A 230,686-nucleotide genomic window follows, 5' to 3' on the forward strand; every position below is an offset into this window, starting at 1 on the left:
GGCCCACCAAGGGGTGCCATTGGTATTGGACCTGGGCAACTTCCGCGATGCTTACGGCAGAATGAACGGGGCGTTGCCCTGGGCAGGAAGAACTATCTCTTCGTCGGCAATGACGAGGCAGGTCGCAACCTGGCGGGGCTGAGTTCCCTGGTCGCCACGTGCGAGGCCAACGGCGTTAACCCCGAGGCGTACCTCGCCGACGTGCTGATGCGCCTGGGCAGCCACCCCGCGTCACGCCTGGACGAGTTGCTGCCGCACCGCTGGCAACCGGCCTCTGCCTCCTCGCCAGACTCCTCCTGAAGTCACGCAGGCCTCGGCGTCGAAGAACTCGGTGCGCGGCTATCACGCGGCGCGAACGGAAGGGTGCACCCTTCGAACGCCGCCCGTCGGTCGGTTACCCCCTCTCTGGGGTTCGCGTCTCGTCCTCATGGTGCATGACGAGTTGGTGGCGGAGCTGCGCGCAGACTGCCCCAACCGGCTTCACGATGCCGCCGAGCGCATGGCGGAACTCATGAGGCAGGCCATGCGGGAGGTGACACCGGACCTGGCGGGCGCCATCGAAGCCGAGCCGGCCCTCTCGCGCGTGCTCTCGAAGGACGCGGCCACCATGCGTGACGACAGAGGGCGACTAACGCTATCGCTCTAATCGAAAGGCACACCCCAAAGGTGCGACAACGCCTCGGAGAAGAGGCAAACATCCCACACCAATACGCACCACCCGCCCCGCCTCTTCATTCTGGCAAAGCAGGGGTGGACTTGCTCTCGCTGGGCTCATCGACATGCGCTATCGTATGGAAGCTCACCACAGCAAGCACAGTGAGGAGCATCAAAGATCGCATGTCCATGGGGAGGGAGAATGGCAGTCAACATACGACTAATCGCCACCGAGATCGGTGACCTACTCAAATACGACACCAGCATGAACGAGATTGACCGATACGGGAGTGCCCTATTCAGATTCAATCGTGACTCCTTTCCGAATCCAGCAATCACATCCGTACGCGCCCAGAGAATATTCGATTGGATCCTCACACTAGGAGCACAGGAAATGCTCCCAAGCGAGCGGGCCCTAATGCTGCGCAACTTCTGCGCAAAGCTCGCTCGCGAAAAGCCAGAAGTCTGTCGGCGCATCGACGAGATTCTATCTGAGGCGGGAATTCCCATTCCGAGAACTCCAAAAGAATCCTCCCATCAAGCCACCAAGCCCACCGCCGCAAAAACATCCACACTCGAAGACCTCGACAGGTTGCTTCGCGCATTCGATGACCTCATCGGACACGCCGACAAGCAAGGACGCGGCTACCAACTCCAAGACCTACTGACGGAACTACTCACTATCGAAGGCGTGGACGTACAAAGAAGCTTCACTCGCAATGAAGGAGGAGAGCAAATCGACGGCGCATTTAAGCTTGAGGGGTGGCACTACATCGTAGAATGTCGCTGGCGAAAGAAGCTGGCTAACATACGCGAGCTTGATGGCCTTCATGGTCAATTGGACAGATCTGGGAAACAGACCATGGGGGTATTTCTTTCGATCAATGGGTGGTCCGACAACGTTCCGCTTCTCTTAAAACAGAGCCCTGCGAAATCCATCATTCTCATGGAGGGCGTAGATCTCCGAAGCGTCCTTTCAGGCGCACTATCATTCTCCGAACTAACTCTTTCGAAAGCGGCCAAGCTGAATCTGGAAGGCGAGCCGTATCATCGAGTCTCAGACATCTTGCGCGACCGCAACTCATGAATTCATGAACGTCGATAGCACTGCTGGTTTGGGAGCCTGCGGCGAAGGCGGCCTGAACCATTCGCGGAAAGCGTCCCCATTGAAGAAGGAGTGAGCACCTGCCTCCTTCCTGAGACGCCCTCCGCGCAACACCCCGCGAAGCTCGTGTCCATTGACCCGGGCCTCCGGCACTGCGGCGTTGCCGTGTTCGACGTGCTGATGGGCGAGCGTGCAACGCTGCTGGCCGCCGGACTTCCGAAGAACCCCACGCGTCAGGATGGGGAGCTGTCGCTGGCCTCGTGGGCATCCATGGCCCTCGCGGTCCGCGAGTGGCTCCGTCCACGCATGAGCGACGCGCCCCTCCAACTCGTCATCGAGCTGCCCCGCGTCTACAGCGCCGCCGACCAGAAGGGCGACCAGAACGACCTCATCCAACTTGCGGGCGTCGTCGGCATGCTCGGTGGTCTCCTGCCGAACGTCGCCAGCCGCCGCAGCGTATACCCGCGCGACTGGAAGGGCACCGTTGACGCAGACGCGTTCATCGAGCGCATCAAGCAGCGCCTCGACGCAACCGAGCACCTGCGCGTGGAGATGCCCACTGCCTCCTCCCTCCATCACAACGTCTGGGACGCCATCGGCATCGGGCTTCACGCCCTCGGTCGCCTCGCGCCCCACCGCGTCTTCCCGAGGTAGCTATGTCAGCGCCCACGCCTAACAGCCCGCCAGCTCTCCCGGACTTCCTCACCGTGGACGAGGCCGCCAACTTGCTGCGCGTGAACCGGAAGACGCTCTACGAGGCAATCCGGCTCGGCAGCGTCCCCGGCGTCGTCCGCATCGGGAAAGCCCTCCGCGTCCAGCGCGACGCACTGCTAGCTTGGTTCTCGGGCAACAGCGGTCCTTCGCTCGGAGCAAAGTCGTGAGCGTCAGACTGCGGAAGTGGAAGACCAAGGAGGGAAAGGTGCAGGAAGCGTGGTGGGTTGACGTGAAGTACCAACATCCCGACGGCTCGGTGGAGCGCGTGCGGAAGGCGTCTCCCGTCAACACCCGTCGTGGTGCTGAAGAGTACGAGCGCCAACTCCGTCATGCACTCCTGGCCGGAACCTTCGGGAAGGAAAAGAAGGAGGAGGCAGAGGCTCTCACGCTGGCGAAGTTCATCCAGCAGTTCCTCACCTACAGCGAGAACAACAACAAGCATTCCACCGTCGTCAGCAAGCAGCAGATTCTCAGGGATCACATCCTCCCTTTCTTCGGGGAGAAGAAGCTCGATGCAATCGGCCCAGCCGAAATCGAGGACTTCAAGGCCGCCATGAAGAAGAAGCCCCGACGGCTCAGCGGCCACTCTGAGACCCCATCCAAGCGAGCTCTCCGACGGCGCAAGGTCAACAAGCCGAAGACGTTGGGCCTGAAGACCATCAACAACGCCCTGGCCGTCCTCAGCAAGCTCCTCAACCTCGCCAAAGAGCAGAACGTCCTGGCCCACACCCCAGACGTGAAGCTCTTCAAGGTCGCGAAGCCCGACTACGACTTCCTCACCTTCGAAGAGGTGGATCAGCTCCTCGATGCGGCCACGCCCCAAGAGGCGGCCCTCCTGACGACGGCGCTCAAGACGGGCCTACGGCAGGGGGAACTCATCGGGCTCCAGTGGTCGGACGTCGACCTCATCCGCGCCAAGCTCCACGTCAAGCGGACCATCTGGCGCGGCGTCGAGGGCACTCCGAAGGGCGGCAGCTCCCGGACGGTGGACCTGCCTCAATCCGGTGTGGACGCGCTCAAGTCCCACCGACACCTCCGAGGCCCCTTCGTCTTCTGCCAAGAGAACGGAGAGCACCTCACTCCGGGGATGATGGACCACCTGCTCATCACCACGCTGAAGCGGGCGGGCGTCACTCGCGAGAAGGGCACCATCGGTTGGCACGACCTGCGCCACACCTACGGCAGCCACCTCGCGATGAGGGGCATCCCCATGAAGGTCATCCAGGAGCTGATGGGGCACGCCACGCTCGACATGACGATGCGGTACGCCCACCTGAGTCCAGACACCCGACGAGAAGCCGTGAAGGCTCTCGACAGCCCCGCGAGGGGCACATTGGGGGCACATGAACAGGACGCCATCGGCTGAAAATGAAAAAGCCCCCAAGTCCTAGGGACTTGGAGGCTCTTTCGGGTTGCCCAGGGCGGGATTCGAACCCGCACACCTTTCGGCGCCACCCCCTCAAGATGGTGTGTCTACCAGTTCCACCACCTGGGCGTTGCTGCGCGGACCATCTACAGGACCGCTTCGGATCACGCAACGAGTTTCTAACCGCTGCGTGCTCCGATTTGTTTCAACCCGCTCCTCAGGGAGCCGGGGTCGGCGCGGGGGCCTGCTGGCCCTCGGCCGGAGCCGCCTCACCGCGCGGCTGCTCCACCGTCCCAGGGGCCGCCTGCTGACCCGCCGGAGACGACGTCTCACCCGCCGCAGGAGCCGGCGCCGCGGGAGCCGCCGGAGCGGGCGCCGCGATGGAACCACCCGCCGCCACCGAGGACTTCAGGCCGACGAAGGACAGGCCCAGCGACGTGAAGAAGAACATCGCCGCGCACACGCCGGTGAGCTTGCTCAGGAAGGTCACCGCGCCACGACCACCAAAGGCACTCGTGGCCGCGCCGCCGCCGAGGGCCGAGCCCATGCCAGCGTCCTTACCCGGCTGCAGCAGGATGACGAAGATCATGAACACGCACACGAGGACGTGCACGATCGTGACGAAGGTCAGCATGTGGAGTTTTCCGAACGTTCCGTGAAAAGAGGGCGCACCTTATTGCAGAAAACAGTGCGCCGATAGCACCAAATCGCGCGCCCTACCCTACCGGGCCGCCTGGATGATGGCCGCGAAATCGCCGACCTTCAGGCTCGCCCCCCCCACCAGCGCCCCGTCCACGTCCGGCTGCCCCAGCAATTCCGCGGCGTTATCCGGCTTCACACTGCCGCCGTACTGGATGCGCACCTGGGCGGCCGTCTGTTCGCCGTACAGCCGGCCCACCAGCGCCCGGATGGCCGCGTGGACCTCCTGCGCCTGCGCCGACGTCGCGTTGCGCCCCGTCCCGATCGCCCACACCGGCTCGTACGCCAGCACGAAGCCCGCCACGTCCTTCGCCTCGAAGCCCTCCAGCCCTCCCCGGACCTGGCGCTCCACCACCTCCAACGTCCGGTTCGCCTCGCGCTCCGCCAGCGTCTCACCCACGCAGAGGATCGGCGTCATCTTCGCGGCCAGCACCGCCTTGGCCTTCTTGTTCACCGTCTCGTCCGTCTCGCCGAACAGCTGCCGGCGCTCCGAGTGCCCCACGATGACGTAGGCACACCCCAGCTCCGCCAGCATCGGCGCGGACACCTCGCCGGTGAACGCACCCGACGACTCCCAGTGGCAGTTCTGCGCCGCCAGCTGCAACGGCGCGCCCTCCAGCGCGACGTGCACCGCCTGCAGCGCCAGGTACGTCGGCGCCACCACCACCTCCACCACATCCCCCACGGAGGTCACCGCCCCCCGCAGCTCACGGACCAGCGCCAGGGCCTCCGGCACCGTCTTGTTCATCTTCCAGTTGCCGGCGACGATCTTCCGACGTCGAGACGAGACGGCCATGTGTCACTCCCCCAGCGCTGTGGATGTGGTGGTGCTGCTGCTTGGGCGCGACGGAGACTACCGCGTCTCCAGCGCCTTGATGCCCGGAAGCTCGCGGCCTTCCAGGAACTCCAACGAGGCCCCGCCGCCCGTGGACACGTGGCTGAGCTGATCCGCCAGCCCCATCTGCTCCACGGCCGCCGCGCTGTCCCCGCCGCCAATCACGGTGATGGCCTGCTTGTTGTTCGCCATGGCCGTGCCCACCGAGCGCGTGCCCTCGGCGAACTTCGCCACCTCGAACAAGCCCATGGGCCCGTTCCACACCACCGTGCGCGCGTCGCGGATGTGCTGCGTGAACAGCGAGCGCGTCTTCGGACCGATGTCCAGGCCCATCATGTCCTTGGGCACCGCGTTGTCCGGCGTCTCCTGCGCGGAGCTCTTCTCCGTCGGCTCGGTGCCGACGATGTGGTCCACCGGGAGGACGATGGGCGTCTTCAGCCGGTGCGCCGCCTCGAGCAGGCGCGTGGCCAAGGACAGCTTGTCCTCCTCGACGCGGGACTTGCCCACCTCCACGCCCTGCGCCTTCAGGAACGTGTACGCCATCGCCCCGCCCACCAGGAGCGCGTCCACCTTGGGCAGCAGGTTCTCGATGACCTTGATCTTGTCGCTCACCTTCGAGCCACCCAGGATGGCCACGAAGGGCTTCTCCGGCGTCTTCAGCACGCGGCCCAGGTACTCGATCTCCTTCTTCATCAGGAGGCCCGCCGCCTTCTCCTTCACGAAGGGCACCATGCCCGCCGTGGAGGCGTGGGCGCGGTGCGCGGTGCCGAAGGCGTCGTTGACGTAGACGTCCGCCAGCGCGGCCAGCTCTCGCGCGAAGGCCTCGTCGTTGGCCTCCTCCTCCTTGTGGAAGCGCAGGTTCTCCAGCACCACCACCTGCCCCTCCTTCAGCTCCTTCACCTGCTTCTTCACGCCGTCGCCCACGCAGTCATCCGTGAGGATGACCTCGTGCTTGCCGCCGAGCAGGTCGGCCAGCCGCACGGCGACCGGCTCGAGCGACAGCTTGGGGTCCGGTCCCTTCGGACGTCCCAGGTGGGAGGCCAGGATGACCTTGCCGCCCAATTCCAGCGCGCGGCGGATGGTGGGCAGCGCCTCACGGATGCGGGTGTCGTCCGTCACCTTCCGGCCGTCGAGCGGGACGTTGAAGTCCACGCGGATGAAGGTGCGCTTGCCCGTGAGTTGCAGCTCGTCGATGTAGCGGATCATCTTGGCTCTCCCTGGACCGGAAACGGACTACACGCCCTTCGACACGAGGAACTTCGCCGTGTCGACCATGCGGTTGGAGAAGCCCCACTCGTTGTCGTACCAGGCCATGACCTTCAGCATGTTGTCGCCCATCACGAAGCAGTTGGTGGAGTCGAAGATGGCCGAGTGCGGGTTGCCGTTGTAGTCCACCGACACCGTCTGCGCGTCGCTGAACTCCAGGATGCCCTTGAGCGGGCCGGCGGCGGCCGCGCGGTAGGCCTCCACCACGGCCTCCTGGGTGATCTTCTTCTCGGTGTTCACCGTCAGGTCCACCAGGGACACGTTCGGCGTGGGGACGCGGACGGCCAGGCCGTGCATCTTGCCCTTGAGCTGCGGAATCACCTCGCCGATGGCCTTCGCGGCGCCGGTGCTGGTGGGAATCATGGAGAGCGCGGCGGCGCGGGCGCGGCGCATGTCCTCGTGCGTGAGGTCCAGGATGCGCTGGTCGTTGGTGTAGCTGTGCACCGTCGTCATCAGGCCCTTCTCGATGCCGAAGTTGTCCACCAGCACCTTGGCGATGGGCGCCAGGCAGTTGGTGGTGCACGAGGCGTTGGAGATGATGTGGTGCTTGGACGCGTCGTACTCGCCGTGGTTGATGCCGTAGGCGATGGTCAGGTCCGGGCCCTTGGCCGGCGCGGAGATGAGGACCTTCTTGGCGCCCGCCTTCAGGTGCTTCTCGGCGCCCTCGCGGCCGGTGAAGCGGCCGGTGCACTCGAGCACCACGTCCACGTTCAGGCTCTTCCAGGGCAGCGCCGTGGGGTCCTTCTCCGCGGTGACGATGATCTCCTTGCCGTCCACCACGATGCCCTTGTCCGTCGCCTTCACCTCACCCGGCCAGGTGCGGTGCACGGAGTCGTACTTGAACAGGTGCGCCAGGGCGGCGGGCTTGTCCAGGTCGTTGATGGCGACGATCTCCAGGTCTTCCTTGCGGCTGAGCGCGGCGCGGAGGATGCAGCGACCGATGCGTCCAAACCCGTTGATGGCGATGCGAGTGGCCATGTGCGTGTCTCCTTAGAAGAGGTGGGCGCGAAAGGCGCGCCCACGAACGGTTTTCACGTCAGAAAACGAGGGCCGCCGACCGTAGGCACGCGGCCCCGCTGAGTCAACGCTTCAGGTCGCTCGTGCGACGGCGCGCGCGTCGAAGCTGAACAATCACCCCGACCAACAGCCACAGCCCCGCGCCCGTTCCCCCGCCGGCCCCGCAGCCGCAGCCCGAGTCGCCCAGCGGATGGTAGAACTGCGGCAGCGCGTCCAGGACGATGGGCTCCGGGGGCTCGGGAGGCTCGGGCTCCTCGGGAGGATGCGGGTCCACCCCGCGCGGCGCCACGCACCCGCTCAACAGGCCGGGCCCCGTCTCGCCGGAATCCCCGACGGGCGGCGAGCCCGGCGCGGGGAAGCCCGCGCGCACCAGGAACGCGGACAACAGCCGGGCCCGCGCCGCCCGGTCCACCACCGCCTCGAAGGGGACCCCCAACAGCAGCACCTGCCCCGCGGGCATGGAGAACACGCCCGCCCCCAGCTCCGTCCCCGCGTACCGCACCACCGCCGAGCCGCCCGAGGCCGGGATGAGCAAATCGGTGGACCCCACCGGATAGGCGCCCCGGGTGCCGTCGTCCAGGGCCACGCCCGTCCAATCCGCCAGGAAGTCTCCCGGCACGCCCTCCACGCTCCGAGGCGGCGCGCCGGTCCCCACCGAGGCCCGGAGGATGTCCGTGAGGAAGGCCTTGTCGTCCGAGTCCCCCACCGACAGCGCGGACGCCACCTGGCTGCCCGACAGCAGCAGATGTCCACCGCCCATCACATACGCGCGCAGCGTGTCCTGTTCGGCGCGCGTCAGTCCGGCGCCCGCAGCGCCACCCCGCCCGGTGAACCAGTCCACCACCCGGTAGCCCGCTCCGACGGACACCAGCCCCGCCGCCACCGCCCCGCTCGTCGCGCTGTCGAAGGCCACGCCCGACTGGCTCATCGCGTCCCCGTGGCGGCGCACGTACGTACCGTCGTTCATCGTCTCCAGGAGCACCCGCAGCGGGGCCTCCAGGCCATACGCGTCCAGCGCCTCGCCGCACGCCAGCGCGGAGTCCAGCCGCTCGAAGGCGTTGACCACCAGCGCCGGGGGCGCGTCCCCCGAGCGCACGCCGACGATGGCGGACGGGAAGCCCTCGCCGCCCGCGCTCACCGCCGCGACGCGGAAGTAGCGCGAGACGCCCGCCGCCAGCGGCACGCTCAGGCTCGTCCCGGACACCTCGGTGCCGTCGTCCCAGGCCTGGCCGTCCTCGCTCTGGTAGACGCGGTACGCGGTGGGCGCATCGCGCCCCTCCTCGTCCGGGTTGGCCTGGGGCGCGGCCCAGCGCACCTCCACCGTGCCGGCCGAGACGTTGCGCGCCACCACCGCGTCGGGGGCCTCGGGCGGCAGCGTCACCGCCACGCCGTCCCGCGCGGCGTAGTACTTGATGAGGCCCTGGAGGATGGCGCGCGCGGCGACGCGGCGGAACGCCGGCTCCTTCAGCCGGTTCGAGTCCGCCACCGCGTCGTGGTAGGCGATCTCCAGCAGCACCGACGGCATCTCCGGGTTGTGCGTGGGGTTGACCTCGCCCAGGTTCGCCGAGCGCAGGCTGCGCACGCGCCACGTCGGGTCGACCTCGCGCTTGAGGTCCGCGCCCAGCTCGTCCAACAGCGCCCGCCCCAGCACGTCGCTGCCGGGCACGCCGGTGAAGTTGAGCGTGCCGTCCACCGGGTTCGGCCCGTAGACATAGGCCTCGGTGCCCACCACGTTGCCGCTGGTGGAGGCGTTGGTGTGCCAGGCCACGTACACCGCGTCCTCCCCCTCCTCGTGCAGCCACGCGGCGAAGCGCGCGCGGGCCGTCACGTCCGCGTTGCGCTCGTTGGCGATGGCGTTGGCCCCGGTGGGCGCGTACACGCTCGCGGGCGCGCCGCTGAACTGCACGTGGTAGCGCGCGGCCTCCTCGTAGCGGGGACGCTGCAGCGCGGCCATCTGCGCGTCGCCGATGACGCCCGAGCCGCCGCCGAAGCGCACCGCGTCCACCGACACCGTGGCGCCCTCCTCCGCGTCGTTCATCAGCACCACCGCCGCGCGCTCCGGCCCCGCGTTCGCCTTGAAGAAGAAGCGGCCCAGGAGCACCCACGTCCCACCGTGGCGGCGCTGGTTGACGCGGAAGTGGCTCTCGCCGCCCGCGTGGCGCACCACGTAGTGCGCGTTCTGGGTGCGCGTGGGCGCCGCGCCATAGGAGACGTACACATGGTAGTTGCCGTCCGCGGGCACCACCGGCGCCCAGGTCGCCGTCGCCGTGGAGTCCTGCGTGGTGAGCAGCTCCCGCGTGGTGCCTTGTGTGAACGGCTCGACAGCGTTGCCCATGGGGAAGGAAGGCGTCGCCCAGCCCTTCTGCTCCGTCGCGCGGAACAGCCCCGTGTCCCCCGCCTCGGAGTAGCCCGCGCCCCCGTCGTCCACGATGACCATGCGCGAGTTCAGGTCCGCCTCGCGCACCGGCACCACCGTGGCGCCCGCGCCCATCAACATGGGCAACAGGTACTGGTTCACCACCTCGGCGGAGATGAGGTCCTCCACCACCGCCCACGTGTTGGGCCGCTGCGTGGCCCAGCGCGACAGCGTGGGCGCCCGGTAGAAGCCGTGGCCGGGGCTCAGGTAGATGACCTTCCCGGACAGCGCGCCCGCCCGCGTCCGCGTCTGGGGCACCCCCGCGAGCGAGGCCTTCGTCGTGCCGTCCCGCTGCTCGCGCCGCACCACGGGCGCGTCGGCGGCGCTCAGCTTCCTCGACTCGTGCGCACGGCGGGACGGCGCCGGCAGGTACACCGCGTCCGGGGGCTCCAGGCCACAGGCGCCCACTTCGCCCTCGTGGGTGTGCACGGGGGCCTGGGCGGAGGCGAGGGTGGAGGTCAACAGGAGGGCCAGCAGCACGCCGCCTGGACGCGCCCGGAAGAAGTCGGTGCTCATGGCCGCCGACCTTACCCATTCACATCTCCACGGCAATCGAACCCGTGAGTGCTAGCCTGCCCGTCCCTTCAGGTTCCGATGACCGTACCTGCCCGGCCACCTCCTACCTTCCCTCCCCGTCGCGGCTCGGGGTTCCTCGCCTCGTTCGGCCATGCCTGGGCGGGCCTCATCCACACCGTCGTCCACCAGCGAAACATGCGCCTGCACCTCATCTCCGCCGTGCTGGTGGGGCTGGTGGGCAGCGGCATCCCCCTGGGGCTCGCCGAGAAGGTCACCCTCATCTTCTGCGTGCTGCTCATCTTCTTCGCGGAAATCCTGAACAGCGCGCTCGAACACCTGGTGGACCTGGCCGTCCAGCAGTTCGACGAGAAGGCCCGGCTCACCAAGGACGCGGCCGCCGCGGGCGTGCTGGTGCTCGCGCTGGGCACGGTGGTCATCTTCGCGGCCATCCTCGTGCACAACTGGGAGACGGTGCGCACGAGCACCGACGCCATCGTCCGCCAGGTGGCGCTCGGCCTGCCCTTGACGGCGTGCGTGGTGGTGCTGGTGCTGCCCCAGCGAAGGCCCGTCGGCGTGGACGTGGGCGCCTTCGTGGCGGGCGGCGTGCTGCTCGCGTTCCTGGCCCAGTACACGGCCAGCACCGTGTTCACCGCGATGACGGCGGGGCTGCTCTTCGTCGCGGGCTCGGCGGCCTACACCCGCCGACGCGAAGCGAGCTCTCCAGGGGCGCCAGCGGGCGATTCGGCGGTCAACCGGACATAAAAAAACCGGCTGACGCCGGTCCACCACCACCTCAGGGGGCGGGAGCCCCGGAACCCGTCCGGAGCTCGCTCACCCGCCGAGGGGCGCTTGGGGTGAGTCTCGCACGCTCAGGCGCGCTGACGCCACTCGGAGCCCTGCTCCGGGGACGCAGGCACGGCGACGGCCTTGTCGCCTTCCTTCAGGTCCGAGGTCACCAGATCGAGCAGCTCCGTGGCGATACCGATGACCTGGTGCGGCGTGTAGCCGCTGGCGCGAAGCTGGTTGAAGAAGGTGCGCGCCAGGATCCGGGTGCCCTTTTGATCGGTGCTCACAGTCAATGCCTCCAAATTTGGGGGCGGCGCGAACAACGAGGGCCGCCGGCTAATCACTCGAGCCTTGTTCTTCAACCCCCGTGCCAGTCGTTCTCTTCCAAACGGATTCACCAGCAGTTCCCAGGGGTTGAAGAGCCGCACGGGTCGGCATGGGGTGAATCGGGGTGCGAAGGGGGCTACGCACCCGGGGGAACCCCCGAGGGAACTGGATGGCCGGGTGCATCACGAGGTACGCACCCGTTCCGCGGCCTCGAGCCCCTCGTGGTTTCAAGTGCTTGCAATCTTTCAGCGGGGTGGAGCAGAACGCGCCCCCCACCAGGAGCGAACGGCAATGGCGTATCGGGTGAACAACATCGGGCTGTGGCTGGACGAGCCGGAGGAGCTGCTCGGTCAGCGGGCCGCGGAGAAGCTGGGCGTCACCCGCTCCGACCTGGCCTCCGTGCGGGTGGTGCGCTCCGTGCTGGATGCGCGCAAGAAGGGCAGCCCGCGCTACATCTACACGCTGGAGGTGGAGATGGCGCCGGGGCGAAAGCCCAGGCAGCTGCCGCCGGACGTGGGCGAGGCGCCGCCGCCGCCGGAGCCGCTGACGGCGGTGAAGCCGCCCGAGCAGTGGCCCATCATCATCGGCACGGGTCCCGCGGGGCTGTTCGCCGCGCTGGGGCTGCTCGAGCGCGGCGTGAAGAGCATCCTCATCGAGCGGGGACGCGAGGTGGTGGCGCGGCGCAAGGACGTGGCGAAGCTGATGCGCGACGGCACGTTGGACCCGGAGAGCAACATGAACTTCGGGGAGGGCGGCGCCGGCGCGTACACGGACGGCAAGCTGTCCACGCGCATCAACCACCCCATGGTGCGCAAGGTCATCGAGGCCTTCGCCCGCTACGGCGCGCCGGACGCCATCCTGGTCGAGGGCAAGCCGCACATCGGCTCGGACCTGCTGCCGGGCGCGGTGGCGAAGCTGCGCGAGGAGCTCATCGCTGGCGGCTGCGAGGTGCACTTCGGCCAGCGCGTGGACGACCTCGTCTACAAGGACGGCCGCGTCGCGGGCGTGAAGCTCGCGGACGGGCGCACGCTGGAGAGCGACCGCGTCATCCTGGCCCCCGGCAACTCCGCGCGCGAGCTGTACGAGCGCTTCGCCGCCGACGGCCGCGTCAGCGTGGAGGCCAAGCCCTTCGCGCTGGGCTTCCGCGCCGAGCACCCGCAGACGCTCATCAACGGCATCCAGTACGGCAGCGCCGCGAAGAACCCGAAGCTGCCCCCCGCCGACTACAAGCTCGCGGAGAACCTGGACGTCGACGGCGAGGTGCGCGGCGTCTACTCGTTCTGCATGTGCCCGGGCGGAATCGTGGTGCCCACGCCCACCGAGGACGGGCTGCAGTGCACCAATGGCATGAGCAACTCGCGCCGCAACGCGCGCTACGCCAACGCGGGCATCGTCGTCTCCGTCTCCGTGGCGGACTTCGAGCGCGAGGGCTTCCACGGACCGTTGGCTGGTTTGCAGTTCCAGCGGCACTGGGAGCAGAAGGCGTACGAGCTGGGCGGCGGGAAGTTCTTCGCCCCCGCGCAGACGATTCCGGACTACCTGGCCGGGCGCGTGAAGAAGGACCCGGGCGGCACCAGCTACCGTCCGGGCCTGGCGCACGTGGACCTGAACCGGCTGTTCCCGGAGCGGCTCACCACGTCCCTCAAGCAGGCGCTGAAGACCTTCGACCGGAAGATGCGCGGCTTCATCAGCGACGAGGGCAAGCTCATCGGCATCGAGAGCCGCACGTCGTCCCCCGTGCGAATCACCCGCGGCGAGGACCTGCAGTCGGTGTCCTGCAAGGGCCTGTACCCCGCGGGCGAGGGGTGCGGCTATGCGGGCGGCATCGTCTCGTCGGCCATTGATGGATTGCGCGTCGCGGAGCAGATTGCCACCGAGCTGGCGTGAGCCACGCCCGCGCCCCAACAGAGGGAGCCCTGCCATGCGTTACGTCGTGCGCACTCCGGATGGTGAGCTGACCTACCCCAGCCTCCTGGACGTGGAGCGCGCCTACGTCCAGGGCCTGGTGGACGCCGATGACGAGGTGCGGGAGGAGACCTCCCAGACGTGGCGCAAGGCGGGCAGCCTGCCGGTGCTCGCGCGCGCGAAGTCGCCGTCCTCGGGGCTGGCGGCGCGGGGCCAGTGGCTCACGGTGGCGGGCGCGGTGCTGGTGGGCGCGCTGGCCCTGTCCTTGGTGCTGCGCGACTCCTGGCACCTGCGCATCCTGGGAATCGTCCTGGCCCTGGTGGTCAGCTCGCTGCTCACGCGGGTGACGTTCAAGGCCTTCAAGCGGCCTCCGCCCCAGGCCTGAGGCCCGCCTCCTCCCCTGCTCTCCAGCCGGAGGGCCCGACGCCCGCCGACATCGGCAAGCGCACGGCCCATCTTGTCCGCTGGAAGTCAGCCACGCGAGAGGGGAGGACGCACTTGCTCAGCACCTACCTGTCCAAAGATGCCGCCCGCCGACTGCGCCATGGAGCCCCCTGGTTGCGCCGGGAGGACATCGTCTCCATGGAGGGAACGCCCCAACCCGGCGAGCCCGTGCAGCTGCGAGACGAGGACGGCGCGGTGCTCGGGCTGGGGGACGTGGACCTGGAGGCCTCGCTCGCGGTGCGGCGGCTGGGCATGCCGGACGAGGCGGTGGAGGGGCTGATTCCGCGCCACCTGCGCCGCGCCTTCGAGCGCCGGGGCCGCATGGTGGACGACCCGCGCTTCTGCCGGGTGGTGAACGATGACGGGGACGGGCTGCCCGGCCTCATCGTGGACCGGTACGACACCCACTTCGTGGTGCAGACGCTGACGCGCTCCATGGACGCCCGGCACCAGGACATCACCCGCGCGCTGGTGGAGGTGACGGGCGCCAGCTCGGTGCTCTTGCGCAACGACTCCCCGCGCAGGAAGGCCCTGGGACTGTCCACCCAGCGCCCCCATGTCCTCTACGGCACCCCACCCCGCTGGTGCCGGCTGCTGGAGCTGGGCGCCAGGTTCACCGTGGACCTCACGTACGGCCAGGGCACGGGCTACGCCTATGACCAGCGGGAGCTGCGCCGCGTGGTGGGCCGCATGGCCTGGGACGGCCGGGTGCTGGACGCCGCGTGCAACGTGGGCGGGCTGTTCGTCCACGCGGGCCTGCACGGGGCGCGGCACATCCTCGCCTTCGACGCGGACGCGGACGCGGCGGACCTGGCGCGCGAGAACGCCGAGGCGAACGGGCTTCTGGGGCGCGTGCTGGTGGAGAAGGGCACCGCGCTGCAGGCCCTGCGCGCGGTGCGGGAGACCTTCGACCTGGTGCTGCTGGACACACTCCGGGTGGCGACCGAGGAGGAGTTCGTGGAGCACCTGCGGTACGCGCTGCGACGCACCCGGCATGGGGGCCGGCTGATGGTGGTCGGCTATCACCCACCCCTGGCGTTCGGCGGCTTCGACGAGCTGGTGGCCACCGCGTGCGAGGCGGAGGCGCGAATCGCCACCCGGCTGGCCCGGCCCGGACTGCCTCCGGACCACCCGACGCTGGTGGGCTCCCCCGGCGCGGAGTACCTGGACACGGTGGCGCTGGAGGTGAGCTGACGCGGGAAAGCACCGCTCCGCCGTGGGGAGTGCTAGTGTCCGCGCCCGCGATGACCAACGAAAACGCCCCCCAGACCGCGACCTCCACCCCGGCGGATTCCGTCGAGACCGTCCGCAAGGTGTACGCGGCCGACCTGCGTGAGAAGGACCGCGTCCACACCGTCTTCCGCGTCACCAAGAAGGAGAAGGTGACGGCCCGCAGCGGCAAGGTGTTCCTGGCCCTGACGCTCGTCGACAAGAGCGGCGAGGTGGACGCGCGCGTGTTCGACAAGGTCGACGCGCTCGAGCCGTCCTTCCAGTCCGGCGACTTCGTGCTCGTCCAGGGCAACGTCATCCAGTTCCACGGCCGCACGCAGGTGGTGGTGGAGGGCCTGGAGCGCCTGGACCCCGAGCCCCTGGACCCCAAGGAGTTCGAGCCGCCCCCGGCGCCTCCCGTCGAGGCCAAGGCCGCCCCGGAGGCGAAGCCCGCCGCCGAGCCGCGCGCCGAGAAGGCCGACAAGGGTGAGAAGAGCGAGAAGAGCGAGCCCCGTCACGACGGCGGCGGTGGCGCCCGGGCCGCGGGCCTCATCCGCGAGCTCATCAACGAGCGCATCAACGATCCGTTCGTGAAGCAGCTCCTGATTGCGTTCCTGGACGACCCGCAGGTGGCCGCGGGGCTGCCGGTGGCGCCGGCCGCCAAGGGCATGCACCACGCGTGGCGCGGCGGCCTGGCCGAGCACCTGCTGTCGGTGATGCGGCTGACCCTGCGGGTGGCGGACCACTACCCCATGGCGGACCGGGACCTGCTGCTGGCGGGCGCGTTCCTGCACGACGTGATGAAGGTGGCGGAGATCTCCCCGGACAAGGGCTTCGACTACACCGACGAGGGCAAGCTCGTGGGCCACCTGGTGATGACGGCCCAGAAGATCCGCGAGAAGACGCTGTCCATCCCCGGCTTCCCGCCGCTGCTCGAGAACCACCTCACGCACCTGGCCATCTCGCACCACGGGCAGCTGGAGTACGGCAGCCCCAAGGTGCCGATGACCATCGAGGCGCACATCGTCCACGCGCTCGACTCGCTCGACTCGCGCATCGCCTCGTGGCTGGAGGCCATGCAGCGCGACTCGAACGAGAAGTGGACGGACGTGCTGCGCCACTACGACCGGCAGCTCTGGAAGGGCCCCCTGCCCACCGTGCGCGGCCGCGGACCCGTCGAGGGTGGCGGCGGTGGTGGCGGTGGCCGCCGCAAGTCGCGCGAGGAGAAGCGCAAGAACCGGGGCGACAAGGCTCCGCAGCAGCAGGCCCCTTCGCAGGAGGGCGGCGCGCCGGTGGTGGCGCGTGAGGAGCAGCAGCCGCAGCAGCGTCCTCCCCGCCGCGAGCGGCCGCCTCGCGAGGACCGGCCTCCCCGCGAGGACCGTCCGCCGCGCGAGGAGCGCGCCCGGGACGAGCAGCGCGCGCCCCGCGAGGAGCGTCCGCCGCGTCCGCCGAGGGATCCGAACAGCCTGCCGAAGGAGCTGACCTTCAAGCCCTTCAGCGCGCTGACGACGCTCTCGGGCGACAAGAGTGGCGAGGGTTCGTCGGAAAGCTGAGTCGTCATGGCGAAGAAGCTGGGTGAGCGCCTCATCGAGGCGGGGCTCGTCAACGCCGGGGCCGTGGAGCAGGCCCTGGAGCACCAGAAGATCACCGGCCACAAGCTGGGGGACTGTCTGGTGGAGCTGGGGCTCCTCCAGGAAGCGGCGTTGCTGCGCTTCCTGGCCGCGGAGTTCCAGACGCGCTTCGTGAGCGCGGACAAGCTGGCCAAGGCGAAGATCGCCACCGAGGTGCTCGACAGGCTCCCGGTGCGACTCGCCGAGGCGCAGAACGTGCTGCCCCTGGCGGTGGACCCGGACCGGAAGCTGTTGTCCGTGGTCGCCGCCGAGCCGCAGAACAAGGCGCTGATGGACGAGATTGCCCTCGTCACGGGCATGTCGGAGGTCTACGCGTATGTGGGCCTGCGCGGCGCCATCGCCGCGGCCATCCGCAAGCACTACTACGGCGACCCCACCGCGTTCGCCGCGCTGCTGGAGGCCGCGAGCGCGCAGTCCGGCCCCGCCGAGTCCACGTCGCGCTCCGGCGCGCCGGAGCACAACCGCACGTCCACCAGCAACCGCAGCAGCCTGTCCTTCCGCATGGAGACGGACCCGCGCATGCGGGTGCAGCGCCCCAGCGGCGGCACACAGGTGGCCGGGCGTCCGTCGTCCACGCAGCGGCGCGAGCCGGGTGGCCCGCGCGGGCTGGTCAGCGACATCGACTACGTGGAGACGCTGGGCATCCTCGTGGGGCTGCTGGAGCAGGACCGCCAGCGGCACCGGGGACACTCCGCGCAGCTGGCGCGGCAGGCGGGCATCGTCGGTCAGCGCATGGGCATGCCCCACAAGGAGCTGGCCGCGCTGTCCATCGCCGCGTACCTGCACGACCTGGGCAAGCCGTCCGAGCGGCACTTCTCGCTGGCGAGCAACGCCGTCAACTCGGAGTGGAAGGCGCAGGCCCGCGCCGCGTGCCGCGCGCCCACGAAGCTGTTCGAGACGGTGCACCTGCCCGCGCAGGTCAACACCATCCTGGCGCAGCTGTATGAGGCCTGGGATGGCTCGGGCACGCCCCAGGGCGCCAAGGGAGAGGAGATCACCCTGGGCGCGCGCATCCTCGCGGCGGTGGACAGCTTCCTGGAGCTGACCAAGAACCCCGGCAACGCGCTGGGCAAGGCCCTGCCCAAGGAGCAGGCCCTGGAGCACCTGCGCACGAACGCGGGCGTGCTCTACGACCCGGTGGTGGCGGACATCGTCATCCAGTTGCAGAGCGGCGAGCTGCTCCGCCACAGGCTGGAGAGCGAGGGCCGGCAGGTGCTCGTGGTGGAGCCGGACGAGACGGCTCGCGGCGAGCTGCTGGAGGCCGTGCTCAAGCAGGGGCTGGTGGCCCATGCGCTGTCCACGCAAGAGGGCGCGCAGGATGGCCTCGCCCGGCAGGACTGCGATGTCCTGGTGGTGAGCCTGCGCCTGGGTCAGCAGGAGGTGTTGGATCTGCTCCAGCAGGCCCGCTCCGCGCCGGAGACGGCGGGGCTGCCCATCGCGGTGGTGGGTGAGCCGGATGCGCCCACGCGCGAGCGGCTGATGATGGGCGGCGCGACGGAGCTGCTGCCTCCCGGGGACAAGTCCCTCGTCGCCAAGGCGGTGCGCGCGCTGCTCGAGGACCGGGTGCTGCACAACGGCCCGGGGCGCGTGGTGCGTGGCAGCTTCGACGAGCTGCCTCCAAAGGAGCTGCTGCGCACGCTGGGCAGCGCGAGGAAGAGCGGCAAGCTCAACCTGCGTCAGCACACGCTGGAGGGCTCGATGCACCTGGAGAGCGGCCGCGTCGTGTTCGCTTCATTCGGCGGACACACGGGAGAGCCCGCGCTCCAGGCGCTCTTGAAGCTCAAGCAGGCCGACTTCCAGTACGACCCGGACGCGCTGCTGCTGGACGTGCCGCAGATGGACCAGGACCTCCAGGCCCTGGCCGGCGGCGTCAGCGCAGGTTGAGGTTGAAGAGGGCGGCGGCGTTGGCGGTGGTGACCTCGGTCACCGTCTCCAGCGTCACGCCCTTGAGCTCCGCCAGCTTCCGCGCGGTCTCCACCACGTGCGAGGGCTCGTTCTTGCGCCCCCGGTGCGGCACGGGCGCCAGGTACGGGCTGTCGGTCTCCACCATCAGCCTGTCGAGCGGCGCGAAGCGCACCGCGTCCTGCAGCGCCTCCGTCTTCTTGTAGGTGATGACGCCGGAGAGCGAGAGGTAGAAGCCCCGGTCCAGGTAGCGCCGCGCGGCGTCGGTGTCTCCGGTGAAGCAGTGGATGACGCCCTTGGGCACGCCCACCTCGCCGAGAATCGCGTCGCAGTCCTCGTGCGCGTCACGCACGTGCACCACCAGCGGCTTGCCCAGCTTCACGGCCAGCTCGCACTGGTGTCGGAAGATGCGCGCCTGCGCCTCCCGGGGCGAGTGGTCGTAGTAGTAGTCCAGGCCGGCCTCACCCACGGCGCGGACCTCGGGCCGAGCGCAGGTGCGCTCCAGCATGGCCAGGTCGTCCTCCGTGGCGCGCGCGGCCTCGTGCGGATGGATGCCGAGCGTGGGCGAGAGGAACTCCGGATGCGCGGCGGCCAGCTCCAGCGCGTTGCCCCACTCGCCAGGACCGTGGAACTGGCCCACGACGATGGCGTGGATGAGGCCCGCGGCGCGCGCGCGCTCCAGCACCGGGGCCGCGTCCGCGAAGTCCTTCACTTCCAGGTGGCAGTGCGCATCCACCAGTCTCATGTCCCCTCCTGAAACAAGTCGTCCAGTTCCTGCCGTGCCTCGGGTGAGGTGAAGGTGCTCACCGCCGCGCGCACGTGCTCGCGGCCCTCGGGGAGGCCCAATCTCCAGAGCCCATCCGCCGCGTCCAGCCGGTCCTCCTCCTGGGCGCTCACGTCCCGCAGCAGCGCGAGCAGCCAGGGCAAGGCCCGCTCGTCCCCCAGGCGCCCCAGGCCGCGCGCGGCGGCACCCCGGCAGGAGTCCTTCGGGTCATCGAGGATGGCCTTCAAACGCTCCAGCGCGCCGGGCGCCTTCACCTCGCCGAGCAGCTCCACCGCGAGCGCGCGGTCCTGGCTCCACTTCTTGCGCGAGCGCTGGAGCAGGTGCGCCGCGCCGTCGGCGTCACCCAGCCGGGCGAGGACTCCCGCGGCCTGCGTCTTGTCGAAGGCGGGGAGCAGCCAGCGGCCGAACAGCTTCTTCACCGCGGGCAGCGCGCGAGCGTCCTCGAGCTCCGCCAGTGCACCCAGGGCGCGGAAGCGGAGCAGGTCCGCGTCCAGCGCGTCGATGAGCACCTCGAGCCCCGCGGGGTGCTTGAGGGCGGCGATGCCTCGCGCGGCCTCGAAGCGCACCTCGGGGACGGAGTCCTCCAGCATGCCCGCGAGCGCACCGCGCAGCTCGGGACGGGCCATGTCCGCCAGTCGGCCCGTGGCCTCCAGGCGCACCAGCGACTCCTCATCGCGAAGCCGCGAGATGAGCAGCGCGATCGCCTCTTCTTGAGGCAGCACCACGGTGGCCAGCGCGATGCCCGAGCGCTTCACCTCGGGCTGCGCGTCCGACAGCATCCGCGGCACGACCTCCGTGAACTCGGGCGCGCGCGAGGGCACCTCCGCCGCGAGGTGATGGAGTTGCTCGGCCGCCTCCGCGCGAAACGCGGGGCGCTTCTCGTTCTCCAGCGCCAGCAAGGCCCGGTCCCGCTCCGCACGCCAATCCGTCACGTCCCATCACCTCGCTTGCCCGACAGCGTCCGCTTCGAGCACCTCGAGCGAACAGGGGCAGGGGGTTGCCACCCTGCCCCGTCCGCGCCGACTACTTCACGTCGCTGCCCGGCGGCACGTTGCCCGGATCCAACAAGGACAGGTCCTTGCCGCCCGGCCCCGCCGTCAAGAGCATGCCGCGCGACGAGATGCCCTTGAGGCTGCGGGGCTTCAGGTTCGCCACCACCACGACGTTGCGCCCCACCAGCGACTCCGGCGCGAACGCCTCGGCGATGCCCGAGACGATGGTGCGCGGCCCCGTCGCCTCGCCCACGTCCACCGTGAGCTTCAGCAGCTTGTCCGCCTTGGGGACCTTCTCCGCCGCGAGCACCTTGCCCGACTTGAGCACCACCTTGGCGAAGTCCGCGTACTCGATCTCAGCGGACGCCTCCCCTGCGCCCTCCGTCGCCTGCGTGACGGGCGCGGCCTCGGCCGGCTTCTTCTCCACCTTCTTCTCCTTGCCACCTTCGGCCTTCTTCACCTCGGCGGCCGGAGCCGGCGCGCCGCCCGCGGGCAGCGAGAGGATGGCGTTGACGCGCTCCTCCTCCAGCCGGGGCAACAGCGGCTCCGGCGTGCCGATGGGACGGCTGCGGTCCAGCAGCGGATACTTCGCGCCCTCCAGCGCCTGGAACGTGAGCGGCGGCGCGCCCAGCTGCGCGAACAGCTTCTCGGACAACCTCGGCGTCACCGGGCCCAGCAACGCGCCCAGCAGGTACACGACGTCCGCCGCGTCGGAGAGGTCCGCGCGCGCCGCCTCCGCGTCCTTCTTCACCAGCGCCCACGGCGCCTGCGCCTGGACGAAGGCATTCGCAGCCGACGCGATGTCCGTGATGACGCGGATGGCGTTGCGGTACTCGAGCTTCTCGAACGCCTCGCGCACCTCGCCGACCCGGGCCAGCACCGACTCCACCAGCGCGCGTCCAGGCCCCTCGGCCCGACCCGGCGCCAGCTTCCCGCCCAGCGGCCCGGCCAGGAGCGACAGCGCGCGGTTGGCCAGGTTGCCCACGTTGTTGACCAGCTCCCCGTTCACCCGCAGACGGAAGTCCTTGAGGTTGAGGTCCAGGTCCTCCACGCCCGCGCCCAGGTTGGCCGCGTAGAAGTAGCGCAGGTAGCTGGGGTCCAGCTGGTTCAGGTAGTCGCGCACCGGAATCATGGTGCCGCGGCTCTTCGACATCTTCTCCCCGTTCACCGTGAGGTGGCCGTGGACCTTGATCTCGCTCGGCACATGCAGGCCCGCCACGTCCAGCACCGCGGGCCAGAACAGCGCGTGGAAGTAGACGATGTCCTTGCCGATGAAGTGGACGATGCGCGCGCCGCTGTCCTTCTCCCAGTAGTCCAGCGCGCTCTTCGCCTTGCCCGTCTGCTTCGCCCACTTCTCCGTCGTGGCGATGTAGCCGATGGGCGCGTCCAGCCAGACGTAGAAGTACTTGTCCGTCTCACCGGGGATGGCGAACCCGAAGTAGGGCCCGTCACGGCTGATGTCCCAGTCCGCGAGCCCCTTCTCGAAGAAGCCCTGCAGCTGCGTCGCGAGCCCCGGGTGGAGGAAGCCCGGCTTGCGCAGCAGCGCCTGGAGGAAGTCCGCGTGCTTCGAGAGCTTGAAGAACAGGTGCGCCGAAGACTTGCGCACCGGAGGCGTCCCGCAGAGCGCACAGCGCGGCTCGATGAGGTCCGTGGGGCTGTACGCCTTGCCACACTTCTCACAGACGTCACCGTACTGGTCCGGCGACTTGCAGTTGGGACAGGTGCCCTTGATGAAGCGGTCCGGCAGGAACCGGCGGTCCTTCTCGCAGTACGCCTGTTCGACGTCCTTGCGCTCGATGTCGCCCTTCTCCTTCAGCCGCCCGTAGATGAGCTCCGCGTAGTGGCGGTTCTCCGGCGAGTTGGTGGAGTGGAAGGAGTCGAAGCGCACGTCCAGGTCGTGGAAGTCCTTCTGGTGCTCGTCCTGGAAGCGGGCGATGAACTCCTCGGGCTTGAGCCCGTGCTTCGCCGCGTTGAGCTCGATGGGCGTGCCGTGCGTGTCGTCCGCGCAGAAGTAGACGACGTCCTTGCCGCATGAGCGGAGGAAGCGCACGTAGATATCGGTCTGGATGTACTCGACGGCGTGCCCGAGATGGATGGGGCCGTTCGCGTACGGAAGCGCACTGGTGACGAGGATTCTCTCCGCCATGGACTCTCCTGGGGGCGGCGGACATTAGCCGCTCGGGGGGCCGAGGTCATCGACGGCGTGGGGCCGCGCGCACGAATGCACGACGGAGCCGGGGATGTTATCGACCGGATACGAATGTGCACCATCGTCATCCTTCGTCAGGTCCACCCCGAATGGCCGCTGGTGCTCGCGGCCAACCGGGACGAGTTCTACGCACGTCCCACGACGGGCCCCCAGGTCCTGCTCGAGTCCCCTCGCGCCGTCGGCGGACGGGACGTGGAGCGCGGCGGGACGTGGATGGGAGTGACTAACGAGGGCCTCTTCGTGGGCCTGACGAACCAGCGCGGAGGACAGGGGAAGGGCCCGGCCCCCCGCTCGAGGGGAGAGGTGGTCCTCCAGGCCCTGCGGGCCGCCAGCGTGGAGGGCATCGAGCGCTACCTGGACACGCTGTCCGGCGAGGACTTCCTCCCCTTCAACCTCCTCTACGGCGATGCCCGGACGCTGCGGGTCGCCTACGCCAGGACGGGCCAGGCCGAGCTGCGGCGCGAGGACGTCCCCCCAGGCATCCACGTGCTCCCCAATGACGTGCTCGACAGTCCGGAGCTCCCCAAGGTGGCGCGAGCCCGGATGCTCGCCGCCGAGCTGCCGCACGAGCCCTGGCCCCGGTTCGAATCCGGGCTCAAGGCCCTGCTCGGGGACGACCTGCTGCCCCCGGAGAGCGGGACGCCGCGCCCCGCGCCCGGGGAGTCGCTGCCCCCCGACTTCCTGCGTCGCCTGCAGGCGCTCTGCATCCATACGCCCGCCTATGGCACGCGCTGGTCCTCCATCGTCGCCCTGGCTCCGGGACGCGTGGGGCATTACCTGGTGTCGCAGTCCGCGCCGTGCGAGGGCTCCTGGGAGGACATCACGGGGATGCTCGATGTCCCCCCTCCCACGACGCGCTGAGCCCGCGGCGCCCCTCGCCCAGGCGCGCCAGCAACCGTGAGAGCAGGGGCCACGGGTGCGCGCCCTGCTCGGCGCCGAGCCCGCGCAGCGCGCGATGCAGCGCCACGAAGTCCCGCGCCACGTCCGGGTCGTCGAGCACGGCGCCCCCTCCGGGAAAGAGGTCGTCGACGAGCGCCACGTCCTCGTCTTCCCATCCACGGCGCGACGGCGGCCTGAGCAGGGCCACCGGCACGAGCATCCCGCACAGCACCCCGGGGCGACCGCTCTCGGCGTGCAGCGCGTGGACTTCACCTGGAGGAATCACGACGAGGCTTCCGGGCGGCGCCATCAGCCGGACACCTCCGCAGCACACCTGCTGGACATGCCCCGCGTCCAGCGTGAGCTGGAGCTCGTCATGGACATGCAGGGCCTGCGTGGTGGCGCGGCCACTCACCCGATACAGCACCAGTCCCGGGTATGTGCCGGGTCGCCAGACCTGCGCCGTCGCATGCCCGTCCCACTCCGTCACCATCTCCCGCTCCCCGCGTCGATGTACGGGAAGCTAGACGCCGATGTGGGTTCGGCGCAGCCAGCCCCCGGGACACAGGCCGTGTCGTCGGGCCGGCACTCGCCTCAGGCCGGACCGGCGGGCGCGGGCTCGCCCACGAGGACGCGTGCCCGGCCGTCCATGGAGAGCTTCACCTCCTCGACAGTGCCGAAGCCGGACTCTCGCGCCAGCTCCGCCAGGTGACGCATCCACGGGTTGTAGGGCATCCCGTTGTCCGAGCAGCACGGCACCACGGCGAACGGCAGCCGATGTCTCGCCGCGTATTCGATGATGACGCGCGTGGCGCCGTCCGGGTGCATTCCCACCACCAGCTCCGCCTCGCACGGCTCGTCCAGCGTGAAGATGCGCTGGGCATACGTCACCGGCAGGTGCTTGTGCCGCAGGTCGAAGGTGGTGACGGCGCGGCCCCGCCGCGTCAAGGCCTCGTTGAGGCGCCCCTGCCCTCCCGCCACGTCGAAGACGCGAGGGGCCATGAAGCGCGACACGATGAAGTCCGCGAAGAGGTCGAAGCGACGCTTGTCCGCCATACGCGGCCTCCTCTACCCGAGCCGGACTCCGAGTGCACGTCCCAGTGTGCCCGCCCGCTCCCTCAGGCGCCGAGGCACACCGTGGCCAGGAGCCGCTCGATGACCAGCCGCCCGTTGCCCGAGGACTTCAAGGACAGGTCCGCCTCCGCGCACGCCACCAGCGCGCCCAGCAGCTCCTTGCGCTCGTAGCCCGCGGCCGCCTTCATGCTGAAGGTGAGCGCCCACGCGTTGGGCATCTTGCGCCGGGTGCCCTTCAGCTCCGCCTCCAGCTTGGGGAACACCCGGGCCTCCACGTCCTTCGCGGTGCGCGGCGGCGTGCCTCCCGCGTAGCGCGTCAGCCACTCGTGGCTCTCCAGCAGCGTGCGGACGATGGAGGCCACCGCGCCCAACAGCTGCAGCGCGTGCGTGCCCTGCCCCATCGCGTCCTCCGCGTAGGACAGCGCGCCGCGGAAGTCGCGCTTCTGGAGCGCCTCCGACAGCTCGAAGAACTCCTCCTCGCGCGCGTGGTGCACCAGCATCACCACGTCGGAGCGTTCGATTGCGGGGCCCTCCGAGTACGTGGCGAGCTTCTCCAGCTCCGACTGCAACAGGCGGATGTTGCCGCCCACGCGCTCCTTGAGCTCCTCCAGCGCGCCGGGCCCCAGCTTCTTCTTGAAGGGCGCCAGGAACTCCTTGGCGATGTCGGAGAGGTCCAGGTCCTTGTGGCGCGCGGCCACCTTGCGCTCGACGACGTGGCCCTTGTCCTGCGCCAGCTTCACCAGCGGGTTCTTCGCGTCCACCTCCGTGGCCGCCATCACCAGCGCGTGTCCCGCAGGCGCGCCCTTCTGGATGAGCTCGATGAGCGCGGTGGCGTCACCCTCCGGGGCGCTGATGCGCTCCTCCTTGCAGAAGGCCGCGGCCTCCTTCAGGAACGCCACGTCCGCCTCGGCGAGGTCGACGTTCAGCTCCTCCTTCCACTGCTCCACCGACGGCGCCCTGGACGCGGATGGGTCCAGCTGGTCCACGCCCCAGCCCGCGCGCGCCGCCAGCGCCAGCAGCCGCCGCGCGCCCTCCTTGCGCTTGCCCGCCTTCCACGCCTCGCGCGCCTTGGCGAGCGGGTCTCCCCGCCCCTTCTTCGGCGCGAGGAACTCCGGGTCCCTCACCACCACGACCTTGCGGCCGGGGAACAGCGGCATCGTGGCCAGCTCCTGCGCCACCTCGCGCGGGCTGCCCGCGTCCAGCGTGACCAGGTTGAGCCCCACCGCCGCGTCGGGCACCAGCACCTTGACCAGCTCGTCGGCGCCCTTTCGGACCAGGAACTCCTCGCCCCACAGCAGGTACAGGGGCGAAAGCTTCCCGGCCTTCACTCCCGCCAGCACGTCATCCAGCTCCGAGCTCATCGGGACGTCTCCGTGAACAGGTCGATGAGCATCCGCTCCAGCTGCAGCCGGGGCGCGCCGTTGCGGGCCACCGCCGCGCGCGCGCCGTCGAGCAGCGCGTGGCGACGGTGCAGCCACGCATCGGACAGGCGCGCGCCCACCTCCACCGCCAGCTGGCGCAGGTCGCGGTTCGCCAGCGCGTCCTCGCGTCCCACCTTGGCCAGGGCCACGTCGCGCGTCCAGAGCGTCAACAGCTCCAGCGTCGCCTCCGCGTCCTCGCGCGAGCCGCCGTGCTCGTCCGCGAAGCGCAACAGCCCCACCGCGTTGTCGCCGCGCAGGTTCTCGAAGGCCGTCACCACGTCCTTGCGGCGGGCCAGCGCCTCCACGTCCAGAGACAGCGCGCGGCCCAGGCTGCCTCCGGCCATGATGGCCGCCAGCTGCGCGGTGTCCGCGTCCAGCTTGCGCTCGGTGCGCACGCGCTCGGCGACCAGCTCCACCGGCAGCGGGCCGAAGTGCACCTTGCTGCACCGGCTGCGGATGGTGGGCAAGAGCTTGTCCATGGCGCTGGCCACCAGCACCAGCGTGGTGTCCGCGGGCGGCTCCTCCAGCGTCTTGAGGAACGCGTTCTGCGCCTGCACGTTCATCGCCTGCGCGGAGACGAGGATGGCCACCTTGCGGCGCGACTCCAGGCCGCGCAGGGCCAGCCGCTCCTGCAGCTGGCGGATCTGCTCCACGCGCAGGTCCCGGCTCGGCGTGCCCGTGAAGTCCGAGCGCCCCGCGAGGCCCCGCGACACGCGCTCGTCGTCCGGCATCACCCAGGTGACGTCCGGGTGGAGGCCGCGCGAGACGCGCGTGCAGCTGGCGCAGGTGCCGCAGCCCACGTCCGGCTGCTCGGGGCAGGTGAGCGCCTGGGCCAGGCCCACGGCCGCTCGCTCCTTGCCCACGCCCTCCGGCCCCGCGAAGAGATACGCGTGGTGCACCGCGCCGGAGCGAAGTGCCGCCTGAAGTGAATCAATCGCGCGGGGCTGTCCCAGCACCGATGCGAGGGTCATGGCGCGTGTATCCCCGCTTGCGCGCCACGCGTCAACCGCTGCCTTGACCCCCCATGTACGCGCGGGAGAGAGTCAGGGGGCCTTGCTGCCTTTCCTCCAGAGCAATCTGTCCCTGGCCGTCGGCGCGATACTGGCGCTGGTGCTGCTGGGAACCCGGGCCTCCAGCCAGGACGCGGACCTGAAGCGGGACCTCACCGGGGCCCTGCGGCTGATGGTGATGTTCCTCATCCTGCGCGTGGGCGCCTGGGCGCTGCCCGCCACCACGCCGCCCGGGCCGATGAAGGCGCTGCAGGTCGCCTGGATGCTGACGTTCGCCTTCGGCGTCATCCGCGCGGGCGTGGGCTTCGGCCTGAAGCTGGCCCGGCTGCGCTCGACGTCGGTGGGGACGCCGAAGATCCTCCGCAACGTCATCGACTTCCTGCTCTACACGCTCGCCGCGGTGCCCATCGTCCAGACGCAGCTGGACCTGGACCTGACGGGCCTGGTCGCCACGTCCGCGGTGCTGTCGGTGGTCATCGGTCTGGCGCTCCAGGAGACGCTGGGCAACCTCTTCGCGGGCCTGTCCCTGCAGTTGGACAAGCCCTTCGAGGTCGGCGACTTCGTGCGCATCGGCGAGCACGTGGGGCGCGTGGCGCAGGTCAACTGGCGCTCCATCCGCATCATGACGTTCCGCCGTGAGCTGGTGACGCTGCCCAACTCCATGGTGGCCAAGGAGCAGCTCAAGACGTTCAACCAGGACCGCGAGCCGGTGGGCGTGGACATGCAGGTGCGCGCCACGTACGAAACGCCGCCCAACGTGATGAAGGCGGCCCTGCTGGACGTGGCGCGGGAGATTCCGCAGGTGCTGGTGGACCCGCCGCCCATCGCCCGCACGCTCGCGTTCGACGAGCAGTCGGTGCGCTACATGCTGCGCTTCTTCGTGAACGACTTCTCGCTCGCGGACGCGACCATCGCGGAGGTGCACACGCGCCTGTGGTACCGGATGCGGCGCGACGGAATCGAGCCGCCCGTGCCCCACCGCGTGGTGCGCATGCGCGAGGACGCGGCCCGGCCGGAGCTGCCCGCGCACACCGTGCTGCGCCTGTTGCGCGCGGTGGACCTGTTCGAGCCCCTGAAGGACGCGGACCTCGAGCGGCTGGGCCAGGAGGTCCACGTGCGCCGCTTTGGCCGCGACGAGCACATCATCCAGGAGGGCGATGATGGTCGGACGTTCTACGTGCTCGCCTCCGGCGAGGTCAGCGTGCGCGCCGGCAAGTCCCAGTCCGAGGTGACGCGGCTGGGCCAGGGCGGCTACTTCGGCGAGATGTCGCTGCTCACCGGCGAGAAGCGCGCCGCCACCGTGGTGGCCCTGGAGGACTCGCTGCTGCTCGAGGTGGACCGGCCCACCTTCGCGCGGCTGTTCGGCGAGCACCCCAACCTGGCCCGGCAGCTGTCCTCCATCCTCGCGCAGCGGCGCACCCAGCTGCGCGCCGTGGCCCAGGCCAGCGGCGCCACCGGGGACCCCATCCCCGCCGAGGTGGGCCGCATCCTCGGCCGCCTGCGCCAGATCTTCGGCCTGCACGGCTCCCACCACGAGTAGCCCGCACCGGGCCTCCCGAAGCCCCTTCCCCGCCCTGGTCGTGCCCGCCCACCCTACCTGCCAGGGGGTGCGTTTCTGGGGGCCTCCAGGCCGCCCCGTCTCCGAGGGAATGTCAGACCCTTCCGGTAGTCTCTCTTCATTCCCGCTACCGGAAAGGAAGTCGTCGACATGACCACCCCTCGTGAGAACCCGTGTGTCTCGGTCAACCAGCTCGGCCAGTACCTCACCGGAACGCCGTCGCTGCGAAAGCGCATCATCCAGGGACAGAAGAACCCGGTGGATCCGCAGTACCTGCGCTACCCCGCGGCGGCCCAGGCCATCACCGAGTTCCTCTGCGAGGGCCGGGACGAGGTCATCCTGCGCTACCACCAGCGCCGGATGCTCAACGCCCAGGCGGACTCGGACTTCGACGCGCACCGGCTCGCCCTGTGCGCGGAGGCGCTCCAGCGCTGCCTCGTCGCCACGGAGGACCTGGCCACCCGCGCCGTGGCCAGCCCCGCGGACCCGGAGCTCGCGCCCCTGGAGCTCGCCGGCGTCGCCGTGAAGGTGCGCCCCGAGGTCCTCCTCCGGGGCGTGGACGCGCGCGGGCAGATGCGCTCGGGCGTGCTGAAGCTCTACTTCTCCAAGCACACGCCGCTCGACGAGCGCGCCGGCCAGTACATCGCCACCGTGCTCCAGCTCTTCGCCGAGGAGCGGCTGGAGCAGCAGGGGCCCGTGGACCCGCGCCTGGTGGGCGTCTTCGACGTGTTCGCCGGCCGCCTGTTCGTCGCGCCGAAGGCCCGCCAGCGCCGGCTCCAGGACGTCGTGCTCGCCTGCGAGGAGATCGCCGGCCGCTGGAACTTCCACTGACGGCCCGCGGGGCCCGTGTCCGCTTCCGGGACACGGGCTTCCCGCATCCGCGAACGGCGCGGAGCCCGCGGCGGGCCTCCCTCCAGGGAGCCTGGGGGGTTGCCTCGCTCCAGGAGGGCTGGCATGGCCTTCGCTTCGGGGGCCCGCCATGGACTCGCTTCGTCAGGACTTCCGCTACGCGCTGCGCACGCTGAGGCACACGCCGGGCTTCACCCTGGCCGCCGTGGTGACGCTCGCGCTGGCCATCGGCGCGAACACCGTCCTCTTCAGCGCCATCCACGCGATGCTGCTCAAGCCCCTGCCCTTCCAGGCGCCGGAGGCGCTCGTGCGGCTGTGGTGCCAGCAGCTGGACTTCCCTCAGGCGTCCGTGTCCCCGCCGGAGCTGCTCGGCTGGCGGGAGCATGGCCATTCGTTCGCGCAGCTGGCCGGCTTCGCCCGTCGGGACATGAGCCGCACGGGCGCGGACTCCGCCGAGCGCGTCCGCGCGGCCCGCGTCACCCCCAACTTCTTCCAGACGCTCGGCGTGACACCCACGCAGGGGCGCGACTTCCGGGACGAGGACGCGCAGCCGGGCAATCCCCCGGGCAGCGTGGTGGTGAGCCATGCCTTCTGGAAGAAGGCGCTGGGCGGAGCCTCCGACGCGGTGGGCGGGACGGTGCGGTTGGACGGGCGCACGTACACCGTCGCGGGCGTGCTGCCGGAGGGCTTCACCTTCCCGGAGTTCTCCGAGGACGTCGACGTGTGGCTGCCCAACTGGCTCAACCCGGAGCAGCACGGCAACCACTACATGAGCGTCATCGGGCGGATGGCCCCGGGCGTCACGCTGGAGGCGGCGACGGCGGACCTGGCGCGGGTGGCCCAGCTCATCGCCCGGCCGGGCGCGCCGGGCGAGAAGGCCCACGGCGTGACGACGGACCTGTGGCAGCGCTACCTCACGTCCAGCTCGCGACCGGTGCTGTGGGCGCTCTGGGCCGCGGTGGGCTTCGTGCTGCTCATCGCCTGCGCCAACGTGGCCAACCTCCTGTTGGTGCGGGCGCTGGCGCGGCAGCGGGACGGCGCCATCCGCGCGGCGCTCGGGGCCAGTCGGGGTCGGCGCATCCAGCAGGCGCTGGCGGAGAGCGTGCTCCTGGGCCTCGTCGGCGGGCTGGTGGGCCTCCTGCTCGTCATGTGGGGCATGGAGCTGGTGCGCGCGCTCCTGCCAGCCTCGATGCTGCGCATGACGCCGGTGGAGCTGAGCGTGCCCGCGCTGCTGTTCAGCGTGGCGCTGTCGCTCGGCGCCGGGTTGCTCTTCGGCCTGGCGCCCGCGCTGCACACCTCCGGTGCGGACGTCCTGCCGCTGCTCAAGCAGTCCGGGAGCGCGGCGGGCGCGCGCGCCAATCACCCGCTGCGCAACGGGCTGGTGGCCGTGCAGCTGGCGCTGGCGCTGGTGCTGCTGGTGGGCACGGTGCTGATGGTGCAGACGCTGCGCAACCTGCAGGCGGTGGACCCCGGCTTCGACGCGGAGCGGGTGCTGCATGCGCGGCTGGCGCTGCCGGACCTCAAGTATGGCGGCCCCGACCAGCAGCGCGGCTTCTTCGCCGACTACCTCGAGCGCCTGCGCGCGCTGCCGGACGTGGAGAGCGTGGGCATGGTCAACGACGCGCCGCTGGGGGGCACCAACTCCAACGGTGACTTCACGCTGGAGGGGGCGCCGCGGGACTCGGGGCTGCGCTACGTCACCGAGTACCGGGTGGCCTCGCCGGGCTACTTCCGGGCCCTGCGCGTCGCGCTGCGCGAGGGACGCGACTTCGACGGCCGCGACTCGGAGAAGGGCGCCCCCAGCGTCATCGTCAACGAGGCCTTCGTGCGCAAGTTCCTCGGCGGCGGCGAGGCGCTGGGCCGCAGGGTTCGCCTGGGCTGGAGCGACAACGAGCCCTTCCGCGACATCGTCGGCGTGGTGGCGGACGTGCGTCACAACCGCCTGACGGAGCCCGCCCAGCCGGAGACCTACCTGCCGTACGAGCAGTACCCGGTGCGCACCATGTCCATCCTGCTGCGCACCTCGCGCGAGCCCTCCACCCTGGTGGCCGCCGTGCGACAGGAGCTCAAGGCCGTGGACGCGGAGCAGCCCGCGTACGACGTGGCCCCCTTCGTCGACCGGATGGACCGGCAGGTATCCCGGCCCCTGGCGACGGCGCGGCTGCTCGCGGCCTTCGCGGCGCTCGCCGTGGTGCTCGCGGGCGTGGGCGTCTATGGCGTCATGGCCTACGCGGTGGGCCAGCGCACCCGGGAGCTGGGAATCCGCCTGGCATTGGGCGCCCACCCCAGACAGGTGCTCGGGTTGGTGATGCGCCAGGGCCTCATGCTCACGCTGCTGGGCGTGGGGGTGGGCCTGCTGGCCGCCTTCGGCTGCATGCGACTGCTCGCGGCGCTCCTCTACGGCGTGAAGGCCCACGAGCCGGGCGTGTTCCTGGGAGTCGCGGCGGCGCTGGGGTTGGTGTCGCTCCTGGCCACGTGGATTCCCGCGCTGCGCGCCAGTCGGGTGTCACCGTCCGTGTCACTGCGCGCGGAGTAGCGTCCGCCCCTGGCGGAACGCCGCGCCCGGGCAGCGTCGAGGCCCCGCCACGGGCCCGCGCCAGCTCGGCGGGCAGGCATGGGGTGACTTCGCCCCAGCCCCTGCGTTCCACGCGTTTACGGGCACCAGCGGACGTCCTGCTCGGCTGCCCTTTGACGCTTGCCGACGGAAGGGTTTAAGAGTCCGCATGCACTTCGACTGGACGTTTCTGGTTCGCGTGAGCGTGCTGGCTTTGCCCGCCATGCTGCTGATGGCGTTGCACGGCACGGTGGCGCAGGCCTCCGCGCCGAGCGCTCCGCTGGAGAAGCTGTCGGGTCGTCGCATCTTCTTCGGCCACCAATCGGTGGGCGGCAACATCCTGGACGGCGTCAAGGCGCTGCCCAACTCGGCCCAGGGCGTGGTGCCGCGCGTGGTGGAGGTGCAGAGCCCCACGGAGTCGCTGGCCCCCGGCACCCTGGCGCACGCCATGGTGGGACAGAACGAGAAGCCCGAGTCGAAGATCGCCGACTTCGAGCGGCTGATGGACGCGGGGCTCGCGAAGTCGACGGACGTGGCCTTCTTCAAGTTCTGCTACATCGACATCAACGGGGCCACGGACACGCGCGCGCTGTTCGAGAAGTACCGCGTGGCCATGGAGGGCCTGAAGGCGCGCCACCCCGGCACCACCTTCGTGCACGTGACGGCGCCGCTCACCACGGTGCAGCGCGGCGCGAAGGCGTGGCTGAAGGAGCTGCTCGGCCGGCCCGTCTGGGGCGTGGCGGAGAACGTGCAGCGCGAGACGTTCAACGAGCTGATGCGCAAGACGTACGCGGACAAGGAGCCCCTGTTCGACCTGGCGCGCCTGGAGTCCACCGCGCCCGACGGCTCGCGGGAGACGTACGAGCTCAATGGCCAGACGTGGCCGGCCATGGTGCCGGGCTACTCGGATGACGGCGGCCACCTGAACGCGGCGGCCCAGAAGCGCCTGGCCACCGAGCTGCTCAACTTCCTGGCCGGCCTGCCCGCGCCCGTGGTGCAGCCTCCCATCCCCGCGGTCCAGGCCACGCCGTGACATGAGGCCGTTACATCAATCACTGTCGCGCGAGTGGGGGAAGCTCATGGCGCGCCTGAAGTTGAGGCGCTGTCAGGAGATAGGGGACTCGCCCACGGTGCTGGGCCGCGTGTGGATCCACGGCGCGGGCCGGGTGCTCGTGGGACACCGCGTGGTGCTGGATGGCCGGCTGGCGCCCATCGAGCTGCATGCCATGTCGCCCCAGAGCGTCATCATCCTGGGGGACGAGGCCCACATCGAGGGAGGCGCGTCGCTGGAGGCGCTCAGCTCGATTTCGGTGGGCCGGGGCGCCCGGCTGGGGCCGTTCAGCAAGGTGATGGACAACCAACACCACCCGCTGAGGGGAAACCGCCATGAGCGGCCTCCGTCGGTGCCCCTGGTCATCGAGGAGGGCGTGACGGTGGGCAGTCGTGCCATCCTGTTGCCGGGCGCGCAGCTGCAGAAGGGCTGCACCGTGGCGCCCGGCACCGTCATCTCGCGTCGGATTCCGGCGGGGGTGACGGTGGGGGGAGCGCCCGCGAGGGTGCTGCGCAGGGAGGTGATGGGATGACGTCGCGTAGCCCATTCGTCCGGATTCCCGAAGTGGTCGCCCAGCTGGAGGAGATGGGCCGGGCGGCCCGGCCTCGCGCGGAGCGCGCGGTGGCGATGGTGCGCGCGCGCTGGCAGTTCCGCGCCGTCCAGTCGCTGGGGCGCAACGTGGCGGCCTATGGGCCGGTGAGCGTGCACAACGAAGGGGAGATGGTCCTCGGGGATCGGCTGACGTTCTCCGGCGGGATGCTGCCCAGCTCGCTCGTGTGCCACCCGGGTGGCCAGCTCACCATCGGGAACGAGACGCAGTTCAACTACGGGGTGTGCCTGGAGGCCTGGCGCTCGGTGAGCGTGGGGGCCCGGTGCATGTTCGCGTCGTTCGTGCGCGTGGGAGACCGGGATGGGCTCCACACCGCGCCCATCATCATCGAGGACGATGTCTGGGTGGCGCACGGCGCCATCATCATGCCCGGCGTGCGCGTGGGAGCGCGCTCGGTGGTCGCCGCCGGGAGCATCGTCACCCAGGACGTGCCGCCCGACACGCTGGCCATGGGCAACCCCGCGCGCAACATGAGCCTGGAGCTGGTTTCCCGCGACACGGGCAGCTGAGCACCTCAAGTCTTCGTCCCGGGCGCGTCTTGCTTCGCGCCCGGCTTGTTCCATCACTTCACCACCGCACTTCCAGACAGGACGTCCTACCGTGAGCATTCGTGAACGCATCCGTACCTTCATCGTCGACACGTTCTTCGTGGACGACTTCGGCGATGACGACTCCTTCCTGCGCAAGGGGCTCATCGACTCCACGGGGATGATGGAGCTGGTGGCGTTCCTGGAGTCGGACTTCGGCATCAAGCTGGAGGACAAGGAGCTGGTTCCGGAGAACCTGGACTCGCTGACGCGCGTGGTGGCGTTCGTCGAGCGCAAGCAGAACCAGCGCCTGCCGCAAGCGGGCTGAAAAGAGCGCGCCATGTGTGGCATCGCGGGATTCACCTACCCGGCGGGAGGGGGCGCCGGGGCCGAGGCGGGCGAGCGGCTGGTCCGGATGACGGCGAGCATCCGTCACCGGGGCCCGGACGCGCAGCGGGCGTTGGTGTTGAACGGGGTGGCCCTGGGCCACACGCGGCTGTCCATCGTGGACCTGGAGGGGGGCCACCAGCCGATGCGTGACGCGGCGACGGGGCTCACCGTCGTCTTCAACGGGGAGATCTTCAACCACGTGGAGCTGCGCGAGCAGCTCGCCGGGCGGTATGCGTTCCGCACGCGCTCGGACACGGAGGTCATCCTCGCGGCGTTCCTCACGTGGGGCATCGACTGTGTGCGCCGGTTCGAGGGGCAGTGGGCCTTCGCGCTGTGGGACCCGCGGGATGCCACGCTGTGGATGTCTCGCGACAGGGTGGGCATCTGCCCGCTGTATTACGCGGAGCTGCCGGGTGGACAGCTCGCGTTCGGCTCGGAGGCCAAGGCGCTGTTCGCCAGCGGGCTGGTGACGCCCGCGCTGGACGCGCGGGGGCTGAAGCAGACGTTCCAGCTGTGGTCGCCGGTGGCGCCGCGCACGTCGTTCGAGGGGGTGCGGCTGCTGCCGCCCGCGCACTCGGCCCGGTTCCGCGCGGGGGTGCTGGAGACGTTCAGGTACTGGGACCTGGATTTCGGCGTGGAGCCGAGCACGGCCAGCGACGCGCGCATCCAGGAGGAGCTGGGCGAGGCGTTGGAGCGGGCGGTGCGGCTGCGGCTGCGCGCGGATGTGCCGGTGGCGGCGTACCTGTCGGGCGGGTTGGACTCGAGCCTCTTGTGCGCGCTGGCGCAGGGGCAGTTGGGTGGGACGCTGCGGACGTTCTCGGTGGGCTTCGCGCACGCGCGGTTCGACGAGCGCGAGCACCAGGCCGCGGTGGCCGGGGAGCTTCGCACGGAGCACCGCGTGGTGGAGATGCGCGACGGGGACATCGGCACGCTGGTGCCCGGCGTCATCTTCCACGCGGAGCAGGCGATGATGCGCTCGGCGCCCGCGCCGTTCCTGCGGCTGAGCGAGTGGGTGCGGCAGAACGGCATCCGGGTGGTGCTCACGGGGGAGGGCTCGGACGAGATGTTCCTGGGCTACGACCTGTTCAAGGAGACGAAGGTCCGGCAGTTCTGGGCGCGGCAGCCAGCGTCGAAGTGGCGGCCGCTGCTGCTTCGTCGGCTCTACCCCACCCTGTCGGTGAGCCAGCAGAACGTGGAGCTGCTGCGCGAGTTCTTCGGCATGGGGTTGGAGGACCCGGGCAGCCTGGGCTTCTCGCACCTGGTGCGGTGGGCGAACAGCGGGCGGATCTCGCGCTTCCTGGCGCCGGACTTCGCGGCGAGCGTGGCGGACGAGGAGCCGACGGCGTCGGTGCTCTCGACGGTGCCCGCACACGTGGCCCGCTGGCGGCCGCTGGCGCGCGCGCAGTACCTGGAGGCGAAGACGCTGCTGTCGGGATACCTGCTGTCGGCGCAGGGAGACCGGATGCTGCTGGGCAACGCGGTGGAGGGGCGCTTCCCATTCCTCGACACGTCGGTGATGGAGCTGGCGGCACGCATCCCCGAGCGCATGCGGCTCAAGGGGCTGGACGAGAAGCACGTGCTCAAGCGCTACGCGAAGGGCCGTGTTCCGGCGTCCATCCTGGAGCGCAGCAAGTTCCCGTACCGTGCGCCCATTGCCGGAGCGCTGGTGGGACCGGAGGCGCCCGCGTGGGCGAGGGAGCTGCTCGCGCCCGAGGCCGTGGCGAAGGTGGGGGTGTTCGATGCACGCAAGGCGGAGCGGCTCGTGGCCAAGCTGCGCGCTCCCAACGCGGCGGAGAGCGAGGCGGACACCATGGCGCTGTTTGCCATCGCGTCGACGCAGTTGCTCGCGCACCACTTCCTCACGCCGCGCGCACCGCCGCAGGCGGACCTCGACGCCGTGGTGCTGGAGGCGGCATGAGCGGCAGTGATGCTCACGTGCGGAGCGCTGGTGCGTCCGCACATGTCCTGCATCGGGAGGTCGCGTGAACCCTCGCGACGGTCTCGCGCCTCGCCGCAACCACAGATGTCCCGCATCGGAAGGTCGCGTGATTACTCGCGACCTCCCCGCGCACATCTTCGCCGCGATTAAACCAGCCGTGCTTCAGGAGGTCGCGTGAGCGCGACGGACTCCGCACCAGCGTGGGTCATGGCCCACGCGCAGCGCACCCCCACGGCCTCGGCGGTGGACTCGCCGTGGACCCGGCTCACGTACTCGCAGCTCGCGGAGCGGATGACCGCGCTCGCGGGGCACCTGCGTGCCTCGGGCGTCTCCGCCGGAGACAAGGTGCTCATCGCCCTGCCCCTCGGCTCGGCGGGCGCGGTGGCAGGGCTCGCGGTGCAGGCCCTGGGAGCATGCGCGGTGGAGCTCGACCGTGAGACGGGCGCGACATCCGTGGACGCCATCCTCGCGCAGACGGGCGCGCGACAGGCCTTCGTCTTCGGACAGGACGCGCGCAAGTGGACCGGAAAGCCGGGCCTGACACACGTGTATGTGATTCACGCCACGCGCCCACCGGAGCGGATGCTCCAGGCGCTCGCCCCCGCGACCTGCACGTGGGTGCAAGAGGACGGCGCAGTGGACCCCGAGGCAAAGGCTCCACCGCTGGCCGCCCTGCCCTCCACGCCCTCCGACGCCCACGCGTCCATCGTCTACACCTCCGGCAGCACCGGCACGCCCCGAGGCGTCATCCAGACCTTCGGCAACATCGCCGCCAACACGCGCTCCATCGTCGAGTACCTGGGCCTGTCCTCACGAGACAGGGCGCACCTGGTCCTCCCGCTGCACTACTGCTACGGCAAGAGCGTCCTCCAGACACACCTGCTCGTGGGCGGCTCCGTCTTCCTGGACCCACGCTTCATGTACCCACAGGTCGTGCTGGAGGCGATGGCCGAGGAGCGCAGCACCGGCTTCGCGGGCGTGCCGCTCACCTTCGAGCTGCTCAGGCGACAAGCCGGCGCGGAGGCCCTCTCCAAGCTCCGTCTGCGCTACGCCACCCAGGCCGGCGGTGGCATGTCTCCAGACACCATCCAGTGGACGCGCGAAGCCCTCTACCCCGCCGAGCTGTACGTCATGTACGGCCAGACCGAGGCCACGGCGCGACTGAGCTACCTGCCCCCGACGCGGGCCGCGGAGAAGGCGGGCTCCATCGGCGTGGCGATTCCCGGTGTCGAGCTGCGCGTGGTCGGCGAGGACGGCAAGGCGCTCCCCACGGGCGAGACAGGCCACCTGGTGGCACGCGGCGCCAACGTGACGCCGGGCTACCTGGGCGCCCCCGAGGAGACCGCGGCCATCCTGCGCGATGGCTGGCTGTGGACCGGAGACCTGGCCTGGCGCGACGCGGAGGGCTTCATCTTCCTGGTGGGACGCGCGAAGGAGATCCTCAAGGTCGGCGGCCACCGGGTGAGCCCGGCGGAGCTGGAGCATCAGCTCGCGAGGCACCCATCGGTGCGCGAGGTGGCCGTCGTGGGAGTCCCGGACCCGCTGGGCGGCGAGGCGGCCTGCGCCGTGGTCGTGCTCCAGGAAGGAGCCGCAGTCGAGGAGGACACGCTGCGGCGCTTCTGCAGGGAATCGCTGCCGGCGCACAAGGTGCCCCGGCACGTGGTGTTCACGGACGCGCTGCCGCGAGGGCCCAGTGGGAAGGTGCTCAAGGCGGAGCTGCGCACCCAATATTCATCCATCGGTTCGTCGTGAAGGGTTCGAGAGGGGTCACACAATGAAGTTTTCCAAGCAGGTGCTGGAGCTGGACTGGGAGGCGAAGGCGGCCGAGCTGTCCGAGGGGCTGCGCGAGACGGTGCTCAAGAAGCTGCGCAAGCGCGGCCTCGTCGTGGCCATCTCCGGCGGCATCGACTCCGCGTGTGTCGCGGCGCTGGCCGTGCGGGCCCTGGGCCCCGAGCGCGTCTTCGGCATCCTCCTGCCCGAGCGCGACTCCAGCGGCTGGAGCTCGCAGCTGGGCCGCAAGCTCTGCGAGAAGCTGGGAATCAAATACCAGCTCCACGACATCGCCCCCATCCTCGAGGCCGCGGGCTGCTATCGCCAGCGCGACGAGGCCGTGCGCTCCGTCTTCCCGGAGTTCACCCCGGACATGAAGTGGAAGATCGTCATGCACGGCGACCGGCTCAACACGGACGCAGTGAACTTCTTCTACGTCGTGGTGCAAGTGAATGGCGAGGAGCGCCGCTTCCGGCTGCCGCCCCAGGCCTATACCCAGATTGTCGCCGCGACGAACTTCAAGCAGCGCACGCGGAAGATGATGGATTACTTCCACGCGGACCGCCTGAACTTCGCGGTGGCGGGCACGCCCAACCGTCTGGAGTATGACCAGGGCTTCTTCGTGAAGCTGGGCGACGGCGCCGCGGACGTGAAGCCCATCGCCGGCCTCTACAAAACCCAGACATATCAATTGGCCAGACACCTGGGCGTCATCGAGGAGATCACCAGCGGCGAGCCGACCACGGACACGTTCAGCCTCCCCCAGTCGCAGGAGGACTTCTATTTCTCCGTGCACTACTCGCAGCTGGACCTGCTCATGTGGGCCAAGAACCACGACGTGCCCACGGACGAGGCCGCGCAGGTGATGGGCCTGACGCCCACCCAGGTGCAGCGCGTCTACGACGACATCGACCAGAAGCGCCGCAGCACGGCCTACCTGCACTCGCCGCCGCTGCTGCTGGAGAAGGTGCCGGAGCTGGAGCCGTTCAAGCTCGGCTGAAGCGCGATGCGGTACACGGACGGGAGGCACTCTCGCCTCCCGTCCCTCGCGAACAGGGGCGACTACTCCTCCTCTTCGCAGACCTCCGCCTTCACCGGGATGCCCTTGCGCGCGTCGTCGCGCACATAGAAGTATCCCGCGCGGAAGTAGTCCTTCCCGCCCTGCACGCGCATCACGTTGCGCTTCGCGTCGGTGACGGTCCACGTCAGCGTCTCGCTGGCACCGCTCGGATAGGCCACCTGCAGCGTCGAGCCGCCGCGAGCCTCGGACTTCACGGACTTCACCTGGCCCGTCAGGTCATCCTGGCCGAAGTCGATGAGGATGGACCCCGCCGCGTCCACCGTCACCGAGGGCGTGTTCGCCCCGCACCACTCCTCGATGAGGTAGCCCTTGCCCTTGCGGCTCACCTGGAGCCACTTGCCGGCCAGGGCCTTGAGCGCCCCGGAGGACGCGGCATCCACACCGGCCGCCTGCGTCCCGCACTCCAGCTCGCCGCCCGGCAACAGGCCCGTGACGGCCTGCGCCCCCTTCACCACGCGCACGGGAACCACGTCCGGCAACGGTGACGCGGCGTGCGCCTCCACCCTGTCCCCGCCCACCACCGTGGGCCCCTGCCGCGTCCCATCCAGCGGCTGCAGGCGCGCCTCCTTCGCCTTCACCGTGCACGCCGACAGCGCCCGGGTGAATGGCCGCGAGAAGCTGTCCTGTCCGGACCACCCCGCACCGCAGCAGTCCGTCCCAGGCCCCTTCAACACCAGCTTGTTCGGCTCCAGATCCAGCGTCCATTTCCCCTGGGACTGGAAGGTCGTCAGGGCCCACGACTTCGGGGATGTCTTCTTCTGGACAGCGAAGGTGCACTCACAGGCCCCCATGCTCTGGCCCTGCGGAAAAGTTGACTCGTACTGAACGAGTGTCTGCCCATCGCCCTCGAGCACCACGAGGGTGCCGCCCTGCTTGGCATAGACACCCGTGAGTGGCTGTTGCTGCGCGGCCGCGAGGCCCGCCCACAGACACAATGCCGCGCCAGTCACGAGCCCGTAACGCAGTGCATTCATTCGCGACTCCTTGTGTGGATTCACCCAGACAGGGGCGACTCCTATCGCTCTACGAACCCGGAAGTCAGGCCAAACCGACCTGGGTCGCCGCAACTCTTTTTCTCAGCCGCCGACAATCGGTCATCAGTCGTTTCCACACCCCTGTGTCTCCACTCGTGGAGTGACCCCATGTCTCCTCGCATCGAGCGCCGTCAGCAGACGAACTCGCCCACCTCCGTCCAGGCCGAGGGCCTGCCGCAGGGCCGCGACGCTCAGCTCAACCTCCAGCAGCTGTGGCCGTACATCGAGAAGTACGCGCAGAAGTACGGCGCGGACCCGAAGGTGCTCGCGGGCATCGTCGCGCAGGAGTCCTCGTTCAAGAACCACGGCGTGCACGCGGACGGCACGGGCCACGGGCTCATCGGCCTGGACGACAACGGCCTGCTGCCCTCGTTCGAGAAGTGGTCCGGCATGCAGGTGGGCCGCGGGGCGAACGCCAAGACGATTCCGCCCGAGAAGCAGATGGAGTTCCTGGCGAAGACGATTGGTGAGCTCACCAAGAAGCACGGCAGCGGCATGGCCGCCGCGCGCGAGTGGCACCGGGGCGCGGGCAACATGAACGACGCGCGGGGCTACGACTACCAGAACAAGATCCAGAACCACATGAACAGCCTGTTCCCGGGCGGCAAGACGCCGAGCGGGACGACGGCGAACGTGCCCGACACCACGGTGGGTGGCACGGACACGTCGAAGCCGGGCAACAAGCCGGGGCTGACGCCTGGCAAGACGGACGACTCGCGCACGCCCGTGGCGGGCTCGGACCGGGAGATCAAGAAGGGCGACACGCTGTGGGGCATCGCCTCCGAGCTCAAGGCCAAGGGCATGGAGGGCTCGCACTGGGATGTCATCAACCAGATCCGCCAGCTCAACCCGAAGATCACCGACCCCAATCTCATCCTCGCCGGTGACACGCTGAAGCTGCCGGGTATCGCGGGCAAGGACCAGAGCACCTTCACGCCGGGCACGAACAAGCCGGGTCCGGTGGACTTGAACCCCAAGCCCACGGGCCCGCAGGCCACGGACGGCGCCGCGCCGGTGACGGGTGACGGCCGCGTGGACCCGAGCAAGGTCCCGCAGATCAGCCAGTACAACCCGGCGGGCAAGAACGGCTCGTATACGAATGGCCCGGCCAACTGCGGCCCCACGTCCATGGCGCAGATCGCGCGTGCCTTTGGATACGGCAAGGACATGACGGATGCCCAGCTCATCAACCACCTGGGCCGGATTGGCGGCACGTCGGGTAACGGCACGGACGTCAACGGCATCGCGAAGATGGCCAAGGCGATGGGCAAGGACGCCGTGACGAAGGGCCCGGGCGCCAACGTGGAGTGGATCGCCGACCAGCTCAAGCAGGGCAAGCTGGTGGTGGCCAACGGCGACTACCACGCGATGCCGCCGCACCAGAACGAGGGCCGTACGTCCGGCCACTACGTCACCGTGGCGGGCATGGATGCGAAGGGCAACTTCATCGTGCGCGACCCCGCGGACGCGAACGTGAAGACGATTACGCCCGAGCAGATGCGGCACTTCCTGAACTCCAACCCCAACGGCGGCTACCAGATGTCCATCGGGTGAGATGACCCGACTTTGGATGGAGTGAAGTAGGCTTCGAGCGGACCGGCACTCCGGTGAGGGTGTCGGTCCGTCCGCGTTTCCACACCCCGAGGACTCCCAGATGACGCAGAGCAAGCAGACGCAGACCTGCATTTCCTGCAAGAAGACCGAGGGCGGCGAGGTGGTCGGCTCCACCTATGTCTCCACGGGTGACAACGGGATGATCGTCCGCTTCTGGATGTGCGACGAGTGCGCTCTGCCGCTGGGTCCGGGTCAGGGCCCCATCGACATGGACGACCCGGCGAAGGCCGAGCAGCCCCGGAGCTGAAGCCGCGGGCCCTCGGGCGAGGAGCCGCGCGAGGGCCTGACCACGAGGGTGGCGACGACGGGGTGGAGCGAGGTGGGCGCGACGGGGTATGGAATACGTCGCTGCCGTCCCCGTCGGAGAAGCCATGAACAAGCTACTGGGTCCCGCCTCCTTCGTCCTCGCCTCGGCCGCGCTCGCGGTGGCCCTCTGGGCCCCCGGGCGTGTCGAGGCGCCCTCCCCGTCCCAGACGCCCGAGCCCGTCGCCGAGCGGCCCGCCAACCAGGAGGCCCTGGAGCGGCGCATCCAGGCGCTCGAGGACACCACGCTGAGCCTGTCCCGGCGACTGATGGAGCTGGAGAAGCAGCCCGGCACGGGGGCTGTGCCCACGGGTGGAGGCACCGCGGTGGCGGCGGGCGAGCTGGAGCAGCTGCGCAACGAGGTGCGCGGGCTGATGGCGGGTGAGACGTTGACGACGGAGGGTGGGCGTGAGGCGCTGAAGGACGCGATGCGCTCGGTGCAGCAGGAGATGCGCACCGAGCAGCTCAACCGGCGCCAGGAGGAGTGGATGCAGGCGCAGGCGCGCGGGCAGGAGCAGCGCCAGGAACGGGTGAAGCGGCTCGTGTCCGAGGCGAAGCTGAACTACTCGCAGGAGCAGGAGCTGACGCGCCGGCTGGAGCAGGAGGAGACGTCCCGCAACACCCTGTTCGACGAGGTCCGCGCTGGGACGAAGTCCGCGCGTGACATCCGCCAGGCCCTGCGCACCCAGCGCGAGGAGACCGACCAGGTCATGAAGGGGATGCTCGACGCGGACCAGCTGTCCAAGTACCAGGTCATGCGGCGCGAGGAGCAGATGAACTCCCGCCCCCGTGGACCTCGCGAGGGGCGCTTCGGCGACCAGTGACGCAATGACTCACACGGAGGTCTGTGCTGACAAAGGCAGACCTCCGCGAAACGTGTGCGCGAGCGCCATTCAATGTCACGGACCAGGACCGCCATTGCCATCCTCGGCAGCTTTCTCCTGGGGATTCTCTCGAGCTTCATTGCTCGGGATTTCATTCTGGACTGGTGGTACGGCCCCGCCCAGTTCGTCGTCCTCGACGAAGACATCGAGCTGAGCGATGGACATCGCCAGGGAATGACCTGCCCGGGCCCTCCCGGTGGAGGCATCCTCGCGGGCACGCCACTCGTGGTCCGTGCCCATGGCGCGAAGAAACTCGTTGAGCTGCGATTCACCTACTACGGGAAGGATCTCCCCAGCACGATTGACGCAGCCGACGCTCCCGCGAACAGGCGGAGAACCCGGTGTGTCAATCCCTGGGAGCAGAGCACTCCCGAGTAGGAGCGCCGTCGCCCGCCCCTCCGCGCCATGCAAGTCGTTGAGCGCGCACGAGCTTGCGCGCCGAGGCCGCTACTTCGTCATGGTCGGCGGCATCCGGCGCGGGTCGCAGGCAATGCCAGGACAACCCTTGCTGTCGCCGCAGCTCCCGTCGCAGCACGGGTACTGACCTTCCGGACAGACCGTAGGCCCCGCGTCCACCTCGGGCTCCGCCACCCGGGGGCGCTCCTCCGACTTCGGCACCTCCGCCGACGCGGGGGCCTCTGTAGCGGGCGCCGAGGCGGCGTCACGTCGCTGCTCCTCCCCGCCCCCTTTGCACCCGAACGCCCACACCATCGCAGCACAGCAAGTCCACCGCAGGGCCTGATTCCACGTCCTGGTCATCCGCATCCTCACTTCCTACCCGAGCACCTCGCGCGCGGGCCCGTTGAAAAACAAAGGGCGGCCCCGGAACACCTCCCGGGACCGCCCCTCACACTTCGCTCGCCGACCTCACACGCGGGCCGGCGGGCTCATTTCGTTACTTGCGACGACGGCGCAGCGCGAGGCCCAACATGGCCAGGGCCGGCAGCAGCGCGCTGGTGGCGCTACCACCCGCCGCCGTGCAGCCGCCGCTGTCCGTCAGGTTGCGCACCGTCACCGCCACGTCCACCGTGTCGCTGTTGGCCACGCCGTCGTTCGCCCGGACGCGGAACAGGAAGATGGTCGTCTCGGAGACCTGGGGCGCCACGAAGTAGGCCTGGGCCTTGTCCGCGTCGTCCAGCTTCACCGTGGGACCGGCGACCTGCACCCAGCGGTACGTCAGCTCGTCACCATCGGCGTCCGTGCCCGTGGCCGTGAGCTTCACGCCCGAGCCCTCGTGCACCGTGTAGCTGGACGTCGCGCTCACCACCGGCTTGGTGTTGGTGCGCGTCACGGTGACCGTCACCGTGCTCGCAGCGCTGGCCTGCCCCGCGGCCGTGGCCACCAGGCTGAACGTCAGGTCGACGGAGTTGCCCGTCACGCTCGGCGCCGTGAAGGTCGCGGTGGCCGCGTCGGCCCCCGTGAGCGTCACGGACGGACCCGCCGTCTGGGTCCACGCGTAGGTGATGGTGTCGCCATCCTCGTCGGTGGCGCTGCCGTTCAGCGTCACCTGGCTGCCCTGGTTGACCGTCTGGTTCTCACCCGCGTTCGCCACGGGAGCACGGTCCACGTTGCGCACGGTGATGGTGAGGGTCGCCGGAGCGCTCGAGGCGATGCCGTCGCTGGCAACCAGGCGGAAGGTGAAGGCCGTGTCCGCCGTCACCTCGGGAGGCGTGAAGGTCGGCGTGGCGCTGGTGTCGTCATCCAGCTCCACCGCCGGGCCCGCCGTCTGCGTCCAGGCGAAGTCGAGCGGCTCGCCGTCGGCGTCCGTCGAACCCGTCGCGTCGAGCGTGACGCTGCCCGAGCGCTCGTCCACCGTCGTGGGGCCGTTGTCCTTCACGCGGGCCACCGCGATGGGCGCCGCGTTCACGTTGTTGACCAGGACCTGCACCACGCGCGGGTGGCTGGAGTCCGTGCCATCGCTCACCACGAGCTGGAACGTGAAGATGGTGGCCGCGGGAACCTCCGCCGTGAAGCTCGGGGTCGCCGTGTCAGCGCCCGTGAGCGTCACAGTGGGGCCGCCAATCTGGGTCCACGCGTACGTCAGCGTGTCGCCCGCTTCCGCATCCGGATCGAAGCTCGCGGAGCCGTTGAGCGTGATGACGCGCAGCGTGCGCGTCCCATTCGGGTTGACGACGTACTCCGTCACCGTCTGGGAGATGCCCGGCTCGGCGATGGGCGCCACGTTGCACGTCCCGGAGCCCGCCTCCGCGACGCGCGAGTAGAACGGCGTCGTGTTGGTGATGCCCGTGACGCGGATGTTCGCCACGTCCCAGCCATACGCGCCCACGAAGCCATCCGTGCCCAGGCGGAAGCGCAGCCGCACCTGGTGCCCGCCGAAGATGCGACCGAAGTTGGTCTGCGCCGGGATGAAGCTGGGGTAGTCCGAGCTCATGCGCACGTAACCCGGCCAGTCACCGATGTACGGGTTGCCCGCGTCGATGATGCCCTGGTTCGTGAGCCGCGCCCGCTCGGCCGCCGTCAGGTAGAGGTACCAGTTCTCCCACGGCCCCTCATCGACGGAGACCTCGATGACGCCCGCGTCGAAGTGCACCCACTGGCCCTGAATGACGGCGGACTCGAACGAGTGGCGGTGGAAGAAGGACAGCACGAAGTTCTGGCCCTGGGCGACGTCGAACAGCGGCGACGTCAGGCGGATGTCACGCGACTCCGACTCGTTCGCCGCGTGCCAGTAGCCCGTGGTCGCATGACCGTTCTGCCACAGCGGACGGGAGTTGAACGTGGAGTTCGTCCAGCTCGTGTTCTGCGTCTCGACGTAGTCCGTGTCCGAGGAGTTGGCGACCTCGTCGTAGTTCACGTTGGGGCGGAACTCGTGGACCGTCGCCCCGTTCAACAGGGTGATAGGGAACGTCACGTCCACGCCCAGGACCGCGAGCAAGCCGTTCGCCTGCGTCGGCGCCGCCGTCAGGGAGACGGGAATGGAGGCCACCGCGGTGCTGCCACGCGCGATGTTGCCGAACGTCAGCGTGTTGCCGCCACCGAACGTCGCCGCGACACCCTCGCTCGACTCGTTGAAGGCCGCCGTGGCCGTCACGCCCGAGACGCTCTCAGCGCCCACGTTGCGCAGCGTGACGCGCAGGATGCCCGTCTCACCGGCATCCAGGATGCCGTCCTTGTCGCAGCCCACGGAGGAGTCATCCAGCGTGACGCTCACGACCTCGAGCGCGTTGCCGGTCTGGTAGCTCTCCACCACGCCGATGTGGTCCGCGCTGTCGCGGTCCGCCACCCGGGCGCCGAAGCCGGCGCCGCGCTTGGCGAACGCCGCCACGAAGCGCTGGTAGTCGGCGGGGTCGGCCGCGGCGACGACGGACAGCAGCGCGTCACGACCCTCGAGGAAGGTCGGCGACGACGGGGTGGCCTTGTACGACGCCACCAGGTAGCGCTTCATGCGGTCCTGCGCCTCGCCGAACGGGTGCGCGTTGAGCAGGCTGGCGTAGCACTCCCACAGCATCGTGGCCCAGACCTCGCCGGCGTTGTGCACCTCGGCGTTGTTGGAGCCCGCGTAGTCGGGGTTCGACTTGACGTCGGCCGGAATCGCCGTGCCGTCCGCCATGTGGCGCAGCGTCAGGCCGTTCTTCGCCAGGTTCGTGCTGTACGGGACGCGGCGGATGCCCCAGTAATAGCCGTCGTTACGGCCACCGGCCTGGGTGTAGCCCGCCATGCCGTACGTGCCCTGCCAGTTGTTGTTGCCATTGCGGTCACGGTCCTCCTCGCGGACGGACAGCATCATCGCGTGGAAGTCGCCCCAGCCCTCGCCCATGGACCCGCCCTGGTTGTTCGTCAAGCCAGAGCCGTTCCCCACGAGGCGGTTGGAGATGTAGTGCCCCCACTCGTGCGCGATGATCTCGTTGTCGAGCGTACCGTCGCGATCCAGGTCCGCGTTGCGGCGCAGGCGGCCCTTGACGGCCGCCGACTCCAGCGCCGTACGCCAGGCATCGCCGTCCGGCTTGGACACCAGCAGCGAGGGGATGGTGATGGCATTGTCGACCGCCGGGACGCCGCTGGCGCCCATCGTGCCCAGCGCGGCCGTGGCGCTGTTGGTGATGATGACGGCCACGGCGCCCGCGTTCTGGGCGTTGAGGACCTTGAACGCGAAGCTGCAGTCACCGCGCTCGATGAGGGCGACCTTGCCCGTGAAGAGCTTCTGACCGCCGTACGGGTCCGCGCCGGTCCCGTCCGCGCAGCCCCGGCGGTAGCCCAAGGCAATCGCCGGATCCTCGTGAGACGGAGGCACGACGAAGTCCGCGGAGACGTCGTACACCCGCGTGCCGAACGACGCGTTGTACGTCAGGTAGCCCCGGGCGATGGGCGACGGCTCGGAGACGACGAGCTCCGCGACGCCATCGAAGATGTACTGCTGCATGCGGGGACGTGCGCCGTCGGCCGGGGTGGCCATGTTGGCGTTGTTGCGGCCGCCGAAGTCCTGCGCCTCGACGCGGAGGCTGTCGCCCTCCAGACCGCCGCGCCCGTAGTTGCTCATCTGGGCGTTGCCAGAGGCCTCGTCGAAGCCCGCGTCATAGAACCAGTCGTGCAGGAAGTTGGTGACGTAGAACAGGTTCACCACCGCCGCCTGCCGCTGCTCGACGCTGGACGCCGGGGACTTCGTGACGTCGAACGTGTAGTCGAACGTCCGCGAGCCCGCGTTGCTCAGGGGCGCCCGCAGGTCGATGCCCTCCTGGTAGCCGTCAGTGCCGCCCAGGTCCGCGTACGCGTCGACGTTGTTGCCCGTCGTCACCTGCGCGTTGGCCGGCAGCCACGGGTCGTTCTTGCTGAACGGGAAGTTCTGCAGGGTGACCAGGTTGGCCGGGTTGTCCAGCGGCTCCTGGTATCCGTCGGGCTCGCCCGTGGGGTGCGGCGTGGCGCCGCTGCCCTGGGGACCGTCGTAGGGCAGCTTGGTCGCCGGGTCCGCCCACACGCGGTAGGTGAAGGCCTCCGACTTCGTCAGGTCGTGCTTGAAGAGGACCGAGCCGTCCTGCGCGTTGACCACGAAGGCGACGTAGTTCGCGTCCGGGTTGCTCGCCAGGCCCGCGTTGATCTCCACGTAGTACGCGGGGACCAGGCCGTCCGGCAGCGGGAAGAGGACCTTCTTCGCGCGCGGCGCATCGCCAAAGCCGTGCGTGGAGAGCAGGTTGCGGTCCACCGAATAGTGGCTGTAGTCGCCCTGCGAGCCCGCAGGCGCCAGCGCCCGGGCATCCAGCGACGCGCCCGTCACGTCCTGGAACGCGCGCGCAATCGCCTGCGGCGCGGAGACGCGGAAGGCCGAGGCCTGGGCGTTCTTCTCGTCATCCTTGTTGCGCGGCTGGAGGTAGCCGGAGATGGCCACGAGCTGCTGGCTCGGGTCCATCACCACCTTGACCTCGTTGCGGAACACCTCGATGCCGTTGACCCGACGACCGTAGGTCGCGATGACCGCGCCGTCGTTGTCCTTGGGCAGGTGCACCTGGCGCAGCTCCGCGCCATCCACATCCGCGGAGCCCAGGCGGTACAGGTCCGCCACGCCGCGCAGGTGCTCGCGCGCCGAGGCGTTCACGCTCGCCTTGGTCAGGGGACGCGCGGCCTTCGGGGCCGACGTCGCGTTCAGGGCGCGCTCGCTGAAGACGAACGTCGGGACGCCCAGGCGGCCTTCCACGCTGTTGATGCGCAGCCCGCGCTGGGGTGCGTTCGCCGCGGACGAAGGCAGGGAGCGATCCGCCGGGGAGCGGAGGAAGGCATCGACCGAGGCCCCTCGCGCGGAGACCGACGGGGACCACATCAGCACGGCGAGCACGGCGCTCACTGTGCCCATCCAGAGACGCTTCATGAACGACAACCTCTTTCGGGGGTTTGAGGAGGAGGGCCCCTCGCCGTCGGACGCCTGCTCGGCTGGGGCGTCCAGAGGTTATTTACTATTTTGTTATGAACACAATAGGCCCCCCTGAACTCACTCCCTCAGGGTGCCAGCAAACCCAGGATAGACGCTAAGCCTGACGGCCAATGCCAGGAATTCACGTCTAGGATTATTCCCAGACGCGAATCCGGGCGCGCGGCGTCACCCGAACGGTGGCCGGGCGTTGTGGCCGATGACGAGCATCTCCTCCGGGTGCGTCTCCGCGCGAGCATACGTCAGAAGCGCGGCGAGGCTATCGGAGTGCTTGGGGGCGGCCGTCTCCAGCACCACCTCCTCGCGGTGGGGATGGAACAGGTCCTCCTTGCCCAGGTTCTGCTCCTGCCACCGGCGCCAGCCCGGCAGCGACGAGCCCTTCGCGGGCTGGAGGCCCACCACCTCATAGCCCTGGGGTGTGAAGGCGCGGTGCAGGCCCACCAGCGTGGCGCCGGTGCCGAAGCCGCACACCACCCGCCGCACGGAGGGGAAGGCGTCCCGGACGAAGTCGCGCAGCTCGCCCGCCCAGCCCTCCACGCACCCCACGAGGGCGCCATTGGAGAGCTGCCGGGGCCAGCACCACCCCTGACGCTCGTAGCCCAGGGCCACCTCCCAGGCCTCGGACAGCCGGCGCACGGTGCGCACCTCGCCGCCGAAGCCCTGGTCCCTCAGGTACGCGGCGCCGGCCGTGTCGGTGAGCGCGAGCACGGGCAGCCCCCGCTCGCGGCCCAGCGCGTCGAGCGCGAGCGAGGACGAGGAGCCGGACAGCTCCACGAGTCCACACGCACCCTCCGGCACCGTCTCCAGGTAGCGGGAGAAGGTGAGGTACTTCAGACCACCGGAGGGAAGCTCTCCCCCCCACAGCACCACCGGCCCTTCGGGGGACAGCCGTGACAGGGGAAAGTGCATGGGCGGACCTCCCTCCATTGAGTGAGGGCCCCGCGTGGACTCCTCGGGCCCACGACGCAAGCTCGGCACCCTCTTGCATTGTCGGCCAGTCCCCTCCCCTCGCGGCTGTCATCCCGTGGACCGCGAGCCCGGCCGTCCGCCCGCCAGGGACACTGGCCCTGTCCCCAGGGGTGATGTGAAAGCGCTCCGGAAGCCAGGGGCTGTGCGATAGTGGCCCGCAGCGAAAACACATGCTGCGCCGGCTCCTCCCCACCCTCGTGGCCCTGGGCTGTGGGCTCCTCGCCCTCGGTTGGGGGCTGGTGAGCCTCCAGCGCATCTTCACGCGCGAGCGTGAGGACGCGCACGCGCAGGTGCGCTCGCGCCGGGACGCGCTGGCGCACGCCGCCACGGAGTCGCTGCGCCAGGTGCTCGCGCGGCAGTTGGAGGAGCAGGTCTCCGCCATCCACGCCGCCGTGGACAACCCGCTCGCGCCGGGCGAGGGCTTCTACCTCCAGTTCCGCGGCCACCAGTTCCTCCCCCGCCTCACCCGTCCCCTGCCCGGCCACGACATGCCCGCGCGCGCGCTGTACGAGACGCTCGCGGACCAGCTGCGGGACGGCGCCACGCCCGGCCCGTGGGAGGCGCGCCTGGCCCGGCTGCGCGCGGCCGAGTCCGCGCTCCGGGAGGGCAGCCCCGCGCGAGCCACGGCGATGGTGGAGGAGCTCTTGCGCTACCACGCCAACCACGCGCTGCCCGCGGACCAGGAGCTGCCGTTCCTGCTGCTGGCGGTGGAGCACCTGCAGCAGGGGGCCCGCTCCACGCCGCTGGTGCGCTCGCTGCTTCGCGAGGGGCTGCCGGAGGAGTTCGGCGGCATCGGCCGAGGCGCGGGGCTGCAGCGGGACCTGCTGCGCGAGCGCTCGCGCTTCACGCAGGCGGACTTCGACTTCCTGCAGGCGCGCATCCTCCTGTTGAGCAGCGCCCTGGGCGAGCCCATGGGGGACTTCCTTGAGCGCTCGAGAGAGACGGGCGCGGGCGCGCTGGTGATGCCCGAGCAGTTGGTGGAGCCCACGCTGCTGGGCCAGCAGTGGTACGTGGAGCCCCGGGGCGAGGTCGTCTACGGCATCGCGGTGGACATCGCCGCGCAGTTGGTCCCCATCGCCGAGGACATGCGGGCGCGCGGCCTGTTCGGCAACGGCGGTCAGGTGCGGCTGGTGGGCGACCGCCCGGCGATTCCGGTTCGCGAGCTGCCCGTGCGCGTGGACCTGCCCGAGTGGTCCCGCGCGGAGGTGGACATCGAGGCCCGCTACGGCCTGAAGACGCTGCTGGTGGCGGTGTGCGGCGTGCTGGCCGCGGCCATCGTCGCGCTCGCCGTCGTGTCTCAGCAGCGCAAGTACCGCTTCCTCGAGCTCAAGAGCGACTTCGTCGCCACCGTGTCGCACGAGCTGCGCACGCCCCTGGCCTCCATCCGGCTGATGGGTGAGACGCTGGAGCGCAGGCTGGCGCACGCGCCCGAGGTGCGCGACTACCCGACGCGCATCGTCCAGGCCGCGGACGGGTTGCACTTCCTGGTGGAGAACATCCTGTCGTTCAACCGCATCGACAAGGGGCGCTGGACGCTGCGCCCCTCGCGGGTGCGACTGGAGGAGCTGGTCAACCCGCTGCGCGATGACCTGGCCGCGGCCACCTCCACACCGGTGGAGCTGACCACGGACCTGAACGACGCGGAGCTGGAGGCGGACCCCACGCTCCTGCGACTGCTCTTCTCCAACCTGGGCCGCAACGCGTGTGCGTACAACCAACGCACGCCGGTGCGCCTGTCGGTGAGCGCCCGGGTGATTGAAGGCCACGGCTGCACGGTGCTCTTCCGCGACAACGGCGTGGGCATCCCGGATTATGAATGGGAGAACGTCTTCCAGGACTTCTATCGGTTGACGCCTCCCGGACAGGATGTCCACGGTAGCGGCCTGGGACTGGCGCTCTGCCGCAAAATCATGAAGCTGCACCACGGCGACATCCAGGTGGCCTCGTCCACGCCCGAGGGCACCACGTTCGCGCTGACCTTTCACGAGCCGCGTCGATGACCACCACCTCCACACCCTCCACCACCCGTCCCACCATCCTCATCGTCGAGGACGACGCCCACCTGCGCGTGGGCCTGCGGGACAACCTGCTGGACGAGGGCTACGTCGTCTCCGAGGCCCCGAGCGCGCGAGACGCGGAGCCGCTCCTGCGCGAGCGCGAGTTCGACCTGCTCATCCTGGACGTCATGCTCCCGGGCGAGGACGGCTACAGCTTCTGCCGGCGCCTGCGGGCGCAAGGGGTGAAGAGCCTGGTGATGATGCTCACCGCGCGCTCGCTCGAGGACGACATCGTCCGCGGGTTCGAGGCGGGGGCACAGGACTACCTCACCAAGCCCTACCGGTTGAGGGAGCTGCTCGCGCGGGTGGGCGCGCTGGTGCGCCGTGCGGGCACGGCCCCGGCGCAGGTGACGACGTTCGGCGGGTACTCGCTGGACCTGGGACGCCGCACGGTGACGAAGCCGGATGGCACGGGCGTGGAGCTGACGCGCACGGAGTTCGACCTGCTCGCCTACCTCCTGCGCCACCGCGAGCGCGCGCTGCCCCGGGGAGAAATCCTGGACGCGGTGTGGGGCCGTGACGTGGTGGTGGACCCGCGCACGGTGGACAACTTCGTCTCCAGTCTGAAGAAGAAGCTCGGGTGGACGAGCGCCTCCGGTTTCAGCATCCACACGCTGCGCGGTGTGGGGTACCGGATGGAGGTCTCGTCACCATGACGCAACCATGACCAACAGATGGACGGCCCTTCGCCATCGCCCACCCGGGACTTCGTAGTTTGAATCCTGCGTGGACGGGGCGCTCCGAAGCCAAGACGCCCACGCCGGAGAGACGCCGCATGGCGTGGTGGACCTCCGGGAGCGCCCATCGGGGAGGAGGCCTTCCATGTTCAAGTCGGTCATCGAGCGGCAGCGAGCTGGACGTCTGGGTGCTGGGATGGGGTGGTCCGTCGCCGTGCACGCGGCGCTCTTCGGCGCGGTCCTGGTCATCTCCGCGCGGCCCGCCGAAGTGCCGCCCGAGCCGGATCCGGATCTCGTCATGAAGTTCATGGCGCGTCCGCAGGTGGCCAAGGGCTACGCGGCGCCGGCGCAGCCCAAGACGCAGGCCCCGCCGCCCAAGACGCGCAAGCCCAAGCGCGACACCTTCCCCACGCAGATCAACCCGATGCCGGTGGACCCCAAGCCCGTCGACGTGGAGCCGGAGCCGGTGGCGAACGCGCCGGACACGGGTGACACCGAGCCCACGGGCGTCCCGGGCGGTCATCCGGAGGGAGACCCGAACAGCACGGTCATCGGGTTGCCCTTCGTCCCCGGCTTGCCTCCGGGCGGAGTCGGCGAGGGCACCGGTGAGGACGTCATCCCGTTCGGCGGAGGCATGACGCCGCCGGTGCTCATGGGTGGCCAGCCGCTCGACTACACGGAGCAGGCCCGCATGGCGCGCGTGGAAGGCACGGTCATCGCCAAGTGCGTCATCACCCGCGAGGGCGACGTGCGCGACTGCCGCATCATCAAGGGCATGGCGCACATGGATGAGCACGTCACGGAGGCGCTGCACACCCGGCGCTACAGCCCCGTGAAGTTCCAGGGCAAGGCCGTGAGCGTCTCCTACGTGTTCACGCTCCGCTTCAAGCTGCCGCGCTAGTCACGCGACGGGGCCTCACAGGTCGTAGTTGCCCACCGATGACGCCGGCACCAGCACGTGCTTGAGCACGTAGGTCTTGAGGCGCTGGCGCATGTCGTCATCGAGGGTGAGCACGACCTGGGGGTGCACCCGGGCCCCCACCTCGAAGAGCACGGCCTGCATCAACAGGCCCTCCTCGGTGATGCGGGACAGCCGCTCCAGCGTGGGGTCCGAGCGTTCCGTCTCGCCCTTCTTCTTCTGGTTCTCGTGGACGAGCAGCGCCGAGCCCAGGCACTCCATCTCCTCGAGCGACGTGAAGTGCTCCTTCGTGGTGCCCGTCATCTCCTGGCGGTGTGACGGCTCTCCCAGCCACAGCGCCTTGCAGTTGGCGAAGGCGAACCACGCCGGGTCGTGGTCGGGGTCGAACTGGATGGAGATCTCCTCGCCGTCCCGCTCCGCGTAGCCACGAGGGACGATGACGTCCTCGCGCACCACCAGCCCCAGGCCCGCGTTGGCGCGGAAGAACTGGCGGATGACAGGGTAGCGAGGGTTGAGCACCAGGCACCACGCCCACGACTCCAGGGCCTCCTCGAAGCGTCCGAGCCGCGCGAGCGCGTTGCCCAGGAAGAACCACGAGCGGTGGTCATTCGGGTTGAGGCGCGTGGCCTGCTGGTAGTGCCCCAGCGCCGTGGCCGAGTCGCCCGCGAAGTACGCCGCGTCGCCGCGGAAGTTCCACGCGAAATAGCACTGCGGGCACACGCTCGTGGCCTTCTCGTACAGCTTCCCCGCCTCCTCGTAGCGCTTGGCCTGGAAGTGCGGCTCGGCCTCGTCGAGCAGCGCTCGCGCCTCGGGGCTCTCGGGCCACTCGACGATGACGCGCTCGCCGCCCTGCTCCACCACGCGCGGCGCCTCGAGCGCCTGCACGCGCTGCGGCCACAGCTGGTCCGCCCAGCCACCCGGCGGCGAGTCCTTCCCGTCGATGCGATACGTCACCGGCGAGTCCTCGATGCGCTTGATGATTTCGGCGGGATTGAGGAACGGAGGCCGCTTCGAGGGCTCCGGTGCGGCGGCGGCCTTGGGCTCCGGGTTGCTCATGGGGGCGGAGGCGCAACCGGCCACGAGCACGAGGCAGAGGACGGCGAGGAGGCGGTGCACGGGAGCCCTTTCAGTGAGCAGTCGACAACAGTCTACGCCCTCCCCGCTCCAGCCTCCTGGCTCCGGCCTCGAATCGAAACGATTTCTCCGCACGAATTCCACGACCCGGCCCGGGCGAGTCGAGGCGCACACCATTGTCGGGAGCTCCACCCTTGTGACGAAAGAGTCGCCCCCCTGGCGTGGACCCGTTAGGAGGTCCGCCCCTGGACTCGACCTGGAGATGTCGGACTTGGATTACGACGTGGTGGTGGTGGGCGCGGGTTTCGGAGGGCTGGCCACGGCGCTGGAGCTGACCCGGCGAGGTGCTCGCGTGGCCCTGTGCGAATCGCTCAGCTATCCCGGCGGCTGCGCCAGCACGTTTCGCCGCGGTGGCTTCGCGTTCGAGTCGGGCGCGACGTTGTTCTCTGGCTTCGAACCCCATCAGCTCTTCGGTCGCTGGATTCGCGAGCACGCGCTTGACGTGACGGTGGACTGGCTGGACCCCGTGGTGGAGCTGCGCACGCCCGGGCTGCGGTTGCCGGTGACACGAGACCGGGCCCGCTTCATCGAGTCCCTGTGCGCCCTGCCGGAAGCGCCCGCACCCGCGATTCGTCGCCTGTTCGACCTCCAGTCCCAGGTGGCCGGCGCGCTCTGGGCCATGTTCGATGACCCGGACCTGCTGCCACCCTTCGACCTTCGCGCGCTCTTCCGTCACGCCGCGCGGCTCCATCGTTATGCCCCGCTGGCGCGGTGGCTCGGGCGTCCGCTCGGAGCGGTGCTGGAGCACCTCGGCCTCTCGCGCTTCACTCCGCTGCGGACCTACCTGGATGCCCTCTGTCAGATCACCGTGCAGTGCTCGGCCGCGGAAGCGGAGACACCGTTCGCGCTCGCGGCGATGGACTACTACTGGCGAGGCACGGGCCACGTCCGGGGCGGCATCGGACAGCTCGCGTGGGCCCTGGCCCGAGCGATGGAGGCCCGCGGTGGAACGCTGATGCTGGCGAACCGCGTGAAAGGCCTGTCCCGTCAGCCAGGACACTGGCAGGTCGATACCCGTCGAGGCGTGCTCCGGGCCCGACACGTGGTGGCCAATCTGCTGCCGGGAGGACTGATGCGCCTCGCGGGCCTGTCACCCGAGCGCGTCGGCTCGATGCGTGTGTTGTCGGAGCGTGTCGCCGAGGGCTGGGGCGCGGCGATGCTCTATCTCGTCATCAAGGCGCCCGACGCGGTGTCACGCGAGGCGAGCCACCTGGAGCTCGTGCGTGACGAGCAGGCTCCGTTCATCGAGGGCAACCACGTCTTCATGTCCATCAGCGGCGAGGAGGACACGGGCCGTGCACCCGAGGGACATCGCACGGTGACGACGTCCACGCATGTGCCCCTGCGCAAGCTGGGGGCGATGTCCACCGAGGAGCAGGGGCGCTACATCGCGGACATCCAGACACGCATGCGCGAGTCGCTGGAGCAACTCGCGCCCGAGTGGATGCCCCACGTCACCAAGGTCCTCCCGGCCTCCCCGCGCACCTTCCAACGCTTCACCCAGCGGGAGTCCGGTGCGGTGGGCGGCGTCCCCCGTCGCGCGGGCCTGAGCCACTACCGACAGCTGGGCCCGCTGCGTGTCATGGAGGGCCTCTGGCTGGTGGGCGACTCGGCGTTCCCCGGACAGAGCACCCTGGCCACGGCGGTGGGCGGCGTGCGCACGGCGGCGAGCGTCGCGAGCGAGAGCTGAGCCGCCCCCCTCACTCGTCCAGCAGGCTCGCCCAGAAGCCAACCATCCGCACCATGTCCGCCGCGCCCGCCTTCTTGTCCACCTCCGCGTGGCTGATGAGCGGCGTGGAGAGCTGATGGACCTCCGTATACGGCCGCAGCGCCTGGGCCAGCAGCACCGACTCCATGGACGGAATCACCGTGTCGCCCGCGCCATGCAGCAGATAGACGGGCGAGGCCGGCGCGGGTGAGCGTGCCGGAGACATCGACGGGTCCGCGGCGAACTCGCGCACCAGCGGCAGCAACAACGGCCCCAGCGCCGCCACGTTCCGAAGATTCACATAGCCCATCAGCTTCGACGCCGGCTCGGGCATCCGTGTCTCCAGCACCCGTGCGTGCGCGAACGTCTCCTCCGCCAGCTTGCGGTCCGTCTGCGTCTGGTGCGAGGCCCGCAGGAACGTGCGGATACCCTCGCGCAGCGGCTCCACCTGCTCGGGAGGCACCAACCGGTCCGCCACGTTGAGGAGGATGATGACCACGCCATAGTCATGCGGCGTCAGGTGCGAGCCATCGGGGAGCTGACCGCTGCACAGGAAGGTCAGCACCCGGGGCAGGTCACCATGGCCTCCGAACGAGAGCGTGGAGGCCACCTTGTCCCGGAGCGCGGGCCGTCCCGCTGCGACCACGGAGAGCCCGCCCGAGAAGCTGATGCCGAACAGGTCCACCTTCCCGCCCGGCGCCAGGTCCTCGCGGCCGCTCACCCACAGGGCCGCGTCCTCGATGGTGTCCGGAAGGCGCGGAGTGATTTCGTAGCGCAGCAGGTCCGGCGGCTCGGGCGAGAGCACCACCTGCCCACCCCGGGCCAGGTCCTCCGCCAGCTTCACCAGGCGCGGCTCGTCGATGCCATCCGCGTGCACACCCGAGGTCAGCACCACCGTGCGCCCTCGCACCTCGCGCGGTCGATACAGCCGCGCGCGGACCTCGCCATGCCGGGTGGGGACCCGCAGCTCGCTCTTCTCGAACGGAGCGTTGCGAAACCCCGCCACCGCCTCCGGCACGGCGCCCTGCATCCCGGCGGCGCGCACCACGAAGGACAACCCACGAAGCCAGTCGGCGCCCACGAACACCAGGGCCCCGAGCATCGCCACCAGGCCGATGCCCACCCACCGCCAGGTCTTGCGCTTCATGGGAACAGGTGCTCCACGAAGGTGCACAGGCGCTCGCGCTCGAAGGGCTTCTCCAAGAGCCCTCGCGAGTGGCGCCCCACGAACTCCCGCGCCTGCGCGGTGAAGGCCCCACCCGTCATCAGCCCGGTGCGCAGCACCAGCTCCGGCGCCAGCCGCTCCAGCTCCACCACGAAGTCCATTCCGCTCATGCCCGGCATCATCAGGTCACACAGGATGGCATCGAATCGCTCGCCGGTGGACAACCGTCTCAGCGCCTCGCGCGCGTCCTGCACCGCGTGCACCTCGTACACGTCCCGCACCAGCCGGCTCACCGAGTTGCCCACGGACGGCTCGTCGTCGATGAGCAGCAGCCTCTTGCGCATGGCCAGCGGCACCACGTTGCCCAGCACCGGGGACTCCGGCGCGGCGACGGTGCCCACCGCGAGCGCGGGCAGCACCACGCGGAAGGTGCTCCCCCACCCCTGCGCGCTGCTCACCTCGATGCGCCCGCCCATCGCCTGCACCAGCGTGAGGCAGATGGACAACCCCAGCCCCGTGCCCTCCCCCACCGGCCTCGTGGTGAAGAACGGGTCGAAGATGCGGCGTTGCACCTCCGGCGCCATGCCGTGCCCGTTGTCGCTGACCTCCAGCTCCACCTGGCCCGCGCGCCCGGTGCGCAGGCTGACGCGCACGCGGTTCTCCTCGGCCGGCCGCTCGGGCAACGACTGGAGCGCGTTGACCAGCAGGTTGAGCACCACCTGCCCCAACCGCACCTCGTTGCCGTGCACGGGCGGCACGCGCTCCAGGGTGCACACCATGCGCGCGCGGTGCGTCAGCTCGTTGCGCACCAGCCGCAGCGCGCCCTCCACCGCCCGCACCACGTCCACCGGTCCGTGTCGCTCCTCGTCGCCTCGGGCGAAGGTGCGCAGGTCCCGGACGATGGCGCAGACGCGGCCCGCGCCGTCGAGCGCCTCCGCCACCACCTCTCGCAGCTCCGGCAGCTGCTCGGCGGACAGCTCCGGCAGCGCGAGCAGATCCCTCACGTACGCGAGATTGGAGCTGACATAGGCCAGCGGGTTGTTGATTTCGTGCGCCACGCCCGCGGCCAGCGTGCCCACCGACGCCATCCGCTCGGCGAGCAGCAGCTGCGACTCCAGGCGCTTCTGGTCCGTGATGTCCCGGATGATGCAGACGAGGAAGGCCTCCCCGGCGCCGTCGAACCCGGCCTTCTTCGTCACCAGGACGCGGGCCAGCCCCGTCCTGTCGGTGAGCGTCTCCTCGCTCTCGTCGGGGCCCCCCGTGAGGAAGACCCGCTCGTCGTTGCGCCAGAAGCTGTCGGCCTCGTGCGCGGCGACGAACTCGTGGTCGGAGCGCCCCAGCAGCGCCTCCGCCGGATGTCCCATGACGCGGCAGAAGGCCTGGTTGACCGCCACCCAGCGGTGCTGCCGGTCCTTGACGAAGAGCGGCTCCGGCACCGCGTCCAGCGCGCTGCGCAGGAACGTGTTGGCGCGGCGCAGGGCCCGGACATCATGCGCCTCCGTGTCCGAGGCCAGCCGTCGACGCAGCGCCACCACCCGCGCGCCCCAGCCCGAGCCCCCCGAGGCCACGCACTCGTCAGCGCCCGCCTCCGCCAGCGCCTCGGTCTGCGCATCGTCCCGCGAGGTGAGCACCACCAGGTGCGTGCGGGCCACCACGCGCAGCGCATGCAGGCGGCGCACGTCCTCGAGCAGGGCGTCCAGCGGCCCTCCCGCATCCCACGCCACCAGCAGCCCCTCCTCCACCGGAGCGGCGATGACATCGGCCCCCGTCACGCTCAACACATGGCAGGACGGGCTCGCCCCCGACGCGCGCAGGCCGCGCTCCACCGCTTCCACCACCGCCGCAGGCACCGACACCAGTGTCGCGAGCACCGCATCACGCTCCTCGGCCCGGGCAGGCCCTGATGTCCCCGTGGAATTCACACGCAGACACCCGGCCGGATTGCAGCGTTCCCTCATGCAGGAATCAACGACGTTCCCTTCCGGACATTGCGCGGCCCTTGAGCCGCGAGGCACTGGGGACCCGTCGGGTCGCCCCCGCCACCACGTCCGGCCCGACATGGCAGGCAGGCAGCAGCGGGCACCGCTCGCAGTTCTCCGGGAGCGGCCGGGCCGGACACGCGCCACTCATTCCATAGTGGCAGAGCGCGAAGTCGTAGCGGACGGGGTCGGCCGCATCCAACGCCCGCAGCGACGCCGTCACCTCCTCCGCCGTCCGCCACGTCAGGTCCGTGCGACGCGTCAGGCCCAGGTGTCCGGCGATGCGGCCGATGTGCGTGTCCAACGGAATCAGCAGCGCCGAAGCGGGCACACGCTTCCAGATGCCGAAGTCCACCGTGTCCGGTCCGCGCACCATCCACCGCAGGAACAGGTTCAACCGCTTGGCCGCGCCCGGCCCCAGCGGCGAGGGCAACAGGTGGTGAAGCCCCCGCTCGGGTCCCATCGCCTCGCGCAGGGGCTCCATGGGGAGGCGGCGCAGCGCGGTGGTGAAGGCGCTCAAGCCGCCGTGCAGCGAGCCCTCGGCCGCAAGTCCCCTCACGAACAGCGACTCCAGGCTGCCGTGCTCCCGCAGCGCCTGGCCCATGCCGAGCAGCAGCACCGCCAAATCAGTGCCCACGTTGAAGCGGTACACGAAGCCCGTCAGCAGGGCCTTGGCGCCAGCGACGTCCAGCTTCCGCACGAAGTCCGCGGGCGACGGGCCCATCCGCTTCAGGAGCGAGTCCACCTTGGGACGGAACAGGTCCGCGCGCCCGTAGGCCAGACAGGCGGCGAGCAGCGCGGAGACCTCGATGTCGCGGGCGTCCTGGTAGCGGTGGGGGAACTCCACCGGGTCGAACCCGATGCGGGCGCGGGCATCCGTGGAAGCCAGCACGGCGTCGAGCCGGGGGCGCAGGTGCTGCACTGCCCGAGGGCTCAGGCCAGGGTGCGTCTTCGAGCGGCGTGTCACGTCGGGGCTCCCAAATGTTCCTGGAACGGCGGCCCGCCGCCCACGCTTCCCGAGCCCACATGGGGCCCGGGAGTCCCGCGCCTCCTCCAGCGAATCAGGAGGAGGCACGGGAGGGCATCCTACGACACGGCTACGGGCTGACGGCGAACACGATGTCGTCGTGGTCGTCGTAGGCGCCCGCATAGCACGGCGTGGCGCTGCCCTGCTTGCGGAAGCGCGCGCGCACGACCTGGTTGGCGCCGGCCGGCAGCGTGAAGGTGGCCGACAGCGTGTGCTGACCGCCCGCCGGAGGCGCCAGCGTGGTGATCTTCGTCCACACCGGGTTGCTGGCGTCGGGCGCGTGGTACAGGTCCAGCTTGTCCGGGCGCGCGGCCAGGGCCCACACGGTGGCCTCGATGAGCACCGTCTCACCGGCGGCGAAGGGGTTGCCGCTCACGGTGGACACCTTGATGCGGTCGTTCGACTCATCAAAGTGGAAGGTGCCGTTGATGCCGTCGGCGCACGAGTTGTTGACGGTGTTGGGGCCGTTCGCCTCGGGCCCCAGGCTCGCGCGGCCGACGAGCAGCGTCGTGGAGTCACACACGTTGGACACGTTGGCGCAGCGCGGGACGCGCAGCACCGGGTCGTAGATGGCGTTGCCGGAGGAGTTGCTGGTGGTCACCGTGACGGGGGCGCTGTCGGTGGTGTTGCCGATGAGGTCATAGGCCCGGGCGACGACGGCGTGGCTGCCATTGGCGATGACGGCGGTGTTCCACGCGATGGAGTACGGGGACGTGGTCGCAGTGCCGACGACGGCGCCGTCCACCAGGAACTCCACGCGGCTGATGCCCTGGTTGTCCTGCGCGTTGGCGCTGGCGGTGACGGTGCCGGACACGGTGGTGCCCGCCGACGGAGCGGTGAGCGACACGGTGGGCGCCACGGGGTCGGACAGCGTGGCGGTGCCCTTGGCGAGCTCGACCATGTACGCGCCGGCGACCTTGGCGAACTTGAGCGCGTGGTTCGCGTTGTTGCCGCTCACCGCGAGGGTGTCGTTCGCGGTGTGGATGGTGCTGTTGTGCTGCCCCATCATCGCCTCGAACGGGATGGAGGCCGCGAAGCCCGCCGCGTTCCAGGACGCGTGGTCCGAGCAGCCGTAGCCACACGCCGAGGTGGCCTGCTGCACGCCGGCGACATAGGTGGAGATCAGGCTGCCGATGAACGCGTTCTGCGCCGCGTTGGTGAAGTCCGTCATCAGCACGACGTCGGCCACGGAGCCCTTGTAGTTCGTCATGTCGAGCTGGAGGACGCCGACGACCTTGTCGCCCTCGTTCTTGGCCTTGTCGGCGATCTCCTTGGAGCCGCGCAGGCCCACCTCCTCGGCGGCGTAGGCCATGAACTTCACCGTGCGCAGCGGCTGGTAGTTGGAGGCCATGGCCACGCGGATGACCTCGGACAACGTCGAGATGCCGGACGCGTTGTCATCCGCGCCGGGAGCCGCGGAGCCCGACAGGTTGGTGGAGTCCAGGTGGCCACCCAGGACGACGATCTCCTCGTCTCCCGCCGGCACCTGCTGCGTGCCCTGGATGGTCAGGATGACGGACGGCTGAGCCCACAACGCGTGGGTGAAGAGCTCCACGGTGACGTCGCCGCCGGTCTGCGCGCGCGCTCCGGCATAGCCCGCCCACAGGTCCCGCACCCACGTGGCGGCGGCCACGCCATGGGTGGACGTGTAGTAACGCGTGGGGAACTGCGTCGAGAGGTGCTCGATGTTGGCGTGGATGTTCGTCGCGGCCATGCCGCCGATGAGCGTGTTGACCACCGGGGCCTTGTCCAGCGAGTACGTCACCGCCAGCGAGGGGGCCAGCGCGGGCGCACCTTCGATGGCCAGCTCCGCGAGCGCGTCCGCTTCCGTCTCGTGGTAGAGGAAGCCGCCACAGCGCTTGAGCTTCTCGTGCATCACCTCGGAGACGAGGTCGATGCGCGACTCGGGCAGCTTCATCGCGACGACGTCGCCCTGGCGCCCCGCGAGCGCCGGAACCCGCTCTCCGGCCACGATGAACGCGGCGTTCACCTCCGTGACGGCATCCGCGCCGAGGGTGATCCACACCTCGCGCTCCGGCGCCTTCGCGTACGCCGAGACACAGCCAAGCATCAACGCCAACGAACCCAGTCGTTTCATATGCATGGGGCTCCTCCTCTCCGGGAGGGTCAACTTTGAAGGGACGACCAACGGGACCTATTCGCGACAGAGCAGCGAATTCCGTATACTCTGCGTAAACATTTCCCGTGGGTCAATCCTCAAGCCCCTGGCAATAAGGGAAAGCCGCAATAACTCTCGCGCGATGAAAAAACCGCGCGTTCGTTACCGGGTCAGCTCCCGAACGGCGTGGCCCAGTTCGGGGAGGATGAGCGCCTCCAGCGCGAGCCGTACGGCCTGCGGCGAGCCCGGCAGGGCGAAGATCATCATTCCCTGATACGTGCCGGCGGTCGCGCGCGACATCATGGCCGGGCTGCCAATCTGCTTGTACGAGAGCATGCGGAACAGCTCACCGAAGCCGGGGAGCTCCTTCTCGAACAGACCTCGCAGCGTCTCCACCGTGGTGTCGCGCCGACCGATGCCGGTGCCCCCGGTGAAGAGGATGGCCCGGGCGCCCACCGACTGGGCCTCCGCCACCGCCTGCCGGATGGCCTCCGGGTCGTCCTTCACGACGACGTAGCCGGCGACGCCGTGGCCCGCGGACTCGAGGCCCTCGCGCAGCACCCTGCCGCTCGCGTCACGTGAGGCATCGCGGCTGTCGGAGCACGTCACCACGAAGGTGCTGACGTGCACCGGCGCACGCGACTTGTGCTCGTGCGAGACGCTTGCCGCACCGTGCTCGTGTCCGTGGCCGTGGGCATGAGCGTGCCCATCCTCGTGGCCGTGGCCGTGGCCGTGCTCGTGGCCGTGGCCGTGGCCGTGGCCATGCTCGTGGCCGTGGCCGTGGTCATGAGCGTGCTCATGCTCGTGGCCGTGGCGGTGTTCGTGGTCATGACCGTGGCCGTGGCCGTGGCCGTGGCCGTGGGCATGAGCGTGCCCATGCTCGTGGCCGTGGTCATGAGCGTGCTCATGCTCGTGGCCGTGGCGGTGTTCGTGGTCATGACCGTGGCCGTGCTCATGCGAGTGCCCGTGGTCATGCGCGTGCGCGGCGTCATGACCGTGTCGGTGGTCATGCGCGTGCTCGTGCTCATGCGCGTGCTCGTGCTCATGCGCGTGTTCGTGGGAATGCACCACGCCATCCTCATGGGTGTGGGGATGTTCGTGGTGGTGCTCGTGCCGATGCGAGGGCGGCGCGCCACCGTGGTCATGGTCGTCGTGTGCCATGAGGAGGAGACTCCGGTGCCGGAGGCACGTCAGGTGTTGTCGGGAAGCTCGACGACGAGGGCGCCGTCCTGGACCTCGACGCTCACTGTCGGCTGGTCGTCACACACCCCGGGCGAGGTCTCGTTCCGCCCCGTGTCCATGTCGAAGCCGACCTCATGGCACGGGCAGACGACCATGTTGTCCTCGATGCGTCCGCCCGACAGCAGACAGCCCGCGTGGTTGCACCAGTCATCAAGGCCCTTGTAACGGCCGTGAATCTTCGCGATGCAGACATTGCGCTTGCCGACTTCGTAGCCGCGCATTTCCCTCTCGGCGAAGTCCGCCGGTCCGAGCTTGATCTTCGTCATCGCCGCCCTTTTCCCACAACGAGAAGCAAGCTGCACCCCCGTTCCCCGGGCATTACCTTCTTCCAGGTGACCTCTGACGTGACCCCGCCCATCGTCGACAAAGCCACCGTTGCCCAGGTCCTCCGGGACATCTCCCTGCTGCTCCAGCTCCAGGGCGAGAACGGCTTCCGCTCCCGTGCCTACGACATGGGGGCCGACCGCATCCTCGGCCTCACCCAGGAGCTGGGCCCCCTCGTCGCCGAGGGCCGCCTGGAGAGCCTGCCGGGCATCGGCCCCGCGCTCGCCGAGAAGATCACCGAGCTGGTGACCACCGGACGGATGACCTACTTCGAGGAGCTGCGGGCGAAGTTCCCTCCGGGACTCCTGGAGCTGATGAAGCTGCCGGACATCGGCCCGCGCAAGGTCGCCACCCTCTGGAAGGAGCTGGGCATCGGCGGCGTCGAGGCGCTGGAGCAGGCCTGCCGCGAGGGGCGCGTGAAGCAGCTCAAGGGCTTCGGCGAGAAGAGCCAGGCGAAGATCCTCGAGGGCATCACCCTGTATCGCCGCGCCCGCGGCGAGCGGAAGCTGCTGGGCGACGTGCTCCCCATCGCCGAGGGCCTGCTGGAGCGCGTACGCGCCTCCCCCGGGGTCATCCGCGCCAGCCTGGGCGGCAGCGTGCGCCGCCGCGCCGAGACGGTGGCGGACGTGGACATCATCGCCTCCGCCGCGGACCCCGGCCCCGTGCTGGACGCGCTCGCCACCTCCCCCGGCGTGGCCACCGTGATTGGCAAGGGCGACAGCAAGTGCTCCGTTCGCATGGAGGCCGGCGACCTCCAGGTGGACCTGCGCGTGCTCCCCGACGAGGACTTCGCCACCGCCCTGCACCACTTCACCGGCTCCAAGGCCCACCACATCCGCCTGCGCAACCTGGGCCACGAGCGCGGCATGAAGATCTCCGAGTGGGGCGTGCACCGCGACGACGGCACCAAGCTGCCCGTCGCGGACGAGGCCGCGCTCTACGCGCTGCTCGACATGCAGTTCGTCCCGCCGGAGCTGCGCGAGGACAACGGCGAGGTGGAGGCCGCGCGCGCGGGCAAGCTGCCCACCGACCTGGTGACGATGGAGGACCTGCAGGGCGCCGTGCACGCCCACTCCACCTGGTCCGACGGCCGCAACACGCTCGAGGAGATGGCGCTCGCCGCCAAGGCCCTGGGGCTGAAGTACCTCACGATCACCGAGCACAGCGAGGCGGCCATCTACGCGGGCGGCCTCAAGGTGGAGGCGCTCGAGCGCCAGTGGGAGGAGATCGACCGCGTCAACGCCGCCGTCCCCGGCATGCGCCTGCTCAAGGGCATCGAGGTGGACATCCTCGAGTCCGGCGCGCTCGACTACGACGACAAGGTACTCGAGAAGCTGGAGGTGGTCATCGCCTCCATCCACGTGCGCCACTCCATGGACGAGGACCAGATGACGAAGCGGGTCCTCACCGCGCTGGACAACCCGCACCTGCACATCCTCGGGCACCCCACCGGCCGGCTGCTCCAGAGCCGCGAGCCCTATCCCCTGCGCATGGACGAGGTGCTCGAGCACGCCGCCCGGCGCGGCGTCGCGGTGGAGATCAACGGCAAGCCCGCGCGGCTGGACATCAAGGCCGAGTATGTCCGCAAGGCGGTGCAGTTGGGCGTGAAGCTGGTGGTGAGCTGCGACGCACACCGCCGCGAGGACCTGGCCAACCTGGCCTTCGGGGTCGCCACCGCCCGGCGGGGCTGGGCCCGCAAGCAGGACGTGCTCAACACCCAGAGCGCCGAGCGCTTCCTCACCGCGCTGCGCGCCGGGCGGTGATAGGCTGCCTGGCGCGCCGATGTCCCGCCTGTCCCCGCTCGTCCTCTCACTGTGTCTCCTCGCCCTGCCCGCCGTCGCGGCGGACAAGGCGCGCCCCTCGCGCGCGGACCTCCAGCGCGTGCTGGAGCAGCACACCCGCTCCGTGGTGAAGGTCACCGGCCCCCAGCGCACCGGCCACGGCGTCATCGTGGGTGCCGCCGGACAGGTGCTCACCTCCGTGGAGCCCGTGGGCGAGGAGTATGTCGGCCTCCAGGTCGCCACCGTGGAGCACGCGGGCCAGGCCCTGCCGGCGCGCGTCCTGCTCGCCAACGGCGCGCTGAAGGTCGCCGTCGTCGCGGCGCCGGATGGCGCGTACCCCGCGGTGGCGGTGCGGCTTCTCAAGGACGGCGACAGCCTGGAGGGACGCTGGGTGGTGGGCGTGGTGCCCGGCACCCGGGGCCGTCCCGCGAAGCCGACGGCGGCCCAGGTCTCCCGCGCGACGGCGCCCTTCTATGACGTGCCCCTCGCCCTTCCTCCCGGCAGCCCCGTGTTCGACGGGGACGGCAGGCTGGTGGCGGTGGTGGTGCAGCGCACCCGGCGCGGCTGCAGGGTGCTGCCCATGGGCGAGGTGAAGGTGACGCTCGCCTCCGCGGACGGACCATGACCCAGCAGTCGGTGGCGACTCCCTGGCGCCCCAGCGCCGTGCAGGAAGCCGTGGGCCTGTGGGCCCTGGGCTTCGCGGGCATCATCGCCTCGTTCCTCGCCTTCGGCGGCACCAGCATCCCCAAGCTGGTGGCCACGGTGGGCTTCCTCTACCTGCCCCTCATCCCCATGCGCTGGCGGGACGAGGACTACCGCGACTACGGCCTGTCCGCCCGCGCGTGGCGCGAAGACCTGGTGTTGTTCCTCAAGGTCTCCGCGCTGGTGGGCCCGCTGTTCTTCCTCGCGTTCGCCGGCTTCGTGGAGCTGCTGCCCCACCTGCCCGAGTCACTCGCGCGACACCTCACGCCCCTGGGCGGCGAGGTCCACTTCCGCCTCCGGCTGCCGCCGCGCTTCGGCGAGTGGGTGGTGGATCAGCTCTTCGTCGTGGCCCTGCCCGAGGAGTTCTTCTACCGGGGGTATCTGCAGGCGCGCCTGCGCGACGCCTGGCCCCAGGGCCGCAAGTTCCTCGGCGCCCGGCTGGGGCCCGCCTTCTGGGTGACCGCCCTGCTCTTCGCCCTGGGCCACCTGGCCATCTTCCAGACCTGGCGGATGTCGGTCTTCTTCCCCGCCCTGCTGTTCGGCTGGATGCGCGAGCGCACCGGCACCGTCGTCGGCGCCGCCCTCTTCCACGCCGCCTGCAACCTCTTCGTGCGCGTGCTCGAGGCGTCCTTCTTCGGCGGGCCCTGATCCACCCCGAAGCCCCGGAAGAGCGCCTTTCCATGCCGGTGAGGCTGGAAAAATCCTGGGATAATTCACGGTTAATTCGGCTTCGCGGTCCGGAAACCCGCCCGGGTGGGCTCATACCCCCAGAGTGACGGCCAACACTCCGTGTCCTCAAAACCGCTTGAAAACACTGAAACACGGGCTGAAACAAGCCGACAAACCCGAAATGGCGCGTCGCAGCAGGGTGGGCGGCAACTCCATGTGACGTGGGTGCGACAATTCTCGCATCCCCCGCTGTGAATGAGCTTTGAAATGACCATCCGCCGAGTCGACACCAAGCCCGTCAGCGTTCGCCCCGCGACCACCGAGACCCAGCCCAAGAACACCGCGAAGGCGGCCAGCACCCCGCTGCAGACCAAGGACGGCTTCGGCCCCGCGGCGCGCACGACGGACCTGGCGCGCGCGGAGAAGACGCTGACGCAGGTCCCCGCCGGCCCGGGCCGCCTGGCGCTGCAGAGCCCCGAGGCGCAGAAGGCCGTGCAGACCTCGCTCAGCCACCTCAACCCGCTCAAGGGCGCGCAGACGCTGATGGCGCAGCAGCCCGCGTTCGCGGCCGCCAACGTGGAGAAGGACGCGCTGGGCATGACGCACGTGCGTCTGGACCGCGTTCACGAGGGCGTGAAGGTCTTCGGCGAGCAGGTCATCACGCACCTGGACAAGGACGGCAAGGTGACGAGCGTCACCGGCGAGCAGTCCGTGGTCCCCGAGGGCCTGGGCAAGGAGCTGCCCAAGCTGAACACCCAGTCCGCCATCGACATCGCGCGCAAGGAGTTCGGCGGCAAGCCGGACAAGCAGCCGCACGCCGAGCGCGTCATCTACCAGGACAAGGCCGGTGAGTATCACTCCGCCTACCGCGTGCAGATGTCGCAGATCGAGGGCCAGGACCGCCCCCGCAAGATGAACTACCTGGTGGATGCGAACACCGGGAAGATCTTCGAGTCGTACAACGAGATCGGCGGCTTCTACGGCTCCAACAAGGGCCTGCCGAAGGCGGGCGTGTCGGCCGGGCAGATCTCCGCGACGAACACCACCAAGGCGGAGATCGCCGACAACAGCACCGTGACGTCCAAGGTCAAGGTGGACCAGGACGGCACCATCGAGAGCCTGAAGCTGGACCTGGACATCGCCCACACGTTCAAGGGCGACCTGAAGGTCACGCTGACCAGCCCCTCGGGCAAGAGCGCGGTGGTGCACAACCGCGCCGGTGGCAGCGCGGACGACGTGAAGGGCACGTTCGACCTGAGCGACTTCGCCGGTGAGTCGGCCAAGGGCGAGTGGACGCTGACGGTCGAGGACAAGGCCAAGCGCGACACGGGCACGCTCAACGGCTGGGGCATCAGCATCACCCCGAAGGAAGTGCCCCCCGAGCCCGGCAGCAAGGCGGACGACACGTCGCTGTACAGCGGCAAGGTGGCGCTGGACACCAAGCAGCAGCCGGACGGCACGTACACGCTCGAGGACAGCACGCGCGGCAAGGGCGTGAACACCTACGACGCGATGAACAAGTCGACGGCGTCGGGCAAGACGCAGCTGACGGACGACAACGACGTCTGGGGCGAGACCACCGACGGCCAGCGCACCAAGGCGGGCGTGGACGCGCACTACGGCGCGGCGATGACGTACGACTTCCTCAAGGAGGTCCTCGGCCGTGACTCCATCGACGGCGCGGGCGAGGCGCTCAACTCCTTCGTCCACGTGCGCACCAACTACGTGAACGCGTTCTGGGACGGCACGAAGATGAGCTACGGCGACGGCGACGGCAAGACGTCCGGCCCGCTCACCGCGCTGGACATCGCCGGCCACGAGATCGCCCACGGCCTGACGGAGCGCACCGCCGGCCTCATCTACCGCAACGAGTCCGGTGGTCTGAACGAGGCGTTCAGCGACATCATGGGCGCGGGCGTGGAGTGGTACGCGTCCACGAAGAACCCGGCCGTGAAGTTCAACTGGACGGTGGGCGAGACGGCCTGGACGCCGACGAACGGCGACTCCGAGGACGGCCTGCGCTACATGGACGACCCGAAGCGGGACAACTACTCCATCGACAACTACAAGGACTACCCGAAGCAGACGGAGGTCCACGGCTCCAGCGGCATCGCGAACAACGCGTTCTACCTGCTGGCCAACGGCGGCACGAACCGCACGTCGCAGATCGAGGTCAAGGACGGCATCGGCATGGACAAGGGCCTGAAGATCTACTACCGCGCCCTGGCCCACTACATGACGCCGAACACCACGTTCGCCCAGGCCCGCGCCGCCACCGTCCAGGCGGCCACGGACCTGTACGGCGCGGACTCGACCGAGGTGGCGAAGGTCAAGGAGAGCTGGACCGCCGTCGGCGTGAACTAGCGCTGACGTGAGCCGGGAGGACGGGGGCCGAACTCCTCGCCCTCCGGCTCCAGTCGCCAGGATTGTGATTGCAGTCCCGAGGCCCGGGACTCCGCGCCAGCCCACTGGCGAAGGAGTGCCTGGGCCTCGTTGCGTTCGGCGACGGGCAGTTGGGAGATGCGCGCGCCGTGGTTGCCCGCGGGCACGGTGTACAGCACGGACTCACGCGCGCCTCCCAGCTCCACGGCCGCCGCCGTCCACGGGTCCTGCCCGCCGTAGACGAACATCAAGCGCTCGCCCTCGCGCGAGACCCAGTCCTGGATGTCCGGCATGGCGTTCTCCACGAAGGTGGCCGTCACGCCCTGGGGCAGGTACGTCGCCGGCACGTCGGTGCCCGGGAAGCGCAGCAGGTCCGCCAGGTGGGACTCGAACGGCCGGGGGAAGCCCAGCTCCGCGGCGGCCTGGTAGTAGTAGGGCCCGTAGGCGTCCACGTCCGCGTCCGCGAAGAAGGCGAGCCCCACGCGCCCGTCCAGCTCGTCCATGAGCGCGGCGTCGCTCGCCGTGGCGGGGGGCACGGTGTCGCAGCGCGAGAGGCTGTCGTACTGCCAGAAATAGAAGAAGTGCTCGATGAGGGCGTGCTCGAAGGCGCGCTCCAGGCCCAGGTGCGTGAAGGAGAGCGCCTGCTCACGGGCGCGCGTCTCCATCAGTGCCAGCATCGCCTCGCGCCGGCCGAGGGCCGCGCGCTGGAAGGCCTTCAATCGCTCACGGCACTCCGCGGTGCCGACGGACTCCTGGAAGGCGACGAAGCGCGCGTCGTCGTAGCGGGCGAGCGGCGCCACGTACGCCACCGTCCCGTCCACGTCGTCCGGGTAGAAGCGCCGGAAGAACACCATCGTCTCGCCGCCCTTGCTGGCGCCGGTGGAGATCCACTTCCGGGGATACAGCGGCTTGAAGGCCTGGACGACGCGGTGGAAGTCATCCGCGGACTGCTTGATGGTGAGCAGGCTCCAGTCCGCGGGCGACGGGCGGCTGGGGCCGAAGAAGCGGTGCTCCAGCGAGAGCTGGTTGGCGTCGAGCAGCTGCGTGGGCTCGCGCCGCGAGGCCTGGAGCGAGACGAAGTAGCCGCCGGCGTAGAGCACCATGGGGCGGTCGCTGGAGACATGCAGCAGCGTCATGCGCTGGCGGAAGCGCGGGCCGTCCGGGCGGGTGTGGTCCGCGGGCTGCTCGAACTCCATGACGAAGAAGCGGGCCGACGCGGGGAACTGCGCGTCCAGGGCCTCCTCGCGCACCGTCAGGCCGGGGATGGCGGACAGGCGCGCGAGGATGTCCTCCTCGACGACGGGGTCTCCGTCATCACAAGCCCAAGACAGACAGGCGGCGAGAGCGAGGGCAAGAAGCCCACGACGCAGGACAGGCTCGGCGGACATGACGCTCCAGTTCGCACCGCTCCGCTCGCGCCGGGACGACGCGCGGGACGGGCTCGGGCGTGGAGGCTACTCCGATTCGGCGCAAGGGCCCGCTCAGGGCGCCAGCGTGGAGACGCCGGCGACCACCGGGAGGCCCTCGTCGCGCGGCAGGCCGTCCATCAACAACATCATCGTGTGGGCGCTCGCGTGGCGCAGCGCCTTCGCGGCGGCGTACTCGGGCGAGGACCACCAGGAGCGGGCCTGCTCGACGTTGGGGAACTCGAGGATGACGAAGCGCGGCGGCTGCCACGTCCCCTCGAGCGCCTCCGTCGCCCCACCCCGGACCAGGTAGCGCCCGCCGTACCGCGCGATGGAGGGCGGCGCCAGCTGCCGGTAGCGCTCATACGTCTGCACGTCATGCACCGCGATTTCGACGACGACGTAGGCAGGCATGGGCGCTCTCCTGTCGGTGGGCTTTCAGAACACGAACGGGAACCGCACGGGCCCCCCCTGCTCCTGGTGCTTGGGGAAGTCCCACGCACGGACCTTGGCCTCGATGCAGCGAGCGAACGACGTGCCCCGCAGTGACGCCGTCTCGGTGACGACCTCCGACACCTCGCCACTGGGGAGGATGGACCAGCGCACGACGACGCGCGTGCCCTCGTCCACCGGGCGCGGCTTCACGTTCGCGCACGCGGTGACCTCGCCCTTCTTGGCGAGCACGACCTCGAAGACGTCCGACTGGGTGAGCGACAGGCGCGGGTTCTGGATGGGCGCCACCGGCGGGATGTAGACGGACGGAGGCGGCTCACGCTTGCGCGGCCCCGACGCCGGGCCCGACAGCTCGCGCGCATAGGCCGCGTCCGGGCCCAGGTCGCTCTCCAGGTCCCCGAAGTCATCCTCCGCCGCCGCGGGCGCCTCGGCGGGCGTGGGCGCGGGCGCGGTGGACCGGGAGGACAGCTTCACGTCGGCGGCGCGGGAGCTCGGCGACACGGGCGGCGCGGCCTCCACGTCCCGCTCCTGGCGCGACGTACGAGAGATGCCGCTCACCTCGGCCGCGAGCCCGCCACCCGACGCGGGCACCACCGGCACCGAGCCACCCCGCTCCACGGTGACGACCCCCGTGAGCGAGGGACGCGAGGGCGCGCTCGACGTCGCGACGGCGCCTCCGGCTGGAATCACGGCGCCACCGCCGGGCGCCCCCACGGCCGAGCGCGCGAGCGCGTCCGCCACGGCGGGCGCGGGAGGCTTCGCCGCGACTTCGCGAGGCGTCTCGACGAGCACGGGCGCCACGGACAGCTCGGCCGGCACCTGTGCCATCGGAGCCGGCGCCACGGCGGGCACGGCCGGAGCCACCGGGGCCGGAGCGGGCGCCGCGGGCGGCTCGGACTTCATGAACGCGGGCAGGTTGAAGCGGGACAACAGCTGCGAGGCCCCGGCACCCGAGCCGAACAGGCCCATGACGATGGCCACGGTGACGCCTCCGGCGACGCCGCCGGCCAGCGTGAACCACCAGCCACCCAGCCTCCACTTCGCCTCGACCTGCTCGGTGGCGGCCGTCACCTCGGCCAGCACCGCGTGGGCGCCCACCGGGTCCACCGGCACCGAAGCGGCGGGAGCGGGAGCACCCGGCGCGGCGGGTGACGCCACCACGGCCCACGCGGGAATGCCCGAGACATCCGCCTCGCTCACGACCGCGAGCCCAGGCGCGCCCGGCAGCTCCGTCAGGGCGGCGTCCAGGGCCGCGCTGAGCTCCTGCGCCGCCGGCATCAGCGCCTCGACCAGCTCCGGCACCTGGCTCACCGGCACCCAGGCCTGGAAGCCCGCGCGCCAGCACAGCGTCTCCGGCCGCAGCTCGCCGCGCGCCCAGGGCTCCTTGAGGGCCTCCGCGTCGAAGGGGCCCGAGGGCTGGGCGCCCAGGGCGAGGAACCAGGCATGGTTCGCCGCGATGGGCGGCGTGGGCGTGGGGTCCTCCTCCACCAGCACGGAGGACACGAGCGAGCGACGCACACCCTTGTGCAGCCGCTCCTCGTTCACGTCGTTGCGGGCTCGCGCGTTGGCCGCCGCCACGCGGGGGTTCTTGTCCGTGCGCAGCTTGCTGACGAAGACGTCGAGCTCCGCCTCGGACACCCCACCGAACACAGGGGTGCCTCCGCCGTCTGGCTCGTGGGGGCCCGCGGTTGCTTCATCCGGCTGGGACTTACCGTCCCGTGAATCGCCGATCATTCGCCAGCTCCTTGCTTCCACCACGCCCCGACGCCATCAGAACCCCAACAATGGAATGCCGACGCGCGATTTCGTCAACGGGGAGTCTCTGCGCGAAGGTGGCCAGGGTCCACACTCAAGAAGGAGAGGGGGCGGAAATCTCCATTCTCACGCCGAATCACGAGACACACCACCGCACATCTCCCCACGCATGAGGCAGAAGACCTCCAGTCTCACTCGACACAGAGGTGCTTCTCCAGGACGAGGAAGGTAGGCGCGGGGAAGCCCGGGTGGGTGCCTTGGGAGAGGAGCTGGTAGCCCAGCCGGCCATACCAGACGTGGTGGTCCTCCAGCTCTCGGCGGACCGCGGCCTCCGTCTTGCCGTGAGCGCTGGAGGGTGGCTCCAGCCGCCCCCGGTACTCCTCGAACGACTCGCGCAGCAGGCGGGCGAGGAGCGCGGCGTCGTCCGAGGTCGCTTCGCGCGGAAGGGGCATGCGCCCTTTCTAGCTACTCCTTGAGCGCGGAGGTGAACTGCATCAGCGTCTTCTTCGCGTCCCCCAGCACCATCATCGTGTTGGAGCGGACGAAGAGCTCGTTCTCGATGCCGGCGAAGCCCGCGTTGAGCGAGCGCTTGAGCACGACACACGTCTTGGCCAGGTCCGCGGAGAGGATGGGCATGCCGTAGATGGGGCTGCTCTGGTTGCTGCGCGCGGCCGGGTTGACGACGTCGTTGGCGCCCACCACCAGCGCGACGTCCGTGGCGGTGAAGTCGTCGTTGATGACGTCCAGGTCGAACAGGTGGTCGTACGGCACGTTGGCTTCCGCCAGCAGCACGTTCATGTGGCCCGGCATGCGGCCCGCCACCGGGTGGATGGCGTAGCGCACGTCACAGCCGTTGGCCTGGAGGACGTTGGCCAGGTCCCGCACCGCGTGCTGCGCCTGCGACACGGCCATGCCGTAGCCCGGCACGACGATGACGGAGCGCGCGGCGCGCAGCACCTCGGCGGCCTCCTCCACGCTGCCCACGTTGGGCGCGGGGCCCGAGGGCTGCGCCCCTTCCGTGACGGCCTTCGCCTCCGGCACCGCGCCGAACGCGCCGAAGAGCACGTTGGAGAACGAGCGGTTCATCGCCTTGGACATCATCATGCCCAGGAGGAAGCCGGAGAAGCCGTCCAGCGCGCCGCAGATGATGAGCACGTTGTTGCCCAGCGCGAAGCCCGTGGCCGCCGCCGCGAGGCCCGCGTACGAGTTGAGCAAGCAGATGACCACCGGCATGTCCGCGCCGCCGATGGGCAGCACCAGCAGCACGCCCAGCAGTACCCCCAGGGCGGCCACCAGGTAGAAGGCCCACGCCGAGCCCGGTGAATACACGAGCAGGCCAATCAGCCCCAGCGTGCCCAGAATCATCAGCAGGTTGGAGAGGTTCTGCCCCGGATAGGTGACGGGCCGCCCGGTGATGAAGCCCTGCAGCTTGCCGAACGCCATCAAGCTCCCGGTGAAGGTCAACGCGCCGAGCGCCACCTCCAGCCCCGTGGCCGAGATCTGGAGCGTGGTCATCTGGGGGCCGCCGTGCTGGAGGTACTCGACGACGCCCACCAGTCCCACCGCGAGCCCGCCGAAGGCATGCGAGAGCGCGATGCGCTCCGGCATCTTCGTCATGGGAATCCACAGGCCCATGCCCGTGCCCACCGCCGAGCCGATGAGCAGCGCCGCGACAATCCACTCCCAGCGCACGATGACGTGCGTCACGCCCACGCCGTACAGCAGCGTGCCGGCCACCGCGGCCACCATGCCCACTTCCGCCAGGAACACGCCCCGCCGGGCCGTCTGCGCGTCGCCCAAATCCTTCAGGCCCATCACGAAGAGGATGGAGGCGAGCAGGTACAGCAACTGGACGAACGTCTCGGTGAGCGAGAGGGTCATCGCGCGCCGCCCTTCTTCTTGAACATGCGCAGCATGCGGTCGGTGATGAGGAAGCCGCCCACCACGTTGATGGTCGCCGCCAGCACCGCCACCGCGCCGAGCACCGTGGACACCGTGCCGTAGTGCCCGCCGGCCGCCAGCAACGAGCCCACCAGGGAGATGCCGGAGATGGCGTTGGTGAAGGCCATCAGCGGCGTGTGCAGCAGGTGCGGGACCTTGGAGATGACCTGGTAGCCGGTGAAGGCCGCCAGGAAGAAGACATACAGGCCGAAGATCAGCGTCAATGACATGTCAGCCCTCCCTCATCGCCACATCCGCCACTGCGGGGTGGACCACCTCGCCGCCGCGGGTGATGAGCATGCCCTTCACGATTTCATCCGAGACATCCAGCTTCAGCACGTTGTCCTTGTCGGTGACGTGCGCGAGCAGCTTCTCCATGTTGCGCGAGTACATGGCGCTGGCATGCACGGAGAGCTGGCTGGGCAGGTTCCGCTCACCGACGATGGTGACGCCGAAGTCCGTGCGGTAGCGCTCCCCCACCCGCGTCAGCTCGCAGTTGCCGCCCTGCTCCGCGGCGATGTCCACCACCACCGAGCCGCTCTTCATCCGCCGCACCATGTCCGCGGGCAGCAGCACCGGCGCGCGTCGTCCGGGAATCTGCGCCGTGGTGATGACCGCGTCCGACTTCGCCACGTGCTGGGCGAGCACCTCCGCCTGCTTGCGTTGGGCCTCCTCGCCCAACTCCTTCGCGTAGCCGCCCGAGCCCGCCGCGTCCTCGATGTCGATGTTCACGAAGCGCGCGCCCAGGCTCTCCACCTGCTCCTTCACCACCTTGCGCACGTCGTACGCCTCCACCACCGCGCCCAGCCGGCGCGCCGTGGCGATGGCCTGCAAGCCGGCGACGCCCGCCCCCAGCACCAGCACCTTCGCGGGAGGAATGGTGCCCGCGGCGGTCATCAACATGGGGAACAGCCGGGGCAGCGCCTCCGCCGCGAGCACCACCGCGCGGTACCCCGCGATGGTCGCCTGCGAGCTGAGCACATCCATCATCTGCGCCAGCGTCGTGCGCGGCACCATGTCCGCCGCCAGCAGCATCACCCGCCGCTTCGCCAGCGCCCTGGCCAGCGCCGGATTCGCCAGCGGATAGGCCAGGCTCACCAGCACCGAGTCCGGCCGCAGCCGCTCCACCTCCGCGTCATCCGGCGGCTGGATCTTGAGCAGCACCTCCGCTTTCGCATACAGCGCGTCGGTGCTCGGCTCGATGCGCGCGCCCGCCGCGTGGAGCTCCTCGTCGGAGCACTCCGCGCCCAGGCCCGCACCGCTCTCGACCACCACTTCGTGCTTCCTGCCGACGAGGCGTTTCACGCTCTCCGCCACGAGCGCGACCCGCCTTTCACCCGGCACCGTTTCACGGGGGATGGCGATGATCATGCGGGTCAGCAAAGCCGATCCGCTCCACCCGATTCAATCCCAGCCACGCAGGCTTGTTGGCAATTCCAGTCAAGCTCGGCCGCGTCACGACTGTTGGCAATGCAAGCCATTGCCCCCACCCTAGTGGATACCCCCGAGCCCCACCCCACCCCGCGTCCACCCGCTCCGTCGGAGCGGCCGCGCATTTCACCGACGGCCCGAGTCTTGCCTGCGGGTGGCCCCACGCGTCCGCCGCGTCGCGTAGACTCCCTCCGAGAACGCCACCATGCCCTTCGACCTCCGGGAAATCCTCCGCCAGACGGAAGCCACGACCAGCGACGGAGCCCTTCCGGCCTGGCTGCGCGACAGCTGGAGCGACGCGCCTGGCTTCATCGCCACGCTCGCCGCCCACCACGCCAGCCGGGGTGGACCCGCGCCCAAGAGCCGCCCGGGCCAGCACCACGACTTCTTCCACGACCTGGTCGTCCGTCACGCGGACTCCACCGCGCCCGCGCTGCGCACCTGGGACGGCGCCCGGTGGCAGCTGCTCGGCTACCGCGAGCTGGCGGACCGGGCCTCGCGCCGCGCCGCCGAGTGGGCCGCCCAGGGCGTCAAGGCGGGCGCCAGGGTCGCGCTGGTGCATCCACTGGGGCCGGAGCTGCTCGTGTCCCTGCTGGCCTCACTGAAGCTGGGCGCGTGCGTCAGCGTGCTGCCCCCCACCGGCACCCACTTCCTGGCCCGTAGGCTCGCGCGCCTGGAGCCCGCCCACATCTCCGCGGAGGCCCACCAGGCCCCGCTCATCAAGGGCCATGAGGCGCTCCTCCTGCGCTCCAGGGGCGACGCCGCGCCCGGCTTCACGTCCCACACGTACAAGCCCGGCGACACCGTGGCCCTGCTGTTCTCCCCGCTCGTCGACCCGCCGGACACGCCCGTCCCCCTCACGGCCGAGCGGGCGTGGAACGGCGCCCTGGTCGACGGGCTGCTCACCTTCGGCCTGGGCGCCGGGGACGCCTTCGCCGCGCCCGGCTTCCACTTCCTCCAGCACCAGCCCGCGCTCCTCTTCGCCACGCTCTTGCGCGGCGCCACCTACGTCCACCTGGAGCCCGCGGAGGTGGAGCGCGCGCCCGCGCGGCTCACGGAGCTGCCCCTGCGCTCGCTCGGCGTCTCCCCCGCGCTGCGCGAGGCGCTGGTCCGCGCCAACAAGGGCGCGTTGCGCGGCGTGGCCCACTGGTTCCGCTCCGCCGATGACGCGCTCGACTGGGAGTCGTGGCGCGACTGGATGCGCCAGTGCGACGTGGCCAACGTGCCCCACACCCACGTGCTCATCGACGCGGCCGAGGGCGGCGCGGTGCTCGCGTCCCGCCGGCACACCGGGGAGCTGCACACGGCCCTGGCCCCCTCGCCGGGCCGCGCCTGGGCCTTCAAGGACCTCAACCTGAGCGGCCAGGAGGCCGCCGGGGACGTGGGCCTCTTCACGCCGCTGCCCGACAAGGGCCGCCCCCCGCCCTTCGTCCTGCTCACCCGCCAGCGCGAGCAGTACCTGTTCTCCGGCACCCGCGACACGCGCCGCGAGGGCCGCGTCTACCCCGCCGCCGAGGTCATCGAGGCGCTCGCCGACCTGCCCTTCTGCCACGGCGCGTCCGTCACCCCCGCCGCCTCCGCGGGCACCTCGCGCCACGCACCCCACGTCTTGATCCTCTTCACCGGGGCGGAGGACGCGGAAGCCTTCGCGAAGGAGCAGGACGCGCGCCGCGTCGAAGTGAGACGCAGGCTGGAGCTGCGCCTGGGCGCCGAGCACCTGCCGGACCGCGTCGAGCTCTTCCCCCTGCTCCCCCACCGGACGAAGGAGGGGCGCATCGACGAGGCCTGGTGCCGCGCCCAGTACCTGATCGGCGCCCTCCATCAGAAGTCCACGGATCCGATGTTCCAGGCCCTCACCGCGCTGCGCGGCCGCCTGCGGGAGAGCGTCCGGGCCCCGGGCGAGGACGAGCGTACAGGCTCGCGGTAATCTACGCGTACGCGCCGGACGCGCCCGCGTTCGTCGACAACGCGCACCGCCAACGCGCCGCAGCCCCCGACGGGGGTCCCCAGAGGGAAGCGCGGCTGTCCACTGGCTGGCACGACTCGCGCAATGGGGTGGCTCCGCGTCAGGCGCTCCATCCCGGAGCCCGGGACGCGCGCGAGGTGGACCATGGGTGCCCAGGTCGTCATGGGAGCGATGCTGCAATGCAGCTTCGGCGTCGCCCCCTCGTCGCTGGTGGTGCTGCCCGCCAACAAGGTGGTGGGCCCGACGCCCGCGGCCAACATCCTCGACAGCAAACCCCTGGTGAACATCCTGCCCTTCGGGATGTGCCAGTCGCTGGCCAACCCCACGGTGGCGGCGGCGACGGCGGCGGCCCTGGGCGTGCTCACCCCCATGCCCTGCATCCCCGCCACCGCGGCGCCGTGGGTGCCCGGCTGCCCCAAGCTGCTGCTCGGCAGCGCCCCGGCGCTGGAGAGCAACTCGAAGCTGATGTGCTCGTACGGCGGCGTCATCCAGATCGTCTCCCCCGGACAGGTGAAGGTCATCGATGGCTGACGCGGCCCTCACCCTGGCGCCCTTCGACGGCACCCTCCTCGAGAAGCTCCTCGAGGGCGCTCCTCCCGCGCCCGCGCCGGACGGCGAGCCCGACGCCCGCGTCGAGGCCGTCACGGAGGCGGTCGCCAGCGGCGAATACGCCCAGGCCGCCCGCGGCGCGGAGGCGCTGCTGCGCGAGGGCCAGCGCGACACGCGGCTCGTCGGCATCTACCTCTTCGGCGGGTTCCAGGAGCGCGGCCTCCTGGCGATGCCGGGGATGTTCCACTCCATCCACCACCTGCTCACCGACAGCCTCCCCGCGTTCGGCCCGGAGTCCAAGCGCGACATCTTCCTGGAGAGCGGCCTGCGCTGGCTGTTGCGCTCCATCAACAAGCACCTGGCCCACCACGAGAAGAAGCAGGACGCCACGTGGCGGCGCTGGTGCGAGGCCGACATCCGCGCGCCGCTCGAGGAGGCGCTCGCGCTGGGCGACGCCATCCTCACCGCCATCCCCGCCACGCTGCCCAAGAACGGCTGCGAGGAGCCCTTCCGCAACCTGACGCACTGGCTGCGCCGCCACATGGAGGCCCTGCCCCCGCCCGCGCCCGTCACGCTCGTGCCCCCGCCCGCTCCGGAGCCCGTGGCCGTCGCCGCGCAGCCCGTGGCCGTCGCGCCGCCGGTGGCCCCCACGCAGCCCGCGCCCGTCGCCGTCGCCGCGCAGCCCGTCGTCGCGCCGCCGCCCGGCGTGCCCATCTCTCCGCAGCTCGCGCTGCTCATCCGCAAGCTGGAGGCCTTCACCCTCCTGCTCGAGAAGGGCGAGCTGCCCAAGGCGGGCGTGGTGGCCTCGGACGTCATGGCCACGGTGGAGCGGTTCGACCCGCGCGTGTTCCTGCCGTCGCTCTTCACCCGCTTCTTCGCGGGCCTCAGCAGCCACGCGCACCAGCTGGAACCCTTCCTGCAAGAGGCCGACTCGCTGTCGATGCGAGCGCTCGAGCAGCTCTACCGCGTCGACCTGGACGCGTTCATCGCGCAGCAGCCGCCCGGCGGCGGAGAGGAGGACTGACGTCATGCAGCAGCACCCACCCCAGCCCCCCGTCCGCCTCGCCCCCGTCGAGGAGCGCATCCGCGAGCACGCCGGCGCGTTCGACATGCCGGCCCTGCTGGAGCTGCTCTCGAAAGAGGGCTACGGCCCGGACGACGTGGAGCTCAAGAGCCACCGCGGCACCGTGCACGCGCCCCGGCTCATCCAGTCCGTCGACTTCGCGCGCAACCCGCGCCGCGCCATCATCACCGTCCACCTGGGACTGCTCAGCGTCCAGTCGCCCCTGCCCTCCTTCTTCCTGAAGGCCATGGAGTCGCTGGAGCACGACGCCATGGAGAGCTTCCTGGGCTACTTCGACCACCTGCTGCTCAAGGCGCGCTTCGCCGGCCTGTTCCCCGAGCGCGACGGGGCGCTGCTCCCCGGCTGGGAGTCCGCCGCCGCGCACCGCCTGCGCCTCTTGCGCCCCGGCTGTCCCTCCACGCTGCACTGGCTGTTCTCCCAGGCATATCCGGAGGCGGAGGTCCGCGTGCGCCGCGCCACCCGCCGCCAGCGCATCGACACGCGCGGCATCCGCCTGGGCGGCGCGGCCCTGGGCGACGGCACCGCGATGGGCGGCTTCGCCACCGTGCCCACCGGCGGCCTGGAGGCGTGGCTCCACGTCAACGAGTCCTTCTGTGGCACCGGCGCCGCCTGGGCCGTGGAGGCGCGCCGCCGCCTGCGCTCGCGCGTGCTGCCGCACCTGGTGGACACGCCCGTGTTCCTCACCGTCGCGCTGGTCATCAGGGATCAGCACGGCCACGCCCGCGTCGAGGACACCAGTCACCTCGGCTACGAGCCCATCATCGGCGGCCCCGAGGAGGACCGGCAGGTCGTCCTGTTCTCCGGCGACACCGCCCCCAGAGCTTCACCCCCGCAGTGACGTGCAGCACCCCGGCACGTCGCCGGGCAAGAAAGGCCTTCAAACCGAGGGAGTAACGTAGCCATGTCAATCCAGGATCAGTTGCCCAAGTCACGAATCACGCTCACGTACCGCACCACCATCAACGGCGAGCAGGAGACGGTGAACCTGCCCCTGCGTCTGCTGATGCTGGGTGACTTCTCGCTCGGCTCCTCCGAGGACCGCAAGGTGGACCTCGAGGCGCGCAAGCTGCGCTCCGTCAATGGCAAGAACCTCGACGAGCTGATGAAGGACATGAAGATGTCCGTCAGCTTCCAGGTGCCCAACCGCATCAACCCGGATGTGGAGGCGGACCTGAACGTCGAGCTGCCCATCGACCGGATGAAGTCCTTCCACCCGGACGAGATCGTCAACCACGTGCCGAAGCTCAAGGCGCTGCGGCTGCTCAAGAAGCTCTTGCTGGAGATGCAGTCGAGCATCGACAACCAGAAGGCGCTGCGCAGCATGGTCTACGAGCTGTTCTCCAACAAGGACGCGCTCAAGGCCGTGCTCGCCGAGCTCAAGGACTACGAGTCGCTGCGTCTGCCGGGCAAGCCCGCGCTCTCCTCCGACGCGACGCCCGCCGCCGCCACCCAGCCGGCCACCGTCTCCGAGCCCGCCACCGTGAAGGCGTAAGGGCCCGCTTCCTCAACCCACCCTTTTCCATCTCAAGGTAACCGTCATGGCTGAAACCTCATATCTGCCTGGGTTGTTCAAGAGCGTGCGGCTGGAGCGTCCCACGGACGCCAAGCCGATGATCTCCGAGAAGTTCGTCCCCACGCTGGACGAGAAGGAAGTCACCATCGAGGCGCGCTTCATGTCCGCGCTCGCCGCCCTGGTGCAGAACGTCACGCCCGCGGAGACCGACTCGGGCGACGCGCTGCGCTTCGACAAGGGCAAGGTGCTCGACGTCGTCAGCCGCATCGACTCGATGATCGACGACCAGATGAACGAGATCCTCCACCACGAGCGCTTCCAGCAGATGGAGTCGGCGTGGCGCGGTCTGGACGACCTGGTCGCCAACACCAACTTCAAGGCGAACATCGCCATCGACCTCCTGGACGCCGCGCGCGACGAACTGGGTCAGGACTTCGAGAACAACTCCGCGGACGTGTTCGCCGGGGCGCTGTTCGACAAGGTCTACATCCAGGAGTACGACCAGTACGGCGGCCGTCCCTTCGGCGCGATGATTGGCCTGTACGAGTTCTCCTCCTCGCCCGGCGACATCAAGTGGCTGCGCGCGATGGGCAAGGTGGCCAACGCCGCGCACTGCCCCTTCGTCGCCGCCGTGAGCCCCAAGTTCTTCGGCTGCGAGAAGGTCGAGGAGATGGAGGCCATCAAGGACCTGGAGGGCGCGCTCGCCCACCCGCGCTACGGCAAGTGGAACGAGCTGCGCGACAGCGAGGAGGCCGCGTACCTGGGCCTGACCTTCCCGCGCTACGTGCTGCGCCTGCCCTGGCACCCGGACAAGAACCCCTGCGACGACCTGCACTTCACGGAGAACGCGCAGGGAGACTCCAGCAAGTACCTGTGGGGCAACTCGTCCGTGCTCTTCGCCCGAAACATGGTGAAGGCGTTCGAGAACTCCGGCTGGTGCCAGTCCATCCGCGGCCCCAAGGGCGGCGGCCTCATCACCGGCCTGCCCGTGGACACGTTCTTCCTGCGCGGCCAGGAGGAGCTCAAGGCCCCGGTGGAGATCGCCATCCCGGACTACCGCGAGTTCGAGTTCGCGCGGTGCGGCTTCATGCCGCTGGTGTACCGCAAGGGCACCAGCGAGGCGACGTTCTTCAGCACCCAGTCCGCCAAGGTCTCCAAGCGGTTCAAGGACCCGAAGGACTCGGAGAACTCGCAGCTCGTCACGAACATGGCGTACACGTTCTCCATCACCCGCCTGGCGCACTACGTGAAGTGCATCATGCGCGACAACATCGGCTCCACGGCGGATGCGCCCTACATCCAGCGGCAGATCGACGCGTGGCTCGCCGGCTACGTCACCACGGTGGCCAGCCCCGACGACATGACGGTGCGCCGCTTCCCGTTCAAGGCCACCAACGTGAAGGTGGAGCAGCGCACCGGAGAGATCGGCTGGTACGACTGCAAGGTCGCCGTGCTGCCGCACATCCAGTTCGAGGGCCTCAACGTGGAGCTCATGCTGGAGTCCCGGCTCGGCTGAAGTCCCCCGCTGCAACCCCACCAAGCAGTCCCACCCAATGCAGGAGTGAGTCATGCCTCAATTCGCCAGAGACCTGGACATCTACCAGGGCTACAACTTCAAGAAGGACAAGCAGTCTCCCGTCGGCTACATCCTGTCCATCAGCATCGGCGGAGAAGCGCTGGTGGCGGACCAGGAGACCATCAAGGACCCGGAGCAGCCGGACAAGGACCTGGCCTCCAAGGCCGTCGCGGTGCTCAACAACTACCTGTGGGAGACGGGCGTCACCGACGCGCTGTACTTCTCCGGGCAGATCTCCACCGCCAACAAGCAGAAGATCTCCGAGATGCTGCTGGGCAGCTTCTCCAACATCGAAGTGGTCGTGAAGTACGTCATCTACGAGTACGACCCGCTCGCGAAGAAGTACTTCAAGTCCAACTTCGTGGACGCGGACCTCAACGGCCTGCTGGAGAAGAACGGCGACGCGCTGAACATCGCGGTGGCGGAGAACGCGTCGCGTGAGGTGCAGTCGCCCAAGAACTTCACGTTCCAGATCGGCGTGAAGCCCAAGACGGTGGAGCAGTCCATCAACGTCGCGGCGGCGTCCTCGAAGAACATCGTGAAGAAGTGGGGCGTCACGGAGACGGCCTAGTCGTCCTGCGGTAAGAGAGCACCATGCCCCCCTTCAAGCTCGCCCGGGTCCGGTGGCACGTCGGTCAGACGCTGCTGCCGGAGCACTTCGAGGCCCAGGAAGAATCACTGGAGGCCCAGGTCCGCCTCCAGGCCTCGCTATCCGGTACGCCGAGTCACGGCGTGGCGGCCATGGCCTGGAGCGAGCCACTGCTGGCGGGTGGAAGCCTGTCCATTGCCACGTTGACGGCGGTGACCCCCGCCGGCTTCGTGGTGGATGTGCCGGGCAACGCGGTGCTGCCGCCCTTCTCGCTCGAGGGGACCGGCCGCGCCGAGGCCACCGTCTACCTGCACGTGCTGGGGGGCAGCCAGGGCGCGGCGGGGGTGCGGCTGTACGCGGAGGACTCGCCGGTGTTGGAGCGGGTCATGCGTCGGCTGCGCCTGTCCGCGGAGCCCGTGCTGGATGGGGCCATCGACACGCTGCCGCTGGCCGTGTTCCGGCGGGACACCGAGGGCGTGTGGGGACTGACGGAGGACCTGGTGCCTCCGCTGCTGCTCGTCGGTCCCCACCCGTTCCTCTCGGCCCTGCTCGTCAGACTCGATGACCTGCTGGAGCAGGCGCGGCTGCAGCTCATCGCGCGCCTGTCCGACAGCTACCTGCGCTCGGACCGGCTCACCAACGCCCGCCGCGCGCTGTGCGAGGTGCAGCGGCTGCAGGCGCTGCGCGGCGACATGACCCGCCACATCTCACCCCACCCGTACGTCTTCTTCGACGCGCTCAGGGACCTGTACTTCGAGTCCTGCTGCTACCTGGAGATGATGCCGGACGCGGACCTGCCCACGTATCAGCACGACAGCCCGGGCAAGGGCCTCATCCGCTGGGTGGAGCTGCTCACGCGCGCGCTCCAGCCGGAGTCCACGCGCGCCACCCATCGCTCGTTCACCGCGCGCGACGGGCAGTTCGTCTTCTCGCCGCTGCCGCCCGAGGTGCTGGAGAGCGGCGAGCTGTACATGCTGGTGCAGCGCAAGCGGGCCGGAGAGCCCCTGATCGTGGACGGCGTGAAGCTGGCGGGGCCCTCGCGTCTGGCCACGGTGCGGCGCATGGCCCTCAAGGGCATCCCGTTCCACCACGTCCCGCACCCCTCGTTCCCGCATGCGCTGGGACCCGAGATAGACTGGTACCAGCTCGTGCAGGGCGAGGAGTGGCAGTTCGCGCTGCGCGAGAATGGCCTGGCCTTCTACGCCACCCCGGCGTTGCAGGGAGCCCAGGTGTCCCTCTTCTGGCGCAGGGCGTGACATGGGCCGAGCCTCCTTCCTCGACAAGTTCGCCACCCGCGCCGACTCCGCTCGCGCGTCCGGCAAGAAGGGCCACAGCGAGCTGGAGCACGTGGTGCGCAACCTGGAGGCCGTGCTCAACACCAAGGAGGGCTACGGCTTCTTCCGCCGCGACTTCGGCCTGGGTGAGTACACGGAGAAGTACGGCACGCGGGAGCTGGTGGAGACGCTCACCCGCGAGCTGACCGAGGAGATCTCCCGCCACGAGCCGCGCCTGTCGGACGTGGAGTTGACGATGCGCGGGCGCGACGCGGGGCTGTGGCTGCACTTCGGCCTCGTCGGCACGGTGGGCCAGGAGCGCCGCAAGCTGCGCCTGCGCTTCGACACCCTCAGCGGCAACGTCCGCGTGGAGGAGGAGCCATGAAGGCCGACAGCTTCGCGGACCGCCTCCAGGTCGCCGTCACGCTCACCGCCGGCGGCACCCCGCACGTCATCCCTCCGGGGGACGTGAAGTCCTTCGCGCTGACCTTGCGCTCGTTCGGCTTCGAGGGCCGCGTGGCCTTCGACGTCGCGGACAACACGTCCGCGGGCGGCCTGGAGAAGGACCCGCTGAAGGCGGCGTTCCTGGAGCAGGACCTGATGGAGGTCCAGCTGGAGCTGACGGCGGTGCACACCGACGCCGCGCCCCAGCCCGCGCTCACGTCGCTGAAGGTGAAGGGCCTGGTGTCGGAGCGCTCGCTGGTGGAGGTGCCCGCCGCGCCCCGTCCCGGTGCCCCGCTGCTGCACCGGCGCTACGAGGTGACGTTCCAGGACGCGGCGGCGCTGCTGTGGAGCCAGCACTTCCCCTGCGTGCTCTACACGCAGAAGACGATGAAGGACGTGCTGGACGCGCACAAGGGCACGCACATCCCGCTCGTCTACGACTGGAGCGCGGGGCTGGACGCCACCTGCCCGCAGCTGTTCCTGGGCCTGACGCCCGAGCACGGCGCCAGCTTCTACGACTTCCTCCTCTGGTACGTGGACACGCGCGACGGCGTGCTCGCGTACGACTACACGGCGGCGAAGTACAAGCTGTCCGCCGCGAAGGCCGCGGAGGGCACGCCCGTGAAGCTGTGGGGCCCGGACGTGGACCAGGTCACCGTGCGCTTCCCGGAGGTCCCCCGCCACGAGGTGACGGTGCTCAACGCGGTGGCCGAGGGCCCCGCCACCCGGCCCATCAACCAGCAGAGCGCCGTCACCGGCATCCGGCACGACGTGCTGCTGCGCACGCCCATCACCAACGAGGTGGACGCGCGGGTGACGCTGGAGACCGCCCGCCTCAAGGTCCGGGGCAAGGAGGTGGAGCTCGGCTGGAAGCGCTTCCCCGCCACCGCCCTGGTGCCCGGCTCGCTCGTCAAGCTGCCCACCACGGAGGCGTGGGCCGCGGCGGGGCTGGCCGGCGGCGAGACGTTCCGGGTGCGCACCCTGGCGTTGCGAGGGGACGCGCTCGCGTCCACCCCGGACGCGGAGCACCTGTCGAAGAACGGGGGCTTCGAGTTCCAGATGGCCACGCTCCTGGAGCCCCAGGCGGAGAAGTGGGTGGACCTGCCGCCCTACCTGCCGCCCACCTGGCCCCGGTACGTGGAGGGCCTCATCGTCAGCGAGATGGGGGACGAGCCCCACGAGACGTGGCAGGCCTACACCGACTCCAAGACGTCGCAGGACGGGTACAAGGTGAAGATTCCCCTCTGGGCGAATCAAATCGTCACCCTGCCCTTCAACCCGAACCTGCTGCCCGGCCACTTCTACTTCCCGGCCTACAAGGGGGAGCGCGTGCTGGTGGGGCTGGACTTCCAGAAGGCCTGGCTCAAGCGCTTCCTGGACTGGCGTGACACGGCGCGCATGCCGGCCGACGGCCAGGGGACGCATCTCTTGGTGGGCAAGACGCCGGAGAACGGCACGTCCATGAAGCACTCCTACGTGGATGGCAAGCCGGTCTTCCTCTTGCAGAGGACGAACGCCAAGGACACGGCCCGCATCGAAATCAAGGAGGGGACGCTGGTCATCCGCGTGAAGGAAGAGCCCGCTTAAGGCGGCTGGAGGCGTGAAGGAGCCATGGGAACGCTGGTCTGCACCATCGAGCTGGACAAAGTGAAGGGCATCACCGTCACGGTGGACAATGCCGACGCGAACATCGTCCAGACCGTGACGATGGACGGCACCGCCATCACCCTGAAGGTCGCCGGGCAGAGCGACACCAGCACCGTCGTGCAGAAGGCCGACAGCATCGTCGTCACCGTCAAGGACTTCAAGGTCGACGCCCAGACGATAACGCTCCTGTCCAAGGGCACCTCGGAGTGGACGAGCCAGGACACGCTGAAGGTGACGAGCACGAAGGACATGAGCCTCACCACCCAGGCGAAGCTCACCCAGACGGCCACCCAGGACGCGAGCATCAGCTCCTCGGCGAAGGTCAACGTGGAGGCCACCCAGGCGCTGGCGCTCAAGGGCCTGACGGCTTCCATGGAGGCCACCGGCGGCGAGGCCAAGATTGAAGGCCTGACGCTGAAGGCCGCGGGCAAGACGGACACGCAGGTGACGGGGCTCAATGTCAAGGTGGCGGGGCAAGCCGCGCTGGACCTGGAAGCCCAGGGAATGGCCAACCTCAAGGCATCCGGTATCACCAGCGTCTCGGGCGCGCTCGTGAAGTTGGGGTAAGGAGTCATTCAAGATGACCCGCCCGAAGGACCGGCTGCACCAGGACTTCCTCGAGGAGATGGCCTCCCTCGAGCGCTTCCGCCAACGCTTCCACGAGCGCTACCCCGCCGCCCCCCTGGAGCGGGAGGACCCGGACGTGCGCCGCCTCATCGAGGCGATGGCGTTCTTCTCCGTGCAGACGCGCCACGCGACGCTGCACAACCTGCGCTCCACGTGGCGCCGGCTGTTCGCCGGCTTCTTCGACTTCCTCCTGGAGCCCCTGCCCACGCGCGCGGTGGTGCAGGCGCAGCCCATGGGGAAGATGGGCGAGGCGGTGCTCCTGCCGCGCGGCACCGAGCTGCGGCTGTCGCCGGCCGAGGGTGAGCCCGGCACCTTCCGCCTCCAGCGCGACCTGCGCGTGCTGCCCATCACCCTGGAGTCCACCGAGGTGCGCCCGCTGGTGCGGGGTGGCCACCGGCTGATGCTCCACTTCGAGTCGCGGCACGAGCGCGCGGACGCCATCGGCACGATGAGCCTGCACGTGCGCCACCTGGACGAGTACCTGCCGTCCCTGGCGGTGTTCCACGCGCTGCGCCAGCACCTGCGCGAGGTCAGCGTGGTGTACGGGCCGCCCGCGGACGAGCACGTCACGGGCGAGCGGTGCGAGGTGTCGTTCGACCGGGAGCCGCCGGCGCCGGACGACTCGGAGACCTTCACCCACCCGCTGCAGCGGCTGCGCTCGTTCTTCCTCTTCCCGGAGACGGAGCTCTTCCTCCACGTCGCGGTGCCGCCGTCGCGCGGCGGGTGGCGGCGCTTCAGCCTGTGCTTCGACCTGGCGCAGGCGTGGACGGTGGGGCGCTCCCACCGGCCGGACTTCCTGGTGCCCTTCGCGGTGCCGGTGGAGAACCTGCGCGCGGAGCCCGCACAGGTCATCACCACGGACGGCACCCGCTCCGAGCACCCCATCCGCAACATGAGCGCGGGGCGGGAGCTGGCGCTGCACTCGGTGACGGGCGTGTTCGAGATGACCAAGACGGGGCTCGCCCCGCTCAGGCCCGCGCACCTGCCCGGCAGCGGCCCCGGCTACGAGGTGGAGGAGGTGCCGTCGGAGAACGGCCCCTCCCCGCACCTGGTGCTGCGCATGCCGGAGGCCTTCACCACGCCGCGCAAGCTGGTGGTGGAGGCGCTGTGGCACCAGCCGCGCTTCGCCTCCGAAGCGTCGGGGCGGATGACGGTGAGCGTGCCGGCGCGCCACATCGAGGGCCTGGAGTGGCGGCTGGTCGGCCAGCTCCAGCCGGACCGGGAGAGCCCCCTGAGGGATGACCTGACGGCGCTCACCCAGCTGCTCGCCTGGAAGGCCCAGGCCACGCTGGGACTGGACGAGCTGCGCTCGGTGCTCCAGCACCTGGGCACGCCCTCCGAGGGCCCCTTCCGCCGGTGTCTGCCGCTGTTGCGGGAGATGAGCGTGTCGCGGGTGCCCGACAGCGCCATGAAGGGCTCCGGGCTGAGGAACGTGTACGAGGTGGTGCTGGAGCCCTTCGAGGAGGGCTTCGAGCCGCTGGTGGTGACGTTCCTGACGCGGGTCCGAGATTTGCTGGATGCGTGGAACCACGAGGCGACGGTGGAGCTGAAGGCGACCATCGCCGGCCAAGGTCCCCTCGCCATCCCTGGAGCCTCCTGATGAAGATGACGCACTGGAAAGCCATCCTCCTGGCCTACCGCCACGTGGAGGAGCTGCTCGAGCGGGAGCTGGGCACGGTGAATCTGGACCCCGCCCTGCGCGAGCACCTGTCCGAGGGCGCCCTGGACGCGATGTCCCGCACGCTGATGGCCGAGGTGGACGCCCTGCGCGCGGCGCTGGAGACCGACCTGCGCCACGACGACGTGGAGAAGGTGCTCCAGCCCTTCGCCTTCCTGGTGGACGAGAAGGTGCTCGCCCGCCTGTCGAACGAGGACGCGCAGCACTGGCCGCTCTTGCAGCTGCGTGCGTTCGGCGTGGACGCGGGCGGCGACCTGTTCTTCGAGCTGGCGGACACCGCGCTGAGGCGCCCGGACACGGCGCCGCTGCTCTTCGAGATGCTGCACTTCTGCCTCACCGCGGGCTTCATCGGCCGGCACGTGGGCCACCCGGCGCGGCTGCGCGACTACCGCGAGCAGCTGGCGGCCCGCATCCCCCGGCCGGAGACGCAGGTGGGCGAGGCGCACACGGAGGCCGCGCCCCCGCCTCCCACCCTGTACGACTTCCCCTGGCGCTACTACGCCGTGACGGTGTCCATCATCATCGCGGTGCCGGTGGTGCTCTGGCACCTGTCCAACTGAGGCCCGCGTGACGACTCCCCCCGGCGTCCGGAAGGACGCGAGTGCGTCCCGTCAGAACGTGGCCGAGCTGGTGGAGCGGCTCCAGAAGGCCCTGACCTCGTCGCTGGGGAGCCTGGCCGAGGGGACGGTGCCCCTCGTGGACGTGCTCCGCGAGGGGGCGAAGGCCCTGGAACCCGGCCCCGGAGGCAAGCGGTTGTCACCCAAGGAGCGGGAGGCATGGGGTGTGCAACTGGAGGCCACACTGGAGCGACTGGAGGACGTGATGGAAGGCCTCCAGCTCGCGGTCCGCGCGCAAGCGGGCGGGAAGAGGGACTAGAGCCATGGCGGGCGAGAAGAACCCCGTTGCCGCGGCCGCGAGCGCGGCGACGACGACAGCGGACGCGGCGCGACCCTATCTGACGTGGATATTGATAGGGCTCGGGGTGCTGCTCGCCTTGGCGCTCGTCGTCGGGCTGGTGTGGTGGTGGAGGAAGCGCCGGCGGGTGGCGCCGAAGGTGGAGACGCGCAAGCGGCTGGACACCGGCGCGCTGGTGCGCATCCGCAAGCAGTTCCTGAACGCGCTGCCGCTGCGCTACCGCGTGGCGGTGCTGGACTTCCCCACGGTGGTGGTGCTCGGGCCGGCGGGCGCGGGCAAGACGACGCTCATCGACCTGGAGGTGGACTGGCGGCGGCAGGAGCGGCAGTTCATGCCCAGCCACACCTCGGACCCGCTGCTCCAGATGTTCCTGGGGCCGGACAAGGTGGTCCACGAGGTGTCGGCGTCGCTGCTGGAGGACGACTCGCAGGAGGCGCGCCGCGCGCTCAGCCGGCTGTGGAAGTCGAGCTTCCGTCGGCAGAAGGGGCGCGTCGTGGTGGCGCTGGACGCGCGGTGGCTGGCGGAGACGCCGCCGGACGAGGTGCGCCGGGTCATCCAGCTGGTGCGCGGGAAGATCAACCTGCTGTCCGAGGCGAGCCGGGGCTCGGTGGAGACGCGCCTGTGCCTGACGCACATGGACTCGCTGGTGGGCTTCTCGGACTTCGCCCAGCTCTTGCGCAGCCATGGCATCCCCCTGCACTGGGACGTGCCGCCGTCGGGTGAGGAGGGCCGGCTGGCCGCGGGGCTGCAGCCCCTGGAGCAGTACTTCGCGCTGGGCCTGGTCTCGTTGTCGGTGGACGCCTTCGGGCGGCTGGAGGAGTTCTACGCGCGCGGCGGCGAGTCCTTCGCGGCGCTCGCCAGGTTCGTGACGGGGCTGGTGGAGGGCGGCACGCTGTCCTACCGCCCGGAGCTGACGCGGGTGTACGTGTCGTCGCCGGCGGCGGACGCGCGCTCCGCGGGGGTGTTCGCCATCGCCGCGGAGAAGCGCAACGTGGAGCTGCGCGCGCGCTACCGCGGCAAGCACCTGCGCAGGTGCGCGGCGCTGCTCGCGCTGGGCGTGCTCCCGGTGGTGGCGGCGTACGGGAACTTCTACAACCGCCTGGCCGAGGCCCAGCGGCACATGGAGGACTTCGAGTCCACGGTGCAGCGGCTGGGGCAGCAGCACCTGACGGCGTCCGGCGAGGTGGTGGTGGACAAGGGCCAGGGCGCGATGCAGGCCATGGACGCCCTGCTCTCCGCGGCGCGCTACTTCCCGCTCCTGAGCAACAGCTTCCAGGACGAGCAGGAGGTGCTGCGCGCGCAGCTGTCCAACACGGTGCGCCTGTCCTATCTCAAGCCGCTGCTCGAGTCCTGCCAGGAGCAGTGCCAGCGCTGTGGCCCGCTCATCCCGGGCTGCGCCTCGACGGAGCTGGTGGGCAGCCGCTCGCTGTGGGCGGCGTCGCACGCGGAGGAGCGCTGCGAGCGCGAGACGCTCTGCCGTCCCGAGCAGATGCTGCACCTGATGGCGGTGGCGCGCGCCTCGCGCACCGACGACATGGGGCGCTTCATCCTGTCGTACCTGGATGGCCAGTACCGCAAGCGCTGGAACTGGGCGGCGGACGCGCTGAGCCTGCTGGGGACCCGCGCCACGGAGAAGGGCGGCGACTGGATGGAGGCCACGGGGCTGCGCGAGGAGGTGGTGGGCGACTACATCATCTCCAGCGACCAGGCGTGGCGCACGGGCCTGCAGACGCAAGGCCAGGTGCCGTGGATGCGCTGGCCCTACGAGTGGCTGTCCGAGGAGAGCTACCTGGGCCCGTGGAGAGACCATCTCATCAAGCTGCAGCTGGTGCTGAGCGCGCGGGAGATGGACCTGGAGCGGTGGCGCTCGCTGGCGAGCGAGCGGCAGCGGCTGAAGCTGACCTTGGCGCAGAGCATGGCGTACACGTCCGCGCACAAGGTGCTGGCGCTGCTGGACGCGTCCGGCGCGCCGGAGAGCCAGGCGACCCTCAAGGGCGTGGACAACACGCTCGTCGCGCTCGACTGGCTGCGCGAGCACGAGCCGATGCTGTCCGCGGTGCTGCGCATGGAGGATGAAATCGACGCGGGCCTGAAGGCCGCGGCGGAGATGTCCACCGCGGAGCTGCTCACGCGCACCGGTGGCCTCTTCGTGCCCGCCAACGGCGACGCGCGCCTGGAGGTCCGGGTGATGCAGCAGTCCTTCGAGTTCCGTCCGAAGGAGCTGTCGCGCTCCCTGCTGGACAAGCTGCTGCGGCAGATTGAGCAGGGCCAGCGGCCCTTCAGCCGGACCTCGATGGGGCTGCCGCCGGGCGCGGTGGCGTCCGCGGCCGAGGCCGGGCTGGGACTGTCGATGGAGGACGCGCTGGATGTGGGCGCGGTGGACGCCCTGCCCTCGCGCCGCGGCGTGGAGTGGCTGACGTTCGAGACGGACATCAAGCCGCTGGTGGACGAGTTCACCCTGCGCATGGCGGACTCGAAGCTGTCGCGCGCGGAGGCCGCGCAGCGCCAGGGCTACGTGCTCAAGAAGGTGGCCAACTTCGGGCAGCGCTACCGGCAGGACCTGCTGGTGAAGTACCGCGACTACCGCTTCACGGCGCTGACGACGACGCTGGCCTCGGAGCTGTCCTCGGTGACGCAGCCGACCTCCGAGCTGGTGGCGATGCTGCGCGAGGTGGCCACGGGGGCGGGAATCGGCCCCATGGAGGGGCCCTACTACGAGCCGCTGCGCCAGGAGCTGTCGCTGTTCCGGCCCATCGTGCAGCTCATGACGCCGGACAAGGACGGACAGACGGCGCAGCTGGCGGCGTACCTGCTGCTGGTGTCGCAGCTGCACACGGAGGTGTCGGGGTTCAGCGCGCCGCCGGCGGCCGGGGCCGCGCGCGCCATCGTCCCCGCGTCCCTGCGCTCGAGCGCGGAGGAGACGCCCGCATCGAACGAGGACGGCGGACGCCAGCTGACAGACCTGCTCTCCCCGCTGGGCCGCGTGGGCCTGTCCATGCTGCTCGACGAGGAGGGCTCGTACCTGCGCCGCGTGGACGAGTGGCTGGACAAGCAGGGCATCCTCGGCGAGCTGCGCCGGCCGTTCCGCGAGCCCTTCCTGATGACGCGGGAGCTGGGCCGGGCCGAGTTGGAGCGCGTGCTGGAGGAGCAGTGGGAGTGGCGCTTCCGCACGCTGCTGACGCCGCTCTTGCGTCGCTACCCGTTCGCGGTGGAGGCGAGCCAGGAGCTGGACCCGACGGAGCTGGAGGTGCTCAAGCGCAAGGACGGCGCCTTCTGGCAGTTCGTGGCGCAGGTGCTCTCGCCGGTGGTGGAGGAGCGCGGCACGGAGTGGATGCTGCGCCGGCCGCTGCGTCAGCAGCTCGCCGTCCCGCCGCGCATGCTGGTGATGCTCGGCCGGCTGTCGAAGCTGGCGAAGCTCTTGTGGACCGAGGAGGGCAAGCCGCAGCCGCTGCAGTTGCAGGTGCGCCCGCTGCCGCTGCCGCCGTCGGGTGAGAACGGCTTCGTCACCATGTCCTTCCTGAAGTGCGGCGAGGCGGCGGCGTTCGGCTTCAACCAGACGCCCGCGTGGCAGGACTTCGCGCTGGCGTGGTGGGAGCCGCGCTCGGCCTCCGTCGGCGTCGAGCTGCGCGTGCCGGGCCGCGAGGCCAAGCGCTACCGCTCCACGGAGCTGTCGCGCTCGTCGTGGAACTGCTTCCGCATCCTGGATGCCGCCACGTTCGACGCCGAGCAGAACGCCATCTGGCCGCTGCCGGGCCCGGATGGCTCACAACACTCGGAGATTCGATTGCGCTTCGGCATGCGTGGCGGCCCCTGGACGCTGTTCCAGGAGGTGACGCGATGAGGTTCCCCTGGCTGTTGATGCTGGCGCTGGCCCTGGGGACGGTGGCGTGCGCGCCCACGCACCTGTCCATCCACGTGAACTCGCCCCAGGGGACGAACCAGGGGCGGCCGCTGCACATGGTGGTGCGCGCGGTGGACTCGCAGCGGTACATGACGGAGTTCTACGCCGACGTGGCCGAGCGCGTGGTGCACCCCGATGACTCGGTGGTGCAGACGCTCGTCATCTACCCGGGCGAGAAGACCCAGACGCGGGTGAAGATTCCGGAGGAGTCTCCGCTGGCCATCTCCTTCCTGTTCACCACGCCGGACGGCGCGTGGCAGGTGTTGCTCGACTCGCCCATCCCGGGGCGCGTGGACATCGAGCTGGAGGAGAGCCGCATCCGCACGGATGCGCCGTCGAAGCGCAAGAAGCCCAAGGGTGAGCCCAAGAAGGAGGAGCCACCCAAGTTCGAGCCGCCGAAGGTCGAGCCCCCCAAGGTCGAGGGTCCGAAGGTCGAGGCCCCCTCCGCCGGGAAGTAGCCGGGCCGCGCCCACGAACCACCCGCTTCCCTCCGGCGAGAGCCATGGCTCTCGCTGCCGGGAGACGTGTGTCGCACGCAGTCCCCTCCAGGAGCGGAGTCCATGCCCTACACTGACGTGCAGTTCATCGGCTACCACCACCAGCTTGGCTATGACGCGAAGAACGGAGGCGGCCCCCACCGCATCTGGGGAGGGGCGTATCACCTGCTCCCCGGAGGGGGCCCCGTCTTCACCCTCTGGCAGGGCAAGGGGACGCAGTCCTACAAGGGACACCCCAACGACCGCACGGACCTGACGCACCGCTGCTCCTTCGTCAAGTCGGCCATCATGAGGGCCTCCAACAGCCCGCATCTCGACGACAGGGACTCCACGCTCAAGGTGTTCTTGATGCCGGAGTTCTTCTTCCGGGGCGCGAAGGGCGGCTACCAGTTCGACCTCATCAGCCAGGTGCTCTCGGACTTCCGTCGGTGGACCTTCAACGCGCGCAATGATCGCTTCCGCGGCTGGGTGTTCGTGCTGGGGACCATCATCGGGTACCTGGACGAGTACGACGCCGTCGTCACGAATCGGAAGACCGGCGTGGAGGTCTTCAACATCGCCCTCATCCAGCAAGGCGGATACCTGAACTCCGACGGCAAGCATGATCGGCTCGTCTACAAGGAGCAGGTCTCCGGCATCGACTACATCAACGACAGCTGGATGCAGGTTGACGGACCGGGGAACGTGCTGGGCCGCGGCGACAACCGGGGCCGTATCCTCCTGGGCAACAAGAACAGGTACCGCCCCACGATTCCGACGCGGGGCTCGCATGATCCCATGTCCCAGGTGGCCACCCGGAGCGTGAACCGCAGTGAGTGGTCCACCAACCCGTTGCAGGGCGGATGCAACTTCCGTCTGGGCGCCCGTGGAGAGGCCATCAACGAGGTGAGCTTCGGCGTGGAGGTGTGCCTGGACCACCTGTCGGCCCGGATGAAGAACACGGACGAGGCCGAGACCATCGGAGAGCTCGAGCCGATGATCCAGCTCATCCCCTCCGCGGGCATGGACATCAAGGACAACGCCGTCGCCGTGACGGACACGGGCTATGTCTTCAACGTCGACGGGCTGAGGACTCCCGGGAGCACGCCCCCCGCCATCGAGCTGAAGCGATGGGACGCGGGCACGAGCACCACGGCGGCGCTGGAGGGCCTGGGGAGCTTCGCTGTCCACAGCGTCCCCAACCCCGTGGTGGGTGGAGTGCCGCTCAACCCCCTCACCTACTTCGCGTCGGCGGGCAATCTGAAGATCTACCGCGCCCGCCCCATGCCGCCCCAGGTCACCGTCGAGAGCCCGCTCGCCGCCCTGTTCGGCCCCTGAGGTCCGCCCGAGCCCCCGGTGTGCCGCGCCAGCGGGGCTCGGGGGCTCAGGCCTTCGACGGGCGCTTGAGGCCCGGCGCGGTGGCCGTCCTCGCGCCGAGCTCCGCCTCCGCGCGGCCCTCGGCCTCGGACTTCAGCGCGGCCTCGGACGTAGGAGCCCGGGCCTGGGCCTCCGCTTCGGCCTTCGCCTGGGTGGACTCGACCTGGGCCTTGGCCTCCGCCTCCGCCTGGGCGGACTCCGCCTGCGCCTTCGCGGACTCCGCCTGCGCCTTCGCGGACTCCGCCTGCGCCTTCGCGGACTCGACCTGGGCCCGCGCGGCCGCCTCGCCCGCGGCCAGCTTCTGCTCCACCGAGGACGCCGTCGGAATCGGCCGCGCCTCCAGCGCATCCAGCTCCGCGTTCACGCTGCTCGTCGTCGCGTCGACCTGGGACTTCAACGTCGCGCGCGTCGAGATGACCTGGTCCTCGGCCGAGGCTCGCGCGGTCTCCACCTGCGCCTGCGCGGCCTGCGCGCCCGCGTCCACCTGCTCCTGCAGCGTGGGCAGTTGGGACTTCACCTGCGTCTTCACCGCGTCCACGCGCGCGGCCATCTGGTCCTGCACCGTCGTCACCTGGGCGATGGCCTGGTCCTTCGCCGTGCCCACCTGGGTGACGGCGGCCGCGACGGCCTGGTCCATCTGCGCGCTGACGGGCTCGACCTGCTGGAGGACGGTCTGCTTGACCGTGTCCACCTGCTGGACCAGCTGCTTCTGCACCGTCTCCACCTGCGCGAGCGCCTGCGTGCGCACCTGGTCCACCTGGGTGAGCACCTGGTCCTGGAGCGTGCCCATCTGCGTCGTCATCTGCGTGGAGAACGTGCCCAGCTGCGTGGTGATCTGCGTCACCACCTGCTGGATGGCCTGCACCGCGGGCGTCACCAGGGGCTTGGGCAGGTTCGCCGCGGGAATGGCATCCAGGAGCGTGTTCACCTTGGTGAGCAGCGCCTCCAGCGAACCAACGAGCGTCTGGTACAGCGTCTGGAGTTGCTCCAGCACCGCGGGCAGCGGCGTGAAGAGGGCCAGCACCTGCTCCTTGAGCGCGGCGAGCTTCTCCACGACGGCGTCCAGCGTCGCCATCGCCGTGTCCACCGCCATCTTCAGCGGCTCGCGGATGGCGGCGACCGAGGCCAGCGCGCCCGCGACCAGCGTCTCCAGCGCCTCGTTGGCCTGCTTGATGAGCGAGTCCACCTGCGCCTGCGCGGGGACGATGGCCTTCTCCACCGCCTCCACCTGCCCCGTCAGCGACTGCACCTGCGTGGACAACGTCGCCTCGAGCGCTCCCAGTGACGTCGCCGCGCCGTCCTTCGCGGACGTCAGCGAGCCCCCCGCCCCACCCTCCAGGCTCGCGAGGCTCGACGCCATCGACTGGGACGTGCCATCCACCCGGGAGCGCAGCGGCGCCAGTTGCTCGCGCATCCGCTCCGCCTCCGGCTGCTTCGTCGCCGCGAGCTTCGCGTCGAGCGCGTCGATGCGCGCGAGCAGCCCCGTCAGCGGAGGCTCCAGCTCCGGACGAATCGAGGCGATGAGCGCGGTGACGCCCTCCGCCATGGACTCGATGGCCGAGCGTGCGTCACCGATGCGGGCCACGCCCCCCGAGCCCGTCGTCTCCAGGTCTCCCCGCAGCTCCGCCAGCGTGCCCAGCAGTGCCTTCACGACTCGACCTCCATTCCCGGAGAATCACCCCATCGCGCGAGTGTCGTCACTTGAGCTGCTCCAGCGCCGCGCGGGCCTCGGAGGCCGCGCGGGTGAGCGAGGACGTGCGACCCTCCAGCCCGGAGAGCGCGCCCTTGAGCTCGGCCTTCGCCTCGGAGACCTTCGCGGAGACCTCGGCCTGCGCGGACTCGAGCGCCGCCTGCGTCTCGGACGACGCCCCGTCCAGCTTCGCCTGCGAGCTGCCCGAGGCCACCCGGTACGCGGCGGTTGTCTCCCCCATCGCGCCGCCGACCCCCGCCGAGAGGTCCGCGCGCGCGGTCTCCACCTGCGGCGAGACATCGAACGTGGGCGTGACGGACGCGGCGCCGGGCAGCTCCTTCGTCCGGAACATCATCGTGCCCTCGGCCATGCGCACCGTCTCGGTGTCCGGCCCCGAGGTGCGCTCCAGGTGCCACACGGGCTTCATGTCCTGGAAGTCGTGGACGATGGACGTCTGGCTGGTGTCGTTCTTCCCCAGGAGGATGCCGTCCCCCTGTCCGTCCTGCGGCAGTCGCGCCGCGTCCGCCCAGTCCAGGTGACGGTGGAGCTCCGCCCGGTCGAAGTGCAGCGCCACCAGCACGCGCGCGTTCTTGTACGGCGGGAAGTAGAAGTGGCCCGGGAAGAAGCCCGGCTCCGCCGGCACGCTCACGTCCTTGTTCCACAGCGGCACCGTCACGCGCCACGTGAGCACCGACGTCTTCTTGTCCTCGGACAGCAGGTAGATGCGGTCCTTCTCCCCGCCTCCGGGGCTGAGCACCTTGCCCTCGACGTGGATGGGATAGCGAGGCGCGTGGTGCGCGGGCAGCGACACCGTCGTGTCCGAAGCGCGCTCCGCCAACAGCGACATCTCCACCTCGAACCCCGTGTCCTTCAGCTGCAGCCCCGCGTGTGGCCCCTCATCGAGCGTCCGCGCCGACAAGGAGAGCTCCACCACGCGGAGGTCCTCGCCGCTCCCCACCACCGAGGCGCCCCACAGCGGCCCCTCCAACCGCAGCCCGGCCCACGGGCTCACCGGCACGGTGGGAAAGTGGCCGAACGTCATCCGGTACCTGCGCTGCGGGACGCGCAGCCGGTTGACCTCGAGCGCCTGGCGCTGCTCCACCACGGACACGATGGGCGTGCGCACCAGGTGGTCCTGATGGATGCCCGCGACGCCCGCGCCCCTGCTCGCGGGGACCTCCAGCGTGGAGGCCTTGAGCGTGGAGGCGTTGAGCACCCGCGCCGCGTTGCGAGGGATGGCGGGGAGGACCACGTCCAGCCGCGCCACCTTCGTGCGCGACAGCGGCTTCGCGCCGCTCACCGGAGGCTTGCGTCCCCACAGCCCGTACTGGTCCTTCACGCAGTCATAGGCCCACACACCACCCCGCGTGTCCGCGAGCCACGCGACGAAGTCGTACAGGCCCACGCCCGGCGCGTCCTCGCCCAGCGCCAGGCACACCAGGGGCCGCTTCTCGTCGAGCACGTCCCAGTCGAAGTCGAAGGTGAACGCCCCCGCGGTGTGCTCCGTCAACAGCGTCTTCAGCGCGAAGTCCGTGCGCAGCTCCGTGGGGCGGTGCTGGCGCCAGAGCACGCGCGCGGCGTCCTCGAACACCACGGTGTAGCGCCGGAAGCGCACCGGCGCGCCGCCCACCGGGCCATGGGTCCGGGCCTCCAGCGAGCGCTCCCGGGCCAGGCCATGGAGGATGAGCGGCTTGGGTGGGGGCTGGGGGACGGGGTAGCCGCCGGAAATGGACAGCTTCACGTCCAGGAGGTCCGGGGTGGCGAAGGCCGTGAAGAGCGGCCCGTCGTCCTTCTCCAGACCGGTCCAGAAGCTCACCTCCGCGGTGAACCCATGGGGCTGGAGGTCCACGGAGAAGGCCTCCACCTGCCCCCCCGGGATGACGAAGGACTGCCCGCCCAGGGTCAGGGTGAGGGACAGCGCGAGTCGTTCCTGGAAGGCCATGCGCCGGCCTGCGCTTGCCCTTTCCGTGCCAGCGCTTCCCCTGGGGAGGACCCCGCCTGCCCGCCGCTCCTGCGGTCCTCCCGGACGCAGCCGCGTTCCGCCGGTACGCAGCCCGGACCCTCCCCCGGGGTGCTCGCGACACGCCCCCTCCCGCGCGCCTCCTTGGTACGTGCCTTGCTCTCAGGCCGAGCCGGCGCGTGTCCGCGGGCTGTCTCCCGCATGAGCACCAATGTCGGTCATGCGCCATGGGACGCGGATGAGTGGGTGGTGCCTCACGTGGCAACGGATGGGGACGCTGGCGCTGCTGCTGCTGGCGCCCGGCGCGTTCGCCCAGGAGCCGGCGGCGCTGCCCGCCTTCTTGATGGAGCGGCTGGAGATCAACCCAGGTCCCGGCCCCCTCGCGACGGGCGGTGGCACCGTGCTGCGCGCGGCCGAGCTCCGGGTGCTCATCCTGGGGCACTACCAGCACGAGCCCATGACCCTCAACGCGAAGGGCGAGACGATGCCCATCCTGACGAGCCGCACGACGGGCGTGCTCGCGGTGGCGCTCGGCTTGAGCTCGCGGCTGCAGATCGACGCGCGAATCCCGGTGCTGACCCAGCGTGAGGGAGACGACCTGGCCTCGCAGGGGCTGCTGGGGCCCACGCGGCACGGCGTGGGCTCTCCGCGCGTGGGCGCGCGGGTGGGCCTGTTGCGCACGGAGGAGGACGACGCGGTGGACCTCGCCTCGGAGGTGAGCGTCTATCTGCCGTTCGGGACGCAGGGCGCGTTCGCGCGGGGCGCCGACACGAGCATCCTGGCGCGCGTCATGGTGGGCGGCATGCTGGGCTCCATCCTGGCGCCGTCGTTCGAGCTGGGCGTGCTGGTGCGGCGCGGAGTCACCATCGAGGTCCCCACGCTGGAGGCGCGCGAGCTGGGCAGCGAGCTGCGCCTGGGCGCGGGCCTGATGACCACGGGGGCGCCGCTGCGCGCGGAGGTGGCGATCAACGCGGCGCTCTCCTGGAAGCAGGCGCGGGGCGCGGTGGAGGTGCTGGGCGGCGCGCGCTATGCGCCGCGCGAGGGCGTGGAGCTGTTCGCGCTGGGGGGCCTGGGCTTCGGCTCGGAGCCGGGCATCCCGCTGTTCCGCCTGGTCGCCGGCGTGGCGTTCAACTCGCTGCTGGGCGAGGACACGCGGCCCGACAGTGACACGAGCATCGTGCACGAGTCCGTGCCGCTGCCCACGCCCGCGCCGAACCGGCGCGTGTCGGACATGCAGGGCTCGATGATTCCCAACCCCGGCGAGGCCTCGCCCGTCGCGAACGTGTCCCGGGACAAGTTCGTGCTCGACGGCCGCGTGTACTTCCGCGTCGGGAGCGCGGAGCTGCCCGAGTCCTCGCCGGACCTGGAGCGCGCCGTGGAGCTGATGCTGACCAACCCGTCGGTGAAGCTGATGACGGTGGATGGACACACGGACGACTCGGCCACGGAGACCTTCAACCCACGGCTGGGTCGCGCCCGCGCGGAGGCCGTGTGGCGCTACCTGGTGGAGCGTGGTGTCTCTCCCCAGAAGCTGCGATTGCGCAGCTACGGCCCGGAGCATCCCGCACAGAGCAACGGAACCGTCGAGGGGCGCGAGAAGAACCGCCGGGTCGAGCTCCTCCTCATGCTGCCGACGAACCTGGAAGCCACGCCATGAAATCACTGAGATGGTTGCACCTTCTGACCTGCGTCGTGGCGTTGGGCGCGCACTCCGCGTTCGCCGAAGCGGATGTCTTCGGCCTGGGCGAGGCGCGGGACGAGTCGCTCACGGTCCCCGCCAACTCGAGTCAGGTCGTCAATCACTACGCGGCGGTGACGGGCCCGGTGCGCAAGGGCGACCGCCAGCTGCGCGTGGAGACGCTCGAGGGCTTCGCCGCGGGCGACCTGGTGATGGTGTTGCAGAGCGCGGACGCGGGTCCCGTGGCCGCCCTGTCGCTCTCCACCTTCACGTACGGTCCGCGCGAGGAGAGCCCGCTGGGCCAGTGGGAGCTGGCGCGGGTGTCGCGCGCGAAGGACGGCGTGCTGCTGCTCGCGCGTCCGGTGCTCAATGACTTCGCCTTCCCGGGCACGCAGGTCATCCGCGTGCCGGAGTTCCAGGCCGTCACCATCCACCCCACGGGCGAAGTGAGGGCGCGCGCCTGGAATGGTTCGTCCGGCGGCGTGGTGGCCTTCCTCGTCGCGGACACGCTGCACAACAACGGCGTCATCACCGCGAGCGGCGCGGGCCCGCAGAGCGGCTCGACGAGCGGCGGCGGCGTGGTCTTCTTCCGCGCGCGCAAGCTCACGGGCGCGGGGCGCATCGAGGCCGACGCGCGGGCCTGGCCGTGGGAGCTGGAGGGGCTCACCCAGGGCGGCGCGGGCGGCAGCATCTCCGCGCGGCTGGTGGAGAGCGCGGACTGTGAGGCGCTGCTGGCGAGGAGCGCGGGCAGCGTGCTGCTGCAGGCCGCGAACCTCCGGGGCTGCCCGGTGTTCGTGGCGTCGGAGGTCTCGGGCGCCAAGGCCTCGGCGGCGCGCGCCGGGGAGGAAGGTGGCGCGACGCTTCTGGAGCACGGGCTCGTCATCCCCGCGCGTCCGGTCATCACCGCGCCGGGAGACGGCGCCAACGTGAAGGCCCAGTCCCCGCGCGTCACGGGCATCGCGGACCCGGGCGCCACCGTGCACGTGAAGCTGGGCAACACCGACCAGCCCACCACGCCCGAGCGCGAGCTGCCCGCCTCGGTGGTCAGCGAGTCCGGCGCGTTCTCCATCGAGGTGCCCGGCCGCCTGGAGGATGGCCTGTACGCCGTCACGGCGCACACGGAGCTGGAGGGGCTCGCGAGCCCCACGAGCGACCCGGTCTACTTCTCCGTGGAGGCGCTGCTCGCCCCCGCGGCGCCCGTCATCGAGGTGCCCCTGGCGAACGCGAAGGTGGGCGTGGCCGGCACGGGCTTCTCCGGCACCGCGGAGACGGACAGCACGGTGACCGTCACGATCGGCACGCTCGAGTGGCAGGCCCTCACGGGCGCGGATGGCCGGTGGTCGGTGCCGACGACGACGGACCTCGATGACGGAACGCACACCGCCTCCGTCACCGCCACGAACGAGGACAACGAGACGGGGCCGGCCGCGACCGTCACCTTCACCGTCGACACGACGCCGCCGGGCGTGCCCGTCATCTCCACCCCGGCCGCGAACGCCCAGGTGGGCACCGCCGGCACGGGCTTCTCCGGCACCGCCGAGGCGGGCAGCACGGTGAAGGTCACGGTCAATGGCATCACGTGGACCACCACGACGGCCGTGGGTGGGGCCTGGTCCATCGCCGCCCAGACGACCATCGCGGAGGGCAGCCGCACCGCCTCCGTCACCGCCACCGACGCCACCGGCAACACCAGCACCGCGGCGTCCGTCACCTTCACCGTCGACCGGACGCCGCCAGGCGCGCCCGTCATCTCCACGCCGCTCGCGAACACCCAGGTGGGCACCGCGGGCACGGGCTTCTCCGGCACCGCCGAGCCGAACAGCACCGTGACGGTCACGGTCAATGGCACCTCGTGGACCGCCACGACGACCGCGGGCGGCACCTGGTCCGTTCCGACGAAGACGACCATCGCGGAGGGCAGCCGCACCGCCTCCGTCACCGCCAGGGACGCGGCGGGCAACACCAGCACCGCGGCGTCCGTCAGCTTCACCGTCGACACCACGGCTCCGGACAGGCCCGTCGTCACGACGCCCGCCGCGGGCTCCACCGTGGGCACGGCCGGCACGGGCTTCTCCGGCACCGCCGAGGCGGGCAGCACCGTGACGGTCACCGTCAGCGGAGAGTCGTGGACGGCCACCACCACGGCCGGTGGCGCCTGGTCCATCCCCACGCAGACGACCCTTCCGGCGGGCAGCCAGACCGCCTCCGTCACCGCCACCGACGCCGCGGGCAACGACAGCACCGCGAGGACGGTCACCTTCACCGTCGACAAGACGCCCCCCGCCGCGCCGGTCATCAGCGCGCCCGCCGAGGACGCCGTGGTCGGTCCGACGGGGCTGACCTTCTCGGGAACGGCCACCGCCACCCATCAGGTGCGGGTGAGCCTGGATGGAAACGCGGTCGACACCGTCACCGTGCCCGCCAACGGGCGCTGGAGCGTGCCGGCCAACAGCACGCCCGCCAACGGAAGCCACGTCGTCACCGCCACCGCCACCAACAACATCGGCAACACCAGCGCCACCACCACGCGCAACTTCACCGTCGATGCGACGCCTCCGGCGGCGCCCGTCGTCACCACGCCCACCGCGGGTCAGGTGGTGGGCACGGCCGGCACGGGCTTCTCCGGCACCGCCGAGGCAGGCAGCACGGTGACCGTCACGGTCAACGGCACCTCGTGGACGGCCACGGCCGCGGCCAACGGCGCCTGGTCCGTTCCGACGAAGACGACCATCGCGGAGGGCAGCCGCACCGCCTCCGTCACGGCCACGGACACGTTCGGCAACGTCAGCGTGGCGACGACGGTCGCCTTCACCGTCGACCTCACGGCGCCGGCGAGGCCCGTCGTCACGACGCCCGTGGAGGGCTCCACCGTGGGCATGGCCGGCACGGGCTTCTCCGGCACCGCCGAGGCGGGCAGCACGGTGACGGTCACGGTGGGCGCCCAGACGTGGACGGCCACGGCCGCCGTGGGGGGCGCCTGGTCCGTCCCCGTCCAGACGGACATCCCCGCGGGGTCCCGCGTCGCGTCCGTCACCGCCACCGACGCCGCGGGCAACGTCAGCGCCGCGAGGACGGTCAACTTCACCGTCAACAAGACGCCCGCCAGCGCGCCCACCATCACCACGCCCACCACCGCGACGCCCGTGGGTCCGGTGGGGCTGACCATCTCGGGGACGGCCACCGCCACCAACCGCGTGACGGTGAACCTGGACGGCAACCTGGTCGACACCGTCACCGCCGCGGCCAACGGGCTGTGGAGCGTGACGGTCAGCAGCACCCTCAGCGAGGGCCAGCACACCGTCACCGCCCTCTCCACCGATGGGATTGGCAACACCAGCTCCACCACCTCGCGCACCTTCACCGTCGACGCGACGGCTCCCGCCGTGCCCGTCGTCACGACGCCCGCGCCGGGGACCCGCGTGGGCCGGAGCGGAATCAGCTTCTCCGGCACCGCGGAGGTGGGCAGCCAGGTGCGGGTCACCGTCGGCAGCGCGTCGTGGACGGCCACGGCCGCCGCCAACGGCGCCTGGTCCGTCCCCGCGCAGACGACCATCGCGGATGGCAGCCACACCGCCTCCATCACCGCCACGGACACCGCCGGCAACGTCAGCGAGGCGACGACGGTCAACTTCATCATCGACACCACGCCTCCCGGAGTGCCCGTCGTCACGACGCCCGCGGAGGGCGCCGTGGTGGGCACCGCCGGCACGGGCTTCTCCGGCACCGCGGACGCCAACAGCACCGTGAGCGTCACGGTGGGCGCCCAGACGTGGACGGCCACGACCAGCGCCGGTGGCACCTGGTCCGTCCCGGTGAAGACGAACATCCCCGAGGGCGCGCAGAGCGCCTCCGTCACCGCCTCCGACAGCCTGGGCAACGTCAGCGCCGCGAGGACGGTCACCTTCACCGTCAACAAGACGCCCGCCGTCGCGCCCACCATCACCGCCCCCGCCAACAACGCCGTGGTGGGCCCGGCCGGCACCGCGTTCACGGGAATGGCCACGCTGGGCAATCAGGTGACGGTCCACCTGGATGATGTGCTGCTCGGCACCGTCACCGCGGCGGCCAACGGGCAGTGGACGGTGAGCTTCAGCGGAACCCTCACGGAGGGAACGCACAAGGTCACCGCCGTCGCCACCAACGAGCTGGGCAACAGCAGCTCCACCACCACGTCGAACTTCACCGTCGACCTGACGCCTCCGCCCGCGCCAGTCATCGAGACGCCCGCCACGGGCGCCCGGGTGGGCACGGCCGGCACGGGCTTCTCCGGCACCGCGGTCGCGGGCACCCTCGTGAGGGTCTCCGTCGGCAGCGCCTCGTGGACGACCACCACGGCCGCCAACGGCCGCTGGTCCATCGCCGCGCAGACGAGCCTCCCCGATGGCAGCCGCACCGCCTCCGTCACCGCCACGGACCCCGCGGGCAACACCAGCGCGGCCACGACGGTGACGTTCATCGTCGACACGGTGCCTCCGGCCGCGCCGACCATCGAGACGCCCGCCGCGGGCGCCCGGGTGGGTCCGGCGGGCACGGGCTTCTCCGGCACCGCCGAGCTGGGCACCTTGGTGACGGTCAACGTCGGCGCGCTCGCCTGGACGGCCACGACGGGCGCGGATGGCCGCTGGAGCGTCGCGACGACGACGGCCATCCCGGATGGCGCGCAGACGGCCTCCGTCACCGCCACCGACGAGACCGGCAACGTCAGCGGAGCGACGGAGGTCCTCTTCAACGTCGACACCCAGAGGCCGGCGCTGCCCCTGGTGGAGGTCCCCGCCGAGGGGGCCCACGTGGGCCCCGCGGGGACGGGCTTCTCCGGCACCGCCGAGGCGAACAGCACGGTGAAGGTTGTCGTGGGCGCGCTCGAGTGGACGACCACCGCGGCCGCCAACGGCCGCTGGTCCATCCCGACGAGGACGGACATCCCCGAGGGCGCTCGCACCGCGTCCGTCACCGCCACCGATGCCACCGGCAACGTCAGCGACGCGCGTGAGGTCCACTTCACCATCGACAAGACGGCGCCGAGCGAGCCGGTCATCGTGACGCCCGCCGCGGGCGCCCGGGTGGGCACGGCTGGCACGGGCTTCTCCGGCACCGCCGAGGCCGGCAGCACGGTGAAGGTCGTCGTGGGCGCGCTCAACTGGAGCACCACGACCAGCTCGGATGGCGAATGGACCATCTCGCCGGTGACGACCCTCGCGGATGGAAACCGCACCGCGTCCGTCACCGCCACCGACGCTGCGGGCAACGTCAGCGCCGCCGTGACGCGCTCCTTCACCGTCGACACCACGCCGCCCGCCATCCCCGTCATCGAGACGCCCATCGGAGGCGCCCAGATTGGCGTCGCGGGCACGGGCTTCTCCGGCACGGCCGAGGCCGGCAGCACGGTGAAGGTCGTCGTGGGCGCGCTCAACTGGAGCACCACCGCGGGCCCTGACACCCGGTGGACCGTCTCCGTGCAGACGAACATCCCGGATGGCAGCCGCACCGCGTCCGTCACCGCCACCGACGCCACCGGCAACGTCAGCAGCGCCGCCCAGGTCACGTTCAACGTGGACACGACGAAGCCCGACGTGCCCGTCATCGTGACGCCCGCCAACGCGGCCCGGGTGGGCGTCACCGGCACGGCCTTCAGCGGCACCGCCGAGCCGGCGAGCCGGGTGGACGTCGTCGTGGGCACGCTGTCGTGGACGGCCACGACCGCCGCCGACGGGCAGTGGACGATCCCGACGAAGACCAACATCCCGGACGGCGAGCACACCGCGGTGGTCACCGCCACCGACGCGCTCAACAACAAGAGCGACCCGGCGACGCGCATCTTCTCCGTCGACACCACGCCTCCGGCGAAGCCCATCATCACCACCCCCAGGGCCGACACCGTCGTGGGGACCGCGGGCACGATCATCGAGGGAGAGGCGGAGGCCGGAAGCACGGTGGTCGTCACCATCAACGGTGTCGCGTCCCCCGCCGTCCAGGCCGGCGCCAGCCGCATCTGGACCCTGCCCACGCAGGTCTTCACCACCAGCGGCATCTACAACCTGAGCGTCACCGCCACCGACGCCACGGGGAACAAGAGCGACGCCACCGTCGACACGTTCCGGGTGGACGTCACCCCGCCGAACCCGCCCGTCATCCTGCTGCCGAACTCCGGCATCCTGGTGGGCAGCGCGGGCGTGGACTTCTCGGGGACGGCCGAGGCGGGAAGCACCGTGGAGCTCTTCATCGAGGGCAACCTCCGCGTCAACGCGCGGGTGGTGGCGGGCTCCAATGGGACGTGGATCATGACCAGGGTCACCACCATCCCCGGGGGCGAGCACACGGTGACGGCCAAGTCGACGGATGCCGCGGGCAACATCAGCGCCGCGTCCAATGGCATCGACCTGGAGGTCGACGTCACGCCCCCCAACCGCCCCACCATCACCTATCCCGTGGACGGGACGGCCATCACCTCCGCGCGCCCCACCATCACCGGCACGGGGGACGTGGGAACCACCATCATCCTCGCCATCGACGGTGACGAGCGCGGCAGCACGCTGACCACGACGGTGGGAGAGGGCGGGACCTGGTCCTTCACCTCGCCCTCGCTGTCGCAGGGCCCCCACGACCTCACGGCAAGGGCGCGGGACACGGCGGCGAACCTGAGCGAGCCGTCCCTCCCGGTCCGCTTCACGGTGGACTCCGGCTTCAACCCTCCGCTGGTCGTCGCGTCGCCCAAGGAGGGGGATGTCCTCACCCTGGCCAGGCCGCGCTTCATGGGGACCTCGGAGCCGAACAGCATCATCACCATCACCCTGGACGGCAAGCCGCTGCCGAGCGTCACCGCGGACGCCGCGAACAACTGGAGCTACGAGCCCCTGGAGCCCCTGGCCAACGGCGTCCACGAGTTCTCCGTGGAGGCGCGGGACGCGGCGGGCAACACGGCGCGGATGGCCGTGCGCAGGTTCACCCTGGACCTGGAGGACCCCACGCCCCCCGTGCTGCTGTCGCCGGCGCCGGGCGCGCTGCTGCGCTCCCGCCGGCCCTCGATTCGAGGCACCGCCCAGCCCCAGTGCCGGCTCACCGTCCACCTGAACGACCAACCCCAGACGCCCACCATCACCGTCAACGGCGCGGGTGAGTGGTCGTTCACGCCCACCGCCGACCTGACCGAGGGCGCGTACACCGTCACGGCGGACTGCCTGGATGCGTTCGACCGGCGCGGAGAGAAGGCCGAGGCGCGCACCTTCACGGTGGACGCCACCGCGCCGGGAGCGCCGCTCATCATCACGCCGACGGAGGGCAGCATCCTCGGCCGGAGCTTCGATACCGTCACCGGCACGGCCGAGGCGGGCACGACGCTCACCGCGGAGCTCAACGGCCTGGTGGTGGGCACCGCCATGGCCAATGATAGAGGCGAGTGGACGCTCGTCGTGGACAAGGCCACGGTGCACGGAGACCAGGCCCTGCGCGTGTACTCGGTGGATGCCGCGGGCAACACGGGCACCCGCTCCGACCCGCGCCTGTTCCGGTTGGACTTCATCCCCCCCGTGACGACGTTGACCGGCGGCCCCACGGGCACCAGCACGCTCGCCAACGTCACCTTCATCCTGGACACGTCCGAGGAGGTCGCCAGCTTCCGGTGCTCGGTGGATGGCAAGGACCCGGAGCCCTGCGCGAAGGAGCTCACGCTGCGCAACCTGGCGGAGGGAGACCACACGCTGGACGTCTGGGCGACGGACTTCGCGGGCAACGTGGAGGTGGCGCCCGCCCATCGCGCCTGGCACACCATCCGCCCCAGTCTGGTGGAGGGCGGCGGCGTGGGCTGCGCGTCGACGGGCGGCAGTCCCCTGGAGGTGTTCGGGTGGCTGTTGTGCGTCGCGGCGCCGGGCCTGGTGGCGATGTTCCGCCGCCGGCGCTGAACGGACGCGCGATGGACGAGGCGCTCGCCCCAACGCACAGGGGCGAGCGCTTCACGTCACTGGATGACGAACGAGCCCACGTAGTCGTTCGTGTACCCCAGCGGGCCCTGGCCGCCGTTCATGTACCAGCCGTCGTTCAGGTAGATGCCGATGAACCAGTACGACGCGTAGACCAGGTAGGTGCCCGCCGACAGGCCGTACGTGTGGGTGACCTCCTGCTCATGCGCGATGACGCAGTTGTCGTGCGAGTGGTGCGTCTGGTGCGTCTTCACCAGGTTGCCTAACGTGTCGTAGATGTAGAAGTTCACCTTGGTGCTCGGCGCGACGACGCCGCTGAAGGTGAGCGAGCCGCCCGGGCTCAGCGGGCTGGTGTAGCTCATCGACACGTAGCTCGACTGCCGGCACCAGTCCCTGGGGCGCCCGTAGGCCAGCGGGTACAGGGGGATGTTGGCGTTGATGTAGACGGGCGGCGTGGTGTTCTGCACCGTGCTGATGGTGACGGGCGTGGAGCCTCCGCCGCAGCCACCGCAGCCACCTCCCCCCGGATCCTCCTCTCCGGGGTCCGGGAGGGGCGGGAGCTCCTGCACGCTCGTGTCGAGCGAACCGGGCGCATCCTCCGGCGGGGGCTCTCCGCACGCGGTGAGCAGGGAGGTGAGGCACAGCGAGGCAAGGGCCGTACGCAACAGCTTCATGGGGTTCATCTCCGGGCTGACGCTGGCGCGCCTGTCGCGCCAGGACGCGGGACAGGTTCGGCGCCTTCGCGCCGCTCCCCCCTCGTTCACCTGGAGGTCGGCACCCGGGGATTTTCTTTGCATCGGGGCGTGACGATTTTCTTCCACCCCCCTGCCCCGCTCAGGAGGCGCGGGAGACCGCCTGCGCCCGCGCGCGGAGGTCCGCCACCCAGGCGCGGGCCTGGTCCTCCGTGTCCACCATGCCGAACGGCGCGCTCCGCGTCCGCCCCAGCAGCAGGGAGGCGCGGCCCATCATGTTCGCCATGGTGCGCAGCGAGAAGCTGGCGCCGAAGATGACGGTGCCGGCGAAGGGCATCACCTCCGGCGTCTCGCTCAAGATGCGGCGCGCCTCGGAGGTGATGCTCGAGGTCCGCCGCGAGTCATTGATGAGATAGAGCGTGGGGTGCGTCCCGCGCAGCTCCTCGGCCACGCCGGCCAGGTCATGGATGAGCTTGACGTCGAACGGGCCCACGTTGACGAGCCGCACGATGTCCGGCGACTCGAGCCACACCTTGCTGTCACCGAACGTCCACATGCGAACCATGTCGTGTCTCCTCCAGCGGCCGCGAGGGCTTCAGCGGTGGGGGCCCGCGCCGCGGCGGCCATTCAGGTGCAGGAAACAGTCGCGCAGGCCTTCCTTGAGGCTGCCGAGCGTCTTCACCTCCCGCAGGTCCACGCCAATCTGGACCAGCGTCTGCGCAATCGCCGGGCGGATGCCCGTCACCACGCAGTAGGCGCCGAGCAGCCGCGCCGAGCCCACCATCTTGATGAAGTGGTTGGCCGTCATCGTGTCCACCACCTCCACGCCGGTGATGTCGATGATGACGCAGCGGGCCTTGCCCTGGACCACGCGGTGCAGGAGCCGCTCGGTCATCTCCATGGCGCGCTGGGTGTCCACCACGCCGACGATGGGCAGCGTGAGGATGTCGTCCCACAGCTCGATGATGGGCGTGGACAAGTCCCGGATGGCGTCGCGCTGCCGGTCGATGGTGGACAGCTTCTCCTCCAGCTCGCGGTGGCTCGCCGCCAGGCGCGTGAGCGCCTCCTCGTGCTCGCGGCGGGTGGAGGCCAGCTCGCGCACGAAGATGTTGAGCGTCTCCTCCAGCGCCGCCAGCTCGTCCTGCTCGCGGATGTCGATGGTGGTGCGCGCGGAGGAGAACTCCCCCACCGAGATGAGCGACAGCACGTCGATGATGCGGCCGATGCGCTCGGGGGCGATGGACAGCGGAGCGGACGGGGTGTGGCTCATGGCGCCTCCTTCGGACGACGGTCAGACGACGGTGCGCGGGGACGCCGGGGCGACAAGGCCGAGCATCTCGTCGGCCAGCCGCTGCGCCTGCTCCCGCTCGGACTCCTCCGTGCGCGCGCCCACCGCGCGGACGCCGAGCAGCGCCAGGCCCTCCTCCAGCCCCAGCGCCGTCTCCACGCCGTCCAGCTGGATGCCCATGCTCTGCAGCGTGAGCGCCACGTCCGCGCCCATGCCGCACAGCACGGTGCGCGTGCCCATCAGCCGGGCCGAGCCCGCCAGCCGCGCCAGCACCGCGCACAGGTGGCTGTCCACCAGCCACAGGCCGGAGATGTCCACCACCATCCCCCTGGCGCCGGTGCGCTGGATGTCGCGCAGCACGTCCGAGCAGAGCTGCGCGGCCTGCGCGTCGGTGATGTCGCCCTGCAGGGGGACGATGAGCTGTCCCCACAGGGGGATGATGGGGATGCGCGACAGGTCACGCGAGGACAGGGGGGATTCGGGGTGGCTCATGAAGGCTCCACGTCCGCCACCAGGACGGTGGCGTCATCGGTGGCGCGGCCGAAGCGCTCCAGGAGCACCGCGCAGGCCGCGTCGGGGGGCTGGTCGCGGACCTGCTCCAGGTCCAGGCGGAAGCTCAGCCCGTCTGAGAAGAGGACCAGCCGGTCCTTGGGCAACAGCGGCGTGGACACGGTGCGCAGCGTCCGGAACGACTGGCCCAGGATGCCCGGCGTGGGGAGCACCGGCACCCGCGTGCCCAGCGTGCGCAGCTCCACGTTGCCCACGCCGGCGGCGTGCAGGACGCTCCCGTCGAACAGGGCCAGCATCACCGCGGAGCCCCGGCCGTGCTTGAGCGCCACGTGCAGCGCGGCCACCAGCTCCTCCACCGAGGACGTCAGCGGCATCCGCGTCAGGCACTGCGTGGCGGCCGCCGTCGCCAGGGCCGCGGCGGGCCCGTGGCCCAGCGAGTCCACCACCGCGAGCAGCGTGACGCCCGACCCGGAGCGCACCACCACGCCGTCGCCGTTCTCCACCTCGCCCGGCTTGGGCCGCGTCAGGTGGGCGACGGCGAGCCTCACAGCCACACCTCGAACTCCACCTGGGTGCCAGCGGGGCCGGTCTTCACCTCGAACCTGTCCGCCAGCCGCTTGACGCCCAGGATGCCCAGGCCCATGCCCGTCTTGCTCCGGTAGGTGCCGGACAGCACGCGCTCCAGCTCGGGGATGCCCTTGCCCTGGTCCTCGGCGCGCACGCGCAGCAGCTTGCGCGGCGCCTGCACCGGGATGAGCTGGATGGTGCCGCCGCCGGCATAGGACACCTGGTTGCGCGCCAGCTCGCTCACCGCCGTCGCGACCTTCTGGCACTCGTAGCCGCGGCCGCCCATGGCCTCGCACAGGGCGCGCGCCGCGAGCCGCGCCTGGCTGGCGTCCGCCTCCGTGCGAACCTGATACGTCGTGGGCCGCGCCTCCACCGGAGCGCTGGACGTCGCCGAGGGCTGGCGCAGCCCCAGGCCGCTGGGCACGGCGGCCGTCGCCAGCAGCGCCTTGAGCCGCGCGGACAGGTCCGGCCGCCTCGACGGGTCCACGAAGTGCCGCGTGGCCGGCTCCAGCGCCTCGATGACCCGGGGCAGCTCCGCCGTGCCCAGCGTGTCCGCGCTCAACCGCAGCGGCTCCAGCGTCCCCCTGAGCACGAGCCTCGCGGCGGTCTCCGACATGAAGTGCTGGAGGACACCGAGCAGCTGCGAACTGGTCCCACCACGACTCACCACGGCTTGCTTGCCTCCAGCTTCATGCGCTTGCGTGCGAACACTTCCAGGCCCCCGCCCTCGCGGTTGGACACGCGGACCTCGTCCGTCAGTCGCCGCACCGCCGCGCCGCCCTCGCCCAGGCTCTCTCCGGGCAGCGGCCCGGGCCGGCCCGCGCGCCCCAGGAAGAGCCGCTCCGGCTCCGCCATGCCCGGGCCCCTGTCGCGCGCGCGGATGCACAGCCAGCAGTCCTCGCGCCACAGCTCCACCGTGCCGCCCACCCGCGTGTGGCGCACCAGGTTGGTGGCCAACTCGCTCACCACCACCGCCACCTCCGCGCTGGACGCCGCCGACAGCCCCGACTCGCGCGCGAAGCGCCGGCTCAAAGAGGCCGCCACCACCGCGTCCACGGGATGTCGGACGGTCACCGACAGGTGCGGGTCCAGCGAGGCGGAGGCAGGCAGAGGCGACGGCAAAGGGCTCGTTCCCGGAGTAAATCCCTTGGGATTACGCGGGTATGAGGCAACGAATCCCGAAGCCTTGTAAAGCGGTTCACAATCCACCCATGGATTGGGCTTCCGTTCTCTGGAAGAGGTGTCTAGAATCCAGGGTTTTTGCTTTTTCGCTTCCGGGCTTCACCGGCTTCGGCCAGGAAGCGCTGGGATTTCCCCGCTCGGCCCCATCGCGACGGGGCGCGGAGGACCCACGCGCCCCGAGCGGGACTGCGAGCGAGAGGGCGACTCCGGGCTCAGTGGCCCTGGAGCAGGTGGACCTGCAGGTCCAGGCCCACGGCGAGCGTGGTGCCGCGAGGCAGCTCCACCCAGCTGCCGGGGCGCTGGAGGTGGCTCGCCACGACGACGGTGCGACGACGGCGGTGCGCGCCGACAGCGGGCTGGCTCTCCGGGGTGCTCGCCGTCACGCCGCAGGGCTCGCACTCCGCTCCGCCCTCCAGCCGCGAGTAGTAGAGCGGCTCCTCGCCGCAGCGGCTCGCCACGAGCAGGAGCCCGTTGGTGGCCACCAGGTTGAGCGTGGAGGCGCGGGGGATGCCCAGCTCCATGGAGCGCTTGACGACCTCGCGCGCGGTGTCCGCCAGGAGGCGTCCGGCGACCTGGGGCTCCAGGCGCGGATCATCCGTGCGGCCGACGTCGCGCAGCTGACGCAGGAAGAGCGCGAAGAGGACCTCGCTGTCGGTGCCGCCGCGCACCTGACGCTGGAGGTGCTCGGGGAGCGAGGCCATCAACGGCCCACGGAGCTGCTCGAACCCGCTGATGGCGCCCTGATGGGCGAACAGCCACCGGCGCGAGCGGAAGGGTTGGGTGTTCTCCTCGAGCGACGCGCCCAGGGGCAGCCGGCCCGCGTGGAACAGGAGCGCTTCGGACTCGGTGGGTGGGGCGAGCGACTCCAGCGAGGGAACCTCCTCCATGTCGGCGAGCCGCCGCAGCAGGACCTCGTCCTGGGCATACGCGCCCACCCCCATCGCGTTCGCTCGAGGCTCCGTCTGGACGAGCACCTGCCCGGCGAGCCGGGAGAGCTCGCACCTCAGCAGGTTCGGGTCGGACGTGAGGGCGGCGAGGACGACGGACATGAGGGAGAACTCCTTTGCTTCATAGATAATGACGTCCCCTCCCCCCCTCAAGCCAGCGAGCCCGTCCCCTTAACAGCCCGCTAAGTGCCTGAAATGGCTGGGGTTTACATTGAACGAACATTGACACGTCGTTGGGAGGCTCCTAACCTCCGGGCGCTTCACCGACGGCCTCGGGCTTCGAGACCTTCACCGGAGATGGAATGTCGGACGACATCGCAATCGGCATCGACCTCGGCACGTCGTACTCGTGCGTGTCGGTGGTCCAGGACGGGCAGCCCATCGTCATCCCCAACGAGTGGGGTGAGACGACGCATGCCTCCTGCGTGTCCTTCCTCGAGGACGGCTCGGTGCTGGTGGGCAACGCCGCCAAGAAGAACATCATCACCAGCCCCGAGACGACGGTGTACTCGGCGAAGCGGCTCATCGGCCGGTACTACTTCTCCGATGAGGTGAAGAAGGCCCAGGCGGTGATGCCGTACCGGATCGTCGAGGGCGAGAACAACTCGGTGCGCATCGGGGTGCGCGAGCGCGCGTACTCGCTGCCGGAGATCTCCGCGCTGGTGCTCAAGGAGATGAAGGCCGTCGCGGAGACGTACCTGGGCCGCGAGGTGACGAAGGCCGTCGTCACGGTCCCCGCGTACTTCAACGACAACCAGCGCCAGGCGACCAAGGACGCGGGCCGCATCGCGGGGCTGGAGGTGCTGCGCATCCTCAACGAGCCCACCGCGGCGGCGCTCGCGTACGGCTTCGGCCGGGACGTCAACCAGCGCGTCGTCGTCTACGACCTGGGCGGCGGCACGTTCGACGTGTCCATCCTGGAGATCGGCAAGGACGTCTTCGAGGTGCTGGCGACGGCGGGTGACACGTACCTGGGCGGCGACGACTTCGACGACCGCATCATGACGTACCTGGCGGACGACTTCCTGAACAAGACGCGGCTGGACCTGAGGCAGAACAAGTTCTGCCTGCAGATGCTCAAGGAGGCCGCGGAGAAGGCGAAGATCGACGTGGGGCAGACGGGCTCGGCGGACATCCTCTGCCAGGGCATCTGCCAGGACGCGCAGGGCAACGTGATGGACCTGCGCAACACGCTCAACCAGGACCAGTTCAACAAGATGGTGATGGACCTGGTGCAGCGCACGTTCAAGGTCTGCGACGAGGCGCTGCAGAGCGCGCGGCTGACCGCGGCGGACATCGACGCGGTCATCCTGGTGGGCGGGCCCACGCGGCTGCCCATCATCCGCAACTCGGTGAAGCACTACTTCCAGAAGGCGCCGCTGGAGGGAATCAACCCGGACCAGGTCGTGGCGATGGGGGCCGCGCTCCAGTCGCACGCGCTGCTCGACAGCAAGACGGAGACGTTCCTGGTGGACGTCACGCCGCTGACGCTGCGCATCGGCACGGTGGGTGGGTACACCGAGAAGATCATCGACAAGAACACGCCGGTCCCCATCGACCGCTCGAAGGCGTTCACCACCAGCCGTGACGGGCAGGAGAAGGTGAAGATCCGCGTGTACCAGGGCGAGTCCAACCGAGCCGACGAGTGCGAGATGCTCGGCGAGTTCGAGTTCGCGGGCTTCCGCATCGGGTATCGCGGTGAGGTGAAGATCGAGGTCACCTTCGAGATCAACACCGACGGCCTGGTGAACGTGTCCGCGTGCGACACGGAGACGGGTCAGAAGACGTCGACGACGATCACGCTGTCCTCGGGCATGTCCGAGGCGGACATCCAGAAGTCCATCCAGGCGAACCGGAGCACGCGGCTGGCTGGGCACAACAACTCCGACCTGCCCGCCGTGGCCCAGTAGACGAGCGCGATGTCCGAGCCTACCGATCCCAGCTCCGGCAAGCCGCCGGGAAGCCCGCCCGGGACACCGGCGGCTCCCTCGCGACCGGCCATTCCACGGATGACGGCGGCCTCGCCGGTACCGCCCACGCCCGCCCCCGTGGCGAAGCCTCCGGCGGCGCCTGGCGCGCCGGTGCCCCCGGGTGCGAAGCCTCCGGGCGTCGCGGCGCCGGCCGTGCCCCAGGCCCAGCGGCCCACCGTGTCCATCCCCGCCGTCACCGCGCCGGTGCCCCAGCGGATGAGCGCCACGGGGATTCCCGCGGTGGGCGCGCCCGCGTCCACGACGTCCGCGGGTGCCCGGCCCACCGTGGCCGCGATCCCCGCCATCGGTGCGCAGCCCGCGCGCCCGGCCACGCCCCCTGCCCCCGGCGTCCCTCCACCGGCGCCCCGCGTCCCGGGTGTCGCGCCCATGACACCGGCGCCCGTGGCGCCACCTCGCGCGCCGGGAGCCGGCCCTGCCTCGGGTGCCGTGCCGACGGTGGCGCCCGCTGGCGTGCCCGGCCTCGGCACGTCTGCCGTGCCGACGGTGGCGCCCGCTGGCGTGCCCCGTGCTCCGACAGGCACTCCGCAGCCCCCCGCGCCCGTGGCTCCTCCTCGCGCGCCCGGCGTCGGGACGGGTGCCGTGCCGACGGTGGCGCCCGCGGGAGTGCCCCGTGCCGCGGTCGGCACACCGCCGACGCCCGCGCCCATCGTTCCTCCTCGCGCGCCTGGCATCACGGCCGGTGCCGTGCCGACGGTGGCGCCCGCGGGAGTGCCTCGTGCTCCGGTCGGCACTCCACCGACGCCCGCGCCCGTCGCGGCATTGATCCCTCCTCCTCCGCCCGTCCAGGCTGTTGCCTCGTCTCCCGGAGCCATCGTTCCGCCGCCTCCGCCCGTCGCAGCCGGAATGCCTCCGCCGCCGCCGGGCTCAGGCCCCGCGCCGAGGGCCACTCCGGTCGGACTGACGCCGCCGCCTCCTCCAGGCTCGGGCCCCGCTCCGAGGGGAACCCCTGTCGGGCTGACGCCTCCGCCGCCCCCCGATTCTGGCTCCGCGCCGCGAGGGACTCCCGTCGGACTGACGCCGCCGATGCCCCCCGGCTCGGGCCCCGCTCCGAGGGGAACTCCGGTCGGACCGACGCCGCCGACGCCAGCTCCCGTCGCGGGCGCACCTCGCGCGGCGCCCGCGAACCGTCCTCCCTCGGGAGCCGTTCCCGCCATCTCCCCGGTCGTTCCGCCCATCGCGCCGGCGGTGCCCTCCATCGCTCCGGCCACGGGCGCCCCGGCCGCGCCGCGCGGTCCGGCCCTGACGCCGCGCCCGCCTCCGACGCTCGCCGTCGGGCAGGTCGCCCCACCGCCGCCTCCACCCTCGGTCCCCGCGAATCGCCCCGGCGCCCGGCCCACCATGTCGCTGCCGGCCATCGCGCCGTCGGACCTCTCGCCGCGGCCTCCCGTCCCAGGCATCCCGCCGGTCACCGCGCCCCGCGTGCCCGCCGTCAGCCCTCTGGTCCCGTCCGTGGCGCCGATGACGCCGCCGCCCCCGCCACCGGGCGCGCTGTCACCGCCTCCTCCGCCGAGCGCCGCCAAGGGCCCGGGTCTCGACGAGCACCAGCTCGCGGACCTCGCGTCGCGCTGCGCGAAGCTGGAGCAGCTCGACTACTTCGAGGTGCTCCTGCTGGAGCGCACGGCCACGCCCGCGGACATCAAGAAGGCGTTCTACCGGGAGAGCCGCACCTACCACCCGGACCGCTTCTTCCACATCACGGACAAGCAGCTCAAGGAGCAGGTCCACGAGCTCTACAAGCGCGTCACCGAGGCCTACTACGTCCTGCGCGACGACACGAAGCGCAAGAAGTACGTCACCGACGTGACGGGCCCCGAGCGCGCCCAGAAGCTGCGCTTCACCGAGGCCTCCGAGGCGGAGACCAAGGCCGCCGCCAAGAAGGAGCAGGAAGAACAGATCGGCACCCACCCCAAGGGCCGCCAGTTCTACCAGCAGGCGCAGAAGGACATCGACGCGGGCAACTGGTCCGCCGCCGAGCGCAACCTCAAGATGGCCCTCACCTACGAGCCCTCCAACGCGCGCTACAAGGAGAACCTCGCGGAGGCCCAGAAGCGCCTCCAGGAAGAAGCCAAGGGCAAGGGCGACTCGTTCAAGATCCGCTGACGCCCCGCGCCCCGACTCGCCATGGTCATCGACCTCGTCATCCTGGGCCTGGTGCTGTTCTTCGGCATGATCGGCGCCTTCACCGGCGCCTCCCGTCAGGTCGCCAACTGGGTGGGGCTGGCGCTGGGCTACTTCGCGTCGCGCAAGCTGGGGCCGCTGCTCGCCCCCCGGTTCGCCGAGGCCGTGGACGGCCCGCTCGTCGTGGGCCTCGTGCTGGGCACCGCGCTCCTGTTCGTCTGCGTCTGGCTCACGGTGCGCTACGCCCTGGGCGCGCTGCTCGCGCGCTTCCTCGCCACCGGAAAGGACAACGAGGACCGGAGCATCGACCGCCTCCTGGGCTTCATCCTGGGCGCGGCGAAGACGGCCGCCTTCGCGTGGTTCGTCCTCAGCGCCATGTCCTTCTTCGAGCAGCACGTGGTCATCGCCGGCAAGCGCGTGGGCGTGTCCCCCAAGGACTCGCTCGCCGTGTCCGCCGCGCGCCGCTACAACCTCTTCGAGATGAGCCAGTTCGCCCCCATGGAGGACATGGTGGCGGTGGCCCGCGCCAGCACGGACCCCGAGCGCGCCCAGAAGCTCAAGAACGACCCGGCCTACAAGGCCCTGCGCAAGGACCCGCGCTTCCAGCGCCTGCTCCAGGATGACCAGGTGAAGCAGGCGCTGGCCCGGGGTGACACCGCCGCGCTGCTGCGCAACGACCTGGTCCTCCAGCTCATCCAGGACCCGGACATCGCCGCGAGGCTGGGCGCCGCCGCCCAGGCCTCGGAGCGTGACGCGGACGTCACACGTTGAGCTCCACGGCGTCCAGCGTCGCCAGCCTCGGGCGCACGTAGTCCGCGTCCACCTTCACCTGCCGACGCCGCCGCTCGGGGGCCTCGAACATGATGTCCGCCATCACGTGCTCCAGGATGGAGCGCAACCCGCGCGCCCCCAGCCCGCGCGCCACCGAGTAGTGCACCACCTCGCGCAGCGCCCCGTCGTCGAAGTCCAGCTCCAGCTCGTCCATGGCGAGCAGCTCGCGGAACTCGCGGATGATGGAGTCCGGCGGCTCGGTGAGCACGCGGATGAGGTCCGCCTCGCCCAACAAATCCAGCTGCACCACCACCGGCAGGCGCCCGAGGAACTCCGCCAGCATGCCGAACTCCACCAGCTGCTTGGTGCCGATGCGCTTCTTCGCGCGCCGGAAGCTCTCGTCCGCGCCGAAGCCCAGGGGCCGTCCCCCGCCGGGCTCGTCCCCGTAGTCATGCAAGTCACTGAACGTGCCCGCGCAGATGAAGAGGATGTCCCGGGTGTCCACCTGGACGAAGTCACTCTTGTTCCACGCCTGCGTGACGTTCAGGGGGACATAGACCTCGCGCCCCTCCAGGAGCTTGAGCAGGCCCTGCTGGACGCCCTCGCCGCCGATGTCGCGGCTGCCCGCGCCGTTGCGAGCCCCCTGCGAGCGCCGGGCGATCTTGTCCACCTCGTCCACGAAGATGATGCCCCGCTGCGTGTCCTCGACGGAGTGGTTCGCCTTGAGCAGCAGGTCGGAGATCATCACCTCCACGTCCTTCCCGTAGTAGCCGGCCTCCGTGTACTCGGTGGCGTCCACCGTGGTGAACGGAACGTGGAGGATTTCCGCCAGGTTGCGGGCGATGTGGGTCTTCCCGCTCCCCGTGGGGCCGATGAGCAGGATGTTGGATTTCTTGATGAGGGACTGACGGCGCAGGCGTCGGGCCTGCACCCGCTTGAGGTGGTTGTGGGCGGCGATGGCCACCGCGCGCTTGGCGGCGTCCTGGCCGATGACGTACCGGTCCAGTCGCTCGTAGATCTCCCGAGGGGTCAGCGGCGCTTCTTCCCTACGTGCGGACGACTCCATGTACCCTTCCCTTCTATCCACGCGTCCTCCCGACACTCCGGACAAAGGGTAGGAATCGGATGGAAGGTCCGCCCGCCAGGACAGGGGCCCCAGCGGGACGTCTGCCTGGCCGCTCGCTCCACTTTCAGGCGGCTGTTGAATGCCGGGGGGCTTTCCTATAGTTCCCGCGCCCCTCCACTGTTGACTGGAGTCCACCCTCTCTCTTCCCAGGGAGCCTCGAACCGCCGATGCCCGCAAACGCCCCTCCGCACCGCTGGACCCTCGCTGACGCGCACGAGCTCTATGGAATCCGGAACTGGGGCTCGCCCTACTTCGGCATCAACGACAAGGGTCACGTCTGCGTCCACCCGGACGGGCCCCAGGCCCCCAGCATGGACCTAAAGGACCTGGTGGACGAAGTGCGCCGCCGCGGCATCGGTCTGCCGCTGCTGCTGCGCTTCACGGACGTGCTGCGCCACCGCGTCGTCCACCTCAACGAGGCCTTCCGCAAGGCCATGGCCGACCAGGGCTTCAAGGGCGGCTACCGGGGCGTCTACCCCATCAAGGTGAACCAGCACCGCTACGTGGTGGAGACCATCATCGAGGCGGGCAAGGGCTACAACTACGGCCTGGAGGCCGGCAGCAAGCCCGAGCTGATGGCGGTGATGGCGCTGTTGGAGAACGAGGACGCGCTCGTCATCTGCAACGGCTACAAGGACGAGGAGTACATCGAGACGGCGCTGTTCTATTCGCGCCTGGGCCGCAACGTCATCCTCGTGGTGGAGAAGCCCAGCGAGCTGCCCCTCATCGCCGAGGTGGCGCGTCGCACGGGCATCACCCCGCGGCTGGGCATGCGCGTGAAGCTGTCCACGCGCGGCGCCGGCAAGTGGGAGGCCAGCGGCGGAGATCGCTCCAAGTTCGGCCTGTCCTCCTCCGAGCTGATGAGCTGCATCGCCTTCATGAAGGACACGGGCCTGTTGCCCGCGTTCGAGCTCTTGCACTTCCACCTGGGAAGCCAGATCTCCAACATCCGCAACGTGAAGAACGCGCTGCGCGAGGTGGGCTGCTTCTACGTGGAGGTGGCGCGGCAGGGCGCGCCGCTGAAGTACCTGGACGTGGGCGGCGGCCTGGGCGTGGACTACGACGGCTCCCAGACGAACTTCGCCTCCTCCATGAACTACACGACGGAGGAGTACGCCAACGACGTGGTGTTCGGCGTGATGGAGGCGTGTGACCGGGCCGGCGTGCCGCACCCGACGCTCGTCTCCGAGTCGGGGCGCGCCGTCGTCGCGCACCACGCGGTGCTGGTGGTGGACGTGCTGGGCACCAGCGAGTTCGACCCGGCGCAGCTGCCGGACAAGGTGGACGACAAGGCGCCCTCCGTGGTGCGCAACCTCCTGTCCACCTTCCGCGAGGTGACGAACAAGAACCTGCTGGAGGCGTGGCACGACGCGCAGGACGCCAAGGAGGAGAGCCTCACCCTCTTCTCGCTGGGCCACCTGTCGCTCGAGCAGCGCGTGGCGGCCGAGAACATCTACTGGGCCACCTGCCACAAGATCATGCGCATCGCGAAGGAGGCGGGCGAGATCCCGGAGGAGCTCGAGTCGCTGGAGAAGGCGCTGAGCGACACGTACTTCTGCAACTTCTCCGTGTTCCAGTCGCTGCCGGACTCGTGGGCCATCGACCAGCTGTTCCCGATGATGCCCATCCACCGTCTGGCGGAGAAGCCGACGCGCCGCGCGACGCTGGCGGACATCACCTGCGACTCCGACGGGAAGATCGAGCACTTCATCGACAAGCGCGAGGTGAAGGACGCGCTGGAGCTGCACGCGCTCAACGACGACGACTACTACCTGGGCATCTTCCTGGTGGGCGCGTACCAGGAGATCCTCGGCGACTTGCACAACCTCTTCGGTGACACGCACACCGTGCAGGTGTCGCTGGCGCCCAACGGGGGCTACCTCATCGACCACGTCGTCGCGGGCGACACGGTGACGGAGGTGCTCAACTACGTCAGCTACAACAAGGACGACCTGGTCGCCCGGCTGCGCAAGTTCACGGAGATGGCCCTGCGCCAGGGCCGCATCTCCCTGGACGAGTCGCGCACCCTGCTGCGCATGTACGAGGACGGCCTGTCCGGTTACACGTACCTGGAGCGCGGCGTGGACGCGAGCTTCGCGGGCAGCGCCAGCCAGCTGCGCCTGGTGCCGCAGCCGGACGCCACCCGGCCTCCGGTGTCGCCCTCGGGCACCTGACGCCCCTGCCGTGACAGGTGACTGAAGCCCCCACGCCCTCCGCCGCGAAAGCGCCGGGGGGCGTGGTGTCCGCGGCCCTCAGTAGCTGGCGATGGGCGTCTCGCCCGAGCCGAACGCCATGGGCTCGTCGGCGAAGGCCACGTCCGAGGCGCGGGCCCTCAGGCGCTGGAGCGCGGCCTTCTGCAGCTCGCCTCGGGCGATGAGCGACTCGAAGTCGAACGGCGCGAGCCGCGTGTCCTTCCGCTGGAGTCGCGCCAGCGTGGTCCACAGGGACAGCCGCCCCTCGGTGGCGGTGCACAGCCCCTCCAGCTCCACCAGCCGACTCAACGGCGAGTAGCGCACCCAGGAGCCGTTGAGCTTCAGCCGGGCGGCCTTCTCCACCACCCACGCGACGCGGGACTTGAGTGGATCTCTTCGCAGCTCCAGCGCGCCCATCACCGCCTCGAGCATGCGCTGGTCCTCGCGCAGCTCCGGGACGAGGGTGGCCAGGAAGTGGCCCACGAGGTTGCTGTGGTTCTCCGACTCGGTGCGCCGGGCCAGCTCGATGCCGGCCACGGAGCCCGCGTGGTGGTCGTTGAGGTAGATGCCCAGGCGCTTCGCGTCCATGCCCCTCTCCGGGTTGGGAGTGCCGTCGTGAAGACTCTTCACGACGAAGCCCCCTGGCAGCGAAGGCCAGGAGGCTCCCGTGCACACCGAGCGGGCGGGCGCTCTTCAGTCCGGGTAGCTGAACGTCATCGGCAGCTTCAGCTCGGGGTGGAGGCTGCGCGCCACCGGACACTCGCGGCCCACCTGCTCCAGCCGGGCGCGGTGCTCGGCGGACAGGCCCGCGGGCATCTGCAGGTCCACGACGAGCTCACCGATGCGACGCGGCGGCGGCGTCATGCGCTTCTCCACGCGGCCGCGAATCTCGCCCAGGGAGATGCCCTCTCGCGAGGCGAACAGGTGCATCGTCGTCACCGCGCAGGCCAGCAGCGCGGCGCCCACCAGGTCCGTGGGGGAGAAGCTGCCGCCGGTGCCGCCGTTGTCCCGGGGGGCCTCCGTCTGCAGCTCCGTGGTGGACGGGCCGTGGGTGAGCTTCGTCTTGAACTGGGGGTGGCTGACCAGGGTCATCACCACGCCGGTGGCGGGGGGCTGTTGCTGGCTCATGTCGGTCTCTCCTCGGGCCGGGTGACTTCGGGGGCGCTCCACTCACGGGGCGCTCCAGCAGCTTCATCATCCACGGCGCGAGGGGGCGCGCCTACTTGTTCCGCTTGCCGCGGCGCGCGGACTTCCGCTCGGGGGCGGGCGCGCTCAGCAGCCGCTCCCGCACGGCCTCCGGGGACAGGTCCCCGGTGTCCGCCACCACACAGGAGACGTACGCCAGCTCCGCGAGGGCCCGGCGGGCGCGCTCGCGCTCGGCGGAGTCCTTGGAGCCCAGCGCGTCCGAGGCCGCGGCCACGTAGCTGCTGGCGAGCGACTCGAAGAGGTACACCCGGTTCTCGATGCTCGACTCGGATTTCTTGGCCATGGGCCGGGCAGTCTAGGCCCGCGCGGCCAGGGACAGCGAGTCGGCGGGCGGCGAGCCCTTCAGCTCTGTCATCGCCAGACGGTCCAGCGTGGTGGAGCGGTACACCTCCAACATCCGCTGCTGGCCCAGCTTCCACACGCCGTACATGGTGCAGCTCCCGGTGGCCCGGCAGCCGTCATGCTGTGTGTCCTGGCAGACGTTGACGTTGACGGGGCCTTCCACCGCCTCGATGACGTCCAGGAAGGTCACCTCCCGTGCGGGGCGCGCCAGGGCGTAGCCACCGTGGGCGCCGCGGGTGGAGCGCACGAGCTTGCGCGAGAGGAGGACCTTGAGGATCTTGGCGAGGAAGTCCTCGGGCACGTCCATGCGCCGGGCAATCTCCCGGAAGGGGACCATGCGCTCCAGCGGCTGAGAGGCCAGGAAGGTCATGGCCCTCAGTCCGTATTCAATCTTCCGGGAGATCTGGAGTGGGTGCTGCGGCATCGCCCTTGACGTGGCTCGTGGTTTGAAGAAGAGCCTAGGTCGCGACAGTGCGGCTTTCAACCGCTCGCCCCTGGAGACCGATGTGATCGACCTGCACTCCCACACCACCGCCAGCGACGGGCAGTACACGCCCACGCAGTTGCTCGAGCGCGCCCGGGCCGCGGGCGTGACGGTGTTGTCGGTGACGGACCACGACACGGTCGCGGGGCTCGCCGAGGCGAAGGCCGCCGCGCTCGCGAACGGCGTGGAGCTGGTGCCCGGCATCGAGATCTCCGCCTTCGTGCTGGGCCGCGAGGTGCACATCCTCGGGCACTTCGTGAGGCCGGAGGACGAGGACCTCGCGCGCTTCGCGCAGCGGCTGCGTGGTGAGCGCGAGCAGCGGATGGAGGCGATGGTCGCGAGGATGCAGCAGCTGGGCTTCCCCGTCCGCATGGAGCACGTGCGCGCCATCGCCGGTGACGCGCAGCTGGGGCGGCCGCACCTGGCGCGCGTGTTGGTGGACCAGGGTTGGGCGGTGGACATGAAGGCCGCGTTCGACCGGTTCCTGGGGACGCGGGGCATGGCGTGGGTGGAGCGCTTCAAGCTGGACGGCGCGGACGCCATCCGTCTCATCCGCAAGGCGGGCGGGACGGCGACGCTGGCGCATCCGGGCTCGTCGAAGGTGGAGCGCATGGAGCTGCGCGAGCTGGTGAAGGCGGGCCTCGCGGGGCTGGAGGTGCTGCACGCGGACCACAACCCCGCGCTGAAGCAGAAGTACCTGGCGCTGGCGAAGGAGCACGACCTGGTGCCGACGTCGGGCAGCGACTTCCACGGCGAGGCGGTGTCGGCCGACCACAAGCTGGGCAGCGCCGCCATGCCGCCGGAGCTGTTCGCGAAGCTGCGCTCGCGCGCCACGGCCTGAGCCCTCGGGCTGAAGCGCCGCTCGCTCGCGCGCCTGGGCCAGCCCCGCGGACGACGTCGGCCTCCACCCTCCTCCTCACCTTTGCCACGGGCCGGACGGAGTCCACCGACGGCGGGCGATGGGGAGCAGGCACATGGCATCCAGCGGGAAATCCAAGAGCAACGGCAATGGCAACGGCAACGGGCACGGCAAGCAGCCGGCGCGCAAGCCCAACATCCTGGTCATCTGGGGCGATGACATCGGCCTGTGGAACATCAGCGCCTACAACCAGGGGATGATGGGCTACCGCACGCCCAACATCGACCGCATCGCCCGTGAGGGCGCGCTGATGACGGACTGCTACGGGCAGCAGAGCTGCACCGCGGGCCGGGCCGCCTTCATCACCGGCATGAACCCGCTGCGCACGGGCCTGACCACCATCGGCATGCCGGGCGCGGACTACGGCCTCCAGGACTCCGACCCGACCATCGCGGAGATGCTCAAGCCGCAAGGCTACGTGTGTGGCCAGTTCGGCAAGAACCACCTGGGGGACTCGAACCGCTACCTGCCCACGGTGCACGGCTTCGACGAGTTCCACGGCAACCTCTACCACCTCAACGCGGAGAACGAGCCCGAGTGCCCCGACTACCCGAAGGATCCGGCGTTCAAGGAGCGCTTCGGTCCGCGCGGCGTGCTGCACTGCTGGGCCACGGACCGCGATGACCCGACGGAGGACCCTCGCTGGGGCCGCGTGGGCCGCCAGAAGATCGAGGACACGGGCCCGCTCACCAAGAAGCGCATGGAGACAGTGGACGAGGAGTTCCTCAAGTCCTCGCTGTCCTTCATGGAGCGCGCGGCGAAGGACGACAAGCCGTTCTTCATCTGGCACAACACCACGCGCACCCACGTGTGGACGTTCCTCCAGGAGAAGTACCGCAACAAGACGGGCAAGGGGCTCTACGCGGACGCGATGACGGAGCTGGACGACCACGTGGGCGTGCTGCTCGCGAAGCTGGATGAGCTGGGCATCGCGGACAACACCATCGTCGTGTTCTCCACCGACAACGGCGTGGAGAAGATGGGCTGGCCGGACGGTGGCAACGCGCCCTTCCGGGGCGAGAAGGGCTCCACGTGGGAGGGCGGCGTGCGCGTGCCCTGCGTGGTCCGCTGGCCGGGCGTCATCGAGCCGGGCACCGTCATCAACGACATCTTCGCCCACGAGGACTGGATGCCCACCTTCGTCGCGGCGGCGGGCGGCCCCGAGGACCTGGTGGAGAAGTGCAAGGCGGGTCACACGGTGGGGAAGAAGAAGTTCCGCGTCCACCTGGACGGGTATGACCAGCGCGGCCTGCTCGCGGGCAAGGAGCCGGGGCGGCGGCACGAGTTCATCTACGTGCTCGACAGCGGCAACCTCGCGGCGGTGCGCTACGACGACTGGAAGGTCATCTTCAGCTACCAGGACGGCCGGGGCCCGGACATGTGGTTCAGCGGCAAGCGCTTCAATCCGGCGTGGCCCTACCTCGTCAACCTGCGCTCGGACCCGTTCGAGGAGGGGCTCTTCTCCGGCTTGTACACGCAGTGGTACGGCGAGCGGATGTTCCTCTTCGTCCCGGCGCAGGTGCTGGTGAAGCGGTTCGCGGAGAGCCTCATCGACTACATCCCGAGCCAGGCCCCAGGCAGCCTCAGCGTCGGCAACTTGAAGGAGCGGGTGAAGGAGAAGATCAAGGAGGCCCAGCGCGACGACCGCACCGAGGTCGGCGACCAGGTGATGTCGCTGGCCAACGAGGTGGAGCAGGCGCTGCACCGCTTCCAGCAGAGCCACGCCTGAGCGGACGCTTGCCATGAGGGCCCGTGAAGCCACCGTGCTTCACGGGCCCTCCCGTGTCGCGGGCCCGTTTTCCGACAGGCCCGGAGTTCGACGGTGCGGGACCTCGCTGGCAGGATGGGGCGATGGCCAAACGACCCGAGCGAGACATCGAGAAGACGTACCCGCGCGCGCAGTTCGTCGCAAAGCTGCGCCGGCTGGCGGACGCGATGGAGAAGGGCAAGGCGTTCAGCATCCAGGTGGCCGGCGAGCGGCTGCACGTGCCCGCCGACGCGTACTTCAGCGTCGAGCACGAGCGAGAGGGCGCCGTGGACGAGCTGGAGCTCCAGGTCCGCTGGAAGCGCGAGTAGCCCTCAGCCGCCACAGCACCGATGGCGGCTCTGGGCATTGGCTCGCGTGATGGACGATCTCGCACCAACGGAGCACGGCAGCTGCCCTGCCCCTAATATGCGAGGTGGCGAAGGTGAGGATCGAGCGAGGTGAACTTGGTGCAGACTTTCTTGAGATCGGTAGCCGCGTGTGCCCAGAACACCACGTACACCTTGAACCCATCCTTCACGAGGTCCTCGACCGCCGGCGCAAAGTCGGAATCCCCTGCGATGAGCACAATCTCATCCTTCAACTTGTCGATCTTCGTGTAAGCGTCACGGATCATGTCCTTCACGATCGACGTATCGACCTTCTTTTCGGTGTTCGTGTAGACACTCCGGTCATAAACGACCGTCTTGAACCCCGCCTTTTCCGCGATCTTCCACAACGAGTCATTCGGCGGCGGCCTTGACCCGTAAAGATTCGCGCAGCCGTCTCTCGTCGCGCCTGAAAAATCATACAAGCGCCCGAAATCGAGTGCGTAGCCGTAGTCCTGGATGAGTGCCTTGTGAGCGTCCCAAATATTCAGGGCAAGCCCCTTCTCAACCGCACTGACAAACTTGCCCTCAATGAAAACGTTCGAATTATCCACATAGACAAAGCTAGCCATACCGTTAGGTCTCCTTTGAGAAACACACGACGGACGAACAGGCCTTTTCGACCTGACACGCAAAGTGCAAGAGGGATGAACAGAGCGCAACTGGTGTAGTTCCCACGGGTTAGGCCTTGCAGCCCATCAGAGAAAAATCCGTCTGGAACCGAACAGAAGGACCTACAACACCTAGCCGCGCGTCGTCTTGAAGCGGGTGGTGACGGTGGTGAGCCCCTCCGCCACCGCCTGCAGGTCCTGGGCGATGCGGGTGGTGCGCCCGGTGGCGTCCACGCCCTGCTTCACCAGCTCCGCCACGTTGCGAGCCCCCTGCACGGCCTGCTCGCTGGACTGACGCTGCTGCCGCGTCGCGATCGTGATCTGGCGCGCCGCCTCGCTCGTCCCACGCGCCAGCTCCACGATGCGCTGGAACACCGAGGACGCCTGCTCCGCGACCTCGACGCCGCGATCACTCGTCGCCATGCCCACGCGGGCCTTCGACGCGGCCTCCTCGCCGGAGTCCTGCACCTTCTCGACGATGCGGCCGATGTCGCGCGCGGACGCGGACACGTTCTCCGCCAGCTTGCGCATCTCCGCGGCCACCAGCGAGAAGCCCCGCCCCACCTCGCCCGCCTTGGTGCCCTCCAGCGCCGCGTTGAGCGCGAGCAGGTCCGAGCGCTCCGCCACCTGGTTGATGACGTGGGCGATCTTCGACACCTGCTGCAGGTCCTGGTTGAGGCCGACGATGGCGTCCGCCACGCCCTTGGACTCGGTGCGGATGTCGTTGATGCCCGCCACCACCTGCGCGACCACGGCCATCGCCTCGGCCACCGCCTCGTGCGTGCGCCGGGCGCTCGACTCCACCACCTCCGTGGAGGAGGAGATCTGCTCGGCCGTGCGGCTCAGCTCCTCGAACGTCGCGGCGATCTGCTGCGCGTAGGCCGCCTGCTGGCTGATGACGTGCTCCTGGTCCGCGGATGCGCCCAACAGTCCCCGCGACGCACCGGAGAGCTGCTCGGTGCGCGACACCAGCTCCAGCACCGTGATTCGCAGCGTGCCGAGCATCTTGTTGAAGGACTCCGCCATCAGCCGGACCTCGCCCGTCGCGGGCACGTCCAGCTCCATGCGCGACACATCGCCCCGTGCCACGTCCCGCACCACCTCCGTCACCTGCGACACGGGGTCGACGATGGTCCTGCCGATGAGCACTGCCAACAGGAGCCCCAGGCCCAGCGCGCCCACCAGCCCCACCACCACGGAGCCCTTGAGCTCCGTGACGGACGCCGCCGCCTCGTCCAGCCCCAGGCCCACGACATAGGTCCGCTCGCCGCTCGCGCACCGCAGCGACACCTCGCGCAGGCCGATGAGCGACGTGACGCAGCCCTCGAGCACCCGGAGCGTCGGCCCCCGCGCGTGCTCCGGCAGCCGCGCCAGCGACGCGTACACGGGGCGACCGTCCGGACCGAGCAGTCCCTGGTAGCTCACCGTGAAGCCCGCGTCGCCGTCCGCGTCACGCGCCTCCACCCGCGCGAGCACCGTCTCCAGCCGCGCCTGCGCCTCCCGCGAGCCGTCCCACTGGAGCACCGCCGGATGCTGCGCCACCAGGGAGCCCAGCACCCGGGCGCGCTTCTGGAGCAACTCCAGCGACACCTCGCGCTGTCGGGCGGAGAAGTTCCAGATGCACAGGCCCATCACCGTGAGGCAAGGCACCAGCACCGCGATGGCCACCTGCATCCGCAAGCCGAGCCGGCCCCACATGCCCTCTTCCTCTCCCCAAGTGCAGCGCTGATCGCCCGCCTGCGCGGGCCGCACGACGGTAGGCGTCCGTCCCCGGGAGCGTCAAACGCGCCTCCCGCCAGGGCCACCCGAGGGGACATCCGCCAGCCCCCTGCCCGCCCCGGCGGGGACAAGCCGCGCTTTTCGTCGTCATCTCAAGGGGTTGCGGCGCCCAGCAGGGGACTTTCCCTTTGACATGCGTGAGCGGGTGTCATTAGGTTCCGCGCGCGATGACTCCCTCTCCCCTCTCGCCCTATCTGCCCCTGGCGGTGGTGCTGCTGCTGGCCGGCATCATGGGCGTCGCGATTCCTTTCATCACCTCGCTGCTGGGCCCCAAGCGCCCGAGCGCCATCAAGTCGACCGCCTTCGAGGCCGGCTCCGAGTCGAGCGGCCCGGCACGTCAGCGGTTCGCGGTGAAGTTCTACGTCGTCGCGCTGTTGTTCATCGTGTTCGACGTCGAAGCGGTGTTCATGTACCCCTGGGCGGTGAACTTCCAGGCGCTCGGTTGGTTCGGGTACATGGAGATGCTCGTCTTCGCGGTGACCCTCGTGGTGGGGCTCATCTACGTGTGGAAGAAGGGCGCCCTGGATTGGGAGAGCTGAACCATCATGGCTGATGCAGACATCGCTCCAGTGCTGACGACCCGCCGCGACGAGGCCATGGGCTTCTTCCAGCGGATGGTCTCCAAGGGCCTGGGTTGGGCCCGCAAGTACTCGCTGTTCACCTACCCGTACGCCACCGCCTGCTGCGGCATGGAGTACATGTCCGTGGCGGCCAGCCGTCACGACATCGCGCGGTTCGGCGCGGAGTTCCCGCGCTTCTCGCCCCGGCAGGCGGACCTCCTGATGGTGGTGGGCACCATCAACCTGAAGCAGGCGCCCATCCTCAAGCGCGTCTACGAGCAGATGACCGAGCCCAAGTGGGTCGTGTCGTTCGGCGTGTGCGCGTCCTCGGGCGGCTTCTACGACAACTACGCGGTGCTCCAGGGCATCGACCGCATCCTCCCGGTGGACGTCTACATCCCCGGCTGCCCGCCCCGCCCGGAGCAGGTGCTGGACGGTCTCATGCTGCTCCAGGACAAGATCGCCAACCAGGTCCACCGCATCGCCGACCGCGAGCAGCCCAACCCCACCGCGGCCCGGCACGACCTGCTCATCTCCATGGGCAAGTAGTCCACCCGAAGCCCACGAAGTCCCCCTGGGGCCCCGCGTGCCACCCTCTCGAAGGGCGGCGTCGGGGCCCCTGGTTTTTGCGCTCACCAGCGGTGGTACGCGGGGTGGCCCTCCTTCACCGCGACGAAGGTGCCCCGGCACAGCGCCGTCACCTTGCCCCCCGCGGTGAGGGTGCCTTCGATGACCGCGCGGTCGCCCTTGATCTCGACGGGCTTCGCCTCCAGCCGCACCGGCCCCGACATGGGCGTGGGGCGCTTGAGGGTGATGGTGTAGTCGGCGGTGACGGTGCACGGCGGAGACGCCGCGCCCTGCGCCTTCATCAGGTGGTACGCCGCCGTCCAGTTGCAGTGACAGTCCAGCAGCGCGCCGATGATTCCGCCGTTGAGCACGCCGGGGAAGGCCTGGTGATGCTCGGAGGGCGTCCACTCGGCGACGACGAGCTCACCCTCCGCGCGGCTGCGGATGCGCAGGCCCTGGGTGTTGGCCGGGCCGCAGCCGAAGCAGCTGTTGTGAGGGGCGTACTGTTCCTGAAGGGACGGGGTGTCTGGGGTCGTCGACATGGCCCGCCACCTTACGCGAGTCCCCCGCCCCCGTCCGTCCCTGCACCGCGTCCAGCCATGCCTCCAACGCCAGCGCGTCCAGGCTCTCACAGTCCCCCGTGCACACGCGCAGCACGGAGCCATCCGCCCGAGGACGGTCCACCCACCAGCGCTGCCCGTCGTACGCGCCCCGGTCCTTCTCCAGCACCACCGCCGTGTGCGCCGTGTCGCTCAGCTCCACCACGCCATCCGGACGGATGCGGTACGCGTCGAACGCGCGCGGCGCCCCGGGCCAGTGCCCCTCGTCGAAGACCTCCGGCGATACGTGCGTGAAGCCCGTCTCCGCGTACAGCGCGAGCGGCGCCGCCGTCTCGCCACGGAGCAACGGCCCGAGCGACACGCCATCCGCGCCGCGCAGCGCGGGCAGGCCCGACAGCTCCAGCAGCGTCGGCCCCACGTCGACCAGACGCACCAGCGAATCGAGCGTGGCCGGCGTCGCGCCTCGACCTCCCGCGGGCTTCACCGCGAGCAGGATGCGGTTCTCCAGCTCCGACAGCCGGGCCCCGTGCACGGGCGTGGCGCCGGCGAGGTCCGGCCGGTCCTCGTGGAAGCTCTCGCCATGGTCCGACACCAGGACGATGAGCGCGTCGTCGTAGCGGCCCGAGCGGCGCAGCGCCTCCAGCATCAGCCCCACCTGCGCGTCCGCCTGGGCGATCAGCTCGTCGTAGAGCGCCTCCGCGCCCTCCCGGCTCCAGCCGCCCTTGGCCCCGGGCGACACCGGCGCGAAGTGCATGCGCAGCCGCCGCTCCAGCGGCTCGGACGCGGACACGAAGCGCCGATAGAACGGGTGCACCGGGTCCCCGGGGAAGTGCGCCGCGGTGGCGTGGAAGGCGAACAGCGTGGGCCCCTGCCCCGCCTCCTCGAGCAGCCGCGACGTCAGCCGCTCCGCGTAGCCCATGGGGTCGTGGATGCCCGCCAGCGCGCGGTTGTCGATGAACTCCGGCACCCACGCGGCGCCCAGCGCGTGGTCCGCGAACACGCCCAGCGCCCGGTAGCGCAGCTTCTCGAGGAGGAAGTTCACCGCCCCGCGTGGCGGCTGCAACCGGGTGGCGAAACCGGACGACGGCCCCTCGGCGTGGAAGCGCGAGCAGTCGGTGGCGAACACCGTGCGCCAGCCCGCGCGCGCGAAGGTCTCCGCGAAGGTGGGCTGCAGTTGCATCCGGGATTCCGCCGTCAGCGCGTAGCGGACCCCCGTCTCGTGCGGCCAGCGCGCGGTGAGCAGCGAGCGCCACGCGGGCTCCGTCTGCGCCACCGGCGTGTACGCCTTCGTGAACAACGTGGACTCCGCCACGAAGCGGTCCACATGCGGCGCCACCGCCCGCGTCCCGCCGAGGCTCGCGAGCCGGTCCGGCCGGAACGCGTCGATGCCGATGAGCACCACCAACGGATGCCTGCCACCGCCCACCCAGCCGCTCGCGCGCGTCGCGACGAACAGCGCCAGCCCACCCGCCAGCACCGCGCCGCCCAGCCGCGCCCTCCGCCTCCACGTGTCCTGCCGGTGGAGCCACACCCCGACGTGCAGCAGCGCGAGCAGCCCCGCCGCGAGCCTCGGGTGCCAGGGCTCGCCGTGGTCCACCAGCCACGCCAGCACCGGCCTCACCGCCGGCAGGTCATCGAACAACGCGGGCCGGGCGATGGCGCGGTCCCACACCAGCAGCAGCGCGAGCCCGAGCCACCCCGCCAGCGTGGCCAGGACGCCACCCCGGCCCCAGACGCGCGCGAGCCCCCAGGACACGGCAGCGAGGCCCATGCCCGCCACGACGTAGACGGCCGCCACTCGCGCCAAGAGCCCCGGGAGCACGGGTCGCACCGCCGCCGACAGCGCCGCATAGGGACCGTCCACCGGGATGTCCACGCCCACGAGGCCGGAGCGCAGAAGCCACCAGGTCTCCCCGGCGAACAGCGCGAGTCCCAGCCCCAGGCCCAGGGCGAGGCGCCAGACGAGCGGGCGGAGGGGGTGCGAGGAAGAGGACTCGACCATGCAGGGCGTGTATACCGCAATGAGAGAGGCCCGCGAGCCATGGCCCTTTCCGGCCCGGTAGGCGCAGCGCTCGCGGATGGGGGGAGCCCTGCGGCCCAACGCGCCAGAAGGCATCGAGGACTCGGTGAACCGCGCCCTCGACGGCGAGCGCCACCGCAACGCGCGCCAGCTCGCGTGGATCCGCTTCGTCGCCATCACGGTGATGTTCGGCATCTCCGCCACCCTGGGCCTCTTCGTGGGCAAGGCCGACTGGGCCGAGTACCTGGCCCCCCTGAGCGTGTACTGGCTGTGCACCGCGGGCGTGCTCGTCGCGGTGGCCCGCTCGCCCCGGGCCGTGCGCTGGGCGGGCCTGTCCGTGGCCTTCATCGACGTGCCCGCGGTGTACTGGCTCCAGAGCCACGCCATCCCCGTGTCCCCCTCCCCCGGGGGCGTCGCCGGCTTCACGCTCGGCATCTACGCGGTGCTGGTGCTGCTGGCCGCCCTGTCCCTGCGCAATACGGTGACGCTCGTCGTCACCGCCTTCGCCGCCGTCGCCGAGGCGGCCCTCCAGCACCAGGCCGGCATCGGCGTGGGCGCGCAGCTGGCCGCCGTCGTCATGCTCTCCGTGGCCGCCGCCGGCGCCCGCCACCTGCTCAACCGCATCCGCGCCCTGTCCGCCGCAGTCTCCGAGGAGGAGCTCAAGCGCGCCCGCCTGGGCCGCTACTTCGCCCCCGCCGTCGCCGAGCGCCTCCAGCGCCTCGCCTCCCCCGAGCCCGAGCTGCGCGAGGTCACCGTCCTCTTCGCCGACATCCGCGACTTCACCGCCATGAGCGAGCACCTGCCCCCGGGCGAAGTGGTGAAGCTCCTCAACGCCTACTACGGCCGCATGGTGGAGGTGGTGTTCCGCCACGGCGGAACGCTGGACAAGTTCATCGGGGACGCACTCATGGTGTACTTCGGCGCGCCCCTGGCCGACGCGGAGCACGCCTCCCGGGCGGTGCGGTGCGCGCTGGACATGGTGAGCGAGCTGGAGGGGTTCAACGCGGAGCGGGCCCTCCAGGGCGTCCCGGCCCTGCGCATGGGGGTGGGCATCCACACGGGCCCCGTGGTGCTGGGGAACATCGGCTCCACGGCCCGGCGCCTGGACTACACCGCCATCGGCGACACGGTGAACCTGGCCAGCCGCATCGAGGGGCTCACCAAGAAGGCCGGGGTGCCCGTCCTCGTGTCCCAGGCGACCCGGGAGCAGGCGGGAGCCCGGTTCGGCTGGGAGCCGGTGGGACAGGCCCTGGTGGCCGGCAAGAGCCAGCCGGTGGCCACCTTCGTCCCCCTGGCGGCGGGCCCCTCGCTGGCCCGGGGACCGGGCTCGGCGGCCTGATTTCCGCCCCGGCGGACGATCCGTGAGCCTCCCCGGACGCCGCGTGCGCAACGCTGGCTTCTGGGCTTCCTAAGTGGCCTACATGGTTGAGGGTTTACGTTGACGCCCCCCTTCTGGGCTCCTTATAAAGCCGCGGATTCTTCTCCCTCAGTCATTGGGTCCCCCTTGAGCACTTTCGCGTTGGACAGGGTCTCCGCCCACTTCCCCGAGGCGGTGGTGGAGCGCTACGTGGACCGGGCCGGTGGCGCCTGGGCCGTGATCCATGCCGACTCACTGCCGAAGGTCGCCGCGTTCCTGAAGAACGACGAGGAGCTGCAGTTCAAGCTGTTCGGCTCCGTCGACGCCGTGGACCGGTTGCACCTGGCGGAGAACGACCCGCGCTTCGAGGTCGTCTACTTCCTCTACTCCCTCAAGCGTCACGAGCACGTGCGGCTCAAGGTGCGCGTGAGCGAGCACCAGGCCGTGCTGCCCTCGCTGGTCCCGCTCTACCGCGGCGCCAACTGGTGGGAGCGCCTGGTCTGGGACTTCTACGGCATCCGCTTCGACGGGCACCCGGACCTGCGCCGCATCCTCCTGTACGAGGAGTTCCAGGGCCACCCGCTGCGCAAGGACTACGCGCTGAGGGACCGCCAGCCGCTCATCCCGGAGCGCCCCATCAAGGACATCTTCCGCGGTCCCGGCACCAGCGGGCACTCCTGAGGACGACACCATGGCCGACAGCCACAACGTTGAAGTGAAGGGCCACAATCCGGACACGGACGGCTCGCTGCCGCCCGAGGGCTCGGAGCTGGAGGCGCACCTCCAGGCCAAGCACATGGTCATCAACATGGGCCCGTCCCACCCCGCCACGCACGGCACCGTGCGGCTGAAGGTGGAGCTGGACGGCGAGACCATCGTCAAGATCGACCCGGAGATCGGCTTCCTCCACCGCGGCTTCCAGAAGAGCTGCGAGAACGTCACCTGGACGCAGTGCCTGCCGTACACGGACCGGCTCAACTACCTGTCCGCGATGATGAACAACTTCGGGTTCCTCAACGCCGTCGAGAAGCTCATCGGCCTGGAGATTCCGGAGCGCGCCCAGTACATCCGCGTCATCGGCAGCGAGCTGCACCGGCTGACGGACCACCTGACGTGCGTGGGCGCCACCGGCCTGGAGATGGGCGGCTTCGCGCCGTTCCTCTACGGCATGGAGGCCCGCGAGCTCATCCAGGACCGCGTCACGGAGCTGACCGGCGCGCGCCTCACCACCAGCTTCGGCCGCGTGGGTGGCATCAACCGCGACCTGCCGGACGGCTGGGCGGACAAGGTCCGCAAGACGCTCACCCGCACGGAGGAGCTGCTGGTGGAGATGGACGGGTTGCTCACGCGCAACCGCATCTTCGTCGACCGCACCAAGGGCACCGGCATCATCAGCGCCGACGACGCCATCGACTACGGCTGGACGGGCCCCGCCCTGCGCGCCTGCGGCGTGGACCACGACCTGCGCAAGGCGAAGCCGTACTGGGTCTACGACCGCTTCGACTTCGACATCCCGGTGGGCGAGCACGGCGACAACTACGACCGCTACCTCGTCCGCATGGAGGAGATGCGTCAGTCCATCCGCATCCTGCGCCAGGCGCTCGACACCATCCCGGCGGGTCCCATCATCGTGGATGACTGGCGCATCGCGCTGCCGCCCAAGCCCGAGGTGTACGGAACCATCGAGGGCGTGATGGCGCACTTCAAGCTCGTCATGGAGGGCATCCAGGTGCCCCCCGGCGAGGCCTATGACGCGACGGAGGCCTCGAACGGCGAGCTGGGCTGGTACCTGGTGAGCGACGGGCGCGGTCGCCCGTACAAGGTGCACGTGCGCGCGCCGGGCTTCCCGGTGCTCGCGGCGGTGCCCCACATCATCGAGGGGAAGATGCTGGCGGACCTCATCCCCACGTTTGACACCATCAACATGATTGGCGGCGAGGTCGAGCAGTGAGCGACAACGACACGAAGAAGCCGACCGGTGACGCGCAGCCGCCCCCCAAGGGCGCGCCCACGGACACCCCCGCGGCGAAGATCGGTCCCGAGCCCTCCAACCCTCCGGCCGGTCCGAAGATGGACACGCCCCCCGCGGCGGCCAGCAGCGTCACGCCGCCCCCCAAGGCCGCGGCGCCCGCGGGCCCGCCGCCCAAGCCCGCGCCGAAGAACCCGGGCTTCGTCACCTGCACCATCGACGGCAAGGAAGTCGTGGTGAAGCCGGGGACGAACATGATCGAGGCGGCCAAGACGGTCGGCTCGGACATCCCCTACTACTGCTACCACCCGCGCCTCTCCATCGCGGCCAACTGCCGCATCTGCCTCATCGAGGCGTCCAACGCGCCGAAGCTGGTGCCCGCGTGCCAGACGCCGCTGGCCGAGGGCGTGGCCGTCAAGACGACGACGCCCAAGGTGAAGGAGCAGCAGCGCGCGGTGATGGAGTTCCTGCTGCTCAACCACCCGGTCGACTGCTCCATCTGCGACCAGGCCGGTGAGTGCAAGCTGCAGGACTACTACATGAAGTACGACTACCGCCCCTCGCGGCTCGAGGGCGGCAAGACGCTGAAGAACAAGCGCAAGGTCCTGGGGCCCCGCGTGGTGCTGGACCAGGAGCGCTGCATCATGTGCACCCGCTGCGTGCGCGTGATGAACGAGATCGCCAAGGAGCCGCAGCTGGGCGTGTTCGGCCGCGGCAGCCACGAGCGCATCGACGTGTTCCCGGGCAACGAGCTGGACAGCGACTACTCGATGAACACCGTGGACGTCTGCCCGGTGGGCGCGCTGCTCAGCCGCGACTTCCGCTTCAAGGCGCGCGCGTGGTTCCTGTCCGCCACGCCGTCCATCTGCACCGGCTGCGCGAAGGGCTGCAACACGTACGTGGACTGGATGTCGCAGGACACCTACCGCATCCGTCCTCGCGAGAACGAGGAGATCAACAAGAGCTGGATGTGTGACCAGGGCCGGCTCATGTACAAGTCCTTCAACCTGGGCCGCGTGCTCCAGGCGAGGGTGGGCCGCGCGACGGGCCAGTCCGGCTCCGAGGCCGTGCCGGTGGTGACGCGCAAGGAGGCCGCGCAGGCCGCCGCCAAGGCGCTCAAGCCGCTGGTGGGCTCGGGCAAGCTCGCGGTGCTCGCCTCGCCGGTGTCCTCCAACGAGGAGCTCCTGGCGGGCCTCACGTTCGCCAAGGCGACCTTGGGCCTCACCACCGTCTACGTGGGCGGTCGTCCGGCGGGCAAGGCGGACCACTTCCTGAAGACGGCGGACAAGAACCCCAACCGCAAGGGCCTGGAGTGGATCGCCAAGGGCCTGGGCCTGAAGGTGGAGACCTACGAGTCGCTCACCCAGGCGCTCTCCAAGGGCCAGGTGAAGGGGCTGTACGCCATCGGCACCGAGGTGCCGGGTGACGTGGAGGCCTTCGCCAGCGCGGTGGCCTCACTGGACGTCTTCGTGGTCCAGGAGAAGAACGAGTCGCCCATCACGGCGCAGGCCACGGTGCTCCTGCCCGCGTCCATCCACGTGGAGGACGAGGGCTCGTTCACGCAGATGGACGGGATGACCCAGCGCTTCCGCAAGGCGTACCCGCCCAAGGGCGACGTCATCCCCGGCTGGAAGTGGGCCGCGGAGCTGACGCGCGAGCTGGGCGGCGAGGCGCCGACCTGGAGCAGCGCGCGGGACGTGTGGCGCGAGCTGTCCGGCAAGGTGGCCGAGTTCGCGGAGTTCAACTGGGACAAGGCGTCTCCGCCGGACCGGGAGAAGCCGGGTATCAATCCGCTGCCGACGGGCGCCGACGGGCGTCCTCCGGGCTACCGTGAGTTCGGTGCTCCCCGGGTGAGGGGTATCTAGCGATGAAGCGCGTTCTGACTGTCCTCTTCGCGATGGGCTTCATCGTCGCGACGCTCGCGGGAGTCTCGGCGGCGGCCTATGCGGTCGGAGGCCTGGCCGAGAAGTATTGGTTCGCGGGCGCCAGCCGCCTGTCGAACATCCTGTTCCTGATGCTCGTCTTCGTGATGATCATCGCGACGCTGCTCACCATCGCCGAGCGCAAGTGGAGCGCGCTCATGCAGGACCGCGTGGGCCCCAACCGCGCGCGCATCAACCTGCCCGGCATCCGCAACCGCTCCCTGGCCGGTCTCCCGCACATCCTCACGGACGTGCTGAAGATGCTGACCAAGGAGGACTTCATCCCGGGCACGGCGAACACGTTCATGTTCAAGCTGGGCCCCATCCTCGCGTTCGCGCCGGTGTTCGCGCTGTTCGCGGTGGTGCCCGCCGGCCCCTCCGTCAATGTGTTCGGCCACAACGTGGACATGGTGGTGGCGACGCCGGACTTCGGCGTGCTGTACCTGCTGGCCATCGCGTCGCTGGCCGTCTACGGCACGGCGCTCGCCGGCTGGGCCTCCAACAACAAGTTCGCGCTCTTGGGCGGCGTCCGCGCCTCCTCCCAGATGATCTCCTACGAGGTCGCGCTGGGCCTGTCGCTGGTCGGCCTGTTCATGGCGTTCTCCTCGCTGCAGCTGCCGACGCTGGTCGGCACGCTGGGGCTGGACGGCGCGCAGGCCACGGGCCAGGCGCAGTACCTGTGGCGCACCGAGGGCGGGTTCGACCTGGGCATCCCGGCGTGGGGCTTCCTCTTGCAGCCCATCGGGTTCATCGGCTTCTTCGCCGCGTCCTTCGCGGAGACCAAGCGCGCCCCGTTCGACGTGCCGGAAGGCGAGTCGGAGATCATCGGCTACTTCGTGGAGTACTCCGGCATGAAGTTCGGCCTGTTCATGATCTCCGAGTTCGTGGAGGTCGTGGTGCTGGCCGGCGTGACGACGGCGCTGTTCTTCGGCGGCCACCACCTGCCCTTCGGCAACGAGTGGCTGGCGAGCCAGCCGCTGATGCAGGAGCACGGGTGGCTGTACGGCACCATCCTGGGCACGGTGTTCTGGGTGAAGGTGGTCTTCCTCATCTGGATCCAGCTGGTCATCCGCTGGACGTTCCCCCGCTTCCGCTACGACCAGATCCAGACGCTGGGCTGGAAGATCCTCCTGCCGCTGGCGCTGGCCAACGTGTTCATCACGGGCGCGCTGGTGCTGTGGGATCCGTCCCTGCGGGCGCTGGCCATCTTCGGCATGCTGGAGATTGGCGTGTTCGTGGTGCTGACGATGACGAAGAAGGCAGACGCGGCGGAGGGTGGTGCGCACGGAGCGCACGGCGCCCACGGCCATGACCACGGGCACGACGCGCATGGGCTGCCGTCCCACGCCAGCGCGGCGTCCTCGCACTAGCTCCCGGCCCGACCAAGGTAGACACCATCATGGCCATCAAGGTTACGAAGGTCACCCAGGACCCCCGGACGGACATCCGCGAGCGGATGTACATCCCGGGGCTGCTGCACGGGTTGGCCATCACCACGAAGCACTTCTTCCGCAACCTCTTCGGCACGCGTGACACGAACACGCAGGTGCAGGACCGCACGGGCACCAGCCTGATGACGACGGTCGAGTACCCCGAGGAGAAGCCCATCTACCCGGAGGGCTACCGCGGTCTGCACCGGCTGGTTCCGCGCGAGGACGGCAAGCCGCGCTGCGTGGCCTGCTACATGTGCGCGACCATCTGCCCGGCGCAGTGCATCTACATCGAGGCGGGCGAGTACGAGGAGTCGGACGCGGACGGCGAGTCGCGCGTCATCGAGAAGTACCCGACCCAGTTCGTCATCGACGAGCTGCGCTGCATCGTGTGTGGCCTGTGCGTGGACGCGTGCCCGAAGGACGCCATCCGCATGGACACGTACATGCACACGCCCTCCGAGTACACGCGGCAGAACTTCGTCTACGACATCCCGAAGCTCTTGAAGGGCCCGGCGGTGTCGCACCCCTCGGACCCGTGGAACAAGCGCGACGGCTCCGAGGAGCCGCACCACGTGCACAAGGAGGCCCACACGCGCATCGGCGAGGGCCTGGTGCAGCTCAAGACGCCGCACCACCTGGGCGCGGGGCATGACCACCACGCGCCGCACGGCAAGGGCGCGGTGGCGCACGGGCAGACGGTGGTGACGCAGCAGGGTCCCATCCAGGTGACGAAGTTCCTGAAGTAGATCCATCCAGACGTCCCGCGCGTAGGGACTGGTAGCAAGCACGGCCCGCCTCCCGCTCCTCGAGCGGCAGGCGGGCCGGTGTCATTTTGGGGCGCGGGTGATGACGTTGCAGCTCTTCAGTGGACCTGGCGTCTGGCGTCCGGGCGGCCGTCCCGTGGGGCGGCGTGGAGTGCGTTCAGGCGCACAGAGGCGGGGGCTGGTGGCTATCGCCCGACGTGGGGCCTGCGTAGGGTGGGTGCTGTCTTGGCGATGAAGCGCTACCGCTTGTCGGTGTGCAAGGGGTCGACCTGCAAGGCCGGCGGCGCGGATGACGTGTACGCGACGGCCCGCGCGGAGCTGGGCGCCCAGGGACTGGTGCCACGCTGCGAGCTGTACCGGGGCGGCTGCTACGGCTTCTGCCACATGGGGCCCAACGTGGTGGTCCGCGAGGACACCGGCCGACGCAGGGACCCGCTGTCTCCCGAGGACTACCAGCTCATGGGGTGGGACGGAGAGGTGTACTACTCCGAGATGACGCCCGAGAAGATGCGCCGCGTGGTGAGCGAGCACATCGCGAAGGACGCGCCCGTCGTGGAGCTGTTCGGGCAACCGGACACGCCGGCGCCAGACGACGGCTGAGCGGCCCGCGCGGGCTCAGGCGGCGATGGCCGGCGCGTCCCCTTCCTCCAGGCCGTGCACGCCGTCCCACTCCGCGGGCGGCGGCGTGACGAGGAAGCGCGCGCAGCGGGCCGCGTACACGGCGGAGACGGAGTCCTTGAAGTCGGTGGCGGAGCGCTCGAACAGCGCATGCGCCTCCGGGAAGCGGCGCTGGTGGTACGCCGTCAGCGCGCGCTCGTAGACGGCGAGCTGCTCCTGCTGGGGCGTGGTGATTTCACCCTTGCGCCCCACCAGCTCGTGCACGCGCAGCGGCTCCGCGCGGCCCTTGAGGCGCACCCGGTCCACCACGCGGAACACGTAGTTGTCCCCCGCGAGCGTCACCGTGCCGTCGCCCACGAGCACGTAGGTGCCGTACACCTTGTTGAGCGACTCCAGCCGCGCGGCCAGGCCCACCGCGTCACCCAGCACGGTGTAGTTGGACTTCAGCTCGCTGCCCATGTCTCCCACCACGACTTCGCCCGTGTCCACGCCGGCGCGGAAGCTCAGGCGGCGCCCGTACTTCTTCTCCCAGGCGTCCTGCCGCGCCGCGAGCACCTCGCGCATCTTGAGCGCGGCCTCACAGGCGAGGTGCGCATGGCGCTCGGTGCGCACCGGCGCGCCCCAGAACGCCATCACCGAGTCGCCGATGTACTTGTCCATCTGCCCCGCCGTGGAGCGCACCACCGCCGCCATCTCCAGCAGGTACTCGTTGAAGAGCCCCACCAGCTGCTCGGGCGTCATGCCCTCCGACAGCCGCGTGAAGCCCTCGATGTCGCAGATGTACACCGACATCCGCCGGCGCTCCGGGCGCATCAGGCTCAGGTCACGCGTCACCAGCCGCGCCACCTCCGGGCTCACGTACCGGCCGAGCGCCGCCTGCACGAAGTCGCGGATCTGCTGCTCGTTGCGGAAGGCGTAGACGGTGGTGACGGCGAACGCGCCCACCATGGCCAGCAGCGGCCCCGCCATGGCCACCCACAGCCGCTGCTCGATGAACACGTAGCAGGCCGCCGCCGTGTAGCCCGCCCCCGCGAGCCCCAGTCCGCTCACGTAGAGCAACGCGCCCCGCAGCGAGCGCAGCAGGAAGCTCAGCGACAGCGCGAGGAAGGCCCCCAGGAAGGCCAGCCCCATGGTGAGCGCCAGGTCGTGGTCCGCCGGGGCGCGGGAGATGCCCTCGGAGCGAAGGATGTTCGCCAGCGCCTGTCCCAGGATGGCGCCGCCCGGCGTCTCCGGACCGATGGGCGTGGCCCGCATGTGCCCGGACTCGCCCGCCGTCCGCGTGAGGACGACGGTGCGCCCCTCCAAATCGTTGTCGAACCGCGCGGGGCGCTCGTCCGCGACGTCGAACACGTTGAGCAGCACGTTCCACGCGCGGATGGAGCGGGACAACGAGCCGCGTGAGCCCCGCCCCGCCGTCGGCGCATCCCAGCGCATCAGGCTGAAACCCGAGTCATCCATGGGCACCGAGTACTCGTCCCCCACGTGCAGCCGCCCGTTCGCGTAGCGGAGCGTGCGCGTGTTGGCCAGGCGCATCGCGGCGGCGAGCGGCAGCGATGGCAGCACGTGGCGACCATCCCTCGCCGTGTAGACCACCAGGTGCGGGATGCCGCGCACCACTCCATCCGGGTCCGCCGTCAGCGTGACGGCGCCGTACCCCGCACCTCCACCCAACAGTGGCGCCACCGGGTGCTGGAGCTGGCGCACCTCCAGGAGCTTCGACGTGTCCAGCCCGTCGACCTGGACCTCCGCCAACGAGACGAACAGGTCCGTGGGGCCCACGCGGAACGTGTCGTCCGACGCGCGCCGCTCGGCGATGACGGCCCCGGGAGCGCCCAGCCGCGAGCCCAGCGACTTCGCGTCCGCCTCGTCCGTGGCGCCGCCCCAGACCTCCACCTGGTTGCCCGCGGGGATGACGAAGGCGGGCCGCTGCACCGCGAGCACCGTCTGCGTCCGCTCGCGGGCCTCACTGATGCCGGGGAACGTGCCCACCTTCACCCGGTACGGCCACAGGCGGCTGGCCGGCGGCAGCACGCGCGCGCCCTGGCTCTCCCAGGAGAACGACAGCAGCGCCTTGCCCGGGTCGCGCTCGAGGAACTCGCGGAAGGACGCGTCATCGCTCGACGTGGCGCCGAGCGACAGCTTCGGGTTGACGCAGGCGTTGGGACTCAGCTCCGGGAAGGGCAGGTCCAACAGCACCAGCAGGGCCCCCTCCTCCACCAGCCGGTGGGCCATGGCGCCGACGAGCTGCCGGGGCCAGGGCTGCGTGGCGACACCGGGACGGTCGTCCTGACGGGCCTCGGCGAGCGTCTCGTCGTCGATGGCCACCACCACGGCCTCGTCCGGCCGCTCCGAGCGCGCGCCGAGCTCCAGCACGCGCCAGTCGTAGGTGCGGCGCTCCAGCCCCTCCAGCCAGCCCTGCGCCGCCTCCACCGCGCCCGAGGGAACCCACGTGGGCGAGTCCTCGCGCGGCGCCGCCGGCTGGGGCGCCCGCAGGTACACGAGGATGCCCAGCACGCAGCCGAAGAAGACGGCCATCGCCAGTGAGAAGCCGAGCCGCTTGAAGAAACGCCAGCTCGCGAAGTGTACGCGGTGTGCTTGCACGGGTGCGCGGGAGGATACCCCGAGATTCCCCAGCGCGCGGGGTCTGTCACGAGCCCCTGCTATGCTCGCCGCCCCCGTCACACACCCCAGGAAGACTCTTGATGAAACGCATCCTCATGTCCGCCGCCGTCACCGCCCTCTTCCTCGCTCCCCTGGCGTGCGACCTGGAGAAGACGGGGGCCCAGCTCACCGCCGAGCACGTCATGGTGGGCACCCTGCTGGCCACGCCCGAGGTGGAGGTCTCGGCCCTGGCGCTCGCCGGCGTCGACGGAGGGGTCTTCGTCCCGGATGGGGGCGACAACATCGTGATTCCGGCCCAGACGGCCGCGCTCGTGTTCTTCGGCACGCGCTCCGGAGAGAACTCGCAGCCCTCGGGCGTGACGGGCGCCACCGCGACGCTCCAGCCCCAGGGTGGGCAGGCGACGGTGCTGAACGAGGACGGCTCGGGCAGCTACAGCCGCACCAACGTGGGCGGGAGTGACTCGGGGCTGACGTACGCCTCCGGCGCCACCTACCAGTTCATCGCCGCGCGCAACGGCACGCGCTACGTGGGCCAGGTGGACGACGCGCCCGTGCAGGAGGCCATCACCCGGTTCCATCCGCCCGAGGGCTTCGTGCGCCACACGTCCGGCACGGCGCTCAGCTTCGAGCGCGCCGCCGTCTCGGGCGGCAAGGAGCGCACGCTGGGCTTCGTCACCGTGGTGCCCCTGGGCTCGGACGGCTCCAAGGGCGAGCCCACGTACTCCAACGTGCCCACCACGCCAGTGGAGTTCCTCCAGCTGGTCGCGGTGCCGGGCTCGTACCGCGAGGCCCAGGTGACGATTCCGGGCTCGGCCTTCCCGCAGTCCAACAAGACGTACCTGGTCATCTTCCAGGCCGTGCGCCTGGGCGGCGCCGAGTCCGACAACCTGTTCATCGGCAGCGCCCTGCTCGCGGGCACCGCCGACGTGGGCGTCATCCGGACGAACTGAACGCGCTTCAGCCCGCTTCGATGTCCAGCTCGATGCGCCCCGACAGCTTGAGGCGCAGCAGGTGGCCGGCGAAGCGCTCCGACTCCTCTCGCGAGAGCACGTTGCGGAAGCTCGCGCCGTCCGCCACCTCGACCTCCAGCACCGCGCCCCGCTGGAGGAGCCGGAAGAAGTCCTCGTCGCCACCGGGTCGGGGGATGGACAGCGGCAGCATCCCCTTGAGCGGGAGGACCTCCTCGCCCGCGCGGACCCGTGACACCAGGGCCGCCGCGTCGGGCCGCACGTCGCCCGGGGCCACGCCCTCCTCGGGATAGAGCGGCGCGGGCGGCAGCGCCACGTCCTCCGTCGAGTCGTCGAGCAGGAAGCCGTACCGCGACGGAATCCGGCCGGTGAAGAGCATGCACAGCAGCACGGGTGTGTCGCCGGACACGCGCTCCAGGTGGAGGATGGAGCGCTCCGCGCCCACGCGACGCAGGAGCAACGTCAGCCGCGGGCGATGGACCGACAGGTGACGCAAGGCCCGGTCCTTCAGCGTCGCGCGGATCTCCGCGAAGGCGGACGCATAGCCCGCCTCCGTCTCTGCCTCGCGTGCGGACAGGGCCTCGCGCGTCCTCGCGAGCTTCTCCTCCGCGTCGCGCAGGAAGTCCCCCGCGGACGCGGGCGCGAGTCCCGGCTCCGACGAGGCCGAGGGTTCGAGCCCCGCGGCGCGCACCGCGCCCAGGAGGAACGAGCCTTGTTGCGTCAGCCGCTCGCGCTCCTCGCGGAACCGCGCGATGGACGCGGCGTGCTCCAGCTTCAGCTCCAACCACGCTTCGTATCCGGACTCGAGCGTCTCCAACGCGCGCAGCCGCGCCAGCGCCGCCTCCGGTCCCACCGCCCCGTCACCCTTTGCCAGGTCACTCACGAGGGCGGAGTCTACACCCGCTTCACGCCCGCCCCTCCGTCGCTCGGCCGCCGCCCTGCAACGACGAGGGCCCCCACCCGCCTTCGCGGATGAGGGCCCTCTCGTCGAGCACACCGTCCACGTGGCGCGAAGCCACGGGACACGGGCTCACGCCGTGCGAGACACGGACGACTGGGTGCCCTGCGCCGGAGCGCCCTCGCCGCGGTTCAGCTGGTTGGTCAGGTACTCCTGGCCGGTCTGCAGCTTCTGGCGCAGGTCGTCCCGCAGCTGGGTGCCCGGCTTGGGGGCCAGCAGCAGCCCCAGGCCCGCGCCCACCAGCAGGCCGGCCGCGAAGGCGCCGATCACCGGCAGCACGTCCTCCGCCGCGCTGCGACGGCTCTCCAGGCCGATGAGGTTGAGCAGGTCGTCCTTGTCCATCTTCTTCAGGGCGTTCAGGTTCATGCGCGACTCCAATGGAAGGTGAAACGGCGGGGAACGAAGACAACCCTAGTAGGACGGAGGACGGGGCGTGCCCGCAACCGACGCATCCGCGGACGCAGCGCCGGGCTCCCGCGACACGGCGGAGCTCACCGCGCCGCGACCCGCCTGGTAGCCCTGGAACGCCGTCTCGGCCATGCCCAAGAGCTCGTCCTTCACGAAGGGCAGCGCCGCCAGCCGCACGCCCAACCGGAGCATGCGCGCCGTCAGCGGCGTGAACAGACCCCCGCCCAGCACGTAGCCCACGCCCAGCGCGGCGGCGATCATCCCGTACGGGTTGCGCTCCACGCGCCCGCGCAGGTCCAGCGACTGGCCCAGGTCATCGACAGCGCCCCTGGCATCACTCCAGAGCTGCTGCGCCTCCGAGCCAATCTGGTCCACCCGCTGGCCGAACCCCGCGTCCGTGCCCGAGGGCCGCGACGAAGGGTTGCCATTGCCTGAAGCCCCTGGATAGTTCGTCATGAGTGTCCTCTCTCGTCTGCCGTCCCAGGACGGCTTCAGCGGCGGGAAGCGATGCGGCCGACCAGGAAGCCCACGGCCACCGCGCCCAACAGACACGTGCCGGGGTTGGCGCGGATGAAGCTCACCACGCGGTGGTTCATGTCCACCAGGTTCTGCCGGGCCTCGTCGAGCTGCGGCAACACCTGGTCCTGGAGCTGCCGGGCCCGGTCGGCCACCTGCTGCGGATTCATGTCCATGAACGTGCTCTCCTCGATTCGAAAAGTGGAACTGCGAAAGTCCTGGGGGCCCACGCGCGCCTTCAGCGACGCGAGCCCAGCAACATCCCCACCGCGAACGCCGCCCCCACGCACGCGTAGGGATGACGGCGCACCCACTCGCGCCAGTCGGCGGCGACCGCCACCTCCTGGCGCAGCGCGCTCACCGACGTGGCCAGCTCCGCGCGCGTCCGCTCGATGTCCTGACGGAGCATCGCGCTCGTGCGAGGCCCCATCGGCTTGGGATGTCCATTGCTAGCGCCCATGCGGGGGCTCCTTGAAGAGTTGACCGTCCCCGCCCTGGAGCGCGTTGCCCAGGGCCACGGGGGCCGGCGCGGTGAGCGCCGCCATGCTGCGCGACAGCTCGTCCGTGGTGTCGTCCATCATCCGTCGTGTCTTCAGCTTGTGCAGCGCCCAGGCCACGCCGCCACCACCCGCCACCAGGTTGAGCAGCGCCACCACGCCGAACGCTCCCGCCCACCCCAGCCAGGGGACCAGCACCGCCGCGAGCGCCGCGCACGCGAAGGCATAGCCCACCAGGATGAAGGGCACGAAGGCGGCGATCATCGCCACGTTCATGCTCGCGGACTTCAGGTCCTCCTCGAGCTCCAGGCGCGCCAGCTGCAGGTGCTGGGTCACCAGCCGACTGAAGCTGTCCGCCATGCGGCCGACGAGCGCGGTGAGCCCACGCTCCGTCTGTTCGCTCCCCACGTGCATTCACTCTCCGGCCGGCGCTCGCGTCCTCACAGAAGTGGCGCCAACCTAGGCACCCCTGCCCTTTGGGACAACCTCCCCGAGGCGTTTCTGTCCGGCGTTCACAAGCGTCAGCCACTCAACGTGACGCCGGCTCCCGCACGCTAACCGATGAGCTGCACCGGATGAGAGTCGGACGTGCGCGTCGAGAGAATGGGCGCCTGGAAGCGCAAGACGAGGGGAAGGTGGTCCGAGGCCACCCGGCTGAGTTCGGTGCGGTGCGGAAAGATCCGAAGCGGCCGGACGCCCGCGTCCACGTAGATGCGGTCCAGCCTCAGCATGGGCCACCGCGTGGGATAGGTGCGCGCGGGCGTGCCCAGCTCCAGCGCGGCGTCGTGGATGGCCTTGCGCACCAGCGAGGGCACCGCGCCGTTGCCCCAGTAGTTGAAGTCCCCGCACACCACGGCCGGGTCCTTGCGCACGGCATCCCTCAGGATGTCCGAGCCGAGCAGCAGCGCCTCCTGCCGTCGCCGCTCCGACACCCGCAGGCCCAGATGGAGCGAGAACACGTGGAGCTGCTGACCCGCGCCGATGTCCAGGTCGCACCGCAGCGCGCCCCGGGGCTCGCGCCGCCTCACGCTCAAGTCGTAGTTCTTCGAGTGGAGGATGGGCAGCCGGGTGAGGATGGCGTTGCCGTAGCGGCGGCCGTTGCGCACGACGTTGGGGCCGAAGGCCATGTGCATGCCGAGCATGTCCGCCAGGTGCTCGGGCTGGTCATCGCGCGAAGTGCGGCCGCGGAAGTCGCCCACCTCCTGCAGGGCGACGATGTCCGCGCCCACCTCGCGCAGCACCTCACCCACGCGGCCCAGGTCGAACCGGCCGTCCGTCCCGATGCCGCTGTGGATGTTGTACGAGACGAGCGTCAGCTCCACGCGCGCGGGCTCAGCCGTGGAGGGGATTGACGCGCCGCGCCGCCAGCCGCACCACCTCCAGCGGCAGCGCCGCCAGCCGGGCCACGGCCTTCGCCGCGTCCCCCAGTCCGCCCTTGAGCGTCTGGAGCTGCCGGCCCGCCTCGTCGAGCAGGTCCGGGAGCCGGCCACGAGGAGGCTGCTCGCGCGTGGGCGGCAGCGCGCCGATGGGCGTGGTGCTCCGGATGACGGGCTCCTCCGCCGCCTTGCGCTGCTGCGCCTTCTCACGCGAGGCGCGCTTCGTCGCGCGCTGCGCGGGCGCCGAGGTGCCGTGGGAGAACTTCCCGTCCGGCTCCAGGCGGGCCAGCTCCTGGAGCTGCGCCTCCATCTGTCGGGCGTTGTAGAGGTCCTCCGTCTCCGCGAAGGACTTGCCGTAGTGCACTCCCTCGCGCGCCGCCAGTTCCTCTGGCTGCGCACGGGACTGCGCCAGGTGCGCCTTGTCCCGTCGACGCAGACTGCGGCTCTGCTTCGGCAGCGTCTTCGGAACCTGGAAATGGTCGAAGCTATAGGGACGAGGCATCCGCGAATCTCCGAAAAGTAATTGGGTCCGAGCAGAAGCTAGGAAGCCTGGAGGCGCGCCGGTACGGCTTGACGCCACGACGTGCAGCCGGCTGCCTGCCCTCCAGCCCGTCGGGCCGCGATTCCGCGCCCTGCGTCGCTCAAGTGCCGACAAATCCAGGCGCGTCCCGCTGGCCCGGTGAGCAGCCGACGAGGCAGTGTTCAGCAGGCGACCCGACGGGCGCTCCCGGGCAGAGAAGCAGGCATCCGACGCGCGGATTTCTCACCCTGGGAAGAGTCCGGCCATCCGTGGTGTAAAGAACGCCCATGGCTCCGCACCCCGCCCGCTGGTTTCATTCCGCGCCATCCCACCTGCTGCTCGCGCTGCTCGCCCTCGGTGCGAAGGCCCAGGCCTCCGAGCCGACGCCCACGTCCGCGGCCCTCCCCTCCTCCGCGTCGACGACGGCCCAGGTCCAGCCGCTGCTGTCGCTCCAGCCCGGCTCGGCGCGTCCGGGAGACCCCGTCATCGTGATGGTGCGGGGCATGGCGGGGATGCCCACGGGCACGCTCGCGGGACGCCCGCTGCGCTTCTTCGCGTGGGGAGACGGCTTCCTCGCGGTGACGGGCCTGCCGGTGGAGCTGACGCCGGGCACCGCTCCCGTGCTCGTCGTGGGCCCCGGCTCGGCCGAGGGCGCGCCGCTGGAGCTCACGGGCACGCTGGACATCGTCGAGCCGGGCTACCCCTCGCGCGAGCTGAAGGTGTCGGGCAAGTACGTGGCGCCGCCGGCCTCCGTGAAGGCGCGCATGGCCGCGGACCGACGCGCCTTCGCCGCCGCCTTCTCGCAGCCGTTCAGCGCGCCCCACTTCGCCCAGAACTTCGCCTGGCCCCGGCAGGACCGCATCACCGCGCCCTTCGGCGACCGGCGCACGTTCAACGGCAAGCTGTCCAGCCAGCACTTCGGCGTGGACATCGACGGAGACCCGGGCGCGCCCGTGCTGGCCAGCAACGAGGGCACCGTGGTGATGGCGCGCGACAACTACTCCGCCGGCAAGACGGTGCTGGTGCACCACGGCGGAGACCTCTTCACCGCGTACTTCCACCTGTCGCGCATCCAGGTGAAGCAGGGCGACAAGCTCCAGCAGGGTCAGCAGCTGGGCCTGGTGGGCAGCACCGGCCGCGTCACCGGCCCCCACCTCCACTGGGGCGTGAAGGTGGACGGCATCTGGGTGGACGGCGAGTCGCTGCTGCGCCTGGACTTCTTCCCGCCCGCCCTCCCCGCCGTCGCCAGCGGGGAGACGCGTCTGGGCACGCCCTGACGGCGCGCGGCTAGCGGTCGTTCCACTTCGGCGGGCGCTTCTCCAGGAAGGCGGAGACGCCCTCGCCCGCGTCGTCCGCGAGCACGTTGAGCGACAGCTGGGACGCGAGGAACTCCAGCGCGGCCGGCAGCGGCAGGTCCTCCGCGGTGAAGAAGGCCCGGCGCCCCAGCGCGAGCACCGCCTGGCTCTTACCGGCGAGCTTCCCCGCCAGCGTCGCCACCGCCCCGTCCAGCTCCGCGGCGGGCACCACGCGGTTGACCAGCCCCAGCGCGAGCGCCTCGCGCGCGGGCAGCTTGTCCCCGGTCAGCACCAGCTCCAGCGCGCGCTTGCGGCCCACGTGACGCTGCAGGAGTGCCATCATCATCATCGGGAACAGGCCCACGTCGATCTCGGGCGTGCCGAAGTCCGCGCCCTCCACCGCCACGGCGAGGTCACACGCGAGCACCAGCCCCAGCCCGCCCGCCAGCGCGTGCCCGTTGACGCGCGCCACGGTGGGCTTGTGCGCCTCCTGGAACCGGGCCAGCAGCTTCCCGTAGGAGCGGCGGCCATCGTGCGTGGCGAGGAAGCCGCCGTCGCCGGCCATCTGCCCCAGATCCCCGCCCGCGCAGAAGACCTTCTCGCCCGCGCCGGTGAGCACCACCACGCGCACGGCGGGATCCGCGTCCGCGCGGTCCAGCCCGTCCATCAGCGCCTTCACCACCGTGGGCGACAGGGCATTGCGCGCCCGGGGCCGGTCGATGGTCAGGTGCGCTTGGGGACCTTGGACTTCGTAGCGGACTTCTCCGACGACTTCTCCGGCTTCCATGCAGGGGACTCCGCGCCTGGCGACGCGTCGGCCAGGACGCCGTGAAGGAAGGTTTCGGCGATCTGCGCCTTCGCGCGCTCCAAAGCCTGGGTGTCGCGCGCGTCGGCCAGCCCCGTGACGAAGGCCGTCAGCCCCATCTCGATGGCGCCGAAGAGCAGCGCGGACGACAGCAGCGGGTCCGTGTCCGAGCGCAGCTCCCCCGCCTCCTTCGCCCGGGTGAACAGCTCCGAGGACAGGCGGATGGCGTCCACGAAGGCCGTCTGCCGGTTGATGCGGGAGCCCGCGGGGCTGCGGGCAATCTCCAGGATGAGGACCTTCACCGCGCGCGGGTCCACCCGGTACGCCTCGAAGGCCACGTCCACCACGCCGCGCACCTTCTGCGCCAGCGCCCCCTCGCCCTCCACCACCGCGCGCACGCGCGTGACGAAGCCGCTCCAGCCCGTGTCGAACACGGTCTCCAGCAGCTCATCCTTGTTCTTGAAGTAGTGGTACACGAGGCCGTAGGCGACGCCGGCCTCCTTGGCCACGTCCGCGATGCGGCACCCGTGATAGCCCTTGCGGGCGAACACATCGATGGCCGCCCGCAGGATGGTCCGGCGGCGTTCGCTCTCGCGGTTGCCGTTGTCCGCCGCCGACTTGCTCTGGCCCACGACGTCCTCCACCGGCCGGTTGATTCTTCAATCAGCCGAGGTGGACCCTACGGACGTGGGCTCCCGGGGTCAATGGGTACTTCACCGGGAGCCCGCGTCAACCGCGTCCTAGAGCACCGTGCCCGTCACCGTGGGGGCGACGACCTGGACCTTGTGGCCGTCCAACTGGGCGGCCGTGTACGTGCAGACCGCGTCCGACTTCCAGGGGATGGGCTGGCTGAAGGGCGGCGGCGGCGGCTCCTGGGAGACGTCGTGCTTGTCCTTGATGAGGTAGCGCACGACGGCGTACGACGGGTACGTCAGCGGGATGGCGCCGGTGATGGCCGGCTCGATTTCAATCGGGCCCTCCGCGCCGGAGTTGCAGCCGTCGCCCTGCGAGTTCTGGGCGATCATGTTGAACCACGGGTCCGCGACCAGGAACGTGGCGCTGGCCGAGCCGAAGTGGTCGATGGCGACGTTGGTGGCCGGAGGCGGCGGGGAGATCTGACGCACCGTGTCCGGGCGGTCCAGCGTGTGCGGCACGCCCGTCCAGAGGATGCGCTCCTGCACCCAGATGAGCGTGCTGGTGTCGTGGACGCCGTTCTTGCCATCCCAGCGGCCGTTGCCGTTGGTGTCGACGAAGCGCTCGCCCGCGTCCCAGGTGCCGTTGTCGTTGTTGTCGACGAAGGGCTCGGTCAGGTCCACGAAGGCCTCGCCCGTGTCCCACTGGCCGTTGTTGTTGTCGTCGCTGAAGGCCTCCTCACCGGAGGTGACCGCGATGAGCGAGACCAGGTTGTCGCGCGGGTTGTTGATCTTGTTGGGGCGGATGGGGTCGGCGCGCTGGGGCTCCGGCCGGTTCGACTGCGGCTGCGCCGGGGTGCCGTGCGCGGCCAGCGGGTTCTGCTCCCACAGGAAGGGCTGCATCCACAGCGGCGCCAGGTACTCACCCGTGTGGGTGGCGTCGTTGGTGGGGTTCCAGGTGAACTCACCCGGGTCCACGTCCTGCGGCAGGGGCAGCGAGGTCTTGTAGAGCACCTGCGCGTTGCCCACGACGTCCGTCAGGGAGGTGGCGGTGGGGCCGATGGTGCCGGCCTCCGTCAGGAAGGACACCTGGGCGCCCTCGATGCCGTCGCCGTTGCGATCACCCACGTGGGCGATGCAGTTCACCTTCACGCCGGCGATGAGCGAGCGGGCCTCGTCCCACGCGCCGATGGCGTGGTGCAGACCGGAGGCCTCACCGGACCACGAACCACACTGGAAGGTGAGCTGGCGGGAGCTCGAGTTGGTGCCGGCGAAGCTGATGACCGGAGAGATGACCGACTTGGCCTCCGCTCCCTCACCCGCCGAGGCGACCACCACCACGGAGGTGACACGGCCTCCCGTGGCCGTCACCTGCATGGACACGATGCCGTCCCCGGGGTTGGTCGTCCCCTCGGCCGGCGACAGTTGGACCCCCGGCACCTCGGACTGCAGTGAGAACCGCACCTGCGTGCCGGCCTGCGGCATGCCACGCGAGTCCACCGCCCGGAAACGCAGGGTGGTGATCTCACCCAGACGCGGCCTGGCCGGATTCTGATCCACGAATTCAAGCGTGGCGGGAGCTGGCGAGGAACACGCCAACAACACCATGCTCGTGAGGGCCATCCACGAGGCAAGACCCGGACGCATCAGCGAAGACTCCTTGGACGAAGAAGGAAGCACGCTGTGCGCACGCGGCGCACAGCGCATTTCCGCCATCTTCCCGGTCTACCTACCGTCCAGTCAAGGACAGGACAGGAGGACCGAGGGGCCCCTTGCGTCCGGCCAGGGACCCCGAGGGGTGGGATTCAGGCGATGGTGCCGCTGAACATCACCCGGGCGACCCCGAGCAGGCGGTCCACGTCCCGTGCGGTGAGGCCCCGGGCGCGCGCGAAGTCAGACAGGGGACGCAGCAGGTCCTCCGTCTGGGCAAGGGTCTGCTCCGTTCCCGTGAACAACTCTCCCAGGCTGACGCCAAGGGCGTTGGCCAGGGCGGCGAGGGTCTCCACATGAGGGACACGCTCGCCGCGTTCGATCATGGAAAGGAAGGAGACGCTGATCTGAGCCCGCTCCGCGAGCTCTTCCTGCGTCCACCGCTCCGGCCTCTGCGTACGAAGCTCGCGGATGCGCTGGCCGATTCGTTTTCCGAGGTCCGACACGAAATACTTCTCCTGGCTGCTTGGGGGTTGTGGAACCACCATTCACCTTCGGTGATTCCTAGCCGCCCGAACCGAACGATCCCAACCCAGTGACGCTGAAATTCACACCGGAAAATTCCAGTCCGATATCACGTCTGAGGGTCACCACCCCTTCAATGCGCCAGCAATTACACGCTGGCCCATATGACACGCCCAGTGTCTGCTGCGCGAAGGGCTTCAACGCCTCTTGGTTTGTTGGATCCTGGTAGAGGGGCTGCACCAGGGCTTCGTACCGCACCCCGAGGCCAAATCCGAGCGTCAAACGCGTACCCGCGATGAGAGCCTGGGCCCGCTCGGCCGTGGGGAGGCCGGGCGTTTCTCGGGATACGCTGCCTACCAGGGCATCCAGGGGGCGGCGGATGGAATCCGGGCCCAGGGCGTTGGGGATTTCACCCCGGTCGATGGCCGCCTGGGCGGTGGTGAGGATGTCGTCGTAGCGCGCGTAGAGCGCCTGGCCCTTGCCGTTGTCGATGTTGAAGTCGCCGGTGATCTGGGTGACGCGCCCCGAGTTGGGGTCGAAGCGAACCATCCCACCGGCGGTGAGCATTCCCAGGCTCGTCGTCAGGCGCGCGAAGGTGTCACGGAGGATCGGCTCGGGATCTCCGAGCTTGTTCGCGGCGGGTGCGTAACGCGTCAGGTCGAACCCCTGGCCGATGCGCAGCCGCAGCGGCTCGCGGTAAGCGTTGCCCACCTTGACGCGCAGCGTCTGGTCCACGGCGAAGACGCCCTGGAGGAAGCCCCGCGTGCGGCCATCCAGGTCCAGGGGCACGGCGGCGTCGACCTCGTCGTAGGGTTGGGCGAACCCAGGCCCCCGCTGAGCGCCCGCGGACGGCACGTGGCCCCAGCCGCCCGGCACGTAGCGCAGCTCCAGCGAGGGCGCGAAGGAGTGCCGGTAGCGGTTCTTCTCCCCGTCCCACGTGCGCGTGAGCTGGGTGTCCACGAGCAGGCCCGCGATGGGGTAGCCGCGCTGCCACGTCCTGCCCGAGTACTCGCCGGCCCAGACGTCCTGGCGCACGCCCAGCGACGGCGTCACCCGCGCCACGTCGCCCAGGGGGATGGACGTGGCGAGCCGGGAGGTGAGGTCGATGCGATCTCTCGCCTCGCGGTCTCGTGTGTCGAAGAGGCCGTTGCCCTGCCCCGGGTCCACCGGGTACGTCGGGTCCGTGTAGTGGTAGCCCAGCGGGAGGTAGATGCCATCGCGGCGGAAGATGCCGTCGACGCCCTCGTCCCCGAACCCGCCCGTCATGGGGGCCAGGCGGGTGAACTCGGCGCGCAGCCCTCCGACGATGCCGCCGAACAGGGGGCGCTCCGGCAGCGCGTAGACGACGCCGGGCAGGCGCTGGAAGGTCACCGGCGAGGGCAGGTCCGGCCGCAGCGGGTCCACCTGGGACGGCACGCGGTTGTCCTGGAAGAAGCGATAGGGCCAGCGGATGTCCTGGCGCAGGGACACATCCAGACCCGCGTACGAGTCCTCCTGGCGGCGGAACACGGTGGCGGTGCTGCGCAGGTAGTCGAGGCCCTGGAGGATGACGTCGGCGGTGAGGTCGCGCGTGTAGTTGCCGTCCGACACGAACGACGCGTCCACCCGGTCGTACCAACCGGAGCCCAGGTCCTGGAAGTGCTGCCAGGACGCCTCGCCGCGCCAGCCCCGGGGCACGTCGACGTAGGTATAGGCGTCGGGCGCTCCTTCTGGGTACAGGTAGAAGTCACCAGTCCGAGGGTCTCGCAGAGGGCGGGAGTCGTGCAGCACGCCGAGCGACACCCGGCCTCGGGCCGTCTCGCTGGGCACATAACGGAACTCCGTGCGCAACCGCGGGCCCTTCACGCCAAACAGCCGAGGCTCCTTGGTTTCGAACCTGGCGCCCTCCGGCCCCCGCAGCACCGTCTGGTCCGACGAGCCGAAGAAGTAGCCCGGGGTGAAGGTCATGTCGTAGCTGCGCCCCAACGTGAGGAAGAACGGCTGCTCGAGGCTGAAGCCGCTCTGCCCCGAGAAGTTCGGGTTGGGGATGAGGAAGCCCGTGCGGCGCTCGGCCAGGGGCAGGTACACCCAGGGCAGCGCGAAGATGGGGACGGACTCCACGTACACCACGGGCCACGACAGGGTGGCGCGCTCGCCGAGGATGACGTTGGCGGACCGGGCCTCCATGCGCCAGGTGGGCTCCCCCGGGCCGCACTCGCACGGGGTGAAGGCCAGGTCGTCCACGGTGAAGGCGTTGGGCCCGGTACGGCGGATGCGGGTGCCGCTGAGGATGATGGGCGTCTCGCCCATGGAGCGCAGCTCCTCGGGCGTCTTCGCCGCGAGCATCGCCTCCTGGGTGACGCCCTTCTTCTGCATGAAGAGGCCGCCCTGGAGCGTGGCCTCGAAGGAGCGGATGTCCACCCTGACGTCATCCGCGACGGCCGCCATGCCGCCGGGGCCCACGAACATGACGTTGCCGGTGGCGGTGGCCACCTGGTTCGCCTCGTCGTAGGTCACCTCGTCCGAGCGCAGCAGCATCTCGCCGGTGCGCAGCTCGCAGTGGCCGCGCGCGGTGAGGACCTGCTTGTCGGCCTCGTAGGTGAGGAAGTCGGCGGCCAGCTCCACCGTCTCGCCGGAGGGGAGCTGGACCTGGGTGGCGAGCGGAATCTGCGCCGAGGAGACCAGCAGCGCGGCGGCGAGCGGAACGAGGAGGCTCATTCAGGGGTGCAAGGTATGCCGCGCCACGGCCGCGCGGGGGCCCTTATCACCGAGCGGTGCGCTGAAAATCCAACGAAATGACGTTCCCGTCCTGCTGAGCCTGCACCGGGGCCTGCTGCCGCAGCTGCACGGTGACGCGCACGTTGCGGCCTTCCGCGTCCGCGTCCACCCGGGTGACGGGCGAGTTGAAGTAGGACGTGTCCAGCGGCCGGGTGTTGTTGCTCAGGTCGATGCGGCTGTTCTCCAGCTCCAGCACCACCGCGTTGCCCGTCTCGCTCACGCTGTAGCGCACCGGCTCGTTGGTCCGGATGAAGACGCGCGACACCCCACCCTGCTGCTGGAAGCCCACCAGCGTCATCGTCTTGCGACGCGAGGACACCTCGGCCGAACCGCCGCTCGACACCTCGCGGCGCTCCCGGGGCTGGGCCATGGCGACGCGCTCCTGCTGGCGGCGCTCACGCTCGGCGCGGGCCTCCTCCTCGCGCTGACGGCGGGCCTCGGCGGCCTCCTCCTTGGCGGCCTGGGCGGCGGCGCGCTTCTCCTCGGCGGCCGTCTTCGCTGCGGCGCGAGCGTCCTCTTGTTGACGCTTCTTCTCGTCGGCGGCGGCCTGGGCGGTGGCGCGGCGCTCATCGGCGGCGGCCTCGGCGGCGGCACGGGCCTCCTCCTCCTGGCGCTTCCTGTCGTCGGCGGCGGCCTTCGCGGAGGCCTGGGCCTCGGCCTCCTGGCGCTTCCTGTCGTCGGCGGCGGCCTGGGCGGCGCGCTGCTCCTCCTCGCGCTGGGCCGCGGCGCGGGCCTCGGCCTCCTGCTGGCGCTGGCGCTCGGCGTCGGCGTCCTGCTGGGCGCGGGCCGTGGCCTCGGCGGCGGCCTTCTCCTGGGCCTGGCGCTCGGCCTCGGCGCGAGCGGAGGCCTCGGCGGCGGCCTTCTCCTGGGCCTGGCGCTCGGCCTCGGCGCGAGCGGCGGCCTCGGCGGCGGAGCCATCCGTGGCGGGCTGGGTGGGCGCGGCCTGGGCCACGGCCTGACCCGCGCCTCCGACGACCTTGATGACGAGCTGGCTGTCGGTGGCCTGGATGTCGGTCTCCACCTCGCGCTCGAAGCCGATGAGCACGCGGGCGATGGCGGAGTCATCCGAGCCGTAGCTGGCGGTGCGGATGCCCGTCACCGTGCCATTGCCCACCTGCGTCTCCTCGGGGACGCCGTTGAAGACGGCCTCCGCGATGTCGATGACGAGCCGGGGCGGGTCGGTCATCGTGAAGGTGGTGAAGTTCGCCTTCTTCGAGCCGGAGATGGTCACCGTCCCGCCATTCACCTGCACGCTGGTGATGGTGTTCAGGTTCGCCGCCGGAGCCTGCGCGAGCGCCATGCAAGGCACGAGCACCACACCGAGCAGCCACACCGCTGAGGCCTTCATCGACCACTCCCCTTCACGTTGACAGTGGGCTCGGATGCTAACACGCGCCCATCACCCTCCAACTTTCCAGCCACACCGCCGCGCGAAGGGCTAGCGCAGGCGAGGCAGGGACGGCGCGCGGTTGCGGTGCGTGCGCGCGTACTCGATGAGGTTCTTGATGTCGTAGCAGATCTGCCGGATGTCGTGCCCCATCGTCAGCTCGATGTGGCTGTTGCCCTTGACCGGCCGCCAGAGCAGGTACTCGCTCTTGGCCGCGCGATACACGCTCCGGGTGGACTCCACCGAGGCGAGCGGATCCATGTCCCCGAAGATGATGGCCATGGGGATGTGGATCTTCTCGAAGCCGCGCTTGAAGTCGTAGCCGGTGCGGTAGCAGACCATCTCCCCGCGGCGGATCCAGCGGGCGAACTGCTCGATGACCTTGCGAGGCTCGCGCTCGCCACCCTCGCGCAGGAGCCACCGGATGTCGTCGGCGCCCACGCGCTCCGGGTTGATGAGCCGGTTGAGCCGCGTGGTGAGCTGTTGATACAGCGGCGAGTCCTCCGCCTTGCCAATCTGCCGCTCGACGAACTTGAGGATGAGGTCCACGGGCACCGCGTCGAAGCGCAGCTTGCGGCGCTCCTCCGGCACCAGCTTGCGGCCCAGCTTCGCGTTGAACGCGCCCACGCCGCGCGACAGGAGCTTCTTGCCCAGGCCGTTGACGTCCCCGCCCAGGTTCACCCCCGCGAGCGTCATGTCGATCATCCCCGCGAGCATGGGCGCGCCGTGCGCGAGCATGCGCAGCGCCATGAAGCCCCGCCCCAGGTCCGCGGGCGAGCCGATGGTGATGAGGCCCTCGAAGTCGTCGTGGATGCCCGTGTAGCCGTAGCCCAGCATCCCGCCCATGGAGTGGCCGCAGTAGAAGATGCGCTCGCGGCGGGTGATGCGCTTGACGCCCGACACGGCGGCCGGCAGGTCGTAGAGGAAATAGCTGTCCAGGTCCCAGCCGTAGTCCAGGTCCGGCGGCAGCGGGCGCTTGAAGCGCTCGGCGCGCTCCTTCTGGAAGGCGATGGAGCTCTTGCCGTGGCCGCGCAGCTCCAGGATGTGGATGTCCACGCCGAAGAAGAGCAGGTTCTTGACGAACTGGCCGCTCGTCCACGTGTGACGGTTCTGCGAGAAGCCATGCACCAGCAGCAGCGGCTCGCCGAACAGCGGCTGGGCGAACGGTTGCTTCACCGGACGGTAGCGCGTGATGACCAGCGACCAGCCGTCCGCCGTCTCCACCACGTACTTCGTCTTCGTGTAAAGCGCCCGGAAGTCGACTTCGTCGATGGACGGGATGGCGGGTCCCGTGGTGGTCGCGGCTCTCCAGTCCGGCAGGCGCATGCCTTGAATCTACGGCGGCTGATGCAACGCGCCAAGGATTCCCCCTCGGCCCGTGTGTCTTGCCCGTCCTGGACGCAAGGCCCATCCTGGAAGGTCACCCGCTGCAGGCGGGCCTCGGCGCGCCCTGCCCCGCTGCCCCAGGTCCCTGTCGGGAAGGTGGCGCGAGCCGACCCCTCAGGGAGTCCCCAGTCGCGCCCGCACCATGCCCACCAGGAACAGCGAGCCGGTGCACAGCACCAGTCCCTCCGGGCCCGCGCGCCGCCGGGCCTCCGCGAGCGCCGCGTCCACGTCCGGCCAGGCGGTGACGTCCGGCACCAGGGCGCGCGCCTCGTCGAGATAGGCCGTGGGTGGAAGCGAGCGGGACGTCTCCAGGGGCGTCAGCTGCACGGAGGCACACGCGGGGAAGAGGGCCCGCATCATCGGCCCCCGGTCCTTGTCCGCCACCACGCCGAAGACACAGTGGACCGGGCGCCCCGTGTACAGCGCGCGCAGGGACGCGAGCAGCACCTCCACCCCCGCCGGGTTGTGAGCGCCATCCAGGAGCACGACCGGTCGCTCGCCCACCTCCTCCAGCCGTCCAGGCCAGCGCGCCGAGCCGAGCCCCGCCTTCGCCTCCTCGCTCGAGACCGCCACGCCACGCGAGGACAGGCTCTCCAGGCAGGCCAGCGCCACCGCCGCGTTCTGGACCTGATGGGGGCCTCGAAGCGACACACGCAGCCGCTCCAGCCGCCACGCCACGCCCTGGTACGTGAGGCTCCCGTCAGGCTGCCGCCGCGCCTCGAAGTCCCGCCCCTCCACGACGAGGGGCACGCCGAGCACCCGCGCGCGGGCCTCGATGGCCTCCAGCGCCTCGGGGGCCTGCCGGGCGACGACGCAGGGCACGCCGGGCTTGAGGATTCCGGCCTTCTCGCCGGCGATCGCGGCCAGGGTGTTGCCCAGGTACTCCATGTGGTCGAACGAGACGGGGGTGATGGCCGTCACGGTGGAGGGCGCGGCGGTGGTCGCGTCCAGCCGGCCGCCCAGCCCCGTCTCCAACACGACGACGTCCACGCCCACGCGCGCGAAGTGCCACAGCGCCACGACGGTGCCGAACTCGAAGTACGTCATCGGCTCGGCGACGGCGGACGGGTAGCGCTCCAGCACGTCGAGGATGGCGCGGCCGAAGTCCTCGTCGGAGATGTCCTCGCCGCCCACGCGGATGCGCTCGTTGACGCGCACCAGGTGCGGGGACGTGTAGAGGCCCACGCGGTGGCCCGCGGCCTGGAGCGCGGTGGCGGCGAAGGCGCAGGTGCTGCCCTTGCCGTTGGTGCCGGCGACGTGCAGCACCGGATAGCGGCGCTCGGGGTGCCCCAGGGCCTCGAGCGCCTCGCTCACCCGCTCCAGCCCCAGCTTGATGCCGGAGGGGTTGAGCCGCGAGAGGAAGGCGAGTGCTTCCTCCGGTGTCCTGGGCGCGCTCATGAGGGATGCCGATGAGCGCGCGGGCTCAGCCCAGCAGGCCGAGGATCTGCCCCAGCCGGACGCGCAGGTCCTTGCGGTTGACGATGTTGTCGATCATCCCGTGCTCCAGCAGGAACTCCGAGCGCTGGAAGCCCTCGGGCAGCTTCTGGCGGATGGTCTGCTCGATGACGCGCGGACCGGCGAAGCCGATGAGCGCCTTGGGCTCGGCGAGGATGACGTCCCCCAACCAGGAGAACGAGGCCGCCACGCCGCCCGTCGTCGGGTGCAGCAGCACGGAGATGTAGGGCTTGTTGCCGGTGCGGAAGCGGGCGATGGCCGCGGAGGTCTTCGCCATCTGCATCAGCGAGAAGATGCCCTCCTGCATGCGCGCGCCGCCGGACGCCGAGAAGATGAGCGCGGAGCACTTCAGGTCATGCGCGCGCTCGAAGGTCCTCGCCACCTTCTCGCCCACCACCGAGCCCATGGAGCCGCCCATGAACTCGAAGACGAACGCGCCCACGGACACCGGGTGCCCGCCGATGCGGCCCACGCCGGAGATGAACGCGTCGTTCTCCTCCAGGCTCTTGCGCGTGGTCTTCAGCCGGTCCTTGTACTTCTTCGAGTCACTGAACCCGAGCGGGTCCTGCGGCTCCAGCTCCTTGTCGAACTCCTCGAAGCTGTCCGGATCCAACAGCGTCGCCAGCCGCGCGCGCGCGTTCCAGGGGTGGTGGTGGTCGCAGTGCGGACACACCATCCAGTTCTTCTCCAGCTCCTGCCGGTAGATGATTTCGTCGCAGCTCTCGCACTTGGCCCACAGGCCCTCCATGCGAGACGGTCCGGGCTCGGGCTGCTGCTGGGTGTCGACGGCGATGCGCGGCTTCTTCGAAAACCAGGCCATGAGAACGGCGGGGGTTAATCCGCCCGTCCCCGCCCGTCAACCGTTCCGTGTGGCGCGATGCGTCGCCGCCCGGGGGACGGGCTAGAACTCGAACACGTCGTTGAGCTCCAGCACCTCCACCGGCATGCTCGCCAGCTCCTTCTTGAGCTGGGCCACGAAGGCCGGCTTGAGGTGGTAGAGCATCACCGAGGCCCCGTTGCGCTCGAACTTGCGCAGCTCCAGCCCCAGGGTGTGGGGCGTCAGGTGGCCGGAGATGTCGGCCAGCGACTGGAGGGCGTTGGGGAAGGAGGTCTCCAGGAGGAGGGCCTTGAGGTTCTTCGTCTCGTTCAGGGCCTTCCAGAGCTTGTCGGTGGGCCCGGTGTCCCCGCTCATGGCGAGCGTGCTCTTGCCGTTGGAGATGATGAAGCCGCAGGACTCCACGGGGTGGCTCACCGGGACGCTGCGCACGGTGTAGGGCCCCACCTGGAAGGTGCCGCCGGCGCGGAAGGTCTGGATGCGCAGGACGGGGTTGGCCTTGGTCGGGATGCGGGTGAAGTCCGGCCAGAGGGCGTTGTTGAACATGTTCTCGCGCAGGGCCTTGGCGCACTCGCGAGAGGCGTGGATGGTGACGGGCTTGTCCCGGCGACCGATGACCAGGTCCGCCATCAGCGGCAGGTCCTTCACGTGGTCGAAGTGGCTGTGGCCCACGAGCACGTGGTCCACCCGGCACAGCTCGTCCAACGAGAGCGTCCCCGTCAGGGCGCCCGCATCGAGCGCCAGCACGTCATCGACGAGGAAGCACGTGCTCTTGCACGTGGGGAGCTCGCCACCGTGGCAGCCGAGGACGCGGAGCTTCACGCTAGAGGTCTCCGAACTTCCACTTCATCTCCAGGTATTGGAGGAAGTCGTGGAGTCTGGCCGTGTCATACACGGTGACTCGGTCACCACTGCGTGAGATGAGGCCCGCGCGGACCAGCCGGTCCAGCACGTTGCGCACCGCGGGCTCGCCCACGCCAATCTGCCGGGGCATCTCGCGGACGACGAAGTCGATGTCCGTCCCCGTCCCCTCATCCGAGGGGCGGCCGCGCGACTGGGCGGTCTGGATGAGCTGGTGCACCACCCGGCTGGCCGGATCATTGTGCAGCAGGTTCTCGATCTGGGCGTCCGCCTCCGACAGGCGCTCGGCCAGCTTCTTGATCATCCGGACGGCGATCTCCGCGTTGCCGCGGATCATCGCCTCGAACGTCTTGGGGTCGATGACCAGCAGCCGGGCGTCCTCGTTGACCACCGCGGACGCGTTGCGGGGCTTGTTGGAGATGATGGCCATCTCCCCGAAGAACTCGCCAGGCCCCAGGACGGCCAGGACCTTCTCCACGTCGCGCACGCGCTTGGAGATGGAGACCTTGCCCGCCTGGATGACGAACATCTCCCGGCCCGCCTCTCCCTCACGGAAGAGTTCGGTGCCTTTTGGGAATTCCTTGCCGAAACGTTGAAAGAGGGTTTCCTCGGCGCCCATCCTGCGAGGAGTCAATCAGCCCCTCCCCCCCTGGTCAAATTACCTTTTGTACGGACCGGTGGGACACACCGTGCGTCCGGGCTCGCCGCAAACCCGACACCGGGGTTTCGGAGTCCGAGACAACCGGCGCGGGGGTGGATAGAAGGCCGCCCGTGGGAACGACCTACAAAGACTCCGGAGTGGACATCGAGGCCGGCGACGCGTTTGTCGACCGAATCAAGCCCTACGCCGCGCGCACGATGCGTCCGGAGGTCGTCGCGGGAGTCGGCGGCTTCGGGGGGTTGTTCGCGCTGCCGCCCGGCAAGTACCGCGAGCCGGTGCTGGTGGCGGGCACGGACGGGGTGGGCACCAAGCTGAAGGTGGCCTTCACCGCGGGCCGGCACGGCACGGTGGGCATCGACCTGGTGGCGATGTCGGTGAACGACATCCTCACGTGCGGCGCGGAGCCGCTGTTCTTCCTGGACTACTTCGCCACGGGCCGCCTGGAGGTGGACGCGGCGGCGGAGGTGGTGAAGGGAATCGCCCAGGGCTGCGAGCAGGCCGGGTGCACACTGCTCGGCGGCGAGACGGCGGAGATGCCGGGCTTCTACGCGCGGGGCGAGTACGACCTGGCGGGCTTCTGCGTCGGCGTGGTGGAGCGCTCGGCCATCATCGACGGCAAGAGCGTGAAGCCCGGGGACGCGCTCATCGGGTTGACGTCGTCGGGGCTGCACAGCAACGGCTACTCGCTGGCGCGCAAGGTGCTGCTGGAGAACGCGAAGCTCGCGCTGGACGCGACGCCCGAGGGGCTGGGCCGCTCGTTGGGTGACGCGCTGCTGGAGCCCACGCGCATCTACGTGAAGGACGCGCTGGCGCTGACGCAGGCGGTGAAGGTGAAGGGCATGGCGCACATCACCGGCAGCGGCATCCCGGGCAACCTGCCCCGGTGCCTGCCGGACGGGACGCGCGCGGTGCTGAGCGAGAAGTCCTGGGTGAAGCCGCCCATCTTCGACCTCATCGCGAAGCTGGGGAGCGTGGCGCGCGACGAGATGTTCAGCACGTTCAACATGGGCCTGGGCCTCATCGTGGTGGTGGCGAAGGAGGACGTGGCGCAGGCGCTCGAGGTGCTGCGCGCGCGCGGCGTGGAGGCGTCCGAGGTGGGCCGGGTGGAGGCGGGCTCGGGCGAGGCCACGGCGGTCATCGAGCCATGAGCACAGCGCGGGTCCGGCTGGGCGTGCTCGTCAGCGGCGGCGGGAGCAACCTGCAGGCGTTGCTCGACGCGTGCGCGCGCGAGGACTTCCCGGCCGAGGTGGCCTGCGTGGTGTCGAACGTGCCCACGGCCCATGCGCTGGAGCGGGCGCGGGCCGCGGGCGTCCCGGCGGTGGTGGTGGACCACAAGGCGCATGCGAGCAAGGCCGCGTTCGAGGCGGCGATTCTCGAGGCGCTGGGCGCGGCGGGCGTGCAGTGGGTGTGCCTGGCGGGGTTCATGCGGCTGCTCAGCGCGGACTTCCTGGGCCGGTTCGCCGGGAGGGTGCTGAACATCCACCCTTCCCTGCTGCCGTCGTTCCCCGGGCTGCATGCGCAGCGGCAGGCGCTGGAGCGGGGCGTGAAGGTGGCCGGGTGCACGGTGCACTTCGTGGACGCGGGCACGGACACGGGGCCCATCATCGGACAGGCCGCGGTGCCGGTGCTGCCGGACGATGACGAGAAGAGCCTGAGCGCGCGCATCCTCGTCGAGGAGCATCGGCTGTATCCGTTCGCCGTGCGGCTCGCGGTGACGGGACAGGTGACGCTGGATGGGGTGAGGACGCGGGTGGCCGCGGCGCCGACCATGGGCGAGCTGGCCCTGCGCAGCCCTGGGGCGACGAAGTGAAGCGTGAGGACGCGCGGGCCGGTACGCGCCTCGCTGCCTCGGTGGATGGTGACGCCGACGGTCCGCGCCAGGAACAGACGGACGGGGGCGGCGTGGCCCACTCCGCGAGCGCGGGCTGTCACGAACGTGCACGCGAGGTTCCGTCCCAGGAAGCGCGCCGCGCGGCCCTTCGCGAGGCCCCCGTGGTGATGGTGAGCGCGTGCCTCCTGGGCGAAGCGTGCCGCTATGACGGCCGCTCGCAGCGCTCGGAGCGAGTGCTCGCGGCCCTCGAGGGCAAGGCGGTCGTGCCCATCTGTCCCGAGGTCGCCTCGGGGCTCCCCATCCCTCGTCCTCCCGTCGACCTGCGAGGCGGCACGGGCGTCGACGTCTGGGCGGGACAGGCTCGCGCGGTGGAACGCGAGGCGAGAACGGACCGCACCGAGGACTTCCAGCGGGGAGCCCAGCTCGCGCTCGAGGCCGCGCGACGCTTCGACGTGACGGTCGCGCTGCTCAAGGAGAAGAGCCCCTCCTGCGGGAGCCAGCGCGTCTACGAGTCCGGAGTGCTGCGCTCGGGAGAAGGCATCACCACGGCCCTGCTTCGCGCCGAGGACATCACCGTCGTCAGCGACGAAGAGCTGTAGCCAGCAACCTCCGGAGGGCACCCACCGGCTTCACTGGCGAGGCTCGCGCCACCGAAGCCCGGCTGCGAGCCCTCACATCGCCTGACGAGGCGCGGCTGTCGGCTCCGTGCGCGCATCCCGACGCCGAGACTGGCCCAGCGGGTCCGCGCCACCGACGTCGGCAACGAGGCCCTCTCGTTCGCCGCCGCCAGGCATCACGGCCCCCATTCACGAGGAGCATGCCACGCGCCTCAATCCTGCGCCTTGAGCACCTCGAGCAGCCGGGTCAACAGCCCGTGCAGCTCCCGCGTCTCCTCCGCGCCCAGGCGCTTCGCCACGCGTCGGTCGATCTCCACCAGCTTCGTCGTCCCGTGCCGCATGGCCGCGATGCCCTTCTCCGTCAGGAGGACCCGCCTCGCGCGGGCGTCATCGGGGTCCGGTTCAATCCGCACCGCGCCGAACTCCGCGAGCTCCGCGATGACGGGCTGCACCGCCTGCTTCGTCACCCCCAGGCTGCGCGCGAGCTCGGTGATTCGCACGCCGTCCGGATTCTCCAGGTACGGGAGGATGCGCGCGTGCACCTCGCGCATCATGGGATAGCCGGCCTCGCTGTTGACCGCCTGCATCCCCAACTCGTTGAACAACTGCCCACATCGGATGAGCACGTAACCCAGGCTGCTGGCCTGAAGCTTCTTCACGTCCTCGAGCGCGTCCTTCCTCTTCATCCAGTCAAGTGTACTTGACTTTATTGGTCAAGAACCATTGACTATCTGCCATGCAAGTTCCCGCATGGGTCGACCGAGAGGCGTTTCCCTTCAGCGTGCGTGAGGTGGCGGGGCTGTCCGTGGTGGACGCGGGCCAGGGGCCGCCCATCGTCTTCGTGCATGGAACGCCCACCTGGTCCTTCGAGTGGCGCGCGCTCATCCGCGCCTGCTCCGCCACGAACCGCTGCATCGCGGTGGACCACCTGGGCTTCGGCCTGTCGCCCCGGCCTCCGGACGCGGACTACTCGCCCGAGGCCCACGCGCGCCGCTTCGCCGCGCTCATCGAGGCGCTGAACCTGCCCCGCTTCACCCTGGTGGCCCACGACTTCGGCGGCCCCATCTCGCTCGACTTCGCGCTCTCCCATCCGGAGCGCATCGAGCGCGTGGTGCTCATCAACACCATCGCCTGGCCCTTCATCGACGAGCCCTCGCTCGCCCGGGGCGCGCGAATGGCAGGGGGCGGGCTCTTCCGCTGGATGTACCGGAACCTGAACCTGTCCTTCATCATCGCCAAGTCGGCCTGGGGCAAGGGCCCGCGTCCCGCGAAGGTGTGGAACCAGTACACCTCCGCGTTCCCGGACGCCGACTCACGCGAGCGCGTGCTCTGGGCCCTCGCCAAGAGCCTCAGCGCCTCCACGCCCTTCTTCCAGTCCCTCTGGGAGCGGCGTGAGCGGTTCGCGAAGACGCCCATCCACTTCATCTGGGGCCTGCGCGACGCCGCCTTCCCGCCCGTGGTCCTGGAGCGGTTCCGGAAGGCCTGGCCTCACGCCACCGTGGACACGCTCCCCGACGCGGGCCACTGGCCCCACGAGGAGTCGCCGGAGGCCTGCATCGACTTCCTGAAGCAGGCCCTGGAGCGGGCTTGAGCGCTCAGCTTCGCGACAGCACCAGCTCATCCCCCTCCGAGGACGCGAAGCACGCCTCCACGTCCGCCTCGGAGACGTCGCTCAGCGTTCCCGGGTGCCAGCGCGGCTTGTGGTCCTTGTCCACCAGCACCGCGCGGATGCCCTCGCGGAAGTCGGCCCGCGCCGTCATGGACTGGCTCAGCCGGTACTCCACCGACAGCATCTCGTCGTAGTCGCGCGTGCGGCCCATGCGCAGCTGTCGCAGCGTCACCTTCAGGCTCGTGGGGCACATGCGCACGAGCGTGGCCCACGTCTCCTGCGCCCACGCCGTCCCTTCCGCCTCCAGCGCCTGCTGGATGTCCTCCACCCGCTCCGCCGCGAAGCACCGGTCCATCGCCACGTGCTGCGTGGCCAGCACCGACGTCCCCGCGTCCGCGTGGAAGTCCTTCAGCACCCGCTCCACCACCGCGCTCGCCAGGCCCTCGGCCCACGCCGCGCCCACCAGCGCCTCCAGCACCGTCTCCAGCCGCGCCGACTCCACGAAGTGCGTCCCGTACCCGAGCCACATCGCGTCCGCCGCGCCGCACCGCGCGCCCGTCAGGCCCAGGTACGTCCCCGACTCGCCCGGGAAGCGCGGCAGGAACCAGCCTCCGCCCACGTCCGGGAACAGGCCAATCCCCGTCTCCGGCATCGCCAGCACCAGCTTCTCGGTGACGACGCGGTACGCCCCATGGATGGACAGGCCCAGCCCGCCACCCATGCAGATGCCGTCCACGAGCGAGATGTACGGCTTGCCGAAGTGGTGGATGAGGTGGTTCAGCGTGTACTCGGCGCGGAAGAACTCCCGCGACAATCGCTCCGCGCCGGCCGGTCGGGGCTCCGCCTGGGAAGCCGCCACGGCGCGCACGTCCCCACCCGCGCAGAAGGCCCGCCCGCCCGCTCCCCGGACGACCACGGCCTTCACCGCGGGGTCCGCACGCCAGGCCTCCAGCTGGGGCAGCAGCCGCCGGCACATCTCCAGATTCAACGCATTGAGCGCCTTGGGCCGGTCCAACGTCACCACCCCCACCGCGCCTCGCATCTCTGTCCGCACGCCGTCGCTCATGTGAGGCCCGAATATCAGTCCTCCCGAGCAGGCGCGCACGATTCGGCCGCTCACCGCTCCAAAGCCGCGCTATGGGTGGGAAACCATGACACCTTCCGACGCGCCCCTCCGAGCCGCCGTCTTCGACATGGACGGCACCCTCGTCGACAACATGGTGTTCCACAACCAGGCGTGGGTGGCGCTCGCGCGCAAGCTCGGCCTGTCGCTCACCGCCGAGGACTTCCAGACGCGCTTCGCGGGCCGGAAGAACGAAGAAATCCTCCCCGAGCTCCTCGGCCGCGCCCTGGACGCGGAGGAGCTCCAGCGCCTGGCCGACGAGAAGGAGGGCCACTACCGCACCCTCTACCGGCCCCACCTGCGGCTGCACCGCGGCGCGGAGGCGCTCCTGTCCCGACTGCGCGCGGCGGGCATCCCCATGGCCATCGCCACCGCCGCGCCGGAAGGCAACCGCGCGCTGGTCATCGACGGCCTGGGCCTGCGCCCCGTCTTCCAGCGCATCGTCGGCGCCGAGGAGGTCTCCCGGGGCAAGCCCTTCCCGGACATCTTCCTGGCCGCCGCGCGCGGGCTGGGCGTGGACCCTTCCGAGTGCCTCGCCTTCGAGGACGCCATCCTCGGCGTCATGTCCGCCCGGGACGCGGGCATGCCGGTGGTGGGCATCACCACCACGACGACGGCCGTCCAGCTGCGCCAGGCCGGCGCCCTCTGGACGCTCCCGGACTTCACCACCTTCCCGCCCGAGCTGGAGGCCCGCCTCTTCGGCGCGGGCGCCTGAGGGCTGCGAGCACCCACCCTCTTGCCTCGTCAAAAGGGAGCCAGCCGGGAGGACGTTGTGTAGTGTTGCGCGCCGCATGACGTCCGCAGCCAAACTCAAGCTTCCCTCGGGCCCGTCGCGGCACGTGTACGACGTCATCGTGCTGGGCAGCCAGCTCGGTGGCGCGCTCGCCGCGGCGCTGCTGGCCAAGCGCAGCCACCGCGTCCTCTGGGTCGAGCACGACGGCATGGGCCCGGGCTACGAGCACGGCGGCTACGTGCTCCCCTACGCGCCCTTCGTCGCGCCCCCGCTCAAGGCCATGCCCGCGGTGGAAGAGGCCCTCACCGAGCTGGGCCTCACCACCACCGTGCAGCGCGCGCTGCGCCCCCACACGCCCGAGCTCCAACTGGTCCTGCCCAGGAACCGCATGGACCTGCACGCCGACGCCGCCCGCCGCAAGGCCGAGGTGACGCGCGAGCTGGGCGAAGAGGGCGAGGCGCTCCTGGGCGCCCTGGCCGGAACCACCGCCCAGCACGAGGCGAGCGATGCCTTCTTCAAGGCCCAGCCCGCCCTGCCCCCGGACGGGTTCTTCGAGGGCTGGGGGCTCAAGAAGCTCATCAAGGCCCACCCCGGCCTGGAGAGCGCGCCCCGGCTGACCTCGGACACCCCCGCGGCCGCGTTGCTCCGCGGGCTGCGCCCCTTCATCAACCACCTGGACAAGCCCGAGTCGTCCCTGGCGCTCACCCGGCCCCTGTCCCAGGTGCTGTCGGCCCCCTCCTCCTTCCAGGGCGGCCACGACGGCCTGCGAGAGCTGCTCACGCGGCGCCTGGCGGAGCTGGGCGGAGACGTGCTCGGCCGCGACAGCCCCTCGGGCTTCATCGTCGATGAGCTGTCCTTCGACGGCAGCAAGTTCGCGGGCGTGAAGCTGGTGCGCTCGGACACGCTCTACCGCGCCTCCTGCCTCGTCGCCGCCACCGACTCCGGCGCGCTGCGCAGGCTGGTGACGGACAAGAAGCACCACCGCGGCCTGCTCGAGCACCTGGACCAGTCCACCACGAAGTCCCTGCTCTTCACCGTCAACTGGGTGGTGCCCGAGTCCGCGCTCCCCCGGGGCATGGGGGAGCTGACGCTCGTGGACACGCAGGACGCGGAGCTGGGCCCCATGCTGCTGCAGCTCCACCCGGCGCGCACCACCGCCTCGGGCGGCAAGGAGGGCAAGGACGTGGAGGGCGTGCGCGTGGTCTGCGCCGGCGTCTTCGTCCCGGCGTCCGCGCGGGAGCTGGGCGACGAGCACCTGCAGGGGCTGGCCGTGCGCATCGACGCGCAGCTCGACGCGCTGATGCCCTTCACCGCGCCCCACCGCCTGCTTCGCTCGGTCCCCTACCTGGACGCCAGCGGCTCCCGAGGGACGCGGCTGATGCCCCATCCCCTCTACAGCTTCGAGTCTGAAGCCTTCCTGGGCGTCACCGGTTTGCCCCAGCGCACCCCGGTGAAGAACCTGCTGCTCGCGGGCCGCGAGGTGCTCCCGGGCCTGGGCCTGGAGGGCGAGCTGCTCGCGGGCGTCCGCGCCGCCAGGCTCGTCCAGGACATGTTGAAGAAGAAGGATCCGCTCAAGGGCTGATCCAAAACGGCTGAAAGGCTGGATTTCCAAGCGGCTTTCTGGCAGGTTCCGCCGCTCTTTAATCGGCAGGCGTCCAACGCCCCAGTTTTCAAGGAGTTAGAGGTCATGGCGTGGAAGTGTGACATCTGTGGCAAGCGTCCGCTCGTCGGCAACAACGTCAGCCACGCGAACAACAAGACCAAGAAGCGGACCCTCCCGAACCTCCAGAAGATTCGGGCCAGCGTCGAGGGTCGCACGGAGCGCGTTCTGGCCTGCACCCGCTGCATCAAAGCGGGCAAGGTGACCAAGGCAGCTTGAAGTCTGGCGCTCGGGGGTGGGTTCCTCTCGCGCTTCATTCACGAAACTCCCTCCCACCGAGCGGCTTCACCCCCGCGCGGACGGCCTGGATCTGCTTTCTCTCGGGTCGGTCGTCCGCCGGTTACATGACGAGGACGTTGTCGCCGTCCGTGCGGTTCGCCCCGCGCTGCCCGCTGTCGCCCGAGCCGCGACCGCCGTCGTGGCTGCGTTGCGGGCGGGCGGACGGCTCCTCTACATCGGCGCTGGCACGAGTGGACGTCTCGGCGTCCTCGACGCCAGCGAGTGTCCTCCGACCTTCGGCAGCGCCCCCACCCAGGTCCAGGCCCGCATCGCGGGTGGACGCCGGGCGATGACGCACGCCGTGGAGGGCGCCGAGGACGACGTCGAGGCGGGCGTCCGGGACGTGGCGGACTTCGCCGCGAGCCCCCGGGATGTCGTCTGCGGCATCTCCGCGAGTGCTTCCACTCCCTATGTCCGCGGCGCGCTGCGCGAGGCGAAGCGGCGAGGCGCCCACACGGTGCTGGTGTGCTGCAACCCGCCTGGCACTCGCGCGGACGTGGACACGCTGGTGCTGGCGCGCACGGGGCCGGAGCTGGTGGCGGGCTCCACGCGGCTGAAGGCCGGCACTGCGACGAAGCTCCTCCTGAATGCCATCACCACCGCGGCCTTCGTGGCGCTGGGCCGGGTGTACCGGGGACGGATGGTGGGCATGCGCCCCGTCAACGCGAAGCTGCGGGCCCGCGCCGCGCGCATGGTGGCCGAGCTGACCGGGCTTCCCGGCGAGGACGCGGAGGCGCTGCTCGCGAAGGCCCGGGGCGAGGTGCGGGTCGCGGTGGCCATGGCCTTCACGGGCCTGGGCGCCCGGGAGGCCCGGAAGCGTCTGGAGGAGAACGGCTTGCGCGCGCTCGGCCGCTCCGGACGTAAGGGCGAGCACGCATCGGCCGCCCGCCTGCCCGCTCCCCGAAAGCGGCGTGTGGGGACCGGACCTTAGACTTGGAGGCATGCGCCTTCCGCCTCCCCTCTCCGATTCCGAGCGCCCGCGCCTGTGCATCGGGCTTTTGTCCGGCACCAGCGCGGACGCGGTGGAGGCCGCGCTGTGCGAAGTGACTGGAACGGGCGGCGGCGCGCGGCTGCGGCTGTTGTCCCACGTCTCGGCGCCCTTCCCTCCGGACGTGGTGGCGCGGATGCTGGGGCCCCAGGACGCGCACTCGCTCAGCCGGCTCGACTTCGAGCTGGGGGAGTACTTCGCCCGCGCCGCGCTCCAGGTGATGGAGCAGGCGGGCGTGGCGCGCTCGGACGTGGCCGCCATCGGCTCCCACGGCCAGACGATGGCCCACCATCCCCCGGGCACCACCGAGGTGCCCTCCACCCTGCAGATCGGCGAGCCGTCCGTCATCGCCGAGCTGACGGGCCTGCCCGTCGTCAGCGACTTCCGCACCCGGGACGTGGCCGCCGGGGGCCACGGCGCGCCGCTGGTGCCCTACTTCGACTGGGTGGCCTTCCGCGGGCTCCAGGCCCCGCGCGCGCTCCAGAACCTGGGCGGCATCGCCAACGTGTCCGTCGTCGGGCCCCTCCTGGACGACACCTTCGCCTTCGACACCGGCCCCGGGAACATGGTGCTGGACGGCCTGGCCCGGCGCGCGACGCACAACCGCCTCGCATGTGACCTGGACGGGACGCTCTCCGGCCAGGGCCGGGTGATTCCAGAGCTGCTCGAGGAGCTGCTCACCGACGACTTCCTCGCCCGGCCGCCTCCGAAGAGCACCGGACGTGAGCGCTACGGAGACGCACTGGTGGAGCGGCTCTGGACGATTCACCCGGACCGGGCGAATGACCTGCTGGCCACCGCGTTGGAGCTCACTGTGGAGAGCACCGCGCGCGCCTACGAAACCTGGGTTTTTCCCCGAGCGCCGGACCTGGAGGCGATGTACGTCTCCGGGGGCGGTACACGGAATCCCCGGTTGATGGCGCGGCTCGAAGCGCGACTGGCTCCCCTCCCCGTGCGCCGGCTTGATAGCCTTGGATTTCCAGAAGGCGCGAAGGAAGCGGCCTTGTTCGCCCTGCTGGCCGCCGAGTACCTCGTGGGAACCCCCGCGAATGTCCCGTCCGCAACTGGCGCGAAGCGTCGAGTCGTTCTAGGAAAGCTGACACCGTGAGCAGCGTGAACCTGATGGCCCGCGAGGTGGCCGCCAAAATCGTCTTCTATGGACCTGGCTTGTCCGGGAAGACGACCTCGCTGCGGAAGATCTACGAAACCGTCCGGCCCGCGCACCGGGGCGAGATGATGTCCATCGCCACCGAGGGGGACCGGACCCTCTTCTTCGACTTCCTCCCCGTGAAGGTGGAGCGCGTCGGGGACTGCTCGGTGCGGCTGGCGCTGTACACCGTGCCCGGCCAGGTCTTCTACAACGCGACCCGGAAGCTGGTGCTCCAGGGCGCCGACGGCGTCGTCTTCGTGGCGGACTCGCAGCCGGAGGCCATGGACGCCAACCGCGAGTCGCTGGCGAACCTGGAGGAGAACCTCTTCGAGCACGGCATCCGGTTGGACCGCTTCCCGCTGGTGATGCAGTGGAACAAGCGCGACCTGGACCACGTGCTGCCCGTGGAGCAGCTGCGCCAGGAGCTCAACCCGCGCGGCGTGCCCGACTTCGAGACCGCGGCCACCAACGGCCGGGGCGTGCTCGACACGCTCAAGGCGATCACCCGGCTGGTCATCAAGGACCTGCGCGCCAAGCGCATCGTCCCGCCGCCCCGCCCCGTGGCGCCCGCCGGCGGCGCTCAGCCCGCGGGCCTGGAGGCCCAGCTCGCCCAGCACCTGCAGCACCGCCAGCCCCCGTCCGCGCCCCCCGTGGCGATGTCCGGCGGCCACGCTCCCGCGATGGCGGTGATCCCCAACACGCCCGTGCCGCATCGGCCGTCGGGCTCGTTCCCCGCCATCGCCCCTCCGCCCCGCGTGGAGCCGGTGACGCCGCCGCCCGTGGCGCCCGCCGTCATGGCTCCGGCCGTGGTGGCCCAGCCCGCGGGCCCCAAGCTGCTGGGCGCCGCGAGCGCGCTGGCGCCGGGGGACTTGTTCGACCACGCGCGCGCCGCCGAGGCCGCGTTCATGGCGGGCAACTACTCCACCTGCGTCACCGCGTGCACGGACGCCATCCGGCGCGCGCTGGCGTACGCGGGTGAGGGCACGCTGGCGCAGCAGGCGTTCCTGCTGCGGATGGATGGCGCGGACCTGCTGCGCGTGCAGGGCCTCTCCACCCAGTCGCACCTGCGCGTGGACGACGCGGCCTTCGCGCTCTACGTGCTGATGCAGTCCTTCGCGCGGCTCAACGCGGTGGGCCTGCCCGCGTCGGAGTAGGCCGCGCCCCGCCGCCCCTCTTCAGCGAGGGGCGGTGAGCTGGAGCAGCCCCATCCGGAGCAGCTTCGCCAGCGTCTTGAGCGTCTCCAGCTCCCGCGAGGGGCTGGCCAGGACGATGGTGGACACATCCCACGTCCCGCTCACCAGGCCCGCGATCTGCCGCTCCTCGGGCTTGAGCAACGCCATGCCCTGAGGGTCGTGCACGACGACGGGAATCAGGAGCGGCGGCATGTCCGAGTAGAGCGCGGCCACGTGCTCGCGCTGCACCAGCCGGGCGAACTCGCGCACACGCCGGTCCGCGGGGTCGCTCGCGAGCAGGGACGCGCAGACGATGCCCGCCGCGTCGTACTGGCCCTCGCGCATCAGCACCGCGCCCTTCTCCAGCATCTCCGCCACCGGGTCCGCCTCCACCTGCGGCGCGCCCTCCACCTCCACCAGCTTCGAGCGGAGCAGCTCGTACACCCGCCGCGTCACCGACGAGCGCGACACGCCCATCGACAGCCGCAGCCGCCCCAGGTTCTGCGGCGTGGCGCACAGCCCCAGGATGATTCGGTGCATCAGCGGCTGGCTGGGGCTCGGCGGCGCCAGCGCGCGCACGCTGAGCGCGTCGATGGGCAGCGCCTTGTCCACGTCCGGCTGCTCATCCACCCAGCGCAAGGACTCGAAGAGCAGCTCGCGGATGCCCATGTCCGACGGCACCCAGTCCTCACCCGAGCGATCCGCGTCCTCCGTCCAGTGGAACGTGCCGCGCCCTGCAATCGTCAAGTCCGTCATCGCCGCGAACAGCTCCTCGCGGCCGAGGTCGCGAATCCACCGGGCCTGGATGCCATGCACATCGAAGGCGGCGTCCACGTCGGGCGTGCGCGACAGCTCATCGAAGGAGGCGAGCACCTTGGTGCCCGAGGCCAGCTTCGCCAGCGCGAGCAGCCGGGCCACGCGGCCGCGCAGCCCCTCGGAGGCGGTGGCCCCCACCTGGCCGGAGAGCAGGAAGAGCTTCCGCTCGCCGGCCTCCCAGGAGAGCTGGAGCGTGCCCGTCTTGCGGGAGCTGTCCAACCATTGAAGGAACTCGGGAAGCGGGTAGCTGAAGAGGTCGCCGTGGAGGGCCATGCGGTATGCGTTCGAGGATACAGTCACGAGCCGTGCGCGTCGCGCTCCTCTTCATCGATGGCGTGGGCATCGGCCGGAAGGACCCGGCCATCAACCCGCTCGCCCACCGCGAGCACCTGCTTTCCCGCTTCCAGGACGCCCCCAGCCCCCCGCTGCCCGACGGCGGCCTGTGTATCCCGGTGGACACGACCTTCGGTGTGCCCGGTCGGCCCCAGTCCGCTTCCAACCAGACGGCCATCCTCACCGGAGAGCCCGCGCCCGCGCTCCTCGGCCAGCACGTGCTGGGCTACCCCAACGCGGCCCTGCGCGCGCTGCTCGCCGAGCGCTCCATCGTCAAGCGCCTGCGCGCCGCCGGCCGTGAGGCCACGTTCGCCACCGCCTACCCCGCCGCGTACCTGGACGCGCTCGAGGTCCCCCGGCGCCCCACCACCTCGCCCCCGGAGTTCACCCCGCCCCCCGAGGCCCGCCGCCGCATGAAGCCCTCCGCCGCCAAGCTGGCCTTCGCCGCGGGCGACGTGCCGCTGCGCACGCTGGAGGACGCACGCGCGGCGGACGGCCTCACGCCCGACATCACCGGCGCCCACGCGCGCGCCTTCGGACTGCCCGCGCCCGAGCGCACGCCCGAGCAGGCCGCGGACATCTTCTGGCGCGTGGCGATGGGCGCGGACTTCACCTACTTCGAGCACTACCTCGCGGACGAGGCCGGACACGCCCAGGACTTCACCGCCGCCCACACCGCGCTGGACACCTTCGACGCCTTCCTGCGCGCCGTGCTCGCCACGCGCCCCGCCGACGCGCGCCTCATGGTGTGCAGCGACCACGGCAACGTGGAGGACCTGTCCACGCGCGGACACACGCTCCACCCCGTCCCCGTGCTCTACTTCGGGCCTCCATCGCCGGAGGTGGAGGCGCTCTCCACCGTCGCCGACGTGGGACGCACGGTGATGCGCTGGCTGGCAGTGGAGTGACGCTCGTGACGAGGGGATGGATGCGCGGACAGGGACGAGCGGGCCTCTTCGTCGTGGGGGCGGCCCTCATGGCCATGCTCGCCGGATGTCAGGCCCCGCGCCGCAGCACGGTGGACATCTCCCCCGCCGCCGCGCCGGGCGCCCTCGCGAAGACCACGGCCCTGCCCACCTCCAGCGGCGCGCGAATCACCCTCGAGTTCCAGCCGCGCGACACCGCCGCCGCGGACCAGGTGCGGCTGGCCGTCGAGCGCGCCCTGCCCCGGATGGCGCGCTGGGGCACGTTCGATGACTCGGTCTCCATCATCATCCACCCCAACCACGCCGCCCTGGAGCGCGCCGCCAACCGCCCCAACCACGACTTCCTCAGGGCGTGGGCCCGCTACGAGCAGATTGAACTGCAGAGCCCGCGCACGTGGACGCTCCTGGGCGCCAGCCAATCCCAGGTGGACGAGCTGCTCCTGCACGAGCTCACCCACAGCCTGATGTACCAGGTGGCCTCGGACCGGCTGGGCTGGACGCGCAAGCGCATCCCCCTGTGGTTCCGCGAGGGCATGGCCTCGTACACCGCCGAGCAGGGCTACCGCACCGCGTCCCTGGAGGACCTGGCCCGCTACTACGGCCTCCATCCCCAGGCGGACCCGCTGGCCCAGGCGGACTCGCTCTACCGACGCGAGAGCGACATCGTCTACAGCGCCGCCCACCACGCCTTCACCTTCCTGGTGCGCCGCTACGGCGAGCCCGTGGCCCGGGGCGTCCTGCGCGTCATGAGCCAGGGCCCCGACTTCCCGGAGGCCTTCGCCCAGGCCGTGGGCCTGTCCCAGGAGGCCTTCCTCCGGGACTTCCGCCGCTACGTCCAATGGCGCGGCTTCAAGGGCGGCCGCCTGCTCCGCCCCTACTCCTTCCCCACCCCGGACCACCTCACGCTCCCGCCCCCTCCCTCCCTCTGAGCCCTCCCCCTTCGCCCGGTTGAAATATTCAAAACTGCACACTGGATGCAGAGAACAAACCAGTGGCATTATTCCGGCGCGACTGAAATCCACGTGACGGGTTGGGGAAGCCCGTGCGGGGAGTGTGGAGGGGGTATCGATGACGGAGCAGCCGCGGAACAGCCCGGAGCTGTCCGCCGATGCAGCGGACTCGAGGACCTTGCTGGAGCGACTCCAGCGGTCCGCCGACGTCCTGGAGAACCTCAGCGGAGCGCGGGCCCCGGAGCTGTCCGAGGGCACGTCCGCGGCGTTGCGGCAGGAGGCCGCGGCGCTGCGACGCATGCGTGGGGAGCTGGGGCTCTTGCTCAAGAGCTGGTCGCTGCTCACGGACACGTCCCAGAAGCTGCTCAACCTGCCTCCGGACGAGCTGGAGTCGGGGGTGCGCGCGGCGCTGGAGGTGTTGGGACGGAACATCGACGCGCAGCGCGGCTACGTCACCCTGCTGTCGGAAGACGGCGAGCACCTGTCGGAGGCGTACGAGTGGTTCTCGCCCGGCATGAAGGCCCATGGGCTCGCGCAGCACCGCGGCCGCTCGCTGGTGGGCTTCCCCTGGTCGCTCGATGAGCTGCGCGCGGGGCGCATGGTGACGGTGACGGACGCGGGCCGGCTGCCGCCCGAGGCCGTCGAGGCGAAGCGCGTCTGCGCCCTGCTGGGCGTGCGCTCGTACATCACCGCGCCGCTGCTGCTCGCCGGAAGGCTGCTCGGGTGGATGGGCTTCGACTCGGTGGACGCCGCGCGCGAGTGGACGCCCGAGGAGCGGCACCTGATGCGGCTGACGGCCCACGTGGTGGTCAGCGCGGTGGACCGCAAGCGCCGGGACGCGCAGCTGTTGCAGGAGAAGGAGCGCGAGCAGCGCGCGCAGTCGCTGGGCATCCTCGCGGCGGGGCTGGCGCACGAGATCAACAACCCGCTGGCGTACGCGACGGGCAACCTGGAGTACCTGCGCGAGCGGCTGCCCGACGTCAGCGAGCCGACGGACGCGGAGTGCCTTCAAGTCCTGGACGAGGCGCTCGAGGGCACGCTGCGCATCCAGCGCATCGTCGCGGACCTCAAGGCGCTGTCCTCCACGCAGGTGGAGGCCACGGAGCCGGTGGACCTCAAGGCCGTCACCGAGAGCACGCTGCGGATGGCGGCCAACCAGCTCCGCCACAAGGCGCAGGTGGTGAGGGACTACGGCGAGGACGAGCCTCGGGTCCGGGGCACGTCGACGAAGCTGGGCCAGGTGCTGCTCAACCTGGTGCTCAACGCGGCGCACGCCATCCCCGAGGGCCACGTCTCCGAGCATCGCATCACCGTGAGCCTGCGCACCGACGCCACCGAGGTGCGGCTCGCCGTCTCCGACACGGGCTGCGGAATCGCTCCAGACGTCCTGCCGCGCATCTTCGACCCCCTCTTCACCACGCGCCGCGCGGGTGAGGGCATGGGCATGGGGCTGGCCATCTGCCGCGACATCGTCACGGCGCTGGGAGGACGCATCGACGTGCGCAGCGAGCCCGGGCGAGGCACCACGGTGGAGGTCACCCTGCCGCGCGCCGAGGCCCCCGTGCCGCTCGCCCCGAGTCTCCAGTCCCTCGCCCGCTCCGAGGGCCGACGGGTGCTGGTGGTGGACGATGAGCCGCGCGTGCTGGACCTGATGCGGCGCTTGTTGCGCGGCCACGAGCTGGTCACCGTGCCGGATGGACGCGCGGCACTGGCGCGACTGCGCGGGGACAGCGCCTTCGACGTCATCCTGTGTGACTTGATGATGCCGGAGCTGACGGGTGTGGACGTGTACCAGGCGGTCCGCGACTCCTGGCCGGGCCTGCACGAGCGCATCGTCTTCATCAGCGGCGGCGCCTTCACGCCGGAGACCAAGCGCTTCCTCCAGGAAGTGAAGAACCCGGTGCTCGCCAAGCCCTTCGATGCCCGGCACCTGCGCGACGCGGTGATGGCCGTGGCCCTCCCCCCTCGGGACTGAGGGCCTGGGCGTCAGGGCGGCGACGACTCCACGAGCAGTTCCACCCGGCGGCTGCGCGCCATGCACCCCGGGGTGCCGTCATTGCACGGAGGCAGGTCCGCGCCCTGGGTCTCCAGGACGAGCCGCGCACCCTCGATGCCAAGCGCCTGGAGCTTCGCGGCCACGGACTGCGCGCGGCCCAGGCCCAGCGAGGCGTTGACGGACTCGGGACCGAGGATGTCCGCGTGTCCGCGCAGCCGGACCCGCAGCCGCGGCCCCCGGTGGAGACACTCCGCCGCGCGCAGCAGCGAGGCCTCCCCTTCCGCCGAGAGCCGGGTGTCGAAGAAGGCGAAGAAGACGGGCTCGAGCTCGCAAGACACGGCAGGCGCGACGACCTCCGCGATGGACGCGGTGGCGGGACGCTCGGGCGAGAGTCGACGCGCCTCCGCGAGGACCTCGTCGACGACACGCGCGGCCACTTCGTCGGGGAGCGGCGTGTTCACCACGGGGCCGTACTCGATTCCGACGATGGCCTCCTGAGGCTGTCCCAGGAGCATGAAGGCCGGGCGCTGCTGCCAGTGCAGGGTGACCCCGTCGCGCTCGTAGGCCGTCGAGGTGACTCGCACCGTGTCACCAGGACGCGCGTCGATGGTGACGCGGCCACGCATCACGAAGCGGTACGCATCCACGTACGAGAAGACCGACGAGCGCCCCTCGTACACCACCGACACGTCGAGCCAGCGCAGCCCCAGGGGCAGCACGTGTCGAGGACCCGCGCCCCCCGTGGACGGCAAGGTCCGCCCATCCAGCGTGTAGTCCACGGAGACGAGCGCCCAGAATCCGTCCTGGCTGAGCCTGTCATCGTGCGCCAGCTCCAGCCACGCGTCCCCGGTCGCCACGGGCTCGGCACCCGCGTCGCCCGCCACGAGACTCGCGAGCAGGAGGAGACACGCCGCGAGCGCCCCCCTCCCCCATGGCCGAGGCTTGAAGGCACGCACGCCACCGCCAGAAGCGCATTTCGTGGCCCCCCGCATCGGCGTGACTCAGGGCTTCGCGGCGGGCGGCGGAGCCTGCTGCGCCGCGGGGCTCGGGAGGAGGGGCGGACGGTCCTTGCCCTCCACCGCGCGCTGCAGCTCGATCTCCTGCAGCAGCGCCGCCGGCGCCACCGTGGACACCGGCACGTTCCCGCTCTCCGCGCCGCAGAAGCCGTTGAAGATGCCGCGCTTCTGCCCCGTGGCGATGATGCGGTTCACCGCGGACAGCGGCGTGCCGACGATCTCCACGCCACGCACCAGCGTCTCCTTCCCCGTCTTCACGTCCACCCGGTACACCATGCGCGGTACGCCCTTGAAGGCCTGGTAGCCATAGCTGGACGTGTTCGTGTTGCCACCGGTGATGTCGCGGATGATGAGGCCGTACGGCTTGCCCTGCTTCTTCGCCTCGTCGATGAGCATCTGCTTGAGCTTCTCGTCGCTCACCTGACGCGTGCTCTCCACCATGAGGTTCGCCATGCGCGCCACCGGCTTGAGCGTGCCCTGGCTGCGACCGTGCCCGTTCGACCGGAGGAAGCCCTCCACCGGCCGGCGTCCCAGCAGGTAGTTGCGCAGCACGCCCTTCTCCACCAGCGTCACCCGCTGCCCCTTCACGCCCTCCTCGTCGTAGAGGTAGTAGCCGTTGAGCGGCTCCCCCGCGAGCGAGCGCTGCGAAGGGTCATCATGGATGGACAGGAATGAGGGCAGCACCAGCTTGCCCACCTGCCCCTTGAAGGTCTTCCCCTCGTTGTCGCCGTCCTGCCGGTCTCCCTCCAGCCGGTGGCCCACCGTCTCGTGGAAGAGCACGCCGGAGGCCTCGGGCGCGAGGATGGCGGGGCCCGTGTACGGGTCGATGGCCGGCGCCTGTCGCAGCGCCAGCAGCTCCTCGATGACCTTCGCCGCGGACTGACGGATGCGCTCGTCGTCCGGCAGCCCCGCCTCCGTGGGCGCGTAGAAGTCCCGCGAGTCATCCAGCAGCTGTCCGTCCGGCGCCCGCGTCACCGCGGAGACGTGGAGCCCGTACAGCGTCTCCTCCGTCACCAGCCGCGTGCCCTCCGTGGACACGAACAGCCGCGTCACCTTGTCGGCGGTGATGCGCACCTCCGAGTCGAACAGCTCCGGATGCGCGTTGAACTGCGCGGACACCTCGCGCGCCACCTTCACCCAGCGCGCCCGGTCGAACGGACGGGCCACCGGCGGCTGGACGAAGGTGCTCGGCTTCTCCTTCGTGAAGGAGGCGGGCCGCTTCGGGTCCTCCACCGAGTACACGTCCTCGCCCTTCTTCTTCAGGAACTGGAAGAGCGCGGACTTGTACTTCTCGTCCGTGAGCAGCCACAGCGACGTGCGCAGCGCCAGGGGCGAGTCATCCAGCGGCCCCTCCTTGCGCGCCGTGTAGCTGGTGCCCTTGGTGGAGAAGGAGAACTCCAGCCCTTCCGCGACGGAGCTGTCGAAGGCGTAGTCGCCCACGCGGGCGTCGACGTACAGCCGCCGCTCCCGGTAGCCGTCGTCCATGAAGATGGCGCCAAAGCGCGCGGCCACGACCTCCTGCTCGTAGTCCTTGAGCTGGTAGCTCATGAAGTACGGTGGCTCGTGGCTCTGCAGCTTGAGCTGTTGTTGGTTGCGCGAAAGCTCGCTCGACATGGCGTCGAGGAGCACCTGGCGCGAGTCGGTCTGCGCGGGTGCCGCCGCCAGCAACATGGCCGAGGCCACCAGCAGGGGGAGAACGGGTCGGGTGAGGGCTGTCACGCCCCCCACTGTACCCAAACCACCCCGCAAGACGAGCAGGTCCGCTGACTCCAGGTGCCCCTCCCGACACCTGGAGTCGCGAACCCCTGCCCGGAGGGTCGACTTCCGGGCCCAGGCTCGTCTGCCTTACGCCTTCGTCACCTTCTCGCGGCCCTGGGGCACGCCCTTGGTGGCGTTGCGCGTGTCAATCACACACGTCGCGTTGGCCACCACGGCGGCGTAGTCGATGTTGGTGTGGTCCGTGAGGATGAGGACCGCGTCGTACTCGCCGAGCTTCTCCGGCTCGAGCGGGACGGACTTCATCTCCATGTTGAAGCCGTGGCCCTTGTGCAGCTCCGGCACGTACGGGTCGTGGTAGCTGAGCTCCGCGCCCTTCTCCGCCAGCAGCGTCATGATGCGCAGGGACGGACTCTCGCGCATGTCGTCGATGTCCTTCTTGTACGCCGCGCCCAGGCACAGCACCTTCGCGCCGTTGAGCGTCTTCTTCGCCTTGTTGAGCGCCTCCATGGTGCGCTGCACCACGTAGTACGGCATCTGCCAGTTCACCTCGCCGGCCAGCTCGATGAACTTGGTGTGGAACTCGTACTCGCGCGCCTTCCACGTCAGGTAGAACGGGTCGATGGGGATGCAGTGACCGCCCAGACCCGGGCCCGGGTAGAACGGCTGGAAGCCGAAGGGCTTGGTGCTGGCGGCCTGGATGACCTCCCACACGTCCACGTTCATGCGGTCGCAGAGCATCTTCATCTCGTTGACCATGGCGATGTTGACGCAGCGGTAGATGTTCTCCAGCAGCTTGGCGAGCTCCGCCACGCGCGTGGAGGACACCGGCACCACTTCCTTCAGCGCGCTGCCGTACAGCGCCGCCGCGACCTCGGAGCACTCGGGCGAGTAGCCACCGACGATCTTCGGAATCGTCTTGGTGTTGAAGCTCTTGTTGCCCGGGTCCTCGCGCTCGGGGCTGAAGGCCAGGTGGAAGTCCACGCCCGCCTTGAGGCCGTTCTTCTCCAGGATCGGCTTGAGCACCTCCTCGGTGGTGCCCGGGTACGTGGTGGACTCCAGGATGAAGAGCTGACCGCGGCGCACGTGCGGCGCGAGCGACTCACCCGTCTGGATGATGTAGCTCATGTCCGGCTCACGCGAGGCCGTCAGCGGCGTGGGCACGCAGATGATGACGCAGTCCAGCTCCTTGGACCGGGAGAAGTCCCCGGTGGCCTTCAGCTTGCCCGCCTTCGTCAGCTCCGCCAGCGGCGCGCTGGGGATGTGCTTGATGTAGCTCTCGCCCTTCTCGATCTTGTCGAGCTTGCGCTTGTCGACATCGAGCCCCACGACCGGGAAGCCGGCCTCGGCGAACGCCATGCCCAGGGGAAGACCCACGTACCCCAGCCCCACCACACCGACCTTCGCCTCCCGCCGACGAATCCGCTCCAGCAGCGGGCTGCCCACCATCACCCTCATCGTCCTCACCTCTCCTGATGCGACGTGCCGCTGAGCGGTCACGCCCCGACCCGAACACTCACCTGAAGACCACGACCCACTTCAAACTCGACGGAGGCTTCACCTGCCCCCGGAACTCCACCGTCACCGCGGGCACCACCCGCCCGTAGCCGGGCGAATAGCGCGAGGGCACCACCTGCGACTCCAGGCCCTCTTCCAGCAGAATCCATGCGAGCGGCGCCCCCTCCGGGCCCAGCTCCACCGCGACGGGCGCGAACACCAGCGGCTCCTCCGCCGCGCGCTGCGCCCGCGCGAGCACCTGCGCGTCCGGCGTCACCCGCCGGGCCTGCTCATCGGGAAGATGAAAGCGTCCAATGACCTCGTGAGACCCGGTGCCGATGAAGGAGTCCCGCCCCGCCAGTGAGCGCTCGCGCCGGTCCAACCGGAACGTGCGCTCGATGCCGACCGGTGCCGGCAGCAGGCGGTAACCATCATGGCGGACCCGCAATCTGTCCACGGTGGTGCCAGGAAGGAAGGCCACCACGCGCGCTTTGGCTTCCTCGGGCAGCGCGAACAGCCGGGCCTGGTCGAGCGTGGCCTGCTCCGCGCCATCCACCTGCACGGTGTTGTGCGCGGAGGTGCCACGCAACGCGTTGCGCATCGCCGGGTCGCGCGTGTACGAGCCCGTGCCCGGGTCGACGATGACGGGACAGCCGCCCAGGTGCAGCTCGAAGGAGAGCTTGTCGTTGTGGCTGTGGCCGCCCACCCCGCGCTGGCCCTGCTTGCCCGCGCTCACGGTGACGACGGCGCCCGCGCCGCGCAGCACGTGGAAGCCGCCCTCCGGGAAGCTGATGGACCGCGGCGCCGCGCCGGGTGACAGGCGCTGGTAGCGCTCCAGGCCCACGTGCCCGAGCAGCCACGCGGCCTCGTCCGGGAGCTCGCCGCCCGCCAGGGACGCGTCTCCGAAGAGCGCCGCGCCCAGGCCCACCAGGTAGCCCTGCTCCAGGTCGCCGCGGTCTCGCAGCGGGAAGACGCGGCCGGAGTCGTTGTCGCCAATCTGCGGCGCCAGGCCCGTCTCGGAGGACCACGCGCGCACCGCGTGGAACATGCGCTTGAGCCGCGTCTCGTAGGCCGTGCCCAGCGCCACGCCCGCGCCCCGCGCCACCAGCAGCGCCAGGGTGAACAGCTCCACCGAGAGACGGTGGTAGGGAATGGAGCCCTCGAAGGAGGTGCCCTCGACGTGGACCTGCGCGGACATCTGCTCGCACAGGCCGGCCACCGCCAGCGCCACCTGGCGCGAGGCGCCGGGCAGCTCCGGGAACAGCAGGCCGACGACGAGCAGGCCCACGTGGTTGGAGACCAGGTGGTTGTTGGGCACCGCGCCCCGGTCCTCGAGGTGGGCCTCCACCCAGGACATGTGGTCCGCGAGCGAGCCGAGCAGCGGCACCAGGAACTCCGCGCGGCGCACCTCGGGCGCGTCGGCGAACATGGCCAGGGCCTGCGCCAGGTTGGCTCCGCGCAGCGCCACCTCCATGGCACAGGACCACTGCACGCCCTGCCCCACGGGATTGGCCTGGAGGAAGTCGAGCACCTGCATCACGAAGGCGGAGGCCAGCCGCGAGCGCTCACGGCGAGAGGTCTCCACCCAGTAGCCCTGCGCCAGCGCGATGGCGCTGTCGAGCCGCCCCATCACCCAGGGGTACTTCGGGTCATTCCCCTTCGACAGGAGCGGCATCCGCTCCACCGGCGCCAGCGGATAGCGGTGGCCGCTGAGCACGTCGAGCGACCAGTCCACCGGCTTGCCCTCGCCGAAGACGACGCGCGTGCCGAAGACGTCCCACTCCTGACGGAGCGCGGCCTGGGCCCGTGCGATGGCGCGCTCACGCGCGCCTCGAATCGTGGAGAGCGCGGCGAGCACGGACTCGCGCTGGGACACCTCGCACCATGCGCGCGAGGTGCGGCTGTTGAGCGCCTTCTGGGCCAGCTCCTCCGCGCGAGTCACGCCGAACGCGCTCAACAGCCGCACCTCATCGGTGCGCTCACGCCGTCGGTATCGCGCCTGCCGTGCCACGCCCTGCACACGCCGCACGGCGCTGAGGGCCAAGGCCCCCGGAGCCAGTCTGGCGATTGCCGCGTAGTAGTCGAGAGTCCCCATCAGTCCCTTCCGCCGCCCGTCGCAGAGGCCGTTAGCAAGGGTCCGGCCAAGGGGGCTCTCCGAGGAGTTGAGCGGGTTTGGGCGATCATCCCGCCCCGCGGGACGGTAAAAAGTCGGGAGGTCGCCGAGGAGCATGGGTAAAGGATTGCCGGGTGTCGGCGCCTTGTTTGCCCACCCTGGGCAGTGTTGCGCCCTGGAGGTGCCGTGCCCATACCTCTGCGCGTGCAAGTGGGTGCTCGGAGTGGGCGGAGCGTCGACCCGGATGTCGACGCGGGGGTGGAACAGGCGCTCGTGGCGGTGGCCGAGCGGGCCCTGTGCCGTGGTGCCCACGCGGGCATGGAGTTGTTGCTGCGCGAGACGCTCCGATTGACGGGGGCCTCCGGCGCGGCGCTCTTCGATGGACGCGTCTGCGTGGCACGCGTGGGCACGGGCATTCCGCTTCCCATGTCCGGTGGTGGACGGATGCTCAAGGTCTGGCCCGAGCGCGCGGACGGCGCGGTGCTCGAACGGCTGTCCGCCTTCGGGAGCGCGCTGCTCGCGGTGCGTGCGCGGGAGTCGGCCGCGAACGCACGTCATACGAAGCTGCTGGCCCAGCGCCGGGAGCTGGAGCGCGAGGTGGCCCGGTGGGAGCAGCGCCGCTCACACGCCGCCCATGACCTCAGGACTCCCTTGATGGTCATCAAGGGCTATCTGGACATGATGATGAAGGGCATCGCCGGGCCGATGAACCCGACGGTGCAGCGCTACCTGGACCGGATGATGCGCGCGGCGCAAGACCAGCGGGCGCTCATCGACCATCGACTGGGACGCGGAGCAGTCACGGACCTGCGGCCCTTGTTGCACACGGCCTTCGGTCCCGCGTCGCGACACGCGCAACGGTGCACGGTGACGATGGCGCTGCCGGAGCGTCCCCTGCTGGTGAAGGGAGCCCGCATCGAGGTGGAGACCTGGATGCGGGCGATGGCGCGCGGGCTCGCGTCGACGCGCGCCACCGCGATGGACCTCCAGGTCGAGGCGTTCGAGCCGACGAGCAGCTGGCGGGTGCTCGCGATGACTCGGGGCGGAGAGACTCCCTCGGCCAAGGCCCTCACACGGATGAGGGAGCTGACGCGCCGGCTCGGAGGAACCCTGGAGGTGCCGACCGACGAGGAGCCGCGCTGGGTCGCGCGACTTCCGGCGGAGCTCGGACCTCCCGGCGCCGCCGTCACGGGCTGAGCGATTCGCGGGCCCGCCCGCTCCCAGCATCGCGCCTCCACCCGACCATCTCGCGAGTCGCGCGTCGGGCCTGCCTGGAACGGCCGGGCGCGACGCCCCGGCCGCTGCTCGGCATGAGCGCCTTTCCATTCCGACGCGGGGCTCACCGCCACGGGTCGGGACAGGGCACCGAAGCCGATTCCGCGACTCGAGCCGCTACGCCGCGTTCGCGGGCAGGAGCTGTCGCACCAGCTCCAGCAGCCTGCCGCGCTCCACCTCGCGCTTGACGAGGTAGCCATCCGCGCCCGCCTCGAGTCCCGCGGCGCGGTCCTCGGGGCTGTCGAGCGAGGTGACGAGGATGATGGGCGTGGAGTGCAGCGTCGGGTGCGACTTGATGCGCCGCGCGAGCCCGACGCCGTCCAACCGGGGCATCTGCCAATCGCTCACCACGAGCTGGCACGACGTGCGCTCCAGGATGCCCCAGGCCTCCTCGCCGTCCGCCGCCGTCACCACCGGGAAGCCGGCGATCTCCAGCAACGACTTCATCGCGAAGCGCGTCGTGAGCGCGTCGTCGCACACGAGGATGCGCGGACGACGCGACTCCGTCGCCATCGAGCGCGTCTCCGGCCTCGCCGCGCGCACGAGCTCCGGCGCGTTGAGCACCGGCACCACGCGTCCGTCATCCAGCACCGCCGCGCCGGCCAGATGCCGCACGCTCTGCAGATGCTTGCCCAGCGAGCGCACGACAATCTCCTGCTGCCCCACCACCTCGTCGATGGCGTACAGCACCTTGTCCCCACCCACGACGACCAGCGCCGCCGTCTGCACGCGGCCCGACTCGATGGCGAGCGGCAGCCGGGGCAGCCCGATGGCCTCCGCCAGCGGGAGGAACGTGAGCTGCGAGCCATCCACACGCGCCACCACGCGCCCGGCCACCGTGCCCACGTCGTCCGGCGTGAGGCGCATCACGCGCTCCACGCTGTCGGACGGAATCGCGGACACCGTCGTGCCCGTGCGCACCAGCAGCCCCAGCGCCGCGGCCAGCGTCAGCGGCAGGTCCACGGTGAAGCGCGTCCCCCGCCCGGCCCAGAACTCCACATCCACCGAACCCTGGAGCCGCGCCGCCGTGGCCTGCACCACGTCCAGCCCCACGCCCCGGCCCGACGTCGCCGTCACCTGCTCACGCGTGGAGAAGCCCGGCTGGAACACCAGCCGCGCGGCCTGCGCGTCGGACAGCTTCGCGGCCGCGTCCTCCGTCAACAGGCCCCGGCGCACGGCCGTGGCCCTCACGCGCTCGGGAGACAGCCCGTAACCATCGTCCTCCACCACCACGGCGATGCGCGCGCCCCGGGGCTCCACGCGCACCGTCAGCCGCCCCGTCTCGGACTTGCCCGCCTGGCGGCGCTCGTCCGGCGTCTCGAGCCCATGGTCGATGGCGTTGCGCACCAGGTGCAGCAGCGGGTCCTTGAGCGCATCCAGGATGCGCCGGTCCAACCGGACCTCGCCGCCCGCCAGCTCCAGCGCCACGTCCTTGTTCAGCCGCGCGGACACCTCGCGCACGGTGCGACGCAAGGGCTCCAGCAGCTGCGAGGCGGGCACCATGCGCAGGTCCCGCAGGTCATCGCGCGCCACCTGCGCCACCAGCGCGAGCTGCTCGCTGTCCCGGTGCGCCTCGCGCGACACCTCCAGCAAGCGCTTCTGCATGCTCCGCATCAACGTCACGCCCGAGCGCAGTGAATCCAGCGCCGCGCCACCGCCTCCCGCGAGCGTCAGCTCCGACGCGGCGCGCTCCAGTTGACGCAGCACCTCGTGCGTCCCATCCGACAACGCGCGGTAGCTCTCCGAGCGCCGCGCCTGCTGGGAGCGCCCCGCCACGAGCAGCTCCACCTGGAGCGCCAGCGAGTCCAGCGTCTTCACCGCCACGCGCACCGTGTGGTCCGTCGAGGCCCGGGCCTCCTGCTGCACGGGCGCCTGCTGCGCACCGGACGCGCCGTTCTCCACGGCCACCGGCACCGCGCGCAACGTCTCCACCGCGCGCGCCACCGCTTGCGGCGGCCGCTCGTGCTCGAGCTGTCCGCGCAGGTCCACCAGCGTGCCCGCGACCTCGGAGGCCGCGAGACTCGCCGCGTCGCCTCCCGGCTCCATGCGCGCGAACCCCAGCGCGGCGGCCTCGGACAGCGTGGCCAGCCGCGCGGAGCCGGCCTCCAGGGCCTGCACCTTCAGCCCGCGCGCCCGCTCCATCGCCTTGCGCACCACGGCCGCGCGGTCCGGCACGTCCGGCGAGCACAGCGCGCCGAGCGCGGCCTCCAGGAACTCCAGCGCCTCCAGCCCCTTCGCCGCGAGCCCGGACAGCACCGCGGCCGACTCGGGCAGCACCACGTCGCGGCCCAGCGACTTGAGCAGCCCGGCCAGGCCATCCACCTGGGGCGCCTGTCCCGCGTCGCCCCGGGCCATGGCGGCCTCGATGCCGGACAGGCCGCGCAGCATGGACTCCACCGCGTCGCGAGGAAGGCCGTCATCCGTGCGGATGTGGGCCAGCCCGTCCTCGATGGCGTGCACCACCTGCTCGATGTCGTCGAGCCCCAGGCTCGCCGCCGAGCCCTTGAGGCTGTGCACCAATCGCTTGAGCGAGGGCAGGAGGTCCGCCTCGCGCTCGTTCGAGGGGCCCTCCAACCCGAGCACCTTCGCTCCGATGGCTTGGATCTGCTCACGCGTCTCCGCGGAGAAGACCGGCCAGATGCTGCGCAAGAGCTGCGGATCCATGTCGCGCCCCTATTCCTGCGCCTGCCGTCCCGCGGCCGGGCCCCCGAGCTGCTCCAGCTCCAGCACCGTCAGCCGGTCCGGAGTCAGGTACAGGAAGGGTCCCGGCGGGGGCTGCGAAAGCTCCGACTTCGGCAACTCCTTACGCCCCTCCACCGTCTCCGCCGCCAGGCCGAAGCACTCCTCGTCCACCTCCACCACCACGATCTTGCCCAGGTCCGACATGCCGCCGCCCTCCAGCCCCAGCAGCTGGCGGAGGTCCAGCACCGGCACCACGCGCGAGCGGCTGGCCAGCGCGCCCAGCACGTGCCGCGGCGCCCCGGGCAGCGAGGAGATGCCACGCGCCTCGAGCACATGGTCCACGTGCTCGATTCGGACCGCGTAGCGCTCCCCTCCCACCTGGAAGGCGAGCACGGACAGCACCTCTTGATGCTCCTCGTGACGAGACTCGGCCAGGGCGCGCGCGCGCGCGCCGAGCACCTCGCGGCGCTTGTCCACGCTCACCCCGGTCGTCCCGAGCTGGGGCCTGGGCCCCGTGGAGTCCTTGCTCACCTTGACCTCGTCACCCGGCATGGGCTCGTCACTTCGTCGCGGGCAGCTTCAACATGTCACGCACCTTCGAGCGCAGGTCGTCCACCGACACCGGCTTGTTGAGGAAGGCGCTCGCACCCACCAGTTGTCCCTTCTTGCGACTCGCGTCGTCCTTCAGGGAGGTGAGCAGCATGAAGGGCGTGTCATGCAGGTTGGAGTCGGCGCGCACCGCCGCGCACAGGGCGAAGCCGTCCATCTCCGGCATCTGCACGTCGGAGATGATGAGGTCCGGCCTGTACTCGCGCGCCTTGTTCAGCCCCACCGCTCCGTTGGGGGCGTCGACAAACTCCAGGCCCCAGCCCATCAGGTAGACCTGGAGCAGATTGGTGATGGTCTTCGTGTCCTCCACGATGAGGACCTTCAAGGACTTTCGTTCCGTCGCCACATTCACATTCATAGCTGGTACCTACCCACCAGGTCCGAGAAGCGCTTCGAGAGATTGGTCAGGTTTCCAGCCACCTGTTCGATGCGTCGCGTCCCGATGACGGAGTCTCCCATGGCCGACGTCAGCTCGCCCATCGCCGCGGCGATCTGCTCCACGCCAATCGTCTGCTGCCGGGTATTGCCCGCGATCTGTCGCGCCGCACCGGACGATTCGCGAATGACTTCGGACAGTCCGAGGATGGCGTTGCCCGCGCCGCGCGCCAGCTCCATCGCCGCCTGCGCCCGGCGGCTGCCTTCTTCCGTGGCCGTGACGGCCGCGCGCGTTCCCTTCTGCACTTCGTTGAGAAGTCCGCGCACCTGCTCCGCGGCCAGCCGGGACTGCTCCGCCAGCGTGCGCATCTCCGTGGCCACCACCGCGAAGCCCCGCCCGTGCTCGCCCGCCTTCGCCGCCTCGATGGAGGCGTTGAGCGCCAGCAGGTTCGACTGCTCGGCCACGTCCTTCACCGTGCTGATGATGTCGCCAATCTGGAGCGTGCGCTCGTTCAAATCCGTGATGGAGAGCGCGATGGCCTTCACCTGCTCGCCCAGCTTCTCCATGCCGGACACGCTCTCCGACACCACCTTCTGGCCTTCGGCGCTGAGCGTCTCCGACTTCTGCGTCTGGGAGATGACCGAGTCCGCGTAGGCCGTGGCCTGCTTGGAGGTCTGGGCAATCTCCGCCACCGTGGTGCTCGTCTCGCTGATGGCGGACGCCTGCTGGTGCGCCATGGCGGACTGCTGCGAGGACGTCGTCAGCACACCCGCCGCCTCCTTCTCCATCTCCGCCGCCGCGCCCTTCAGGTCCTCGAGCAGGTGCGCGAGCCCCTCCGACATGGCCGCGAAGCTGCGCGACACCGCGCCAATCTCGTCGTTGGCCTCGGTGTCGAAGCGCTGGCGCAGGTTGCCCCCGGCGATTCCCGCCGCCGCGTGCGACAGTCGCTCCAGCGGCACGACGAGCAGCCCGGACAAGAACCACGACGCCACCAGGCACGCGGCCAGGATGAAGACGCCGAGCACCAACGTGAAGCGCGTGGTGCCTCGCAGCGCGTTGGTGAGCGCCTCCTCGTGGAGCGCCACCTGCACGGTGCCCACCCGGCGCGAGGCGCCTGCCTGCGGCGCCACCACGGGGGTGGAGGACTCCACCACCGCCTCGTCGTTGATGACCAGCCGGCGCTCCACCGCGGTGTCTCCCTCGGCGGACGGCTGATCCGCGCCCGCGAAGCGCTCCGCGGCGACCTCCGCGAGCAGCTCGCCCTTCGCGTCGCGGACCAGCACGTAGGCCACGTCCGGGACGTGGCGCAGGACACCGTGCGCCGTGGACTGCAGGCGGCTGGCGTCCGGGCTGGCCGACAGCATGGGCGTGAGCGTCTTCGCCAGCTCCTCGCTCACCGCGTGCGAGCGCCGGGACAAGTCCTCCCGCTGCGCGTTGCTCATCTGCATCCAGAAGGCGAGCACGAGGATGCCCGCCACGAGCACGCCCGTCACGCCCGTGACGGCGACAATCTTGAAGCGCAGGCTGAGGCGGCCCATCGCGAGCAGCCCTGGCAGCGTCAGCTTCGTCTTCTCGAGGTCCACGTTGACTCCCACGGGCGAAAGCGCGCCGCTAGCGCGCGCCCTGCCATCCAGCCTGAGTTCTGGGTACCAGGGCCTGTCGCAGGCCGCCGGCGGTCATCGTCTCCACCCCACGCAGCGGGTGTTCATCATCCAGCCCGTCGAGCGAGCGCAGCGCGTTCTGTCGCGCGCGCTCCGCGTCCTCGGGCCGGTCCATGCGTCCGTAGAGCGCCACCAGCGTCGCGTGGCCGAGCGCCAACCGGGGCTCCAGGTACAGCGCCTTGCGCACCGCCTCCACCGCGCCGTTCAAGTCCCCGCGCCCCTCCGCCACCATGGCCAGCAGCAGGTACGCCTCCGGCACCAACGCCTTCGCCGCCTCACGCGCGAGCGCCTCGGCCTCCTCGAAGCGGCCCGAGCGGGCCGCGTCCAGCGCGCGCTCCATGGGCCCCGTGGCGCTCCCGCTCGAAGCGGGCACGGCCTGCGGGCCCCGCGCCTCTCCCGCGCCATGGGGTTTGTGCGGGCCCGTGGCGATGGCGGACAGGCTCACGACGGGCATCTCGGTCCCCGAGGGCGTGCGCGCCGGTTGGGTCGAGCCCCCCTCCCCCAGCGCCGAGGGACGCGCCGCGGCCCGCGCCGCCGTGCGAAGCAGCGCCTGGGCCGCGTCGCGCACGGCCCGGGGCGTGGGCGGCGCGGGCCGCGTCCAACCCGGAGGCGGCACCCTCAACGCCACGCTGCCCTCGGCATCCACCGTCTCCAGCCCCAGCCCGTTGGTGAGCGGCACCTCGGCGGGCGACACGAACAACAGCCCGCCCGGCGCGAGCACGGAGACGAAGTGCGTGAGCACCTGGCGCACCAGCTCGGGCGGGAAGTAGATGAGGACGTTGCGGCAGAAGATGGCGCTCGGCGCGCTCACGGGCGGCGGCTCGTTGGCCAGGTTGTGGCGGCGGAACTCCACCGAGCGGCGAACCTGCGCGACGACGGAGAGCTGATCGCCCTGCGGCTCCAGGTAGCGGCGCTCCAGCTCAGGCTCGATGTGCCGCAGCGACCACGGGCCGTAGAGCCCCGCGCGCGCGCGGTCCAGCGCCCGGTTGGACACATCCGTGGCGAGCACCCGGAAGCGGCCCTCGGGGACGCCCGCCGCGAGCAACGCCATGGCGATGCTGTACGGCTCCTCGCCCGTGGCGCAGCCCGCGCTCCACACCTGGAAGAACGGCCCCGCCGGCGGCACGGCCAGCCGCGCCAGCGTGCGCAGGTGCTCGGGGTGACGGAAGAAGTACGTCTCGCCGATGACGGCGTGCTCGATGAAGGTCTCCACCGCCTGCGCGTCGCGGCGCAACAGCCCGCGCAGGAACGACGCGGGCGCAAGGCCCCGCGCCTCCGACGAGCGCGCGAGCGCCGTCTCCAACGTGCGCCGCAGGCTGTGCGCGAGCGTCAGGCCGCAGGCGGCCCGGAGGACCTCCTCCACCTGGATGAGCGTCGCGTCATCGAGGACGGCCTCGCTCACGCCCCCTCCGACCCCACCAACACCGCCGAGACGCGCAGCAACGGCCGCACCCCTTCGGGCGTCCGGCACAGGCCCGCCATCAACCCCGTCCGGTCCCACGGCAAAGTCACCGTGCCATCGGGAGTGCCCTCCACCAACGTGGGCGCCTCCACCAGATCCCTGACACGGTCCACCAGCACGGCCACCGGGCGCGCGCCCTTGCAGATGACCAGGTGCGCATCCAGCTCCGGCTGCCGCGTCACGCCCAGCAGCACCGCCAGGTCCACCGCGACGGCCGGGTTGCCTCGATAGATGAAGGTGCCCGCGACATGGGGCGGCGCCCCCGGCAGCGGCTCCAGTTCCACCAATCGCACCACCTCCTGCACGGCGTCCGCCGCGAGCAGCGCGCTGGTGCCCGCCGCGTCCAGGGTGAGGAAGAGCCCCGGCAGTCGCAGCTCTCCCGACAGGGAGATCAACTCCTGACGCAGCCGCGCCTGCTCGAGCTCCAGCGCACCCAGTCGCTCCTCGACGGAGGCCCGGCGCACCTGTGTGTCCACGGGGTTGTTGGGGGTGTCTGCCATGGGGACGGCCCCGCCCGCTTCAGCCCTGGCGCGCGGGTCGACTCACGCTAGTCCGGGCCAGGAATAACCGTCAATGCGGGGTCAAACTGACCGTCCCCCATAGGACGCGGCGGATGTGTGTCCTCAGCCGCCTCGACAGGTCGGGTGTCCGCCAGGCGGGGAGTGCGTCCGGAAGTGAAGATATGGTTTGATGCGGACCCGGCACACTCCTGGAGAATCCATGTTGCTTGTTGTCAGGGGGTACGAATGATCAAGGGCGACTCGCCGAACCCCGAGACGCCTGGCGCGCCGGGCGCGGATCCGCTCATCGGTCGCACCCTGAACGGCCGCTTCAGCATCCTGGAGCCCCTGGGTGTCGGAGGAATGGGCAAGGTCTACCGCGCCCTGCAGGCCCCCCTGGAGCGAGTGGTCGCGCTCAAGGTGCTCAACCCCAGCTTCCCCAGCAGCAGGGATCCAGGCTTCCAGAAGCGCTTCCTGCGCGAGGCGTCGCTGACGTCGAAGCTGCGCCATCCCAACACCGTCACCGTCATCGACTATGGCCAGACGGACGACGGCATCTTCTACATCGCCATGGAGTACCTGGACGGTCGCACGCTGGCCCAGGTGCTCGGGCAGGTGGGGCCGCTGTCCTGGTCGCGCTCGGTGGCCATCGCGCAGCAGATCTGCCGCTCGCTGCGCGAGGCGCACAGCCTGGGCATCGTCCACCGCGACCTGAAGCCCGCCAACATCATGCTGCTCAACGAGCAGGATCAGGACCTGGTGAAGGTCCTGGACTTCGGGCTCGTGAAGTCGGTGGCGGCGCCGCAGGAGGGGCAGATCTCCCCGGAGATCACCCAGAACGGCACGTTCCTCGGCTCGCCGCAGTACATGGCGCCCGAGCAGGCGCGCAACGCGACGGACGCGCGCAGCGACGTGTACTCGCTGGGCATCGTCCTCTTCCAGATGCTGATGGGCCGGCCGCCGTTCATCGCGCGCGACCACATCGAGCTCATCTTCGCCCACTACAAGGAAGCCCCGCCCACCTTCCAGCAGCTGCGTCCGGACCTCGCGATTCCGCCCGAAATCGAGGGCGTGGTGCGCCGCTGCCTGGAGAAGGACCCGGCGCGCCGCTTCCAGACGATGGACGAGATGCTGGAGGGCCTGCGCGAGGCGAGCATGTCCGCGGGCGGCAACAGCGGCATCTTCAAGCGCCCCGGCGGCGCGACGACGACGGGCCCCTACCCCTCTCCGCTGTTCTCCAGCGTCGGCAGCGCGTCCACCGAGTCGGGTGACACCCTCGCCGTGGACATCAGCGTCGAGGTGCCGGTGGCGGTGCAGCGCGCCCGGCAGCGCACGCTGCTCATGGGCGGGCTCGGCGGCGTGGTGGTGGCCGGCCTCATCGCGGGCGGCGCGGTGCTCTTCATGGGCAACAAGGAGACGCCCAAGCCCGCCGAGCCGACGCCCGCCGCCGTCGCGCAGGCGCCGGCGCAGGTGGCTCCCGCGGCGCAGGCGGCGCCCACGCCCGCGGGCAACCAGAAGGTCCGCTTCAAGCTGATGAGCCAGCCCAGCGGCGCGCGCGTGTTCTACCGGGGCAAGGAGCGCGGCGTGACGCCGTTCACCCTGGAGCTGCCGCCGGGTGAGGATGGCACCATCACCGTCGAGCTGACGTTCGCGCTCGAGGGCTACCAGATGGAGACCGTCGTCACGGGCGGCTCCGGTGACGTGGTGCTGTCGCAGAAGCTGCAGAAGCGCCGCGGCGGCCGGGGCGGCGGAGTGGAGGTGGCGACCGCCTCCTCGTCGTCCTCGGATGACGTCGACGTGCCCGAGCCCGTGGCCACGCCCGGGGGCATGTCCGCGCCGGTGATGCTCGCGCCCACGCAGGCGCCCGCGGAGCCGGCCGTTCCCCCCACGGCGGGCGCGGTGGGCGCGGCGGCGGCCACGCAGGCCAAGGGCGTGTCGGGTGGACTGACGGTGCCCGTGCTGCCCACGGCGGCGCTGGCCTCCGCGCGCGGCGACGTGCTGCCCTACAACGAGGACATGCCCCGGCCGGAGATGATCGACCAGAGCAAGGACCTCATCTACACGCGCGAGGCGATGGCGGCGAAGGCGGAGGGTGTGATGATCACCCGCTGCACCATCACCACCAAGGGCCGCGTGGAGAAGTGCCGCGTCATCAAGACGGTGCCGTACATGGAGAAGGCCGTGTTGGACTCGCTCCAGTCGCGCACCTACAAGCCCGTCATCTACCAGGGCCATCCGGTGAACGTGGACTACACCTTCAGCATGCGCCTGGTGGCTCCGCGCCGCTGAAGTCCGTCAGGCCCTTCGAGGACGTGAGCGCCGCCCCCGGTCTTCCGGCAAGGGCGGCGCTCCTGTCTCGGGCCTCAGCCGCGCCGCCGCCGTGCACGCAGTAGCGCGAGCGCCGCCAGCCAGCCTCCGGCCACGACGGCGCCCGGCGCCGAGGCGCAGCCGGTGCCGCGCCCGTCTCCCAAGAGGGCCAGCCCCGTGTTCTTCATGATGCACTGATTGGGCGGCAGCCCCTTCGGGTAGATGGAGCAGAAGCCCTCGGCGGAGCCCGCGTCGATGATGCGCTTCTGCGTCTCACCGAGCGGCGCGGTGCGCTCCATCGTCGCGCCCGGATAGGGCACGTGGTCCAGCCCCACCACGTGGCCAATCTCGTGCGTCATGGTGTTCTGCAGGTCCATGGCCACGCAGTCGACGGACTCGGAGCCCTCCACGCACGGCGGAGCGTCCACCGTGGTGAAGAGGTACCCCGCCGCGTTGACCTCGATGTCCGCGTCCCACACCCGCCCGCTCTCGACGCCGTGGGAGGAGATGGTGATGGCCAGCGTGCGCGAGTCCTCGTCCCAGCACGCGTACTTGTTGCCGCAGGTCATCTCCGTCCAGCACGCGTCGTCTTCAGGGGCGACGTCGAAGCAGTACGTCTCACGGAAGGTGATGATGTTGTAGTTGGACGCGGGGTCCTCCTTCACGTACCCCACCTCCACCTTCCCCTCCCAATCCCTGCCCCGGCGGAACGTGTAGTCGCTGCACGTCGCGGCCACGCGCCGCCACGACTCGAAGGAGGCCTCGATGGCGGCCACCTCCGTGTCGCCCGGCGTGCGCGCGCTGCCGGCGGCATCCAGGTGGTAGACGTACTCGGGGGCGGGCCAGACCAGACACATGCGGCCGTTCCCGTTCGCCGTGGTGCGGCGGTAGGGATACGTGTCCTGAGCCACGGCGGGCGCGCTGGCGACGAGCGTCAGCGCGAGCACCAGGGGCCTTCTCACGGGCGGCCCTCCGCCGCGCCGCGCCTGCGCCGACGCAGCCACGCCCACGCGAGCAGCGCCGGCCCCATCGACGTCGCGGTGGCGCCCGTCGCGGAGCAGCCCTTGTCGCCCACGGGGCCGCCCACCAGCGTGTCCATCGCCGGGTGGAAGTCGGACTGGCTGGGCTTGCCCTTCGGATAGACGTCGCAGACGAAGTCGCGCGAGCCCGGGTCGATTTCGCGCTTGGACACCTCGCCCGGCGGCGCGCTCGGGAACATGGTCGAGCCCGTCACGCGCGTGTGGTCCAACCCGATGAAGTGGCCAATCTCGTGCGTGGCGGTGTTCTGCACGTCGGTGGCGACGCAGTTGCTCTGCCCCTGCGCCGTGCACGGAGGCCCGTCCACCGCGGTGAAGAAGTACCGGCTCGCGTTGAAGGAGATGTCCGAGTCGTAGATGATGCCCGAGCGCTTGTCGTACGTGGTGAGGGTGATGGCGAGCGTGCCGTCGTCGTCATCCCAGCAGTCGTGCTGGTTCGCGCACGTCTCCTCTTTCCAGCAGGGGTCGGTCGACTGCACCAGCCCGCTGCAGTTCTGGGTGCGGAAGAGCACCACGTTGTGGTTCGTCTTGCCGCGCAGGTAGCCCACCTCCCGCGAGTCCACCAGCGGCCCCTCCCGCAGCGACAGGTTGCCGCAGGAGGTGAAGATGTCCTGCCAGCTCTGGAAGGAGGCGCGGATGGCCTGGAACTCGGTCTCCCCCGGCGTGACGGGGTTGCCGTCGCGATTCAGGCTCCAGGTGACGAGCGGCACCGTCCAGTACAGCGCCTGGGTGGATGGGTCTCCCGCCGTCACCCGGCTGCGCACGTACGGGTCGAACTGACCGACGGCCATCAGCGTGAGCAGCGTGGCCACGGGCATCACGGCGTGGACCCCTTCTTCAGCGCGGCGCGCACGGTGGCCTTCAGCTCCTCCAGCGTCCGGGGCTTCTGCGTGGCCGTCGTGGGCTTGCGCGTGACGGGGTCCAGGAGGAGCGCGTCGGAGTGCTCGGGGATGACCATGGCGGGCTTGCCGGCCTCGTCGCGGCGCACCTGGAACTTGCCCTGCGCCATGCCGGCGACGCGGAAGGCGGAGGCGCCGCGCTTGCGCAGGAAGACGACCACCTCCTCGTCCTTCTTGAAGGTCGCCAGGCCATGCACCGTCTGGCCGACGTCGCCCACCTCGCCTCCGGGCTGCGTGACGAGCACCGTGTTGCCCGGCTGGCCCTTGAGCGGGTCGGTCACCTGGACCTCGATGTCGGTGACGATGCGCCGACCATCCCCGCTCCAGCGGCTCTCCACGCGGCGCACGACGCCATGAACGACGGCATCCGCTTCCTGGGAGAGCTGCGTCACGTCCACGCGAAGCTGCGTGGTCGCGGACGCGGTCCATCCCCCCAGGAGCGCCACCGTCAACATTCCCAAGCGAAATCGCTGACGAATCGACATACGCGTTATCTCCCTCGGGGCGCACCATACCTCAGCGCGCCCATCCGCGTTGACCCCTCGACCGCCTCCCTGCTAATCCGCGCGCCCGTATGACTTCCGCCCCTCGCGTCCGCTTCGCTCCGTCTCCCACCGGATACCTCCACATCGGCGGTGCCCGGACGGCGTTGATGAACTACCTGCAGGCCCGCCGCTATGGCGGCACCTTCATCGTCCGCATGGAGGACACGGACCGCGTGCGCTCCACGGAGGCGTCGGTGCAGGCCATCCTCGACGGCCTCGAGTGGCTGGGCATCGACTGGGACGAGGGCCCCGGCAAGGAGGGCCCTCACGCGCCCTACTTCCAGACCCAGCGCCTGGACACCTACCGCGAGCACTCCCAGCGCCTCCTGGCCGAGGGCAAGGCCTACCGCTGCTACTGCACCCGGCAGGACCTGGAGGCGCAGCGCGAGGCGGCCGAGAAGGCCGGCGCCTTCTACAAGTACCCGGGCACGTGCCGTGAGCTGAAGGGCCCGCCCGAGGGCCGCCGCGAGGAGGAGGCCGTCATCCGCTTCAAGATGCCCTCCACCGAGGGCACCGTGTCGTTCGACGACAAGGCGCTGGGCGTCATCACCAAGCCCTACTCGGACCTGGACGACTGGGTCATGCTGCGCGCGGACGGCATCCCCCTCTACAACTTCGGCTGCGTCATCGACGACCACCTGATGGACATCACGCTGGTGGCGCGCGGGCAGGAGCACGTCAACTCCACCTTCCCCCAGCTGATGCTCTACATGGCGCTGGGCTGGAAGCCGCCCGAGTTCGCGCACCTGCCGCTCATCCTCGGACCGGACCGCGAGAAGCTCTCCAAGCGCAAGCACCCCGAGGCGGACGTGATGCTGCACAAGCGCACGGGCATCCTGCCGGAGGCGCTCAACAACTTCATCATCCGGTTGGGCTGGAGCCACGGCAACGACGAGGTCATCAGCCGCGAGCAGATGAAGGAGTGGTTCGACTTCTCCGGCGTCGGCACCACTTCCGGCGTGTGGAACCCAGAGAAGCTGCTGTGGCTCAACCAGCAGTGGATGAAGGAGCTGCCGGAGGCCACCGTCGCGGAGCGGCTGGTGCCCTTCCTCGAGGCCAAGGGCTTCCAGGTGAAGGGCGACTCGCGCCTGGTGCCGCTGGTGCACGCGCTCAAGGAGCGCTCGCGCACGCTGGAGGAGATGGCGACCACCGCGTCGCTCTACTTCCGCTCCGGCGTCACGCTGGACGAGAAGGCCGCGGCCAAGCACCTCACGGGGGACTCGCTGGGGCTCTTGCGCAAGGTGCGCGACGGCATCGCCGCGCTGCCGGAGTGGACGGTGGAGGCGCTGGACGGCGTGGTGAAGTCCGTCAGCGAGTCCTCCAGCGTGGGCATGGGCAAGGTGGCACAACCCGTGCGGGTCGCCATCACGGGCACCACCACGAGCCCGGGCATCGGCGAGACGCTGCTGCTCGCGGGTCGTGACGAGGCCCTGCGCCGCATCGACGCCGCCCTGGCGCGCGGCGCGTGACCTCCGCCTCACGAAGCGGTGGACGTTCCCCGCTTCGGCCCCTATCTTCGCGAGCCATGATGCGAGCGCTTGACACCATGAGACAGCGTTTTTATAAGGCGCGCCCGCTCGGCGCGTTGATGTGTGCGCTCTGGGCGGTGGTGGCGAGCGCCGAGGTGGTCAGTGGCGCCCAGCTCCCGGACGGCTCCCAGAAGGTGGGGGAGAATCGGTACCGGACGCCGAAAGACTTCGAGGCGACGTTGGATTACTACCGCTCGGTCTACTCGACGAGCAGTTATCCTCGGAGGCAGATCGTCAACCAGCCGGGCGTGAAGGCGGTCCACATCACCAACCCCTCGGGGAAGAACTTCGCGGGGCTGAATATTTACGAGGCGAACGAGGAAGTTCGCATCTACATCGTCCCGACGCAGCAAGCGGCCAAGCCGGCGAAGAAGCCGGAGCCCAAGTCAGGGAAGAAGAAGTAGAGCAGTCAGCAGGAAACGCCCACCGAAGTTGTTGCAGTCGATGGGCGGTGTTGGTAGTAGAGGCAGCCGCAGTGATTGGGGAATCGTCTAACGGCAGGACAGCAGACTCTGACTCTGCTTATCTAGGTTCGAATCCTAGTTCCCCAGCTCGCAGCACCGCAGTCCGCAGCAAAAAAAGCTCGAATCAAGATGGTTGACGAGAGCTGAAGCAGGATGTAGGAAGCAGCAGCAGAAACACGGTGGTTGCAGCGAAATGTCGGCCCTGTCGTCTAGCGGTTAGGACGGTGCCCTCTCACGGCACAAACTCGGGTTCGAATCCCGGCAGGGTCACTCAGACGCCGCCTTCTGAAAAGAAGGCGGCGTTTTGTTTTTCCGGAGTGGGGTGACGCATGCGGCCGCTCGAGGCGTTGCTCGAAACCGAGGACCCCGCGTGGCCGTTGGTGCGGGAGTGGTTGGGCTCGGCGAGCCACCCGGTCGAGGTCCTGCCTCGCGACGAAGCCGCCGCCGGAGCTGTGCTCCACCTGCTTCAGGTGACGACGCGCTCTCCCCTGGGCGCGGTGGCCTACGAGACAGGGGGCCTGCTCGTCGACGGGGGCTGGCTCCGAATCCTGGGCGGCGGAGGCCCGCGCATGCGCGGCAGTCTGGCGACGTGGAATGCGCTGGGCCCGCATCCCGCAGTGGCTGCGAGCCGGGGAATGCTGCTCGTGGCCCATGATGTCCTCGGCGGCTTCTTCGCGCTCGACGGCGGGGCACTCGGCGAAGGGCGAGGCAGCGCGTTCTACTTCGCGCCCGACACGCTCCGCTGGGAGGACCTGGGGCGTGGCTACTCGGACCTGCTGGCCTTCTTCCTCTCTGGAGATCTCGCCGGGTTCTATGGCGCGTACCGCGCGGCCGGCTGGAGCGAAGAGGCCTCGAGGCTCTCACCGGATGAGGGCTTCTCCCTCCACCCTCCCCTCTGGACGGCCGAAGGCAAGGACCTCACCCAGGTGTCTCGACGGGCTGTGCCCATGACGGAGCTGCTGGCGCTTCAGCTCGACCTCGCACGCCAGCTCGACGCCGGCGAGGCCTGAAGCACCGGCTCAAGCCGACGGCGCGAGGATGCTCTGGCGGAACGCGGAGAGCGCGGCGGCCAGTCGGTCCTGGGCTCGCTGGACACCCCGGCGCAACAGCAGCATCCGCACCTTCTCCGGCAGGACGCTGGCGCCCTGCGTGGTGCCGAAGCCCACCAGGTCCATGCGCAGGGTGATGGCCTCCAGCAGGTCACCCAGGTCCGCCTCGGGACTGGCCAGCAGCAGCACATCCGGCGGCCGGCTCTGCAGGCGCTCCGCCAGCGTTCGCCACTGAGGGTCCCCCGTCTCCACCACCACGACGTCCACCTCTTCGAGCTCCGGCGCGTACGGCGGCAGCTCCCGCACCTCGAACCCGGACTCGCGCAGCGACTCCAGTGCCTCGGCGCTGCCCACCACCGCCACGCGGCCCGCCTGGACCTGGCGTGACGACTCCTCGTAGGCCCGGAGCTCCTCCTCCAGCGCCACGTGCGCGGGCTCCGGCGCGTCCTGCCCGGCGGCCAGCAGCGCGGCGGCCTCCCGGGCCACCTCCCGCGCCTGCTCGCGGACTCGCGTCCCGGACGTGCGCCGCTCCAGCGCCGCGCGCACCTTGGCGCGCAGCACCCGCAGGTCATCGAAGGGCTTGAGGATGTAGTCGCTCGCCCCCGCCGCGAAGGCCGCGATGACGGACTCGCTGCTCGCGTAGGCGGTGATCATCAGCGCCTCCAGCGTGGGCTGCAGCGTCCGCGCCTGCGCGACGAGCTCCACCCCGCCCATGCCGGGCAGGTTCTTGTCCGTCACCAGCACGTCGATGCGCTGCTCACGCAGTATCGGCAGCGCCTCCTCCGCGCTCGCCGCCACCAGCACCACGAGGTCCGACTCGCGCTCCAACAAGCGGGCGCAGATGTCGAGCACGACGGGCTCGTCGTCCACCACCAACACCGTCGAGGCGAGCGTTCCCCCCTCCCCACCGTCGCCCTCACCGGTCTCGAACGGGAGATCCATGGCTTTGGAGATTCGCACAGCTTCACGCGGACTTCGAGGCTCGCATGCGGGGACCGGTATGCTTATGCCCGTGGCGAGCTTCGAGGACGCGTTGCAGGAGAATCGGGTGCCCCCGCTGTTAGGCGACGTGCGCCTGCGTTACGACGGGGGCCGGCTGGTGGGGGAATCCCGCCCGCCCCGGTGGGATGCGCGCATGCTGCCGGGCCTGTGTGTCGGTGTCGCCGTGGGCTGCGCCCTGGGCGCCGCCGTCCTGGTGGGACAGGAGAAGGGCTCGCTCCCGGCCGCCTCCGCCACCCTGGCCCTGGTGGCCGCGGCCCTGGTGGGAGCCGCCCTCCGGCTCGAGTCGAAGCTCGGCCGCCGCCGCTTCGTGCTCCACTTCCGCTCGGAGACCCTGCGAGTCGAGCGACTGGCGTGGACTCCCGGCGCCACCCGCACGGAGCTCATCCCCTTCGACGAGGTCCGCGCCGTGCACATCGTCGAGCGCACCGGCTCCGGCTACGCGCTGGTCGTGGAGTACGGCCCCCAGGGCGCCCAGGCCCGGCGCGCCGTGCTGGTGGAGAAGGTGCGCCACGCGGAGGGAGAGACGCTCCACCGCGTGTGGCGCATGCTCAGCAACGCCTTCGGCCTCAGAGGGGCGGGGCTCGCCGGAGGGTGATTTCGATGTCCGTGCCCTCGCCGGGCGTGGACGACAGCCGCAGGTTGCCTCCCGCCTGCGCCACCAGCTCGCGGCAGATGGACAGGCCCAGGCCCGTGCCGATTCCCACCGGCTTCGTCGTGAACAGCGGCTGGAACACGCGCTCCTGCAGGTCCACGGGGATGCCGCAGCCGTTGTCCGCCACCGTCAGCACCACGTCGTCAGGCCGCACCGCCCAGCGCACCTCGATGCGCCCCTGCCGCCCCGTGCCCGACATGGCCTGCGCGGCGTTCACCACGAGGTTGAGCAGCACCTGGCACAGCTTCACCGGCCCGAAGATGACGCGCACCGCCTCGCCGTTGCTCGTCAGCCGTGCCCTGTCCCGCACCTCCGCCCGCGCCAGCTTCACCGCGAAGGAGACCACCTCGGCCACGTCCGCGGTGGCCTCCATGTCCTCGCCGCGCGCCTGGGCCCTCAGGCCCAGCGCCACCTGACGCAGGTGCTCGGCGCCGTCCGCCAGGTCCTTGATGAGCGCGGGCAGGTCCTCCACCGTCTCCGCCACCGACGGGTTCGGGTCCGAAGACAGGTGCTTGGACACGTACTGGATGACGCTCGTCAAATCCCGCTGCAGCGAGGACACGTTCTGCGACAGGTAGCCCACCGGGCCCATCAGCTCGTGCGCGATGCCCGCCGTCACCTGCCCCAGCGTGGCCAGACGCTCCGACTTCATCATCCGCCCTTCCACCTCGCGGATGCGCAGCTCCAGCCGGGCAATCTTCAGCGCGTCGTCCAGCGCCGCCTGCAGCTCCGAGCGGTCCCACGGCTTGACGAAGTAGCGCGTCACCTGGCCGCGGTTCACCGCGTCGATGACCGCCTGCATGTCCGCGTACGCCGTGACGAGCATGCGCTTGGCGTCGGGGGCAATCGAACGCGCGCGCTCCAGCAGCTCCACGCCCGTCATCCCCGGCATCCGCTGGTCGGAGAGGATGACGCCAATCTCGCCCTTGCGCTGCTCGAGCAACGCCAGCGCCTCGCTGGGAGACGCGCTGCGGAAGATGCGGAAGCGCTGTCCGAAGTTCGCGTCGAAGACCCGCAGGTTCAGCGCGTCATCGTCGACGTACAGCACCGCGGGTAGTTCAGACGGGTTCATGACGCTCCTCCTGGCCGGCTATCCCTCAAAGAGGCCAGGCTGGTGCCGCCTAGAATAGCGCCTCCTCCGACTCCCTTTCTGCTGGGTGCCGACGGAACCGTCCCCCCGGGACGTAATGCCTCGCGAACTCTAGACCAACCAGACAGGTTTGACCCCCAGGAAAATCCAGACGAGTGCCCGTCACCCTGCCCGCTCACCGGGCATGCCGGCGACGGGAGGGCGCAGGAGGAGTGAGGGTTCAGCGAGTGGAGGTGAGGACGGGCGCGGGTGTGTCCGGGGACGCCAGGGCATCACCGGTGTCCTGCTCCAGGGCCACGGCCACCGCGTCCACGGAGGCGAAGCGGCCCCTGGGGAGGGCGCCCAACAGCGAGAGCACCGTGGGCGGGGCCTCGTTCTCACGAGCCACCCAGGTGAGCTCTTCCGCGGTGAGGGGGAACACCGCGCCGAGCAGGGCCTGATGCAGCGACTGCGCGAGAGGCAGCGGCGGGCCCACCCGCTCCTCCAACTCCGACACACCCTGGACAAGCCGTTCGCGTGTCATGTCGTCGTTCATTTGGACGAAGTTAAGCAGCGAACCGATTCGGCTGCCGGCCTTTTTTTCGTGCCCGCCCAGCAACCGGGAGAGCGGGCCACGCAGCGGGCCCCGGGTGGCCACCTTCCGCGGGGCGCCCCACCGTTAATCGCGCAACTTCACACGCACCCTCAGGAGGGACTTCGTCATGGCGCACCAGGACAAGCCCGACGACAAGCCGCGCAAGGCGGGCAGTGACGCGGATTACGCCGAGCGCATCGACCACGTGGAGGCCACGCGCCCCGAGCCCTGGCCCGGAATCCGCGGACGCTCGCACGAGGATGAGCAGGAGCTCCCCACCGGCACGCCGCGCGAGCAGCAGGCCCGGGTGACGGAGGCGCAACGCAAGCTCGAGGAGGAAGAGGCGGGCGAGCGCGAGCCCACCCGCGAGTAGAAACGAGAGGGCCCGCTCCCAGCCGCTCCGGGGACGGAGCGAGGAAGCGGGCCACTCACCTGCAAGCAGCCTAGAAGAGCAGCCGCGTGGGGTGCTCCAGCAGGCCGCGCAGCTCGCGGAGGAACTCCGCGCCGATGGCACCGTCGACGATGCGGTGGTCGCACGACAGCGTGGCCGACATCATCTTGCGGATGACCATCTGCCCGTCGCGCACCACGACCTTGTCCGTCACCGCGCCCACCGCGAGGATGGAGGCCTGCGGCGGGTTGATGATGGCGGCGAAGTTGTCGATGCCGTACATGCCCAGGTTGCTCACGGTGATGGAGCCGCCCGTGTACTCCTCGGGCTTGAGGGCCCGCTTGCGCGCGCGCTCCGCCAGCTCGCGAATCTCCGTGGACAGCGCCTGCAGCCCCTTGGTGTCCGCGTCGCGGACGATGGGGGTGATGAGGCCCTGCTCCAGCGCCACCGCGATGCCCACGTCCACCGAGCCGTGGTGGATGACCTGGTCACCCTGCAGCGACACGTTGACCTTCGGGTAGCGGCGCACGGCCATGGCCACGGCCTTCACGATGAGGTCGTTGACGGAGACCTTGAGGTCCATCGCCTTCGCCTCCTCGCGCACCTTCACCGCGGCGTCCATCTCCACCTCGATGGTGAGGTAGAAGTGCGGCACGCCGGGCTTCACCTCCGTCATCCGCTGCGCGATGACCTTGCGCATGGAGGACAGGGGCTCGGTGCGGGACTCCGCGCGCGCCACCGTCGGCGCCGAGGGGCCCTTCCTCGCGGCCGGCGCGGAGGGCGCCTGCGCGGGGGCCTTCGCTCCACCCTTGGCCAGCGCCTCCTCGATGTCGCGCTTCACCACGCGACCCGAGGGACCCGAGCCCTGCACCTGCGCGATGTCCAGCCCGCGCGCCTGGGCAATCTTCTTGGCGAGCGGACTGGCCCGGACCCGGCGTCCCCCACCGGACGCGGAAGGCGCCTGGGGAGCGGGAGCCTGGACCGGCTGCGCGGCGGGAGCGGCATTGGGGGCCTCGGGCGCGGCGGCCTTCGGCGCGGGAGCGGCGGCGGCCGCCTTGCCCCCCTTGGGCGTGAGGTACGCGATGGGCGAGCCGACCGGGGCCGTCTGGTTCTCACCGACGACGATCTCCGCCAGTGTCCCATCGTCGTAGGCCTCGATCTCCAGGTTGGACTTGTCCGTCTCCAGCTCGGCCAGGGCCTCGCCGGAGGAGACCTTGTCCCCCACCTTCTTCAACCACTTGACGATCTTCCCCTCCGTCATCGTCGGGGACAGGCTCGGCAACTGGATGGCGATGCGGTCCCCACCACCGGACGCGGCGGGGGCGGCAGCGGGCTTGGGGGCCTCGGGCGCGGCGGCCTTCGGCGCGGGAGCGGCGGCGGGCGCGGGAGCCGGCGCGGCGGCCTTCGGCGCGGGCGCGCCTCCGGCAGCGACCTTCTCGCCCTTCGCGCCGACATAGGCGATGGGCGCGCCGACGGGGGCCGTCTGGTTCTCGCTGACGACGATCTCCAGCAGGTAGCCGTCGTCGTACGCCTCGATCTCCAGGTTGGACTTGTCCGTCTCCAGCTCGGCGATGGCCTCACCGGAGGAGACCTTGTCCCCCACCTTCTTCAGCCACTTGACGATCTTCCCCTCCGTCATCGTCGGGGACAGGCTCGGCATCTGAATGGGCGTGGCCATACGGGTCAGGCTCCCTCGCGGTACAGCACCTTCTTCACCGCCGCGATGATCTTGGGCGCGTCCGGCTGCGTCGCGTTCTCCAGGTTCGCCGCGTAGGACATGTTCACGTCGAGCCCCGTCACGCGCTCCACCGGCGCATCCAGGTCGTCGAACGCCTTGGACTGGATGATGTCCACCACGGAGGCGCCCACACCCGCCAGCGCCCAGCCCTCCTCCACGATGACGGCGCGGTTCGTCTTGCGCACGCTCGCGAGGATGGCCTCCTCATCCAGCGGCCTCAACGTGCGCAGGTCCAGGACCTCCGCGTTGATGCCCTCCTTCGCCAACTCCTCGGCCGCCTGCATGCAGAAGTAATACATGCGGCTCCAGGTGATGATGGTGACGTCCGTGCCCTCGCGCTTCACGTCCGCCTTGCCCAGCGGCACCACGTGCTCGCCCTCGGGCACCTCGCCCTTGAGCGCGTAGAGCCGCTCGCCCTCGAACATGATGACCGGGTTCTCGTCCCGGATGGCCGCCTTGAGCATGCCCTTGGCGTCCGCGGGCGTGGCCGGAGCAATCACCTTCAGGCCGGGGAAGTGCGCGTAGTTGGCCTCCAACGCCTGGCTGTGCTGGCTGGACAGCCGGCCGCCGGCGCCGCCCGGGCCCCGGAACACGATGGGGCAGCGCAGCTGGCCGCCGGACATGTGGCGCAGCTTGGCCGCGTTGTTGACGATCTGGTCCATCGCCAGGATGGCGAAGTTCCACGTCATCATCTCCACCACCGGACGCAGGCCCACCATGGCCGCGCCCACGCTCATTCCACCGAAGCCCAGCTCGGAGATGGGCGCGTCGATGATGCGCGCGCTCCCGAACCGGTCCAGCAGTCCCTGCGACACCTTGAAGGCGCCGTTGTAGCGGCCCACCTCCTCGCCAATCAGGAAGACGTTGGCGTCGCGCTCCATCTCCTCGGCGAGCGCCTGGTTCAGGGCCTCGCGGTACATCAACTCGGGCATCGTCGGCTCCGACTCGAAATCAAAAAGGGTTGGGGTGTGACGGGCCGGGCACTAGTTGCTCAGGCCCGCCTTCTTGTCCGCGGCTTCCGCCTGCTCGCGCGGCTCCAGGTCCCAGGTGACCTTCAGCTCCTGGCCGCTCGGGTACTTCGGCCAGTTCGTCACCTTCACGCCCAGCACGCGCTCACGCGGGCGAACGTCCTCCTCGCCCGGCTCGACGATGGTGTCGCGCCACAGCTCCTCCAGGCTCGGCTCCGGGGACTCGTCCGCGAACTTCACCGCGGCGTCCACCTGCGCCTTCACCTCTTCCTCGATGCGCTCGAAGTCCGCGTCCGCCCCCAGGCCATTCTTGATGGCGTAGTCGCGCAGCTTGGGGATGGGGTCGTTCTTGCGCTCCTCCTCCACCTCCTGCTTGGTGCGGTAGTTGGCCGGGTCCGCCATCGAGTGGCCACGGAAGCGGTACGTGTTCGCCTCCAGCAGCACCGGGCCCTTGCCCGCGCGGCACCACGCGGCCGCGTCCTTCACGGCCTCGTACATCTTCAGCACGTCCATGCCGTCCACCGGCTCGCCGCGCATGTCGTACGCCGCGGCGCGCTTGTAGATCTCCGGCACCGCCGACGTGCGCGCGATGGCCGTGCCCATGCCGTAGCGGTTGTTCTCGCAGATGTAGATGACCGGCAGCTTCCACTTGGACGCCATGTTGAACGTCTCGTGGAGCGCGCCCTGGTTGGCCGCCGCGTCGCCGAAATAGCAGACCGTCACGCGGTCCTCGTTGCGATAGCGGCTGGCGAAGGCCATGCCGGCCGCGAGCGGAATCTGCCCGCCGACGATGCCGTAGCCCCCGTAGAAGTGGTGCTCGATGTCGAAGATGTGCATCGAGCCGCCCTTGCCCTTGCTGTAGCCGGAGCCCCGGCCGAACAGCTCCGCCATCACCATGCCCGCGTCGCTGCCGCGCGCCAGGGGCTGGCCGTGGTCGCGGTAGGCGCTGAGCATGTAGTCGTCCTGGCGGATGGCCTCCACGGGCCCCACCGCCACCGCCTCCTGCCCGATGTACAGGTGGCAGAAGCCGGCGATCTTCCCCAGCGTGTACTGCTGACCCGCGCGCTCCTCGAAACGGCGGATGAGGTACATCTTCCGGTACATCGTCAACAGCTGTTCTTTCGAGTACGGGCTGGCCACCGCGGGTGCCTCCATGCAGGCCGTCCCTCCTCACCCGGGGACGGCGAATGCCGTGCGCCTCATAGCGCGCGGACCTGGGACTTCAAAGCCTTTCAAACCCCGCGCCCTTCCCCCGAAAATTCAGGCGCGGTGCGTCAGGAAACCAGCGTGAAGTGCGGCACGCTGATGATGCCGTCCAGGAGCGTCACCGGCCGGCCGGAATGATCCGTGGCCAGATGAATGACGGTGGCGTCGGGGAAGCGGCGCCGGTAGTCGTTGGCGTGGGTGGGCTCGTTGTCGAAGGCGGCCACCACGGTCCCCAGCCGGCCCAGTTGCGCATGGGCCTCGCGCTTGAACGCATCGTCGTCGTCGTAGGGCGCGGGCTTCATCACGAGCATCACCCGCTCCCCATCCGGCACGGCCATGCCGAGCCGGCGCATGCAGGCGACGGAGCCCCCGCGCATGCCCTCGTGACGGCCCGTGACGTAGACGAGCCGGGCGCCGGTGCCCACCACCGCGTGCGTGAAGGCCGCCGCGCCGTCGATGGCCTCGTCCACCGCGCAGTACTCGCTGGTGAAGAAGCGCTCGCCCCAGAAGTGGCGCGCGGGCTCGAAGTGCCGCTCCACCAGGGCCGCCTCCAGGCCGCACGCGCGCATCGCCTCGCGCATGTCCCAGCCGGAGTTCCAATGGTGGGCCTTGCACGTGGACAGCGGCTCCACCGCGTGCGCTGTGCCGTATTCCCGGAGGATGCGCGCCTGGCGCTCCCGGTTGTCGAGCAGGGTGGAGTCCAGGTCGAACGCCAGCACCGCCTGCTCCCCGAGCGAGCGGGCCTTGGCCAGGATGGCGTGGAGGCTGTCGCGCCAGTCGTCGCGGATGCGCTTCTTGAAGTCTTCGTGGGCCATGAGCGCGGCGAACATTACCCGCGCGGGCCGCCGAGCGCCGCCGAAACCGCCCGACTCAGGCGGCCGACTGCCAGGGCATGGGGCCAGGGGGCGCCCCGGCCGCCGTGTCCGCGAAGCGCAGCATGCGCTGGATGCCGTTGCGGTCCAGCACCAGCCGCACCAACTGCGTGCTCTCCTGGCGCCGGTCCGTCTCCTCCTCCTCGACGGTGAAGCGCAGCACGACGTCCACCGGATAACGCTTGGCGCCCCGGATGTGACCCACGGACAGGTCCGCCAGGTCCACGTACTCGAGCGCCAGCTCCGGCTCGTCCATGTCGCGCAGGAAGCGCTCCACGTTGAAGCGCAGGATGTCCGTCACGCCCGACAGGCCCCGCTCCGTGCGCGGCAGGAGCCGGGCGTCCAGGATGATGTGCTTCTGGTAGCGGATGACCGTCTCGGTCAGCTCGCCCTGGGACACGGTGAGGAAGTCGTCCTGGTGGCGCAGCGAGGCCACCGAGTCGGGGACCTTGGGCGCGTAGTCCACGCGCTCCTCGCACGTGCCGATGGTCCGCCCCGTCACCGGGTCCACCAGGTCCGCGGTGCGGTCCGACAGGTGCGTGGCCGCCACCCGGCTGAGCACCCGGCGCAGGCCCTCCTTGATGCGGTCCTTCATCATGTAGCCGACCACGGCGATGAGGAAGAAGTTGAGGCTCACCTGCGTGAAGCGGATCTGCGCCCACAGCGCCACCGCCGTCGCGAAGGCCATGGCGATGCCCGCCGCCAGCGCGAAGAGCACCTCCTCCCAGCCCTGCCGCTTCTGCCGCCGGCGCGAGGACAGGAAGAGCACGTTCATGCAGAACTTCTTCAGCATGCCCAGCCGCTGGATGTACTCCTCGTTGTCCCCCGTGGGGCTCAGCACGCTGCGAAGCCGGTGCTCCTTGCGGTAGGACTCCTCGCGCAGCACCGCCTCCATCAGCCCCTTGCGAAGCTGCAGCCACGGCTCCCCACGCGGAAGCGCCTTCATGTCCGCCACCGCGCGCCGGAAGCCGTTCTCCACCAGCAGGCTCACGTACTCGTCCACCAGCCGCAGCGACGCGCGCGAGCGCTCCTGCAGCCGCAGCTCCCCCACCGAGCGCAGCCACTGCCGGAAGCGCGCGAGCACCTCGGTCACCCCCGCCTGCATCGCCACCACGTCCGACTCCAGCGTCGCGCACGCCTCCGTGGGCAGCGCCACCGGCCCCTCGCAGCGCGTCTCCACGCCCGTGGCGAAGCGCCTGAGCGCCCCGCGCAGCACGCACGACAGGAGCTTCGCCTGGTAGACGATGTCCTTCTCCGAGCCCAGCCCCGTGCGCAGCCACGCCTCCAGCCGCACCAGCGGCGAGGCGTCCGACGTGAGCAGTTCCTGCACCGCCATCACCGGCGTCTTGAAGCGCACGTAGTTGTGGATGTCCGCGTAGAAGTCCGCGCGGGGGTACGTCTCCGCGTCGATGTTCAGGCTCCCCGGGAGGAACAGGTGCGCCTCCACCAGGTAGCGCGTCTCGTCCGCCCCCGAGGGCTGGTACTCGAGCTTGATCTCGAACTGCTTCCGGTCGTGAACCTCGAAGCGGCTCTGCAGTGGCAGTGGGGCGGGTACCTGGGACACGTCCACACTCTACGTCACAACCCTGTCACGGGGGAGTGACGCCCCCGTGACGTCCTGCGGTCCACAACGGCCTCAGCCTCCCGTACCGGTCTTGGGAGTCGCAACCGGCTGGGTGACCACCGAGGCCCCCCCGACGGGCGCCGTCTTCGGCTGCGGGCGGGCATTCCACACCCGCGTGGCCAACAGCAGGCCCGCGAAGGACAGGGGCAGCATGGCCAGGGGCCAGTTGCCCCAGTTGTTGGGGTCCTTGGCCACCTCCCCCGCCGGGAGGATGCGCCCCAGCAGGATGGATTGGAGGGCGGTGCCCGCGTACACGGCGCCGTCGATGATGCCCACCGCGAGGCCCGCGTTCTTCTTGCCGCCGAAGTCCATGCTCGCCGTGCCCGACAGCATGCCGTGCACGCCGATGACACACAGGGACATGAAGATGACCGTCCAGCCGAGCGCCGGGCTGTTGAGCAGGAACAGCGTGGCCACCGCGCCCAGGCTCATGCCCGCGTAGAGCACCGCCGACACCGGCCCGCGCCGCGAGTCGAACACGCGGTCGCTGATGACGCCGGCGAACATGCCGCCGGTGATGCCCGCGACACACAGCAGCATGCCCCAGTTGGCCGCGACGAACGCCTCCGACAGGCCCGTCGCCTTCGCGAACTTGGGGTACCACTGCATGATGGCGTTGCGCATGAAGCCGCTGCAGAACTCCACCATCAGGATGATGATGATGGTGCGGTTGCTGATCATCTTCTTGAACACTTCCCACACGCTGCTGGACGCCACCTCGCCGCTGGACGCGTCCGCGGTATCGAAGTCCGGGTGGCCCGTGTGGCTGGGCGTGTCGCGGATGACGAAGAAGTCCAGCACCACGAAGGCCGCGAGGATGGCCGCCGGCACGAAGAACACCCAGTACGTGGGCGCCGCCTTGGCGATGAAGCGGCTCCAGTCGTAGGCGAAGTAGACGCCCAGCGAGATGAGGATGCCGAAGACGCCGCCCAGCTGACCGCGCTCGCGCACATGGAACCAGGACGCGTTCACCTTGACGATGGAGACCGCGCCGAAGCTCTGGAAGTACATGTTGACGGCGTAGAGGAACGACAGCGTCCCCACGATGCCGCCCGGCGGCTGCCAGCCCTCGGTGAGGACCTTGTAGACCACCACGCCCATCAGCACGTTGGCCACCGACGAGCCCGCGGCCGACAAGAGGATGGTCTTGCGGCCCCCGAGCCTGTCGGTCAGCGGTCCGTTGAGCAGGAACGCGCAGCCGTAGACGAGCGTGCCCCAGAAGAAGATGGTGCCGAAGTCCGCGTTGGACGTGTGGCCCTTCATCGCGCTGGTGGCTTCGTTGAGGTTGTAGCGCCCCATGTAGAGGAACGCGTACGTCATCCCCAGCGGGAACCAGTTGAAGAAGCGGCGTCGGCGGAAGGCGTCCGTGTGGCCCAGCTCCACCTTGGGCAGCCGCGCGAGCACGAGCGCGATGGCTCCCAGCAGGATGAGAATGGGCAACAGGTTGGCCAGCCACGGGGGCAGCGACGACATGCAGCGACCTCGGCAGTGGAGTGCGAAAACGCCGCGCACCCTACCCCGGCCGCCGCCCCCTGAGAAACTCCGTGCTCATCCCAATCGGGCGAGCAACCTCGTGAGCGCCACCTCCGTCTTCGCGTCCGGGATGTCCCCGCGCCGGCACGCCTCCAGCACCTCCCCCAGCGGGCGCCAGTGCAGCTGCGTCCCCTCCTCCAGGGGCGAGCCGTCTCCCTCGGGCTCCTCCTGCGACACGTCCGTGACGTCCACCGCCGCGGGGAAGACCTTCTCCGACAGGATGCCCGGCGCCAGGAAGAACGAGCCGCCCAACAGCTGGATGTCCTCGAGCCGCACCGGATAGCCCGCCTCCTCGTGGACCTCCGCCGCCGCGCGCTTCTTGAGGCCCTCCTCGCCCTTGTCCTCGGGCTCGAGCAGGCCGGCGACGATCTCCTCCACCCGCAGGTAGCCCGTGCCCGGGTCCGGCACCGTCATCGCGTCGCGTTGATCCTTCCGGAAGTACGCCGCGGGCCGGAGGTTCATCCGCGTCAGGACCTCGAGTCCCGCCGCACCGCGTCGATAGACGAGCACGGCGACGGCATCCAACCGGGGCCGGTCCACCACGTCCACGCGGTACACGGACGACGAGGAGCCATCCGCGCGTCGGTTGCGACACCGCAGCCGCTTCACTCGGAGGAAGCCTTCGTCGCAGCGCGCCGTAGACGAGAAATCCTCGATGATCTCGATGTCAGTCACACTGGAATGACGCTGCCGCATGTCTGCTTGCTCTCCGTGAAGGGGGGCCTGAATAGGGGGACTGTACGAATGCCATGGCGGCGTTGCTTGCCCGCCCGTGTCCGATACCGTACCTTGCGCCCGCTTTACTCCCGACGTCCTACCGAAACACGGAATCTCCTGATGCGTCGCCTCCTGCTCGGCCTCTTCTGCGCCCTGGTCTCGGCCTCATGCATGCCAGTGATGGAAGGCCAGGACTACAACCTCGAGGGGCAGGAGGTGCGGCTGACGCTCCTTCATACCTCGGACATCCACTCACGCCTCATCCCCTACGACTTCGCGCCGCTGAAGACGGACCAGGACCTGGGACTCATCCCGGAGGCCGGCCCGTTCGGTGGCGCCACGCGCATGGCCGCGGTGCTCAAGCGCGAGCGCGCCAAGGGTGAGCGGGTGCTGCACGTCGACTCGGGCGACTGCTTCCAGGGCGCCCCCATCTTCAACCTCAACAACGGTGAAGTGGAGTTCCGCTTCCTGTCGCAGGCCCGGCTGGACGCCGCGGTCATCGGCAACCACGAGTTCGACGCGGGCGCGCTGAACTTCACCAACCAGGCCAAGCAGTTCGCGACGTTCCCGCTGCTCGCCGCCAACTACAACTGGAATGACTGGCGGCAGAACGGCAGCAACGAGACGGCGCTGGAGGCCGCGCCGTACACCATCCGCAACGTGAAGGGCCTGCGCGTCGCCATCATCGGCATGGCGAACATCTCCTCGCTCAACTCCATCGTCGAGGGTGGCAACAGCCTCCAGGTGACGCCTCTGGAGCAGAACGAGGTGGTGCGCGCGTACGTGGACCTGCTGCGGCCGGTCTCCGACCTCATCGTCATCGTCAGCCACCTGGGCCTCACCGAGGACCAGGACGTCATCCAGGGCTACGAGGCCTATTACGAGTACGGCCGCGCCCGCTCCTTCATCCGCCGCGAGAAGAACCCGTGGCAGGTGCTCGAGTGGTTCGGCCCCGAGGGCAACGACAAGTCCGTGGTGCGCGTCCAGATTCCGGGCGTCAGCGGCGTGGACGTGGTGATGGGCGGCCACCTGCACGTGGTGCTCAACCCGCCGCAGCTGCTCGCGGACCCCAGCGGCCGCAAGGTGGTGCTGTCGCACTCCGGCGCGTTCGCCAAGTACGTGGGCCGGCTGGAGCTGGTCGTGAAGATGCCGACGGAGCTCGGCGCCGGTGAGGGCGGCGAGGTCGTCAGCCAGGACTACCGCGTGTTCCCGCTCGACAGGCTCTGGTGTGACGAGGCCATGCGCAAGTACCGGTATGACTCGAACATCTTCTGGGAGGATGGCCAGTTCATCCAGACCCCCGAGGTCCGCGCGGCCATGGAGGCCTGCGAGGCCCAGGAGGACCGCCAGACGACGCACCTGCTCCAGCCCTACATCATCGGCATGGACATGCGGCTGCAGCTCACGAACATCTTCTCCTACGCGCCCACGGACGTGACGCGCCGGAACAACTCCACGGGTGGCGACTCGCCCCTGGGCAACATCGCCGCGGACTCGATGCGCAAGCGTCGCCGCGTCGATGCGCAGATGGCGCTCACCAACTCGCTGGGCATCCGCGACAACCTCTATGCGGGCGTCATCACCCAGGAGTCGATGTTCAACGTGTTCCCCTTCGAGAACACCATCAACATCATGTACCTCTCCGGCAAGGAGATGCAGGAGATGTTCAACTTCGTCGCCGAGCGCTCCGCCGAGCGCGGCTGCGTCAGCCAGGCGCAGATCTCCGGCGCGAAGTTCACCATGGACTGCGCCCAGGTGCAGATCAACGACCTGCGCACCCCCTGCAACCTGGCCCTGAAGGGCGCCGACTGTCCCGCCCAGAGCCGCACGGGTCACGCGCCCTGGCAGTGCATCCAGGACGAGAGCAGCTCCTCCGACCGGGGCCGCTGCTACGCGAATCCCGGCACGGACATCTCGATCGGCCCCGAGCCGCTCAACCCGTTTGGCACCTACCGCGTGGCGGTGAACGACTACATCGCGAAGGGCGGCTCGGGCTTCAACGTGCTCAAGCGCAACACCACACGCCAGGAGACGGGCATCTCGCTGCGTGACTCGCTCATCGGCTACATGCAGGACTTCTGCACCTGCGACGACATCAACGCGGGCTACGCGACGCGCGGCAACAAGCCGGGGGCACAGAGCTGTGGCAACCTCGTGAACGGCCAGTGGGTGGTCAACGACCGACTGCGCGCCGCGTGCCGCGAGATGCAGGACTACAAGAACGAGCTGGACGTGCGCGTCGGAAGCTGCACGTGCGGTGAGCTGCTGCGCAACGGCTTCGACCCGTCGGGCTGCGGCGTCGATACGGTCACCAACCCCGACCAGGCCCGCGCGGCCTGTATCTCCGGCAAGCAGGTGGGAACCTGCACCTGCGGAGACCTGGCCGCCCGCGGCTACAATCCTGCGGGTTGCAACATCCCCGACGTGGACACGCCCGAGGAGGCGCAGGCCGCTTGCGCGGTGTCGCCCGGTCCGTTCACGGGCCGCTGTGACTGCCGGGAGATCATCAGCGGCAGCAACCCCGTGTGCGGCACGGTGACCCAGCAGCTTCGCAACTTCTGTGACAACCCGACGGCGATGCCCATCGCCGACGCGGTGGATGACGGCCGCATCGGCCGGAGGGTGGAGCAATGAAGCGATTCGCTTTCCTGTCGGCGGTGGCCCTCGTCGCCGCGGGTTGTTACACCGACGAGACGCCCCAGCCCACCGGCCTCTCCTCGTTCAAGGTGACGGTGAAGGGCTTCTACGTCGCGGACTCCAACCCGCGCACGGCCGTGCCGGTGGTGGCGGAGTGTGCGACCGCGCACGGCGGAGGCAACCAGGCGGCGGTTCCCCTGGAGCTCCGCGGCACCAAGGACTGCCGGCTCGCCATGCCCCGCAGCGCGGTGGACGTGGACATCGACATCCAGGCGCTGGACGTGAAGGGCCAGCCCATGGAGTCGTTCAACGGCCCGGTGTCGTTCCGCACCGTCCCCGGCAACCTGACGGGTCCCTACCGCTACCGCTGGGTGCAGCTGACCAATGGCGTGGGCTCGGGCACCGTGCGCTCCTCCCAGCTCTACGGTGAGGCCCACGTGTGGGTCGAGGACGATCCAGTCGAGGTCGACTACGCGGATGGCGCCGTCGTCGACGGCGAGCTCCCGGTGGAGCCCGCCCAACGCACCGCGGCCACGGGCCTGTCGCGCTCGGTGTTCTTCGAGGAGCCGACCATCTCCACGGTGCAGGTGCCGCAGAACAGCGACCAGCTCACCGCGTACGCCGGCACGTTCATGCGCATCGGCCGCGCGCCGGAGGCGGGTGCTCCCCTCCTTCAGAACTGCGAGCCGGATGATCCGAACCACAACCAGCCGGTGACGCTGCTGGTGACGGGCATGGACCCCAGCGGCTTCTTCGTGACGGACCTGACGGCCTGCCGCGTGCGCGAGGGCAGCATCCCCGGCGCCAACACCCAGACGGCGGAGCCCTCCGGCTTCTTCCCGGGCCGCTTCAACTCCATCTACATCTACAACTACTCCTACCCCGAGGGCCTGGACACCGGTGACCTGCTCTGGTCCATCGCGGGCTCGGTGCAGGAGTTCACCGCCACCACGCAGCTCACCTTCCCGTCGTGGAGCATCCGCGAGAAGGTCCGCCTGCTGCCGCAGTCGGAGTGGAACAAGTACCTGGCCCTGGCGCCCCCGACGGAGATCAACGGCCGGCTGTGTGGCCTCAGCGGCTCGCCCTACATCTCGGACGTGATGTGCGGCTATAGCTACGGCAACTACAAGATGGAGGGCCTGGAGTCCTCGCTGGTGAAGGTGCGCCGGGTGAAGTTCCCCACGGTGTTCCGCAACTGCGACGCCAATGGCAACGGCACCGTGCCCTTCTTCTGCCCTGACGCCCGCAACGGCGTCTTCGGCGCCTGCGGCGCGGACACGCCCAATGATCCGGACGTCCCCGAGCGTCAGTGCAATGTCGACTGCACACTGGGCATGGGCGAGTACCGCAACCAGATCTGCGCGGAGAAGAACACCTACGACAGCTTCGGGCAGTTCGTGGTGGAGATGGTCCCCATGGGCGCTCCCGAGGCGGGGCTGGACGACTCCGTGCCAGGCCGGCTGCACACGATCAACGCCGCGCCGCCGGTGGCTCCCGCCACCGAGGCGTGGACGCGCTCGACCAATACGTACAGCATCGGCGTGACGCTCAACATCTGGTGTGACAAGGCGACGAACGTGCGCTTCGGCAGCACGAGCGCCCCGGGCCCCGCGAGCAACGTCGCGCTGCCCGCGGCCACCCGCCTGGAGCACCTGATGGGCGACAACCAGATGGTGGTGTGGGTCTCCGTCGCGGACCCTGCCAACGGCGCGGCCCGCTGCACGGTGAGCCAGAACCAGAAGGCTCGCATCAACCTGGTGACGAAGGACGCGGTCCCCGACCTGGTGGTCAACTGCAACGAGCAGGACCCGGACGCGGAGCTGGCCCGGCAGTGCAAGCTCTTGCACGAGGCCACCTTCGACATCGTGGGCCACATGCGCCACGTGAGCGCGGCGCGCCCCCGGTGGATCATCCTGCCGCGGAGCCAGGACGACCTCTGCTGCTATCCCGGCCCGGGGCTGGAGTGCCCGAAGCCCATCAAGCCTTGCGTGAATCCTTAGACTTTTGACGAGCTCGTGCCCCGGTTCCACCGGGGCGCAGGGAGGAGCGTTCCAAGCGGGCGCTCCGTGGAGAGGGACATTGAAAACGCTGCAGAAGCTGGCCCTGTCGGGGCTTATCTCCTTGAGTGCGCCCGCCTGGGCCAGTGACTTCGTGGACACGCGTCTGTCGTTCGTCTTCGCGGACGACAACGTGCTTGCGGGTTCGGGTGAGACGACGCCCAACAGCCCCAATGCGCGGTTTGGCGCGGGTAACCAGAACACCCAGTTCTACGACAACTTCAACACCCGGTTCTCCGGCTTCGAGTCGCTCTCGAACGTGGTGCTCTACAAGAAGGCGCCCGCCTTCTTCGAGGGACTGACGACGGAGGCGGCCCTGACGCTGCTGGTGCTCGAGCGCCCCAGCGGTCAGGTGGCCATCCAGGACAACTCCAGCTACATCCGGCTCAACTACCAGCCGCCGGGCTGGGGTGAGAAGGAAGGCATCTCGCTGGTGGGCTTCCCGGTGTCCGCGGATCGCTTCCGTCTGGGCTATGCGTACCGCATCTCCTGGGGTGGCAGCGGCGCGTTCACCACGCGTTCGGCGACCAACGGCGTGCCCGGCGCGAAGCTGCAGATTACGCGGGACCGGTGGTACGCGTACGTCGGTGGCAAGACGGCGCTGGTGCAGAACGAGCTCATCCTCGAGGAGGAGACGCTCTACGGTGTGATGGCGGGCGCGGGCTGGGACATCCTGGACACGCTGCGCGTCGAGGCGGGCGGTGGCTACTTCCAGAAGGGCCTGGTGCCGGGTCTCGCCACGCTGGGCGTGGAGGCGCCGGTGAACGCGGCCGGCGTGTCCGGTCAGGTCGTCTACCACGTGGGTGTGCCGGTCGGCACGAGCGTGGACTTCCGGCTCTACAAGAACGACCCGGAGATCTACGAGCGGTTCTTCGCGCCCGAGCAGTACCCGGGAGGCCTGTCCTACTCCGTGTCGCTCGAGGGCAGCTACCTGTCCCAGACGCTGGAGAAGCCGGACACGTTCGGTGCGACGCAGCCGCAGGGCGCCACGGCGCTGGCGCTGCAGGCGCGCGCGAAGCTGGGCTTCCTGCGCATGAGCCTGCTGGGTCTGTACCGCAGCCTCTCGTTCATCCAGTTCGACGTGCCGGGCTTCCCCCCGTTCCAGGACTTCCCCGAGGGTACGAAGCTGAACCCGGAGATGTTCCTGGCGCTGGGCGCGGACTACCACCTGCCCGAGCTGCACTTCACGCCGGGCTTCATCGTGGGCGTGCAGCGTCCGGCGTCGTTCCGCAGCCCCACCCCGCTGCTGGGCGGCAACGACACGCCGCCGAGCCTGGCGGGGACGCGCACGGTGGTGGTGCGTGACGTGAACATGCTGAGCATCCTGCCGGAGACGTGCGGTGGCTCTGGCTCGTGCGAGGCGGAGCCCATCTACTCGGCGAAGGCGACGTTCCGCTGGGATCTGTCCGACTCCGTCGCGGCGGTCGGCGAGGTCTACTACACGTACGACACGAACCGGACCACGTTCCGTGACGACATCACGGGCGTCGCGCAGCCGACGTTCGAGAAGCCGCACGCGCTGGGCTTCAACACACTGCTTCAGGCGCGCTTCTAGGACTCACTCGCGCTGAAGACAGACGGCCCGGTTCCCTTCCCTGGGAGCCGGGCCGTTGTCGTTCGTGGGTACCGCACGAGTCGCCTTCAGTCAGGCCTCGCGCGAGCCACTGCCGCCAGCGAGTCCTCCAGAACGGCAAGCCAGCCCCGAGAAATGACCGCATTGGCGGCGCATTCGACGAAGACGGCTTTGGACGAGGTGCCGCCCTCTCCTGCCGGAAGCGTGACCAGCTGGCCAGTCAACCGGTGGAGGAACTCGCACCTGGACACGCCGACACGGATGCCGCTCGGCGGCCCAGCGGAAACCTCCCGGAAGTCTTCAGCCCCCCCGTCGGCATCGAGCAATGAACTCGCTTGCCGTGTCAGGAGGGCGCTGCTCGCTCCCCACGAGCACATGGCTGGAGTCAGCGAAGCGAGAGAGTTCCTGCATCACCGCCGAAACCCGCTCGGTGAGCTCCGCGACCCCCAGGATGACCTTGCCGTCACGCGTATAGAAGACCATCGCCTGACGTGGCGACCTGCGGTCCGCAGCGCCCCAGTACAATCCATACGGCTCGCCATGATGGGCCTCCAGATACTGGAGGATCTCGTCCTCGGACTGCAGGACCACCGTTGGTGGGTCGGAGTTCTCGGGGACCCAGAACTCATCCTGAAGGATGGACCGACCCGGCAGGAACCGCTCGAGGAAGGATCGAACAGCACCCGCGCTGCGGTCATTGCTCAAGACGTAGATCTCTTGCGTACCACCCATCATCTTGCCAACCCCGCGCTGATGAACCGTCCACTGACCGTGTCTTCATAGTAGTAGTACTTCGTCCCATGAAGGGTCGACTCGAAGAAGTTGACCTTCACGGACTGGCCATTCCACGGCTTGTAGATAGGGCCGGCCAGTTGGGTTCCCGTCGCACGGATGTGGCCCACTACACTGTTGAACTGTTGTTGGAGCTTCGCGGCGTTCTTCTCCGACCAGTTCGGCAGTCCCAGCTCCGCTCCATGCCTCGAGTATGAGTGCTTGAAGGCGTTCTTCTCCGCTTGGGTCATCGCGGCCCAGGGCGTGGCGTGGCCGATGATGGGCACGACGGGCTTCGCGGCTGTCGCGGCCACCACGCCGAGGACCTGCCCTCCAAGGCCCGAGACCGAGGTGTTGTGAACCCAGGTCGAGAGCTCGCCCACGAAGTAGGTGTGCGCGCCATCAACCTCGAAGTTGTAGACGGTCTCCCTGCCTGGCACAGACTGGAGCGACGTCACCAGGACGCGATTGCCGGTCGCGGTCTCCAGCGCATCGCCCGGCATGAGTGACTGTGCCTCGACCCAGCCTCGACCCGAGACCCAGAAAGGGTGCTCCGCGGTGACGCCCAGGACGTCGAACGACTCAGCATCGCCGGAGGACAACTCCACCATCAGGACAGCGCGCATCGGACGGACGAACGTCCGCGTCACTTGATGCCATCCAGACACTTGGGTCTTCTCATCCCAGGCCCAGACCCAGTCCCCTTCCCTCACGTCCTCGATGGCCAACGGCCCGGACGAGGTGAGCACGGGAGTCCCCGAGACGAAGCACCCTCCTCCGAGCAGGACGCCGTCGAGCGTCCCCGCAGTGCCGCGACCGGCGGCTCGCAGCGTCAAGGCACCGTCGATGATCGCGGCACGGAACGCCGACCCCGCAATCCAGCCCACGCCCCGCGTCAGGAGCTCGACGGCAACGAACTCCATGCCCCAGACGAGCACCTCACCCGACGCCTTGCGCACGTCCTCAAAGACCGCCATCTGGCGCTCATGCTCGGTGCCGAGGAACACGGGCAGGGTGGGCGAATCCACGAGCGGCCGCAGCGACCCTCTCATGGCGCGCTCCCGGACGAGCCGCTGGTTCTCCGCGCTCTGCGCACGAGCCTGGGCTCCGTTCTGGTCCGCTGACTGCGAGGCGTCAGCAGGCAGCACGCCCCACTGCGCGGCGCCGATGCCCTGCTCCACGTAAATTGGAGCGTTCTCGTAGCGCGGCGCCGTCACGATGGTCTCGCCGCCGGGAGGCAGATCCCCGCCATCCGCCTCGAACCCTGTCGGGTCGGTCCACCTCAACGGATTGTTCAGCGTGTATGCATATCGATTGTAGGACTGCCCATCATGCGGGAACTGGACGACCGGGTCCGGCGTGAGGAAGCGCGCCGTCTCGGGGTCGTAGATGCGCCCCCCCATGTTCACCAGCCCGAACTCGTCGTCGCTCTCGTGTCCGGTGAAGCCCTTCGTCACCGCTCCGGCGCCCACCGAGGCCGCCACCGGCAAGGCATGCGGCAAGCGTCCATCGCCGAAGGGCTCGAACTTCATCCGCTCGCCGTCGAGCACGTTGCCCAGCGCATCCACCACGCGCTCGGTAGACCCCAGATGGTCTCCCAACAGATACAGCGTCTGGTCGGCGCTGCCGTCCACCCAGTGGACTTGCGCTACGGGACGTCCGCCCCCCGTCACGTAGAAGATGTGCTGCGTCTGGCCTCCCTGCTGACGCTTCTCATACAGACTGCCGACGTAGGTCGTCACGCCGCCTAGACTGCTGCGCTTGAGGACCCGGCTCTGGCCCCCGTCATACTTGAAGCTCACTTCCCTCCCGGGGCCGGTGATCTGCCTGGGGAGATCGAACGCGGTGTAGCTCACGGCCCGACCAGGGCCGCTCACCTGGTTGCCGTTGGCGTCATATCCATAGCTGCCTTGCAGGGTCTGCTTCACGGCATGAGGCCCGGCGCCCGCCCCCGTGTAGATGCTCGTCGTCGCCGTTCCGACGCCCTCCAGCACGCGTCTCTCCAGGAGGTTGCCCAGGTCGTCGTAGCGATACTCCAACGCGGACCTGCGGCAGTTCTGGAAGACGGTCCATTTAGTCAGCCGGTCCAACGTGTCGTATTCGAAGTCCTCCGTCGTCCGCGCGAGCATGTCCGCGCGACTCTTGAGATTCCCCTCCATGTCCCACTCGTAGGCCAGCCCTTGCAGTGCGGTGCCAGCACGGCGCGAGTCGATGAAACGCAAACGCCCACGAAGGTCATGGCGGCGCTCGGTCACCACATCGTTGCCGAGCTGTTCGGACGTCACCTGCCCGAAGTCATCGTGCGCCTGCGCCGTCCAGAACGCCTTCGTCGCGGACGGGGCGCGGACGTCCTTCAGGAAGCCATAATCCGTATAGGCGTGAACCAGGGAGAACCGCCGCGCCCCGACCTGGGGATAGAGCAGCGTCGCAAGCCGCCCGTTCGTGTCATAGGTCCGGTTGACGGTGTAGACCGTGCCCTCGATGGTCCACGTGCTCTGAGCCAGAAGACCCTGACCGTTGTAGAGGTGCGAAACCGTCACCCCGTCCGGGCTGGTGGAGTTCGTCAATGCGCCCTTCAGCTCCGTGTCCCACTCGTGGGTGTACGCACCATCCTGGGTGGTCACCCGGACCTGGCGCCCGAGCGCGTCATACGTCTCGAAGATCGTCTGGCTGCCATTGCCGTCCGTCTCGATGCGCGGCTCGCCGAAGGCATTGAAGCTGACGGTGCTCACCCCTGAGTCTGGATCCGTCACCTTCGTCCGGCGTCCTCGCACGTCGTGCTCGATCGAGACCACGTTGCCCTGGGAGTCCGTCACCCGGCGCAGGACGCCGAAGGGGCCATATTCATAAGTCGTGCGGATCTCCCGCCCCGTCGCATCGTAGGCGCTGCTGGCCACGACCTGTCCCACGGCATTGGCCACCTGCGTTGTCTTGTCCCCGCGCTCGTCCAGCGTGGTCGTCGTCAGCTCCGAGTAGATCTGGGTGACGGTGCCTCCCTCGGGGGCACTGAGCGTCAGCCGCCGTCCCAACAGGTCGTAGGTCGCCACCAGATAGCGAGCCGGCGCCGTCCCCGAGAACGGACGCGACATCCGCATCTTCTGACCCAGGTCGTTGTACTCGCTCAACAGAGTGATGACGCGCCCATCGAACCCCCGCGTCTCCCTACGGAACTCCCGACCATGGTTGTCGAGCGTCGTCGAGACCTCCTGGCTCCCGACCTTCCGAGTGGTGATGCGCATCCACCCCAATGCGTCCATCCCATGGCTGATCAGCACCGTCTCTCCGGATGGAGACACGGTGCGACGAAGCCGTCCGAAGCCATCACGCTGGTGATACGTCAGCAGCCCGTTGGCATCCTCGACGACCAGGGGCGTGCCGAGGCCCGGATGATAGGCGGCGCGCCCACGATGCCCCGCGGCATTGAAGGTCGTCACCACGAACATGTGCTCAATCGGATCGAGCTGCGAGGTCTCCACCCGGGTCATGCCCGATCCCGCCAGCTCCAGCCGCTCCACCAAGCCGAACGCATTGCGGCCGTAGGTGGTCGTCAGCAACTCGTCGGCACTTCCAGCGGGCTCGACCACAGTGCGGGTCAACAGGCCTCGGATGTTGTAGTCGTGCGTCTCGACACGCGAGCGGACGAGCCCATCCGCCGTGGCACTGGTGTTGACCACCCGGCGAGGCAGGCCGATGAGCCAGGTCGAGGTCAGGTTGTCGATGAGCGGCACCTCTCGCTTCGTCGACCACGAGCGCCCGGACAAGACCCCACTCACGACTTCGTCCGAGAACGTCTCCGTCGCGGTGTCATTGCCGTAGGCATCGTTTGCCCGGGTCTGGCGGTTGCGCCGGACCAGAGGAAGCGTCGTCCCCGTTCCCTCCCTGTACTCGTCCGTCACCAGACTCGAGTAAAGGAACGGACGCTGTGCCGGGCTCGTGCCCACGGTGTACTCGAACACGCGCTTGTGCTGATGCCTCACGCCGGACTCGAGGGTGACCTCCGTCGTCTCCGTGACGGGCATGCCCGCGCGCAGATAGAGCCCACCGTCGCGGGTCTGGTTGTCGTAGGTGGTGACCGTTCTGGCGTTCGTCCGGGAGTTGATGACCGTGCGCTTCGCGAAGCCCAGCCAGCCACGTCCCTGCACATCCACTCGGGCCGCCTCGTAGGCGTAGTAGAGCGTGTTGAATTGATTCCGCTGTGTTCCGTCGTCGAGCCCCGACTCGACGACGACCCACATGTTGCTCGGACACTGCTGTGGATAGGTGCAGGTCCCCGCCGTATACACTGGCGGCTGCCCCGCCTCCTCCGCCTGCTGGAGGAAATGCTGATAACGAACCGCCACGGACCTGCCGTGCTTGCCGACCCGCACGGAGGTCAGGGCGTCCGGAAGTTCGCCCTGGCGGATGTACAGCTTCAGCAGGCCATAGTTGCGGCGATAGGAGTTCTGGATGCTGGGGTCGTCCTCCATGTGGATGATGTCCGCCAGACCATCGCCATTCGCATCCAGCACCTGCGAGAAGCGCTGCCCATAGCCGAGGAGCTCCGAGTTCGACGTCCCCCCAGTAGACTGCCCCACCGGGACGTCCAGTTCTCGGGGCTCGAAGTGGTCGTCTCGCGCGAGCAAGACCCACATCTTCGTGCGCGTCGCGCCGTTGTCGTTCGTCGCACCGGAGTCAGTCAGCAACAGGTCCTGTCGGCCATCGCGGTCGAAGTCGAGGATCCTCACACCCGGGTCGAGACCTCGCTGGGTGGGCTGGATCCACGAGGGGCTGAGCTCATGCTGCGGGGCCAGGTCCTGCCAGATGGGTGGGAGGAAACCATTGCCCGTATTGATGGCGATGCTCACGTCTCCCGCGAACTCGTCCCCTGAATCGGCCTCGCGCTCGCGCCGGGTGCTCACCGCGTCCGCGAGCCCGTCGCCGTTGACATCCAGGAACCACGTCCTGTTGTAGATGTTCCTCGCGCCCGTGTTCGGCCCACTGGCGATGGGCACCGCGGGGAGTGCCGTGGACGAGACCCGATGCCCACCACCCGCCCCGAGTCCCACCGCGAAGTACTCCGAGGAGTAGAGATCGCTGGTGGAATGCCCACCGGAGCGGATCAGAACCTCGGTGGTGCCGTCGCCATCGACATCAGCAGCGTAACCGGCATGGTCGATGCCCGACGAGAAGGGGATCTGCATATAGGTGGAGAGGGACAACCCACCGAGGTTCTTCCGATAGGCCCAAGTATAGGCCTGCGGCGATTGGGTGGACCGGAAGAGCTCGGGCAAGCCATCTCCATCGAAGTCCGCCACGTGCATCACTGGGATGCGCGAGCGCGAGCTGCTGACCGTCTGCCACCAGAACTGCTGGATCTCCGGCGCCTCGATGCCCGCCGGCACGAACTTCGTCCCATCGAAGGAGTAGAGCTGGAACTTGCCGTGGGTCCCCGTCCAGTCCGCACGCTCGACGGAGATGACCTCGGGGATACCGTCGCCGTTCATGTCGGCGATGCGGAGGTCATCGTCACTGTTTCCGACCTTGGAGTCGGGCAAGTGTGCTCGTGTGGCCGGCCCATACACGCCCACACCGATGGCCAGGCGGTAGTACCAGATGGAGTCACCCAGCTCGATGCGGCTGCCGCTCGTGTCGGTGACGACCTTCGCCGTGTCATTGCGGCGATAGAGGAGGTCGTCGCGTCCATCCCCATCGATGTCCAGGGTGTGCAGCGTCCAGAAGTCCTGGACCCCCTGGATGAGCGTGCCGCCCGCGGTCTGGACCGGGTCGCCCCGGGTCTTCACGTCTCGGATGGGAACCAGCGTGCTCCCCTGCCACTCCACGGCGGTCTTGACCTCGAAGTCCTGGAGCGTCACCACCGGGTCATCGCAGTCATTGTCAGGGCTCGCGCGGCAGTCGAGGCCGGGTGAGTAGTCGAACTCGAGAGCATCCCGACACACGCCCAGGCCGTCACACTCCCAGACCCGCTCGAGCAGGCTCCGACGGGTGACTCGCGCGAGGCGATAGCTCAGGTCGAAGGAGCGCAGCAGGACATCGTCCCGGGTCGTCGGCGTCGATGCGAGCCCGGGACCATGCATCTCGATGCGCGAGAGCCGCTTCGACTCTCGCAGCTTGAGCCCTGACACGTAGCGAACCATCGCATCAGGACGCGTGGCCGCGTCGTAGGTGAACCGCACGCTGCGCCGCCGCATCGCGCCCGTGGGATCGCTGGAATGGCCGGTGTAGTCGATACGCTCCGGAACATGCTCGTAGCCCGTCGTGGCGCTCCCCTCCATGAGGTAGCGGATCCGCAAGTCGTTGCCGGCCCGGTCACGGATTTCGGACAACGCCCAGGTCAGGCGGACCGACGTCGACTCCACTCCCTGCGTGGTGATTCCCGTCACCGGGTGCGCGGAGACCGTCAGCCTTTCTCCCTCCAGTCGGGAGCGGGTGTCCGCATATCGCCCGTAGGCCAGGATGCGTCCGTCCTTCTGGTGTGCCTCGAAATAGTCCGGAGCTCCCGTGCCATCCAGGTAGGCCAGCACCCGGGTGAAGGATTCGACCTCGGTTCTGAATTCGATGAGGCCCGCGCTGCTTGAAATGACCGTCAAGCGCTGCCCATCCAGACAGAAACCATCCGTCGACTGGAAGCGGATCGGCGCCGCCGAGCCATCCTGCGCGAAGGTCTTCCTACAGCGGGAGATCCGCGAGAAGCCCTTCAACTCCCAACCGACCCCCAAGAGACCATTGTCAGCGCGGCTGTGATAGGCGAGCGAGAGCCGGGGCTCCACCCCAGCGCGCCCCGCAGGACTCCAGAGAGGGATGGAATAGGTCGCCGCACCATCGGAGGTCACCTCGAAGTGCGCGTCCACCATCATGGGCGTGGTGCCCGTCGGCTTCTGCTCGGTGGGAAGGATGGACGAGGGTGGAACCACCAGCGGCGCATCGCTCAGGCGCCCGGAGGTTCGCGACGCTCGCACCTCCACGGGGTCCGCTCCATCCGATGAGGTTCCGCAGGCGGCCAGCCCCAGCAGAAGGCAGAGACTCGAGACCAGCGACGACGCGACGCGCTTCATGGCAACGTCCTTGTGGATCCGCAGACCCGGAGAAGAGCTCGATGAGATCAGCCCCCGGCATCCGCCCCCTAGGGGAAGCGGAGCCCGGAGAACCGGTTCAGGACAACCGTCAGGGCGCGAAGCTCGCGCCGCAAGGGCCGCAGTCCAGCGGCCCGCCACATCCATTCGTGATGACACCGCAGGTGACTGACTGCTGCGCGCAAGTCTTCGGGACGCAAGCACCCACACATACGTTGTTATTGCAGAGTTGCCCTGTCCCGCACGCGCCACAGTTCAGCGTCGCGCCACAGCCATCCGGAATGCTCCCGCAGCTCTTGCCCTGGGCCGCGCAGGTGGTCGGCGTACAGGTGCACGTCCCGGAGTCTGTTCGGCAAATGCCATCCTCGTCGATGCCGCCGTCACAGTCGTCATCCAGGCCATTACAGGCCTCCGACGGCGCCGTGCAGACACCGGACCAGAAAACGGAAAGACAGGCCTCCGTCGACCCCGGACAGGAGCCCCCAGGCCCCACACAGCTCCGGGTCAGGGTATAGGGCCCTTGGCCTGGCAAGTTGTTGATGATGCCGTCCTGGTCGTCGTCGCAGCCATTGCACCGCTCTTCGGTGGGAGTATCCCGCGTGCACGGACCAGCCGTCCCATCCTCGGCGCACCAGCGCCTCGCGGCATA

Annotated in this window: 190 protein-coding genes, 3 tRNA genes and 1 pseudogene; 96 read left to right on the forward strand and 98 right to left on the reverse strand. The window is 70.0% G+C overall.

What is annotated here, in order from left to right:
* The 6 genes from K8625_RS13115 to K8625_RS13140 form a co-directional block, all read left to right on the forward strand.
* Positions 1–300: transposase domain-containing protein (locus tag K8625_RS13115; RefSeq protein WP_223782916.1), on the forward strand; the 300-nt coding region annotated here is incomplete at its 5' end.
* 199 nt (positions 301–499) lie between these two features.
* Positions 500–646: a hypothetical protein gene (locus K8625_RS13120; protein WP_223782917.1), complete on the forward strand. Its 147-nt coding sequence runs from the start codon at positions 500–502 to the stop codon at positions 644–646.
* A 426-nt stretch (positions 647–1,072) separates the two neighbouring features.
* Positions 1,073–1,741: a restriction endonuclease gene (locus K8625_RS13125; protein ID WP_223782918.1), complete on the forward strand. Its 669-nt coding sequence runs from the start codon at positions 1,073–1,075 to the stop codon at positions 1,739–1,741.
* 90 nt (positions 1,742–1,831) lie between these two features.
* Positions 1,832–2,413, forward strand: coding sequence for a hypothetical protein (locus K8625_RS13130; protein ID WP_223782919.1), 582 nt, complete (start codon positions 1,832–1,834; stop codon positions 2,411–2,413).
* A gap of 2 nt (positions 2,414–2,415) precedes the next feature.
* A complete protein-coding gene (locus K8625_RS13135) occupies positions 2,416–2,640 on the forward strand; it encodes a helix-turn-helix domain-containing protein (RefSeq protein ID WP_223782920.1) in 225 nt (74 codons plus the stop codon).
* Positions 2,637–3,839, forward strand: a complete 1,203-nt coding sequence (locus K8625_RS13140) for a site-specific integrase (RefSeq protein ID WP_223783165.1) — start codon at positions 2,637–2,639, stop codon at positions 3,837–3,839. The genes K8625_RS13135 and K8625_RS13140 overlap by 4 nt, the downstream gene beginning before the upstream one ends.
* Positions 3,840–3,886: 47 nt before the next feature.
* Here the strand turns inward: K8625_RS13140 and K8625_RS13145 are convergent.
* The 6 genes from K8625_RS13145 to K8625_RS13170 form a co-directional block, all read right to left on the reverse strand.
* Positions 3,887–3,968 (reverse strand) — tRNA-Leu (locus tag K8625_RS13145).
* 88 nt (positions 3,969–4,056) lie between these two features.
* Positions 4,057–4,473, reverse strand: coding sequence for a preprotein translocase subunit SecG (gene secG / locus K8625_RS13150; protein ID WP_046713064.1), 417 nt, complete (start codon positions 4,471–4,473; stop codon positions 4,057–4,059).
* Between the two features lie 87 nt (positions 4,474–4,560).
* A complete protein-coding gene (gene tpiA, locus K8625_RS13155; protein WP_046713063.1) occupies positions 4,561–5,334 on the reverse strand; it encodes a triose-phosphate isomerase in 774 nt (257 codons plus the stop codon).
* 57 nt (positions 5,335–5,391) lie between these two features.
* The gene (pgk, locus tag K8625_RS13160; RefSeq protein WP_141323171.1) at positions 5,392–6,579 is read right to left on the reverse strand and encodes a phosphoglycerate kinase; all 1,188 of its coding nucleotides are present in this window, start codon (positions 6,577–6,579) and stop codon (positions 5,392–5,394) included.
* A gap of 27 nt (positions 6,580–6,606) precedes the next feature.
* Entirely contained in the window at positions 6,607–7,617 is a 1,011-nt protein-coding gene (gene gap, locus K8625_RS13165; RefSeq protein ID WP_141323170.1) for a type I glyceraldehyde-3-phosphate dehydrogenase, read from the reverse strand.
* Between the two features lie 103 nt (positions 7,618–7,720).
* A complete protein-coding gene (locus tag K8625_RS13170) occupies positions 7,721–10,588 on the reverse strand; it encodes an N-acetylmuramoyl-L-alanine amidase (RefSeq protein WP_223782921.1) in 2,868 nt (955 codons plus the stop codon).
* Between the two features lie 78 nt (positions 10,589–10,666).
* Here K8625_RS13170 and K8625_RS13175 point away from each other — a divergent pair, with 78 nt between their 5' ends.
* Complete coding sequence (locus tag K8625_RS13175; RefSeq protein ID WP_223782922.1) at positions 10,667–11,350, forward strand: diacylglycerol kinase family protein; 684 nt, start codon at positions 10,667–10,669, stop codon at positions 11,348–11,350.
* Positions 11,351–11,457: 107 nt separating this feature from the next.
* Here the strand turns inward: K8625_RS13175 and K8625_RS13180 are convergent, their stop codons facing one another.
* Positions 11,458–11,661, reverse strand: coding sequence for a hypothetical protein (locus K8625_RS13180; protein WP_174816750.1), 204 nt, complete (start codon positions 11,659–11,661; stop codon positions 11,458–11,460).
* A 331-nt stretch (positions 11,662–11,992) separates the two neighbouring features.
* Between K8625_RS13180 and K8625_RS13185 the strand changes: the two genes are divergently transcribed.
* From K8625_RS13185 to K8625_RS13205, 5 genes are all read left to right on the forward strand, one after another.
* Positions 11,993–13,588: an NAD(P)/FAD-dependent oxidoreductase gene (locus K8625_RS13185; RefSeq protein WP_223782923.1), complete on the forward strand. Its 1,596-nt coding sequence runs from the start codon at positions 11,993–11,995 to the stop codon at positions 13,586–13,588.
* A gap of 34 nt (positions 13,589–13,622) precedes the next feature.
* Entirely contained in the window at positions 13,623–13,991 is a 369-nt protein-coding gene (locus K8625_RS13190) for a hypothetical protein (RefSeq protein ID WP_141323166.1), read from the forward strand.
* Between the two features lie 113 nt (positions 13,992–14,104).
* Entirely contained in the window at positions 14,105–15,244 is a 1,140-nt protein-coding gene (locus K8625_RS13195) for a class I SAM-dependent rRNA methyltransferase (RefSeq protein ID WP_223746898.1), read from the forward strand.
* A 50-nt stretch (positions 15,245–15,294) separates the two neighbouring features.
* Complete coding sequence (locus tag K8625_RS13200) at positions 15,295–16,812, forward strand: 3'-5' exoribonuclease YhaM family protein (protein WP_223782924.1); 1,518 nt, start codon at positions 15,295–15,297, stop codon at positions 16,810–16,812.
* 6 nt (positions 16,813–16,818) lie between these two features.
* Positions 16,819–18,774 (forward strand): HD domain-containing phosphohydrolase, encoded by a 1,956-nt coding sequence (locus K8625_RS13205; RefSeq protein ID WP_223746896.1) that lies wholly within the window; start codon positions 16,819–16,821, stop codon positions 18,772–18,774.
* Here K8625_RS13205 and K8625_RS13210 read toward each other — a convergent pair.
* From K8625_RS13210 to metG, 3 genes are all read right to left on the reverse strand, one after another.
* Positions 18,761–19,537: a TatD family hydrolase gene (locus K8625_RS13210; RefSeq protein ID WP_223746895.1), complete on the reverse strand. Its 777-nt coding sequence runs from the start codon at positions 19,535–19,537 to the stop codon at positions 18,761–18,763. The genes K8625_RS13205 and K8625_RS13210 overlap by 14 nt on opposite strands.
* Positions 19,534–20,508, reverse strand: a complete 975-nt coding sequence (locus K8625_RS13215; RefSeq protein WP_223746894.1) for a HEAT repeat domain-containing protein — start codon at positions 20,506–20,508, stop codon at positions 19,534–19,536. The genes K8625_RS13210 and K8625_RS13215 overlap by 4 nt, the downstream gene beginning before the upstream one ends.
* Before the next feature lie 91 nt (positions 20,509–20,599).
* Positions 20,600–22,714, reverse strand: a complete 2,115-nt coding sequence (gene metG / locus K8625_RS13220; RefSeq protein WP_223782925.1) for a methionine--tRNA ligase — start codon at positions 22,712–22,714, stop codon at positions 20,600–20,602.
* 114 nt (positions 22,715–22,828) lie between these two features.
* Between metG and K8625_RS13225 the strand changes: the two genes are divergently transcribed.
* Positions 22,829–23,638: an NRDE family protein gene (locus K8625_RS13225; protein ID WP_223746892.1), complete on the forward strand. Its 810-nt coding sequence runs from the start codon at positions 22,829–22,831 to the stop codon at positions 23,636–23,638.
* Here the strand turns inward: K8625_RS13225 and K8625_RS13230 are convergent.
* The 4 genes from K8625_RS13230 to holB form a co-directional block, all read right to left on the reverse strand.
* Entirely contained in the window at positions 23,598–24,149 is a 552-nt protein-coding gene (locus tag K8625_RS13230; protein ID WP_223782926.1) for an AraC family ligand binding domain-containing protein, read from the reverse strand. The genes K8625_RS13225 and K8625_RS13230 overlap by 41 nt on opposite strands.
* 101 nt (positions 24,150–24,250) lie before the next feature.
* Positions 24,251–24,712 carry a hypothetical protein gene (locus K8625_RS13235; RefSeq protein ID WP_141323158.1) on the reverse strand — a complete coding sequence of 154 codons (462 nt, stop codon included), beginning with the start codon at positions 24,710–24,712 and terminating at the stop codon, positions 24,251–24,253.
* A gap of 62 nt (positions 24,713–24,774) precedes the next feature.
* Positions 24,775–26,091 carry a DNA polymerase III subunit delta gene (holA, locus tag K8625_RS13240; RefSeq protein WP_141323157.1) on the reverse strand — a complete coding sequence of 439 codons (1,317 nt, stop codon included), beginning with the start codon at positions 26,089–26,091 and terminating at the stop codon, positions 24,775–24,777.
* On the reverse strand, positions 26,088–27,122 hold the full coding sequence (gene holB, locus K8625_RS13245) for a DNA polymerase III subunit delta' (RefSeq protein ID WP_223746890.1): 1,035 nt from the start codon (positions 27,120–27,122) through the stop codon (positions 26,088–26,090). Before holB ends, holA begins: the two co-directional genes overlap by 4 nt.
* Before the next feature lie 82 nt (positions 27,123–27,204).
* On the opposite strand from holB, the gene K8625_RS13250 reads away from it, so the two are divergent.
* From K8625_RS13250 to nadE, 10 genes are all read left to right on the forward strand, one after another.
* Positions 27,205–28,701 (forward strand): mechanosensitive ion channel family protein, encoded by a 1,497-nt coding sequence (locus tag K8625_RS13250; protein ID WP_223746889.1) that lies wholly within the window; start codon positions 27,205–27,207, stop codon positions 28,699–28,701.
* A 168-nt stretch (positions 28,702–28,869) separates the two neighbouring features.
* Positions 28,870–29,550, forward strand: coding sequence for a hypothetical protein (locus tag K8625_RS13255; protein WP_223746888.1), 681 nt, complete (start codon positions 28,870–28,872; stop codon positions 29,548–29,550).
* 148 nt (positions 29,551–29,698) lie between these two features.
* Positions 29,699–32,104 (forward strand): ABC transporter permease, encoded by a 2,406-nt coding sequence (locus K8625_RS13260; protein ID WP_223782927.1) that lies wholly within the window; start codon positions 29,699–29,701, stop codon positions 32,102–32,104.
* 187 nt (positions 32,105–32,291) lie between these two features.
* The gene (locus K8625_RS13265; protein WP_223782928.1) at positions 32,292–33,155 is read left to right on the forward strand and encodes a hypothetical protein; all 864 of its coding nucleotides are present in this window, start codon (positions 32,292–32,294) and stop codon (positions 33,153–33,155) included.
* A gap of 46 nt (positions 33,156–33,201) precedes the next feature.
* Positions 33,202–33,705: a DapH/DapD/GlmU-related protein gene (locus K8625_RS13270; RefSeq protein WP_223746885.1), complete on the forward strand. Its 504-nt coding sequence runs from the start codon at positions 33,202–33,204 to the stop codon at positions 33,703–33,705.
* Entirely contained in the window at positions 33,702–34,292 is a 591-nt protein-coding gene (locus K8625_RS13275; protein ID WP_141323150.1) for a DapH/DapD/GlmU-related protein, read from the forward strand. The genes K8625_RS13270 and K8625_RS13275 overlap by 4 nt, the downstream gene beginning before the upstream one ends.
* Before the next feature lie 91 nt (positions 34,293–34,383).
* Positions 34,384–34,638 (forward strand): acyl carrier protein, encoded by a 255-nt coding sequence (locus K8625_RS13280; RefSeq protein ID WP_141323149.1) that lies wholly within the window; start codon positions 34,384–34,386, stop codon positions 34,636–34,638.
* Between the two features lie 12 nt (positions 34,639–34,650).
* Positions 34,651–36,618: an asparagine synthase (glutamine-hydrolyzing) gene (gene asnB / locus K8625_RS13285; RefSeq protein ID WP_223782929.1), complete on the forward strand. Its 1,968-nt coding sequence runs from the start codon at positions 34,651–34,653 to the stop codon at positions 36,616–36,618.
* Positions 36,619–36,813: 195 nt separating this feature from the next.
* A complete protein-coding gene (locus K8625_RS13290) occupies positions 36,814–38,391 on the forward strand; it encodes a class I adenylate-forming enzyme family protein (protein ID WP_223782930.1) in 1,578 nt (525 codons plus the stop codon).
* 22 nt (positions 38,392–38,413) lie between these two features.
* Positions 38,414–39,409, forward strand: a complete 996-nt coding sequence (gene nadE, locus K8625_RS13295) for an NAD(+) synthase (protein WP_046713037.1) — start codon at positions 38,414–38,416, stop codon at positions 39,407–39,409.
* A gap of 62 nt (positions 39,410–39,471) precedes the next feature.
* On the opposite strand, the gene K8625_RS13300 is transcribed toward nadE, so the two are convergent.
* Positions 39,472–40,464: a hypothetical protein gene (locus K8625_RS13300; RefSeq protein WP_223782931.1), complete on the reverse strand. Its 993-nt coding sequence runs from the start codon at positions 40,462–40,464 to the stop codon at positions 39,472–39,474.
* A gap of 168 nt (positions 40,465–40,632) precedes the next feature.
* Here K8625_RS13300 and K8625_RS13305 point away from each other — a divergent pair, with 168 nt between their 5' ends.
* From K8625_RS13305 to K8625_RS13315, 3 genes are all read left to right on the forward strand, one after another.
* Positions 40,633–42,078 (forward strand): C39 family peptidase, encoded by a 1,446-nt coding sequence (locus K8625_RS13305; RefSeq protein WP_223782932.1) that lies wholly within the window; start codon positions 40,633–40,635, stop codon positions 42,076–42,078.
* 100 nt (positions 42,079–42,178) lie between these two features.
* Positions 42,179–42,385, forward strand: a complete 207-nt coding sequence (locus K8625_RS13310; RefSeq protein WP_046713034.1) for a hypothetical protein — start codon at positions 42,179–42,181, stop codon at positions 42,383–42,385.
* 124 nt (positions 42,386–42,509) lie between these two features.
* Positions 42,510–43,265 (forward strand): hypothetical protein, encoded by a 756-nt coding sequence (locus K8625_RS13315; RefSeq protein ID WP_223782933.1) that lies wholly within the window; start codon positions 42,510–42,512, stop codon positions 43,263–43,265.
* A 955-nt stretch (positions 43,266–44,220) separates the two neighbouring features.
* Here K8625_RS13315 and K8625_RS13320 read toward each other — a convergent pair.
* On the reverse strand, positions 44,221–49,143 hold the full coding sequence (locus K8625_RS13320; RefSeq protein ID WP_223782934.1) for a myxosortase-dependent M36 family metallopeptidase: 4,923 nt from the start codon (positions 49,141–49,143) through the stop codon (positions 44,221–44,223).
* Positions 49,144–49,371: 228 nt separating this feature from the next.
* Positions 49,372–50,112: a pyridoxal-phosphate dependent enzyme gene (locus tag K8625_RS13325; RefSeq protein WP_194869010.1), complete on the reverse strand. Its 741-nt coding sequence runs from the start codon at positions 50,110–50,112 to the stop codon at positions 49,372–49,374.
* A 230-nt stretch (positions 50,113–50,342) separates the two neighbouring features.
* On the opposite strand from K8625_RS13325, the gene K8625_RS13330 reads away from it, so the two are divergent.
* From K8625_RS13330 to K8625_RS13340, 3 genes are all read left to right on the forward strand, one after another.
* Positions 50,343–52,172, forward strand: coding sequence for a HAMP domain-containing sensor histidine kinase (locus K8625_RS13330; RefSeq protein WP_223782935.1), 1,830 nt, complete (start codon positions 50,343–50,345; stop codon positions 52,170–52,172).
* Complete coding sequence (locus tag K8625_RS13335; RefSeq protein ID WP_223746875.1) at positions 52,169–52,885, forward strand: response regulator transcription factor; 717 nt, start codon at positions 52,169–52,171, stop codon at positions 52,883–52,885. The genes K8625_RS13330 and K8625_RS13335 overlap by 4 nt, the downstream gene beginning before the upstream one ends.
* A gap of 166 nt (positions 52,886–53,051) precedes the next feature.
* Positions 53,052–53,807 carry an energy transducer TonB gene (locus K8625_RS13340; protein WP_223782936.1) on the forward strand — a complete coding sequence of 252 codons (756 nt, stop codon included), beginning with the start codon at positions 53,052–53,054 and terminating at the stop codon, positions 53,805–53,807.
* A 15-nt stretch (positions 53,808–53,822) separates the two neighbouring features.
* Here the strand turns inward: K8625_RS13340 and K8625_RS13345 are convergent, their stop codons facing one another.
* Positions 53,823–54,941 (reverse strand): tetratricopeptide repeat protein, encoded by a 1,119-nt coding sequence (locus K8625_RS13345; RefSeq protein ID WP_223782937.1) that lies wholly within the window; start codon positions 54,939–54,941, stop codon positions 53,823–53,825.
* Between the two features lie 220 nt (positions 54,942–55,161).
* On the opposite strand from K8625_RS13345, the gene K8625_RS13350 reads away from it, so the two are divergent.
* Positions 55,162–56,649, forward strand: coding sequence for an NAD(P)/FAD-dependent oxidoreductase (locus K8625_RS13350; RefSeq protein ID WP_223782938.1), 1,488 nt, complete (start codon positions 55,162–55,164; stop codon positions 56,647–56,649).
* A gap of 10 nt (positions 56,650–56,659) precedes the next feature.
* On the opposite strand, the gene K8625_RS13355 is transcribed toward K8625_RS13350, so the two are convergent.
* The 6 genes from K8625_RS13355 to K8625_RS13380 all read right to left on the reverse strand — a co-directional run bounded on the left by K8625_RS13355 (position 56,660) and on the right by K8625_RS13380 (position 64,465).
* Positions 56,660–57,814 (reverse strand): hypothetical protein, encoded by a 1,155-nt coding sequence (locus tag K8625_RS13355; protein WP_223782939.1) that lies wholly within the window; start codon positions 57,812–57,814, stop codon positions 56,660–56,662.
* The gene (locus K8625_RS13360) at positions 57,811–59,703 is read right to left on the reverse strand and encodes a hybrid sensor histidine kinase/response regulator (protein ID WP_223782940.1); all 1,893 of its coding nucleotides are present in this window, start codon (positions 59,701–59,703) and stop codon (positions 57,811–57,813) included. The genes K8625_RS13355 and K8625_RS13360 overlap by 4 nt, the downstream gene beginning before the upstream one ends.
* 94 nt (positions 59,704–59,797) lie before the next feature.
* Positions 59,798–60,778 carry a TIGR02757 family protein gene (locus tag K8625_RS13365; protein WP_223746869.1) on the reverse strand — a complete coding sequence of 327 codons (981 nt, stop codon included), beginning with the start codon at positions 60,776–60,778 and terminating at the stop codon, positions 59,798–59,800.
* Between the two features lie 130 nt (positions 60,779–60,908).
* The gene (locus K8625_RS13370; RefSeq protein ID WP_223782941.1) at positions 60,909–62,942 is read right to left on the reverse strand and encodes a M20/M25/M40 family metallo-hydrolase; all 2,034 of its coding nucleotides are present in this window, start codon (positions 62,940–62,942) and stop codon (positions 60,909–60,911) included.
* Positions 62,943–63,119: 177 nt separating this feature from the next.
* Positions 63,120–63,587 (reverse strand): molybdenum cofactor biosynthesis protein B, encoded by a 468-nt coding sequence (locus tag K8625_RS13375; RefSeq protein WP_223746923.1) that lies wholly within the window; start codon positions 63,585–63,587, stop codon positions 63,120–63,122.
* Positions 63,588–64,147: 560 nt separating this feature from the next.
* Entirely contained in the window at positions 64,148–64,465 is a 318-nt protein-coding gene (locus K8625_RS13380) for a Rieske 2Fe-2S domain-containing protein (protein ID WP_141329915.1), read from the reverse strand.
* Positions 64,466–64,543: 78 nt separating this feature from the next.
* Between K8625_RS13380 and polX the strand changes: the two genes are divergently transcribed.
* The 4 genes from polX (at position 64,544) to K8625_RS13400 (ending at position 70,039) form a co-directional block, all read left to right on the forward strand.
* The gene (gene polX, locus K8625_RS13385) at positions 64,544–66,286 is read left to right on the forward strand and encodes a DNA polymerase/3'-5' exonuclease PolX (RefSeq protein WP_223782942.1); all 1,743 of its coding nucleotides are present in this window, start codon (positions 64,544–64,546) and stop codon (positions 66,284–66,286) included.
* A 19-nt stretch (positions 66,287–66,305) separates the two neighbouring features.
* Positions 66,306–66,929 (forward strand): serine protease, encoded by a 624-nt coding sequence (locus tag K8625_RS13390; protein WP_223746866.1) that lies wholly within the window; start codon positions 66,306–66,308, stop codon positions 66,927–66,929.
* Complete coding sequence (gene mrtX, locus K8625_RS13395; RefSeq protein WP_223782943.1) at positions 66,926–67,654, forward strand: myxosortase MrtX; 729 nt, start codon at positions 66,926–66,928, stop codon at positions 67,652–67,654. Before K8625_RS13390 ends, mrtX begins: the two co-directional genes overlap by 4 nt.
* Before the next feature lie 288 nt (positions 67,655–67,942).
* Entirely contained in the window at positions 67,943–70,039 is a 2,097-nt protein-coding gene (locus K8625_RS13400) for a M4 family metallopeptidase (protein ID WP_223782944.1), read from the forward strand.
* On the opposite strand, the gene K8625_RS13405 is transcribed toward K8625_RS13400, so the two are convergent.
* From K8625_RS13405 to K8625_RS13435, 7 genes are all read right to left on the reverse strand, one after another.
* Complete coding sequence (locus K8625_RS13405; protein WP_223782945.1) at positions 70,036–71,445, reverse strand: S28 family serine protease; 1,410 nt, start codon at positions 71,443–71,445, stop codon at positions 70,036–70,038. The genes K8625_RS13400 and K8625_RS13405 overlap by 4 nt on opposite strands.
* Positions 71,446–71,538: 93 nt before the next feature.
* Positions 71,539–71,877 (reverse strand): DUF1330 domain-containing protein, encoded by a 339-nt coding sequence (locus tag K8625_RS13410; protein WP_141329927.1) that lies wholly within the window; start codon positions 71,875–71,877, stop codon positions 71,539–71,541.
* A 24-nt stretch (positions 71,878–71,901) separates the two neighbouring features.
* The gene (locus K8625_RS13415) at positions 71,902–73,650 is read right to left on the reverse strand and encodes a GYF domain-containing protein (protein ID WP_223782946.1); all 1,749 of its coding nucleotides are present in this window, start codon (positions 73,648–73,650) and stop codon (positions 71,902–71,904) included.
* 212 nt (positions 73,651–73,862) lie between these two features.
* Positions 73,863–74,123, reverse strand: a complete 261-nt coding sequence (locus K8625_RS13420) for a hypothetical protein (protein ID WP_223746860.1) — start codon at positions 74,121–74,123, stop codon at positions 73,863–73,865.
* A 13-nt stretch (positions 74,124–74,136) separates the two neighbouring features.
* Positions 74,137–75,552 carry an NAD(P)(+) transhydrogenase (Re/Si-specific) subunit beta gene (locus tag K8625_RS13425; RefSeq protein ID WP_141329933.1) on the reverse strand — a complete coding sequence of 472 codons (1,416 nt, stop codon included), beginning with the start codon at positions 75,550–75,552 and terminating at the stop codon, positions 74,137–74,139.
* On the reverse strand, positions 75,549–75,842 hold the full coding sequence (locus K8625_RS13430) for an NAD(P) transhydrogenase subunit alpha (RefSeq protein ID WP_046713014.1): 294 nt from the start codon (positions 75,840–75,842) through the stop codon (positions 75,549–75,551). The genes K8625_RS13425 and K8625_RS13430 overlap by 4 nt, the downstream gene beginning before the upstream one ends.
* A gap of 1 nt (position 75,843) precedes the next feature.
* Positions 75,844–76,983 carry a Re/Si-specific NAD(P)(+) transhydrogenase subunit alpha gene (locus K8625_RS13435; protein WP_223783166.1) on the reverse strand — a complete coding sequence of 380 codons (1,140 nt, stop codon included), beginning with the start codon at positions 76,981–76,983 and terminating at the stop codon, positions 75,844–75,846.
* Between the two features lie 265 nt (positions 76,984–77,248).
* On the opposite strand from K8625_RS13435, the gene K8625_RS13440 reads away from it, so the two are divergent.
* The 17 genes from K8625_RS13440 to K8625_RS13520 all read left to right on the forward strand — a co-directional run bounded on the left by K8625_RS13440 (position 77,249) and on the right by K8625_RS13520 (position 96,620).
* Complete coding sequence (locus tag K8625_RS13440) at positions 77,249–78,970, forward strand: AMP-binding protein (RefSeq protein ID WP_223782947.1); 1,722 nt, start codon at positions 77,249–77,251, stop codon at positions 78,968–78,970.
* Between the two features lie 183 nt (positions 78,971–79,153).
* Positions 79,154–79,540 carry a DUF4280 domain-containing protein gene (locus K8625_RS13445; protein WP_223746858.1) on the forward strand — a complete coding sequence of 129 codons (387 nt, stop codon included), beginning with the start codon at positions 79,154–79,156 and terminating at the stop codon, positions 79,538–79,540.
* Complete coding sequence (locus K8625_RS13450) at positions 79,533–80,582, forward strand: type VI secretion system protein IglI family protein (RefSeq protein WP_223746857.1); 1,050 nt, start codon at positions 79,533–79,535, stop codon at positions 80,580–80,582. The genes K8625_RS13445 and K8625_RS13450 overlap by 8 nt, the downstream gene beginning before the upstream one ends.
* A gap of 4 nt (positions 80,583–80,586) precedes the next feature.
* Positions 80,587–81,480, forward strand: a complete 894-nt coding sequence (locus K8625_RS13455; protein ID WP_223782948.1) for a hypothetical protein — start codon at positions 80,587–80,589, stop codon at positions 81,478–81,480.
* A 63-nt stretch (positions 81,481–81,543) separates the two neighbouring features.
* Positions 81,544–82,134, forward strand: a complete 591-nt coding sequence (gene tssB, locus K8625_RS13460; RefSeq protein ID WP_141325432.1) for a type VI secretion system contractile sheath small subunit — start codon at positions 81,544–81,546, stop codon at positions 82,132–82,134.
* A 46-nt stretch (positions 82,135–82,180) separates the two neighbouring features.
* Entirely contained in the window at positions 82,181–83,671 is a 1,491-nt protein-coding gene (gene tssC / locus K8625_RS13465) for a type VI secretion system contractile sheath large subunit (RefSeq protein WP_223746855.1), read from the forward strand.
* Between the two features lie 52 nt (positions 83,672–83,723).
* Positions 83,724–84,302 carry a hypothetical protein gene (locus K8625_RS13470; RefSeq protein WP_223746854.1) on the forward strand — a complete coding sequence of 193 codons (579 nt, stop codon included), beginning with the start codon at positions 83,724–83,726 and terminating at the stop codon, positions 84,300–84,302.
* Positions 84,303–84,325: 23 nt separating this feature from the next.
* Positions 84,326–85,576, forward strand: a complete 1,251-nt coding sequence (gene tssK / locus K8625_RS13475) for a type VI secretion system baseplate subunit TssK (RefSeq protein ID WP_223782949.1) — start codon at positions 84,326–84,328, stop codon at positions 85,574–85,576.
* Position 85,577: 1 nt separating this feature from the next.
* Complete coding sequence (gene tssE / locus K8625_RS13480) at positions 85,578–85,979, forward strand: type VI secretion system baseplate subunit TssE (protein ID WP_141325439.1); 402 nt, start codon at positions 85,578–85,580, stop codon at positions 85,977–85,979.
* Positions 85,976–87,625, forward strand: coding sequence for a hypothetical protein (locus K8625_RS13485; RefSeq protein WP_223782950.1), 1,650 nt, complete (start codon positions 85,976–85,978; stop codon positions 87,623–87,625). The genes tssE and K8625_RS13485 overlap by 4 nt, the downstream gene beginning before the upstream one ends.
* 24 nt (positions 87,626–87,649) lie before the next feature.
* Entirely contained in the window at positions 87,650–88,252 is a 603-nt protein-coding gene (locus K8625_RS13490; protein WP_223746851.1) for a hypothetical protein, read from the forward strand.
* Between the two features lie 13 nt (positions 88,253–88,265).
* Positions 88,266–89,912: a type VI secretion system baseplate subunit TssF gene (locus K8625_RS13495; protein WP_223746850.1), complete on the forward strand. Its 1,647-nt coding sequence runs from the start codon at positions 88,266–88,268 to the stop codon at positions 89,910–89,912.
* Entirely contained in the window at positions 89,912–90,550 is a 639-nt protein-coding gene (locus K8625_RS13500) for a DotU family type IV/VI secretion system protein (RefSeq protein ID WP_223782951.1), read from the forward strand. The genes K8625_RS13495 and K8625_RS13500 overlap by 1 nt, the downstream gene beginning before the upstream one ends.
* 7 nt (positions 90,551–90,557) lie before the next feature.
* The gene (locus K8625_RS13505) at positions 90,558–90,866 is read left to right on the forward strand and encodes a hypothetical protein (RefSeq protein ID WP_223746848.1); all 309 of its coding nucleotides are present in this window, start codon (positions 90,558–90,560) and stop codon (positions 90,864–90,866) included.
* A gap of 4 nt (positions 90,867–90,870) precedes the next feature.
* Complete coding sequence (locus tag K8625_RS13510) at positions 90,871–94,746, forward strand: type VI secretion IcmF C-terminal domain-containing protein (protein ID WP_223782952.1); 3,876 nt, start codon at positions 90,871–90,873, stop codon at positions 94,744–94,746.
* On the forward strand, positions 94,743–95,264 hold the full coding sequence (locus K8625_RS13515; protein WP_046712999.1) for a hypothetical protein: 522 nt from the start codon (positions 94,743–94,745) through the stop codon (positions 95,262–95,264). The genes K8625_RS13510 and K8625_RS13515 overlap by 4 nt, the downstream gene beginning before the upstream one ends.
* A gap of 102 nt (positions 95,265–95,366) precedes the next feature.
* Positions 95,367–96,620 (forward strand): hypothetical protein, encoded by a 1,254-nt coding sequence (locus K8625_RS13520; RefSeq protein WP_223782953.1) that lies wholly within the window; start codon positions 95,367–95,369, stop codon positions 96,618–96,620.
* A gap of 46 nt (positions 96,621–96,666) precedes the next feature.
* Here the strand turns inward: K8625_RS13520 and K8625_RS13525 are convergent, their stop codons facing one another.
* Positions 96,667–98,310 (reverse strand): hypothetical protein, encoded by a 1,644-nt coding sequence (locus tag K8625_RS13525; RefSeq protein ID WP_223782954.1) that lies wholly within the window; start codon positions 98,308–98,310, stop codon positions 96,667–96,669.
* Positions 98,311–98,356: 46 nt separating this feature from the next.
* Positions 98,357–100,291 carry a hypothetical protein gene (locus K8625_RS13530; protein WP_223782955.1) on the reverse strand — a complete coding sequence of 645 codons (1,935 nt, stop codon included), beginning with the start codon at positions 100,289–100,291 and terminating at the stop codon, positions 98,357–98,359.
* A 256-nt stretch (positions 100,292–100,547) separates the two neighbouring features.
* Between K8625_RS13530 and K8625_RS13535 the strand changes: the two genes are divergently transcribed.
* Complete coding sequence (locus tag K8625_RS13535; protein WP_223782956.1) at positions 100,548–101,966, forward strand: OmpA family protein; 1,419 nt, start codon at positions 100,548–100,550, stop codon at positions 101,964–101,966.
* Complete coding sequence (locus K8625_RS13540) at positions 101,963–109,882, forward strand: Ig-like domain-containing protein (RefSeq protein ID WP_223782957.1); 7,920 nt, start codon at positions 101,963–101,965, stop codon at positions 109,880–109,882. Before K8625_RS13535 ends, K8625_RS13540 begins: the two co-directional genes overlap by 4 nt.
* Before the next feature lie 56 nt (positions 109,883–109,938).
* Here the strand turns inward: K8625_RS13540 and K8625_RS13545 are convergent, their stop codons facing one another.
* The 8 genes from K8625_RS13545 to K8625_RS13580 all read right to left on the reverse strand — a co-directional run bounded on the left by K8625_RS13545 (position 109,939) and on the right by K8625_RS13580 (position 115,188).
* On the reverse strand, positions 109,939–110,574 hold the full coding sequence (locus K8625_RS13545; RefSeq protein ID WP_223782958.1) for a hypothetical protein: 636 nt from the start codon (positions 110,572–110,574) through the stop codon (positions 109,939–109,941).
* A gap of 160 nt (positions 110,575–110,734) precedes the next feature.
* Positions 110,735–111,157 (reverse strand): hypothetical protein, encoded by a 423-nt coding sequence (locus K8625_RS13550; protein WP_223746840.1) that lies wholly within the window; start codon positions 111,155–111,157, stop codon positions 110,735–110,737.
* A 30-nt stretch (positions 111,158–111,187) separates the two neighbouring features.
* Complete coding sequence (locus tag K8625_RS13555) at positions 111,188–111,862, reverse strand: STAS domain-containing protein (protein WP_223782959.1); 675 nt, start codon at positions 111,860–111,862, stop codon at positions 111,188–111,190.
* Positions 111,863–111,883: 21 nt separating this feature from the next.
* Positions 111,884–112,372 carry an STAS domain-containing protein gene (locus K8625_RS13560; RefSeq protein WP_223782960.1) on the reverse strand — a complete coding sequence of 163 codons (489 nt, stop codon included), beginning with the start codon at positions 112,370–112,372 and terminating at the stop codon, positions 111,884–111,886.
* Positions 112,369–112,944, reverse strand: a complete 576-nt coding sequence (locus K8625_RS13565) for a SpoIIE family protein phosphatase (protein ID WP_223782961.1) — start codon at positions 112,942–112,944, stop codon at positions 112,369–112,371. Before K8625_RS13565 ends, K8625_RS13560 begins: the two co-directional genes overlap by 4 nt.
* Positions 112,935–113,624 (reverse strand): ATP-binding protein, encoded by a 690-nt coding sequence (locus tag K8625_RS13570; RefSeq protein WP_223783167.1) that lies wholly within the window; start codon positions 113,622–113,624, stop codon positions 112,935–112,937. Before K8625_RS13570 ends, K8625_RS13565 begins: the two co-directional genes overlap by 10 nt.
* Entirely contained in the window at positions 113,621–114,079 is a 459-nt protein-coding gene (locus K8625_RS13575; RefSeq protein ID WP_223782962.1) for an ATP-binding protein, read from the reverse strand. The genes K8625_RS13570 and K8625_RS13575 overlap by 4 nt, the downstream gene beginning before the upstream one ends.
* A gap of 272 nt (positions 114,080–114,351) precedes the next feature.
* Positions 114,352–115,188 carry a class II glutamine amidotransferase gene (locus tag K8625_RS13580; protein ID WP_223782963.1) on the reverse strand — a complete coding sequence of 279 codons (837 nt, stop codon included), beginning with the start codon at positions 115,186–115,188 and terminating at the stop codon, positions 114,352–114,354.
* A gap of 200 nt (positions 115,189–115,388) precedes the next feature.
* Between K8625_RS13580 and dnaK the strand changes: the two genes are divergently transcribed.
* The 3 genes from dnaK to K8625_RS13595 all read left to right on the forward strand — a co-directional run bounded on the left by dnaK (position 115,389) and on the right by K8625_RS13595 (position 119,966).
* Entirely contained in the window at positions 115,389–116,996 is a 1,608-nt protein-coding gene (gene dnaK / locus K8625_RS13585; RefSeq protein ID WP_046712988.1) for a molecular chaperone DnaK, read from the forward strand.
* Positions 116,997–118,415: 1,419 nt separating this feature from the next.
* Positions 118,416–119,177: a J domain-containing protein gene (locus K8625_RS13590; RefSeq protein ID WP_223746834.1), complete on the forward strand. Its 762-nt coding sequence runs from the start codon at positions 118,416–118,418 to the stop codon at positions 119,175–119,177.
* 21 nt (positions 119,178–119,198) lie between these two features.
* Complete coding sequence (locus K8625_RS13595) at positions 119,199–119,966, forward strand: CvpA family protein (protein ID WP_223746833.1); 768 nt, start codon at positions 119,199–119,201, stop codon at positions 119,964–119,966.
* Here K8625_RS13595 and clpX read toward each other — a convergent pair.
* Positions 119,956–121,032, reverse strand: coding sequence for an ATP-dependent Clp protease ATP-binding subunit ClpX (clpX, locus tag K8625_RS13600; RefSeq protein ID WP_046712986.1), 1,077 nt, complete (start codon positions 121,030–121,032; stop codon positions 119,956–119,958). The genes K8625_RS13595 and clpX overlap by 11 nt on opposite strands.
* 227 nt (positions 121,033–121,259) lie before the next feature.
* Between clpX and speA the strand changes: the two genes are divergently transcribed.
* A complete protein-coding gene (gene speA, locus K8625_RS13605) occupies positions 121,260–123,266 on the forward strand; it encodes a biosynthetic arginine decarboxylase (protein ID WP_046712985.1) in 2,007 nt (668 codons plus the stop codon).
* Between the two features lie 78 nt (positions 123,267–123,344).
* Here speA and K8625_RS13610 read toward each other — a convergent pair whose 3' ends face one another.
* The 4 genes from K8625_RS13610 to K8625_RS13625 all read right to left on the reverse strand — a co-directional run bounded on the left by K8625_RS13610 (position 123,345) and on the right by K8625_RS13625 (position 125,256).
* The gene (locus tag K8625_RS13610) at positions 123,345–123,872 is read right to left on the reverse strand and encodes a hypothetical protein (protein ID WP_223746832.1); all 528 of its coding nucleotides are present in this window, start codon (positions 123,870–123,872) and stop codon (positions 123,345–123,347) included.
* Positions 123,873–123,977: 105 nt separating this feature from the next.
* Entirely contained in the window at positions 123,978–124,412 is a 435-nt protein-coding gene (locus K8625_RS13615; protein ID WP_223746831.1) for an OsmC family protein, read from the reverse strand.
* A gap of 91 nt (positions 124,413–124,503) precedes the next feature.
* The gene (locus K8625_RS13620) at positions 124,504–124,773 is read right to left on the reverse strand and encodes a hypothetical protein (protein ID WP_223746830.1); all 270 of its coding nucleotides are present in this window, start codon (positions 124,771–124,773) and stop codon (positions 124,504–124,506) included.
* A 12-nt stretch (positions 124,774–124,785) separates the two neighbouring features.
* The gene (locus K8625_RS13625) at positions 124,786–125,256 is read right to left on the reverse strand and encodes an Rrf2 family transcriptional regulator (RefSeq protein ID WP_223746829.1); all 471 of its coding nucleotides are present in this window, start codon (positions 125,254–125,256) and stop codon (positions 124,786–124,788) included.
* 82 nt (positions 125,257–125,338) lie between these two features.
* On the opposite strand from K8625_RS13625, the gene K8625_RS13630 reads away from it, so the two are divergent.
* From K8625_RS13630 to K8625_RS13640, 3 genes are all read left to right on the forward strand, one after another.
* Positions 125,339–126,157 carry a PHP domain-containing protein gene (locus tag K8625_RS13630; protein ID WP_046712980.1) on the forward strand — a complete coding sequence of 273 codons (819 nt, stop codon included), beginning with the start codon at positions 125,339–125,341 and terminating at the stop codon, positions 126,155–126,157.
* 133 nt (positions 126,158–126,290) lie between these two features.
* Positions 126,291–127,964 (forward strand): arylsulfatase, encoded by a 1,674-nt coding sequence (locus tag K8625_RS13635; RefSeq protein WP_223782964.1) that lies wholly within the window; start codon positions 126,291–126,293, stop codon positions 127,962–127,964.
* Between the two features lie 122 nt (positions 127,965–128,086).
* A complete protein-coding gene (locus tag K8625_RS13640; RefSeq protein WP_223782965.1) occupies positions 128,087–128,311 on the forward strand; it encodes an amphi-Trp domain-containing protein in 225 nt (74 codons plus the stop codon).
* A 92-nt stretch (positions 128,312–128,403) separates the two neighbouring features.
* Here K8625_RS13640 and K8625_RS13645 read toward each other — a convergent pair whose 3' ends face one another.
* Together K8625_RS13645 and K8625_RS13650 are read right to left on the reverse strand one after the other, a co-directional pair.
* Positions 128,404–128,940, reverse strand: a complete 537-nt coding sequence (locus tag K8625_RS13645) for an NYN domain-containing protein (RefSeq protein ID WP_223782966.1) — start codon at positions 128,938–128,940, stop codon at positions 128,404–128,406.
* A 171-nt stretch (positions 128,941–129,111) separates the two neighbouring features.
* Positions 129,112–130,677, reverse strand: coding sequence for a methyl-accepting chemotaxis protein (locus K8625_RS13650; protein WP_223782967.1), 1,566 nt, complete (start codon positions 130,675–130,677; stop codon positions 129,112–129,114).
* 248 nt (positions 130,678–130,925) lie between these two features.
* Here K8625_RS13650 and K8625_RS13655 point away from each other — a divergent pair, with 248 nt between their 5' ends.
* Entirely contained in the window at positions 130,926–131,297 is a 372-nt protein-coding gene (locus tag K8625_RS13655) for an NADH-quinone oxidoreductase subunit A (RefSeq protein ID WP_046712976.1), read from the forward strand.
* A 6-nt stretch (positions 131,298–131,303) separates the two neighbouring features.
* Positions 131,304–131,867 (forward strand): NADH-quinone oxidoreductase subunit B, encoded by a 564-nt coding sequence (locus K8625_RS13660; protein WP_046712975.1) that lies wholly within the window; start codon positions 131,304–131,306, stop codon positions 131,865–131,867.
* Between the two features lie 83 nt (positions 131,868–131,950).
* On the opposite strand, the gene K8625_RS13665 is transcribed toward K8625_RS13660, so the two are convergent.
* On the reverse strand, positions 131,951–132,427 hold the full coding sequence (locus tag K8625_RS13665) for a PaaI family thioesterase (RefSeq protein WP_141326249.1): 477 nt from the start codon (positions 132,425–132,427) through the stop codon (positions 131,951–131,953).
* Positions 132,309–134,447 (reverse strand): sulfatase-like hydrolase/transferase, encoded by a 2,139-nt coding sequence (locus K8625_RS13670; RefSeq protein WP_223746827.1) that lies wholly within the window; start codon positions 134,445–134,447, stop codon positions 132,309–132,311. Before K8625_RS13670 ends, K8625_RS13665 begins: the two co-directional genes overlap by 119 nt.
* Positions 134,448–134,571: 124 nt before the next feature.
* Here K8625_RS13670 and K8625_RS13675 point away from each other — a divergent pair, with 124 nt between their 5' ends.
* From K8625_RS13675 to K8625_RS13705, 7 genes are all read left to right on the forward strand, one after another.
* The gene (locus K8625_RS13675; protein WP_370640332.1) at positions 134,572–135,804 is read left to right on the forward strand and encodes an adenylate/guanylate cyclase domain-containing protein; all 1,233 of its coding nucleotides are present in this window, start codon (positions 134,572–134,574) and stop codon (positions 135,802–135,804) included.
* A gap of 180 nt (positions 135,805–135,984) precedes the next feature.
* Complete coding sequence (locus K8625_RS13680) at positions 135,985–136,503, forward strand: NADH-quinone oxidoreductase subunit C (protein ID WP_223746920.1); 519 nt, start codon at positions 135,985–135,987, stop codon at positions 136,501–136,503.
* A 10-nt stretch (positions 136,504–136,513) separates the two neighbouring features.
* Positions 136,514–137,773, forward strand: a complete 1,260-nt coding sequence (gene nuoD, locus K8625_RS13685) for an NADH dehydrogenase (quinone) subunit D (RefSeq protein WP_223746825.1) — start codon at positions 136,514–136,516, stop codon at positions 137,771–137,773.
* Entirely contained in the window at positions 137,770–139,656 is a 1,887-nt protein-coding gene (locus tag K8625_RS13690) for a 2Fe-2S iron-sulfur cluster-binding protein (protein WP_223746824.1), read from the forward strand. The genes nuoD and K8625_RS13690 overlap by 4 nt, the downstream gene beginning before the upstream one ends.
* Before the next feature lie 2 nt (positions 139,657–139,658).
* Complete coding sequence (locus K8625_RS13695) at positions 139,659–141,083, forward strand: complex I subunit 1 family protein (RefSeq protein ID WP_223746823.1); 1,425 nt, start codon at positions 139,659–139,661, stop codon at positions 141,081–141,083.
* A 29-nt stretch (positions 141,084–141,112) separates the two neighbouring features.
* Entirely contained in the window at positions 141,113–141,892 is a 780-nt protein-coding gene (locus K8625_RS13700; RefSeq protein ID WP_141326255.1) for an NADH-quinone oxidoreductase subunit I, read from the forward strand.
* Positions 141,893–142,141: 249 nt separating this feature from the next.
* Complete coding sequence (locus K8625_RS13705; protein WP_223746821.1) at positions 142,142–142,510, forward strand: ferredoxin; 369 nt, start codon at positions 142,142–142,144, stop codon at positions 142,508–142,510.
* A gap of 15 nt (positions 142,511–142,525) precedes the next feature.
* On the opposite strand, the gene K8625_RS13710 is transcribed toward K8625_RS13705, so the two are convergent.
* Positions 142,526–145,063 carry an adenylate/guanylate cyclase domain-containing protein gene (locus K8625_RS13710; protein ID WP_223746919.1) on the reverse strand — a complete coding sequence of 846 codons (2,538 nt, stop codon included), beginning with the start codon at positions 145,061–145,063 and terminating at the stop codon, positions 142,526–142,528.
* Between the two features lie 167 nt (positions 145,064–145,230).
* On the opposite strand from K8625_RS13710, the gene K8625_RS13715 reads away from it, so the two are divergent.
* Positions 145,231–146,100 carry a hypothetical protein gene (locus K8625_RS13715; RefSeq protein ID WP_223782968.1) on the forward strand — a complete coding sequence of 290 codons (870 nt, stop codon included), beginning with the start codon at positions 145,231–145,233 and terminating at the stop codon, positions 146,098–146,100.
* A gap of 7 nt (positions 146,101–146,107) precedes the next feature.
* Here K8625_RS13715 and K8625_RS13720 read toward each other — a convergent pair whose 3' ends face one another.
* The 8 genes from K8625_RS13720 to K8625_RS13755 all read right to left on the reverse strand — a co-directional run bounded on the left by K8625_RS13720 (position 146,108) and on the right by K8625_RS13755 (position 150,375).
* The gene (locus K8625_RS13720; protein ID WP_141326256.1) at positions 146,108–147,001 is read right to left on the reverse strand and encodes a hypothetical protein; all 894 of its coding nucleotides are present in this window, start codon (positions 146,999–147,001) and stop codon (positions 146,108–146,110) included.
* Between the two features lie 147 nt (positions 147,002–147,148).
* A complete protein-coding gene (locus tag K8625_RS13725) occupies positions 147,149–147,442 on the reverse strand; it encodes a YtxH domain-containing protein (protein WP_223782969.1) in 294 nt (97 codons plus the stop codon).
* A 45-nt stretch (positions 147,443–147,487) separates the two neighbouring features.
* Positions 147,488–147,940, reverse strand: coding sequence for a hypothetical protein (locus K8625_RS13730; protein WP_046712965.1), 453 nt, complete (start codon positions 147,938–147,940; stop codon positions 147,488–147,490).
* A 35-nt stretch (positions 147,941–147,975) separates the two neighbouring features.
* The gene (locus tag K8625_RS13735; RefSeq protein WP_046712964.1) at positions 147,976–148,176 is read right to left on the reverse strand and encodes a hypothetical protein; all 201 of its coding nucleotides are present in this window, start codon (positions 148,174–148,176) and stop codon (positions 147,976–147,978) included.
* Between the two features lie 62 nt (positions 148,177–148,238).
* Entirely contained in the window at positions 148,239–148,460 is a 222-nt protein-coding gene (locus K8625_RS13740; RefSeq protein WP_223782970.1) for a DUF3618 domain-containing protein, read from the reverse strand.
* Positions 148,450–148,911, reverse strand: a complete 462-nt coding sequence (locus K8625_RS13745; protein ID WP_223746816.1) for a phage holin family protein — start codon at positions 148,909–148,911, stop codon at positions 148,450–148,452. Before K8625_RS13745 ends, K8625_RS13740 begins: the two co-directional genes overlap by 11 nt.
* A gap of 140 nt (positions 148,912–149,051) precedes the next feature.
* Positions 149,052–149,819: an endonuclease/exonuclease/phosphatase family protein gene (locus tag K8625_RS13750; protein ID WP_223746815.1), complete on the reverse strand. Its 768-nt coding sequence runs from the start codon at positions 149,817–149,819 to the stop codon at positions 149,052–149,054.
* Between the two features lie 10 nt (positions 149,820–149,829).
* Positions 149,830–150,375 (reverse strand): hypothetical protein, encoded by a 546-nt coding sequence (locus K8625_RS13755; RefSeq protein ID WP_223782971.1) that lies wholly within the window; start codon positions 150,373–150,375, stop codon positions 149,830–149,832.
* 305 nt (positions 150,376–150,680) lie between these two features.
* Between K8625_RS13755 and K8625_RS13760 the strand changes: the two genes are divergently transcribed.
* On the forward strand, positions 150,681–151,670 hold the full coding sequence (locus tag K8625_RS13760) for a M23 family metallopeptidase (protein ID WP_223782972.1): 990 nt from the start codon (positions 150,681–150,683) through the stop codon (positions 151,668–151,670).
* 10 nt (positions 151,671–151,680) lie between these two features.
* Here the strand turns inward: K8625_RS13760 and K8625_RS13765 are convergent, their stop codons facing one another.
* From K8625_RS13765 to K8625_RS13815, 11 genes are all read right to left on the reverse strand, one after another.
* Complete coding sequence (locus tag K8625_RS13765; protein WP_223782973.1) at positions 151,681–152,475, reverse strand: enoyl-CoA hydratase/isomerase family protein; 795 nt, start codon at positions 152,473–152,475, stop codon at positions 151,681–151,683.
* Entirely contained in the window at positions 152,412–153,125 is a 714-nt protein-coding gene (locus tag K8625_RS13770; protein ID WP_223746813.1) for a TetR/AcrR family transcriptional regulator, read from the reverse strand. The genes K8625_RS13765 and K8625_RS13770 overlap by 64 nt, the downstream gene beginning before the upstream one ends.
* Positions 153,126–153,233: 108 nt before the next feature.
* Positions 153,234–154,685 (reverse strand): hypothetical protein, encoded by a 1,452-nt coding sequence (locus tag K8625_RS13775; protein WP_223746812.1) that lies wholly within the window; start codon positions 154,683–154,685, stop codon positions 153,234–153,236.
* Positions 154,686–154,930: 245 nt separating this feature from the next.
* On the reverse strand, positions 154,931–155,281 hold the full coding sequence (locus tag K8625_RS13780) for a helix-turn-helix domain-containing protein (RefSeq protein ID WP_141329836.1): 351 nt from the start codon (positions 155,279–155,281) through the stop codon (positions 154,931–154,933).
* 58 nt (positions 155,282–155,339) lie between these two features.
* Positions 155,340–157,997, reverse strand: a complete 2,658-nt coding sequence (locus tag K8625_RS13785; RefSeq protein WP_223782974.1) for an LPS-assembly protein LptD — start codon at positions 157,995–157,997, stop codon at positions 155,340–155,342.
* A gap of 46 nt (positions 157,998–158,043) precedes the next feature.
* Positions 158,044–159,405 carry an AMIN domain-containing protein gene (locus tag K8625_RS13790; RefSeq protein WP_223746810.1) on the reverse strand — a complete coding sequence of 454 codons (1,362 nt, stop codon included), beginning with the start codon at positions 159,403–159,405 and terminating at the stop codon, positions 158,044–158,046.
* 90 nt (positions 159,406–159,495) lie between these two features.
* Positions 159,496–160,770, reverse strand: coding sequence for an alpha/beta hydrolase (locus K8625_RS13795; protein WP_141329830.1), 1,275 nt, complete (start codon positions 160,768–160,770; stop codon positions 159,496–159,498).
* Between the two features lie 174 nt (positions 160,771–160,944).
* Positions 160,945–162,228: a folylpolyglutamate synthase/dihydrofolate synthase family protein gene (locus tag K8625_RS13800; RefSeq protein WP_223746809.1), complete on the reverse strand. Its 1,284-nt coding sequence runs from the start codon at positions 162,226–162,228 to the stop codon at positions 160,945–160,947.
* A 25-nt stretch (positions 162,229–162,253) separates the two neighbouring features.
* Positions 162,254–163,105, reverse strand: coding sequence for an acetyl-CoA carboxylase, carboxyltransferase subunit beta (accD, locus tag K8625_RS13805; protein WP_223782975.1), 852 nt, complete (start codon positions 163,103–163,105; stop codon positions 162,254–162,256).
* An 81-nt stretch (positions 163,106–163,186) separates the two neighbouring features.
* Complete coding sequence (locus K8625_RS13810) at positions 163,187–163,942, reverse strand: MBL fold metallo-hydrolase (protein WP_141329826.1); 756 nt, start codon at positions 163,940–163,942, stop codon at positions 163,187–163,189.
* Between the two features lies 1 nt (position 163,943).
* Entirely contained in the window at positions 163,944–164,600 is a 657-nt protein-coding gene (locus tag K8625_RS13815) for a Crp/Fnr family transcriptional regulator (protein ID WP_141329846.1), read from the reverse strand.
* A gap of 152 nt (positions 164,601–164,752) precedes the next feature.
* Here K8625_RS13815 and purM point away from each other — a divergent pair, with 152 nt between their 5' ends.
* The 3 genes from purM to K8625_RS13830 are packed head-to-tail and all read left to right on the forward strand — an operon-like array spanning position 164,753 to position 167,072.
* Entirely contained in the window at positions 164,753–165,790 is a 1,038-nt protein-coding gene (gene purM / locus K8625_RS13820) for a phosphoribosylformylglycinamidine cyclo-ligase (protein ID WP_223782976.1), read from the forward strand.
* Positions 165,787–166,452 carry a phosphoribosylglycinamide formyltransferase gene (purN, locus tag K8625_RS13825; RefSeq protein ID WP_223782977.1) on the forward strand — a complete coding sequence of 222 codons (666 nt, stop codon included), beginning with the start codon at positions 165,787–165,789 and terminating at the stop codon, positions 166,450–166,452. Before purM ends, purN begins: the two co-directional genes overlap by 4 nt.
* A complete protein-coding gene (locus K8625_RS13830; RefSeq protein ID WP_223782978.1) occupies positions 166,449–167,072 on the forward strand; it encodes a DUF523 domain-containing protein in 624 nt (207 codons plus the stop codon). The genes purN and K8625_RS13830 overlap by 4 nt, the downstream gene beginning before the upstream one ends.
* Positions 167,073–167,302: 230 nt before the next feature.
* Here the strand turns inward: K8625_RS13830 and K8625_RS13835 are convergent, their stop codons facing one another.
* The gene (locus K8625_RS13835) at positions 167,303–167,776 is read right to left on the reverse strand and encodes a MarR family winged helix-turn-helix transcriptional regulator (protein WP_223746804.1); all 474 of its coding nucleotides are present in this window, start codon (positions 167,774–167,776) and stop codon (positions 167,303–167,305) included.
* A gap of 50 nt (positions 167,777–167,826) precedes the next feature.
* Between K8625_RS13835 and K8625_RS13840 the strand changes: the two genes are divergently transcribed.
* A complete protein-coding gene (locus tag K8625_RS13840) occupies positions 167,827–168,681 on the forward strand; it encodes an alpha/beta fold hydrolase (protein WP_223782979.1) in 855 nt (284 codons plus the stop codon).
* Between the two features lie 4 nt (positions 168,682–168,685).
* Here the strand turns inward: K8625_RS13840 and K8625_RS13845 are convergent, their stop codons facing one another.
* The gene (locus K8625_RS13845) at positions 168,686–169,765 is read right to left on the reverse strand and encodes an enoyl-CoA hydratase/isomerase family protein (RefSeq protein WP_223782980.1); all 1,080 of its coding nucleotides are present in this window, start codon (positions 169,763–169,765) and stop codon (positions 168,686–168,688) included.
* An 85-nt stretch (positions 169,766–169,850) separates the two neighbouring features.
* Here K8625_RS13845 and K8625_RS13850 point away from each other — a divergent pair, with 85 nt between their 5' ends.
* The 6 genes from K8625_RS13850 to K8625_RS13875 all read left to right on the forward strand — a co-directional run bounded on the left by K8625_RS13850 (position 169,851) and on the right by K8625_RS13875 (position 175,786).
* Complete coding sequence (locus tag K8625_RS13850) at positions 169,851–170,537, forward strand: HAD family phosphatase (protein WP_223782981.1); 687 nt, start codon at positions 169,851–169,853, stop codon at positions 170,535–170,537.
* 76 nt (positions 170,538–170,613) lie between these two features.
* Entirely contained in the window at positions 170,614–172,137 is a 1,524-nt protein-coding gene (locus K8625_RS13855) for an NAD(P)-binding protein (RefSeq protein ID WP_223746800.1), read from the forward strand.
* 105 nt (positions 172,138–172,242) lie between these two features.
* Positions 172,243–172,434 (forward strand): 50S ribosomal protein L28, encoded by a 192-nt coding sequence (rpmB, locus tag K8625_RS13860; RefSeq protein ID WP_043403428.1) that lies wholly within the window; start codon positions 172,243–172,245, stop codon positions 172,432–172,434.
* Positions 172,435–172,450: 16 nt separating this feature from the next.
* Positions 172,451–173,425, forward strand: a complete 975-nt coding sequence (locus K8625_RS13865; RefSeq protein WP_223782982.1) for an N-acetylmuramic acid 6-phosphate etherase — start codon at positions 172,451–172,453, stop codon at positions 173,423–173,425.
* 10 nt (positions 173,426–173,435) lie between these two features.
* The gene (locus tag K8625_RS13870) at positions 173,436–174,590 is read left to right on the forward strand and encodes an anhydro-N-acetylmuramic acid kinase (protein ID WP_223782983.1); all 1,155 of its coding nucleotides are present in this window, start codon (positions 173,436–173,438) and stop codon (positions 174,588–174,590) included.
* Positions 174,587–175,786 (forward strand): ATP/GTP-binding protein, encoded by a 1,200-nt coding sequence (locus tag K8625_RS13875; protein WP_141332904.1) that lies wholly within the window; start codon positions 174,587–174,589, stop codon positions 175,784–175,786. Before K8625_RS13870 ends, K8625_RS13875 begins: the two co-directional genes overlap by 4 nt.
* Positions 175,787–175,807: 21 nt before the next feature.
* On the opposite strand, the gene K8625_RS13880 is transcribed toward K8625_RS13875, so the two are convergent.
* Positions 175,808–176,893: a DUF4388 domain-containing protein gene (locus K8625_RS13880; RefSeq protein WP_223782984.1), complete on the reverse strand. Its 1,086-nt coding sequence runs from the start codon at positions 176,891–176,893 to the stop codon at positions 175,808–175,810.
* A 32-nt stretch (positions 176,894–176,925) separates the two neighbouring features.
* Between K8625_RS13880 and K8625_RS13885 the strand changes: the two genes are divergently transcribed.
* From K8625_RS13885 to K8625_RS13895, 3 genes are all read left to right on the forward strand, one after another.
* A complete protein-coding gene (locus tag K8625_RS13885) occupies positions 176,926–177,861 on the forward strand; it encodes a metalloenzyme (protein WP_223782985.1) in 936 nt (311 codons plus the stop codon).
* A gap of 20 nt (positions 177,862–177,881) precedes the next feature.
* On the forward strand, positions 177,882–178,808 hold the full coding sequence (locus tag K8625_RS13890) for a hypothetical protein (protein WP_223746795.1): 927 nt from the start codon (positions 177,882–177,884) through the stop codon (positions 178,806–178,808).
* Positions 178,809–178,947: 139 nt separating this feature from the next.
* Positions 178,948–180,804, forward strand: coding sequence for an ATP-binding protein (locus tag K8625_RS13895; protein ID WP_223782986.1), 1,857 nt, complete (start codon positions 178,948–178,950; stop codon positions 180,802–180,804).
* Between the two features lie 11 nt (positions 180,805–180,815).
* Here the strand turns inward: K8625_RS13895 and K8625_RS44445 are convergent, their stop codons facing one another.
* From K8625_RS44445 to K8625_RS13915, 4 genes are all read right to left on the reverse strand, one after another.
* The gene (locus tag K8625_RS44445) at positions 180,816–181,682 is read right to left on the reverse strand and encodes an OmpA family protein (RefSeq protein ID WP_223782987.1); all 867 of its coding nucleotides are present in this window, start codon (positions 181,680–181,682) and stop codon (positions 180,816–180,818) included.
* Between the two features lie 144 nt (positions 181,683–181,826).
* Positions 181,827–183,512, reverse strand: a complete 1,686-nt coding sequence (locus tag K8625_RS13905; protein WP_223782988.1) for a TldD/PmbA family protein — start codon at positions 183,510–183,512, stop codon at positions 181,827–181,829.
* Between the two features lie 174 nt (positions 183,513–183,686).
* Positions 183,687–185,006 carry a nucleotide sugar dehydrogenase gene (locus tag K8625_RS13910; RefSeq protein ID WP_305070650.1) on the reverse strand — a complete coding sequence of 440 codons (1,320 nt, stop codon included), beginning with the start codon at positions 185,004–185,006 and terminating at the stop codon, positions 183,687–183,689.
* 67 nt (positions 185,007–185,073) lie between these two features.
* Complete coding sequence (locus tag K8625_RS13915) at positions 185,074–187,149, reverse strand: alginate lyase family protein (protein ID WP_223782989.1); 2,076 nt, start codon at positions 187,147–187,149, stop codon at positions 185,074–185,076.
* Between the two features lie 204 nt (positions 187,150–187,353).
* On the opposite strand from K8625_RS13915, the gene K8625_RS13920 reads away from it, so the two are divergent.
* Positions 187,354–188,364, forward strand: a complete 1,011-nt coding sequence (locus K8625_RS13920; RefSeq protein ID WP_223782990.1) for a histidine kinase dimerization/phospho-acceptor domain-containing protein — start codon at positions 187,354–187,356, stop codon at positions 188,362–188,364.
* Between the two features lie 195 nt (positions 188,365–188,559).
* Here K8625_RS13920 and K8625_RS13925 read toward each other — a convergent pair whose 3' ends face one another.
* From K8625_RS13925 to K8625_RS13950, 6 genes are read right to left on the reverse strand one after another with little or no spacing between them, the layout of a single operon-like run.
* Positions 188,560–191,106, reverse strand: coding sequence for a response regulator (locus tag K8625_RS13925; protein WP_223782991.1), 2,547 nt, complete (start codon positions 191,104–191,106; stop codon positions 188,560–188,562).
* A gap of 9 nt (positions 191,107–191,115) precedes the next feature.
* Positions 191,116–191,676, reverse strand: a complete 561-nt coding sequence (locus tag K8625_RS13930) for a chemotaxis protein CheW (RefSeq protein WP_141323265.1) — start codon at positions 191,674–191,676, stop codon at positions 191,116–191,118.
* A 7-nt stretch (positions 191,677–191,683) separates the two neighbouring features.
* Positions 191,684–192,091 (reverse strand): two-component system response regulator, encoded by a 408-nt coding sequence (locus tag K8625_RS13935; RefSeq protein ID WP_141323264.1) that lies wholly within the window; start codon positions 192,089–192,091, stop codon positions 191,684–191,686.
* A complete protein-coding gene (locus tag K8625_RS13940) occupies positions 192,088–193,692 on the reverse strand; it encodes a methyl-accepting chemotaxis protein (protein WP_370640331.1) in 1,605 nt (534 codons plus the stop codon). Before K8625_RS13940 ends, K8625_RS13935 begins: the two co-directional genes overlap by 4 nt.
* 28 nt (positions 193,693–193,720) lie before the next feature.
* Complete coding sequence (locus tag K8625_RS13945; protein ID WP_223782992.1) at positions 193,721–195,172, reverse strand: protein-glutamate O-methyltransferase CheR; 1,452 nt, start codon at positions 195,170–195,172, stop codon at positions 193,721–193,723.
* Positions 195,169–195,732, reverse strand: a complete 564-nt coding sequence (locus K8625_RS13950; protein WP_074957366.1) for a chemotaxis protein CheW — start codon at positions 195,730–195,732, stop codon at positions 195,169–195,171. The genes K8625_RS13945 and K8625_RS13950 overlap by 4 nt, the downstream gene beginning before the upstream one ends.
* A 246-nt stretch (positions 195,733–195,978) precedes the next feature.
* Between K8625_RS13950 and K8625_RS13955 the strand changes: the two genes are divergently transcribed.
* Positions 195,979–198,021, forward strand: coding sequence for a protein kinase (locus tag K8625_RS13955; RefSeq protein WP_223782993.1), 2,043 nt, complete (start codon positions 195,979–195,981; stop codon positions 198,019–198,021).
* 74 nt (positions 198,022–198,095) lie between these two features.
* On the opposite strand, the gene K8625_RS13960 is transcribed toward K8625_RS13955, so the two are convergent.
* The 3 genes from K8625_RS13960 to K8625_RS13970 are packed head-to-tail and all read right to left on the reverse strand — an operon-like array spanning position 198,096 to position 200,460.
* Positions 198,096–199,001, reverse strand: coding sequence for a myxosortase-dependent metalloprotease, MXAN_2677/MXAN_2678 family (locus K8625_RS13960; protein WP_223782994.1), 906 nt, complete (start codon positions 198,999–199,001; stop codon positions 198,096–198,098).
* Positions 198,998–199,897 carry a myxosortase-dependent metalloprotease, MXAN_2677/MXAN_2678 family gene (locus K8625_RS13965; RefSeq protein WP_223782995.1) on the reverse strand — a complete coding sequence of 300 codons (900 nt, stop codon included), beginning with the start codon at positions 199,895–199,897 and terminating at the stop codon, positions 198,998–199,000. Before K8625_RS13965 ends, K8625_RS13960 begins: the two co-directional genes overlap by 4 nt.
* Positions 199,894–200,460, reverse strand: coding sequence for a hypothetical protein (locus tag K8625_RS13970; protein WP_223746784.1), 567 nt, complete (start codon positions 200,458–200,460; stop codon positions 199,894–199,896). Before K8625_RS13970 ends, K8625_RS13965 begins: the two co-directional genes overlap by 4 nt.
* Before the next feature lie 89 nt (positions 200,461–200,549).
* On the opposite strand from K8625_RS13970, the gene gltX reads away from it, so the two are divergent.
* From gltX to K8625_RS13995, 5 genes are all read left to right on the forward strand, one after another.
* Complete coding sequence (gene gltX, locus K8625_RS13975) at positions 200,550–201,989, forward strand: glutamate--tRNA ligase (RefSeq protein WP_223782996.1); 1,440 nt, start codon at positions 200,550–200,552, stop codon at positions 201,987–201,989.
* 77 nt (positions 201,990–202,066) lie between these two features.
* Entirely contained in the window at positions 202,067–202,453 is a 387-nt protein-coding gene (locus K8625_RS13980; protein WP_223782997.1) for a hypothetical protein, read from the forward strand.
* 76 nt (positions 202,454–202,529) lie between these two features.
* Positions 202,530–202,600 (forward strand) — tRNA-Gln (locus tag K8625_RS13985).
* A 111-nt stretch (positions 202,601–202,711) separates the two neighbouring features.
* Positions 202,712–202,783: transfer RNA gene (locus tag K8625_RS13990), tRNA-Glu, on the forward strand.
* 59 nt (positions 202,784–202,842) lie between these two features.
* Positions 202,843–203,523 (forward strand): DUF2625 family protein, encoded by a 681-nt coding sequence (locus K8625_RS13995; RefSeq protein ID WP_223782998.1) that lies wholly within the window; start codon positions 202,843–202,845, stop codon positions 203,521–203,523.
* 9 nt (positions 203,524–203,532) lie between these two features.
* Here the strand turns inward: K8625_RS13995 and K8625_RS14000 are convergent, their stop codons facing one another.
* Complete coding sequence (locus tag K8625_RS14000; protein WP_194869019.1) at positions 203,533–204,504, reverse strand: response regulator; 972 nt, start codon at positions 204,502–204,504, stop codon at positions 203,533–203,535.
* A gap of 58 nt (positions 204,505–204,562) precedes the next feature.
* On the opposite strand from K8625_RS14000, the gene K8625_RS14005 reads away from it, so the two are divergent.
* A complete protein-coding gene (locus tag K8625_RS14005; protein ID WP_141323249.1) occupies positions 204,563–205,159 on the forward strand; it encodes a hypothetical protein in 597 nt (198 codons plus the stop codon).
* On the opposite strand, the gene K8625_RS14010 is transcribed toward K8625_RS14005, so the two are convergent.
* Both K8625_RS14010 and K8625_RS14015 read right to left on the reverse strand, forming a co-directional pair.
* On the reverse strand, positions 205,131–206,288 hold the full coding sequence (locus tag K8625_RS14010) for a sensor histidine kinase (RefSeq protein ID WP_141323248.1): 1,158 nt from the start codon (positions 206,286–206,288) through the stop codon (positions 205,131–205,133). The two genes, K8625_RS14005 and K8625_RS14010, sit on opposite strands and share 29 nt — an antisense overlap.
* Before the next feature lie 238 nt (positions 206,289–206,526).
* The gene (locus K8625_RS14015; protein WP_223746780.1) at positions 206,527–206,829 is read right to left on the reverse strand and encodes a DUF2795 domain-containing protein; all 303 of its coding nucleotides are present in this window, start codon (positions 206,827–206,829) and stop codon (positions 206,527–206,529) included.
* A 178-nt stretch (positions 206,830–207,007) separates the two neighbouring features.
* Here K8625_RS14015 and K8625_RS14020 point away from each other — a divergent pair, with 178 nt between their 5' ends.
* A complete protein-coding gene (locus tag K8625_RS14020; protein WP_223782999.1) occupies positions 207,008–207,253 on the forward strand; it encodes a hypothetical protein in 246 nt (81 codons plus the stop codon).
* Between the two features lie 70 nt (positions 207,254–207,323).
* On the opposite strand, the gene K8625_RS14025 is transcribed toward K8625_RS14020, so the two are convergent.
* The 7 genes and pseudogenes from K8625_RS14025 to K8625_RS14055 all read right to left on the reverse strand — a co-directional run bounded on the left by K8625_RS14025 (position 207,324) and on the right by K8625_RS14055 (position 215,908).
* Positions 207,324–208,949 carry a pyruvate dehydrogenase complex dihydrolipoamide acetyltransferase gene (locus tag K8625_RS14025; protein WP_223783000.1) on the reverse strand — a complete coding sequence of 542 codons (1,626 nt, stop codon included), beginning with the start codon at positions 208,947–208,949 and terminating at the stop codon, positions 207,324–207,326.
* 5 nt (positions 208,950–208,954) lie between these two features.
* Positions 208,955–209,950, reverse strand: a pseudogene (locus K8625_RS14030) (pyruvate dehydrogenase complex E1 component subunit beta); the annotation flags it as partial.
* A 42-nt stretch (positions 209,951–209,992) separates the two neighbouring features.
* Positions 209,993–211,117 (reverse strand): pyruvate dehydrogenase (acetyl-transferring) E1 component subunit alpha, encoded by a 1,125-nt coding sequence (gene pdhA, locus K8625_RS14035; protein ID WP_223746916.1) that lies wholly within the window; start codon positions 211,115–211,117, stop codon positions 209,993–209,995.
* A gap of 134 nt (positions 211,118–211,251) precedes the next feature.
* The gene (locus K8625_RS14040) at positions 211,252–211,998 is read right to left on the reverse strand and encodes a hypothetical protein (RefSeq protein WP_223783001.1); all 747 of its coding nucleotides are present in this window, start codon (positions 211,996–211,998) and stop codon (positions 211,252–211,254) included.
* A 55-nt stretch (positions 211,999–212,053) separates the two neighbouring features.
* Positions 212,054–213,619, reverse strand: a complete 1,566-nt coding sequence (locus K8625_RS14045; RefSeq protein WP_223783002.1) for a hypothetical protein — start codon at positions 213,617–213,619, stop codon at positions 212,054–212,056.
* A gap of 72 nt (positions 213,620–213,691) precedes the next feature.
* Positions 213,692–215,152, reverse strand: coding sequence for an MFS transporter (locus tag K8625_RS14050; protein ID WP_223783003.1), 1,461 nt, complete (start codon positions 215,150–215,152; stop codon positions 213,692–213,694).
* Between the two features lie 75 nt (positions 215,153–215,227).
* Positions 215,228–215,908, reverse strand: a complete 681-nt coding sequence (locus K8625_RS14055; protein ID WP_223783004.1) for an NUDIX hydrolase — start codon at positions 215,906–215,908, stop codon at positions 215,228–215,230.
* 141 nt (positions 215,909–216,049) lie between these two features.
* On the opposite strand from K8625_RS14055, the gene K8625_RS14060 reads away from it, so the two are divergent.
* From K8625_RS14060 to K8625_RS14070, 3 genes are all read left to right on the forward strand, one after another.
* Entirely contained in the window at positions 216,050–218,563 is a 2,514-nt protein-coding gene (locus K8625_RS14060) for a bifunctional UDP-sugar hydrolase/5'-nucleotidase (RefSeq protein WP_223783005.1), read from the forward strand.
* Entirely contained in the window at positions 218,560–220,566 is a 2,007-nt protein-coding gene (locus K8625_RS14065; protein ID WP_223783006.1) for a hypothetical protein, read from the forward strand. The genes K8625_RS14060 and K8625_RS14065 overlap by 4 nt, the downstream gene beginning before the upstream one ends.
* Positions 220,567–220,645: 79 nt before the next feature.
* Entirely contained in the window at positions 220,646–222,178 is a 1,533-nt protein-coding gene (locus K8625_RS14070; protein WP_223783007.1) for a hypothetical protein, read from the forward strand.
* A 318-nt stretch (positions 222,179–222,496) separates the two neighbouring features.
* Here K8625_RS14070 and K8625_RS14075 read toward each other — a convergent pair whose 3' ends face one another.
* Positions 222,497–222,901: a hypothetical protein gene (locus K8625_RS14075; protein WP_223783008.1), complete on the reverse strand. Its 405-nt coding sequence runs from the start codon at positions 222,899–222,901 to the stop codon at positions 222,497–222,499.
* Positions 222,902–222,927: 26 nt separating this feature from the next.
* Entirely contained in the window at positions 222,928–230,019 is a 7,092-nt protein-coding gene (locus tag K8625_RS14080; RefSeq protein WP_223783009.1) for a polymorphic toxin-type HINT domain-containing protein, read from the reverse strand.
* Positions 230,020–230,686 lie beyond the last annotated feature (667 nt).

Origin of the sequence: Myxococcus sp. AS-1-15, from assembly GCF_020037055.1 — a bacterium.
In the GTDB taxonomy this organism is placed as follows: Bacteria; Myxococcota; Myxococcia; order Myxococcales; family Myxococcaceae; genus Myxococcus; species Myxococcus fulvus.

Coding starts and splice junctions, on each gene's coding strand:
- K8625_RS13645 (WP_223782966.1), bottom strand. CDS start 128,940: ATGGCTAGCTTTGTCTATGTGGATAATTCGAACGTTTTCATTGAGGGC.
- K8625_RS14065 (WP_223783006.1), top strand. CDS start 218,560: ATGAAGCGATTCGCTTTCCTGTCGGCGGTGGCCCTCGTCGCCGCGGGT.
- K8625_RS13340 (WP_223782936.1), top strand. CDS start 53,052: ATGTTCAAGTCGGTCATCGAGCGGCAGCGAGCTGGACGTCTGGGTGCT.
- K8625_RS13610 (WP_223746832.1), bottom strand. CDS start 123,872: ATGGACGCGAAGCGCCTGGGCATCTACCTCAACGACCACCACGCGGGC.
- K8625_RS13650 (WP_223782967.1), bottom strand. CDS start 130,677: ATGTGGGGCCGGCTCGGCTTGCGGATGCAGGTGGCCATCGCGGTGCTG.
- K8625_RS13205 (WP_223746896.1), top strand. CDS start 16,819: ATGGCGAAGAAGCTGGGTGAGCGCCTCATCGAGGCGGGGCTCGTCAAC.
- K8625_RS13440 (WP_223782947.1), top strand. CDS start 77,249: ATGCCCTTCGACCTCCGGGAAATCCTCCGCCAGACGGAAGCCACGACC.
- K8625_RS13740 (WP_223782970.1), bottom strand. CDS start 148,460: ATGGGCGCTAGCAATGGACATCCCAAGCCGATGGGGCCTCGCACGAGC.
- K8625_RS14020 (WP_223782999.1), top strand. CDS start 207,008: ATGGCGCACCAGGACAAGCCCGACGACAAGCCGCGCAAGGCGGGCAGT.
- gap (WP_141323170.1), bottom strand. CDS start 7,617: ATGGCCACTCGCATCGCCATCAACGGGTTTGGACGCATCGGTCGCTGC.
- K8625_RS13760 (WP_223782972.1), top strand. CDS start 150,681: ATGGCTCCGCACCCCGCCCGCTGGTTTCATTCCGCGCCATCCCACCTG.
- K8625_RS13925 (WP_223782991.1), bottom strand. CDS start 191,106: ATGGATCCGCAGCTCTTGCGCAGCATCTGGCCGGTCTTCTCCGCGGAG.
- gltX (WP_223782996.1), top strand. CDS start 200,550: ATGACTTCCGCCCCTCGCGTCCGCTTCGCTCCGTCTCCCACCGGATAC.
- K8625_RS13550 (WP_223746840.1), bottom strand. CDS start 111,157: ATGGTTCGCATGTGGACGTTCGGTGACAGCAAGGTGTGGCTCGAGTCG.
- K8625_RS14010 (WP_141323248.1), bottom strand. CDS start 206,288: ATGAACCCGTCTGAACTACCCGCGGTGCTGTACGTCGACGATGACGCG.
- K8625_RS13745 (WP_223746816.1), bottom strand. CDS start 148,911: ATGCACGTGGGGAGCGAACAGACGGAGCGTGGGCTCACCGCGCTCGTC.
- K8625_RS13595 (WP_223746833.1), top strand. CDS start 119,199: ATGGTCATCGACCTCGTCATCCTGGGCCTGGTGCTGTTCTTCGGCATG.
- K8625_RS13950 (WP_074957366.1), bottom strand. CDS start 195,732: ATGGCAGACACCCCCAACAACCCCGTGGACACACAGGTGCGCCGGGCC.
- tpiA (WP_046713063.1), bottom strand. CDS start 5,334: ATGGCCGTCTCGTCTCGACGTCGGAAGATCGTCGCCGGCAACTGGAAG.
- K8625_RS13320 (WP_223782934.1), bottom strand. CDS start 49,143: ATGAAGCGTCTCTGGATGGGCACAGTGAGCGCCGTGCTCGCCGTGCTG.
- nadE (WP_046713037.1), top strand. CDS start 38,414: ATGAAGTTTTCCAAGCAGGTGCTGGAGCTGGACTGGGAGGCGAAGGCG.
- tssC (WP_223746855.1), top strand. CDS start 82,181: ATGGCTGAAACCTCATATCTGCCTGGGTTGTTCAAGAGCGTGCGGCTG.
- K8625_RS13315 (WP_223782933.1), top strand. CDS start 42,510: ATGAACAAGCTACTGGGTCCCGCCTCCTTCGTCCTCGCCTCGGCCGCG.
- purN (WP_223782977.1), top strand. CDS start 165,787: ATGAGCACAGCGCGGGTCCGGCTGGGCGTGCTCGTCAGCGGCGGCGGG.
- tssB (WP_141325432.1), top strand. CDS start 81,544: ATGTCAATCCAGGATCAGTTGCCCAAGTCACGAATCACGCTCACGTAC.
- K8625_RS13450 (WP_223746857.1), top strand. CDS start 79,533: ATGGCTGACGCGGCCCTCACCCTGGCGCCCTTCGACGGCACCCTCCTC.
- K8625_RS13430 (WP_046713014.1), bottom strand. CDS start 75,842: ATGTCATTGACGCTGATCTTCGGCCTGTATGTCTTCTTCCTGGCGGCC.
- K8625_RS13400 (WP_223782944.1), top strand. CDS start 67,943: ATGACCATCCGCCGAGTCGACACCAAGCCCGTCAGCGTTCGCCCCGCG.
- K8625_RS13330 (WP_223782935.1), top strand. CDS start 50,343: ATGCTGCGCCGGCTCCTCCCCACCCTCGTGGCCCTGGGCTGTGGGCTC.
- K8625_RS13800 (WP_223746809.1), bottom strand. CDS start 162,228: ATGAGCGCGCCCAGGACACCGGAGGAAGCACTCGCCTTCCTCTCGCGG.
- K8625_RS13230 (WP_223782926.1), bottom strand. CDS start 24,149: ATGGTGACGGAGTGGGACGGGCATGCGACGGCGCAGGTCTGGCGACCC.
- K8625_RS13710 (WP_223746919.1), bottom strand. CDS start 145,063: ATGGCCGTCTTCTTCGGCTGCGTGCTGGGCATCCTCGTGTACCTGCGG.
- K8625_RS13895 (WP_223782986.1), top strand. CDS start 178,948: ATGACGGAGCAGCCGCGGAACAGCCCGGAGCTGTCCGCCGATGCAGCG.
- K8625_RS14040 (WP_223783001.1), bottom strand. CDS start 211,998: ATGGCCCACGAAGACTTCAAGAAGCGCATCCGCGACGACTGGCGCGAC.
- K8625_RS13545 (WP_223782958.1), bottom strand. CDS start 110,574: ATGAAGCTGTTGCGTACGGCCCTTGCCTCGCTGTGCCTCACCTCCCTG.
- K8625_RS13405 (WP_223782945.1), bottom strand. CDS start 71,445: ATGTCCGCCGAGCCTGTCCTGCGTCGTGGGCTTCTTGCCCTCGCTCTC.
- K8625_RS13445 (WP_223746858.1), top strand. CDS start 79,154: ATGGGTGCCCAGGTCGTCATGGGAGCGATGCTGCAATGCAGCTTCGGC.
- K8625_RS13705 (WP_223746821.1), top strand. CDS start 142,142: ATGAAGCGCTACCGCTTGTCGGTGTGCAAGGGGTCGACCTGCAAGGCC.
- K8625_RS13955 (WP_223782993.1), top strand. CDS start 195,979: ATGATCAAGGGCGACTCGCCGAACCCCGAGACGCCTGGCGCGCCGGGC.
- K8625_RS13640 (WP_223782965.1), top strand. CDS start 128,087: ATGGCCAAACGACCCGAGCGAGACATCGAGAAGACGTACCCGCGCGCG.
- K8625_RS13665 (WP_141326249.1), bottom strand. CDS start 132,427: ATGTCGACGACCCCAGACACCCCGTCCCTTCAGGAACAGTACGCCCCT.
- K8625_RS13190 (WP_141323166.1), top strand. CDS start 13,623: ATGCGTTACGTCGTGCGCACTCCGGATGGTGAGCTGACCTACCCCAGC.
- K8625_RS13655 (WP_046712976.1), top strand. CDS start 130,926: ATGACTCCCTCTCCCCTCTCGCCCTATCTGCCCCTGGCGGTGGTGCTG.
- K8625_RS13850 (WP_223782981.1), top strand. CDS start 169,851: ATGACACCTTCCGACGCGCCCCTCCGAGCCGCCGTCTTCGACATGGAC.
- K8625_RS14055 (WP_223783004.1), bottom strand. CDS start 215,908: ATGCGGCAGCGTCATTCCAGTGTGACTGACATCGAGATCATCGAGGAT.
- K8625_RS13555 (WP_223782959.1), bottom strand. CDS start 111,862: ATGAGCCACACCCCGTCCGCTCCGCTGTCCATCGCCCCCGAGCGCATC.
- K8625_RS13125 (WP_223782918.1), top strand. CDS start 1,073: ATGCTGCGCAACTTCTGCGCAAAGCTCGCTCGCGAAAAGCCAGAAGTC.
- K8625_RS13660 (WP_046712975.1), top strand. CDS start 131,304: ATGGCTGATGCAGACATCGCTCCAGTGCTGACGACCCGCCGCGACGAG.
- K8625_RS13495 (WP_223746850.1), top strand. CDS start 88,266: ATGACCCGCCCGAAGGACCGGCTGCACCAGGACTTCCTCGAGGAGATG.
- K8625_RS14060 (WP_223783005.1), top strand. CDS start 216,050: ATGCGTCGCCTCCTGCTCGGCCTCTTCTGCGCCCTGGTCTCGGCCTCA.
- K8625_RS13970 (WP_223746784.1), bottom strand. CDS start 200,460: ATGTCGATTCGTCAGCGATTTCGCTTGGGAATGTTGACGGTGGCGCTC.
- K8625_RS13500 (WP_223782951.1), top strand. CDS start 89,912: ATGAAGATGACGCACTGGAAAGCCATCCTCCTGGCCTACCGCCACGTG.
- K8625_RS13845 (WP_223782980.1), bottom strand. CDS start 169,765: ATGAGCGACGGCGTGCGGACAGAGATGCGAGGCGCGGTGGGGGTGGTG.
- K8625_RS13930 (WP_141323265.1), bottom strand. CDS start 191,676: ATGCCGGGTGACGAGGTCAAGGTGAGCAAGGACTCCACGGGGCCCAGG.
- K8625_RS13270 (WP_223746885.1), top strand. CDS start 33,202: ATGGCGCGCCTGAAGTTGAGGCGCTGTCAGGAGATAGGGGACTCGCCC.
- K8625_RS13485 (WP_223782950.1), top strand. CDS start 85,976: ATGAAGGCCGACAGCTTCGCGGACCGCCTCCAGGTCGCCGTCACGCTC.
- K8625_RS13870 (WP_223782983.1), top strand. CDS start 173,436: ATGCGCCTTCCGCCTCCCCTCTCCGATTCCGAGCGCCCGCGCCTGTGC.
- K8625_RS13200 (WP_223782924.1), top strand. CDS start 15,295: ATGACCAACGAAAACGCCCCCCAGACCGCGACCTCCACCCCGGCGGAT.
- K8625_RS13265 (WP_223782928.1), top strand. CDS start 32,292: ATGCACTTCGACTGGACGTTTCTGGTTCGCGTGAGCGTGCTGGCTTTG.
- K8625_RS13725 (WP_223782969.1), bottom strand. CDS start 147,442: ATGAACCTGAACGCCCTGAAGAAGATGGACAAGGACGACCTGCTCAAC.
- K8625_RS13135 (WP_223782920.1), top strand. CDS start 2,416: ATGTCAGCGCCCACGCCTAACAGCCCGCCAGCTCTCCCGGACTTCCTC.
- K8625_RS13790 (WP_223746810.1), bottom strand. CDS start 159,405: ATGAAGGCCTCAGCGGTGTGGCTGCTCGGTGTGGTGCTCGTGCCTTGC.
- K8625_RS13890 (WP_223746795.1), top strand. CDS start 177,882: ATGCGCGGACAGGGACGAGCGGGCCTCTTCGTCGTGGGGGCGGCCCTC.
- K8625_RS13530 (WP_223782955.1), bottom strand. CDS start 100,291: ATGGCCTTCCAGGAACGACTCGCGCTGTCCCTCACCCTGACCCTGGGC.
- K8625_RS13765 (WP_223782973.1), bottom strand. CDS start 152,475: ATGGAAGCCGGAGAAGTCGTCGGAGAAGTCCGCTACGAAGTCCAAGGT.
- K8625_RS13305 (WP_223782932.1), top strand. CDS start 40,633: ATGTCTCCTCGCATCGAGCGCCGTCAGCAGACGAACTCGCCCACCTCC.
- K8625_RS13910 (WP_305070650.1), bottom strand. CDS start 185,006: ATGGTGGGCAGCCCGCTGCTGGAGCGGATTCGTCGGCGGGAGGCGAAG.
- K8625_RS14000 (WP_194869019.1), bottom strand. CDS start 204,504: ATGGATCTCCCGTTCGAGACCGGTGAGGGCGACGGTGGGGAGGGGGGA.
- K8625_RS13415 (WP_223782946.1), bottom strand. CDS start 73,650: ATGATCGGCGATTCACGGGACGGTAAGTCCCAGCCGGATGAAGCAACC.
- K8625_RS13390 (WP_223746866.1), top strand. CDS start 66,306: ATGTCCCGCCTGTCCCCGCTCGTCCTCTCACTGTGTCTCCTCGCCCTG.
- K8625_RS13590 (WP_223746834.1), top strand. CDS start 118,416: ATGTCGCTGCCGGCCATCGCGCCGTCGGACCTCTCGCCGCGGCCTCCC.
- K8625_RS13855 (WP_223746800.1), top strand. CDS start 170,614: ATGACGTCCGCAGCCAAACTCAAGCTTCCCTCGGGCCCGTCGCGGCAC.
- K8625_RS13515 (WP_046712999.1), top strand. CDS start 94,743: ATGAGGTTCCCCTGGCTGTTGATGCTGGCGCTGGCCCTGGGGACGGTG.
- K8625_RS14025 (WP_223783000.1), bottom strand. CDS start 208,949: ATGGCCACGCCCATTCAGATGCCGAGCCTGTCCCCGACGATGACGGAG.
- K8625_RS13275 (WP_141323150.1), top strand. CDS start 33,702: ATGACGTCGCGTAGCCCATTCGTCCGGATTCCCGAAGTGGTCGCCCAG.
- K8625_RS13185 (WP_223782923.1), top strand. CDS start 11,993: ATGGCGTATCGGGTGAACAACATCGGGCTGTGGCTGGACGAGCCGGAG.
- asnB (WP_223782929.1), top strand. CDS start 34,651: ATGTGTGGCATCGCGGGATTCACCTACCCGGCGGGAGGGGGCGCCGGG.
- K8625_RS13490 (WP_223746851.1), top strand. CDS start 87,650: ATGGGAACGCTGGTCTGCACCATCGAGCTGGACAAAGTGAAGGGCATC.
- K8625_RS13310 (WP_046713034.1), top strand. CDS start 42,179: ATGACGCAGAGCAAGCAGACGCAGACCTGCATTTCCTGCAAGAAGACC.
- secG (WP_046713064.1), bottom strand. CDS start 4,473: ATGCTGACCTTCGTCACGATCGTGCACGTCCTCGTGTGCGTGTTCATG.
- K8625_RS13695 (WP_223746823.1), top strand. CDS start 139,659: ATGAAGCGCGTTCTGACTGTCCTCTTCGCGATGGGCTTCATCGTCGCG.
- clpX (WP_046712986.1), bottom strand. CDS start 121,032: ATGGAGTCGTCCGCACGTAGGGAAGAAGCGCCGCTGACCCCTCGGGAG.
- K8625_RS13355 (WP_223782939.1), bottom strand. CDS start 57,814: ATGAAGCGCAAGACCTGGCGGTGGGTGGGCATCGGCCTGGTGGCGATG.
- K8625_RS13835 (WP_223746804.1), bottom strand. CDS start 167,776: ATGAAGAGGAAGGACGCGCTCGAGGACGTGAAGAAGCTTCAGGCCAGC.
- K8625_RS13580 (WP_223782963.1), bottom strand. CDS start 115,188: ATGTCCGTCGTCCTCGCCGCCCTCACGTCCGACCCGAACCTGCTGAGG.
- K8625_RS13470 (WP_223746854.1), top strand. CDS start 83,724: ATGCCTCAATTCGCCAGAGACCTGGACATCTACCAGGGCTACAACTTC.
- K8625_RS13840 (WP_223782979.1), top strand. CDS start 167,827: ATGCAAGTTCCCGCATGGGTCGACCGAGAGGCGTTTCCCTTCAGCGTG.
- K8625_RS13755 (WP_223782971.1), bottom strand. CDS start 150,375: ATGCCTCGTCCCTATAGCTTCGACCATTTCCAGGTTCCGAAGACGCTG.
- tssK (WP_223782949.1), top strand. CDS start 84,326: ATGCCCCCCTTCAAGCTCGCCCGGGTCCGGTGGCACGTCGGTCAGACG.
- K8625_RS13380 (WP_141329915.1), bottom strand. CDS start 64,465: ATGACGAAGATCAAGCTCGGACCGGCGGACTTCGCCGAGAGGGAAATG.
- K8625_RS13225 (WP_223746892.1), top strand. CDS start 22,829: ATGTGCACCATCGTCATCCTTCGTCAGGTCCACCCCGAATGGCCGCTG.
- K8625_RS13235 (WP_141323158.1), bottom strand. CDS start 24,712: ATGGCGGACAAGCGTCGCTTCGACCTCTTCGCGGACTTCATCGTGTCG.
- metG (WP_223782925.1), bottom strand. CDS start 22,714: ATGGCGGAGAGAATCCTCGTCACCAGTGCGCTTCCGTACGCGAACGGC.
- K8625_RS13540 (WP_223782957.1), top strand. CDS start 101,963: ATGAAATCACTGAGATGGTTGCACCTTCTGACCTGCGTCGTGGCGTTG.
- K8625_RS13455 (WP_223782948.1), top strand. CDS start 80,587: ATGCAGCAGCACCCACCCCAGCCCCCCGTCCGCCTCGCCCCCGTCGAG.
- K8625_RS13915 (WP_223782989.1), bottom strand. CDS start 187,149: ATGGGGACTCTCGACTACTACGCGGCAATCGCCAGACTGGCTCCGGGG.
- K8625_RS13620 (WP_223746830.1), bottom strand. CDS start 124,773: ATGGCCAAGAAATCCGAGTCGAGCATCGAGAACCGGGTGTACCTCTTC.
- K8625_RS14015 (WP_223746780.1), bottom strand. CDS start 206,829: ATGACACGCGAACGGCTTGTCCAGGGTGTGTCGGAGTTGGAGGAGCGG.
- K8625_RS13520 (WP_223782953.1), top strand. CDS start 95,367: ATGCCCTACACTGACGTGCAGTTCATCGGCTACCACCACCAGCTTGGC.
- K8625_RS13410 (WP_141329927.1), bottom strand. CDS start 71,877: ATGCCTGCCTACGTCGTCGTCGAAATCGCGGTGCATGACGTGCAGACG.
- K8625_RS14050 (WP_223783003.1), bottom strand. CDS start 215,152: ATGTCGTCGCTGCCCCCGTGGCTGGCCAACCTGTTGCCCATTCTCATC.
- K8625_RS13210 (WP_223746895.1), bottom strand. CDS start 19,537: ATGAGACTGGTGGATGCGCACTGCCACCTGGAAGTGAAGGACTTCGCG.
- K8625_RS13995 (WP_223782998.1), top strand. CDS start 202,843: ATGCGGCCGCTCGAGGCGTTGCTCGAAACCGAGGACCCCGCGTGGCCG.
- K8625_RS13350 (WP_223782938.1), top strand. CDS start 55,162: ATGTCGGACTTGGATTACGACGTGGTGGTGGTGGGCGCGGGTTTCGGA.
- holB (WP_223746890.1), bottom strand. CDS start 27,122: ATGACCCTCGCATCGGTGCTGGGACAGCCCCGCGCGATTGATTCACTT.
- K8625_RS13335 (WP_223746875.1), top strand. CDS start 52,169: ATGACCACCACCTCCACACCCTCCACCACCCGTCCCACCATCCTCATC.
- holA (WP_141323157.1), bottom strand. CDS start 26,091: ATGAGCTCGGAGCTGGATGACGTGCTGGCGGGAGTGAAGGCCGGGAAG.
- K8625_RS13170 (WP_223782921.1), bottom strand. CDS start 10,588: ATGAGCACCGACTTCTTCCGGGCGCGTCCAGGCGGCGTGCTGCTGGCC.
- K8625_RS13435 (WP_223783166.1), bottom strand. CDS start 76,983: ATGATCATCGCCATCCCCCGTGAAACGGTGCCGGGTGAAAGGCGGGTC.
- pgk (WP_141323171.1), bottom strand. CDS start 6,579: ATGATCCGCTACATCGACGAGCTGCAACTCACGGGCAAGCGCACCTTC.
- K8625_RS13325 (WP_194869010.1), bottom strand. CDS start 50,112: ATGCACTTTCCCCTGTCACGGCTGTCCCCCGAAGGGCCGGTGGTGCTG.
- K8625_RS13560 (WP_223782960.1), bottom strand. CDS start 112,372: ATGAGCCACCCCGAATCCCCCCTGTCCTCGCGTGACCTGTCGCGCATC.
- K8625_RS13510 (WP_223782952.1), top strand. CDS start 90,871: ATGGCGGGCGAGAAGAACCCCGTTGCCGCGGCCGCGAGCGCGGCGACG.
- K8625_RS13905 (WP_223782988.1), bottom strand. CDS start 183,512: ATGTTGCTGGCGGCGGCACCCGCGCAGACCGACTCGCGCCAGGTGCTC.
- tssE (WP_141325439.1), top strand. CDS start 85,578: ATGGGCCGAGCCTCCTTCCTCGACAAGTTCGCCACCCGCGCCGACTCC.
- K8625_RS13815 (WP_141329846.1), bottom strand. CDS start 164,600: ATGGGCGCCGAGGAAACCCTCTTTCAACGTTTCGGCAAGGAATTCCCA.
- K8625_RS13425 (WP_141329933.1), bottom strand. CDS start 75,552: ATGACCCTCTCGCTCACCGAGACGTTCGTCCAGTTGCTGTACCTGCTC.
- K8625_RS13255 (WP_223746888.1), top strand. CDS start 28,870: ATGACCACCCCTCGTGAGAACCCGTGTGTCTCGGTCAACCAGCTCGGC.
- K8625_RS14080 (WP_223783009.1), bottom strand. CDS start 230,019: ATGAAGCGCGTCGCGTCGTCGCTGGTCTCGAGTCTCTGCCTTCTGCTG.
- rpmB (WP_043403428.1), top strand. CDS start 172,243: ATGGCGTGGAAGTGTGACATCTGTGGCAAGCGTCCGCTCGTCGGCAAC.
- K8625_RS13625 (WP_223746829.1), bottom strand. CDS start 125,256: ATGCCGCAGCACCCACTCCAGATCTCCCGGAAGATTGAATACGGACTG.
- mrtX (WP_223782943.1), top strand. CDS start 66,926: ATGACCCAGCAGTCGGTGGCGACTCCCTGGCGCCCCAGCGCCGTGCAG.
- K8625_RS13175 (WP_223782922.1), top strand. CDS start 10,667: ATGACCGTACCTGCCCGGCCACCTCCTACCTTCCCTCCCCGTCGCGGC.
- K8625_RS13715 (WP_223782968.1), top strand. CDS start 145,231: ATGAAACGCATCCTCATGTCCGCCGCCGTCACCGCCCTCTTCCTCGCT.
- K8625_RS13730 (WP_046712965.1), bottom strand. CDS start 147,940: ATGACGAACTATCCAGGGGCTTCAGGCAATGGCAACCCTTCGTCGCGG.
- K8625_RS13300 (WP_223782931.1), bottom strand. CDS start 40,464: ATGAATGCACTGCGTTACGGGCTCGTGACTGGCGCGGCATTGTGTCTG.
- K8625_RS13370 (WP_223782941.1), bottom strand. CDS start 62,942: ATGCATATGAAACGACTGGGTTCGTTGGCGTTGATGCTTGGCTGTGTC.
- dnaK (WP_046712988.1), top strand. CDS start 115,389: ATGTCGGACGACATCGCAATCGGCATCGACCTCGGCACGTCGTACTCG.
- K8625_RS13670 (WP_223746827.1), bottom strand. CDS start 134,447: ATGGTCGAGTCCTCTTCCTCGCACCCCCTCCGCCCGCTCGTCTGGCGC.
- K8625_RS13700 (WP_141326255.1), top strand. CDS start 141,113: ATGGCCATCAAGGTTACGAAGGTCACCCAGGACCCCCGGACGGACATC.
- K8625_RS13120 (WP_223782917.1), top strand. CDS start 500: ATGGCGGAACTCATGAGGCAGGCCATGCGGGAGGTGACACCGGACCTG.
- K8625_RS13535 (WP_223782956.1), top strand. CDS start 100,548: ATGAGTGGGTGGTGCCTCACGTGGCAACGGATGGGGACGCTGGCGCTG.
- K8625_RS13785 (WP_223782974.1), bottom strand. CDS start 157,997: ATGAGCCTCCTCGTTCCGCTCGCCGCCGCGCTGCTGGTCTCCTCGGCG.
- K8625_RS13615 (WP_223746831.1), bottom strand. CDS start 124,412: ATGAGCCAGCAACAGCCCCCCGCCACCGGCGTGGTGATGACCCTGGTC.
- K8625_RS13980 (WP_223782997.1), top strand. CDS start 202,067: ATGAGACAGCGTTTTTATAAGGCGCGCCCGCTCGGCGCGTTGATGTGT.
- K8625_RS13935 (WP_141323264.1), bottom strand. CDS start 192,091: ATGAATGTGAATGTGGCGACGGAACGAAAGTCCTTGAAGGTCCTCATC.
- K8625_RS13880 (WP_223782984.1), bottom strand. CDS start 176,893: ATGGCCCTCCACGGCGACCTCTTCAGCTACCCGCTTCCCGAGTTCCTT.
- nuoD (WP_223746825.1), top strand. CDS start 136,514: ATGGCCGACAGCCACAACGTTGAAGTGAAGGGCCACAATCCGGACACG.
- K8625_RS13260 (WP_223782927.1), top strand. CDS start 29,699: ATGGACTCGCTTCGTCAGGACTTCCGCTACGCGCTGCGCACGCTGAGG.
- accD (WP_223782975.1), bottom strand. CDS start 163,105: ATGGCCTGGTTTTCGAAGAAGCCGCGCATCGCCGTCGACACCCAGCAG.
- K8625_RS13420 (WP_223746860.1), bottom strand. CDS start 74,123: ATGCCCCTTCCGCGCGAAGCGACCTCGGACGACGCCGCGCTCCTCGCC.
- K8625_RS13795 (WP_141329830.1), bottom strand. CDS start 160,770: ATGCGCCTGCCGGACTGGAGAGCCGCGACCACCACGGGACCCGCCATC.
- speA (WP_046712985.1), top strand. CDS start 121,260: ATGCCCGCAAACGCCCCTCCGCACCGCTGGACCCTCGCTGACGCGCAC.
- K8625_RS13635 (WP_223782964.1), top strand. CDS start 126,291: ATGGCATCCAGCGGGAAATCCAAGAGCAACGGCAATGGCAACGGCAAC.
- K8625_RS14005 (WP_141323249.1), top strand. CDS start 204,563: ATGCTTATGCCCGTGGCGAGCTTCGAGGACGCGTTGCAGGAGAATCGG.
- K8625_RS13735 (WP_046712964.1), bottom strand. CDS start 148,176: ATGGACATGAATCCGCAGCAGGTGGCCGACCGGGCCCGGCAGCTCCAG.